This window comes from Marinobacterium rhizophilum DSM 18822, assembly GCF_000378045.1.
GTDB lineage: Bacteria > Pseudomonadota > Gammaproteobacteria > Pseudomonadales > Balneatricaceae > Marinobacterium_A > Marinobacterium_A rhizophilum.
In genome coordinates this window covers 113928-344613 of sequence record NZ_KB899089.1, presented here as the reverse complement: position 1 = coordinate 344613, position 230686 = coordinate 113928, and the positions used below count along the sequence as shown (strand labels likewise).

At 60.5% G+C, this 230686-nt stretch carries 195 protein-coding genes, 4 tRNA genes, 1 other RNA gene, 3 pseudogenes and 1 riboswitch (1 of these 204 running past the window's edge); of the genes and pseudogenes, 98 read left to right on the top strand and 105 right to left on the bottom strand.

Translation table 11 applies throughout. From position 1 onward, the window contains the following. The 12 genes from atpD to mnmG all read right to left on the bottom strand — a co-directional run. Nucleotides 1-956, bottom strand: the 5' portion of a protein-coding gene (gene atpD, locus F451_RS0101570) for a F0F1 ATP synthase subunit beta (protein ID WP_020679590.1). 421 nt of this gene lie to the left of the window's left edge; the window shows 956 of its 1377 coding nt (coding positions 1-956); it begins with the start codon at nt 954-956; its stop codon lies off the left edge, out of view. Between the two features lie 38 nt (nt 957-994). Next, nucleotides 995-1858, bottom strand: a complete 864-nt coding sequence (gene atpG, locus F451_RS0101565; RefSeq protein WP_020679589.1) for a F0F1 ATP synthase subunit gamma — start codon at nt 1856-1858, stop codon at nt 995-997. Between the two features lie 72 nt (nt 1859-1930). Beyond that, nucleotides 1931-3475, bottom strand: coding sequence for a F0F1 ATP synthase subunit alpha (gene atpA, locus F451_RS0101560; RefSeq protein ID WP_020679588.1), 1545 nt, complete (start codon nt 3473-3475; stop codon nt 1931-1933). Nucleotides 3476-3490: 15 nt separating this feature from the next. Beyond that, nucleotides 3491-4027 carry a F0F1 ATP synthase subunit delta gene (locus F451_RS0101555; protein ID WP_026291418.1) on the bottom strand — a complete coding sequence of 179 codons (537 nt, stop codon included), beginning with the start codon at nt 4025-4027 and terminating at the stop codon, nt 3491-3493. Nucleotides 4028-4039: 12 nt separating this feature from the next. Further along, on the bottom strand, nt 4040-4510 hold the full coding sequence (locus F451_RS0101550; RefSeq protein WP_020679586.1) for a F0F1 ATP synthase subunit B: 471 nt from the start codon (nt 4508-4510) through the stop codon (nt 4040-4042). Nucleotides 4511-4575: 65 nt separating this feature from the next. Continuing rightward, complete coding sequence (atpE, locus tag F451_RS0101545; RefSeq protein ID WP_020679585.1) at nt 4576-4806, bottom strand: F0F1 ATP synthase subunit C; 231 nt, start codon at nt 4804-4806, stop codon at nt 4576-4578. Nucleotides 4807-4893: 87 nt separating this feature from the next. Continuing rightward, nucleotides 4894-5715 (bottom strand): F0F1 ATP synthase subunit A, encoded by an 822-nt coding sequence (gene atpB, locus F451_RS0101540; protein WP_026291417.1) that lies wholly within the window; start codon nt 5713-5715, stop codon nt 4894-4896. Nucleotides 5716-5731: 16 nt separating this feature from the next. Continuing rightward, nucleotides 5732-6139: an ATP synthase subunit I gene (locus tag F451_RS24475; protein ID WP_020679583.1), complete on the bottom strand. Its 408-nt coding sequence runs from the start codon at nt 6137-6139 to the stop codon at nt 5732-5734. 250 nt (nt 6140-6389) lie between these two features. After that, nucleotides 6390-7268, bottom strand: a complete 879-nt coding sequence (locus tag F451_RS0101530; protein ID WP_020679582.1) for a ParB/RepB/Spo0J family partition protein — start codon at nt 7266-7268, stop codon at nt 6390-6392. Further along, entirely contained in the window at nt 7268-8080 is an 813-nt protein-coding gene (locus F451_RS0101525; RefSeq protein ID WP_020679581.1) for a ParA family protein, read from the bottom strand. Before F451_RS0101525 ends, F451_RS0101530 begins: the two co-directional genes overlap by 1 nt. A gap of 2 nt (nt 8081-8082) precedes the next feature. Beyond that, the gene (rsmG, locus tag F451_RS0101520) at nt 8083-8709 is read right to left on the bottom strand and encodes a 16S rRNA (guanine(527)-N(7))-methyltransferase RsmG (RefSeq protein ID WP_020679580.1); all 627 of its coding nucleotides are present in this window, start codon (nt 8707-8709) and stop codon (nt 8083-8085) included. Then, complete coding sequence (gene mnmG / locus F451_RS0101515) at nt 8709-10604, bottom strand: tRNA uridine-5-carboxymethylaminomethyl(34) synthesis enzyme MnmG (RefSeq protein WP_020679579.1); 1896 nt, start codon at nt 10602-10604, stop codon at nt 8709-8711. Before mnmG ends, rsmG begins: the two co-directional genes overlap by 1 nt. 1169 nt (nt 10605-11773) lie before the next feature. Between mnmG and F451_RS0101510 the strand changes: the two genes are divergently transcribed. After that, complete coding sequence (locus F451_RS0101510; RefSeq protein ID WP_026291416.1) at nt 11774-13024, top strand: M24 family metallopeptidase; 1251 nt, start codon at nt 11774-11776, stop codon at nt 13022-13024. Nucleotides 13025-13108: 84 nt separating this feature from the next. Then, nucleotides 13109-13984: a DMT family transporter gene (locus F451_RS0101500; RefSeq protein WP_020679577.1), complete on the top strand. Its 876-nt coding sequence runs from the start codon at nt 13109-13111 to the stop codon at nt 13982-13984. Nucleotides 13985-13996: 12 nt separating this feature from the next. Here F451_RS0101500 and cobF read toward each other — a convergent pair whose 3' ends face one another. The 4 genes from cobF to F451_RS0101480 are packed head-to-tail and all read right to left on the bottom strand — an operon-like array spanning nt 13997 to nt 17146. After that, entirely contained in the window at nt 13997-14758 is a 762-nt protein-coding gene (gene cobF, locus F451_RS0101495; RefSeq protein ID WP_020679576.1) for a precorrin-6A synthase (deacetylating), read from the bottom strand. Beyond that, entirely contained in the window at nt 14755-15555 is an 801-nt protein-coding gene (gene cobM / locus F451_RS0101490) for a precorrin-4 C(11)-methyltransferase (protein ID WP_020679575.1), read from the bottom strand. The genes cobF and cobM overlap by 4 nt, the downstream gene beginning before the upstream one ends. Continuing rightward, nucleotides 15552-15941 carry a cobalamin biosynthesis protein gene (locus tag F451_RS0101485; protein ID WP_020679574.1) on the bottom strand — a complete coding sequence of 130 codons (390 nt, stop codon included), beginning with the start codon at nt 15939-15941 and terminating at the stop codon, nt 15552-15554. Before F451_RS0101485 ends, cobM begins: the two co-directional genes overlap by 4 nt. Continuing rightward, nucleotides 15938-17146 carry a bifunctional cobalt-precorrin-7 (C(5))-methyltransferase/cobalt-precorrin-6B (C(15))-methyltransferase gene (locus tag F451_RS0101480; protein WP_020679573.1) on the bottom strand — a complete coding sequence of 403 codons (1209 nt, stop codon included), beginning with the start codon at nt 17144-17146 and terminating at the stop codon, nt 15938-15940. Before F451_RS0101480 ends, F451_RS0101485 begins: the two co-directional genes overlap by 4 nt. On the opposite strand from F451_RS0101480, the gene F451_RS0101475 reads away from it, so the two are divergent. Continuing rightward, on the top strand, nt 17145-17894 hold the full coding sequence (locus F451_RS0101475; RefSeq protein ID WP_020679572.1) for a cobalt-precorrin-6A reductase: 750 nt from the start codon (nt 17145-17147) through the stop codon (nt 17892-17894). The two genes, F451_RS0101480 and F451_RS0101475, sit on opposite strands and share 2 nt — an antisense overlap. Here F451_RS0101475 and cobJ read toward each other — a convergent pair. The 14 genes from cobJ to rpmH form a co-directional block, all read right to left on the bottom strand. Continuing rightward, entirely contained in the window at nt 17870-18619 is a 750-nt protein-coding gene (gene cobJ, locus F451_RS0101470) for a precorrin-3B C(17)-methyltransferase (protein ID WP_026291413.1), read from the bottom strand. The two genes, F451_RS0101475 and cobJ, sit on opposite strands and share 25 nt — an antisense overlap. A 17-nt stretch (nt 18620-18636) precedes the next feature. Further along, a complete protein-coding gene (locus tag F451_RS0101465; RefSeq protein WP_020679570.1) occupies nt 18637-19362 on the bottom strand; it encodes a precorrin-2 C(20)-methyltransferase in 726 nt (241 codons plus the stop codon). Continuing rightward, nucleotides 19359-19988 (bottom strand): precorrin-8X methylmutase, encoded by a 630-nt coding sequence (locus F451_RS0101460; protein ID WP_020679569.1) that lies wholly within the window; start codon nt 19986-19988, stop codon nt 19359-19361. The genes F451_RS0101465 and F451_RS0101460 overlap by 4 nt, the downstream gene beginning before the upstream one ends. Next, a complete protein-coding gene (locus tag F451_RS0101455) occupies nt 19972-21126 on the bottom strand; it encodes a hypothetical protein (RefSeq protein WP_020679568.1) in 1155 nt (384 codons plus the stop codon). Before F451_RS0101455 ends, F451_RS0101460 begins: the two co-directional genes overlap by 17 nt. Further along, complete coding sequence (cobN, locus tag F451_RS0101450; protein ID WP_020679567.1) at nt 21119-24991, bottom strand: cobaltochelatase subunit CobN; 3873 nt, start codon at nt 24989-24991, stop codon at nt 21119-21121. The genes F451_RS0101455 and cobN overlap by 8 nt, the downstream gene beginning before the upstream one ends. Continuing rightward, nucleotides 24991-26085, bottom strand: a complete 1095-nt coding sequence (cobW, locus tag F451_RS0101445; protein ID WP_020679566.1) for a cobalamin biosynthesis protein CobW — start codon at nt 26083-26085, stop codon at nt 24991-24993. Before cobW ends, cobN begins: the two co-directional genes overlap by 1 nt. After that, on the bottom strand, nt 26076-27470 hold the full coding sequence (locus F451_RS0101440; protein ID WP_020679565.1) for a cobyrinic acid a,c-diamide synthase CobB: 1395 nt from the start codon (nt 27468-27470) through the stop codon (nt 26076-26078). The genes cobW and F451_RS0101440 overlap by 10 nt, the downstream gene beginning before the upstream one ends. Next, entirely contained in the window at nt 27467-29227 is a 1761-nt protein-coding gene (locus F451_RS0101435) for an AAA family ATPase (RefSeq protein ID WP_020679564.1), read from the bottom strand. The genes F451_RS0101440 and F451_RS0101435 overlap by 4 nt, the downstream gene beginning before the upstream one ends. Continuing rightward, on the bottom strand, nt 29208-29963 hold the full coding sequence (locus F451_RS0101430; RefSeq protein WP_020679563.1) for a CbtA family protein: 756 nt from the start codon (nt 29961-29963) through the stop codon (nt 29208-29210). The genes F451_RS0101435 and F451_RS0101430 overlap by 20 nt, the downstream gene beginning before the upstream one ends. A gap of 89 nt (nt 29964-30052) precedes the next feature. Continuing rightward, complete coding sequence (locus F451_RS27025; RefSeq protein WP_083928301.1) at nt 30053-30244, bottom strand: CbtB domain-containing protein; 192 nt, start codon at nt 30242-30244, stop codon at nt 30053-30055. A 33-nt stretch (nt 30245-30277) separates the two neighbouring features. After that, nucleotides 30278-30489, bottom strand: a riboswitch (cobalamin riboswitch). 109 nt (nt 30490-30598) lie between these two features. Then, complete coding sequence (gene mnmE / locus F451_RS0101420) at nt 30599-31966, bottom strand: tRNA uridine-5-carboxymethylaminomethyl(34) synthesis GTPase MnmE (protein WP_020679561.1); 1368 nt, start codon at nt 31964-31966, stop codon at nt 30599-30601. Between the two features lie 149 nt (nt 31967-32115). Then, nucleotides 32116-33801, bottom strand: coding sequence for a membrane protein insertase YidC (gene yidC / locus F451_RS0101415; protein WP_020679560.1), 1686 nt, complete (start codon nt 33799-33801; stop codon nt 32116-32118). A 13-nt stretch (nt 33802-33814) separates the two neighbouring features. After that, the gene (gene rnpA / locus F451_RS0101410; protein WP_020679559.1) at nt 33815-34189 is read right to left on the bottom strand and encodes a ribonuclease P protein component; all 375 of its coding nucleotides are present in this window, start codon (nt 34187-34189) and stop codon (nt 33815-33817) included. A gap of 32 nt (nt 34190-34221) precedes the next feature. Then, nucleotides 34222-34356 (bottom strand): 50S ribosomal protein L34, encoded by a 135-nt coding sequence (gene rpmH, locus F451_RS27020; RefSeq protein WP_082708503.1) that lies wholly within the window; start codon nt 34354-34356, stop codon nt 34222-34224. Between the two features lie 575 nt (nt 34357-34931). Between rpmH and dnaA the strand changes: the two genes are divergently transcribed. The 4 genes from dnaA (at nt 34932) to gyrB (ending at nt 41384) form a co-directional block, all read left to right on the top strand. Further along, nucleotides 34932-36512: a chromosomal replication initiator protein DnaA gene (gene dnaA, locus F451_RS0101405; protein WP_020679558.1), complete on the top strand. Its 1581-nt coding sequence runs from the start codon at nt 34932-34934 to the stop codon at nt 36510-36512. Nucleotides 36513-36540: 28 nt separating this feature from the next. Next, nucleotides 36541-37644 carry a DNA polymerase III subunit beta gene (gene dnaN, locus F451_RS0101400; RefSeq protein WP_020679557.1) on the top strand — a complete coding sequence of 368 codons (1104 nt, stop codon included), beginning with the start codon at nt 36541-36543 and terminating at the stop codon, nt 37642-37644. Between the two features lie 49 nt (nt 37645-37693). Continuing rightward, nucleotides 37694-38785: a DNA replication/repair protein RecF gene (gene recF / locus F451_RS0101395; RefSeq protein ID WP_020679556.1), complete on the top strand. Its 1092-nt coding sequence runs from the start codon at nt 37694-37696 to the stop codon at nt 38783-38785. Between the two features lie 178 nt (nt 38786-38963). Beyond that, nucleotides 38964-41384, top strand: coding sequence for a DNA topoisomerase (ATP-hydrolyzing) subunit B (gene gyrB / locus F451_RS0101390; protein ID WP_020679555.1), 2421 nt, complete (start codon nt 38964-38966; stop codon nt 41382-41384). A gap of 245 nt (nt 41385-41629) precedes the next feature. On the opposite strand, the gene F451_RS28030 is transcribed toward gyrB, so the two are convergent. Further along, nucleotides 41630-42265: a glutathione S-transferase family protein gene (locus tag F451_RS28030; protein WP_020679554.1), complete on the bottom strand. Its 636-nt coding sequence runs from the start codon at nt 42263-42265 to the stop codon at nt 41630-41632. Between the two features lie 36 nt (nt 42266-42301). After that, nucleotides 42302-43003, bottom strand: coding sequence for a helix-turn-helix transcriptional regulator (locus tag F451_RS28025; RefSeq protein WP_020679553.1), 702 nt, complete (start codon nt 43001-43003; stop codon nt 42302-42304). Nucleotides 43004-44787: 1784 nt separating this feature from the next. Here F451_RS28025 and F451_RS0101375 point away from each other — a divergent pair. Next, nucleotides 44788-46056 carry an MFS transporter gene (locus F451_RS0101375; RefSeq protein ID WP_020679552.1) on the top strand — a complete coding sequence of 423 codons (1269 nt, stop codon included), beginning with the start codon at nt 44788-44790 and terminating at the stop codon, nt 46054-46056. A 131-nt stretch (nt 46057-46187) separates the two neighbouring features. Here F451_RS0101375 and F451_RS28295 read toward each other — a convergent pair. Together F451_RS28295 and F451_RS0101365 are read right to left on the bottom strand one after the other, a co-directional pair. Continuing rightward, nucleotides 46188-46442: pseudogene (locus F451_RS28295) on the bottom strand (YciI family protein); the annotation flags it as partial. Nucleotides 46443-47147: 705 nt separating this feature from the next. Further along, complete coding sequence (locus F451_RS0101365) at nt 47148-47660, bottom strand: MarR family winged helix-turn-helix transcriptional regulator (protein ID WP_020679550.1); 513 nt, start codon at nt 47658-47660, stop codon at nt 47148-47150. Nucleotides 47661-47751: 91 nt separating this feature from the next. On the opposite strand from F451_RS0101365, the gene F451_RS0101360 reads away from it, so the two are divergent. Beyond that, nucleotides 47752-48651, top strand: a complete 900-nt coding sequence (locus tag F451_RS0101360; RefSeq protein ID WP_020679549.1) for an EamA family transporter — start codon at nt 47752-47754, stop codon at nt 48649-48651. Between the two features lie 164 nt (nt 48652-48815). After that, entirely contained in the window at nt 48816-49433 is a 618-nt protein-coding gene (locus tag F451_RS0101355) for a nitroreductase family protein (RefSeq protein ID WP_020679548.1), read from the top strand. A gap of 103 nt (nt 49434-49536) precedes the next feature. On the opposite strand, the gene F451_RS0101350 is transcribed toward F451_RS0101355, so the two are convergent. Beyond that, a complete protein-coding gene (locus tag F451_RS0101350; protein ID WP_020679547.1) occupies nt 49537-50271 on the bottom strand; it encodes a hypothetical protein in 735 nt (244 codons plus the stop codon). Between the two features lie 558 nt (nt 50272-50829). Here F451_RS0101350 and hutH point away from each other — a divergent pair. Together hutH and F451_RS0101340 are read left to right on the top strand one after the other, a co-directional pair. Next, nucleotides 50830-52362, top strand: a complete 1533-nt coding sequence (gene hutH / locus F451_RS0101345) for a histidine ammonia-lyase (RefSeq protein WP_020679546.1) — start codon at nt 50830-50832, stop codon at nt 52360-52362. Between the two features lie 432 nt (nt 52363-52794). Next, nucleotides 52795-54117, top strand: coding sequence for a Na+/H+ antiporter family protein (locus tag F451_RS0101340; protein ID WP_026291412.1), 1323 nt, complete (start codon nt 52795-52797; stop codon nt 54115-54117). A 743-nt stretch (nt 54118-54860) separates the two neighbouring features. Here F451_RS0101340 and F451_RS0101335 read toward each other — a convergent pair. Further along, complete coding sequence (locus F451_RS0101335; protein WP_020679544.1) at nt 54861-55817, bottom strand: DUF808 domain-containing protein; 957 nt, start codon at nt 55815-55817, stop codon at nt 54861-54863. A gap of 170 nt (nt 55818-55987) precedes the next feature. On the opposite strand from F451_RS0101335, the gene F451_RS0101330 reads away from it, so the two are divergent. After that, nucleotides 55988-57481, top strand: coding sequence for a carboxypeptidase M32 (locus F451_RS0101330; protein WP_020679543.1), 1494 nt, complete (start codon nt 55988-55990; stop codon nt 57479-57481). A gap of 70 nt (nt 57482-57551) precedes the next feature. Here the strand turns inward: F451_RS0101330 and F451_RS24465 are convergent, their stop codons facing one another. Further along, nucleotides 57552-58463 (bottom strand): LysR substrate-binding domain-containing protein, encoded by a 912-nt coding sequence (locus F451_RS24465; protein ID WP_020679542.1) that lies wholly within the window; start codon nt 58461-58463, stop codon nt 57552-57554. A 155-nt stretch (nt 58464-58618) separates the two neighbouring features. On the opposite strand from F451_RS24465, the gene F451_RS0101320 reads away from it, so the two are divergent. Further along, nucleotides 58619-59560 carry a DMT family transporter gene (locus tag F451_RS0101320; protein ID WP_020679541.1) on the top strand — a complete coding sequence of 314 codons (942 nt, stop codon included), beginning with the start codon at nt 58619-58621 and terminating at the stop codon, nt 59558-59560. A gap of 703 nt (nt 59561-60263) precedes the next feature. Here the strand turns inward: F451_RS0101320 and glyS are convergent. Then, on the bottom strand, nt 60264-62342 hold the full coding sequence (gene glyS / locus F451_RS0101310) for a glycine--tRNA ligase subunit beta (protein ID WP_020679540.1): 2079 nt from the start codon (nt 62340-62342) through the stop codon (nt 60264-60266). Beyond that, nucleotides 62342-63316 (bottom strand): glycine--tRNA ligase subunit alpha, encoded by a 975-nt coding sequence (glyQ, locus tag F451_RS0101305; RefSeq protein WP_020679539.1) that lies wholly within the window; start codon nt 63314-63316, stop codon nt 62342-62344. The genes glyS and glyQ overlap by 1 nt, the downstream gene beginning before the upstream one ends. Nucleotides 63317-63514: 198 nt before the next feature. Between glyQ and F451_RS0101300 the strand changes: the two genes are divergently transcribed. Beyond that, nucleotides 63515-64408 (top strand): lysophospholipid acyltransferase family protein, encoded by an 894-nt coding sequence (locus F451_RS0101300; protein ID WP_156826328.1) that lies wholly within the window; start codon nt 63515-63517, stop codon nt 64406-64408. 81 nt (nt 64409-64489) lie between these two features. On the opposite strand, the gene F451_RS0101295 is transcribed toward F451_RS0101300, so the two are convergent. The 5 genes from F451_RS0101295 to def form a co-directional block, all read right to left on the bottom strand. Further along, a complete protein-coding gene (locus F451_RS0101295) occupies nt 64490-65938 on the bottom strand; it encodes a TrkH family potassium uptake protein (protein WP_020679537.1) in 1449 nt (482 codons plus the stop codon). A gap of 14 nt (nt 65939-65952) precedes the next feature. Then, nucleotides 65953-67329, bottom strand: coding sequence for a Trk system potassium transporter TrkA (trkA, locus tag F451_RS0101290; protein ID WP_020679536.1), 1377 nt, complete (start codon nt 67327-67329; stop codon nt 65953-65955). Nucleotides 67330-67351: 22 nt separating this feature from the next. Beyond that, on the bottom strand, nt 67352-68650 hold the full coding sequence (gene rsmB / locus F451_RS0101285) for a 16S rRNA (cytosine(967)-C(5))-methyltransferase RsmB (RefSeq protein ID WP_026291411.1): 1299 nt from the start codon (nt 68648-68650) through the stop codon (nt 67352-67354). Beyond that, nucleotides 68647-69600 carry a methionyl-tRNA formyltransferase gene (fmt, locus tag F451_RS0101280; RefSeq protein ID WP_020679534.1) on the bottom strand — a complete coding sequence of 318 codons (954 nt, stop codon included), beginning with the start codon at nt 69598-69600 and terminating at the stop codon, nt 68647-68649. The genes rsmB and fmt overlap by 4 nt, the downstream gene beginning before the upstream one ends. 75 nt (nt 69601-69675) lie before the next feature. Next, complete coding sequence (gene def / locus F451_RS0101275; RefSeq protein ID WP_020679533.1) at nt 69676-70194, bottom strand: peptide deformylase; 519 nt, start codon at nt 70192-70194, stop codon at nt 69676-69678. Between the two features lie 159 nt (nt 70195-70353). On the opposite strand from def, the gene F451_RS0101270 reads away from it, so the two are divergent. From F451_RS0101270 to F451_RS0101245, 6 genes are all read left to right on the top strand, one after another. Next, nucleotides 70354-71388, top strand: a complete 1035-nt coding sequence (locus F451_RS0101270) for a LysM peptidoglycan-binding domain-containing protein (protein WP_020679532.1) — start codon at nt 70354-70356, stop codon at nt 71386-71388. A gap of 15 nt (nt 71389-71403) precedes the next feature. Beyond that, complete coding sequence (gene dprA, locus F451_RS0101265) at nt 71404-72528, top strand: DNA-processing protein DprA (RefSeq protein WP_020679531.1); 1125 nt, start codon at nt 71404-71406, stop codon at nt 72526-72528. 18 nt (nt 72529-72546) lie between these two features. Further along, nucleotides 72547-73104 carry an L-threonylcarbamoyladenylate synthase type 1 TsaC gene (tsaC, locus tag F451_RS0101260; RefSeq protein ID WP_020679530.1) on the top strand — a complete coding sequence of 186 codons (558 nt, stop codon included), beginning with the start codon at nt 72547-72549 and terminating at the stop codon, nt 73102-73104. 23 nt (nt 73105-73127) lie between these two features. Continuing rightward, nucleotides 73128-74045 (top strand): oxygen-dependent coproporphyrinogen oxidase, encoded by a 918-nt coding sequence (gene hemF, locus F451_RS0101255; RefSeq protein WP_020679529.1) that lies wholly within the window; start codon nt 73128-73130, stop codon nt 74043-74045. Then, nucleotides 74045-74869, top strand: coding sequence for a shikimate dehydrogenase (gene aroE, locus F451_RS0101250; protein ID WP_020679528.1), 825 nt, complete (start codon nt 74045-74047; stop codon nt 74867-74869). The genes hemF and aroE overlap by 1 nt, the downstream gene beginning before the upstream one ends. A gap of 100 nt (nt 74870-74969) precedes the next feature. Then, on the top strand, nt 74970-77354 hold the full coding sequence (locus F451_RS0101245; RefSeq protein WP_020679527.1) for a Lon protease family protein: 2385 nt from the start codon (nt 74970-74972) through the stop codon (nt 77352-77354). 32 nt (nt 77355-77386) lie between these two features. On the opposite strand, the gene F451_RS0101240 is transcribed toward F451_RS0101245, so the two are convergent. The 4 genes from F451_RS0101240 to F451_RS0101225 form a co-directional block, all read right to left on the bottom strand. Further along, complete coding sequence (locus F451_RS0101240) at nt 77387-78517, bottom strand: DUF1513 domain-containing protein (protein WP_020679526.1); 1131 nt, start codon at nt 78515-78517, stop codon at nt 77387-77389. 92 nt (nt 78518-78609) lie between these two features. Beyond that, nucleotides 78610-79695, bottom strand: coding sequence for an imelysin family protein (locus F451_RS0101235; protein WP_020679525.1), 1086 nt, complete (start codon nt 79693-79695; stop codon nt 78610-78612). Further along, entirely contained in the window at nt 79696-81132 is a 1437-nt protein-coding gene (locus tag F451_RS0101230) for a di-heme oxidoreductase family protein (protein ID WP_020679524.1), read from the bottom strand. A 58-nt stretch (nt 81133-81190) separates the two neighbouring features. Then, nucleotides 81191-82483, bottom strand: a complete 1293-nt coding sequence (locus F451_RS0101225; protein ID WP_020679523.1) for an imelysin family protein — start codon at nt 82481-82483, stop codon at nt 81191-81193. Nucleotides 82484-82965: 482 nt separating this feature from the next. On the opposite strand from F451_RS0101225, the gene F451_RS0101220 reads away from it, so the two are divergent. From F451_RS0101220 to F451_RS0101205, 4 genes are all read left to right on the top strand, one after another. Next, nucleotides 82966-84576 carry a di-heme-cytochrome C peroxidase gene (locus F451_RS0101220; protein ID WP_020679522.1) on the top strand — a complete coding sequence of 537 codons (1611 nt, stop codon included), beginning with the start codon at nt 82966-82968 and terminating at the stop codon, nt 84574-84576. Between the two features lie 38 nt (nt 84577-84614). Further along, nucleotides 84615-86936 carry a di-heme-cytochrome C peroxidase gene (locus F451_RS0101215; RefSeq protein ID WP_020679521.1) on the top strand — a complete coding sequence of 774 codons (2322 nt, stop codon included), beginning with the start codon at nt 84615-84617 and terminating at the stop codon, nt 86934-86936. Then, nucleotides 86933-89032, top strand: a complete 2100-nt coding sequence (locus F451_RS0101210; protein WP_020679520.1) for a patatin-like phospholipase family protein — start codon at nt 86933-86935, stop codon at nt 89030-89032. The genes F451_RS0101215 and F451_RS0101210 overlap by 4 nt, the downstream gene beginning before the upstream one ends. Nucleotides 89033-89163: 131 nt before the next feature. Further along, nucleotides 89164-90981: a diguanylate cyclase gene (locus F451_RS0101205; RefSeq protein ID WP_020679519.1), complete on the top strand. Its 1818-nt coding sequence runs from the start codon at nt 89164-89166 to the stop codon at nt 90979-90981. A gap of 7 nt (nt 90982-90988) precedes the next feature. On the opposite strand, the gene F451_RS0101200 is transcribed toward F451_RS0101205, so the two are convergent. Beyond that, entirely contained in the window at nt 90989-91537 is a 549-nt protein-coding gene (locus F451_RS0101200; RefSeq protein ID WP_020679518.1) for a gamma carbonic anhydrase family protein, read from the bottom strand. A gap of 101 nt (nt 91538-91638) precedes the next feature. On the opposite strand from F451_RS0101200, the gene prlC reads away from it, so the two are divergent. Genes prlC through F451_RS0101185 form a run of 3 tightly spaced genes read left to right on the top strand, consistent with a single transcriptional unit; the run spans nt 91639 to nt 94549 of the window. Next, entirely contained in the window at nt 91639-93663 is a 2025-nt protein-coding gene (gene prlC, locus F451_RS0101195) for an oligopeptidase A (RefSeq protein WP_020679517.1), read from the top strand. A gap of 29 nt (nt 93664-93692) precedes the next feature. Further along, nucleotides 93693-93950: a YheV family putative zinc ribbon protein gene (locus F451_RS0101190; RefSeq protein ID WP_020679516.1), complete on the top strand. Its 258-nt coding sequence runs from the start codon at nt 93693-93695 to the stop codon at nt 93948-93950. Then, nucleotides 93947-94549, top strand: a complete 603-nt coding sequence (locus tag F451_RS0101185) for a DNA-3-methyladenine glycosylase I (protein ID WP_020679515.1) — start codon at nt 93947-93949, stop codon at nt 94547-94549. The genes F451_RS0101190 and F451_RS0101185 overlap by 4 nt, the downstream gene beginning before the upstream one ends. Nucleotides 94550-94585: 36 nt before the next feature. On the opposite strand, the gene F451_RS0101180 is transcribed toward F451_RS0101185, so the two are convergent. Genes F451_RS0101180 through F451_RS0101165 form a run of 4 tightly spaced genes read right to left on the bottom strand, consistent with a single transcriptional unit; the run spans nt 94586 to nt 98016 of the window. Then, entirely contained in the window at nt 94586-95926 is a 1341-nt protein-coding gene (locus F451_RS0101180; protein ID WP_020679514.1) for an MATE family efflux transporter, read from the bottom strand. Beyond that, complete coding sequence (znuB, locus tag F451_RS0101175; RefSeq protein WP_020679513.1) at nt 95923-96726, bottom strand: zinc ABC transporter permease subunit ZnuB; 804 nt, start codon at nt 96724-96726, stop codon at nt 95923-95925. The genes F451_RS0101180 and znuB overlap by 4 nt, the downstream gene beginning before the upstream one ends. After that, nucleotides 96719-97507 (bottom strand): zinc ABC transporter ATP-binding protein ZnuC, encoded by a 789-nt coding sequence (gene znuC / locus F451_RS0101170; RefSeq protein WP_020679512.1) that lies wholly within the window; start codon nt 97505-97507, stop codon nt 96719-96721. Before znuC ends, znuB begins: the two co-directional genes overlap by 8 nt. Continuing rightward, entirely contained in the window at nt 97504-98016 is a 513-nt protein-coding gene (locus F451_RS0101165) for a Fur family transcriptional regulator (RefSeq protein WP_020679511.1), read from the bottom strand. The genes znuC and F451_RS0101165 overlap by 4 nt, the downstream gene beginning before the upstream one ends. A 66-nt stretch (nt 98017-98082) precedes the next feature. Here F451_RS0101165 and znuA point away from each other — a divergent pair, with 66 nt between their 5' ends. The 7 genes from znuA to F451_RS0101130 all read left to right on the top strand — a co-directional run bounded on the left by znuA (nt 98083) and on the right by F451_RS0101130 (nt 106612). Then, a complete protein-coding gene (gene znuA, locus F451_RS0101160; RefSeq protein ID WP_026291408.1) occupies nt 98083-99027 on the top strand; it encodes a zinc ABC transporter substrate-binding protein ZnuA in 945 nt (314 codons plus the stop codon). A 66-nt stretch (nt 99028-99093) separates the two neighbouring features. Continuing rightward, a tRNA-Leu gene (locus F451_RS0101155) sits at nt 99094-99180 on the top strand. Nucleotides 99181-99274: 94 nt separating this feature from the next. Continuing rightward, nucleotides 99275-99361: transfer RNA gene (locus F451_RS0101150), tRNA-Leu, on the top strand. Nucleotides 99362-99643: 282 nt separating this feature from the next. After that, entirely contained in the window at nt 99644-100573 is a 930-nt protein-coding gene (locus F451_RS0101145; protein ID WP_020679509.1) for a LysR family transcriptional regulator, read from the top strand. Nucleotides 100574-100779: 206 nt separating this feature from the next. Then, entirely contained in the window at nt 100780-102264 is a 1485-nt protein-coding gene (locus tag F451_RS24460) for an efflux transporter outer membrane subunit (RefSeq protein ID WP_083928299.1), read from the top strand. Then, the gene (locus F451_RS0101135) at nt 102261-103466 is read left to right on the top strand and encodes an efflux RND transporter periplasmic adaptor subunit (protein WP_020679507.1); all 1206 of its coding nucleotides are present in this window, start codon (nt 102261-102263) and stop codon (nt 103464-103466) included. The genes F451_RS24460 and F451_RS0101135 overlap by 4 nt, the downstream gene beginning before the upstream one ends. Next, nucleotides 103463-106612, top strand: coding sequence for an efflux RND transporter permease subunit (locus tag F451_RS0101130; RefSeq protein WP_020679506.1), 3150 nt, complete (start codon nt 103463-103465; stop codon nt 106610-106612). Before F451_RS0101135 ends, F451_RS0101130 begins: the two co-directional genes overlap by 4 nt. 109 nt (nt 106613-106721) lie before the next feature. On the opposite strand, the gene purK is transcribed toward F451_RS0101130, so the two are convergent. Together purK and purE are read right to left on the bottom strand one after the other, a co-directional pair. Next, nucleotides 106722-107804, bottom strand: a complete 1083-nt coding sequence (gene purK / locus F451_RS0101125; RefSeq protein ID WP_020679505.1) for a 5-(carboxyamino)imidazole ribonucleotide synthase — start codon at nt 107802-107804, stop codon at nt 106722-106724. Beyond that, on the bottom strand, nt 107805-108293 hold the full coding sequence (purE, locus tag F451_RS0101120; RefSeq protein WP_020679504.1) for a 5-(carboxyamino)imidazole ribonucleotide mutase: 489 nt from the start codon (nt 108291-108293) through the stop codon (nt 107805-107807). Between the two features lie 352 nt (nt 108294-108645). On the opposite strand from purE, the gene F451_RS0101115 reads away from it, so the two are divergent. The 4 genes from F451_RS0101115 to F451_RS26520 all read left to right on the top strand — a co-directional run bounded on the left by F451_RS0101115 (nt 108646) and on the right by F451_RS26520 (nt 110807). Then, a complete protein-coding gene (locus tag F451_RS0101115; RefSeq protein ID WP_020679503.1) occupies nt 108646-108984 on the top strand; it encodes a hypothetical protein in 339 nt (112 codons plus the stop codon). A 211-nt stretch (nt 108985-109195) separates the two neighbouring features. Beyond that, the gene (locus tag F451_RS0101110; protein ID WP_020679502.1) at nt 109196-109648 is read left to right on the top strand and encodes a DUF411 domain-containing protein; all 453 of its coding nucleotides are present in this window, start codon (nt 109196-109198) and stop codon (nt 109646-109648) included. A 93-nt stretch (nt 109649-109741) separates the two neighbouring features. After that, on the top strand, nt 109742-110224 hold the full coding sequence (locus F451_RS0101105) for a c-type cytochrome (protein WP_020679501.1): 483 nt from the start codon (nt 109742-109744) through the stop codon (nt 110222-110224). Nucleotides 110225-110330: 106 nt separating this feature from the next. Next, nucleotides 110331-110807: a hypothetical protein gene (locus F451_RS26520; RefSeq protein WP_020679500.1), complete on the top strand. Its 477-nt coding sequence runs from the start codon at nt 110331-110333 to the stop codon at nt 110805-110807. Nucleotides 110808-110882: 75 nt separating this feature from the next. Here F451_RS26520 and F451_RS0101095 read toward each other — a convergent pair whose 3' ends face one another. Next, nucleotides 110883-111503, bottom strand: a complete 621-nt coding sequence (locus F451_RS0101095) for a cation diffusion facilitator family transporter (RefSeq protein ID WP_020679499.1) — start codon at nt 111501-111503, stop codon at nt 110883-110885. Nucleotides 111504-111578: 75 nt separating this feature from the next. On the opposite strand from F451_RS0101095, the gene F451_RS0101090 reads away from it, so the two are divergent. Continuing rightward, nucleotides 111579-111983, top strand: coding sequence for a MerR family transcriptional regulator (locus F451_RS0101090; RefSeq protein ID WP_020679498.1), 405 nt, complete (start codon nt 111579-111581; stop codon nt 111981-111983). Between the two features lie 56 nt (nt 111984-112039). On the opposite strand, the gene F451_RS0101085 is transcribed toward F451_RS0101090, so the two are convergent. Next, nucleotides 112040-112888 (bottom strand): SDR family oxidoreductase, encoded by an 849-nt coding sequence (locus F451_RS0101085; RefSeq protein ID WP_020679497.1) that lies wholly within the window; start codon nt 112886-112888, stop codon nt 112040-112042. A 51-nt stretch (nt 112889-112939) separates the two neighbouring features. Here F451_RS0101085 and F451_RS0101080 point away from each other — a divergent pair, with 51 nt between their 5' ends. The 4 genes from F451_RS0101080 (at nt 112940) to F451_RS0101065 (ending at nt 117491) form a co-directional block, all read left to right on the top strand. Further along, on the top strand, nt 112940-113854 hold the full coding sequence (locus F451_RS0101080) for a hydrogen peroxide-inducible genes activator (protein ID WP_020679496.1): 915 nt from the start codon (nt 112940-112942) through the stop codon (nt 113852-113854). Continuing rightward, a complete protein-coding gene (gene recG / locus F451_RS0101075; RefSeq protein ID WP_020679495.1) occupies nt 113851-115929 on the top strand; it encodes an ATP-dependent DNA helicase RecG in 2079 nt (692 codons plus the stop codon). Before F451_RS0101080 ends, recG begins: the two co-directional genes overlap by 4 nt. Before the next feature lie 72 nt (nt 115930-116001). Continuing rightward, the gene (locus F451_RS0101070) at nt 116002-116979 is read left to right on the top strand and encodes a M14 family metallopeptidase (RefSeq protein ID WP_240476421.1); all 978 of its coding nucleotides are present in this window, start codon (nt 116002-116004) and stop codon (nt 116977-116979) included. A 2-nt stretch (nt 116980-116981) separates the two neighbouring features. Continuing rightward, nucleotides 116982-117491 (top strand): DUF501 domain-containing protein, encoded by a 510-nt coding sequence (locus F451_RS0101065; protein WP_020679493.1) that lies wholly within the window; start codon nt 116982-116984, stop codon nt 117489-117491. A gap of 145 nt (nt 117492-117636) precedes the next feature. On the opposite strand, the gene F451_RS0101060 is transcribed toward F451_RS0101065, so the two are convergent. Both F451_RS0101060 and coaD read right to left on the bottom strand, forming a co-directional pair. Beyond that, nucleotides 117637-117885 carry a YfhL family 4Fe-4S dicluster ferredoxin gene (locus tag F451_RS0101060; RefSeq protein WP_020679492.1) on the bottom strand — a complete coding sequence of 83 codons (249 nt, stop codon included), beginning with the start codon at nt 117883-117885 and terminating at the stop codon, nt 117637-117639. 37 nt (nt 117886-117922) lie between these two features. Further along, nucleotides 117923-118402, bottom strand: a complete 480-nt coding sequence (gene coaD, locus F451_RS0101055; protein ID WP_026291406.1) for a pantetheine-phosphate adenylyltransferase — start codon at nt 118400-118402, stop codon at nt 117923-117925. Nucleotides 118403-118567: 165 nt separating this feature from the next. Here coaD and F451_RS0101050 point away from each other — a divergent pair, with 165 nt between their 5' ends. After that, complete coding sequence (locus tag F451_RS0101050) at nt 118568-119830, top strand: M48 family metallopeptidase (protein ID WP_020679490.1); 1263 nt, start codon at nt 118568-118570, stop codon at nt 119828-119830. A 144-nt stretch (nt 119831-119974) separates the two neighbouring features. Next, nucleotides 119975-120586 carry a TetR family transcriptional regulator gene (locus F451_RS0101045; protein WP_020679489.1) on the top strand — a complete coding sequence of 204 codons (612 nt, stop codon included), beginning with the start codon at nt 119975-119977 and terminating at the stop codon, nt 120584-120586. Here the strand turns inward: F451_RS0101045 and rsmD are convergent. After that, a complete protein-coding gene (gene rsmD / locus F451_RS0101040) occupies nt 120583-121209 on the bottom strand; it encodes a 16S rRNA (guanine(966)-N(2))-methyltransferase RsmD (protein WP_020679488.1) in 627 nt (208 codons plus the stop codon). The genes F451_RS0101045 and rsmD overlap by 4 nt on opposite strands. 9 nt (nt 121210-121218) lie before the next feature. Beyond that, nucleotides 121219-122484: a peptidase M16 family protein gene (locus F451_RS0101035; RefSeq protein ID WP_020679487.1), complete on the bottom strand. Its 1266-nt coding sequence runs from the start codon at nt 122482-122484 to the stop codon at nt 121219-121221. 370 nt (nt 122485-122854) lie between these two features. Between F451_RS0101035 and ftsY the strand changes: the two genes are divergently transcribed. From ftsY to trmB, 8 genes are all read left to right on the top strand, one after another. Continuing rightward, nucleotides 122855-124168 carry a signal recognition particle-docking protein FtsY gene (gene ftsY, locus F451_RS0101025; RefSeq protein WP_020679485.1) on the top strand — a complete coding sequence of 438 codons (1314 nt, stop codon included), beginning with the start codon at nt 122855-122857 and terminating at the stop codon, nt 124166-124168. Between the two features lie 84 nt (nt 124169-124252). Continuing rightward, on the top strand, nt 124253-124924 hold the full coding sequence (ftsE, locus tag F451_RS0101020) for a cell division ATP-binding protein FtsE (protein WP_020679484.1): 672 nt from the start codon (nt 124253-124255) through the stop codon (nt 124922-124924). Then, nucleotides 124911-125888 carry a permease-like cell division protein FtsX gene (gene ftsX / locus F451_RS0101015; RefSeq protein ID WP_020679483.1) on the top strand — a complete coding sequence of 326 codons (978 nt, stop codon included), beginning with the start codon at nt 124911-124913 and terminating at the stop codon, nt 125886-125888. The genes ftsE and ftsX overlap by 14 nt, the downstream gene beginning before the upstream one ends. A gap of 187 nt (nt 125889-126075) precedes the next feature. Further along, nucleotides 126076-126933 (top strand): RNA polymerase sigma factor RpoH, encoded by an 858-nt coding sequence (gene rpoH / locus F451_RS0101010; protein WP_020679482.1) that lies wholly within the window; start codon nt 126076-126078, stop codon nt 126931-126933. A 127-nt stretch (nt 126934-127060) separates the two neighbouring features. Beyond that, nucleotides 127061-127447 (top strand): DUF423 domain-containing protein, encoded by a 387-nt coding sequence (locus tag F451_RS0101005; RefSeq protein ID WP_020679481.1) that lies wholly within the window; start codon nt 127061-127063, stop codon nt 127445-127447. Nucleotides 127448-127497: 50 nt separating this feature from the next. After that, a complete protein-coding gene (thiS, locus tag F451_RS0101000; RefSeq protein ID WP_026291404.1) occupies nt 127498-127698 on the top strand; it encodes a sulfur carrier protein ThiS in 201 nt (66 codons plus the stop codon). A gap of 47 nt (nt 127699-127745) precedes the next feature. Beyond that, nucleotides 127746-128537 carry a thiazole synthase gene (locus F451_RS0100995; RefSeq protein ID WP_020679479.1) on the top strand — a complete coding sequence of 264 codons (792 nt, stop codon included), beginning with the start codon at nt 127746-127748 and terminating at the stop codon, nt 128535-128537. Between the two features lie 78 nt (nt 128538-128615). Next, nucleotides 128616-129308: a tRNA (guanosine(46)-N7)-methyltransferase TrmB gene (trmB, locus tag F451_RS0100990; RefSeq protein ID WP_020679478.1), complete on the top strand. Its 693-nt coding sequence runs from the start codon at nt 128616-128618 to the stop codon at nt 129306-129308. Between the two features lie 259 nt (nt 129309-129567). Here the strand turns inward: trmB and F451_RS0100985 are convergent, their stop codons facing one another. Both F451_RS0100985 and F451_RS0100980 read right to left on the bottom strand, forming a co-directional pair. Next, a complete protein-coding gene (locus tag F451_RS0100985; RefSeq protein ID WP_205623945.1) occupies nt 129568-130581 on the bottom strand; it encodes an aldose epimerase family protein in 1014 nt (337 codons plus the stop codon). A 77-nt stretch (nt 130582-130658) separates the two neighbouring features. After that, a complete protein-coding gene (locus F451_RS0100980; RefSeq protein WP_020679476.1) occupies nt 130659-131441 on the bottom strand; it encodes an IclR family transcriptional regulator in 783 nt (260 codons plus the stop codon). A gap of 232 nt (nt 131442-131673) precedes the next feature. Between F451_RS0100980 and F451_RS0100975 the strand changes: the two genes are divergently transcribed. From F451_RS0100975 to F451_RS0100960, 4 genes are all read left to right on the top strand, one after another. Continuing rightward, nucleotides 131674-133389, top strand: coding sequence for an IlvD/Edd family dehydratase (locus F451_RS0100975; RefSeq protein WP_020679475.1), 1716 nt, complete (start codon nt 131674-131676; stop codon nt 133387-133389). Between the two features lie 73 nt (nt 133390-133462). Next, nucleotides 133463-134398, top strand: coding sequence for a 2-dehydro-3-deoxygalactonokinase (locus F451_RS0100970; protein ID WP_020679474.1), 936 nt, complete (start codon nt 133463-133465; stop codon nt 134396-134398). Nucleotide 134399: 1 nt separating this feature from the next. Further along, nucleotides 134400-135011, top strand: coding sequence for a 2-dehydro-3-deoxy-6-phosphogalactonate aldolase (locus tag F451_RS0100965; protein ID WP_020679473.1), 612 nt, complete (start codon nt 134400-134402; stop codon nt 135009-135011). Continuing rightward, nucleotides 135008-135868 carry an SMP-30/gluconolactonase/LRE family protein gene (locus tag F451_RS0100960; protein WP_020679472.1) on the top strand — a complete coding sequence of 287 codons (861 nt, stop codon included), beginning with the start codon at nt 135008-135010 and terminating at the stop codon, nt 135866-135868. The genes F451_RS0100965 and F451_RS0100960 overlap by 4 nt, the downstream gene beginning before the upstream one ends. A 386-nt stretch (nt 135869-136254) precedes the next feature. On the opposite strand, the gene F451_RS0100955 is transcribed toward F451_RS0100960, so the two are convergent. Both F451_RS0100955 and F451_RS0100950 read right to left on the bottom strand, forming a co-directional pair. Further along, nucleotides 136255-136644 (bottom strand): hypothetical protein, encoded by a 390-nt coding sequence (locus F451_RS0100955; protein WP_020679471.1) that lies wholly within the window; start codon nt 136642-136644, stop codon nt 136255-136257. Between the two features lie 247 nt (nt 136645-136891). Beyond that, nucleotides 136892-137383, bottom strand: a complete 492-nt coding sequence (locus F451_RS0100950; RefSeq protein WP_020679469.1) for a Spy/CpxP family protein refolding chaperone — start codon at nt 137381-137383, stop codon at nt 136892-136894. Nucleotides 137384-137541: 158 nt separating this feature from the next. Between F451_RS0100950 and F451_RS0100945 the strand changes: the two genes are divergently transcribed. After that, nucleotides 137542-138246, top strand: coding sequence for a response regulator transcription factor (locus F451_RS0100945; RefSeq protein ID WP_020679468.1), 705 nt, complete (start codon nt 137542-137544; stop codon nt 138244-138246). Next, nucleotides 138243-139526 carry an ATP-binding protein gene (locus tag F451_RS0100940; protein WP_020679467.1) on the top strand — a complete coding sequence of 428 codons (1284 nt, stop codon included), beginning with the start codon at nt 138243-138245 and terminating at the stop codon, nt 139524-139526. Before F451_RS0100945 ends, F451_RS0100940 begins: the two co-directional genes overlap by 4 nt. Before the next feature lie 17 nt (nt 139527-139543). Here F451_RS0100940 and astD read toward each other — a convergent pair whose 3' ends face one another. The 6 genes from astD to glnK (F451_RS0100910) all read right to left on the bottom strand — a co-directional run bounded on the left by astD (nt 139544) and on the right by glnK (F451_RS0100910) (nt 145660). After that, a complete protein-coding gene (astD, locus tag F451_RS0100935; protein WP_020679466.1) occupies nt 139544-141016 on the bottom strand; it encodes a succinylglutamate-semialdehyde dehydrogenase in 1473 nt (490 codons plus the stop codon). After that, a complete protein-coding gene (astA, locus tag F451_RS0100930) occupies nt 141013-142047 on the bottom strand; it encodes an arginine N-succinyltransferase (protein WP_020679465.1) in 1035 nt (344 codons plus the stop codon). The genes astD and astA overlap by 4 nt, the downstream gene beginning before the upstream one ends. Nucleotides 142048-142080: 33 nt before the next feature. Then, nucleotides 142081-142884: a DUF1338 domain-containing protein gene (locus F451_RS0100925; RefSeq protein ID WP_020679464.1), complete on the bottom strand. Its 804-nt coding sequence runs from the start codon at nt 142882-142884 to the stop codon at nt 142081-142083. A gap of 529 nt (nt 142885-143413) precedes the next feature. Beyond that, complete coding sequence (gene glnK / locus F451_RS0100920) at nt 143414-143752, bottom strand: P-II family nitrogen regulator (protein ID WP_020679463.1); 339 nt, start codon at nt 143750-143752, stop codon at nt 143414-143416. Nucleotides 143753-144005: 253 nt separating this feature from the next. Continuing rightward, nucleotides 144006-145280 carry an ammonium transporter gene (locus F451_RS0100915; protein WP_020679462.1) on the bottom strand — a complete coding sequence of 425 codons (1275 nt, stop codon included), beginning with the start codon at nt 145278-145280 and terminating at the stop codon, nt 144006-144008. A 41-nt stretch (nt 145281-145321) separates the two neighbouring features. Continuing rightward, on the bottom strand, nt 145322-145660 hold the full coding sequence (gene glnK / locus F451_RS0100910; RefSeq protein ID WP_020679461.1) for a P-II family nitrogen regulator: 339 nt from the start codon (nt 145658-145660) through the stop codon (nt 145322-145324). A gap of 335 nt (nt 145661-145995) precedes the next feature. On the opposite strand from glnK (F451_RS0100910), the gene F451_RS0100905 reads away from it, so the two are divergent. Beyond that, nucleotides 145996-146259, top strand: a complete 264-nt coding sequence (locus F451_RS0100905; protein WP_020679460.1) for an accessory factor UbiK family protein — start codon at nt 145996-145998, stop codon at nt 146257-146259. Nucleotides 146260-146362: 103 nt separating this feature from the next. Continuing rightward, nucleotides 146363-147886, top strand: a complete 1524-nt coding sequence (locus F451_RS0100900) for a YifB family Mg chelatase-like AAA ATPase (RefSeq protein ID WP_020679459.1) — start codon at nt 146363-146365, stop codon at nt 147884-147886. Here F451_RS0100900 and F451_RS24450 read toward each other — a convergent pair. Next, on the bottom strand, nt 147883-149595 hold the full coding sequence (locus F451_RS24450) for a putative bifunctional diguanylate cyclase/phosphodiesterase (protein WP_156826326.1): 1713 nt from the start codon (nt 149593-149595) through the stop codon (nt 147883-147885). The genes F451_RS0100900 and F451_RS24450 overlap by 4 nt on opposite strands. A 321-nt stretch (nt 149596-149916) precedes the next feature. Here F451_RS24450 and rep point away from each other — a divergent pair, with 321 nt between their 5' ends. After that, entirely contained in the window at nt 149917-151929 is a 2013-nt protein-coding gene (rep, locus tag F451_RS0100890) for a DNA helicase Rep (protein WP_020679457.1), read from the top strand. Nucleotides 151930-151988: 59 nt separating this feature from the next. After that, nucleotides 151989-152549 carry a class I SAM-dependent methyltransferase gene (locus F451_RS26515; RefSeq protein WP_020679456.1) on the top strand — a complete coding sequence of 187 codons (561 nt, stop codon included), beginning with the start codon at nt 151989-151991 and terminating at the stop codon, nt 152547-152549. Here F451_RS26515 and F451_RS0100880 read toward each other — a convergent pair whose 3' ends face one another. Together F451_RS0100880 and F451_RS0100875 are read right to left on the bottom strand one after the other, a co-directional pair. Further along, nucleotides 152550-152948: an acyl-CoA thioesterase gene (locus tag F451_RS0100880; RefSeq protein ID WP_020679455.1), complete on the bottom strand. Its 399-nt coding sequence runs from the start codon at nt 152946-152948 to the stop codon at nt 152550-152552. A gap of 29 nt (nt 152949-152977) precedes the next feature. Continuing rightward, nucleotides 152978-153631 (bottom strand): HAD family hydrolase, encoded by a 654-nt coding sequence (locus F451_RS0100875; RefSeq protein ID WP_020679454.1) that lies wholly within the window; start codon nt 153629-153631, stop codon nt 152978-152980. A gap of 164 nt (nt 153632-153795) precedes the next feature. On the opposite strand from F451_RS0100875, the gene F451_RS0100870 reads away from it, so the two are divergent. Beyond that, complete coding sequence (locus F451_RS0100870; RefSeq protein ID WP_020679453.1) at nt 153796-155715, top strand: PhoX family protein; 1920 nt, start codon at nt 153796-153798, stop codon at nt 155713-155715. Nucleotides 155716-155953: 238 nt separating this feature from the next. On the opposite strand, the gene radD is transcribed toward F451_RS0100870, so the two are convergent. Together radD and F451_RS0100860 are read right to left on the bottom strand one after the other, a co-directional pair. Then, the gene (gene radD / locus F451_RS0100865) at nt 155954-157690 is read right to left on the bottom strand and encodes a DNA repair helicase RadD (RefSeq protein WP_020679452.1); all 1737 of its coding nucleotides are present in this window, start codon (nt 157688-157690) and stop codon (nt 155954-155956) included. A 10-nt stretch (nt 157691-157700) separates the two neighbouring features. Then, nucleotides 157701-160799: an ABC transporter transmembrane domain-containing protein gene (locus F451_RS0100860; RefSeq protein WP_020679451.1), complete on the bottom strand. Its 3099-nt coding sequence runs from the start codon at nt 160797-160799 to the stop codon at nt 157701-157703. Nucleotides 160800-160853: 54 nt separating this feature from the next. On the opposite strand from F451_RS0100860, the gene F451_RS27550 reads away from it, so the two are divergent. Together F451_RS27550 and F451_RS0100850 are read left to right on the top strand one after the other, a co-directional pair. Beyond that, on the top strand, nt 160854-161024 hold the full coding sequence (locus tag F451_RS27550; protein WP_020679450.1) for a hypothetical protein: 171 nt from the start codon (nt 160854-160856) through the stop codon (nt 161022-161024). A 339-nt stretch (nt 161025-161363) separates the two neighbouring features. Further along, entirely contained in the window at nt 161364-163619 is a 2256-nt protein-coding gene (locus F451_RS0100850; RefSeq protein WP_020679449.1) for an arginine/lysine/ornithine decarboxylase, read from the top strand. Nucleotides 163620-163826: 207 nt separating this feature from the next. Here F451_RS0100850 and F451_RS0100845 read toward each other — a convergent pair whose 3' ends face one another. After that, nucleotides 163827-164306 (bottom strand): DUF2165 family protein, encoded by a 480-nt coding sequence (locus F451_RS0100845; RefSeq protein WP_020679448.1) that lies wholly within the window; start codon nt 164304-164306, stop codon nt 163827-163829. Then, nucleotides 164233-164700 (bottom strand): haloacid dehalogenase-like hydrolase, encoded by a 468-nt coding sequence (locus tag F451_RS27545; RefSeq protein ID WP_156826325.1) that lies wholly within the window; start codon nt 164698-164700, stop codon nt 164233-164235. The genes F451_RS0100845 and F451_RS27545 overlap by 74 nt, the downstream gene beginning before the upstream one ends. Nucleotides 164701-164972: 272 nt before the next feature. On the opposite strand from F451_RS27545, the gene F451_RS24440 reads away from it, so the two are divergent. The 6 genes and pseudogenes from F451_RS24440 to F451_RS0100805 all read left to right on the top strand — a co-directional run bounded on the left by F451_RS24440 (nt 164973) and on the right by F451_RS0100805 (nt 169613). After that, nucleotides 164973-165641: a hypothetical protein gene (locus F451_RS24440; protein ID WP_040879295.1), complete on the top strand. Its 669-nt coding sequence runs from the start codon at nt 164973-164975 to the stop codon at nt 165639-165641. Between the two features lie 5 nt (nt 165642-165646). Then, nucleotides 165647-166276 (top strand): annotated as a pseudogene (locus F451_RS28900) (TauD/TfdA family dioxygenase); the annotation flags it as partial. Nucleotides 166277-166355: 79 nt separating this feature from the next. Continuing rightward, a complete protein-coding gene (locus F451_RS28895) occupies nt 166356-166751 on the top strand; it encodes a TauD/TfdA family dioxygenase (RefSeq protein ID WP_020679443.1) in 396 nt (131 codons plus the stop codon). A 34-nt stretch (nt 166752-166785) separates the two neighbouring features. Then, a complete protein-coding gene (locus F451_RS24430) occupies nt 166786-167415 on the top strand; it encodes a hypothetical protein (RefSeq protein ID WP_020679442.1) in 630 nt (209 codons plus the stop codon). A gap of 109 nt (nt 167416-167524) precedes the next feature. Beyond that, nucleotides 167525-169048, top strand: a complete 1524-nt coding sequence (locus tag F451_RS0100810) for an MFS transporter (RefSeq protein ID WP_020679441.1) — start codon at nt 167525-167527, stop codon at nt 169046-169048. A 136-nt stretch (nt 169049-169184) separates the two neighbouring features. Further along, entirely contained in the window at nt 169185-169613 is a 429-nt protein-coding gene (locus F451_RS0100805; RefSeq protein ID WP_020679440.1) for a MerR family transcriptional regulator, read from the top strand. Between the two features lie 282 nt (nt 169614-169895). Here the strand turns inward: F451_RS0100805 and F451_RS0100800 are convergent, their stop codons facing one another. Further along, nucleotides 169896-170492, bottom strand: a complete 597-nt coding sequence (locus F451_RS0100800; RefSeq protein WP_020679439.1) for a pyridoxamine 5'-phosphate oxidase family protein — start codon at nt 170490-170492, stop codon at nt 169896-169898. Nucleotides 170493-170585: 93 nt separating this feature from the next. On the opposite strand from F451_RS0100800, the gene pdxR reads away from it, so the two are divergent. Next, nucleotides 170586-172046, top strand: coding sequence for a MocR-like pyridoxine biosynthesis transcription factor PdxR (pdxR, locus tag F451_RS0100795; protein ID WP_040879293.1), 1461 nt, complete (start codon nt 170586-170588; stop codon nt 172044-172046). A gap of 194 nt (nt 172047-172240) precedes the next feature. Here the strand turns inward: pdxR and ilvN are convergent, their stop codons facing one another. Next, on the bottom strand, nt 172241-172732 hold the full coding sequence (gene ilvN, locus F451_RS0100785) for an acetolactate synthase small subunit (protein ID WP_020679436.1): 492 nt from the start codon (nt 172730-172732) through the stop codon (nt 172241-172243). A gap of 2 nt (nt 172733-172734) precedes the next feature. Next, nucleotides 172735-174456 (bottom strand): acetolactate synthase 3 large subunit, encoded by a 1722-nt coding sequence (locus tag F451_RS0100780; protein WP_026291398.1) that lies wholly within the window; start codon nt 174454-174456, stop codon nt 172735-172737. A 561-nt stretch (nt 174457-175017) separates the two neighbouring features. On the opposite strand from F451_RS0100780, the gene F451_RS0100775 reads away from it, so the two are divergent. After that, on the top strand, nt 175018-175284 hold the full coding sequence (locus tag F451_RS0100775) for a hypothetical protein (protein ID WP_020679434.1): 267 nt from the start codon (nt 175018-175020) through the stop codon (nt 175282-175284). A 38-nt stretch (nt 175285-175322) separates the two neighbouring features. Here F451_RS0100775 and F451_RS0100770 read toward each other — a convergent pair whose 3' ends face one another. Beyond that, a complete protein-coding gene (locus tag F451_RS0100770; RefSeq protein WP_020679433.1) occupies nt 175323-176255 on the bottom strand; it encodes a LysR substrate-binding domain-containing protein in 933 nt (310 codons plus the stop codon). Between the two features lie 204 nt (nt 176256-176459). After that, nucleotides 176460-178160 carry a BCCT family transporter gene (locus F451_RS0100765; RefSeq protein ID WP_020679432.1) on the bottom strand — a complete coding sequence of 567 codons (1701 nt, stop codon included), beginning with the start codon at nt 178158-178160 and terminating at the stop codon, nt 176460-176462. 744 nt (nt 178161-178904) lie between these two features. Here F451_RS0100765 and F451_RS0100760 point away from each other — a divergent pair. The 3 genes from F451_RS0100760 (at nt 178905) to F451_RS0100750 (ending at nt 183052) form a co-directional block, all read left to right on the top strand. Then, nucleotides 178905-180089 carry an aromatic ring-hydroxylating oxygenase subunit alpha gene (locus F451_RS0100760; RefSeq protein WP_156826322.1) on the top strand — a complete coding sequence of 395 codons (1185 nt, stop codon included), beginning with the start codon at nt 178905-178907 and terminating at the stop codon, nt 180087-180089. Nucleotides 180090-180193: 104 nt separating this feature from the next. Continuing rightward, nucleotides 180194-181639, top strand: coding sequence for an aldehyde dehydrogenase family protein (locus F451_RS0100755; protein WP_020679430.1), 1446 nt, complete (start codon nt 180194-180196; stop codon nt 181637-181639). Between the two features lie 42 nt (nt 181640-181681). Next, nucleotides 181682-183052 (top strand): FAD-dependent oxidoreductase, encoded by a 1371-nt coding sequence (locus tag F451_RS0100750; RefSeq protein ID WP_020679429.1) that lies wholly within the window; start codon nt 181682-181684, stop codon nt 183050-183052. A 602-nt stretch (nt 183053-183654) separates the two neighbouring features. Here the strand turns inward: F451_RS0100750 and F451_RS0100740 are convergent. The 7 genes and pseudogenes from F451_RS0100740 to hemB form a co-directional block, all read right to left on the bottom strand. Continuing rightward, nucleotides 183655-184395 carry an ABC transporter permease gene (locus tag F451_RS0100740; protein ID WP_020679427.1) on the bottom strand — a complete coding sequence of 247 codons (741 nt, stop codon included), beginning with the start codon at nt 184393-184395 and terminating at the stop codon, nt 183655-183657. A 64-nt stretch (nt 184396-184459) separates the two neighbouring features. Further along, nucleotides 184460-184762, bottom strand: a pseudogene (locus F451_RS28280) (ABC transporter permease subunit); the annotation flags it as partial. 12 nt (nt 184763-184774) lie between these two features. Next, nucleotides 184775-185152 (bottom strand): ABC transporter permease subunit, encoded by a 378-nt coding sequence (locus tag F451_RS28275; protein WP_020679425.1) that lies wholly within the window; start codon nt 185150-185152, stop codon nt 184775-184777. A 67-nt stretch (nt 185153-185219) separates the two neighbouring features. Continuing rightward, nucleotides 185220-185975 carry an ABC transporter substrate-binding protein gene (locus F451_RS0100730; protein WP_020679424.1) on the bottom strand — a complete coding sequence of 252 codons (756 nt, stop codon included), beginning with the start codon at nt 185973-185975 and terminating at the stop codon, nt 185220-185222. Nucleotides 185976-186033: 58 nt separating this feature from the next. After that, on the bottom strand, nt 186034-186810 hold the full coding sequence (locus F451_RS0100725; protein WP_020679423.1) for an ABC transporter ATP-binding protein: 777 nt from the start codon (nt 186808-186810) through the stop codon (nt 186034-186036). A 337-nt stretch (nt 186811-187147) separates the two neighbouring features. Then, the gene (ppk1, locus tag F451_RS0100720) at nt 187148-189355 is read right to left on the bottom strand and encodes a polyphosphate kinase 1 (protein WP_020679422.1); all 2208 of its coding nucleotides are present in this window, start codon (nt 189353-189355) and stop codon (nt 187148-187150) included. A gap of 96 nt (nt 189356-189451) precedes the next feature. After that, nucleotides 189452-190462: a porphobilinogen synthase gene (gene hemB / locus F451_RS0100715; RefSeq protein WP_020679421.1), complete on the bottom strand. Its 1011-nt coding sequence runs from the start codon at nt 190460-190462 to the stop codon at nt 189452-189454. Between the two features lie 292 nt (nt 190463-190754). On the opposite strand from hemB, the gene F451_RS0100710 reads away from it, so the two are divergent. Further along, nucleotides 190755-191636 carry a phosphate/phosphite/phosphonate ABC transporter substrate-binding protein gene (locus F451_RS0100710; protein ID WP_020679420.1) on the top strand — a complete coding sequence of 294 codons (882 nt, stop codon included), beginning with the start codon at nt 190755-190757 and terminating at the stop codon, nt 191634-191636. Further along, a complete protein-coding gene (locus F451_RS0100705) occupies nt 191630-193789 on the top strand; it encodes a putative bifunctional diguanylate cyclase/phosphodiesterase (RefSeq protein ID WP_020679419.1) in 2160 nt (719 codons plus the stop codon). The genes F451_RS0100710 and F451_RS0100705 overlap by 7 nt, the downstream gene beginning before the upstream one ends. A gap of 79 nt (nt 193790-193868) precedes the next feature. Here the strand turns inward: F451_RS0100705 and hisF are convergent, their stop codons facing one another. From hisF to hisB, 4 genes are all read right to left on the bottom strand, one after another. Continuing rightward, nucleotides 193869-194642, bottom strand: coding sequence for an imidazole glycerol phosphate synthase subunit HisF (hisF, locus tag F451_RS0100700; RefSeq protein ID WP_020679418.1), 774 nt, complete (start codon nt 194640-194642; stop codon nt 193869-193871). A gap of 13 nt (nt 194643-194655) precedes the next feature. Beyond that, nucleotides 194656-195393 (bottom strand): 1-(5-phosphoribosyl)-5-[(5-phosphoribosylamino)methylideneamino]imidazole-4-carboxamide isomerase, encoded by a 738-nt coding sequence (gene hisA, locus F451_RS0100695; RefSeq protein WP_020679417.1) that lies wholly within the window; start codon nt 195391-195393, stop codon nt 194656-194658. A gap of 107 nt (nt 195394-195500) precedes the next feature. Then, nucleotides 195501-196151, bottom strand: a complete 651-nt coding sequence (gene hisH, locus F451_RS0100690; protein ID WP_020679416.1) for an imidazole glycerol phosphate synthase subunit HisH — start codon at nt 196149-196151, stop codon at nt 195501-195503. A gap of 86 nt (nt 196152-196237) precedes the next feature. Next, nucleotides 196238-196831: an imidazoleglycerol-phosphate dehydratase HisB gene (hisB, locus tag F451_RS0100680; RefSeq protein ID WP_020679415.1), complete on the bottom strand. Its 594-nt coding sequence runs from the start codon at nt 196829-196831 to the stop codon at nt 196238-196240. 189 nt (nt 196832-197020) lie between these two features. Here hisB and F451_RS0100675 point away from each other — a divergent pair, with 189 nt between their 5' ends. From F451_RS0100675 to F451_RS0100630, 10 genes are all read left to right on the top strand, one after another. Continuing rightward, nucleotides 197021-199174 carry an AsmA family protein gene (locus F451_RS0100675; protein WP_020679414.1) on the top strand — a complete coding sequence of 718 codons (2154 nt, stop codon included), beginning with the start codon at nt 197021-197023 and terminating at the stop codon, nt 199172-199174. Further along, nucleotides 199174-200217 (top strand): A/G-specific adenine glycosylase, encoded by a 1044-nt coding sequence (mutY, locus tag F451_RS0100670; RefSeq protein WP_020679413.1) that lies wholly within the window; start codon nt 199174-199176, stop codon nt 200215-200217. Before F451_RS0100675 ends, mutY begins: the two co-directional genes overlap by 1 nt. Nucleotides 200218-200413: 196 nt before the next feature. Next, the gene (locus F451_RS0100665; RefSeq protein WP_020679412.1) at nt 200414-200692 is read left to right on the top strand and encodes an oxidative damage protection protein; all 279 of its coding nucleotides are present in this window, start codon (nt 200414-200416) and stop codon (nt 200690-200692) included. Between the two features lie 134 nt (nt 200693-200826). Continuing rightward, on the top strand, nt 200827-203622 hold the full coding sequence (locus F451_RS0100660) for a monovalent cation/H+ antiporter subunit A (RefSeq protein WP_026291397.1): 2796 nt from the start codon (nt 200827-200829) through the stop codon (nt 203620-203622). Further along, nucleotides 203622-203975, top strand: a complete 354-nt coding sequence (locus tag F451_RS0100655) for a Na+/H+ antiporter subunit C (protein ID WP_020679410.1) — start codon at nt 203622-203624, stop codon at nt 203973-203975. Before F451_RS0100660 ends, F451_RS0100655 begins: the two co-directional genes overlap by 1 nt. Nucleotide 203976: 1 nt before the next feature. Beyond that, nucleotides 203977-205497, top strand: coding sequence for a monovalent cation/H+ antiporter subunit D (locus F451_RS0100650; protein ID WP_020679409.1), 1521 nt, complete (start codon nt 203977-203979; stop codon nt 205495-205497). Between the two features lies 1 nt (nt 205498). Then, entirely contained in the window at nt 205499-205987 is a 489-nt protein-coding gene (locus F451_RS0100645; protein WP_020679408.1) for a Na+/H+ antiporter subunit E, read from the top strand. Then, nucleotides 205981-206250, top strand: a complete 270-nt coding sequence (locus F451_RS0100640; RefSeq protein WP_020679407.1) for a K+/H+ antiporter subunit F — start codon at nt 205981-205983, stop codon at nt 206248-206250. The genes F451_RS0100645 and F451_RS0100640 overlap by 7 nt, the downstream gene beginning before the upstream one ends. Before the next feature lie 141 nt (nt 206251-206391). Then, on the top strand, nt 206392-206742 hold the full coding sequence (locus F451_RS0100635; protein ID WP_020679406.1) for a Na+/H+ antiporter subunit G: 351 nt from the start codon (nt 206392-206394) through the stop codon (nt 206740-206742). Nucleotides 206743-206859: 117 nt separating this feature from the next. After that, nucleotides 206860-206935 (top strand) — tRNA-Phe (locus F451_RS0100630). A 427-nt stretch (nt 206936-207362) separates the two neighbouring features. Here the strand turns inward: F451_RS0100630 and F451_RS0100625 are convergent. Together F451_RS0100625 and F451_RS0100620 are read right to left on the bottom strand one after the other, a co-directional pair. Next, nucleotides 207363-208235: an AraC family transcriptional regulator gene (locus tag F451_RS0100625; protein WP_020679405.1), complete on the bottom strand. Its 873-nt coding sequence runs from the start codon at nt 208233-208235 to the stop codon at nt 207363-207365. Nucleotides 208236-208439: 204 nt separating this feature from the next. Then, nucleotides 208440-210554, bottom strand: coding sequence for a D-(-)-3-hydroxybutyrate oligomer hydrolase (locus tag F451_RS0100620; RefSeq protein ID WP_156826321.1), 2115 nt, complete (start codon nt 210552-210554; stop codon nt 208440-208442). A 475-nt stretch (nt 210555-211029) separates the two neighbouring features. Between F451_RS0100620 and F451_RS0100615 the strand changes: the two genes are divergently transcribed. The 6 genes from F451_RS0100615 to F451_RS0100590 all read left to right on the top strand — a co-directional run bounded on the left by F451_RS0100615 (nt 211030) and on the right by F451_RS0100590 (nt 219260). Next, a complete protein-coding gene (locus F451_RS0100615) occupies nt 211030-211533 on the top strand; it encodes a DUF3015 family protein (protein WP_020679403.1) in 504 nt (167 codons plus the stop codon). Between the two features lie 64 nt (nt 211534-211597). Further along, complete coding sequence (locus tag F451_RS0100610) at nt 211598-213481, top strand: Lnb N-terminal periplasmic domain-containing protein (RefSeq protein WP_169434402.1); 1884 nt, start codon at nt 211598-211600, stop codon at nt 213479-213481. Nucleotides 213482-213630: 149 nt separating this feature from the next. After that, nucleotides 213631-214854: an MFS transporter gene (locus F451_RS0100605; protein ID WP_020679401.1), complete on the top strand. Its 1224-nt coding sequence runs from the start codon at nt 213631-213633 to the stop codon at nt 214852-214854. Nucleotides 214855-214942: 88 nt separating this feature from the next. Continuing rightward, entirely contained in the window at nt 214943-215659 is a 717-nt protein-coding gene (locus tag F451_RS0100600) for an NYN domain-containing protein (protein WP_020679400.1), read from the top strand. A 399-nt stretch (nt 215660-216058) separates the two neighbouring features. Beyond that, complete coding sequence (locus F451_RS0100595) at nt 216059-217132, top strand: sugar ABC transporter substrate-binding protein (RefSeq protein WP_020679399.1); 1074 nt, start codon at nt 216059-216061, stop codon at nt 217130-217132. Nucleotides 217133-217151: 19 nt separating this feature from the next. Further along, nucleotides 217152-219260, top strand: coding sequence for an adenylate/guanylate cyclase domain-containing protein (locus tag F451_RS0100590; protein ID WP_020679398.1), 2109 nt, complete (start codon nt 217152-217154; stop codon nt 219258-219260). Between the two features lie 121 nt (nt 219261-219381). Here the strand turns inward: F451_RS0100590 and F451_RS0100585 are convergent, their stop codons facing one another. The 9 genes from F451_RS0100585 to F451_RS0100545 all read right to left on the bottom strand — a co-directional run bounded on the left by F451_RS0100585 (nt 219382) and on the right by F451_RS0100545 (nt 229788). After that, complete coding sequence (locus F451_RS0100585) at nt 219382-220980, bottom strand: alkaline phosphatase (RefSeq protein WP_020679397.1); 1599 nt, start codon at nt 220978-220980, stop codon at nt 219382-219384. Nucleotides 220981-221133: 153 nt separating this feature from the next. Then, entirely contained in the window at nt 221134-222330 is a 1197-nt protein-coding gene (gene choV, locus F451_RS0100580; RefSeq protein WP_020679396.1) for a choline ABC transporter ATP-binding protein, read from the bottom strand. Between the two features lie 2 nt (nt 222331-222332). Continuing rightward, nucleotides 222333-223178, bottom strand: coding sequence for a choline ABC transporter permease subunit (gene choW / locus F451_RS0100575; RefSeq protein WP_020679395.1), 846 nt, complete (start codon nt 223176-223178; stop codon nt 222333-222335). Nucleotides 223179-223269: 91 nt separating this feature from the next. Next, complete coding sequence (locus F451_RS0100570) at nt 223270-224220, bottom strand: choline ABC transporter substrate-binding protein (protein ID WP_020679394.1); 951 nt, start codon at nt 224218-224220, stop codon at nt 223270-223272. A 140-nt stretch (nt 224221-224360) separates the two neighbouring features. Then, nucleotides 224361-225821, bottom strand: a complete 1461-nt coding sequence (gene betB, locus F451_RS0100565; RefSeq protein WP_020679393.1) for a betaine-aldehyde dehydrogenase — start codon at nt 225819-225821, stop codon at nt 224361-224363. Between the two features lie 2 nt (nt 225822-225823). Next, complete coding sequence (gene betI, locus F451_RS0100560) at nt 225824-226447, bottom strand: transcriptional regulator BetI (RefSeq protein ID WP_020679392.1); 624 nt, start codon at nt 226445-226447, stop codon at nt 225824-225826. 403 nt (nt 226448-226850) lie between these two features. After that, nucleotides 226851-227465: a DUF938 domain-containing protein gene (locus F451_RS0100555; RefSeq protein WP_020679391.1), complete on the bottom strand. Its 615-nt coding sequence runs from the start codon at nt 227463-227465 to the stop codon at nt 226851-226853. 94 nt (nt 227466-227559) lie between these two features. Further along, on the bottom strand, nt 227560-229092 hold the full coding sequence (locus tag F451_RS26500) for a sensor domain-containing diguanylate cyclase (RefSeq protein ID WP_020679390.1): 1533 nt from the start codon (nt 229090-229092) through the stop codon (nt 227560-227562). A gap of 279 nt (nt 229093-229371) precedes the next feature. Further along, a complete protein-coding gene (locus tag F451_RS0100545; protein WP_020679389.1) occupies nt 229372-229788 on the bottom strand; it encodes a c-type cytochrome in 417 nt (138 codons plus the stop codon). Nucleotides 229789-230193: 405 nt separating this feature from the next. On the opposite strand from F451_RS0100545, the gene F451_RS0100540 reads away from it, so the two are divergent. Beyond that, nucleotides 230194-230270: transfer RNA gene (locus F451_RS0100540), tRNA-Arg, on the top strand. 48 nt (nt 230271-230318) lie between these two features. Next, nucleotides 230319-230442, top strand: a non-coding RNA gene (locus F451_RS27000) — RtT sRNA. Nucleotides 230443-230686 lie beyond the last annotated feature (244 nt).

Genomic DNA, 230686 nt, shown 5'->3' with positions numbered 1-230686 from the left:
ACTACAGTCGCATCAAGGTGGGAGAAGGTGGTTGCCGGAGACGGGTCAGTCAAGTCATCCGCCGGTACGTAGACCGCCTGGATGGACGTGATGGAACCGGTCTTGGTGGAGGTGATACGTTCCTGCAGAACGCCCATCTCCTCGGCCAGCGTCGGCTGGTAACCTACCGCGGAAGGCATACGACCCAGCAGAGCCGATACTTCGGTTCCCGCCAGGGTGTAACGGTAGATGTTGTCGACGAACAGCAGTACGTCGCGGCCTTCATCACGGAATTTTTCCGCCATGGTCAGACCGGTCAGGGCTACACGCAGACGGTTACCCGGCGGCTCGTTCATCTGACCATATACCAGAGATACTTTGTCCAGTACGTTGGACTCTTTCATCTCGTAGTAGAAGTCGTTACCTTCACGGGTACGCTCACCCACACCTGCGAACACGGAGTAACCGCTGTGCTCGATGGCGATGTTACGGATGAGCTCCATCATGTTGACGGTCTTGCCCACACCGGCACCACCAAACAGACCAACCTTGCCGCCCTTGGCAAACGGGCACACCAGGTCGATGACCTTGATGCCGGTTTCCAGCAGTTCGTTGGATGCTGCCTGTTCCGCGTAAGACGGGGCTTTGCGGTGAATCGGCATGCGCTCTTCTTCACCGATGGGACCTGCGTCGTCAATCGGGTTGCCGAGTACATCCATGATGCGACCCAGTGTTTCCTTACCAACAGGTACGGAAACCGGAGCACCAGTGTTTTCTACAGTCAGACCACGGCTTACGCCTTCGGTCTGGCCCATGGCAATTGCACGTACCACACCGTCACCCAGCTGCTGCTGTACTTCCAGCGTCAGGCCGACTTTAGGTACTGTCAGGGCGTCATACACTTTCGGCACGCTGTCACGCGGGAATTCCACGTCGACGACGGCGCCGATAATCTGAACGATTTGTCCGCTACTCATGTTCGGATCCTCTTAAACGTTTAAACCCGTTGACTGCATCAAACTGCAGCGGCGCCGCTGACGATCTCGGAAATTTCCTGAGTAATCGCAGCTTGACGAGCCTTGTTGTAAACCATCTTGAGCTCGTCTATCAGGTCGCCGGCGTTATCTGTCGCGTTCTTCATCGCCAGCATACGGGCTGCCTGTTCACAGGCATTGTTCTCGACCACCGCCTGGTAGACTACCGACTCGACGTAACGACTGAGCAGCCCGTTAAGCAGCTCTTTCGCGTCCGGCTCGTAGATGTAATCCCAGTGATGGCTCAGCTGTTTGTCGTCGTCTTCAGCCCGCAGCGGCAAGATCTGCTCGACCACGGGTTTCTGTGTCATGGTGTTGACGAATTCATTCGACACCACAAACAGGCGATCCAGCTTGCCTTCTGCAAACGCATCGAACATCACCTTGACCGAGCCGATCAGCTCAGACAGTACAGGCGCGTCACCCAGATGCGTCTTAGCCGCTACCACGTTGCCGCCGTAGCTCTTGAAGAAGGACAACGCCTTTGCGCCCAGCGCACAGACATCGATCGCAACGCCCTTGTCGTGGTAACCCTTCATGCTCTTCATGGCTGCCTTGAACACGTTTGCGTTCAGGCCGCCACAGAGACCGCGGTCACTGGCTACGATGATGTAGCCGACACGCTTGGCCTCACGTTCCTGCATGTAGAGGTGAGAGTATTCAGGATTGGACTTGGCCAGATGCTGAATAACGCCACGGATACTGCGAGCGTACGGTCGGGACGACTGCATGCGATCCTGAGCCTTGCGCATCTTACTGGCGGCCACCATTTCCATGGCGCTAGTAATTTTGCGCGTGCTGCCGATGCTCGCAATTTGCGTCTTTATCTCTTTTCCGACTGCCATAGTTCCGCCTTTATACCTTGAACCGGTTATCGGTCTGCGGGCTGTGCCCGCAGACCCTCTGCCCTAGGGCTGTTACCAGGTCTGGGTTGACTTGAACTTCTCGATACCGGCCTTGAACTGCGCCGAAATCTCGTCGTTATAGGCACCGGCAACGTTAACCTGAGCCATCAGGTCCGCATATTCGGACTTGAAGTAGGAGATCAGGGCGGCTTCAAAAGCGCCGATCTTGTTCAGTTCAACATCGTTCAGGAAGCCTTCGTTCGCGGCAAACAGGCTCAGACCCATGTCGGCAACCGACATCGGCGAGTACTGTTTCTGCTTCATCAGCTCGGTAACGCGCTGACCGTGTTCCAGCTGACCGCGGGTGATTTCATCAAGGTCGGAGGCAAACTGCGCAAATGCAGCCAGCTCACGGTACTGAGCCAGTGCCAGACGCACACCGCCACCCAGTTTCTTGATGATCTTGGTCTGAGCAGCACCACCTACACGGGATACGGACAGACCCGCGTTGATCGCCGGGCGAATACCTGAGTTGTACAGGCTCGACTCCAGGAAGATCTGACCATCGGTGATGGAGATAACGTTGGTCGGTACGAATGCAGATACGTCGCCGCCCTGGGTCTCGATGATCGGCAGAGCCGTCAGCGAGCCGGTCTGGCCTTTCACTTCACCGTTGGTGAACTTCTCGACGTAGTCAGCACTGACGCGTGCAGCACGCTCCAGCAGACGGGAGTGCAAGTAGAAAACGTCACCCGGGTAAGCTTCACGGCCCGGCGGACGACGCAGCAGCAGGGAGATCTGGCGATACGCCCAGGCCTGCTTGGTCAGGTCGTCAAATACAATCAGGGCATCTTCACCGCGGTCGCGGAAGTATTCACCCATGGTTGCACCGGCGTAAGGCGCCAGGAACTGCATGGCAGCGGGATCGGAAGCGCCAGCGGCAACAACGATGGTGTGATCCATTGCGCCGTGCTCTTCCAGCTTGCGTACCACGTTGGCGATGGTGGACTGTTTCTGTCCAACCGCAACGTAGATACACTTGATGCCAGTGCCCTTCTGGTTGATGATCGCGTCGATGGCGATCGCCGTCTTACCGATCTGACGGTCACCGATGATCAGCTCACGCTGGCCACGACCGATGGGTACCATGGCATCGATGGCTTTCAGACCGGTCTGGACCGGCTGATCAACCGACTGACGGTCGATAACGCCCGGTGCAACTTTTTCAATTGCATCGGTCATTTTGGTTTCGAGCGGGCCCTTGCCGTCGATCGGGATACCCAGGGCGTCGACGACGCGACCGAGCATTTCCGGACCAACAGGCACTTCCAGGATGCGGCCGGTGCAACGGGCAGTCATGCCCTCTACCAGGCTCTGGTAGTCACCCAGTACAACAGCACCGACGGAGTCACGCTCCAGGTTCAGTGCCAGACCGTATACGCCGCCAGGGAATTCGATCATTTCCCCGTACATGACATCAGCCAGACCGTGGATCAGGATGATACCATCGGACACGCTGACGATAGTGCCCTCGTTGCGGGCTTCAGAAGACACATCGAGCTTCTCGATGCGCTTCTTGAGAATCTCGCTGATCTCAGATGGATTCAGTTGCTGCATGATATTACCTCACCCTCAGGAGCTCATCGCTTCGGTCAGTTTTGCCAGTCGGGCACGGACCGAACCGTCGATTACCAGGTCTGCGCTACGGATAACAACGCCGCCCAGGATAGACTTGTCTACCTGAGTCGTCATTTTCACATCGCGGCCCAGCTTGGCGCCGATTGCCTGAGTAAGTTTCTGTTGCTGCTGCTCGTCCAGTTCGAAAGCCGTAGTCACATCGATATCGACGGACTGTTGCTGATTGGCTTTCAGCTGCTCGAACTGCGCCAGGATTTCCGGCAGCAGAGCCAAACGGCGATTTTCAGCCAGCAGGGTAATAAAATTCCTGCCGGCGTCGCTCAGGCTGTCATCACAGACACTGAGGATCGCCTGCGCTTTCTGCTTGCTGGTTAACGCAGGGTTACTCAGCACAAGGGCCATCCGCTCATCTTGCGCCACAGAGGCGGCAAGATGGAGCATGTCGGACCAGGCGTCGAGTGTTCCCTGAGCCAGCGCAAATTCAAACGCAGCTTTTGTATAGGGCCGAGCGACTGTATTAAGTTCAGCCATCATAAACCTCGCTTAAAGCTCGGTAGCCAGCTTGTTTAGCAGCTGAGCATGGGCTTTCTCGTCAATAGAGGTTTCCAGAATCTTTTCGGCGCCAGCCACGACCAGAGTAGCGACCTGCGCACGCAGGGCTTCCTTGGCGCGATTGACGTCCTGCTCGATTTCGGCCTGAGCGGCTGCTTTGACACGGTCAGCTTCTGCCCGTGCCTGCTCCTTGGCTTCATCGATGATCTGGCTCGCCCGCTTATTGGCTTGTTCAATGATGGCGGCTGCTTCCAGCTTGCTCTCACGCAGATTTGCAGTGGCCTTTTCCTGGGCCAGGTGCAAATCACGTGTAGCGCGGTCGGCAGCGTCCAGGCCTTCAGCAATCTTCTTCTTACGTTCTGCCAGGGCACCGGTAATCGGTGGCCATACATACTTCATGCAGAAAACGACAAAGATGAAGAATGCAATGGCCTGACCAATGATGGTTAGATTGATATTCACGCCATTACCTCTCGCGGTTGTCTAAAAAGTAGTTACCCATAGGGAAACAGGATCGATTCTACTTATTAGCCAGCAACAGCGAACAGTACGTACAGACCCAGACCTACGCCGATCATCGGGATCGCGTCGACCAGACCCATGACGATGAAGAACTGTGTGCGAAGCAGCGGAACCAGTTCCGGCTGACGAGCAGCGCCTTCCAGGAACTTGCCACCCAGGATACCGATGCCGATAGCAGCACCGATTGCACCCAGACCCAGCATCAACGCAGCAGCGATATACAGCAGTTCAGCCATTAGATTTCTCCAGTATTTTCAAGGTTAAGTTAAGGATTAAATTTTTAAAGCAAACTGTTTTTCAATGTTCCCTGATTGATATTTCAATCAGTGGTCATCGTGTGCCATCGCCAGGTACACGATTGTGAGTACCATGAAGATGAATGCCTGCAGGGTGATAATCAGGATATGGAAAATCGCCCAGGGTACTGCTAGCAGCCACTGAATCCAGAATGGCAGCAGAGCAATCAGAATGAAGATCATTTCACCGGCGTACATGTTACCGAACAAACGAAGTGCCAGTGATACCGGCTTCGCCAGCAGACCCACGATTTCAAGAAACAGGTTGAAAGGCATGAAAATCTTCGGCAGCGGCTGGAAAGACAGCTCTTTCATGAAGCCACTTACGCCTTTCTGCTTAATGCTGTAGTAAACAATCAGGGCGAATACGCTCAGCGCCATACCGCCGGTAGCGTTGACATCGGTGGTCGGTACCACTTTCATGAAGTGGATGCCCATCTGGCCCGCGATGTACGGCAGCCAGTCGACCGGCACCAGATCCATCAGGTTCATCAGGAAAACCCAGACGAAGATGGTCAGTGACAGCGGCGCGATTACCGGGTTTTTGTAATGAAAGATGCTTCTGACGTTGTCATCGACAAACTCGATGATCGTCTCGATGAAGTTCTGGGTATTGCCAGGTACGCCGGCGGTCGCAGCCTTGGCAACCTTGCCGAAGAACCAAAGGAAGAATACGCCCAGACCGACGGACCACAGCATGGTGTCGACGTTGATCGCCCAAAAGCCCATTGCTGCCGCTTCGCCAGCACTTTCGGCCAGTTTCCAGCCCTCTACAGGGTGGTTACCAAACGTAAGATTGGTCAGATGGTGCGATATGTATTCTGAGGATGTAACTGTCCCGCTCGCCATTCTCAGTCTCTCTCACTTAAAGTTTCAGGAACCGTTTTTTGGACTTCATCAGCAGCACCATACCCAGCAACTGCATCAGGATGAACATACCAAATATGGAAAATGGACTGACGGGCTTGACCCAGATAAAAGTCGCGGCAAAGCCAGCGACTGACAGCGCCATTTTCCATATTTGGCCAGCATATAACTGCGCAAGCACCATTCCGGCCGTAGAACCTGCACGATGGGGCAATGTTCGCAATGCGACATACAGATTAGGCACTAGATAAATAAGCCCACCCAGGAAAGCAGAGTAAGCAACTACATATCCTTTCAGCAGTAAAGCTGCCGATAGCGCCAACATCACACACGCTTGAATTAGCAGAACAGCAAGGACGTCTTTCCTTGTATCCCGGGACAGGGCCCCTGCACGCTGGCTCCCCATGTTTTCCCCCGAGTTATCCTGTTCTGATAAAGCTGTTCAGATAATCCCCCCTGAACAGCGTGCCGATTATAGGGGTATTGCTGTATGGCATCAACCGAAGTAAACGCCATTTGCACTAAGGTACTAAAGAGGCACCTTTTTCGGTTACTAAGGCCGTAAAAAGTGTTCACAGGACAGGATAAAAATGGCCGATTTTAATGCAATCAGTAAACAAGAGTTCAAAAAACAACCAACATGATTTTATTAATTGCTATTTAAGATTTTCTAGAATGGCATTCAATTCGGCTTCGCTATTATAGGAAATGCTGATTTTGCCCTTGCCCCGGACGTTACGGCTGATCGAGACGGGCGCAGAGAAGCGCGCCGACAGCTCACCTGCCAGCTGCTCCAGGGTCGGGTCGGGCTGGGTCGGTTCGACAGGTTGCGACTGGGGGGACTGCAACTTGCGCACCAGGGCTTCGGTCTGACGCACAGTCAGGCCACGGGCCACCACTTCGCGGGCGGCTTCGAGCTGGGCTTCACTTTCCAGCGCCAGCAAGGCACGGGCATGGCCCATTTCCAGGTCGCCGTAATCAAGCATCTTCTTGACCTCTTCTTCCAGCTTCATGAGCCGTAGAAGGTTGGCGATGGTGGAGCGTGATTTGCCGACAGCCTTGGCCACCTGCTGCTGGGTCAGTTCGAACTCCTGCTGCAGGCGCTGCAGCGCCACGGCCTCCTCAATGGGATTGAGATTTTCGCGCTGAATGTTTTCGATCAAGGCCATGGCAATGGCGGCTTCATCGGGCACTTCGCGCACCAGCGCCGGTATTTCCGTCAGGCCGGCCATCTGGCCGGCACGCCAGCGCCGCTCACCGGCAATGATCTCGAAGCGGTTGTTGCCCTCCACGGAGCGCACCACGATCGGCTGCATGATGCCCTGCGCGCGAATGGAATCGGCCAGTTCTTCCAGCGCGCCAGGCTCCAGATCACGCCGGGGCTGGTAGCGGCCACGCTGGATTGCATCGACCGACAGCAGACGGTAACCGTCCAGCGGCTTGGCGCTATCCTCTACAACCGGTTCATGTACCTGTTCCACCGTGGATAACAGCGCATCCAGCCCGCGTCCCAGGCCCCGTTTCATTGCAGCCATCAGTTTGCTTCCTGTACCTGTTCTTTATCGACAGCCGCGGCTTTTTCCTGCGCCGTCTTGCGGATAAGCTCACCCGCCAGCGCCAGATAGGCCAGCGCACCGCGGGAGCTTTTGTCGTACATCAGTGCCGGCAAGCCATGACTGGGGGCTTCGGCCAGCCGCACATTACGCGGAATCACGGTGCGGTACACCTGATCACCAAAGTAGTCAACGAGATGATTGGAGACATCGCGGGTCAGACTCATGCGCGGGTCGAACATGGTACGCAGAATGCCCTCTATCTTCAGTTCCGGATTAAGGCGCTGATTGATCTTGTTGATGGTGCCCACCAGCGCGCTGATACCTTCCAGCGCGTAGTACTCGCACTGCATGGGAATAATGACACCGCTGGAACAGGCCAGTGCATTGACGGTCAGCAGGTTAAGCGAGGGCGGATTGTCGAGCAGAATGTAATCGTACTCGTCCATCACTTCCATCAGTGCCATCTTGAGGCGAAACTCGCGCCGCGGCAGATTGAGCAACTCGACCTCGGCCGCGGTCAGATCGCCATTGGCACCAATCACGTGGTAACCGCCCGTCACTTCGGTCAGGCGCGCCTCGGCGGCACTCGCCTGATCCGTCAGCACATCATAGGCAGACAGTTCGAGCGTGTGCTTGTCGATCCCGCTTCCCATGGTGGCATTGCCCTGGGGATCCAGGTCGATCATCAGTACGCGCTTCTTGGTGGCAGCAAGCGACGCTGCCAGATTGACGCAGGTGGTTGTCTTGCCCACCCCCCCTTTCTGGTTGGTAATGGTGAGGATTTTCGCCAAGGTCAGGATCTCCCTAGAATCAACAGATGACGCGCACCCTCGCTACCCGGCACCCGCAGTGGGTGACTGGCCTTGAGTTCAACTCCGGGCGTCAATGCCTGAAGTTCGTCATCAGGATACAGACCTTTCATTGCAAGAAAAACACCATCTTCGCGGCACAGGTGGGATGTCCAGTGCAGCATCGCCTCCAGGGACGCGAAGGCCCTGGAAATCACCTGATCAAACGGCGGCCGATCACAGCTTTCGGCCCGCGCATTGATCACGTCCAGATTATCGAGCCCGAGTTCGGCCTTGACCTGGGTCTGAAAACGGGTCTTTTTACCATTGCTGTCCAGCGTGGTCACCGCGATATCAGGGCGGCATATGGCCAGCGGGATACCGGGCAGGCCTGGGCCGCTGCCCACATCGATCAGACGCGGGCCCGTGATATAAGGCAGAACGCTGAGACTGTCGACCAGGTGACGGTCCACCATCTGGGCCGGGTCACGGACGGCGGTGAGGTTGTAGGCCTTGTTCCATTTGACCAGCAACGCCAGATACGCCATCAGCTGATCTGCCTGTTGCGGGGTCAATTCGATGCCCATTGCACCGGTTTGGCGCACCAACTGTTGCTTGAGTTTTGCATCCATTAGCTGGCGGCCTGTTCCTGGCTGGATTTGAAGCGGTGTTTTTTCAGATACACCAGCAGCAACGAAATGGCTGCCGGTGTCATACCTTGAATGCGAGACGCCTGAGCGATGGTTGCCGGCTGCACGGACTCAAGTTTTGAGCGCAGTTCGTTGGACAAGCCACTGATCAGGCTATAGTCCATGTCCGCCGGCAGCGCGGTATTTTCCTGGCGCTGCATCTGCTCGATTTCTTCGCGCTGGCGATCAATGTAACCGGCGTACTTGAACTGAATTTCAACCTGCTCAGCGACCTGAGGATCGGCCACCGGGCCACCGGTAGTGGAGGCAACATCGAGGTACTCGAGCTCGGGCCGCTTGATCAGGTCGGCCAGATTGTATTCCCGGCTCAGCGGTGTCTTGAGTTTGGCATTCAGCACGGCGGCAACATCACTGCCCGGCTGCACCCAGGTGTCGCGCAGACGCTGTTTTTCCTGCTCGATCGCTTCGCGCTTGTTGCAGAAATGCGCCCAGCGCGCATCACAGACCAGCCCCAGTTCACGGCCCTTTTCGGTCAGGCGCAGGTCGGCATTGTCTTCGCGCAGGATCAGGCGATATTCGGCGCGGCTGGTAAACATGCGATAGGGCTCGGCGGTGCCGTGGGTAATCAGGTCATCGACCAGAACACCGATATAGGCTTCATCCCGACGCGGATGCCAGGCATCGCGCTCGAAAGCGCGGTTGGCCGCGTTGATACCCGCCAGCAGGCCCTGAGCACCGGCCTCTTCGTACCCCGTCGTGCCATTTATCTGGCCGGCAAAAAACAGCCCGTTGATATGCTTGGTTTCCAGGCTGTGCTTCAGATCCTGGGGATTAAAGAAGTCATACTCGATCGCGTAACCCGGCCGAGTGATATGGGCGTGCTCGAAGCCACGGATGGAACGTACGGCTTCCAGCTGGATGTCAAAGGGCAAACTGGTGGAAATACCGTTGGGGTAGAGTTCGTGCGTCGTCAGTCCTTCAGGCTCAACAAACACCTGGTGCGAGGTCTTGTCGGCAAAACGCATGATTTTGTCTTCCACCGACGGGCAGTAACGCGGGCCCGCACCGGAAATCACACCGGTATACATCGGTGAGCGGTCGAGACCCTTGCGCAGTATCTCGTGGGTCTGCTCGTTTGTGTGTGTGATATAGCAGCTGACCTGACGCGGGTGCTGGCTCAGGTTGCCCATGAAGGACATCACCGGTACCGGGGTATCACCGGGTTGCTCCTGCATGACGGAAAAATCCACCGAGCGGGCATCAATACGCGGCGGAGTGCCCGTTTTCAACCGGTCGACCCGCAGCGGCAGTTCACGCAGGCGATGTGCCAGCGCAATGGAAGGCGGATCACCGGCACGACCGGCGGAATGGTTTTCCAGGCCGATATGAATCAGTCCACCGAGGAAGGTACCCGCCGTCAGGATTACCGAGGTGGCATGAAAACGAATACCGGTCTGGGTCACGACACCGCACACGGTGTCACCTTGCATGATTAGGTCATCTGCCGATTGCTGGAAGATCTGCAAATTGGGCTGGTTTTCCAGAATCTCGCGCACGGCTGCCTTGTACAGGATACGGTCAGCCTGGGCCCGGGTCGCACGTACGGCCGGCCCCTTGCGCGAATTCAGTACTCGAAACTGGATGCCGCCGAGATCCGTGGCGGTCGCCATGGCGCCGCCGAGCGCATCGATCTCCTTGACCAGATGACTTTTGCCTATGCCACCGATGGCGGGGTTGCAGGACATCTGTCCGAGCGTCTCAATATTGTGGGTCAGCAACAGGGTCTTGGCGCCCATGCGTGCAGCGGCCAATGCGGCTTCGGTGCCTGCATGACCTCCACCAATCACGATCACGTCAAAACGACCTGGATAGTCCACCTGATGAGTACCTCTGTTGAGTAGTGCTCGGCGTGACAGATGAGTCAGCCGCAAAATGGGCGCTAAGTATACTCCCATGTTGCCGATTAGAAAATGTTCAAAAAATGTACACTTCCTTTTGTTCAACGCTTTGTGTTCTTAAAGAGTTAAATATATTTCTCTTTATATATGTGTTTTATATTTGTTGTTGTTATTAGTAAGCGCACCTTCTGTACAAAAGTCTATTTAACTCAATAAAAACAATTGCTTGCAGTGGTTGGTAGGTTGTTATGAAGGTGCTGTCAGAGCAGGGTCAAAGCTCTGCATAGCCTGTTGATGAAACCGTTGGTTATCCACACGGTACTTTATCCACACTGTTGTGCAGAGGGCTGTCCCATAGCTATGCACAGGATTCAATGATCCACAGCAGCCTGGAATTAAATTTTCGGCTGCACTGAATCAACTGTCATTAAGCTGTGTGCAAGTAGCCTTTCTATCCACAATACGCTGCAGTAGTCGTCGTACAACTTGCTGTGCGTAACCGGCCCCGAGGTTCAGGCATGCCGTCCCATGTTGATACTTTCTGTGTATAAATGATATAAATTGTTATTAAACATATACTTGTATGTTTAATAACCTGGTTTGTTAGCTGTTGCTGAAGGCAGGTATAAGCCGTGCACAGCCTCTGGGTAAGCGTCCGTATGAACGACGTATTTCCTTCGTAAAGTTACGGGCCCGAGCAGAATGTTCTGCAGCTGTGGGTAAGTAATTCTTATTTTCTGCCTGTGTATATCTTTTTTTGCTGTGGGTAACCCCTGTGATTCTCATAACTCATCTAGTGATGTGTTGATATCCTTTAACGAGTCTTCATCACTAGGTTGCGCGGATGCTTTCCCGGCGTTGGATCGCCGGCGTTGGATCGCCGGCGTCGTATCGCTGGTGTCTTGCGTGCTTTGCGGGGCTGCGACAGGCACTGGCGGGTGGCTTCGCCGCAGTTGTTCAACCTGTGTTCCTGGGTCATGACCTGGTGAGTTTTTTTCGATTTACTTGCGGGTGCGATCAGGTATTTTTGAGCCGCTCAATTCAGCCTGGTGGGCTGATGCATGACACAGGCCCGCGTCTGCCCGCAGGGCGACCTGTTTGTCGCACCAAATGAATAACAACAACAGGCCGCGGGCCCAGGGTGAGCCATGTCAGAGGAAACCAGCTGTCACACGGAGTCAGCCAGGGCCGGGAACGGGTTGCGCAATCCGGTGACGCCAGAGGTACACAGTGCTGCCCGTCGGTACCGTTTACAGCGGGTCAGGCAGCAGCTACAACGCAATGGGTGTGTGGCCACGCTGTTGTATGACCCGGTCAATATCCGGTATGCCACCGACAGCTCGAACATGCAGGTCTGGACGCTGCATAACTACGCCCGCTATGCGCTGGTGTTCGCTCAGGGGCCGGTAATACTGTGGGAGTTCCACAACTGCGAGCACCTGCAGGATGGCAATGAGCTGATCGATGAAATTCGTCCGGCACTGAACTGGAGCTACTTTGGCGCCGGTTCGCGCATGAGTGAAAAGGCGGCGCTCTGGGCCGACGAAATTGCCGATCTGGTGCGTCATCATGGTGGTAAAGGGGCACGGCTCGCGGTCGACAAGGCCGATCTCGAGGGGTTGGAGCTGCTGCAGCGTCTGGGCGTGCAAGTGGTTGAGGGTCACAGCCTGATGGAGGAAGCCAGGCGTATCAAGTCGCCTGACGAGCTGGCGCTGATGCGCTGGACGATCAATGTCTGTGAGCAGGGCATTGCCCGCATGCATGACGAGTTGCGCCCCGGCATGACGGAAAACGAACTCTGGGCCTGGCTGCACTTTGAAAATATCCGTAACGGCGGCGAGTGGATTGAAACCCGGCTGCTGGCTTCGGGGCCCCGCACCAACCCCTGGATGCAGGAATCGAGTGATCGAGTGATGCAGGTCGGCGAAATCGTCTCTTTCGATACCGACCTGATCGGTCCTTATGGCTATTGTGCGGATATATCCAGAGCCTGGACGGTCGGTCATGTCGCGCCCAGCGATGAACAGCGCAGGCTCTACAGCCTGGCCCATGAGCAGATTCACACCAACATGGCGCTGCTGAAAGCCGGGCTAAGCTACCGGGACTTCACCCACCAGGCCTGGCCAATTCCGCCGGCGTTTCATCACAACCGCTATTGCTGCCTGGTGCACGGGGTTGGCCTGGCCGATGAATTCCCGGCCGTGGCCCATGCCGGATCCGACTGGGACAGCGGCGGTTATGACGGCGTGTTCGAGGAAAACATGGTGGTGTGTGTCGAGAGTTATATCGGCGAACAAGGCGGATACGAAGGCATCAAGCTGGAACAGCAGGTACTGATTACCGCCGAGGGCTGCGAGCCTCTGTCTCGCTATCCGTGGCAGGATGACTGGCTGATTTGACATGCCGGCGGGCATGCCCGCCGAATCCGCAATGCCTTTTCAGGATTCACTGCATCTCTCTTTATATTTCTGGATACCTTGCTGATGCCAATCAGGTTTTATCTAAAGGGCGCGTCCCTGGTGTTGCTGGCTGCGCTGGGCTTTAGCCTGCAGCCGATTTTTGCCCGCGAGGTCTATGCCGACGGTGCCAACGCACTGGGGCTGGTGTGGCTGCGCTTTCTGGTTCCCAGCCTGCTGCTGCTGTTGCTGTTGCCGGGCAAGACACGCCGGCTGAGGCCCGGGCCCGGGCTGCTGGGGATGATCAATGGTGTGGCGTCGCTGTGCTACTTCATTGCGTTGCAGCAGGTGACAGTGAGCCTCACCGTGATGCTGCTCAGTCTGTTTCCGCTGCTGGTGTTTATGCAGGCCTGGGCGAGGCGCCAGGAAAGCCTGACCGGGGGGCGGGTGCTGGCGCTGGCCGGTGCCCTGGCGGGGGTGTATTTCACCCTGGACGGCGATTTTGCGGGCTCCTGGGTCGGTATCCTGTTTGGTTTTGGTGCGGCACTTTTTTACAGCGCTTACCTGGTGGGGGCGCCCCGCTGGATGCCCGCCGGTGATGCACTGGGCTCCTCTGCCTGGACGCTGATTGGTGCGGCGCTGGTGTTTTCGGTACCGGCGGTGCTGGGGTACGCCGAGCTGCCACAGAGCGTACGGGGCTGGAGTGCGGTGCTGGCGCTGGGTATCGTCTCGACCTTTATTCCCTTTCTCCTGCTGATCAAGGGTATCGGCATGCTGCAGCGCCAGTTCGATGTCGCCATTTTCTCGACGCTGGAACCGGTGGCATCGGTCTTCTGGGCCTGGCTGCTGCTGCACGAAACCCTCAGTGAAAACAGCCTGCTCGGCGGTGTACTGGTGCTTGGTGCCGCGTTGCTGATGATCTGGTCGCAGTCCAGACCTCAGCCTGTACCATCCGGGGTTTGACGCTGACGCCCCTCAGCGTGGTCGCCGGGCCAGCAGGTAGATATCCATGATCCAGCCATGCTGTGCGCGCAGGGCGGCGCGGCGGGCCGTGATCTGTGGCCCCGCCTCCGCGAGGGGGCCGTCGAGCAGGCATTGCTTGTCCATCCCCAGATAGGCGCCCCACCAGATATAGAGCCCTTCGGGCGGCAGTGCTTCAAAGGCGCCGCCGCTGTCGAGCATCACCGCAACCCTGGTCGCTTCTTCGGGCCAGCCGCGTTCCCGCAGGCGCCGGCCGGTGGTGATCAGCACCGGTTCGGCGAGCGCGTTGAGGGGGATTTGGTGCGCGGCGGTGAGCACCTGCAAACTGGTGATGCCCGGCACTACGTCGACCTCGACCGCCCGTCCGGCCGCACCCAGGCGTGCAGCGATGCGCAGGCTGCTGTCGTACAGCGACGGGTCGCCCCAGACCAGCATGCCGACCCGCCCCCCCGCCGGCAGGTGGGTATCCATCAGGTCTGCCCAGACAGCGGCGATCGCGTCGTGCCAGTCGTCCACCGCCCCGAGGTAATCGTTGCGGCTGTCGCGCTGCGGCAAGTCAAACTCCACCACCCGGGCCTGCGATGACGCGTTCAGCAGGTTGCGGCACAGCAGGCGGCGCAGATCCACCAGGTCCGACTTGCCCTCCCCCTTGCGCGGCAGCAGGATCAGGTCCGCCGTGTTGAGCGCCCGCACGGCGGCCAGCGTGACGTGATCGGGGTTGCCGGTGCCAATGCCGATCAGTGAAAGCCGGATCATGCCCCGCTGTCCTCGTCGGGGCTATTCGCAAAGGGTGAGTCCGCCGACTGGGGGCGAAAGCGCCGGTCATACCCGACCGAATACAGGCAGCTTTCGTCGAAGTCCTCGGCACCCAGCGCCGGCCCCACCAGGATCAGGGCGGTCCGGTTCATGGCGGCGTCGATATGTGATTGAACCGTCGACAGGCGTGCCCGGACCACCCGCTCATCGGGCCAGCTGGCCCGCCAGACGATGGCGACCGGGCAGTCGGCACCGTAAAACGGCTCCAGTTCTTCCACCACCTTGGCGAGGTTATGGATGGAGAGGTGAATCGCCAGGGTGGCGCCGGTGCGCGCGAAGTTGGCCAGGGTCTCGCCATTGGGCATGGCGCTGGCGCGCCCGGGCGTGCGTGTCAGCACGACCGACTGGGCGACCCCCGGCAGCGTCAGCTCCTGTCCCAGGGTCGCGGCGGCGGCGGCAAAGGACGGTACGCCCGGGGTAATGGCATAGGGAATGTCCAGCGCGCGCAGCCGGCGCAGCTGCTCGCCCATGGCGGACCAGACCGACAGGTCGCCGGAATGCAGCCGGGCCACATCCTGGCCCGCGGCGTGGGCGACGCGGATCTCCTCGATGATCTGGTCCAGCGACAGCGGTGCTGTATTGATGATCCTGGCATTGTCAGGGCAATGTTTCAGCACCTGTTCGGGCACCAGGGAACCCGCGTAGAGGCATACCGGGCAGGCGGCGATAAGATCCCGGCCCCGCAGGGTCAGAAGATCCGGCGCGCCGGGCCCGGCGCCGATAAAATGTACGGTCATGCGGTCGTTCCTGTCGTTTCTGTCGCTTGGATGGCAACGGCCAATGCGGCCGTGGCCCGCCGGTCTGCGGAAATCCAGCGCGGACCCAGCAGCGCGGCGCCGGGGCCGGCCGCCACCAGGGCGACGGCCTCGGCGACGCTGCCGGTGCCCCGGGCCTGCAGGCTGTGGCTGGAGCGCGTGAGGGTGCGGGTCGCCGGCAGGGCGGTGTCCGCCACCGGGATTACGCCGATTCCGCGTGCCGCGCCCAGTGCCTGCACCAGCGGCAGCATTGCCTCGGTTGCAGCCAGCCGGTCGACCGGGCCGTGCTGTGCGGCCAGCCGGTCCAGCACCTCGGCCAGTGACGCCAGTGTCGCCGCCCGGCGAAAGCCGAAACCCGCCACGATCACCGGGTCACCCGCCACTGCACGATGGGGTAGCTGGCCTTCCAGCCCCGTCGTGTGCCGATGGGCGCGGCGGCAGCCAGTTCGAGCCGTAGCAGTTCACCGCCGGCCCGTTGCTGCCATTGGGCCAGCAATGTTTCGGACTCCAGGGTGACGGCGTTGGCGACGATGCGCACGCCCCCCGGCAGGTGTTCCCAAAGGTGCTGCAGCAAGGCTGCCGAGAGCCCGCCGCCGATGAATACCGCATCGGGGGGCGGCTGGTCCGTCAGCACCGTCGGCGCCGCGCCCTCGATCACCTCGAGCCAGTCGACGCCCAGGTTGCAGGCATTGCGGCGCGCCCGCGCCGCCCGCTCAGCCGACTGCTCGAACGCCAGGGCGCTATTGTCTGAATGCGCCAGCAGCCATTCGATGGCGATCGAGCCCGAGCCGGTGCCGATATCCCATAGCCGCTCCCCCGCTGTCGGGGCCAGCGCCGCCAGCGTCATGGCACGCACCATTTGCTTGGTGATCTGGCCGTCGTGTTCGAACAGCGCATCCGGCAAGCCCGGCGTCAGCGCCAGCGCCGGCCCCGTGCCATCGACCTCCAAGGCCAGCGCGACCGGGTGGGCGATATCGTCCGGCAAGGCAGTGTCTGCACCGAGCGCGCGAATGCGCTCGTCGGCGCCGCCCAGCGCCTCCAGAATATGCAGCCGGGACGCAGCGAAACCGAAGCGTTGCAGCAGGCCTACCAGCTCGGCCACTGCGCTACCGTCGCGCAGCAGCACCAGCAGGCGCCGGCCGCGCTGCAGGTAGGGCCGAATGCGCGTCAGCGGTTTGGCATGCAGGCCCAGGCAGGTACAGCCCTCCAGCGCCCAGCCCAGGCGCGATGCCGCCAGGCTGAAGGTGGACGGCGACGGCAGCGCCCGCCATTCAACGGTTGGCAGATGGCGTGCCAGGGTGGTGCCGGCGCCGAACCAGAACGGATCGCCGGAGACCAGCAGCACCACCCGCCGTCCCCGCTCGGCCAGCAACAGCGGAATGCCGTCGGCAAAGGGCACCGGCCATTCCCGCACCTCGGCATCGAGCGGCGGCAGCAGGCGCAGATGGCGGCGCGCGCCAAACACGACCTCGGCCGAATCCAGCGCGCTGCGGCTTGCCGGCGTCAGTCCCTCTGTGCCACTCTCCCCCCAGCCCAAAATCCACAGCCAGGGAGCGTTTGCAACGTCAGCCATGATGAAAGTCCTGATTCTGGGGGGCACCACCGAAGCCAGTGCCCTGGCCCGCACCCTGTGCGAATATTCGATTCCGGCCCTGTTCAGCTATGCCGGCCGGGTGACCGCACCGAAGCCGCAGCCGCTGCCGACCCGCGTCGGCGGTTTCGGTGGTGTCGACGGCCTGGCCGCCTTCCTGGCGGACAACGGCATCACGCACCTGGTCGATGCCACCCATCCCTTTGCTGCCCAGATGAGCCGCCATGCGGTGGCGGCGGCCGAACGCTGCGGCGTTGGCTTGATTGCGCTGACGCGGCCGCCCTGGGAGCCGGTCGCCGGTGATCGCTGGCAACGGGTCGCCAGCGTCGAAGCGGCGGTGCAGGCAATCGCCGGCCCCGCCGAACGGATCATGCTGGCGATCGGGCGCATGCACCTGGCGGAATTTGCCGCCCAGGCGCAGCACCACTACCTGCTGCGCCTGGTCGATGCCCCCGGTTCGCTGCCGCCCCTGCCCCGGCATTCGGTGATCGTTGATCGCGGCCCCTTTACCCTCGACGGTGATCGGGCTTTGCTGCGAGCACACCGCATCGAACGTATCGTCTGCAAGAACGCCGGTGGCGAAGGCGCGGCCTCCAAGCTTCGGGCGGCCCGCGAGCTGGGCCTGCCGGTGCTGATGATTGACCGGCCCGCGCCGGCGCCCCGACCCGAAGTGCACAGCGTTGACGCGGTGCTGGCGTGGCTCGGTCACGATACCGACCTTGGCGTGTAGACCAGGGACTCGCCGTCGCGCTCGATCCGCCGGGTCTGGCTGGAACCGACGATCACCAGGGTGCGCATATCGGCCATCTCCGGCTGTGCCTCGGCCAGGGTGCAGACCCTGATGGATTCCTGCGGCGTCGACACGGCCCGGGCGAAGATGATCAGGCGCTCGGGGCCGCAGGCGTCCCGCAGCACCTGCAGCGTGCGCGCAAAGCCCTCGGGGCGCGATGCCGAGCGGGGATTGTAGAACGCCATGGCAAAGTCGGCCTCGGCGGCCAGGCACAGCCGCTTCTCGATCAGCGCCCAGGGCTTGAGATTGTCCGACAGGTTGATGCAGCAGAAATCATGCCCCAGCGGCGCACCGGCACGGGCGCTGGCGGCCAGCATGGCGGAAATACCCGGCAATACTCGAATATCCAGCGAGCGCCAGGCCGGGTCGCCTGCCTCCAGCGCCTCGAACACGGCCGACGCCATGGCGAATACGCCGGGATCGCCCGACGACACCACCACCACCCGATGACCGTCGGCGGCCAGCTGCAGCGCCTGTTCGGCGCGGCGGATCTCCTCGCGGTTGTCCGAGCCATGGCGCATCAGCCCCGGCCGTGGCGCCAGCCGCTCGACATAGGGCACATAGCCCACCACGTCGGTGGCCTGGGCCAGTGCGGCGGACACTTCCGGCGTGATCATCGTCTCGGCACCGGGGCCCAGGCCTGCAATCATCAGCCAGCCGCCCATTCTGCCTTCAGTACCGGTCATGGCCGCCTCCCGTTGCCGTGGATCAACAGGATGGAAAAGTACGGCGCGGTATCGCCGGCCTCGCGCAACGGCATCACCCGCTGCTCCGGCATGGCGGCATATTCGATCAGCCAGGCCTCATCCTCACGCCCGGCAAGCGCCAGTGCCCGCCGCAGCTTGGCCAGGTTGCGGCCGATCTTCATCACCACCAGCGCATCGGTATCAGCGATGTGCTTGGCCAGTGTTGCCTCCGGCAGGGTGCCCATCAGCACGGTCAGGATGTCATCGCCCCAGGTCACGGGCTGCCCGGTGGCGGTCCAGGCGGCGGACATGCCGGTGATGCCGGGCACCACCGACACCGGTACCCGGTCCCGCAGTCGTGAATACAGGTGCATGAAAGAGCCGTAGAAGAACGGATCGCCCTCGCACAGCACCACCACGTCCAGGCCGGCGTCGGCAAGCTCGCTCAGCTGCGCGACGCTGCGCTCGTAAAAGGCCGCCAGCAGTGCGTTGTAGCGCGGATCGTCGAACGGAATCTCGGTGGTGACCGGGTATTCCAGCGGCAGTTCGATGACGTCGTCGCGCAGCATGCCCTCGACGATGCTGCGGGCATGGCCGCTACGGCCCTTTTTGCGAAAATAGGCGACATGGGTTGCTCGGCGGATCAGCCGGTCGGCCCGCACGCTCATCAGGTCCTGGCAGCCGGGTCCGAGCCCAACGCCGTAAATGGTTCCGGTCGTCATTCTGTTCGATTCGCTATGGCATTGATGGCGGCGACCGTCACGGCGCTGCCGCCGAGACGCCCGCGTACGATGCAGCAGGGTACCGCTGCGCTGGCCCAGAGGGCGTCCTTGGATTCGGCGGCGCCGACGAAGCCGACCGGGCAACCGATGATGGCCGCCGGACGCGGGCACTGCGGATCTTCCAGCATGTTCAGCAGGTGAAACAGCGCGGTGGGTGCATTGCCGATCGCCACCACCGCGCCGTCGAGGTAGGGACGCCAGAGTTCCAGTGCCGCCGCCGAGCGGGTGTTGGCCATCTCGCGCGCCATGCCGGGCACCCGCTCGTCGTGCAGCGTGCAGATGATGGGGTTATCCAGCGGCAGGCGCGTGCGGGTGATGCCTTCGGACACCATGCGGGCATCACACAGGATCGGCGCGCCCCGCTCCAGTGCCGCGCGGGCCCGGTTCACGGCATCGCCGCGAAAATGGATATGCGGCGCCAGCTCGACGAGGCCGGCCGCATGGATCATGCGTACCGCCACCGGTTCCTCTTCCGGCGCGAAGCGCGCCAGTTCGGCCTCGCGCCGAATGGTGGCAAACGACTCCCGATAAATCGCCGGTCCGTCCGTTTCATAGACGTGGGGCATCGATATTCTCCAGATAAGCAAAAACTTCAGATTCGGTCAGGCCGGTCGCGGCCGGCGTGGCGTCCGCGCGCCCGTCACGGATCAGGTCAAAGCGCCCGCCGCGCCCGGTCAGGCACAGCGTTGCAGGCGCCTGGCGGGCGCAGCCCTTGCTGCAACCGGACAGGTGCACGGAGCCGTCAATCCGCCCGCTGAGACGCTCGGCCAGGTCCAGCGTCGCCACGCTCGCCTGTTCGCAGTGGGGGGCACCGGGACAGGCGTCCATGCCCAGGCGCGCATCGCGGTTATCGCTCAGCAGGCCGGCCGGCGCCGGCACAGACAAACAGTCGGCCTCGACCAGCAGGCGGCGCCAGGGCGTGACCCGCACGCCGGTGACCTGCTTGGGTTCGATAGCGGCGCGCAGCACCTGCGCCGTTACCCGCCCGAACGGCAGCCCGTAGAGCCGGCCCAGTGGATGCGCGCCCAGCGGCAGCGGGCCACGGGCCGCGGCGGGCGCTGTGCCGGCCGGCGCCCAGGGGGGCAGCGGTGCCCGGTGCCGGCGCATTCGGCCGGACACCCGCCCGCCGCTGTCGACGAACCAGTGCGCCAGGCGCAGCACAAGGGCTACCGCAGCGGCGACCGAGTGCACCGGGGTGCCCTGTGCATGGCCATCGGCCCGCACCAGCAATGCACCTGACGCCGCCCGCTCGATGCGAAAGTCCGCGGATGCCCCGCCTAGTACCGGCGCGGGGCCGGCATCGATGGCGAAACCCACCTTGCCCGGCAACTCGGGCAGTTCGCCGAGGCGGGCCAGCAGCAGCCGGGCCGCCGCGTCGGTGGCGTCGTCCGGCTGCCAGTCCGGTGCCAGCAGGACATTGCGCCGGCGCTCGGTGGCCGGGTCCGGGTCGAGCAGGTCCTGAGCGGCGAGGCAGGCCATCAGCGCCGGCCAGGTCGACTCGGTGACGCCGCGCAGCTGCAGGTTGGCACGGCTGGTGAGTTCGATCAGCCCGCTGCCGAAGTCTTCCGCGGCATCGCACAGCGCCAGTATTTGGCTTCGCGACAGCCGGCCCTGGAACGGCCGTACGCGCACCAGCAGGCCGTCGCCCGACGCCATCGGCTGCCAGGCGCCCGGGCACCAGCCCTTGATGCGGGGTTTAGCCACCCTGGGATACTCCTGTCACCGCGGTGCCGGTTTCCCGCGCAGCGTCGATTTCGAGCAGCAGGTCCTGCAGTGCCGCGCCCTGATCGCCCGGGTCCTGCCAGAGCCCGCGCTGGACCGCTTCCAGCAAGCGCTCGGCCATCTCTTCCAGTGCCGCGGCATTGTGTGTCCGCAAAAAGTGCTGATTGGCCGGGTCCAGTACCAGGGCGTCGGTGACCTGGGCGTACTGGTAGTCGGCCACCAGATCGGTGGTGGCGTCGTAGGCGAACAGGTAGTCCACGGTGGCGGCCATCTCAAAGGCACCCTTGTAACCGTGCTCGCGCATGGCCTCGATCCATTTTGGATTGAGCACGCGGGAACGGATCACCCGGCTCAGCTCTTCCTTGAGGCTGCGGATGCGCGGCTGCGCGGGGTTGGCGTGATCGGCGTGGTAGATGGCGGGCGCCTTGGCGCTGAGGGCGCGGCTGGCGTTGGCCATGCCGCCCTGGAAGGCGTAGTAGGCATTTGAATCGAGGATATCGTGCTCGCGGTTGTCCTGGTTCTGCATCACCGCCTCCAGGCCGGTGAGCTGATGCTCGAACGCGTCCCGCGCGGCGATGCCGGACTCCGGGAACTGACCATAGGCGTAGGCCCCGGTGCGCAGGTAGGCCTGTGCCAGGTCATCCGCCCCATCCCAGGCGCGGCCGTCGATCAGGCTGTTCAGGCCGGTGCCATAGGCGCCGGGCCTGCTGCCGAAGACGCGGTAGCTGGCCTCGCGGGCGGCCGCGTCCGCCGCCAGCCCCTGCGCTTCGAGCGCCTGCCGACGCTGTGCAACGGCTGTACGGATACCGTTGTCGCTGCCCGGTTCCTCGTACGCGGCCAGGGCCTGCACGGCGGCGTCGAACAGGCGAATGACATTGGGAAAGGCATCGCGGAAAAAACCGGATACACGCAGCGTGACGTCGACGCGGGGGCGCTTGAGCAGCATGGCGGGAATCACCTCGATATCGATGACCCGCTGCGAGCCCAGCGACCAGACCGGCCGCACGCCCATCAGGGCAAATGCCTGGGCGATATCGTCGCCGCCGGTGCGCATGGTGGCCGTGCCCCAGACCGACAACCCCAGCCGACGCGGGAAGTCGCCGTTATCCTGCAGGTACCGCTCGACAAAGGCCTGGGCCGACTTTTGCCCCAGGGACCAGGCGGCCGGGGACGGGATCGCGCGATTGTCCACCGTAAAGAAGTTGCGCCCGGTGGGCAGGGTATCCAGGCGGCCGCGACTGGGCGCCCCGCTCGGGCCGGCCGGGACGAAATAGCCGCCCAGGCCGTCCAGCAGCGACTGGATCTCCATCGCGGCGCCGCGTCGCATCGCCGCCCAGACCCGCTCGCGGGCGTAGCGGCACTGTATGGCGGTGGCCGGATAGTCGGCCGCCAGGATGTCCAGCGGTCCTTCCTGCAGCACATAATCGGCCACCAGCCGGTGCGCCAGCAGCTCGAGGCGCTCGCGGGTATCGGCGCCGGTGCGCCAGGCGGACGCGCTCAGTTCCCGAAGTACCGCAGGCCTGGGGCCGGTCCAGGGTTCGGTGCCGGCCATCAGGGGATCGAAAGGCCCCTGCTCCGCGCCCAGTTCCAGGTCGTCCGCCAGGTTGTGCAGCAGTCCGCGATAGGCCGCTCCCTCGCCCCGCGGCAGGCGCAGGATGGCGACCAGGGTGCCGGCCAGCTTGTCGTGCTCCGGCAGGGTGCCCAGTACATGCAGGCCGTGACGGATCTGGGCTTCCTTGATGTCGCAGAGGTAGGCGTCCAGTTCGTTGAGCAGCCCCTCGTCGTCCGATGTCTGGGCCAGTTCCCGGTCGATACCGGTGCGGCGCAGGTGTTCGAGGATGCGTTCGCGCAGCAAGGTTTCGCGGCGCGGGTCCATCCCCAGCGCCTGGTAGTATTCGTCGGTCAGGGCTTCCAGTTCCGCCATGGCGCCGTAAAGTTCGGCCCGGGCCAGCGGCGGCATCAGGTGATCGATGATGACGGCCTGGCTACGGCGCTTGGCCTGGGCGCCCTCGCCCGGGTCGTTGACGATGAACGGATAGAAATGCGGCAGCGGGCCCAGCGTGATATCGGGCCAGCAGTCGGCGGACAGCGCCGTGCTCTTGCCCGGCAGCCATTCCAGCGTGCCATGCTTGCCGATATGGATGACGGCATGCACCTGGTAGTGCTCGCGCAGCCAGAGGTAGAACGCCAGGTAACTGTGCGGCGGCACCAGTTCGGTATCGTGGTAGCTCTGGGTCGGGTCGTCGCCCAGGCCTTCCCCAAAGGCCCGCGCCGGCTGAATGCCGACGAAGGTCTCGCCCAGGCGGATACCGGCGATCATCAGCCGGCCCTGGCGGCATTTCGGATCCGTATCCGGCGGTCCCCAGCGGCCGTTGACCGCCGCCTGAGCATCTTCCGGCAGGGTGCGAAACCAGGCCAGGTAATCGTCCAGGCTGATACTCTGCCAGCAGGGGCGCAGGTCCAGGCTGGCGTTATCGTTGGTGACGGCGCCCTGCAGCAGCTCGATGAGGGCACCGCCGTCGTCCGGCACGCCGGTCACCGGGTAGCCCGCCGTCTGCAGTGCCCGCAGGATCTGCAGCGTCGAGGCCGGCGTGTCGAGGCCGACGCCATTGCCGATGCGGCCATCCCGGCTGGGATAGTTGGCCAAGACCAGTGCCAGGCGTTTGTCGCGGTTCGGCATCTGGCGCAGGTCACAGAAGCGCCGCGCCAGTTCGGCGACGAAGGCGGCGCGCTCGGCATGCAGCTGGTGGCGGATGACCGCCAGCTGGCAGCGCTCGCTGTAGTGATCCTGTGCCTTGAAGCCCAGGGCCCGGGTGATGATGCGCCCGTCCATCTCCGGCAGTACCACCTGCATGGCCAGGTCACGGCTGCGTAGCCCGCTGGCCTGCGCCTGCCAGTCGTCCTCGGTGCTGCTCGACAGGATCGCCTGCAGCACCACCGGTCGTCCCGCGAACAGGCCGTCCAGGTCCTCGCCGCCCAGGGCATCGGTATCCTCGGGGCTGCGGTTGACCGAAAACCCGGTGGTATTCACCACCAGCAGGGCCCCGGTCTGCTCGATCAGGTGGTTGATGAAGGCGATGCAGGCCACGTCCTTGAGGGATGCCACGGCGACCGGCAGCGGCTCGAGTGCTTCGTTTTGCAGTGCGCCGATCAGGCCATCCAACACCTCGGTGTTGGCGCCCTGCAGGTGGCTGCGGTAGAACAGCAGCAGGCAGACCGCACGGCCCGGTACCTGCCGCGTCCGCCATTCGCTCAGGCTGGTTTCCCGGCCAGCGCGCGCCTGCGGCCTGCAGGTCGCAGGCGCGTAAAGCAGCGCCGCCGGTATGGCCCTGGGTTCGCGCCAGTCCAGCGCCAGGCCCAGGCACTCGGCCCCGATGCAGCGCAGCAGCTGCTCGGCGTTGGCTGCCCCACCCTCGCGCAGGTAGCGCCAGGTGCGCCGAGCAAGATCGAACGGCACACTGGAGGCTGCCAGCAAAGCGTCGTCCGGCGCGTCGCAGCCCGGCACCAGGATCAGCTGGCGCCCCTGCCCACCGGCGGCCCAGGCGAGCAGACGCTCGTACCCGTACTGCCAGTAGCTGCTGCCGCCCAGCAGCGAGACGATCACCAGGCGGGCCTTGTCCAGCACCCGGTCCTCGTAGAGATCGTAGGCCGCGGGCTTGACCAGGTTCATCCAGTTGGCGAGGCGCACCGTCGGGTAGTCGTCGCCCAGGCGATCGACCGCCTGGGCCAGCGCCGACAGGCTGCTGTCGGCGGCGGACAGGACGACGATCTCGGCGGGGCTCTGCTGCAGGTCGACGATGCCTTCATCATCGACGAAGCCCCCGGGCTTGGCGGCGAACAGGTGCATCAGGCGGTCGCTGTTATCTCGGTGGCGGCCAGCGCCTCGCGCAGGGCGTCGCTATCCAGTCCCTTGCCGATCACGACGATCTGGGTGACACGCGGCTCGTCCGGTGCCCACAGGCGGTCGAAATAACAGTCCAGACGTTCACCCACGGCCTGCACCACCTGGCGCATCGGCTTGCCGGGCAGGGCCGCGAAGCCCTTGGCGCGGTAGATCTGGTGTGCCTTGAGCAGTTGCTGCAGGCGCTGCGCCAGTGCCGCGCCGTCGACTTCACCCAGGCGGATCACGCAGGAATCGAAATGATCGTGGGCATGGTCATGGTGCGCGCCGTCGGCGTGATGGCGGTCGTGGTGGTTGTCGATGGCGTTGATGCCCTCCTCGCTTGCCGCGCCGATGCCCATCAGGGCCTCCAGCGTGTCCCTGTCCGAGGCCAGCGTCTGGTCGATGAACAGCGTCTTGACCGACTCGGTGAGCTGCGCCCGCACCAGTGTCTCGACCCGTTCCCGCTCGAGTGGTGTCAGCAGGTCGGTCTTGCTCACCAGCACCAGGTCGGCGGCACTGAGTTGGTCGTCCAGCAGTTCGCGCAGGCTGGGATCATGGTCCAGGTTCTCGTCGGCCCGGCGCTGGGCGTCCACTTTTGCGACGTCACTGGCGTATCGACCGGCGGCGACGGCCGGTCCGTCGACCACCGTGATGATGGCGTCGACGGTGCAGTGCTGACGCACTTCCGGCCAGTTGAAGGCCTGCACCAGCGGCTTGGGCAGTGCCAGCCCGCTGGTCTCGATCAGGATATGGTCGATGTCGTCGCGGCGTGCCATCAGCTGTTTCATCACCGGCAGGAATTCCTCCTCCACCGTGCAACAGATGCAGCCGTTGGCCAGCTCGTAGATGCCGCCTGCCTCGGACACCGGCTGGGCGTCGTCGCAGTCCAGCGCGCAGCTGCGCAGCAGGCTGGAGTCGATGTCCTGCTCGCCGAATTCGTTGACGATGACCGCGATGCGTTTGCCGGTCACCTGGCGCAGAATGCTGGCCAGCAGCGTGGTCTTGCCGCTGCCCAGAAAGCCGGTTACAACCGTGGCGGGGATCTTGTTCAGTCGCATCCGTTGAACTCCTTAGTCTTGCTGTTCGCCGCCAGGTGACTGCCCAGCAGGCGGGCCATGGCGGCGGGATTATTGGGGAAATACAGGTGCAGGTAGGACGCCGTCAGGCGCCGCGCACGATAGATGGCCTCGCCCGGCGCAGGATGGCGCTGGCGCCGGCCGTGGGCGATGGGTTCGGGCGTGCCGTCCGCCACCGAGCGATGATGGGCGTGTGCCCGCACCGGCCCTTCCGGCAGCTCGGCGGTCTGCATGCCCTGGCAGCCGCTGCGTCCGCGCATCCAGCCCTGTCCCGGCAACAGTCCCAGCATGGCGTGCGATTGTTCGTCGTAGCCGGTGAGGGTTTGCAGGCAATAGAGCATGCCGCCGCATTCGGCCAGGATCGGCTTGTCGGCGGCAAAAAAGCGGCGGATGTCGTCCTGCATTGATGTGTTCGCCGCCAGGCGGGCGCCGTGCAGCTCGGGGTAGCCGCCCGGCAGCCAGAGTGCATCACACTCCGGCAGGCGGCTGTCGGCCAGCGGCGAGAAGAATCGGATCGTCGCGCCAAGGCGCTGCAGCAGGTCCAGGTTGGCCTGGTAAATGAAGCTGAAGGCGGCATCGCGCGCCACACCAACGCGCAGGCCCTGCAGCGAGGGCAAGGTGTCGGCCGTACCGGCTTGGGCGGCCTCGAAGGTGACCGGAGGCAAACGCAGCAGGGCTTGGTCCAAACCTTCCGCCTGCAACGCCTGGGCACCGGCTTCAAAGCGGGTTTCGAGGTCGTCGCGGATTTCCTCGGCCTGCACCAGCCCCAGGTGCCGCTCCGGCAGGGCCAGGTCCGCATTGCGCGCCACCGCAGCCAGCAGTGGCACCGATGCGGGCAGGGCCGTTTCGATCAGCTCCCGGTGGCGCTGCGAGCCGCAGGCGTTGGCGATCAGGCCGGCGATGCGGATGTCGTCCCGAAAGCCCGCCAGGCCCGCCACCAGGGCCGCCGCGGTCTGGGCCATGCCCTTGACGTCCATGACGATGACCAGCGGCAGGCCGAAGCGCGCCGCCAGGTCCGCACTGGAGGGTTCGCCGTCGAACAGGCCCATGGCGCCTTCAACCAGGATAAGGTCCGCCACCCGTGCCGCCTCGTACAGGCGCTGGCGGCACGAGGCCTCGCCGGCCATCCACAGGTCGAGCTGATCGACCGGCTGGCCGGAGGCCTGGGCCAGCACCTGGGGGTCCAGGTAGTCGGGGCCGGTCTTGAACACCCGCACCACCTTGCCCTGGTTGCGCAGCAGCCGGGCCAGCGCCGCGGTGACGGTCGTCTTGCCCTGCCCGGAGGCCGGCGCGGCGATAAAGACCGCGGGACAGGTTGCCCTGTCCTGGGACTGAACAGGAGGGTTGCTGTCTATGTCAGTGTTCATGCGGATTCCATCAGCCGGAGCGGCCGGTAAAGCGCGCCCAGTGCTTGTGCAATGCGGCTCCCCTGCCCGCGTCGAACGGCGGACTGCTCGGTATCCACGACCAGGCAGTCGCCGAGCCTCGGCAGGCCGGCCAGGGGTTCCCGAGTGCGGCCGTCGGTGATCAGGTAGGTGCGGATGTGCAGGCCGGGCTCGCGTCGCTGCCACTGGCGGATCAGTTGCGCCGCCCGCTCGATGGCCGCGCGGATCGGGGTGCCGCCGCCGCCGTCCGCGGCATCCAGCTGCGCGAGCAGGCCCTTGGGGGCGCGTCGGCGTGGCAGGATCGGGCTGACGCCGTCATTGCCAAAGCCCAGCACCGCAACCTGCTCCCGGGCGGCGTAGGCCTGGCGCGTCAGCGCATCGACCAGACCCTTGGCCCGGCCCAGCAGGCGCTGGCCCAGGGTGGAGCCTGAGGTATCCAGCAGCATGAAATGCAGCACCGGCTGGCCGGTACGGGCCTTGCGGTAGCGCAGCTGATGCCAGGGCCAGTCACCCTGGCTGGCGATCAGGGTGGCGAACCAGTCCGGGCGTTGCGTAGCACGGTGGGCCCGGCGCTGGCCCGGCTGGTGGCCTCTTCGGGTCCGGGCGCACGGTGCAGACTGCGGCGGCTTCGGTGCCGTTGCGCCGGATTCTGCTGCACGCGATTCTGTTGCGAGCAAAAGTGCCGGCAACGTCGGCGCAGGCGCCCGGACGGTTTTCTGCGCCACCGGCGCCATGGCACCCCATTGTCCCTGTTCCTGCGGAGCACCGGCGCTGTCGTGGGATCGATCGCCGGCCTGGGATGGGCCGGATTGATTGGTACCGGATGAGTGGCCGGACGGCGGCGACTGAGGCTTGGGCGGCTCGGGGGGGATGGTGCGGCGATGCGCCAGCACCCAGGGCTCGACGGCATCCAGGTCTTCCCGGCTTATGTTTTGCGCGCCGCGCCAGGCGGCATGGGCCTGCGCGGCCCGGTGCCAGGTCACGTCAGCCCGCAGGCCTTCGACACCGGCCGCTGCGCAGCGGGCCGCGATATGCTCGTAGACCCAGAGCGCTGCACTCATCCCGTGCAGGAGCCGCTGGGCCCGGCGAATCCGCTGGGTGAGCGCTGCATGGGCGGCGCCGTGCTCCGCCACAAACGCAGCCGGGTCACGGTCAAAGGTTTCGCGCTGCTGCACGATGGCGATCCGGTCAGGCACGCTTACCAGCGAGTCGAGTTCCAGGCAGAGCCCGAACCGGTCGAGCAGCTGCGGGCGCAGTTCGCCCTCGTCGGGGTTCATGGTGCCGATCAGGCTGAAACGCGCACTATGCGTATGGCTGATGCCGTCGCGCTCGACACTGTTGATGCCACGCGCTGCCACGTCGAGCAGCAGGTCCACCAGGGTGTCCGGCAGCAGGTTGACCTCATCGACATAGAGCACGCCCCCATCCGCCCGGGCCAGCAGCCCCGGCTGGAAGGCCGCCTCGCGTGCGGTCAGCACCTGCTGCAGGTCCAGGCTGCCGGTCAGACGATCCTCGCTGGCCCCCAGCGGCAGGTTGACAAAGGGTGGCCGGCGGCCTTCGGCGTCATCGGGCAGGATCGCTGCCAGTGCCCGGGCCAGCGTGGATTTGGCACTGCCGCGCGGGCCGCTGACCAGCACGCCACCGACCCGGGGGTCGATGGCGTTGAGCAGCAGCGCGGTCTTGAGGGCTTCCTGGCCGACGACGGCGGCGAAGGGAAAGTCAGGCTGGGACTTCATCATGACTCGACGTGCCGACAAGACGCTTCAGGACGAGTGCACAGAGCAGTCCGGCCAGCAGCCAGAATGCCAGGTTGGTCAGGCCCGATGCCCAGACGAACTCATGGTGCAGCGCGTTCAGGGCGGAAAGCGCCAGCGGATCGGGATGCGAGAACATCGGGCCTTCGTGTACCGGCACCCAGGCGTAGGGCAGCAGCAACAACGCCAGCCCGAGCCATCGTGTCCAGCCGCGCGCCAGGGTCAGCAGGCCCAGGCCGGCAGCGGCCGTGGCCACGGTCGCGAGCCACCACAGCTGGCGTGCCTCGAGCGCGGCGGCCGACGCGCCCGGGATCTCGGGTGGCAGGCCCAGCGACGGTGCCACAAAGACCGCGAGATACCCCACAGCGCCCACGGCCAGGCCGCGGCCGGGTGTCAGTTCCAGCCGGCCGCGCTGGCTCAGCTGGTTCATGACCACCAGCAGAATGGCGGCAAAGCCGATGCCGGCGCAAATGTTGGAAACCGCCGTGTAAAAGAGGCGCTCTGTGCCGTCGGCCGGGGCCCAGTCGGATGCCTCATGGTGGTCGGTCTGGTCGCCGTGAGCATGGCCGTGATCAGCCGCGCCAAGAGAAGGCTCGTCGCTGACTTCGTACTCTTCAGCCGCAAGCAGGATGGGGGTGACGCCAACGGCCTGCAGGGCCGTCAGGGTAAGTCCAAGGATAACGCCTATCAGACAGGCGCTCAGGATCAGTGAACGGAACATGGGTTTCCCTCCGAAATGAATTTTGCATATAAAACGCCGTTACGCTCAGTTGGCTGGCGCAGGCGTCATAAACTGAAACAGCTCGTGCTTCAGTGGCAGGGAAAGACCATGGAATGCCGTGTATCGTGCGCCGCATTGTGGGCCGCAGACATCGGCAGGAAGCCGACGGCATACAGAATCAGCGCTCCGAAGAACACAACCGTACCCTGCTGGAGGGCAGATGAAAATTTAGATTCGGAACGGGAAGCCCGCTCAGAGGAAGGTGTGGAAATAACTGACATGATTTATCCTCGGTGCCCGCCGCACCGCCATTGGATTGAGAGAAATGACAGGCCGGTCTCCGGGCTTAAAGAGGACGCATACATCGATTGCGCCGTCGCCTGCACCTTCCCGGCAGATGCCAGTGGTATTCGCAGACTACTCATTTATTACCGTTGCGGGGGCAGCGATGGGATTGGCTGGTGGGCCGTACCATACTTCCCGATTATCCCCTGGGGTCAGGGGCACCTGTCTTCAACGCGCTCATCCTAATGCAATTGCCACCCCGGGCGCAATGCGCAGGCGCTGATTGCTCGGCGGCCTGCCTGCGTTGGGGTGGCACAGGCCTTCAACGCAGACAGTCGCGTTAAGCGCCGTCACTTGCCGATGCAGAAGCTCGAGAAGATGCGCCCGAGCAGATCGTCCGAGCTGAATTCGCCGGTGATCTCGTTCAGTGCCTGCTGGGCCTGGCGCAGGTCTTCGGCCAGCAGTTCGCCGGCGCCCATGTGCTCTAGCTGGTCGCGTCCGGTGTCCAGCAGTGCATGGGCCCGCTCCAGGGCATCCAGGTGACGGCGCCGGGCCATGAAGCCGCCTTCGGTGGTGCTCTGAAAGCCCATGCAGTCTTTCAGATGTTCACGCAGCAGCTCGATGCCTTCACCATTTTTAGCGGACAGGGAGATAAGTGTGTACTTACCAACCTGCTTTTTGCCGGGTGCTTCACCGCTAATGTCGGCCTTGTTGCGGATGACCGTGACCCTGGACAGGTCGGGCAGCTGCTCGACGAAGTCGTGCCAGAGTTCATCCGGGTCGGTGGCGTCGGTCTGGGTGCTGTCGGCCATCATCAGAATGCGATCGGCCTTGCGGATTTCCTGCCAGGCGCGGTCAATGCCGATGCGCTCGACTTCATCCGGCGCATCGCGCAATCCGGCGGTGTCGATAATATGCAACGGCATGCCATCGATATGGATATGCTCGCGCAGGACATCCCGGGTGGTGCCGGCGATATCGGTGACGATGGCGGTTTCCCGGCCGGCCAGTGCATTCAGCAGGCTGGATTTGCCGGCGTTGGGTCTTCCGGCGATCACCACGTTCATGCCCTCGCGCAGCAGGCTGCCCTGGCGCGCTTCGTTCTGTACCGCCTCCAGCTGGCCGATAATCTGCAGCAGGTCGCCCAGCACCTTGCCGTCGGCGAGGAAGTCGATTTCCTCTTCGGGGAAATCAATCGCGGCCTCGACATAGATGCGCAGCTGGATCAGTGCTTCGACCAGGGCATGAATGCGGCGTGAGAACTCGCCCTGCAGGGAGCGAAGCGCACTCTGTGCCGCCTGCACGGAGCTGGCGTCGATCAGGTCGGCAATCGCCTCGGCCTGGGCCAGGTCGAGCTTGTCGTTCAGAAAGGCGCGCTCGGAGAACTCGCCCGGTTTTGCAAGGCGTGCGCCGAGTGTGAGTACTCGCTTCAGCAGGAAATCCATCACCACGGGCCCGCCATGCCCCTGCAGTTCCAGCACGTCTTCGCCGGTAAAGGAGTTGGGGCCGGGGAAGTACAGCGCAATGCCCTGGTCGATCTCCTGGCCCTGGGCGTCATGGAAGGCACCGTAGTGGGCATAGCGTGGCTGGGGGTCGTGACCCAGGATGCTTCGGGCAATAGGGGCGGCGTTGCGTCCGGAGACGCGAATGATGCCGACACCGCCGCGACCGGGCGCGGTGGCCTGTGCTGCGATGGTGTCCTGATTGATTAGGCTCATGGGGTATTCTGTTCCGGTTCAAAGCGCACGTGCGGCTGGGGTGCCCTGGAGGCCGTGCCAGACCGCTGATACTGCTATGGTGCACCTCGGCGAGTGCCAGGTCTAACGAAAAGAGGCTCCCGAAGGAGCCTCTCTAGCTGCAGCCTGAATCAGCTGGTGGCTTTGGCTTCTTTCTTGCCGCTGCCTTCGATCTGCCTGTTGATCACGTACTGCTGTGCGATCGACAGGATGTTGTTGACCACCCAGTACAGTGTCAGACCGGCCGGGAACCACAGGAAGAAGAAGGTGAAGACGATGGGCAGCATCTTCATGATCTTGGCCTGCATGGGATCCGGCGGAGACGGGTTCAGCGACTGCTGGATGAACATGCTCACACCCATCAGGATCGGCAGGATGAAGTACGGATCCTTGACGGACAGGTCAGCCAGATAGAGGAAGTCAGCCTGGCGCAGTTCGACGGATTCCATCAGTACCCAGTACAGGGCGATGAAGATCGGCATCTGCGCAACCATGGGCAGACAGCCACCCAGCGGGTTGATCTTCTCCTTCTTGTACAGCGCCATCATTTCCTGGGACATCTTCTGGCGATCATCGCCGTAGAGTTCCTTCAGGCGCTGCATTTCCGGGCCAAACTTGCGCATGTTGGCCATGGATTTGAAGGCTTTGGCATTGAGCTGGAACAGCGCTGCCTTGACCATAATGGTAATGGCAATGATCGACAGGCCCCAGTTACCCAGTACGCTGTGGATCCAGGTCAGCAGCATGTGCAGCGGTGAGGCGATCCACCAGAGCCAGCCGTAGTCCACGGTCAGCTGCAGGTCTTCATGCGCGGCGGAAAGCTGCTCCTGATCCTTGGGACCGGCAAAGAAGGTGGCTTTCACACTCTGCTGCTGGCCGGCGGCAACGGTGACGGCCGGTGAGACGAAACCGGCAATGTAGTTGCCGTTCTGCTTGCGGGTGCTGTAGGTGTATTCGGCACCGGGGGCCGGAATCCAGGCACTGATAAAGTAGTGCTGCACCATGGCGACCCAGCCGTCGGCGGAACGCTGCTTGAAGGCACCGTCGTCGATGTCGTCGAAGTCGTATTTCTGGTAGTTGTTCTCGGCGGTGGAGAAGATCGGACCCAGGTACGACTGCATGCCCATATCGGTGGTGGCGGCAGGGTCTTCACTGCGGTCACGTTTGATCTGGCCGAACAGGTTTGCGCTCCAGCTCTGCTGGCTCTGGTTATCGATCAGGTATTCCAGGCCGATCTGGTACGAGCCCTTGGTGAAGGTGTAACGCTTGGTCACCTTGACGCCGGAGGCATCGGTGAAGCTCAGGTCAACATTGAGGCTGTCGGCGTCGGCGAGGTCAAACTCGGACGCTTCAACGCTGTACACCGGGCGGCCAGTGCTGGCTGCATCGGGGCCATTGGGACCAACGAGTCCGCTTTGGGCAACATAGGTGCGGTTGGCGGTCTGCTCCAGCAGTACAAAGGGATCGTCGGCGTCGATGGTCGCCTTATATTTGGGCAGTGCAACCTGGATGATGTCACCGCCGGTGGTATCAACCAGCACGTCCAGGACATCGGTCTTGATGTTGATCAGACGGGATTTGACAGCAGCGGCGCCGGTGACGGTTTCTGCGCCTGTTGCGGGGAGTTCGGCATTTTGTGTCGTGGTGGTAACGTCTGCGCTGGGCAGTTCGTCCCCAGCAGGATTACTGTAGGCCGAAACAGATGTCTGGCTTGCGGGAGCGGCGGGTTTTGACCCGTAATCTTCGTTCCACTGCAGCACCAGCACATAGGAAATCAGTGCAAGGGCAGCAAATGATATGACTCGCTTTACATCCATGGCGTAAGGACCATTATCTCTGCGGGTTAGCTTTTTTTGCCTTGTGCTTCAGCCGTGACCAGCATTTTTTCATGAGCTGGTGCACTTCTTCAGGTTCAAGCTCATCCAGGCCTTTGCGTGCCAGAATAACGAGATCAACCGGGGGAAGTTGGTGCTGATTGAGGCGAAATGACTCGCGAATGATACGTCGAATACGGTTGCGTTTCACAGCGCGACGTACATTTTTTTTGGAGATGACAAACCCGATACGGGGGTGATCGAGCTCGTTGAAGCTGGCAAGTATCAATATGGGCTGATCGGGGACTTTCAGAGAGACTTTATCAAAAACCTTCTGGAAGCCCTCGCCAGTCAGTATCCTGAGCTGGCGAGGATATTCGAATCCGGTCATCCACTGCTACCAGACCATAAGCGTTGTGTACATTAAGCACACAGACGCTTACGACCTTTGGCACGACGACGGTTCAGAACAAGGCGACCATTTTTGGTGGCCATGCGAGCACGGAAACCGTGGCTGCGCTTACGCTTCAGTACGCTGGGTTGAAATGTTCTTTTCATGGCTTCAGTCCTACTCACTCAGCCTGACTAACATTACGAAGAGTGTTAGGCGACTGGAAAAATACGGGTAAAAATCAGACGCGACACTATAGGGTAAAAGTGTGGCCTTCGCAATGGATACTTTGGGCAAAAAGCATACAAAATAACCCTTTTTGACCGCCGCGGTTAAGGTGTTCCTGTGTTGGTCCAATCTTCCGGCTATATAAGGAAAGGTAGGGCCTGCGCTTTTCGTTGCCCCAGGGCTGTACGTGCATGGCGCCTCAATTCCCACTTGTGGGTGGTTTTGGCCTTGGGCCTGGTGGTGGTTTTGGTTTTCTGTGTGTAAGTTATTTAATGGTTATAAAAACAATATACTACGGTGTTTGTAACCTGTTATATAAGCTGTCATTAAGTGTGGATGGGGATAAGTTTGGCGGCAAGGAGCCGCATGAGGCCCCGGTTTTGGCCGTTGCAGAGCGAATGCGCACAGAGTGGGAAATAAGTTTTCAACACTGTGGATAAGTTTTGTTTTACCCGCTAGAATCACCCGCTATACGTTGCTAGTGATAGCGTTCGGTCGCACCACAGGAGAGTCAATGTCCACCGAGCTTTGGGAACAGTGCTTGAGGAGTCTGCAGGAGGAGTTCCCGGCTCAGCAGTACAACACCTGGATCCGCCCATTACGTGCGGAGCCCGGTCGTGACAGCCTGCTTGTTCTCATGGCGCCGAATCGCTTTGTACGTGACTGGGTCAATGACCGCTTCCTGAGTCGTATTCGCCAGGTGGTGTGCGATGTCACCGGCGACATCAGTGCAGATGTCCGGCTGGAAGTCTCGCAGCATGGCAGCGGTGCCCTGCGCTCCCCTGCCCGCCCCGCCATGGCGCCTTTGCGTACCCGTCCTGCACCACCTCCCCGGGCACAGGCACCGGTTCAGGCCGAACCTGCCTACAACGACCACAGCGCGCCCGCCCAAGCGCAGGCGTCACAGCGCTACAGCGCGGCGCCGCTGGAACAGGAGTACCAGCCGGAGGCGGAACCTGCGTTGCCAGAGCCGCAGCTGGAGCTGGACATGGCACCGGCGGAACCTGTGTTCTCGTCGATGAGCCCGCGCCATGACCGCAGCAAGGTGGTTGAAGTCGAAGGCGGTGTCCGGCACCAGTCAAACCTGAACCCGTCTTTTACGTTCCAGTCCTTTGTGGGCGGCAAGTCGAACCAGCTCGCGTTGGCGGCGGCGCAGCAAGTGGCCGACAATCCCGGCGGCTCCTACAACCCTCTCTTTATATACGGTGGCGTGGGCCTGGGTAAGACGCACTTGATGCACGCGGTCGGGGCGGAAATGCTCAAGCGCAACCCCAACGCCCGCATTGTCTACCTGCACTCAGAGCGTTTCGTGGCCGACATGGTCAAGGCGCTGCAGCTGAATGCCATCAATGACTTCAAGCGCTATTACCGCTCGGTGGATGCGCTGCTGATCGATGATATTCAGTTCTTTGCCGGCAAGGAGCGTTCGCAGGAGGAGTTTTTCCACACCTTCAATGCCCTGCTTGAAGGCGGTCAGCAGATGATTCTGACCAGTGACCGCTATCCGAAGGAAATCAACGGGGTCGAGGAGCGCCTCAAGTCCCGCTTTGGCTGGGGCCTGACGGTTGCTATCGAGCCGCCCGAGCTGGAAACCCGCGTTGCCATCGTGATGAAGAAGGCCGAAGAAGCCAAGATTATTCTGCCCGACGATGCCGCCTTCTTCCTGGCACAAAAGATTCGTTCCAACGTGCGCGAACTTGAAGGTGCGCTTAAGCGTGTTATTGCCAATGCGCATTTTACCGGCAGCGTGATAAGTACGCCGTTCATTAAAGAGTCGCTGAAAGACCTGCTGGCTTTGCAGGACAAACAAGTTAGTATTGATAATATTCAGCGGGTTGTAGCCGACTACTACAAAATTAAAGTGTCCGATCTGTTATCCAAGCGCCGTAGCCGGTCTATTGCCAGGCCGCGGCAGGTCGCGATGAGTTTGTCGAAGGAGCTGACTAATCACAGTCTGCCCGAAATCGGCAATGCGTTTGGGGGTCGCGATCATACTACCGTGTTGCATGCCTGTCGTAAGATAAAGGAGCTGCGGGAGATTGATACGGACATCAGAGAGGATTATCAGAACCTGCTGCGTCATCTGACGGCGTAGTTATCGGATCGTAACAAGGTAGATCGCCATGAGATTCGTCATATCGCGCGAAGCGTTAATCAAACCCCTGCAGCTGGTCGCCGGTGTCGTTGAGCGTCGTCAGACCCTGCCGGTGCTGTCCAATATTCTGCTGGTTGCCGAGGGTGACCAGCTGTCCATGACCGGAACCGACCTTGAAGTCGAGCTCGTGGGTCGTGTGACGCTGGATGAGCCCGCTGAGGCGGGCTCCGTGACGGTGCCCGCGCGCAAGCTGATGGATATCTGCAAGTCGCTGCCGGACGATGCCCGCATCGAGCTGGCCCTGAGCGGCCAGAAAATGGTGATCAAGGCCGGACGCAGCCGCTTTAGCCTGTCGACCCTGCCGGCGGCGGAGTTCCCCAATGTTGAAGACAGCCCCCAGGCGCTGGACCTGAACCTGACCCAGGGCAGTCTGCGCCATCTGATCGACCAGACCGGCTTCTCCATGGCCCAGCAGGACGTACGCTACTATCTCAACGGCATGCTGCTCGAAGTCGCCAACGGCCAGTTGCGCGCCGTCTCGACCGACGGGCACCGTCTGGCGACCTGCGTGGCCGACGTCGTGGCCGATACCGACAGCACGCATCAGATCATCGTGCCGCGCAAGGGTATCCTGGAGCTGGCGCGCCTGCTGCAGAGCGGCGAAGACGGTGTACGCCTGCTGATTGGTGCCAATCACATTCGCGCCCATGTCGGTGATTTCATCTTCACCTCCAAGCTGGTAGACGGCAAGTTCCCGGATTATCAGCGCGTTATCCCGCGCAATGGCAACAAGTACATGCTCGGTGACCGTCAGGTGCTGCGCCAGGTGCTGAGCCGAATCGCCATCCTGTCCAACGAGAAGTACCGTGGTGTGCGCCTGTTGCTGACCAGCGGTTTCCTCCAGGTCATGGCCAACAACCCGGAACAGGAAGAAGCCGAAGAAACCGTGGCGGTGGACTACGATGGCGAATCGCTGGAGATCGGCTTCAACGTCAATTACCTGCTCGACAGCCTGTCGATCCTGAACTCGGACACGGTGCGTTTCACGCTGTCCGATGCCAACAGCAGTGCGCTGATCGAAGGCGTTGATGAAAGCGACAGTCTCTATGTCGTCATGCCGATGAGAATGTGATCAGCCGTTATTCAAAAGCCGGGCCCCTGTGCCCGGCTGAATTTTCTTTATGCCGATAAAAAGCCTGCATGTGCAGCACGTTCGCAACCTGTCGGATGTGCGAATCGCCCCGTCGCCGCGGATCAATATTATCAGCGGCGACAATGGCAGTGGCAAAACCAGCCTGCTGGAAGCCCTGCACTTTCTGGGTCTGACCCGCTCCTTCCGTACCAGCCAGTTCCGCCATCTGCTGCAAAGCGGCGCGGACAACTGCCTGGTGTTTGCCCAGATTGACCCTGCCAACAGTGGCGAGCAGCATCCGCTCGGTGTCGAGCGTCGGCCCGATGGTGAGGTGCGCATCCGTCATGCCGGCCAGACGCTCGGGCTGTCCGACCTGGCCCAGCTGTTGCCGTTGCAGGTTATAGACTCCGACACCTTTCAATTACTCGAGGGCAGCCCCGGTGTGCGGCGCCAGTTTATCGACTGGGGCGTGTTTCATGCGGACCGGAGTTTTATCCAGTTGTGGCGCGGCTTCAGGCGCATATTGAAACAGCGAAACTCGCTGCTTAAATGTGGTAAAATCGATCCTCGCCTGCGGCGTGTCTGGGACAAGGAATTTGTTGCCTATGCCGAGCAGATGACAGCGTTACGGGCGCATTATATCGAACTGTTAAAACCCGATTTTGAAACCACCCTCAGCCGTTTGCTGGGGGGCGTGCCCGTCGAGCTCAAATTCAGTCCGGGCTGGGATCGTAAAACCCCGCTCGATGAGTTGCTGGAAGAAGGTCTGGCACGGGATCTGAAGCAGGGTTTTACCGGCAGCGGCCCGCAGCGGGCTGATTTGCGCGTACGGACGGATGGACAAAGTGCCGCTGAGCGATTGTCTCGCGGACAGAAAAAACTGGTGGTCAGTGCGCTGAAACTGGCCCAGGGTGCCCTGTTCTATCGATTGAATAACCGCCCCTGTATTTACCTGATCGACGATTTGCCGTCGGAACTGGATGAGCAGCATTGCCGCCTGTTTTGCCAGTTTCTGGAGGAAACATCCAATCAGTGTTTTATTACCTGCGTCGACCCCGCCGCGCTTGGCGGGTTCTGGCTTCCCGAGACCGATGTCAGCCGTTTTCGGGTTGAGGCGGGGACGCTGTCGCGCGTTGATTGAACGCCTGCCGTGGCACGTTTTAGCGCCGGGCAGCGCGCTGATGTATTGAAGACCCTTGGCCACTGGCCAATGCGAGCCCCTTACGCAGGGGGTTGCGCCATATTCCGCCCGGATTTGAGGGCGACATTAGGCAGACCGACGCGGTCTGTTTAATTGCCAGGTTAACAGGAGATATTTGATGAGCGACGAAAACCAGAGCTATAACTCCTCGAGCATCAAGGTCCTCAAGGGTCTTGATGCCGTGCGCAAGCGCCCTGGCATGTATATCGGTGATACCGACGACGGTACCGGTCTGCATCACATGGTGTTCGAGCTGGTCGACAACTCGATCGACGAAGCCCTCGCGGGTCACTGCTCCGAGATCAAAGTGGTGATTCACCCGGACGAAAGTGTCAGCGTCGGCGACAATGGCCGCGGCATCCCGACCGAGCTGCATGAAGAAGAAGGCGTTTCGGCCGCCGAGGTCATCATGACGGTGCTGCATGCCGGCGGCAAGTTCGATGACAACAGCTACAAGGTGTCCGGCGGCCTGCACGGCGTGGGTGTCTCGGTGGTGAACGCGCTGTCCAGCGAGCTCAAGCTGACCATTCGCCGCGCCGGCCAGGTGTTCGAGCAGACCTACCACGACGGTGTGCCCGAGGAGCCGCTCAAGGTGGTGGGTGAAACCAGCAGTACCGGCACCAGCGTGCGCTTCAAGCCGTCGCCAGCCACCTTCACCCATATACTGTTTCAGTACGATATCCTTGCCAAGCGCCTGCGCGAACTGTCGTTCCTTAACTCCGGCGTGCGCATCGTGCTGCGTGACGAGCGCAGCGGCCGTGAAGACGTTTTCGAGTACGACGGTGGCCTGGGCGCCTTCGTCGCCTACCTGAACCAGAACAAGAGCGCGGTCAACAAGGTGTTTCATTTCAACTCCATGCACGAAAACGGCGTGGGTGTTGAAGTGGCACTGCAGTGGAACGATACCTTCCAGGAAAATATCTACTGCTTTACCAACAACATTCCGCAGCGCGACGGCGGTACGCACCTGTCGGGCTTTCGTACCGCCCTGACGCGCTGCCTGAACAACTACATTGAAGCCGAAAGCCTCAACAAGGGCAGCAAGGTCGCCACCACCGGCGACGACAGCCGCGAAGGCCTGACGGCCATCGTCTCGGTCAAGGTGCCGGATCCAAAATTCTCCTCCCAGACCAAGGACAAGCTGGTCTCCTCCGAGGTCAAGACCTCGGTGGAACAGATGATGGGCCAGGAATTCAGCGCCTACCTGCAGGAAAGTCCGCAGGAAGCCAAGGCGATCGTTTCCAAAATGATCGACGCCGCCCGCGCCCGTGAAGCCGCCCGCAAGGCGCGCGAAATGACCCGCCGCAAGGGTGTGCTCGATGTGGCCGGCCTGCCCGGCAAGCTGGCGGACTGCCAGCAGAAAGACCCGGCGCTGTCCGAACTCTACCTGGTGGAGGGTGACTCCGCCGGCGGTTCTGCCAAGCAGGGTCGCGACCGTCGCAACCAGGCGATTCTGCCCCTCAAGGGCAAGATCCTCAACGTCGAGAAGGCCCGCTTCGACAAGATGCTGTCCTCGGTTGAAGTCGGTACTCTGATCACGGCGCTGGGCTGTGGTATCGGGCGCGAGGAGTTCAATCCGGACAAGCTGCGCTACCACCACATCATCATCATGACCGACGCCGACGTCGACGGCTCCCACATCCGTACCCTGCTGCTGACGTTCTTCTTCCGCCAGATGCCGATCCTGTTCGAGCGCGGGCACATCTACATTGCCCAGCCGCCACTGTACAAGATCAAGAAGGGCAAGCAGGAGCAGTACCTCAAGGACGATGATGCGCTGGAAAACTACCTGTTGCAGGGCGCGCTTGACGGCACCAGCTTCCATGTCAACGCAGAGGCACCGCCGCTGAGTGGCGCCTCGCTGGAAACCCTGGTCAACGAATACCGCACCGTCGACAAGCTGATCAACCGCCTGGGCATGCTGTATCCGACTCAGCTGCTCAAGCAGATGCTCTATATGCCGAGCCTGAGCAAGGAACAGCTCAAGGACCGGGACGCCGTACTGCAGTGGACGCAGCAGCTGTGCGACAAGCTGTCGGTACAGGCCGTGGGCAATGAGCGTTTCCTGGCCGAGATCGTCGAAGACCGCGAGCACAGCCAGTTCCTGCCGGAAGTGAACCACCTGCTGCACGGGGTGGAAAACTACTACCGCTTTGGCGACGATTTCTTCGGTTCCCGCGACTACCTGGCCATCACTACCCTGGGTGACAAGCTCGGTTCCCTGCTGGAAGACGGTGCCTACATCAAGCGTGGCGAACGGGTGCGTCCGGTGACCCACTTCGAGGAGGCCCTCAACTGGCTGCTCGACCAGTCGCGCCGCGGCCACTACATTCAGCGCTACAAGGGTCTGGGCGAGATGAACCCCAGCCAGCTGTGGGAAACCACCATGGATCCGGAATCGCGCCGCATGCTGCAGGTCACCGTCGATGATGCCATCGCCGCCGACCAGCTGTTCACCACCCTGATGGGCGATGACGTTGAGCCGCGCCGCGCCTTTATCGAGTCCAACGCCCTGCGGGTGTCGAACCTCGACGTTTGATGCCTGTGATTGTCGGATCTCATCTAGCGTGATCCGATGACGTGTAAAAATGCTCCTGTGTTCCACTCTGGTGTGAACACAGGAGCATTTTTTTGCAGCTCGATTGAGGTCGAGGCACGGCGACCCGTGCGCAAGGCGGGTCGTTTAAAACGGGACCGCCACGTAGCAATAAACTGAAATATCATGCAGGTCGGGTTCGCCCAGCGTAACCCGGCCTGCGGGGTTGAGACAGTGGCCCGGCGTCGCTACGCGGTCGTCGGGGCGAGCTGTGTCATCAGCTCCTGGATCATGGCATCGGCCCGTTTCTTGGCGGAACGCTGCAGTAACGGGGCGACATAGGCTTCAAATTCCGGCTTGCGTGGAATGAGATCGAAATCCATCCCGAAGTTGAGCAGTGAGGCCACATAGACGTCCGCCGCGCTGAACCGGTCACCGGCCACATGGGATCGTCCGGCCAACCAGCCCGCCAGGGTGTCGAAGGTCAACTCGAACGAGCCATAGCCGAAACGCCGCTGCAGGTCGGCAGTATCGACTTTCCAGCCAGTGGCATAATCGGACATGGCCGGTTCACCACAGGCGGCGGCGAAGAACAGCCAGCGATAATACTCGCCACGGTTGTCCAGCGCCGGCGCCAGGCCGGCCTTCGGGAACGCATCGGCCAGATAGGCGCAGATGGCGGCAGCCTCGGTCACGACCACATCACCGTGCTGGATGGCGGGCACCTTGCCCATGGGGTTGATGGCCAGGTATTCGGGCGCCTTCATGGTGGTGGCGTACTCCACTACCCGGACCGAATACGGCTGGCCGATTTCCTCAAGCATCCAGTGCACAATGGCGCCACGGGACTGGGGGTGGGTATAGAAAATCAATTCCTTGCTCATGCGGATCTCCTTTCACTGGGTGGGTGTCAGGAGACTTTAACGCTCACCACTGTCAGTTTTTGTCAGCAGTGTTTTTCGCCACTCCTTCATCATCTGGTAGCGGCGTTTGGGCGTCTTCTCGCAAAGTACCCGGGCCTCCCGAATACGGTCGACACGAAAGTGGCGGTAGTCATTGCGCAGTTCACACCAAGCCGCCAGTACCTGGGTGGAATCAAAGAAACCGACGGTCACCGGCCAGACCACCCGCTCGGTCCTCGCGCCTTTCTGGTCCGCATAGTCGAGGGACAACTTGCGTTCCTCGTTCAGTGCTCGACGGATAAGCGGCAAGCCCTCCTCCTGCTGCGGCGGCTGCCGGCAGGGAACTATCACCAGGGTATCGTCCTCGAAGCGCTGGCGCAGTTGTGGTGGCAATACCGCCCCGAGCTTGGCCATGGCGTCCCGCGCCGCCTGTCCCATGGGCCCATCGGTACGATGCCCTGCCCATTTGAGCCCCAGTGCCAGGGCCTCGATTTCCTCGGGCGAGAACATCAGCGGCGGCAACAGGAAACCCGGCTTCAGCACATAGCCCAGCCCGGGTTCGCCATCGATCTCCGCCCCCATCGACTGGAGCGTGGCGATATCCCGATAGAGCGTGCGCAGGGAAATCCCGGTGTCCTCTGCCAATACGGCGCCGCTCACTGGCCGGCGGTGGCGGCGGAGGATCTGCAGGATATCTAGAAGGCGTTCGGTGCGGGACATGGGATTCGGCTGCAGGGTTAGCAAGGTGTGCGTAACGATTGTGCCCCAACACCATCGCCAGTAACAGCGAGTCCAGCACATTGACCTGCCTGGGCGCGTTCTCCAACTGTTGGAGTTAGGGAGTACGGAGCCAGTCTCTTACGGGCACCTTGGTTTTCGGGGGATTACCAGGTGACTCCATAGGCTCAATAATCAATAAATAGGTATGCTGTCCCCGGAATTCCAGGTGCCGGCTCTCACCGGGTGTCATCCGATAACTTGTAAAAATGCTCCTGTGTTCCACTCTGGTGTAAAAACAGGAGCATTTATTTTGCACCTCGATTGGCGTCGATTTACGGCGACCCGTGCGCAAGGCGGGTCGTTTAAAACTGGACCGCCACGTATAAGTAAACTGAAATATCAGACCATGCAGGTCGGGTTAGCTCGCAGGGCGTAACTCGACATGATAGGGATGGCGGGTCTCCGCAGGGTGTCGGGTTACGTTGCGCTAACCTGACCTACGGGGCTGGTGTTGGAATTTGTTTCTCATCCCAACCTACGGGCTTATCTGGAACGACGATGTAGGGTGCCGCTGAGCGCAGCGAAGCGCACCATTTCCGCTCAGGGTTAAAATGTGCATAGCGGTAATCGGGTGGCACGTATTTCGCCTCTCGGCGACTTACTTTTCTTTGCTCGTGCAAATAAAAGTAAGTAAAAGAAAGCACGCCCCAATGAAGCCTATTGGCTGCGCTCTGAAGCCATTGTGCTGGCGCCGCTAACGCACATCCATGTGCTAATCGGCGTCGATACAGTCCCTGTATCGCCCCTTCGGGCCTGATCGCACAATGCCCTCAGTGCTCGCCGGCTTCATAAGGGGGGGCTGGCCGTTCTGCCATATTGGCGGGGCGGTGATGTTGAGTTTGGATCTATAGCCTATTCGACAGATCAAATACACTGTACAAACGCAGAAGCTTTGAGGGTGAGTTATGCACAGGGAGTGCTAGCAGGCGATGTCCGCTTTGGTTTGGTAAAGGGCTTCCACTGGATAATTGGAACGGTGCCAACGATGTCCGCAACTGGCCAGTTGCTTACGGGTACGTTCGTTATGAGTGCAGCGCCTGGAGGCGAAGGGTCTGGTCTCACAATTCATGCTCGCGCAATATGCCGAAGATTGTGAAATGTGAGATCTGACCCTGTGCGCGGCGGATATATAGCCCCGAGCCCCTGCTCCTCTGCCAGACTTGGCGAGTACTCGACAGGGCCCGCTTACCCCGCCGAACTGAAGATATTATTGGCCTGCAGCAGCTCCCGCACCGGGCGGATCTCGACGCTGGCGTAGCCCGTAGGTTAAGGGTTGTCAGATACCTGCCCACAGCAGCAAGCATCTGACATGGCCTAAGTCGCCTGCCATATAGCGCTTCCACTTCATTCTTAAAATGTTCATTTCCAAAGGGTGTCTCTACCCCCAGACCATTCGATCGGTAGCTGGACCACGGATATTCAGCTGGGTCTCGCACCATTGATGCCCTCTTCGGGTTCAGCTCGATGTAACGTTAAGCTTATCAGGGCACCTCTAAAAACCTACTGCGAGACTCATATGCTGCGTTGCGCGGTGCTGGTGCGCCAGCCCGGCCGAAATCCTCATATACACTTCGGTTCCTGCGCGCCGTGCGCCTTGCCTCTGAACCGCTCGTTACGGTTTTTCGAAGCGCCCATTACAAGGTGCGACAAAGAGGTGGCGCCGCTGCTGGCTATTGTCGAGAATAACGGGCCTCAGGAACTTCGAGCGGGAGCCGCTCCACGCCATGGATATCGACAAACGCAGGATCTGGGCCTGGGCCCTATACGACTGGGCCAACTCGGCCTTTGCCACCACCGTACTGGCGGGCTTTTTCCCAATTTTCTTCAAGCAGTACTGGAGCCAGGGATTGTCCGCCACCCAGAGCACCTTCCACCTGGGGCTGGCCAACGGCATGGCCAGCCTGCTGGTCGTCGTGCTGGCGCCCGTGCTCGGGGCTATCGGCGATCGGGGCGGGCTGCGCAAACGGCTGCTGGTCTTTTTCGCCTTTCTCGGCATTCTGATGACGGCGGCGCTCAGCTGGGTGGGCCAGGGACAGTGGCTGCTGGCGGCGGCGCTGTTCAGCGGCGGCATCATCGGTTTTTCCGGCAGTATCGTCTTCTACGATGCACTGATCGTCGGCATCTGCCGAGACCGGGACCGGGATCGCGTTTCGGCCCTCGGCTACGGGCTCGGATACATCGGCGGCGGACTGCTGTTCGCGGTCAATGTCTGGATGACGCTGTCGCCGGCCACCTTCGGCCTGGCCGGCAAGGTCGAGGCGGTACAGCTGTCGTTCGTGATGGTCGCGCTCTGGTGGTTGCTGTTCTCGCTGCCGCTGTTCTGGCTGGTCGAGGAGCCGCCGGTGGCGAACCCGGTCGCCGGCTGGGCGGCGGTCCGTGCGGGACTGGGTCAACTGCGCGAGACGCTGGGCCACATCCGCCAGCGGCGCGAGGTGTTCTGGTTTCTGCTGGCTTACTGGCTCTATATCGATGCGGTCGACACCATCATCCGAATGGCGGTGGACTACGGCATGGCGCTGGGTTTCGACAGCGACAGCCTGATCGTGGCGCTGCTGATCACCCAGTTCGTGGGCTTTCCGGCGGCGCTGCTGTATGGCTGGCTCGGCAGCCGGATCGGCGCCAAGGCCGGAATCCTGATCGCCATCGCGGTCTACATCGGCGTGTCTTTTTATGCCTACTTCATGGACTCGGAGCGCGAATTCTACGTGCTGGCGGTCGTTGTGGGCCTGGTCCAGGGCGGTATCCAGGCGCTCAGCCGCGCCTTTTACAGCCGCCTGATTCCGCCGGAGCGGGCCGGGGAGTTCTTCGGTTTCTACAATATGCTCGGTAAATTCGCCGCCGTCATCGGACCGGTGCTGGTGGGCTGGGTGGCGCTGCTCAGCGGCAGTTCCCGCTACGGTATTCTGTCGCTGGTGGTGCTGCTGGTGGCTGGCGGGCTGATACTGTTGCGGGTCGATAGCCGGGGCGGAAAAGCGGCGCAGCCGGAATCCTGAACGGATCTCGTCTTCGGTACTCGGCCGGGCGGCTGCTGTACCAGAGCCACCCTGTAAGCCTGTAGGTTGGGGTTCCTCATCCCAACCTACAGGCTACCGCGATCACGCGGCGGGGTCGCGATAGAGTCCGCTTAACCCGTCGAACTGAAGATGTTATTGGCCGGCAGCAGCTCCCGCACCGGGCGGATCTCGACGCTGCCGTAGCGGGCCGGGGGGATTTTTTCCGCCAGCCGGATCGCTTCGTTCAGGTCTCTGGCGTCCAGCATGTAGAAACCGGCCAGCTGCTCCTTGGTTTCGGCGAAGGGGCCATCGGTGGTGATGGCCCTGCCGTCGCGCACGCGCAGGGTGGTGGCGCTGTCGGTGGTCTGCAGTGGCGCGCTGCAATCCTCATACAATGCCGAGCACTGATAATAGTTCGCGGTACCCCTCGGAACGAGATCGCGTGCATGCTTCCCACAGACCCTGCTCCTTGTTGTACTGCTGGTATTGCGCGTTGCCGCCAAGTTGGAACCCGAATTCCTTCAGAGACGAGACCGATGCTGGCAACGCTTGGGAGCAGGCTTACTGGCCGAACCCTTCAATGCACTGAGCAATCTGGCGTTCTTTGAGGTCACCGGTTGCCGGCTGCGCTTTCGGCGCCTGTGTCGTCCCGCCACTAAGGCTTCGCCGCGGGGCGCGGCTGCTGTGGTTGCGACGCATGGACGGTTATGCTGGAGTGGGGGTAGCAACCCTGTGTGTAACTTTGGTTACGCACAGCCATTAAACTATGCACAATATCTGTTGGCAGACCTGTGCATAAGCTTGTAGCAAGTGCCTTTCAGTTGCGTACAGGGCCCGTGACTACTGGTTTTGTGGAAATTGCTCAATCGATCAGCCGGCGCGGTTGAAAAGGGCTGCCGGTAACGCAAACGAGCGGGCGATATCAAGTCATCCCCAGTTTATGCACAGCGGTATTCACACGCGAAAAGGCCGATGGCTGGCGCCCGGCCAGCCGTTATCCACTGCGTCTCAACCGCACGTTGCGGCCAGCAGCAGGGTGTCGTCTCAAACCGCCCGGGTCGTCGGCGGCCCAACGGTTATGGCAGCCGCTGTCACTCTCCGCCGGGCTCCAGCACGGCCAGCAGGTCCGTCAGGCTGGCTTCCAGCGCCGAACGATCAGCCGCGCTCAGCGGCGCCAGTATTTGGTGTTCGTTCTGTACATGGGCCTCGACGGCACGGTCGATCAGCTCGAGTCCTGCCGGGGTCAGCCTGACCAGCTTGCTGCGTGCATCATCCGGATTGGCGATGCGCTCCACCCAGCCGCTGGCCTCCAGGCGCTGCATGCGGTGGGTCATGGTGCCCGAGGTGACCATCAGGGTCGAGAACAGCGCCGTGGGCGCCAGGCAGTAGGGTGCGCCCGAGCGACGCAGGGTCGCCAGCATGTCGAATTCCCAGAAGGTCAGGCCAAATTTCGAGAAGGCTTCGTCCAGTCGCCGTTGCATCAGCGCCGAGCAGCGCTTGAGTCGACCGATCGTGGCCATCGGACTTACATCCAGGTCCGGGCGCTCCTGCTGCCATTGCGCCAGGATGGCATCGACCGCATCCGGCCGTCGTTCGGTAGTCATAGGGTCGCTCCCCTGGTGGTGACTTATTTATCTTGAAATCAAGATAAAGTCGTGCGAGACTCGGTTTTTGTCTTGAATTGAAGATAATATCATGGGCAACCGCACTTCACATCCCGTCTGGATCGATGTACTGATCACCGCCCTGGCGCCGGCCATCTGGGGTTCTACCTATATCGTCACCACCGAACTGCTGCCGCCGGACCGACCCTTTACCGCCGCGGTGCTGCGCACGCTTCCGGCCGGCATCCTGCTGGTGCTGTTTAGCCGGCACCTGCTGCGCAAATCCGAATGGGGCCGCCTTACGGTGCTTGCCGCGCTGAATATCGGCTTCTTCCAGGCCCTGCTGTTTGTGGCCGCCTACCGGTTGCCGGGCGGGCTGGCGGCGGTGGTCGGGGCCATCCAGCCGCTGCTGGTCATCGGGTTGGCCTGGTCCATCGACAAGCGTCAGCCGGCCTGGTTCGCCGTGGTGGCCTGTGTCACGGGGGTGGCGGGCATGGCGGCGCTGCTGCTGTCTCCGGGGGCCCGCTGGGATGCACTGGGTATCGCGGCGGCGCTGGTCGGTGCCATCTGCATGGCGACCGGCACCTACCTCTCACAGCGCTGGCGACCCGATGTGCCCCTGCTCGCCTTTACCGGCTGGCAGTTGCTGGTGGGCGGCCTCCTGTTGCTGCCGGTCGCCTGGATCATTGACCCACCGCTGCCGTCACTGGGTGCGACCCAGGTGCTGGGGTACCTGTACCTGTCGCTGTTTGGTGCCCTGCTGGCCTATGTGCTCTGGTTCCGCGGCATTGCCCGCCTGTCGCCGGTAGCGGTGTCGTCCCTCGGTCTGCTCAGTCCGCTGACGGCCGTCGTGTTTGGCTGGGCGCTACTCGGGCAGCGCCTGACGGGTGTCGCCCTGCTGGGCTTCGTTGCGGTGCTCGGCAGCATTCTTGCCGTTCAGTGGGCGTCCAGTGCCCGGCGTCCTGCAGTGTCGCCCGCTCCCGTTCGCTAACGACCTCAAGCGCAAGTGCGTGAACCTGGTGGATGTTTCGAAGGGGAATATGCGGAGTTCGCATTGGGCCATCTTTTTCAACGGAAGACCTAATGATGCAGCATCCCTGCTTCATGGTTTAACCCGCCGGGTCATTATCAGCATCAATTTTACAGGAGATTCAGATGTTCAATCCGATCAAGAACCTTATCGAGTCACGGGTATCCACCGGCCGCTATGATCCTGCGCGCAGCCTGTCTGATCAGCAGCTCACCGAGCTGGTGCGTCTGGCGACCCGTGCCCCTTCGGCCTTCAATGCCCAGAACTGGAAGTTTGTTGCGGTGCGCAGCGCAGAGGCCAAGGCTCGCCTTAAGGCTGTGTCTTTTGGGCAACAGCAGGTAGAGGATGCGGCGGTAACCTTTATTGTGTGCGGAACCCTTGGTGCTCACAGGAGTATGCCACGAGCACTGCAGCCTTCGGTGGCGGCAGGCATTGTGCCGCAGTCGGTCGCCGATGCCTGGGTCGCGATGGCCACGGAGGCACATCAGGGGAATCCGCAGTTGCAACGCGACGAGGCATTTCGCTCCGCCTCTTTGGCGGCGATGACGCTGATGCTGGCAGCCGAGGGCATGGGGTTGTCCAGTGGTGCCATGAGTGGATTCGATACCGATGCCGTGGTGAAGGCCTTTGAGCTCGATGCCAGTGAAGTGCCGGTGATGCTGGTGACGATAGGTTACGGGTTGGCAAATAACTGGCCGCAAAAGCCCCGCCGTCCTTTACAGGATGTCATGGTCCTTGCCTGAGGGTCGGTTTCTGTTGGCTTGAACGAACCGGCGTTACCAAGGCTGAGCCCTTTGCGGGTTAGCTGAGCGCCCTTTCGCAGGGGGGGTTGCGCGGGCTCTCTTGTTAGTCGGTGGCCTGGTGGTGGGCAGAGGGAATATGCAGCAGCTGGTGGACATTCCTGGCCCAGTCTTCGGGCACGGCGTGAGTCCGGCAGTAGTTGTCGAGCTGGCTTTCCAGTACCTCGGCATCCTGCCATTCAAGTGTCGCCTTACGGCGCAATTCGCTGAGCAGCGGGGTACGCATGTGTACCCAGTCGATCGAGGTTAGCCCGCATGCCTTCATCTCTACGACAGGTACGGCGGCACCGAGGCGCGGTGTCATCGGCTGCCTTATAAACAGCAGCGGGCCCTGCGGGCCAATCCTGTCCAGCGCCAGGGCCTGGGTGAGCGCCGTACCCATTACCGGGCTCGTCGTCATCAAACCCATGTGCATCGAATAGGTGTGGTCCTCGACGAAGCAGTCACGGACTTCCTGCGGATAGCTGTCCTGAATATCGCTCAGTTCACCTTCGGTGATGGCGCCGCGGCACCAGCGGCCACCGGAGGCGATATGTTGCATGACGGCCACCGCGATGGTGGCGCAGCGCTCGAGGGATTCCTCGTGGAATTCGCTGGCGACCAGGAAACCATCGCCGCATTGCAGCACGAACAGTTGGTCGGGGTGCTGCGGGTAGCAGTAGCGCCCCACCCTGAAGATGGCCTGCATCAGCTGATTCTGTGCTTCGAGTACGTCTTCTATGGGTTTGCCAAAGGTACTGTGCCCTTCAATGGCAAGGTAAAACGACCAGCGACCCGACACGGCAACCTCTCCCGTATCTTTTGTTAAAACAAGCTTAAGCGAACATCGCGCTCTTTTCGGAGCTCTTACTTGTAGAGACAACACCAAAGCCACAATGTGCTGTTAACGCTGCTATTTGACGGTATTGAGGTGGAGCGCATCCGGCTCGCGGCTGCCTGGCAACGCGGTCGCAGGCAGGGAGTTTGAGGTGCCATACTGGCAACATCAGCAGTATTAATGGGCGTGCAATTTTTTGAATCGGCCGAGAACAGGCGCTGAGCTGCCGGGCCATGAATGCTGACGAATGCTGTTTTTAAACATAACAAATTGATAATTAAGGAAAATAATTAGACTTCTAAAGAGTGGTTGCGGGTGTCAACGTGTTTTGCCGCTGTGATTCCGGCCAAAGACACGGCGTTGGCCGGGATGATGCGGGGTTCGCGTGTTGCGCAGGGTCGGCTTGTTAATATATATATGTATATACAAATGTGCGAAGCGATAGGGTGTCTCTGTCCTGTTCGGACAGCAGGAACCCTGGCCGCAAAGGCGTGACCAACCACAAGAATGCAGGAAACGACGATGTACACACTTACCATTCAGCCCGGTCAGATGACACTTGCCGACCTTCGCGCCGTGGCGCAGTCTCCTGTTGAACTGGCGCTGGATTCATCCAGTCACGAGGCAATCCATGCCAGTGCTGCGGCGGTGTCACGGGTGATACAGCAGGAGCGCGTGGTTTACGGTATCAATACAGGATTCGGCCTGCTCGCCAACACCCGTATCGCACCGCAGGATCTTGAGCTGCTGCAGCGCAGTATCGTGTTGTCCCATGCGGCCGGTATCGGTGCGCTGATGTCTGAATCCACCGTGCGTCTGATGATGACCCTCAAGATCAATTCCCTGGCGCGAGGCTATTCCGGAATTCGTCTTGAGGTGATCGAGGCACTGATTCAGCTGGTGAATGCACAGGTGTACCCCTGCGTACCGCAAAAGGGATCTGTCGGTGCGTCCGGTGACCTGGCTCCCCTGGCCCATATGAGTACCGTGCTGCTGGGTGAAGGTGAGGTGACCTACCAGGGCGAGCGGCTGTCCGGCGCCGAAGGCCTGCGTATTGCCGGCCTGGAGCCCATCACCCTGGCGCCCAAGGAAGGCCTGGCGTTGCTGAACGGCACGCAGGCGTCTACTGCCTTTGCGCTGGAGGGCCTGTTCGGGGCCGAAGATCTGTTTGCTGCGGCCGTCGTGGCCGGCGCCTCATCGGTGGAGGCGGCCTTGGGCAGCCGTCGCCCGTTTGATCCTCGAGTACATGAAGTGCGTGGTCAGATCGGCCAGATGGACGCCGCCCTGGCCTATCGTCACTTGCTGGGCGAGCACTCCGAGATTGGCGACTCGCACCAGGGCTGTGAAAAGGTGCAGGACCCCTACTCGCTGCGCTGTCAGCCCCAGGTAATGGGGGCCTGCCTGCAGCAGATTCGACAGGCAGCCGAGGTACTGCTCATCGAAGCCAATGCGGTTTCCGATAACCCCCTGGTCTTTGTCGACACCGATGAGTTTATTTCGGCTGGCAACTTCCACGCTGAACCGGTGGCCATGGCCGCCGACAACCTGGCGCTGGCGATCGCCGAGATCGGCTCGTTGTCCGAGCGGCGCATGGCGTTGCTGATCGATTCCAACCTGAGTAAATTGCCGCCCTTCCTGGTGGACAATGGCGGTGTCAATTCGGGCTTCATGATCGCCCAGGTCACGGGCGCGGCCCTGGCGTCGGAAAACAAGACCCTGGCCCATCCGGCATCGGTCGACAGCCTGCCAACCTCCGCCAACCAGGAAGACCATGTCTCCATGGCAACCTTTGCCGCCCGTCGCCTGCGGGACATGGCAGACAATACCGCCGGCATTCTGGCGGTCGAATACCTGGGTGCCTGCCAGGGACTGGATTTTCGTGCACCGCTCAAAGCCGCCGAGCTGGTCGAGGCCGCCAAGGCGGAGCTGCGCGCCCGGGTGCCCTTCTATGACAAGGACCGGTATTTTGCGCCGGACATAGAGAAGGCTCAACAACTCATCCAGAGCGGCGCGCTCAATCGTTATATGCCCCCGAATCTGCTGCCGAGCCACTGAGCCCGGCGGCAGCCCTGTTGCCTGCAGCGCAAGGTTTCCTTTGCGTGCGGCATCCGTTTTGCTGTGAGCCAGCAAAGCGCCAAGACCGGCTTCTGCCAAAGTCACACTGGATAGCTGCACCGTGCTACCCCGGTTTAATGTGCCGGGGTTGCATCGGAGCTCGGATCCCTGCACCCTTGCGCGCCTGTGGAACACAGGCCCGGCATTGATGGGGATGCGACTCCATGCCAGTGCCTTTGGGGGAGTCACCGGCACTCAGCCGGGAATACGTTCTGTGTATCCATATAAAAATTAAGAGGAATGCGCATCGTGAGTCATGATCTATCAGTTCCTGCTGTCTCGGAGCAAGGAGTTTCCCGCATCGTCATTGCCCTGTTTGCGGCAATTGCCGGTTATGTTCTGTATCGCACGATCGACCCGGTCGGCTTTGGCATGAACGCCGTGCTGGTCAGCGTACTGGCCATGCTGCTGCTCAGCCTTGTCAGGGTTAACGTCGTTATCTCGCTTATCACCGCCTCCTTGCTTGGCGGCGTGATCGGTGGCCTGTCGGTCGAGAAAACGCTGGCGTCCTTTAACACAGGTTTGAGCGGCGGCGCCCAGATCGCCTTGAGCTATGCGTTACTGGGTGCCTTTGCAGTAGCGATCTCCAAGTCCGGTATTCCCCACATGCTGGCGGACAGAATCGCCATGATGCTGGGCAAGAGCGACAACGTTAAACGTGTCGGGCAGATTCGCTACGGGCTGATCGGCCTGTTGCTGGTGTTCGCCTGCGCGTCACAGAACATCATTCCGATCCATATCGCCTTTATTCCGCTGCTGGTGCCGCCGCTGCTTTTCGTCATGGCGAAGCTGCGCATGGACCGCAGGCTCGTTGCCTGTGTACTGACCTTCGGTCTGGTCACGCCCTACATGCTGCTGCCGGTTGGATTCGGTTCCATCTTCCTGAACGATATTCTGCTGGCGAACATCGCCAAGAGCGGGCTCGACGTTCAGGGAATCGATCCGTTTTCCGCCATGCTGATCCCGGCGATGGGGATGATTTTCGGCCTGCTGGTCGCAATCTTCTTCAGCTATCGTGGCAAGCGTGATTACGACATGGACCGTATTGCGCGTACCGAAAGTACCGGGGTGCCCTATTCCGCCAAGACAATGCTGGTGGCCGCAGGTGCAATCCTGGCGGCGTTTCTGGTACAGCTGGAAACGGATTCGATGGTGCTGGGCGGCCTGATTGGCTTCCTTATCTTTTCGCTGTCGGGTGTCTTGAAATGGAGCGAGGGTGACGATGCCTTCACCGAAGGCATGAAGATGCTGGCCATGGTCGGTTTCATCATGATCGCCGCCAGCGGCTTTGCCCAGGTGCTTCGTGATACCGGGCATATCGCCTCTTTGGTCAGTGCCTCGGCGCAGCTGATGGGCGGCAGCAAGGGCATGGCAGCACTGGCGATGCTGGTGGTCGGCTTGCTGATTACCCTGGGGATAGGGTCTTCGTTTTCAACGATTCCAATTATCGCCGCCATCTATGTACCGCTGGCCATGCAACTGGGCTTTTCACCGATTGCCATCGTGGCGCTGGTGGGTACGGCCGCGGCACTGGGCGACGCCGGTTCTCCAGCCTCGGATTCGACGCTCGGCCCAACCGCGGGTCTCAATATCGACGGACAGCACAACCATATGTGGGACACGGTTGTCCCCACCTTCCTGCACTACAACCTGCCGTTGATGGTCTTCGGCTGGGTGGCTGCGACAACCCTCTAAGACCGGGTTGATTCTGTCGGCTGTGCCCTTGGCGCAGCCGGTACTTTTCATTGCACTCCCTGGTCTTCCGTTACCTGGGGTTTGTGCGGGGGGCGGCGAAGCCGCGGCCAGGAACCGGTGCCTGTCGATCCCGGTATCGCTGTTGTGGTAGCCGAGGCTGTTCTGCCCGCTCCGATCGAGAGGCGCATGCCCTGGTGCAACGCTGATGAAGAATACCCGCTCGGGTGATCCTCCTGCCTCGTACAAACCGTCTGTCCTTTTCCACACTCACGAAATTCGCTAGCACACCGACCTGTCTGAAGTTTCGCTGGACCCGCTTCCCTTCACCGTAACGTGACGGCTGAGATGCCATCCTGCTCGGTCCCCTGTTTCAAATGTCTGGCTGAGCCACCGTATCGCACCGCGAGTTATCGTGACTCTGAGCAGCGGTGACAGGAAGTCTGATCTACTGCAATTTTGGCGAAACGCGGGTGCGCTGGCAGCACGCCAGGTTGTCGCTTCCCTGTGCAATGACCGTCTGCCCATGAGTGTATTGGGGGTTAAGGCGGGCAGCTTCCTGGCCGCCAAGGTTGGGACTTTCCATTCAAGGCTTCAGGCTGAAGCCTATGGCTATCACAGCGGTCGACGCCCTGTACCAGCGCATCGGAACGAACTTTCATGCTGGGAAGCGAACGTTAGTTCCGGGATGAAAAAAAGGCCGGCATTGCCGGCCCGCTCGTTTCAGGTCTGCACAAGGATATGTTTCACGTGGAACCTGGTGATCCCGCCCGCCTGAACACGCGAGTGCCAAGCTGGATCAGGCCGACCAGAATGGCTCCGGCGAGTATCCCCACTAGGGCATTGCTCAGCGGTCCGGCGAACCAGGCCAGCACAGATCCGGCCTGCTCGGCCAGTCGCTCCACAACGCCATGTTGCCAGTGTTCTGCGCCGGGAATGCCGTGAACCAGGATGCCGCCACCCACGAGGAACATGGCTGCGGTACCGACGACCGACAGCACTTTCATCAGCCAGGGTGCGCCGCGCAGCAGCAGGCGTCCGAGTCCCTTGCCCAGGCTGTGCAGGCGCGAGCCTTCCTTGCGGCTGACAAGGAACAGACCGGCGTCGTCCAGTTTCACGATGCCGCCCACCAGGCTGTAGACGGCGACAGTCATGCAAAACGCAATGGTGCTGACCACAGCGACCTGGGTCATGAACGGAGACTCGCTGACGATGCCCAGGGAAATCACTATGATCTCGGCCGACAGAATAAAGTCGGTGCGGATGGCGCCGCGGATCTTGTCGCGTTCGTAGGCAACCAGATCAACCTCCGGGTCGCTGAGTGCCTTGAGCTTGTCCAGGTGTTCGGCCTGCTCTTCGCTGGCGCTGTGAAGCCAGTGGTGTGCGATTTTTTCAAAGCCCTCGTAGCAGAGAAAGGCACCGCCGAGCATCAGCATCGGGATAATCAGCCAGGGGGCGACGGCGCTGATCAACAGCGCAGCGGGTACCAGGATCAGCTTGTTCAGCAGGGAGCCCTTGGCCACCGCCCAGACCACCGGAAGCTCGCGTTCGGCGCGAACGCCGGTCACCTGCTCGGCATTGAGCGCCAGGTCATCGCCGAGCACGCCGGCGGTTTTTTTCGCCGCCACCTTGGTCATGACAGAGATATCGTCGAGCACGGTGGCGATATCGTCGAGCAGCGCTAACAGGCTGGTGCCGGCCATGGAAACTCCTTTTCATTGATCGTGGTTTGTTGGCTGGGCTTGGCTCAGCCTAAACTGGCAAGTGCCAATGCATCGAATGGGCAAGCTCAGATTATGGCCGAAAGCGATGACCATTGCCCAGTCCTGGCGTCCGCCTTGACGTCTGGGAGGCTACCGACCGGGAGGACTCTATGACATCTGCGTATCAGCAACTGGTGGATCATTTTCAACAGCTTTACCGGCTCGACCATCTGGCAGCAATCTGTCACTGGGACCAGGCGACCATGATGCCGGCCGGGAGCAATGAGGCCCGCAGTGAGGCGATGGCGGAACTGGCGCTGATTCGCCATCGCAGGCTGACTGCCCCCGAAGTCGGTGACTGGCTCGATGCGGTCGTGCCGCACAGCCTCGATACGAGCCAGCGGGCCAACGTGCGGGAGATGCGTCGTGTCTGGCGCCAGGCGACCGTGTTGCCTGAGGCGCTGGTTCGAGCGCAGTCGCTGGCCGGCGCGCGCTGTGAACATGCCTGGCGTGATCAGCGCAAACAGAATGACTGGTCGGGATTCGCCGTCAATCTGCGCGAAGTGGTGAAGCTCAGTCGCGAAGAAGCCTCGGTCAGGGCGCAGGCGAATGGCGGTGGCCGTTACGACAGCCTGCTGGACCTGTACGAGCCGGGCATGACGGCGGCGCGGCTGGATACCCTCTTTGGTGATATTGCCGGCTGGCTGCCCGAACTGTCACAGGAGATCATCGCCAGGCAGTCTGGCGAAACCTGTACCAGGTCGACGGGGCCCTTCCCTGTCGAGTCTCAGCGGGCGCTGGGGCTGCGGGTAATGTCGCAACTCGGGTTTGACTTCCAGTGTGGGCGGCTGGACATCAGTGCACACCCGTTCTGCGGGGGTGTGCCGGAGGATGTCCGTATCACAACGCGCTATACCGATGATGACTTCACCGTGGGTCTGATGGGCGTTATCCATGAAACAGGCCATGGCTGCTATGAGCAGAATCTGCCCGTCAACTGGCGTGGGCAGCCGGCGGGACAGGCCCGCTCGATGGGAATACATGAAAGCCAGAGTTTGCTGTTCGAGATGCAGCTGGGTCGGCATGCGGCCTTTTTGCATTGGCTTGCACCGCTGCTGGCAGAGAGCTTCGGCGACGCCGTGTCACCGTTGCTGGCGTCGGACAATTTGCAGCGGCTCTATACGCGGGTCAAGCCGGGCCTGATCCGTGTTGATGCGGACGAGGTTACCTATCCCTGCCATGTCATGCTGCGCTACGAGATCGAACGTGCGCTGATCGAAGGCAACATCGAGGTGAATGACATACCGGAGCTTTGGGATCAGAAGATGCAGGCAGGCCTGGGGCTGTCGACCGCGGGTGACTATCGCAACGGTTGTATGCAGGATATCCACTGGACGGACGGAGGCTTTGGCTATTTCCCCACCTATACCCTGGGCGCGATGTACGCCGCCCAACTGTTCGCGGCCCTGTCGCGGGATCTCGGTGGTCTTGAAACGCTGTTGCGTGAGGGTGATCTGAGACCACTTTCAGACTGGCTTCGTGAGCGGGTCTGGCATCGGGGTAGCCTGCTGGAGGCGCCCGAGCTCATGCGCGAGGCAACCGGTGAGGAATTGAACCCTGTCTGGTTTCGACGCCACCTGGAACATCGTTATCTGGCTAGATAGCCGATAGCCGTCTCGCGAATTGCGGCCTGTGATCTGTTTCACGTGAAACCTGTGACGGCGCCTTCCGGGATCAACCCTCTTTTGTCGCATTGTCTGCCGCAGTGTCGGCACGTCTCAGATTCCCATGATCGGCCAGCACCTCGCCGAGCGCCTTGATCGCGGGCATGACCGCATCCTGGCGCCAGATCAGATAGGTCGTGGCCTGGCTGATGGCGCTTTCGGGTGTCTCGACGCTAAGGCCTTCGAGCGAGGGGTGCAGCGCCAGCACGGAGCGTGGCACCATGGCGATGCCCATGCCCGCCATGACGCAGGCCAGCATGGTGTGATGGCTTGGAATTTCCACCATGCGGTCGCAATGTCTGTCCCCGGTCGCCAGCCAGTGTTCGATGCGGTTGCGGTAGCTGCATCCCTGGGTAAAGCCAACCACCGTGAGCGGCTCCGGCAGCGCTGACGGGCCCAGGCTGTCGGCCAGCGACAGGGGTTTGACGATCACCAGCTCTTCATCAAAACAGGGCTGCGTTGCCAGTCGCCGGTCCGGTATCGGATCGGCCGCCAGGACTACATCCAGATCACCGCTTAATACCTTTTCAACCAGGGGGCCTGAAGCGCCGGTTGTCAGTTCGAGATTCACGTTGCCAAAGCGCCGATGAAAATCGACCAGTACCGGGGGCAGGCGTGCCGCGGCGCTGCTTTCCATAGACCCAACCCGCAGCAACCCGGTGGGCTCCGGGTTGGTTAATTCATCGATTGCCTGTTGTCTCAGCTGGATCATGCGCTGTGCATAATCCATCAGGCGCAGACCTGCCGGGGTGATCGTGAGACGGTTTTTCTCGCGATAGAACAGCGGTTGTTCCAGCTGCTGTTCGAGTTTCTGAATGCGTGCCGTGACGTTGGACGGAACCCGGTGCAGCCGTTCAGCCGCTCGGGTGATGCCGCCGGCGTCGACGACGGTCTTGAAGACCTGCAGATCCGATATGTCCATGTTGGGCTCCATGGTGAATATAGATTCACTAATAACGAAGGCTGCTTTCATTATTATTCGTTATTTGTGAATGGTAAAGGCGCGTATTCTAACGCCATTGAAGTGCTGTGTTAAAGCACCAGATTCATTTAAGGCGTAAGCAAGGCGGACAGACAATGGACAACAACCAGGTAGCAAGTGCAGTGGATAACACCCGACGGGGGCTTTGCTTTGCGTTGGTGGCGATCCTGATCTGGACGGGCTTTATCCTGATGTCACGCGCGGGCAGCCTCGCCTCTTTGGGGATGACCGACATGCTGGCGATCCGTTTCGGTACCGCACTGCTGCTGTTGGCGCCCCTGGCCTGGCGCTACAGGCAACAGCTTATAAACGTCCGAATTCTGATCCTGGGACTGTTCGGCGGGCTCGGCTACGGGCTCTTTGTCTACAGTGGTTTTGCCCGTGCCCCGGCGACCCATGCGGCACTGCTGCTACCCGGTTTGATGCCCGTTTTGGTCGCGGTGGCCGCCGTCATCCTGGCGGGCGAGCGCCGGCCGCGGATGGTCTGGATCGGCATTCTCATCAGCAGTGTGGGTGTTGCCGTTCTGCTGCTGGAGACGCTGCTGGAGTCGAGTCGCTACTGGGTTGGTGATCTGTGCTTTGTAGGTGCCTGCCTGTGCTGGGCGATCTATACGGCGCTGCTGCGAACCTGGGCGCTGGAGCCCTGGGTGGCGACCATCGGTGTTGTTGTTGTGACTGCCCTGCTCTACCTGCCGGTGTATGTGCTTTGGCTGCCTTCCGGGCTGGCGCAGGCATCCTGGTCGATGCTGTTGAGCCAGAGCCTGTACCAGGGTGTGCTGGCAACCATCGTGCAGATGATCTGCTATGTCCGGGCTGTGCAGTTGCTGGGGGCGACGCGGGTGGGTGCGCTGATGGCACTGGTGCCGGTGCTGGTGGGCGGCCTGGCCGTACCGCTGTTCGGTGAATCGCTCAGCATGGGGCTGGTCGTCAGCATACTGCTGGTGCTGTTCGGGTCGGTCATTGGTAACCTGCCGCAGGGGCGCCGGCTGCAATCACACCGGGAGCTGCCGGCTACGCCGCTGTCCGGACGCTGTTGAATTCCAGGGCATATGTTTCACGTGAAACACATGTCCTGGCGCTCTACCGCTCTGCATTGGAAGCGCCCGCTGCGAGCATAAAAAAGGTTCTTCGCAGATTAAAGGGAAACTTTGGCCTTTCCCTCAGTAATTTCTGTTTTGCTGCATTTGAGCTCCAACAGCACCTGCGGGGATTCCGGTGCACTTCCAGAGAGCCGAAGGTGGCGCCTGGGACCCGTTAGGACGGGCAATTGCTCCTGCATTGCCTGCATACAGGACATCCATGTCCATAAGCCGGCGAGCACTGGGAGTAATTTTCGATCAGGCCCGTTAGGGGCGAGGCATGGATGCCGAGCTGCAGATGCGGTATAGGGATGTGACGTCAGCTGCGCCCGAAAAATACTCTCGGGGCGCAGCGTAGCCCTTGGGCCGGTTGCTTCGGGCGTCGTCCTGTTGTAGAGAGTTTTTGCTTACTTTTTCTTTCGCACGAGCAAAGAAAAGTAAGTCGCCAAGAGGCGAAAAGGAGGCTTAGTCGGAAGCGAAGATGTTTCGTTTCGCACGAAATGTCCAAGCGTCGCAGTGCGCTTCGATTACGGGGCCCGATGGTAAAATATTCTTTCCCGCTAAAGTGCGAAGAACCATAAAAAAACCCGCCGTAAGGCGGGTTTCAATGCGGGTAGCAGACGGGCCTTTGGTCTGGCTGCCTGGCCCCTGCTGTTGGCTATCAGCTGCCGATAAGGGAAATATCCGCGACGCCCAGGAAAAGCCCCCGCAACTGCGATAGCAGTGCAAGCCGGTTGTTGCGCACCGACTCATCATCGGCGTTGACCATCACCTCTTCAAAGAAGCGATCGACCACCGCGTGCAGACCTGCGAGCTGTTCCAGCGCGGTCTGGTAATCACCTCTTTCGAAGACCGGCTGCAGCTCAATCTGCATGGCTTGAACCCGTGAAAAAAGATCCTTCTCTGCCGCTTCCTGCAGCAGGGACTCGGTGACCACCGCGTCGTTGTGTGAGTCCTGCTTGCTGAGAATGTTGCTGACACGCTTGTTGCCCGCCGCCAGTGCATCGGCTTCGGGCAGCGTACGGAAGTAGGCAACGGCGCGTACACGGCGGTCGAAATCCAGCGGACGGGTGGGCCTGAGTGCGTGTACAGCCAGGTAGGTCTCGACGGCGATATCGCGGTCTTCGTACCAGGCGCGCAGGCGATCCAGCATGAAGTCCAGCACCCGCTCTTCGAGACCGTCCCGTGCCGGCAGGCTGGCGTGGCCGTCGGCGGCAACCTTGAGCAACTCGCCCAGGTCCAGATCCAGCTCTTTCTCGACCATGATGCGCAGCACGCCAACCGTCGCGCGGCGCAGTGCGAAGGGATCCTTGGAACCGGTCGGCGGCTGGTTGATGCCGAACAGACCCGTCAGGGTATCCAGCCGGTCGGCGATGGCCACCGCAGCACCGGTCAGGGTTTCGGGCAGCTGGTCACCGGCGAACCTGGGCATGTACTGCTCATTCTGTGCCAGCGCGACTTCCTGTGGCTCGCCATCGTTGAGCGCATAGTGATACCCCATGAGTCCCTGAAGCTCGGGGAACTCAAGTACCATTTCGGTTACCAGGTCGCACTTGGAAAGCTGCGCCGCACGCTGGGCCCATGCAGGACTGCCGCCAATGCGGCTGGCGATATAGCCAGCCAGGTGCGCGACACGCTCTGATTTGGCATGCAGGCTGCCGAGGTCCTTTTGAAACACAATGGAGGCAAGTTTGTCGCAGCGGGATTCCAGGGTCGTCTTCTTGTCGGTCTCGAAGAAGAAGGCCGCATCAGCCAGGCGCGGACGAATCACCTTTTCATTGCCGTCGATGATCTGCTGGGGCTCCTTCGACTGGATATTCGCCACGGTGATGAAGTACGGCATCAACTGCCCTGCTCCATCCAGCAGGTGGAAGTACTTCTGGTTGTCCGCCATGCTGGAAATCAGCGCCTGGGACGGCACGGTCAGGAAACGCTCTTCGAAGCGGCCGGTCAGCGCAACGGGCCACTCGTTGAGGGCGGTGACTTCATCCAGCAGGTCCGGATCGATGACAACTTGGCCACCAATCTTGTCGCCCTCGTGCAGTAGCTGCGTGCGAATGAGCTCGCGGCGCTTGGCAAAGTCCGCGACCACGTATCCCTGCTCGTGCAGAACCTTCTCATAGTCGGCCGGGGCAATGAGCTCGATTTCGTGGTTGTAGTGGAAGCGGTGGCCGCGCGTTTTGCGTCCGGCCTGGAGGCCGATGATATTGCAGTCCAGCACCTCGTCGCCGAACAGCAGTACTGCCCATTTCACCGGACGCACAAATTCGGTACGCGAAGCACCCCAGCGCATGCGCTTGGGAATCGGCAGCTTGTCGAGTGCTTGCGCGATGATGTTCGGCAGCGCGTCGGTGAGTGGCGTCGCAGCAGATGCCTGGCGGAAACACATTTTGCCGTCCATCTCGACCAGCTGATCAACGCTGGTGCCGCACTTGCGGGCAAAGCCCTCCAGCGCCTTGCTGGGAGCGCCGCTGGCGTCAAAGGCGATCCTCGCCGGCGGACCCTGGACGAAGAACTCGCTGGCCGGGACTTCGGTGCACAGCTGTTCTACCAGCAGTGCAAGCCTGCGCGGCGCAGCGAAGGAACGAAACACGGCGGGCTTGAGCAGTTCTGCGGCACCCTGGCCCAGTACCGCTTCGATACCCTTGCGGATTTCGCTTTCCAGCGCCTGGGACAGTTTCAGCAGTGCCTTGGGTGGCAGCTCTTCGGTACCCAGTTCAAACAGGAAATCTTTAATCATCAGTGGGTCTCCTCGGCACAGGCGGCGAGTACTTCGTCACGAATCTCGGGCGCTGCCAGCGGGAAGCCCAGTGCCTTGCGGGCATTGAAATAGGCGGCGGCAACGTCACGGGCCAGCGTGCGCACGCGCAGGATATAGCGCTGGCGTTCCGTTACGGATACCGCGTGGCGGGCATCCAGCAGGTTAAATGTATGGGAGGCCTTGAGCACCTGTTCATAGGCCGGCAACGGCAGTGGTGTTTCCAGCGCCAGCAGCTTGTTGCACTCGCGTTCGTGGAAATCGAAATTGCCAAACAGGGTGTCAACGTCCGCATGCTCGAAGTTGTAGGTCGACTGCTCTACCTCGTTCTGATGGTAGACGTCGCCGTAGGTCACGACACTGCCATCGGGTTGGCGCGCCCAGATGAGGTCGTAGACGCTGTCGACTTCTTGCAGGTACATGGCAATACGCTCGAGCCCGTAGGTAATCTCGCCGGTTACCGGGTAGCACTCCAGACCGCCAGCCTGCTGGAAGTAGGTGAACTGGCTGACTTCCATGCCGTTCAGCCACACTTCCCAGCCCAGTCCCCAGGCGCCAAGCGTTGGGGATTCCCAGTTGTCTTCGACAAAGCGCACGTCATGCACATTGAGATCCAGACCCATGCGCTGCAGGGAGCCGAGGTACAGCTCCTGAAAATTGTCGGGCGAGGGTTTTATAACAACCTGGAACTGGTAGTAGTGCTGCAGGCGGTTGGGGTTTTCGCCATAGCGTCCGTCGGTCGGGCGGCGGCTGGGCTGTACGTACGCCGAGCGCCAGGACTCGGGGCCGATGGAGCGCAGGAAGGTTGCCGGATGGAAGGTGCCTGCACCAACTTCCATATCCAGCGGCTGAATAATGACACAGCCCTGCTCTGCCCAGTATTGCTGCAGAGCCAGGATCAAACCCTGGAAGGTGCTGACGTCTGAGGTCACCTTTTCGGTCACGGAGATCACCATCTTTAATAGTCGGTTGGCCAAAATAAGAGCGAAATTATACACGAAAAGTGCAGTGACCGAGGTGTGCGCTTATCTGAGTGATGGGGAAAAAACCGCACGCCGGTTCCGCAGGGACGAACAGTGCCGGTGTCGCCTCAGTTGGCCCGATATTCGATATACTGTGCGACTCAGGGAACAACGCTGTGGGTGGACATCGCATTGGATAAAGTAAAAGCAGTTTTGGCCATACTGGTTCTCGGCATACTGGCGCTGTTGCCACTCAAGTGGGCGCAGTCCCTGGGTGCCCGGTTTGGCCGCAGCCAGTACAAGAAGCCCAACAGCAAGCTGGCGGCTAACACCCGGCGCAATATTGAGCTTTGCTTTCCCGAGCTCGAGGCGGATAAACGGGAAGAACTGATCATCGCGAGCCTGGCTGAAACCGGTCGCTCGATGGCGGAAATGGGCATGTCCTGGCTATGGTCCCCCGAGCGCAGCCTGAAAAATATCCGCGCTGTGAATGGAGAGGAACTGATTACCGAAACGCTGGCTGCGGGACGGGGCATCATTCTGATTGCCCCTCATCTGGGCAACTGGGAAGTGCTGAACCTTTACCTGTCCAATCGCTATCCCTTTACGGCGATGTACAAGCCACCGCGACTCAAGCTCATGGATGATCTTATCAAGCGGATGCGCGCGCGCCTGGGTTCGCGCATGGCACCGGCCAATGCATCGGGTGTGCGTATGGTAATGAAGGCACTCAAGCGGGCAGAGATGGTCGGTATCCTGCCGGACCAGGAGCCTGACGCGCCCAGTGGTGTTTTTGCGCCCTTCTTCGGCGTGGATGCGCTGACCATGAAACTGTTGCCGCAGCTGGCACGCCAGACCAAAGCCAAGGTCATCTGTGGCTATGCCGAGCGGCTGCCTGATGGCGAGGGGTTCGAGATCTATTTTCGCGAAGCGGAAGCCGGGCTGGATGACAAGGACCTGGAGCAGGCGGCGGCGGCGATGAATCGCTCGGTAGAAGCCTGCGTACGCGCCCTGCCCAGCCAGTATCAGTGGGAATATCGTCGCTTTAGCCAGAGGCCTGAGGGGCAGCCGCGTCGGTACGGATAAACGGGTCCGCCGACACGGCTAAGGGTTTGAAAAGGATCATAACGACGACGGCAGCGCCCCCCGGTTCTGCCGTCGTTTTGTTTAGCGGCGCCAGAAGATGGGGGTAAACAGCACCAGCAGCGTGAATACTTCCAGCCGCCCCAGTAGCATGGCGAAACACAGGATCCATTTAGCGGTATCGTTCAGATTGCCAAAATGAACAGAGACATCCCCCAGTCCCGGACCCAGGTTGTTCAGCGTGGCGCCCACTGCGGACCAGGCCGTGACCTGATCAAGCCCCGTGCCCAGCAGGGCAATCAGCATGATCACGAATACCAGCATGTACACCGAAAAGAATCCCCATACCGCCTCCAGTACACGGTCCGAGATCGGCCGGTTACCGATCTTGACCGAGATGATCGCGTTAGGGTGTACCAGGCGTTTTATTTCGCGGTATCCCTGCTTCAGGATCAGCAGGATGCGGATGACCTTCATGCCACCGCCGGTGGAGGCGGCACAGCCGCCGGCGAAGGCGGTCACGAACAACAGAAACGGCAGCATCACGGGCCAGTTGGCGAAGTCGGCGGTGGAAAAGCCGGTGGTCGTGGCGATGGAGACCACCATGAAGACGGACCGGCGCAGGGCTTCGTTGACGGGGTAGGTCTGCGTCAGCGCCAGAATCATGAAGGCAATGAGCGCGGTGATGCCGAGCAGCGACAGGTAGAAGCGAAACTCGGGGTCCTGGAAATAGTGGCTGAGCGAGCGCTGGCGCCAGGCGAAAAAATGCAGCCCGAAATTGACCCCCGAGACGAGCATGAAAAAGATCGCGATGGACTCGATAATGGGGCTATCGAAGTAGCCGATGCTGGCATCGTGGGTCGAGAAGCCGCCGATGGCGACAGTCGAAAAGCTGTGGGCGATGGCATCAAATGCCGTCATGCCCGCCAGCCAGTAACCCAGCGCGCACACTACGGTCAGTGACAGGTAGATATACCAGAGCGCCTTGGCGGTTTCCGTAATGCGTGGTGTCAACTTGGAGTCTTTCACCGGTCCAGGCGTCTCGGCCCGATACAGCTGCATGCCGCCGATACCCAGCATCGGCAGTATCGCCACGGCCAGCACGATGATCCCCATGCCGCCAAGCCACTGCAACTGTTGACGGTAAAGCAGGATTGACGGCGGCAGCCAGTCGATTCCCGTCATGACCGTGGCACCGGTGGTGGTGAGTCCCGATACCGATTCAAACACCGCATCCACCACGCGCAGATGCGGGTAATCGGCCAGCATTAATGGTACGGCGCCGAACAGCCCCAGTACGGTCCAGAACAGGACGGTGATCAGGAATCCGTCGCGGGTGCGCAAATCCTCCCGCACACGGTATACCGGCAGCCAGAGGAAGACGCCGGTCAGCAGGGTAATTGCGAAGCCCGCCAGGAAGGCTTGATGGGCGCCATCCTCGTAGATGAAGGACACCAGCAGTGCCGGCAACATGGTGATGCTGAATATCATCAGCAGGATGCCAAGAATTTTTAGAATGACTCTATAGCGCATAGCGTGGCAGCCGCTCAGAAAAAGGCGAGACCAACCTGGAACAGACGCTCAACATCGCGAATGCGGCGTTTGTCTACCAGAAACAGGACAACGTGGTCGCCATTCTCGATCACGACATCATCGTGGGCGATAAGAACCTCGTCGTTACGGATTATGGCGCCGATGGTCGTACCGGGCGGCAGGTCTATGTCTTCAATCGCCCGCCCCACAACCTTGGAGCTGCGCCTGTCACCATGGGCAACCGCCTCTATTGCTTCCGCGGCCCCGCGGCGCAATGAGTGCACGGCGGCGACATCGCCGCGCCGGACATGGGTCAGCAGCGCGCTGATGGTGGTTTGCTGTGGTGATATGGCAATGTCGATGACACCGCCCTGCACCAGGTCTACATAGGCAGGGTTGTTGATCAGCGTCATGACGGTACGTGCGCCAAGCCGCTTGGCCAGCATCGAGGCCATGATATTGGCCTCGTCATCGTTGGTCAGTGCCAGGAAAACATCGGTGTCCTCGATATTTTCCTCGATCAGAAGGTCGCGGTCCGAGGCACTGCCGTGCAGCACGATGGTGTTGTCGAGGGTCTTGGCCAGGGCGTTGCAGCGCTGGATGTTGCGCTCGATGATTTTGACCTGGCACTGGTTTTCGATATTGGCGGCCAGGCGGGCCCCGATGTTGCCGCCGCCTGCAATGATGAGCCGCTTGTACGGGTTGTCGAGTCGGCGCAATTCGCTCATCACGGCGCGAATGTCACGCTGGGCGGCGATAAAAAACACCTCGTCGTCGGCCTCGATGATCGTATTGCCCTGCGGGATGATCGGCCTGTCCTGGCGAAAAATGGCTGCCACGCGGGTATCTACGGCGGGCATGTGGGTGCGCAGGTAGGATATTTCGCGACCGACCAGCGGACCGCCATAATAGGCTTTTACCGCGACCAGCTGGGCCTGCCCCTGGGCAAAGTCCAGCACCTGCAGCGCACCGGGGTGCTGGATCAGTCGCTGTATATGCTGCGTAACCAGCTGCTCCGGGCTGATGAGCACATCCACCGGAATGGCCTGATTCTTGAAAATCTCGCCTTCCTTGCGCAGGTAATCGTGCTCACGCACCCGGGCAATCTTGGTCGGGGTGCTGAACAGGGTGTGCGCCAGCTGGCAGGCGATCATGTTGACCTCGTCACTGTTGGTGACGGCGATCAGCATGTCCGCATCCTTGGCTCCCGCGCGCTCGAGCACGCTGGGGTACGAGGCCTTGCCTTCAATGGTCCGGATATCCAGCCGATCCTGCAGTTCGCGCAGACGTGCGCTGTCAGTATCGACCACGGTGATGTCATTGGCTTCAATGGCAAGGTTTTCTGCCAGGGTGCCGCCAACCTGGCCGGCTCCCATCAGTATGATTTTCATAGGTCAGTGGGGCCTGCCCTGATTAGTTGGCGGGTTTTTCAAGTAAAGCGTAGTAAAAACCGTCGTGCCCATCCTGCTGCGGGAACAGTTGGCGCCCTAGCGGCCTCGCATGCCCCCAGTTCGCGTCGATGGGCAGATGCAGCGCATCGGGCTGTGTCTTGATGAACCGGGCCAGCACGCGCTCGTTTTCCTGTGGGAAAATCGAGCAGGTTGCGTACAGCAGCTTGCCGCCGGGGCTGAGCATTTTCCAGCAATTTTGCAGAATGCTCAGCTGCAGGTCGGCCAGTCGCTTAATGTCTTCGTTGCGGCGCAGGTACTTGATATCCGGATGACGCCGAATAACGCCGGTCGCGCTGCAGGGGGCATCGATAAGGATGCGGTCGTAGCTTTGCCCGTCCCACCAGCTGTCGCTGGACGCATCGCCCAGGGTGACGGTGCAGCTCAGTTTCAGGCGCTGCAGGTTCTGCTGAATACGCTCGGCGCGCCGGGCGTCCAGTTCCAGCGCTTCCACGGCGCCAAGGTCGGGCTCGTGCTCCAGCAGGTGGCACAGCTTGCCGCCGGGGGCCGCGCAGGCGTCCAGTACCCGCTGGCCGGGCTTGAGATCGAGCAAGGCGGCGGATAACTGGGCGGCTTCATCCTGCACGCTGACCAGGCCTTCGTTAAAACCTGGCAGTTCGGTTACGTCGCAGGCCTGGGACAGGTAAATGGCGGTTTCTGCGAAAGCACCGGGCGTCGCGTCGATGCCGGCAATATAGAGCTGCTCAAGGTAGGCTTCGCGTGTGCTTTGCCGTGTATTGAGGCGCAGGGTCATGGGCGCAGGCTGGTCGTTGGCCAGCATGATCTGAGGCCAGCAGTCGGGCCAGTTCTGTTGCAGCTTGCCGATCATCCAGTCGGGGTGGTTGTACTGCAGGCGCGGGTTGTCACCCAGGGTTTCCATGATGCTGTCGCGCTCACGCTGAAAGCGGCGCAAAACGGCGTTGACCAGGCCGCGAGCCCAGTCCTTGTTCAGCTCTTTGGTCGCATCAACGGTTTCGCTGATGGCGGCATGGTCGGCAATGCGGGTCTGGTCGAGCTGATACAGCCCGAGCAGTACCAGTGCCTGCAGGTCTGCATCCTTGTCGCGAAACGGCTTTTGCAGCAGGTGATCGGCAATCAGTGAGAGCCTGGGCTCAAAGCGCATGGTGCCATAGCAGAGCTGTTGCAACAGCGCGCGGTCCCTGGGAACGCAGGTGTATAGCGAGGTTGGAAGTGTTGCGCTGAGAGAGCCGCGATGCAATAGCAGGGGGGTCAGTGTCTGGGCGGCCAGTGTTCTAAGGTTCATGCGGCTCCAAGCCTCGTGCCCAGGCTGAAGGTGTCACGCCTGGAATTCATAATGTCTGTGCTGTTGAGCGGCGTTCCGCCGGGCAATTGCAGTCGGGTAATACGCAGTACACCCTGCCCGCAGGCAATGCTGATACCGTCTTTGTCTGCCGCAATCACTGTGCCGGGGGCGGCATCGCTCTGGCTGTGCAGCGACTCGGCTTCCCAGATGCGCAGGGTTGTTCCAGCCAGCTGGGTAAAGGCAACCGGCCAGGGTGACAGGCCTCGTACCTGGCGCGCCAGGTAGTCGGCGCTGCGCTGCCAGTCGATGTTGCCTTCCTGCTTTTCGAGCTTGTGGGCGTAACAGGCCTGGCTGTTGTCCTGGGCCTCTGGCCTGATGCTGCCATCCTGGATGGCCGTCAGGCTTTGTAACAGGGTGCTGGCACCCAGCGCCGCCAAGCGGTCATGCAGCACGCCACTGTTGTCGTCCGGCAGAATCGGACACGTCGCCTTGAGCAGCATGTCGCCGGTATCCAGGCCCACGTCCATTTGCATGATGGTAATACCGGTTTCGCTGTCGCCGGCTAGCAGAGCGCGGTGTATGGGCGCCGCTCCGCGCCAGCGCGGCAACAGGGATGCGTGCACGTTGATGCAGCCAAGTCGCGGAGTTTCCAGTACGACCTTGGGTAACAGTAGACCATAGGCCGCCACAATCATCAGGTCGGGCTTGAGCGCAGCCAGCTCTTGCTGAGCATCGGCATCCTTGAGCGAAAGTGGCTGGTAAACCTCGATACCCTGCTCCAGTGCAAGTTTCTTGACGGGGCTCGGGGTCAGTTTGCGGCCCCGACCTGCGGGGCGGTCGGGCTGAGTATAGACGGCGATGACATTATGGTGGGTTTCAAACAGGGCCTTCAGGCTGGCTGCGGCAAAGTCGGGTGTGCCGGCGAAGACAATTCTCAGCGGCTCGGGCATCAGGAGGCTCCATTGTGAAATCGATTTGCAGGGGGCTGCTGCCCGCCTGCAAGTCTTGCGAAGACCAGGGCCGAATCAAACCGGCTGGTTTTCTTCCAGGCGATGTTTCTTTTCGAGCTTGCCGCGAATGCGGGTACGCTTGAGCGGCGACAGGTAGTCGACAAACAGCTTGCCATCGAGGTGATCGATTTCATGCTGAATGCAGACGGCCAGCAGGTCCCGTGCTTCGAAATCGAGGGCGTTGCCGTCGCGATCGAGCGCCTTGACGCGAATGTGATTGGGTCTTTCGACGTTTTCATAGAAGCCGGGGACCGACAGGCAGCCTTCCTGCATGCGCTCCAGCTCCTTGTCGAGGACTTCAAAGGTTGGATTAATCAGCACCAGAGGATCGTCATTGTCTTCGGAGATATCGATGGTGATGATGCGCTGATGCACATTGACCTGTGTCGCGGCCAGACCAATGCCCGGTGCGTCGTACATGGTTTCGAACATATCGTCGATCAATTGACGAGTATTCTCAGTAACCGTTTCGACGGATTCTGCTATGGTACGCAGACGCGGGTCCGGAAATTCGAGGATCGGTAGTTTTGCCATGAGGTCCGATAATTACTAGGGTTCAAAGTGAGCCGTGGATGGCGAAATTCAGCTATCAGCCTATTATACTGATATCGCTGCTTATTGCATTGCGCCTGACGTCATCGGCCATACCGGCAAAGCGACGGTTCTGAGGTAGTTCTAACAAGGGATTTGGGTATGAAGAAACTGTTCTGCGGGCTACTCACCTGTCTGCTGCTGCTCACCGTATCGGTTGCCAATGCCGAAGTGCGAAAAGACAGAATCCAGCTGCGAGAGGATCATCCGACCGAGTACGTCGTTGTCAAAGGCGACACGCTGTGGGATATCTCCGGTCGCTTTCTGCAACATCCATGGCAATGGCCGGATGTATGGGAAGTAAATCCGCAGATCTACAACCCCCACCTTATTTATCCCGGCGACATCATCTATCTGAGCTGGGTGAACGGCCAGCCGCGCCTGTCGATGCGACCGGGTGTTGCCAGACTGAGCCCCAAGGCACGGGTTTCGCCGCTGGATGATGCGATACCCGCGATTCCGCTGAAAGACATTATTGCCTTCCTGTCGGACCACCTGGTGGCCGATGAGGATCTGCTGAACAATGCCCCCTACGTGGTGGGTGGTCGCAACAACCGGATTATCGCTGGCGCGGGTGATCGCGTTTATGCCCGCGGCGAGCTGAAATCCGATGAGCGGCTGCAGGCGGTGTACCGCCCGGCGACCCAGTACCTTGACCCTGTGACCGGTGAGTTCCTGGGCTATGAAATGCTCAAGATCGCCGACACCTCTATCCCCGCCAAGGATAAAGACGTCATTACGCTGGACCTGAGCAAAACGCGCGAAGAGGTGCGGCTGCTGGATCGGGTTCTGCCGATTGAGGAAACCCCCATTCAGTCGCTGTTTCAGCCCTCGGCCGTGCCTGAGGGCACTGAAGGCCTGATCCTGTCGGTGCTGGGTGGTGTTGCCAAGATTGGCCAGTACAATGCCGTTGCCGTCAATGTCGGTGCAAGGGACTCGGTGGAGCCCGGCAACGTCATGTCTATCTACCGCACCGGCGAGAACGTCAGGGATCCGGTTACCGGCGAGCGTATTGCGCTGCCGGATGAGCGTGCCGGCCTGCTGATGCTGTTCAAGGTTTTCGAAAAGGTCAGCTACGGCCTGGTACTGAACGCGTCCAACGTCATGTCGGTGGGCGACAAGGTGTTTGAACCCTGATTTAGGAATAACCCAATGGGCAGCAATCCAAGGGACTGGATTGCTGCAAGCCTCCTGCCCGGAGTGGGCGCGGTCGGACTCAAAAGGCTTGCGGTAGCCGGCGTTTCCCCTTCCAGACTCTTCCTGCACGATCCTGCTGCGTTGCGCCTTGTCAGTGCGCGCACGACCACGCTCAGGACCATTGAATCCATTGAGCACGGCCGTGGTGCTGAGTTTGAGCGTCTGCAACGTTGTCTGGCATGGCTTGACGCCAGTGACGTCTGCTGCCTTACGCCCGACCTTGACCAATACCCCGCCCTGCTGCTCGAAATCCCGGACCCACCGGCGTTATTGTTCGTGCGCGGCAATGCCGATTGCCTGTCCCTGCCGCAAATGGCTCTGGTCGGCAGCCGCCATGCCAGCCGTTCCGGTGTGGCCAATGCCTACAGGTTCAGTGCCGCGTTAAGCGAAGCCGGCATGGTGGTTACCAGCGGCCTGGCGCTGGGCATCGATGGCGCCGCGCACCAGGGGGCGGTCGATCGCGAGGGCGCCAGCATCGCCGTGTTCGGTACCGGGCTGGATGAGGTGTATCCCAGGCGCCACGCCGCCCTGGCGCAGCGTCTCCTTGAGACCGGCGGTGCCTGGGTGTCTGAATTCCTGCCCGGCAGTCCGCCCCTGCCGGCCAATTTTCCCAAGCGTAACCGTATTATCAGTGGTCTCAGTGCCGGCGTGCTGGTGATTGAGGCGGCCCCTCGCAGCGGCTCCCTCATCACCGCCCGCATGGCGCTTGAGCAGGGACGCGAGGTTTTTGCGCTTCCCGGCAGTATTCAGAATCCCGCCGCCCACGGCTGTCATCAGTTGATCCGTGAAGGTGCGGTGCTGGTTGAGACCGTCACGCATGTACTGGAACCCCTGGGGGCGCTGCTTGGATTTTACGCCGCCCAGAGCAGTGCGCCTGAGCGGGTTCCCGCCCCGGCGCTGCCCGAGGCGGAAGCGCAATTGCTGGAAAAAATGGGGTATGATATCGCCGACATTGACCAGCTCGTGGCTCTGACCGGCCTGCTAACGCCGCAGTTAATGCCGCTACTGGTTTCTCTGGAATTGAAAGGTGTCATCGAGCCCGTACCGGGGGGCTACCTCCGCTGCTCGTCTGATACGTAAATCGCTCAGGTAGGACTCATGAACAACTGGCACCTGAATCAGGCGCTGCGTGCACTGCATGGTGGTGGTGTTATCGCTTACCCGACCGAAGCGGTCTGGGGACTGGGGTGTGATCCGTTCAATGCCGCAGCGATTGAACGACTGCTTGAACTTAAGCGGCGTCCGATGCACAAAGGACTGATCCTGGTGGCCGCTGACATGGGCCAGATCAGGCCGTTGTTGCAGGGGCTGTCAAGTGAGCAGCTGGCGCGGCTTGAAGCGAGCTGGCCGGGGCCTGTGACCTGGTTAATTCCAGATCCAAAAGGCTGGGCGCCTGAAGGGGTTCGCGGCCGGCACGCCAGTGTTGCGGTACGGGTCAGTGCCCATCCTGTTGTTCAAGCTCTTTGTGCATCCTTCGGTGGGCCCATTGTGTCTACCTCGGCAAATCGCAGTACCTCAGCACCGGCACGCTCAAAACTGAAAGTGAATACCTACTTCGGCTCGAGCCTCGATTATGTGGTGCCGGGCTCGCTGGGAAATCTAGGGCGGCCAACGCAGATTTGTGATCTTGGCAGCAATCAATTAATTAGAAAGTAAGTAGTTACTTACATGGTGGCCGGATGAACCAACCCGATATTATGGCGGTAAAGGCTTATTTGCTGGAACTGCAGGATCTGATCTGCTCTTCGCTGGAAATCGCCGACGGTCAGCAACGCTTTCAGACCGACAACTGGGTACGTGAAGCCGGTGGCGGCGGCCGTACGCGGGTACTGAATAACGGTGCCCTTTTCGAACAGGGCGGCGTCAACTTTTCCCACGTTCACGGCGACCAATTGCCCCCCTCCGCTACCGCACACCGCCCGGAGTTGGCGGGACGCACGTTCCAGGCATTGGGTGTTTCGCTGGTGCTGCATCCCCATAATCCCCATATACCGACCTCCCATGCCAATGTGCGCTTCTTCCTGGCCGAGAAGGAAGGCGAAGAACCGGTGTGGTGGTTTGGAGGTGGTTTCGATCTGACACCCTATTACGGTTATGACGAGGACTGCCAGCACTGGCACCAGGTGGCAAAAAAAGCCTGTGATCCCTTTGGACCCGAGTTTTACCCCCGTTTCAAGACCTGGTGTGACGACTATTTCTACATCAAGCACCGCAAAGAACCGCGGGGTATAGGCGGCCTGTTTTTTGACGATCTGAACGAGCTGGGTTTTGAGCAAAGCTTTGCGCTCATGCGTTCCATTGGTGATGCCTTCCTGCCCGCGTATGTGCCGATCATCGAGAAACGCCGTGATATCGAATATGGCGAACGGGAGCGTGACTTTCAGCTGCATCGCCGAGGCCGTTACGTGGAGTTCAACCTGGTGTATGACCGCGGTACCCTGTTTGGCCTGCAGTCGGGCGGGCGTACCGAGTCGATCCTGATGTCGCTGCCGCCTGAAGTACGGTGGGGTTACGACTGGAAGCCCGAGCCTGGCAGCGCAGAAGCGCGCCTGTATGAGCGCTACCTCAAGCCGCACGATTGGCTGGAGGTCGAGTGATGGATCGGTACGCGGTGTTCGGCAATCCTATTTCCCACAGCAAATCGCCCCAGATTCACCGTCGCTTCGCCAGCCAGTGCGGGCAGGAGCTGACCTATGATGCCGTGCTGGTACCGGAAGACGGCTTTGACGTGGCGGTAAATGATTTTTTTGCCCGCGGCGGCAAGGGACTCAATATAACGGTGCCGTTCAAGCAGCAGGCCTGGGCGCTGGCGCAGTGGCGCAGCCCGGCAGCGGAACTGGCCGGCGCGGTCAATACGCTGTATCGCGATGACCAGGGGCGGCTGTGTGGTGACAATACCGACGGCATCGGCATGGTGCGGGATATTGTCAAAAATCATGGCGGCACGGTGCGCGGCGCAAGGGTGTTGTTGCTCGGCGCGGGCGGGGCCGCCCGGGGCGTTATACAGCCGTTGCTCGAGCAGCAGCCGCAGCAGTTGGTGATCGCCAACCGCACGCCGGCCAGGGCGGCTGAGCTGGCGGAATTATTTGCTGATCTTGGGCCCGTGCGGGGGTGTGGCTATTCGGATCTTGAGGGCCAGTCCTTTGATCTGATTATTAATGGCACTGCCGCCAGCCTGCAGGGAGAAGTGCCACCGCTGCCCGCCGGGGTGTTGGCACCGCAGGGCTGGTGTTATGACATGATGTACAGCGCGGAGGTTACGGCCTTTGGTCGCTGGGCCCAGCAGCAGGGCGCCGCCATGGTACTCGATGGACTGGGCATGCTGGTGGAGCAGGCCGCGGAGTCATTTCGCATCTGGCGCGGTGTAGCGCCGGCTACCCAGAGCCTGGTCGACGCCATACGCGGTAGCTTAACTGATTGATTGAAAAACGATAAGCGCGGCATGGATGCATGCCCGTCACCTTGCAAGCCGACCCCGCCGGAAGGTATAACAACTAGAAATGCCCCGGTGGAGTTGTTGCATGGAAAAGCTGAAGCCGTTACCGCCAGAAGCTCTTTATCGTACCTGCGAAGCAGACCTGCTGCCCTTTCGTACCACCGAGACGCTGGAGCCCTTTAGCGGCTTTTTCGGTCAGGAACGCGCCATTGAGGCGATGGAGTTTGGCATCGGCATGCGCCGCCCAGGCTACAACCTTTTCGTGATGGGTAATCCCCACACCGGTCGTTTTTCCTTTGCCATGGAAAGTCTGCGCAGCGTGGCGAAAAAGGAGCGTAACCGGCTCAAGGACTGGTGCTACCTGAACAACCTGTCGGATTCACGCTATCCCCAGGTGATGGAATTTCCCGCCGGCAAGGCCAATCTATTCCGCAAGGATATCGGGCGCATGATCGAGGCTGCGCTGACCGAGCTGCCGGCCGCCTTTGAAAATCCGGGTTATCAGCGCCAGAAAAGTCGTATTGAGCGTGACTTCAATCGCCGTTACGACCAGGCGATCGAGGAAGTGGAGCGCCAGGCCCGTGACCACAGCATTGCGCTGTTTCGGGAATCCGGCAGCATTGGTTTCATGCCCGTGGCCGATGGCCAGGCCATGGATGAAGCCGCCTTTTCGCTGTTGCCGGAAGCTGAGCGCGACACCTTCACCCGTGCCATCGCCCAGCTGGAAGACTACCTCAACGACAGCCTGACGGAGTTGCCGAAATGGCGTCGCGAGGCCGCCGAGCTGATGCGCCGGTTGGACCGGGAAACTGCCCTGCACGCCGTCGCGCCGCTGATTCAGCCACTGAAGGAAAAATACGCCAATGTGTCCGGTGTGCCTGAATATCTGACCCGGATGGAAATCAGCCTGGTGCGCAACAGTGGCGAAATTGCCGGTGACGACAAGGCGCTCGAGTCGTCGGAGGCGACGCGCAAGTCCTACATGGAGGACATCTACGGTGTGAACCTGCTGGTGGATAACGGCAAGACCAAGGGCGCACCGGTCATCCATGAAAGCCATCCCAACTATGAGAACCTGTTCGGGCGCATCGAGTACAACTCGGACATGGGGGCCATGGTCACCAACTTTACCCTGATTCGCCCCGGTGCCCTGCACCGCGCCAATGGCGGCTACCTGGTGCTCGAAGCGGAAAAACTGCTGGAGCAGCCCTATGTGTACGGCGCACTGAAGCGTGCGCTCAAGGCCCACGAGATTCGCATCGAGAATCCGGTCAGCGAGTACACCGGCATCAGCACCATTACGCTGAGCCCGCAGCCGATTCCGCTGAAGGTAAAGGTGGTTCTGATTGGTGGTCGGGATATGTATTACCTGCTGCAGGAAATGGATCAGGACTTTGAAAAGATGTTCCGCGTGGTGGTCGATTTCGACGAGGATGTGGAGCGCAAGCCTTCGACCATTCGCAACTATTCACGCCTGCTGAAAACCCTGGCCGATGAAGAGGGCCTGGCGCCCCTGACGAGGCGCGCGGTGGCGCGGCTGGTGGAGCACAGCTCGCGCCTGGCCGCGGACCAGGAACTGCTGTCGGCCCATATCGGCGAGCTGGTGGACTTGCTGTGCGAGGCGGACTACAAGCGCGTGAAGGCCGGCGATGAACTGATCAACGACCGGCACGTCGAAACGGCGCTGGTGGCGAAGGAAAACCGTACCGGTCGCCTGTCACAGAAAATCCTGGAAAGCATTCTGAACCAGACGGTACTGATCGACACTCAGGGCGAGGCGGTGGGCAAGTCCAATGGCCTTACCGTACTGCAGGTGGGTGACGTGTCCTTCGGTACGCCGGCACGCATAACGGCCACGGTCCATCCGGGCAACCGGGGGATTATCGATATCGAGCGTGAGGTGGCGCTTGGGCAGCCGATTCACTCCAAGGGGGTACTGATTCTGTCGGGTTACCTGGGGCACAAGTACGCCCAGGACTTCCCGCTGACCCTGTCGGCCAGCATCGCGCTGGAGCAGTCCTACGGTTATGTCGATGGCGATAGTGCATCCCTGGCGGAAATCTGCACCCTGATTTCGGCGCTGACCCATATTCCTATTCTGCAGCAGTACGCCATTACCGGCTCCATCAACCAGTATGGCGAGGTACAGGCTATTGGTGGCGTGAACGAGAAGATCGAGGGCTTCTTCAAGCTGTGCGCGACCCGGGGCCTGAACGGGCAACAGGGGGCCGTGATTCCGCGGGCCAACGTGCGCAACCTGATGCTGAAGAAGGAAGTCACCGATGCCGTTCACGAAGGCAAGTTCCATATCTATGCCGTCGATACCGTGGACCAGTGTCTCGAAGTGCTGATGGGGCGCAGTGCCGGCAAGACCAAGGCCGACGGCACCTTCACGCAGCGCAGTGTCAACCATGCGGTGACCAAGCGGCTGCGTGAGATCGCCGCGGCCAAGGCGTCCAAGGATAGCTAGCGGGCCCTGTCCGCCTCTGGCTTTCGTGCCGTTCAGGTCACCTGAATGGCACAGAGGTGGTTATCCCACGACAGGCGACTCAGTCGCATATCCTGTATCAGGCGCTCGCGGAGTCCGTCGCGCGGATACAGCAGGTAGACCTGGCCGGTACCGCTGCTGGCAATAAACTCGCCGGGCGTTGCGGTGGCGGCGATGCCACAGCCATCGCGCACCTCCAGGCGGGTCAGATACGCGTTTTGCTCTATGTCCCAGAACGTGATCAGGTTGCCGCGCGGTGCGCTCACCGCGGCAATCTTACCGCTGCTGTCGATCCGGGCGCTGCCGCAGTACTGTGACATCTGCCGGTTTATGGCATCGGGGGCACTCAGGGCCTGCAGCGCCTGGCCGCGCCGGTGCAGTGCGACCAGTGGCTGCCGGTCCGCCGGGTTGCCTTCATATTGCATGGCGATCGCCACTGTCCCGTCGGGGCTGATATCCATGTGACGGATACTCAGCTGGTGCTGCTCCGGCGCCAAAAACCACTGTTCACTGATCTCGCCACCGTCCAGTTTCAGGTAGGCCAGCGACGGCTGCATGCTATCGAGATTGACCTTCTGGCGCCCTTCCGTGCGAATGCCGCCGTTGGCGACGATGACCTCGTCGCCGGCGTGGCTGAGCAGCAGCTCATGGGGGCCGACACCACCGCTGCTGAACTCGTTCACAAGCTTGAATCCATTCAGGGCGTCGCGAATGCTAATGCGCCCTTCTCCCTGCGGCAGCGCGTTTTCCGTGGCGATCAGCCAGCGACCGTCGGGGCTGAACAGCGCATGGCCGAAGAAAACCCGGTTGGCGGCAGGTTCAATACGCTTGACCAGGGCCTGGCTGTGATAATCCACCACATCGATATAGGCGCCGGGCCGCCTGGCGACAACAGCGACCCAGGGCTGGTGCGGATGGGCGGCCACATGGTGTGCCCGGGCGGGCAGCCTGTGACGCAGGCGCAATGCCCCATCGGTATCGCTGATCACCAGCCAGTGCTGTTGCCGGCTATCGGTGGCGGCGCTGGCCAGCAGCCAGCTCTGCGCTTCTGGCGCGCGCTGCAGCACCGGTTGCGCCAGCAGGTTGGGAGTGGCCAGCAGCCCGGTCAGGAGCAGGCTGAACTGGCGTCGATCAATGCCCGTCATGGCGGCAGTACCTTGGTGATGCCTTGAAGACTGGCAGAGCTGCGGCGACGCCGGCGCAACTTTGGCCCGGCAGCCGGTTGAACGGGCACAGGTCAGTCGCCGTCACGGCTGTTGAATCCCAGTTGCGCGTTAATGCTTGGCATGGCGTTGTAGAGTGCTTCATCCAGCGCCTTCAGGGTGACTGAAACCGCACGCAGCTGGGCGTAGGTACTGGCATTCTGCAATGCCGGGGCGAAGTCGTCGGGCATGCCCTCGAGCTGGCTGCGGGCCTGGCTGAAGAGCGCGCCGATCTCGTCCGCCTCTGCAGTGGCGCCCTGCTCGCGCAGGATAAGATCCAGGTTTACCCCACCGCCTGAGTAGAGTTCCTGCAGTGCTTCCAGGTTGGTGGCAATGCTGCGCAGGGACTGGCCGCTGCGCCAGTTTTCGGCGCGTTTCAGGCGGGCGCTGGCCTGATCCTTACCCAGGACGTTCAGCAGCTTGCCGTCGCGGATAACGTCAATCGACTGTACCAGCGAGCGCAACAAATCCAGGCTGAGGTCCGGCAGGTCCGAGGGTGCGGCTTCGTCGTCGTCAGTGCCCTCCTGGGTGCTGATCGATTGAGTCTGCCATTCGCTGTACAGCGCCTGCGCCGTCTTTGCGAGCGTCGCGCTGATGGCGCTGGCCAGTGCACAGGCGTTGGGCTGCTGCTGCAGTGTTTGCAGTGCGCCCTTATCGTAGAACAGGCGCTCCAGTGCCGGGAAACCCTTGATCGATACGCTGGCATGGCGGAAGAACTCGGCGTCGTAGGTGCCGGCAGTCGGGCCTTGTAATGCATCGTTGAGCTGGCGCCCGATGATGCCCTTGCGGTCGGGCCAGAACTGGATGTCATAGTTGCGCATCAGCAGCTGGACGGGGCCAAACTGCACGTGCTGAATGCCCTGCCAGGCCTGCAAGCTGTTTTCAAAGGCGTGCTGAACATCGGCAAAATCGTCGCTGTTGCGAGCCTGGCACCAGTGCGCGGTGGTCTCGGCCAGCGTCTGACTTTGCTGCGCGAGTTGCTGGTAGCGGGGTTGAACGTGCTGGCTGATGGCGCTGCCATTGAAGGCATCCCAGTCGATGACCGGCGCTGCCTGCGTGATGCCTGCGAGGAGCACACCGGAGCTGGCCAGCAGTTGGCCGAGCCGTGTGAGATTGTGCATTTAGAGTGACTCCAGAAAGCGTATCAGTTGAGTGCGCTGGTCAGTCGGCATGGCAATGAACCGATCTCGCGCGGCGCTGGCTTCGCCGCCGTGCCAGAGCACCGCTTCGAGCAGGTTGCGGGCGCGGCCGTCGTGTAGAAAGTAGTTGTGCCCGCTGACCGCCCGGGTTTGTCCGATACCCCAGAGCGGCGCGGTGCGCCATTCGCGGCCATTGGCGGCGAATTCCGGCCGGTGGTCGGCCAGGCCTTCGCCCATGTCGTGTAACAGCAGGTCACTGTAGGGCCAGATCGATTGCTGACTCAGCGCCGGCAAGCCGGGGTTGTCAGCCGTCACGAAGTGGGGCCTGTGGCAACGGGCGCAGCCGCTATCGTTAAACAGGCGCTTGCCAGCCAGTATTTCCGGGTCGGCGGCATTCGGGCGTGGCGTGACGGCAATATGGCGGCTGTAGAATAGCAGCCAGTCGAGCATTTGCTGTGAGGCTTCCAGTCCGCCCTGAGCCTCGGTGTTGCCGTTGGGCGCCTGCAGGCAGGTCGTCTGTTGTGGGCTGCAATCACCACTGGCGCCCGGAATCATGGCATTGCCAATGCCGATATCGCCCTGCAGCGCGCTGCTGTTCTGTTGCGCCAGGCTTGGGCTGCCGGCCTTCCAGCCAAACCGTCCCAGGGCGGTTGTCTGGCGTGCCTGATCCCACACCCGGTTAGGACGCCCGGAGATGCCATCGCCGTCGAGATCCTTTGGGTCAGCCAGGCTGAGAATATCGGCTTCGGAGATCTGCTCCAGCAGACCGAGGCCCGGCATGGGGGGCGCGATGCGCGCAGAGACCTGCAGGTCGGGGTGCAACGGGCCATAGGCGGGCTGCAGAATTTGATAACGCGGGCTGCGCAGCCAGGCGTCGCCGCCATCGGCCAGCGCGACACGCTGTTCCTCATAACTCACCTGCAGCTGGCCTTCCGCCTCCATGCCAGGCACTGCGAAGGTCTGCAGCTGGGTGCCGTACACCGGCTCCGGCACTACGCCGCGCTGTTGCTGGGTCGAGAGGTCGGCGGTGCTGCGCGGCGCAATGCTAAGGCGCAGGAACAGTGAGACGCTGTTGTCATTTGGGGTTTCGGGCGGGCGCCCGCGGCCGTTTTTCAGGTGGCAGCGTTCGCAGGAACGCGCGTTGTACAACGGGCCCAGGCCATCACTGGCGGTCGTGGACGAGGGGGACGATACCCACAGCTTGCGAAAAATAGCCCGCCCGAGGGCAAAGGTCATTTTATCGTCAAACGCGATATTGGCCGCACTGTGCGAGAACGCATCGGCTGATACCGGCCCCACCCGGGTATGGGTGGTTGCACCACCGGGGTACGCCTCGCCAGGCTGAGGCCCGTCGGCACTTGCCGTGGCCAGCAGGGGTGTGCCGAGCAGCAGTACAGCTGTAAAAAGACAACGTATCATGGATTTACCGTGCGCCCCGGCGGTGGCCGCCGAGGCGCATTATGCTGTGCCGGCGTGACTACTGGGCCTGCACGGCGGCAGGGTTATCAAGGCTGTCGGAGCCCTCGACATTGACCTGACCCAGCTCAAGGCGCGCTATCACTTCCTCGGTGACGCGTGTCTGTGCCACCAGGGCGTCGACAAAGGCCTGGATGCGCGCACCGCCGGCCGTATTGCCCGGTGCGATCATGACATCGTAGGGCTCGCCCGCCGCTGCGGAGTCAACCATGGCCTGGGCGGCCTGTTGCGTCTGTTCCAGGTGCTGACGCAGGTTCTGGTCCAGTTCGGGTTCAACGCTGGCCACCAAGGCCGACAGCGAAGGCCCCTGCATCAGGGTGCCGTCGATGCGGCTGTATGTGCCAAGGTAAACGTTCTGGATGCCTTTGGCGTCGTAGTAGTGTGACCAGTGGGTGTTGTCCGAAAAGCAATCGTGTTCTTCTTCGGGGTCGTGCAGCATCAGGCCAAGCTTGGTGCGCTCGCCGGCCAACTCGCCGTAGGCCAGGCTGCCCATGCCCGTGGTGATGGTGGCCAGGCCTTCAGTGGTCGGTTTGCTGGTGAGCTCGGTGCGCGCGGCGCCGCCGGCCTTCCAGTTGGCCACCATTTCTTCGAGATCCTGAACCAGCAATGCACTGGCAGCGCTAAGATAGTTGCCTCGACGGTCGCAATGGCCGCCCGTGCAGTTGTCGGTGTCGTAATCCGTGGCGGGTCTTTCACCGGCCCCCGGAGCCATACCGTTCAGGTCCTGGCCCCACAGCAGAAACTCAATGGCGTGGTAACCCGTGGCAACGTTGGACTCAACGCCGTCGATTTCATGCAGTGAAGTAGACAGCAGTTCGGGTGTAATCTGGCTTGCATCCAGCGTGCGACCGCCGATCTCGAGGCTCGGGTTGGCAATGATGTTGGCGGCGTAGAAGGGGTTTTCGTCCGATTCCTCGCCGTAGCTGTCCGTGGCGACATAATCGATCAGGCCTTCGTCCAGTGGCCAGGCATTAACGCGGCCTTCCCAGTCGTCCACGATGGCGTTGCCAAAGCGAAAGGCTTCTGACTGCTGGTAGGGCACGCGGGCGGCAATCCAGGCGCTGCGGGCCGCCTGCAGGGTTTGTTCACTGGGTGAGCTGATCAGCGTTTCGACGGCGCTGTGCAGTTCGCGGGCGCGGGTCAGGGCATCGCTGTAGGTTGCCAGGGCAAGGTCTGCATAGTGGCTTACGACGGCCTGCGATTCCACCGGGGCGGTGCTCTGGGCAGCCAGTACCGGCGTTGCGCCCAGCATGCAGGCCAGCGAAAGGGACATCAGGGTGCGTTTGAAAGACATGGTGCTTGTTCCCGGCTCAGCGAATATTGAGGCAAATGCTAAACGTAATAAGAACTGTTATCAACTATGTTTTTTACTTGAGGACTCATGGTCAGGGTGCGCGAAAGCGGCCTGAAGTGTTGATATCGAGGCACAATAGCGTCAATTCTGTCCTCATTGGTCAATCAGTAAGCTCTGCAGCGCCTCGTTTTGCTGTGTTGGCGGGCGCTCGCGTGGAGCATGCAAAGCGCGGCACACCGCTGTACGTTCGATATCCTGCGTATGATGGCAATCCAGCTGATCGACGCATTCACGAAAAGATTGAACGCTTGTTTCAGCTCTGCGAGACTTTGAGGCCTGGCAGCCAGTACGGCACGGCGATGCCCCGCATCCATGCGCGCAACCCTGTTCTTAGCGCAACCCTGTTCCTAAAGGGTGCCTGCAGGAAGCCGAAGACTTATTGGGATTCACTTCACAGATTTCCAAACCACCAGGGACGGACGATGAGCAAAACAAGAAAAGCGATCCTGAGTGTTGTGTGCAGCCTCTCCCTGGTGCCGGCCGTTGTCATGGCGGGTACCGCCCCGTCGCCAGTCTTGCTGGACCAGGGGTGGGATGCGGCGGCGCGGGAGGAGGTGCACCACCTGAGCTTTGGCTCACGCATCGTCCCATACGCCTGGCTGCTGCACCTCGAGCGCAGCGACAGCACCGAGCTGCTGCGCAGCGATGCCAACCTGGGCGGCCTGGGCTTTATTCCAACCGGCGCCAGCGCTGCAAACCCCGATGCGTTGCCGATCGGCTTCAGCCGAACCACAGACAGTGACGGCGAGCCCTGGGCGGGCCTCACCTGCGCCGCCTGTCACACCGGTGCACTGAGCCACCAGGGTCAGGAGGTATTAATCGAGGGCGGTGCGGCACTGATCGACTTCAGTGCCATGGAGCTGGCACTGACCGATGCCATTACGGCGACCCTTGGGGATGCCCAGAAGTTTTCCAGCTTCGCCGCCCGTGTACAGCCGTCTGATGAAGCTGCTCTTCGAGCACAGCTGGAGCAGCGCCTTGCCTACCTGCAAGAGCGCCAGCGTATGAATTCGTCCGCAACACCTTATGGCCACGGCCGCCTCGATGCCTTCGGACAGATCTTCAATACGGTCGCCGTGGAGTTGCTCGGTGTTCCAGACAATGCAAGACCGGCGAATGCCCCGGTCAGCTTCCCCTTCCTGTGGGGGGCCCCGCACCTGGACCTGGTGCAGTGGAACGGTTCGGCGCCAAACCAGGCGCCGGGGCCGCTGGTTCAGAACGTTACCACCGCACTGGCTGTGTATGGCACCGCAAACCTGAAGGACCATTCGGGGACCGCGGGCTATTCCAGCTCGGTCGAGCTCCTCAACCTTGGAACCCTGCAGGACCACTTCTACCATCTGCAATCGCCCCGCTGGCCGGACGCGGTGTTCGGGCCGCTGGATGAGACGCTGCGCCTGAGCGGTGAGACGCTGTACCGCGACAATTGCCTGCAATGTCATGCCTTTAGTGATCGTACGCAGGCAGATCGCGAGCTGCGCGCGACCCTGGTGCCGCTGGCCGATATCGGCACTGATGCCACCATGGCGCGCAATTTCATCGACGCCACCGCCGCCACCGGGGTGCTCGAAGGACGTCACCAGATGGTACTGGCCGGTACGTCGTTTGGCGCCAGGGCCAGCACCGTAGACCTGGTTGTCCACGCCGCGATTGGCGCGACGCTACGCCATCCGCTGGACGCCGTTCGCGCGTCCATCGAGAGCTATCACAAGGTCTATAGCGCGCAGGTCAGCAGCAATCCCGAATTTTACAAGGCCCGCCCGCTGAGCGGGGTCTGGGCGACGGCGCCCTACCTGCACAACGGTTCCGTACCGAACCTGCACGCTCTGCTGCTGCCGGCCGAGCAACGCCCGGCGAGCTTCGGGCTGGGCAGCCGGGTGTTCGACCCGGTAAAGGTGGGTTACGTGGATGATGCCGGTGGCGACCGTTTCGACACCGCTCTTGCGGCGAACGGCAATGGCGGTCACCTGTACGGCACCCGCCTGAGCGAAGACGAGCGCATGGCCCTGATCGAGTACTTGAAAGGACTCTGATCACGCCCCCTGAAGCAACTGACTTGGCTGGTAATAATATGAAAAGAAGAAATACCCCGGGGTCTCTGAGTATCACGGCCCGCCTCTGGCTGCTGACCGGCTGGATTCTGAAACGGCTGCTGTTGCTGTCGCTGGTACTGGTGCTGGTGGCGGTGGGCGCCTTTGCCTGGTATGTGCTCTGGCCGACGCAGTCGATTGCGCCGCTGGAGCCCACCGACGAGCTGGTTTACCTCGACCAGGGCTGGAGCAGCGACGACCGCCAGACCTACTATTACACGCCCCAGGGGACGTCCATGCCCCAGGGCGCAAGCCGCGGTGCGGTACGCTACGACTGGTTCGTGCATCTGCGCCTGCCCTTCTCCGAGCAGCGTTTTGCCGATCCCGAGCACCTGCGCCGTTATCGCTTCCTGGTGGATCCTGCGCCAACACCGCAAAACCCCGATTTGCTGCCGGTTGGCTTCACGCGGCACTTCGACACGCTGATCGGTGATGAGGTGCTCGATATCACCTGCGCAGCCTGTCACAGCGGCCAGCTGCACTACACCCAGGGCGGCAAAAACTATGCCCTGCGTATCGACGGCGGCCAGGCAATGCATGCCCTCACCGACAGTGCCCGCGGGCAGTTTGCGCCAATGCTGCTGGCCTCGCTCGCCTATACCGCGGTCAATCCGTTCAAGTTCGACCAGTTCGCCCGCGACGTGCTGGGCAGTCGCTATCCCGCCGGCAAGGCGCAGCTGCGCAGCAACCTCTGGACCTCGTTGCAGCATTTTCTCAGCGACCCGCAGAACAACCCGGTCAAGCACCTCTATCCGGTTGAAGAGGGTTACGGCCGGACCGATGCCCTGGGGCGTATTGGCAACACGGTGTTCGGCGATCACCTGATTCCTGCAAACCTGCAGGTCGGTGCGGCACCGGTCAGTTATCCCTACCTGTGGAATATCTGGAAGTTCGACTGGGTACAATACAATGGTTCAGTGGCACAACCGCTGGCGCGCAATATCGGCGAAGCGCTGGGCGTCGGTGCACGCGTGCCGCTGCTGAGCGATACCGGGGCGCCGCTGCCCGCCAGCGAACGGTTTCGCAGCTCCGTGCGGGTGCCGGACCTGGTACGAATCGAGGGCCGCCTGCAGGCGCTGGAACCGCCGGTCTGGCCGGAGGCGGTTTTCGGGCCAGTCGATCGAGGGCTGGCGCTTACCGGCCGCACTCTCTTTGTCGAGCACTGCCAGAGCTGCCATGGCCCCCACAGCGTGACGCCCGCCCGCCAGCAGGCATCGGCGCCGCTCAAGCCGTCGCCGTCGCTGGAATGGCGTATTGAGGTGCTGCCGCTCGAGCACATTGGTACCGACCCCGCCGCCGCCCGCGGCTTCCTTGAGCGACACTACGACCTCAGCCCCACGGGGCTCACCGACGCAGACCTGGAAAGCGCAATGCAGCCGTTACTGTACCGGCAGCTGATCCGTGAGGTGCGCTACCGCCTGCACGAAGTGATCCGGCTGCGTGAGCAGCAGGCACTGCCGCTGGGCGAGCTGCCACTGCTGCTCGCCGCGTATCCGTCGGACTCCGCCGAGGTACAGATTCCACAGCCGACCTTTAATGCCATCGGCCGTGCACTGGCGGCACTGCCGGGCGCGCTGCCCAAGGTCCCCGATGCCGCAACCGGCGTGGTGGACCCCCTCGAGTGTGATCTCGACTGTCAGACAGTGGCGCTGCTGTGGAACCTGGCCCACGGCCGCAGCAAGGCCGACGCCGCCCTTGATGCGCTCGACGTTCGCCGCCTGACCGAAGGCGAGGCGCTGGGCGTCACCGGTATCCTGATCAAGGACCGTTACTACCAGGATTACGCTATCGGCTTTGAACAGCAGCAATGCCTGGAAGGCTTCGGCACCCTTGACTTGCCGCAGCAGATCGCCGGCTACAAACCCCGCCCGCTGGCCGGCGTATGGGCCACTCCGCCGTTCCTGCACAACGGATCGGTGCCGACGATCGATCAGCTGCTGTCGCCGCCAGAATCCCGCGACGCACGCTTCCTGCTGGGGCCTCGCGAGTACGATCCTGAGCATCTCGGTTACCTGGTGATCAATGACGCCGCGGCCACCGGCGAGGAGCATGGCTTCTGGTTCGACACCTCGCTCGAGGGCAACGGCAACGGTGGTCATGCCTTTGTCGCCGATGCTGAGCTCTGGTCCCGTCACCAGGCGGCGCCTGACGCCAACCCGCTGCCGTCCGGCGTCATCGGGCCCCTGCTGAGTCAGCACCAGAAAATGGCGCTGCTGGAGTACTTGAAGATCCACCGCGACAGCCCGGCAACGCCGGCAGACTTTCGAGCGAGTGACTGTGGCCTGGCGGAAGTGGCGCGATGAACGACAGTGTGCGCCCGCCCGCACCGCAGGCTTCGAGTTACACCCGCGACTTCGAGACGGTACAGCAAGAAGAGCGGCAATGGATCACGCAGCGGCGCCGGGCCACCGGCACCGTGGCGGACGATGCGCCGGTGGTCGGGCTGGCACTGTCCGGTGGTGGCATCCGCTCGGCGACCTTCAACCTCGGTATCCTGCAGGCACTGTCGCGGCGCGGGCTGCTGCCGCAGGTCGACTACCTGTCATCGGTTTCCGGCGGCGGCTATATCGCCTCCTGTCTGAGCTGGCTGCGCAGCCATTTTCCGCAGCGCCAGCACCGGGTACTCGGTTCCATGCCGCTGGCCGATGGCGGCGGCACCGTGCTGGATTGGCTGCGGGCCCACGGCAACTACCTGATCAACGGTCAGGGCTTTTCCGGCTGGACCCTGGGGGGCGCAATCCTGGCCGGCACCCTGCTGAACCTGATCGTGTTGCTGCCGTTGATGATCGGGCTGGTGGCGCTGGCCAGTGCCAGCTGGATCGACCGGGACTGGCCGGCCTGGTTACACCTGCCGGGTGCCGGGGTGATTGCCGGACACGACGGTTTCATGCTGCTGCTCTGGGCAGGACCGCTTTGCCTGGGACTCTACCTGGCCGTGATGCTGCTGTTTGCCCTCTGCTCCTCACCGGTGCTGGAACGGCGCCTGCCGCTGGACAGGCTGCGTACCGCGATGGGTTCCCTGCTCGCCGCGTCGGTCATCACGACCGGTATCGGACTGTTGCCGGTATTCACCGGGCTGGAAGAGATGGTGCTGCACTATTTCAATCACCAGGGCGCGGCCGACCTGAGCCGTCACCTGACGTACCTGGTGCCGATTCTGACGGGCGTGCTGTCGATCCGGGCCGCCCGCGATAGCCGTGTCCGCACCGGCCGCTTTGCGGTCTTGGGACTGTCGCTGCTCTTCTACGGCCTGCTGACGCTGCTGTATCACCTGACAGCCCACACCGCACTGCTCGCCTCGCCCCTGTTCCACGCCTGGCTGCCAATGTCGCTGATGCTGGCGCTGATCTGCAATATCAATTCGTTGTCGCTGCACAGTTACTACCGTGGCCGGCTCGCGCATGCCTACCTGCCGGCTGTCGCCGGCGGGGATGCGCCCAGCGCCGACCCGCTGCACTTTCGGCTCGCCGATATCCGGCCCGACAGCGGCACGCCGCTGCACCTGATCAACTGCACGCTGAATACCAGCAGTTCCAGCCAGGAAAAACTGCGTAGCCGGCGCGGCGAGTCGCTGGTGCTGAGTCCGCTGTACTGCGGCTCGAGCGTCACGGGTTTCCGCCTCAGTCGCGACTATCTCGGCGGCAGCCTGAGCCTTTCGACGGCCTTTGCGGTATCCGGCGCGGCGGTGGATCCCAACACCTATGCCACCAGCTCCCGTGCGCTTAGCTTCCTGATGACACTGCTGAATCTGCGCCTGGGTTACTGGACCCGCAACCCCTGCGCCGACAGTGCACGTGGCTGGCTGCCCGGCTGGTACCGCTACATGTTCAGGGAATTGACAGGCCGGGGGCTGGCGGAAACCGAACCCGATATCCACCTGTCCGATGGCGGGCATTTCGATAACCTGGGGCTTTACGAGCTGGTGCGCCGCCGCTGTCGCTATATTATCGTCAGTGACGCCGGCGCGGACCCGGACGGTACCCTGTTCGATCTGGGGCGTGCGATCCAGCGGGTGCGGGCGGATTTCGGCGCCGAGATCCTGCTGGGAACAGAGCCGCTGGACTCGGCTGAGCCGCCGGCACGGCGGGCTTATCTGCATGGCCGCATACGCTACGCCGATGGCTCGAACGGAGAGATCCTGTATATCAAGACCTCGTTGCGCGCGAATCTCAGCGCCGATATCTATGCCTACTGGCGGGCCAATCCGAGCTTCCCGAATCAGACCACGACCGACCAGTTTTTTGACGAAATGCAATTCGACAGTTACCGCCAGCTCGGACTTGAGGTGATGGCCGGTTTGCTTGACGATGGCATCGAGACCGTTGAAGCGCTTTTCTCCCGTCTGCAGGCTGCTGATATTGTTGATAAATCGGTAGCATCGGTGCCATCAAGCGGCTAGATTAGAGTGCAATTCTATTGCTTTCGGCCCAGGGAGCGGACCGTACGTTTCGATCATTTGCTGCGCAGGGCGGGAGTTGCCGCCACGCCTCGGCAAGGAGCGCTGTCGCTACGGCTGCGTACTCAGGCCTGATGAAATTCGCTCAGATATCCAGAACGCTGATACCGGCGCAGCTGTGCCGTGTGCTGTTACTGCTGTGCGCATTCGCCACCGGCCTGATGCCGGGGCTTGTCCATGCAGAGACCGGCGCAGCGGCGCCGGCCCTGCTCGTGCAGGATCTCACGCGGGTCAAGCTCACGCCCTATCTGGAATTGCTCGAGGATCCCGGCGGCACCCTGAGCTTCGAGGACATTCGAGGCCCGGATAATGCGCAACGGTTCGAGAGCCTTGGGCAGCAGTCGCCCAATTTCGGCTTCACCGATTCTGCCTGGTGGGTCCGCTTGCGCCTGGATAATCCTGGCGACAAGGCGGTTTCGACCATCATTCGGCAGGACTATCCGCTGATCGACCGGCTCGACTTCTGGTCGACCGATGCCGAGGGCCGCTGGCAGCAGGTGGCCACCGGTGACCGCTTGCCGTTCGACACTCGGCCCATTAACAATCGTGCCTTTCTGTTCCCCGTCGAAGTGCCACCGCTTGGTGAAAGCACCTATTACCTGCGCTTTGAAACACAGGGGGCGATGAACATCGGGCTCTTTGCCCACGGTTCCAATGATCTGGTCGATCTGATATCCACCGAATACCTGGCGTTGGGGGTCTATTACGGCGGCTTTATCGTGCTGCTGATATACAACCTGATCATGTTCGTGACGGTCCGTGAGCGCGCTTTTGCCCACTACCTGCTGTACGTGCTCAGCTATGGGCTGTACATGTCGGTACACAACGGCCTGAGCTTCCAGTATCTCTGGCCCGGCAACACCTGGCTGGCAAACCAGAGCCTGCTGCTGTTGCTGGCGCTGTCGTTGCTGGGGTGCATCCGTTTTACCCGGACCATTCTGTCATCCGCTTCGCTGGCGCCGACCTCGGACCGGATCGCTGCGCTGATGGAACTCTGCATGGTGGCTGCCTTCCTGGTGACGCCCTTCCTGAGCTATCGCTCCCTGATCGTGCCGATGTCCGTGGCGACGGCAGTGATCTGCCTGCATATGCTGCTGATGGGCAGTATCACGCTGTGGCGGGGATCACGACCGGCGCGCTATTACATGGTGGCGTTCACTGCCCTGCTGGGCGGCGTGCTGGCGTACATGCTCAAGACGTTCGGACTGCTGCCGCACAACGATATTACCCAGAATGCGTTCCAGATTGGCTCACTGCTGGAGATGGTGCTGCTGAGCCTGGCGGTGGGAAGCCGCATCAATGAACTGCGTCAGCGCGGCTACATCGATGCCCTCACGCAGCTGCATAACCGGCGCTACTTCAATGACCAGGTCGCATCGGAGTTCTACCGTGCGCGCCGGCGCAAGCTGCCGCTGTCGCTGGTGGTGCTCGATATAGACAATTTCAAGACGTTCAACGACCGCTACGGTCATGCCCAGGGTGACCTGGCGCTGAAGGCCGTGGCACGGACCCTGGCGACCAGCCTGCGCAAACCCAATTGCCCCTGCCGTTACGGTGGTGAGGAGTTCGTGGTGATCCTGCCGAACACCACCGAAGCCCAGGTGGCGGTGCTGGCCGAGCGCATTCGCCGTGAAATCGAGCAGTCGACGGCGGCAAGCTTCAAGCTGACCGTCAGCGTCGGCCATGCGACCCTGGACGACTCGAATTTCGGCAACCCGCTGGACCTGTTCGTGGCCGCGGATTTCGCCCTCTATGCCGCCAAGGAGGGTGGACGGAACCGGGTGGTTGATTACCGCAGCTGTGAATCAAAGCGCAAGGAAGACGGCCCTGGCCCGTCACAAGATGCGCAGAGCCCGCTCGATCGGCCCGCGTTGGAGCGCCAGCCGCGCTGAGCCTTTGTCAGGGAGCCTGGCTGTAGGGCTCCTGCAGGTGCTGATCCTTGAGGCGCACATAGTTGCCGGCCGAGTAAGTGAAGAAGGCCATTTCCTTCTCGTTCAGCGGGCGCACCTGCCTGGCGGGCCGGCCGACATACAGGAAGCCACTTTGCAGTGTCTTGCCCGGCGGCACCAGGCTGCCGGCGCCCAGGACGACCTCATCTTCAATGACGGCACCGTCCATCACCATGGAGCCCATGCCAATCAGTATGCGGTTACCGATGGTACAGCCGTGCAGCATCGCCTGGTGGCCTACGGTCACATCGTCGCCGATCAGCAGCGGGAAGCCGTCGGGGTTGAAGGGGCCGGCATGGGTTATGTGCAGTACCGAACCATCCTGAATACTGGTGCGCGCGCCGATGCGGATACGGTGCATGTCGGCGCGTACGACCACGAGGGGCCAGATGGAGGCATCGTCACCGATCTCCACGTCGCCAAGTACCACGGCGCTGGGGTCGACGAAGACACGTTCGCCGAGCAATGGTGTCGTTCCCTGATAACTGCGAATCTTCATGCTGCCTACCTGTCGAAAGCCTGTTGAAATCCTCTACGCGCCCCCCATTGTATAATGACAGCCATGTTTTGGCCCCCGTCACGCCCTGGAGATTCGATCGAATGAGCAACCCGCTGCTGCAGCAACCCGAACTGCCGACTTTCAGTGCCATCAAGCCCGAAAACGTGGAGCCGGCGATCGACGAGTTGCTCAGTCGCAACCGTGCCGGCATCAACGCACTGTGCGAGAACGCGGCGGCGCCAGACTGGAAAGACCTGGTCGCGCCACTGGAACAGCTTAACGATGATCTCTCCCGGGCCTGGTCGCCGGTGTCGCACATGAACTCCGTGGTGAATGGCGATGCCCTGCGCCAGGCCTACAATGCCTGCCTGCCCAAGCTGTCCCAGTACTGGACCGAGCTGGGACAGAACCAGCAACTGTTTGAAGCTTTCAGCCACCTGTCCGAGCATGACCAGACGCTGGATGGCCCGCAGCGCAAAGTGGTATCCAATACCCTGCGGGATTTCCGTCTCTCCGGTATCGCCTTGCCGCCCGAAGGCCAGCAGCGTTACGCCGAGCTGCAGCAAAAGCTGTCCTTGCTGACGACCCGTTTCTCCGAGAATGTACTCGATGCGACCAATGCCTGGAGCCTGCTCATTACCGATGAGGCGCAGCTGGCCGGGTTGCCCGAGATGGCGCTGGCCGGTGCCAGGCAGGCCGCCGAGGCCCGCGAGCAGCGGGGCTGGCTGCTGACGCTGGATTTCCCGTCCTATTTCGCCGTGGTGACCTACGCCGATGACCGCAACCTGCGCCGGCAGCTTTACCATGCCTACGTGACCCGGGCCTCGGAGCTCGGCGCTGATGCGAAGTGGGACAATACCCAGCTGATCAACGATATTCTGGCGTTGCGCCATGAACTTGCCCAGCTGCTGGGCTTTGCCAACTATGCCGAATATTCGCTGGCGACCAAGATGGCGGAATCGACCGACCAGGTGGTCGGCTTCCTGCAGGATCTGGCCATCCGTGCCCGCCCGGCGGCGCAGCAGGATTACCGTGAACTGTGTGATTTCGCCCGCGAACAGCATGGCCTGGAGAAGCTTGAAGCCTGGGATGTCGCCTATTACAGCGAAAAGCTCAAGCAGGCCCGTTACGACGTTTCCCAGGAGGCGCTGCGGCCCTACTTCCCCATGCCCCGGGTGCTGAATGGACTGTTCCAGGTGGCGGGCCGGCTGTTCGACATTCAGATTGAAGAGGTTGAGGAATTTGACCGCTGGCACGCGGATGCGCGCCTGTTCAACGTCATGCGCAACGGTGAGCGCCTGGCGAGCTTCTACCTGGATCCCTATGCCCGTGACAACAAGCGCGGCGGTGCCTGGATGGATACCTGCCGGATTCGCCGCCGCCTGCCCGACGGTACGCTGCAGCTGCCGATTGCCTACCTGGTGTGCAACTTCACGCCGGCGGTGGGCAAGGATCCTGCACTGCTGACGCATAATGAAGTGACCACCCTGTTCCATGAGTTTGGCCATGGCCTGCATCACATGCTGACCCAGATTGAGTATGCTGACGTCAGCGGTATCAACGGGGTGGCCTGGGATGCGGTGGAGCTGCCGAGTCAGTTCATGGAAAACTGGTGCTGGGAGCCTGAAGCGCTGGCCCTGATCTCGGGTCATTACCAGACCGGCGAGGTGCTGCCCAAGGCCCTGCTCGACAAGATGCTGGCGGCGAAAAATTTCCAGTCGGCCCTGTTCATGGTGCGCCAGCTGGAGTTTTCACTGTTTGATTTCCTGTTGCATCGTGACTTCGAGCCCGGCGTCACCAGCGTGCAGCAGCTGCTGGATGAGGTGCGCGCGCAGGTATCCGTTGTACCGGTGGCCGAATTCAACCGCTTCCAGCACAGTTTCAGCCATATCTTTGCCGGCGGTTATGCGGCTGGTTACTATAGCTACAAGTGGGCCGAAGTGTTGTCGGCGGATGCCTTTTCCCGCTTCGAGGAAGAAGGTATTTTCAGCGCCCGGGCCGGTGCCGATTTCTGCAGCAATATACTGGAAATGGGCGGCTCGCGTGAGCCGATGGAGCTGTTTGTCGCCTTCCGCGGACGCGAGCCCAGTGTCGATGCGCTGCTGCGCCATGCCGGCATCGTCTAATCAATGCGCGACCAACCAGGCAGGAAACTATGACTGTGATCAAACGCTTTATCGCCGGCGCGGTCTGTCCGCGCTGCGGCCAGATGGACTGCCTGCGGATGTATCGGGACGACACCCGTGAATATCGCGAATGCGTGCGGTGTGATTTTGAGGACACCCAGCGGCTGGACGGCACGCCAGAGCCAAAGGAACTCGAAACCCGCGTCAATCAGGCCAAGCCGGTGCTTGACGCCGGAGAGCGACCGATTCGTTTTGTGCCCAACCCGGTCAAGAGCAACGACAAGTGACCACGCCAGCGGCCACAGCGACCTGTGCCTGGGCACTTAACAGCGCGCTTGAAATCGACTACCACGATACTGAATGGGGCCGGCCGCAGACGGATGACCGGGTACTGTTCGAGTTTCTGCTGCTGGAAGGCGCCCAGGCGGGGCTGAGCTGGCGTACGGTGCTGGAAAAGCGCGACGGTTACCGCCGCCACTTCCTGAATTTCGACCCGGCCCGGGTGGCGGCACTGGAACCGGGTGACATCGAGGCCATGCTGGCGGATCCCGGGGTGATCCGGCATCGTGGCAAGCTCGAAAGCGCTGTTGGCAATGCGCGCATCTTGCTGGAACTGCAGGCCAGGCATGGCAGCTTCGCCCGTTTCATTTGGCAGTTTACCGATGGCAAACCGTTGCAGGGCCAGCGTGAAAACATGGGGCAGATTCCGGCTCAGACGCCGGAATCCCAGCGTATGTCCAAGGAGCTGAAACGCCTGGGCATGCGCTTTGTCGGCCCCACCATCTGCTATGCCTACATGCAGGCGGTGGGCATGGTAAACGATCATCTCGTTGACTGCCCCTGCCACGCCGCGTGCCGCGAAGAGGCCAGGGCACTGTCCCTGTAAGATGCGCCTCGCGGCTCTCCAGGGCCGTGCGGGTTGTCAGGTTATCCACAGGCGCTGGCGACACAGGCGTCGGTATACATAGCCGCCGGTGATTCCCCGCGCCAGGAACAGGCCCATGAACGCGAGCCAGAGGCCCTGATTGCCGAGCCCCTGCAGCAGCCACCAGAGTGGCAGGTAGACGCACAGTACCGAGATGATCATGGTGTTCTGCATGGCGCGCACCTGGGTGGTGCCGATAAAGATGCCGTCCAGCAGGAAGCTCCAGACCCCGACCAGTGGCAACAGGATGATCCAGGGCAGGAAGTCGATCGCCAGGGCGCGCACCGGCTCGATGTCGGTCAGGAGACCGATGATCTGCTCCCCCCCCAGCCAGAACAGCAGGCTGAACATCAGTGACGTCAGCAGCGACCAGATCAGCGCCGTAAACACCGTATCGTAAAAGCGGTCGAGCCGGCGCTGGCCAATGGCGCGTCCGGTGAGTGCCTCGGTAGCGTGGGCAAAACCATCCAGACCATGGGAAATCAGCAGCAGAAAGTTCAGCAGCACGGCATTGGCGGACAGCGTCAGGGTACCCATGCGGGCGCCCTGGCTGGTGAAAAAGGCAAAGGACAGCAGCAATAGCAGTGTGCGGACGAAGAGGTAGCGATTGACGCGCAGCAGCTCGACGTAATCCGGCAGGTGTCTCAGGCTTCGCCGGTCGAGCGCTCCTGCGGTACGGCGCAGAATGGGCTTTGTCAGGTACAGCCCCAGCCCCAGCGACAGGTACTCCGAGCAGACGGTGGCCAGCGCTACGCCGTCGGCATGCATGCCAAGACCATAGACTGCCAGCAGGTCCAGCAGCATGTTGGTGACATTGGTGACGAGCAGCAACAGCAGCGGAATACGGGTGTTCTGGTTGCCCAGGAACCAGCCCAGCAGGGCGTAGTTGCACAGTACCGCGGGTGCGCCAAAAATCCGGATCCAGGCATAGCGTTCGGCTTCGGCGGTCACCAGGTCACCGGCGTCCATCAGCGACAGTGCCAGCGCCACCAAAGGCCGGTGCAACAGTATCAGGAGCAGTCCGAGCGCTGCGCCGAGCACCATGGAGCGGGCCAGCAACAGACGAATCTGAGCACCGTCTTCGCGCCCCTGGGCCTGGGCGGTCAGTCCCGTGGTCCCCATGCGCAGAAATCCGAAGGCCCAGAACAGGGTGGTGAAGATCGTGCTGCCGATCGCCACGGCGCCCAGGTAATGGCTTTCGGGCAGGTGGCCGATCACGGCGGTGTCCACCAGCCCCAGCAAGGGCACGGTAATGTTGCTCAGGATCATGGGCCAGGCCAGCTGCCAGATGCGCTGGTGGTCAAGCGCAGAGGGCCAGCGCAGACGGTAGGGGTTCATCCGGCGCGAGCACCCGTTTGGCGTAGCGGCAGGCTGTAGAGCAACAGAAATTCAGCCAGGGCGGCAACGACCACCGAAGGGCCCGCGGGCGTATCCCAGCGCCAGGACGCGGCGAGCCCTGCGACGACCGCAAGGCAGCCCAGTAACGCGGCCAGACAGGCCATCTGCTCGGGTGTACGGGACAGGCGCCTGGCAGCGGCCGCCGGAATGATCAGCAGGGAGGTGATCAGCAGAATGCCGACGATCTTCATGGCCGCGGCGATGACCACCGCGATCAGCAACATCAGTGTCAGTCGCAGCCGTGCCACCGGTATGCCTTCCACCTGGGCCAGTTCTTCATTGATGGTAATGGCCAGGAGTCCATCCCACAGGCGCCACAGCAACAGCAGAACCAGGGCTCCACCGCCAAATATCCAGTAAATATCCTGCGTCGTAATGGCCAGCAGGTCACCGAACAGGTAGGCCAGCAGGTCGACCCTCACGTTGTCCAGCAGGGCAATGGCGACGAGTCCGAGAGACAGCGTACTGTGGGCCATGATGCCGAGCAGGGTGTCGGTGGCGACCAGCCGCTGACGCTGCAATGCGACCAGCAGCAGCGCCAGCAGCACGCAACTGGCCACCACCGCGAGGTTCAGGTTGATCTGGAATACAAAGCCCAGCGCCACGCCCAGCAGCGCCGAGTGCGCCAGGGTGTCGCCGAAGTACGCCATGCGGCGCCAGACCACGAAAGAGCCGAGCGGACCTGCAATGATGGCCACACCCAGGCCGCCGACCAGGGCATACAGCAGAAAGTCATCCATGGGGCTCTTCTCTTTTTGCGCCGGCGTGGGCCGGTTGGACGACATCACCGTGCACATTGTGGACATGGTTGTGGTGATGGCTGTAGAGCGCCAGGTTCTCGGCACCGGGTACACCGAACATCTCGATAAATGTCGGATCCGTGCTGACCTGCTCGGGATGGCCGGAGCAACAGACATGGCGGTTCATGCACACCACATGGTCGGTTGACGACATCACCAGGTGCAGGTCATGGGAGATCATCAGAACGCCACAGCCGCGCTGATCGCGAATGCGGGCGATCAGCTTGTAGAGTTCGATCTGACCGTTGATGTCCACACCCTGTACGGGTTCGTCCAGCACCAGCAGCGTCGGGTCCTGCAACAGCGCCCGGGCCAGCAGTACGCGCTGGGTTTCGCCCCCCGACAGGCTGTGAATCGACTGTTTCAGCAGCTTGAGCGCACCGACATCGGCCAGCGCCTTTTCCAGTGACGCGTTGTCGCGGCTGCGGGCGGTTTGCAGGAAGCGCTCAACGGTCAGCGGAAAGGTCTGGTCGATATGCAGTTTTTGCGGCATGTAGCCGATGCGCAGGTCTGGTTCGCGCCAGACACTGCCGCTGCTGGGTTTTATCAGCCCGAGAACGACCCGGACCAGGGTGGTTTTGCCAGCGCCGTTGGGCCCGATCAGGGTGGTAATGCAGTTGCGGTGCAGCTCCAGGGATATGTTCTGCAGCACATGGTTGCGCCCGAAGCGGACGTTGATACTTTCGAGCCTGGCCAGGTGCTGGTGTGCGTGCGTGCTCATTCGGGCTCTCGCTGTGCAGGGCTCGGGTCATTGCTTTGGCAGTTGGGGCACAGGCCGACAACTTCAACGGTTTCCTGCTCGATGATGAACCCCAGGTGTGCGGCGCTGTTGTGAATGGCGTTCTGTACCGGGGCGGACTCAAGCTCCACGGTACTGTTGCACGCGCGGCAGATCAAAAAGCAACCCTGGTGCGATGGGCCCGGGTGCGGGCAGCCGATAAAAGCATTCAGGGAGCTTATGCGGTGTACCAGCCCCTGCGTCTGCAGGAAATCCAGCGCACGGTAGACTGTCGGCGGCGCCGAGTTGAAGCCCGCGTCGGCCAGGGCTGGCAGCAGTTCATACGCGCCCAGCGGCTTGTGACTTTTCCAGATCAGTTGCAGCACCAGTTCGCGAATCGGCGTCAGGCGCTGCTTGCGTTCAGCGCAGAGACCGCGGGCTTTTTTCAGCGCTTCATGGATGCAGTGATCATGATCATGCTCGGGCTGAAATGATAAGGGTTGCTTGCTCATGGTTTCGCACTGGTTATGTTTTGTTATAGTGTAACTTAAATTATCCCTTGATGGATCCTGGAAGCCATGTCGTTGCGTAAAATTTTAATGTTGTCTGGTCTTGTTTTGCCGCTGCTGGCTGCGCCTGTCCAGGCGTTGCAGGTGGTGGCCAGTGTCAAGCCGCTGCAATTGCTCAGTGCCGCCCTGCTGGATGGCATCAGCGAGCCCCGCTTGCTGGTGCCCACCGATGCGTCGGTGCACAACTACGTCCTCAAACCGTCCGACATGCGTGGCCTGGCCGCGGCTGATCTGGTTATCTGGGTCGGTCCGGAGCTCGAACTGTTTCTCGAAAAGGCGCTGAATAAGACCGATGCCCGCATTCTCCAGCTAAGTACAGCAGAGGTCGCGGACTCTGAGCACGAGCACGAGCACGAGCACGAGCACGAAGATGAGCACGGTGAAGAGCACGACGATCATGTCGCCGGGCACGAATCGGAAGCTGGGCATCAGCACGCCGTGGATGCCCACCTTTGGATGGATCCGGAGCTGATGCTGGCCGCTGCACAGCGCATGCAGACGATCTTGACGGAGATCGCACCGGAGGAGGGAGCAAGAATTGCGGCCAACTATGCCCGCTTTGCCGCGTCGCTGCAGGCACAGGATGCGCAGTTGCGCAGGCAGCTGGCGCCGCTGTCGAGGCAGGGTTTCTTCGTGTTTCATGATGCCTATGGGCGTTTTGTCGACCACTACGGCCTGAATCAGCTGGGCTACTTTACCGTTGATCCTGCCCGCTCTCCCGGCGCGCGCCGCCTGAGCGATATTCGCCAGCAACTGCAGGCCCGCGAAGCGGTTTGTGTGTTTAGTGAGCCGCAGTTTCGCGCCAATGTGGTCAACAGCGTCACGCAGGGTACCGGCGTGCGTCACGGCGAGCTGGATCCGCTGGCCAGAGGCATAGAACCGGGCCCCGATGCCTATGTCGAATATCTCACGAGCGTTGCAAAGTCGTTTTCAGACTGTTTAACGCCTGAATAATAAATATTTTCATCTGAGGGCTTCACAAGGCAAAAAACCGTCTATATAATTCGCCCCACTTTCGTCGCAGATGTGGTGGAATTGGTAGACACGCTAGCTTCAGGTGCTAGTGCTCGAAAGGGCGTGGGAGTTCGAGTCTCCCCATCTGCACCACTCAACGGCCAGTCCTTGAGCGGTGCAGATTGCGAACCACGAAAGTAACCGCAAGACCGAAAAGAGCGTGCTCTCGTTAAAAAGCACAACCGATGCAGATGTGGTGGAATTGGTAGACACGCTAGCTTCAGGTGCTAGTGCTCGAAAGGGCGTGGGAGTTCGAGTCTCCCCATCTGCACCACTTGCTCCGACCAGGAGCGTGGTGCAGAACTTCGGTTATCCTCTTGGCATTTCCTGTTACACCCCCTTCCCGTTTTAAACAATTTTATGTTTCAACGTACGCCGTACATCCGCGTGTGCGACCTCTGTCCGTTCGTCATCCGTTTTCTTTGTGTTTACGTTCATTTTCCGGCTTTAAGCCACCGCTTCGCTCGCGCTACGCCATACCTCTTTCCTCCCTATAAAGTATTCGGTAGATTTCTGCGGTATTGTTCCAATTAACTTATGGCTTATCGTTGGATTCATGAATACCAAACAGCTCACGGCCTTTCGAGCCATTATGCAGCACGGCTCCATGAGCGATGCTGCGCGCCGTCTTGACGTATCACAGCCGGCTATCTCGCGCCTGATCCGGGACCTGGAGCAGGATCTGGGCTTTAGCCTGTTTGAGCGGCGCAATAGCCGGGTGTACGCAACGGCCGCCGCACGGGCGTTCTACCGCCAGGTAAAGCATCACTTCAGTGGGCTCGAACGGCTGGCGCAGTCGGCGGACCAGATTCGGCTGATGAAAAGTGGCAGTCTGCGTATCGGTGCCATACCCGCCCTGGCTCAGACGGTGTTGCCAGGCATCATCGCAGGCTTTCGCCGGGGCCGAGACGATCTGGCCATCAGCCTGGGTGCCTATGAAACCGATGAGCTGCTGGCGCGGGTGGCTGGTCATCAGTTTGATATTGCACTGGTTGAGTTACCCGCAGACACGACTGCTGTCCAGTCGGGATCGGCTTATCGTACCGAGCGGGTATGCATTGCACCCGCAGGTCATCAATTTACCCACAGTTCCGTCGTGCGGGTCGAAGATCTGGAGCGCGAGCCCTTTATCAACGTGGGCAGCCCGGACTCGGCCTGGTATCAGCACACAGAACGGTTGCTGCGCGATTGTCTGGTCCGCCCCGATGAGACCATGGGGGTGGAGCGGCCTGCGCTTGCACCTGCGCTGGTGCGTGAAGGGCTGGGCGTGGCGCTGGTGGATCCATTCAGCGCGCTTTTGCTACCGCCCGACGCTGTACTGGTGCGCCCGTTCGAGCCGGCGTTGCCCTACTGTATCGGCTTTGTGCAACCTCCAGGGTATGAGCAGACGCCGCTGGAGCAGGCATTTATAGACAGCTTCGAAGCCGGTGTCGGACGCTCGGCCACGCTGCAACCGATCGAACCTGACGAGGCCGCAGTGGTCTGACAAGCGGGCTCTTCGGTGCATGTCATCCATTATTTGTGCGCCTGCGTAAAGAAAGGTTAAGCGCACTGCGCCACTGTACGGAATCCCTTATGCTGTTAACTTTACGGACATACCGGGGTTATGCCTGTTTCTTCGTCGCCCCGCAGTAACAGGTACAGGTGGCTGGAAGTGTGATTGGTGTGGGGGCGTGGCCCGCCGAGTCAATAATGAACTGTTACCCCTCGCTGGCAGGAGATCCGGAGCGCGTGTTCAACCTCAAACCCGCTGTGTTGTATTCAAGTCTGCTTGCGCTGCTGCTGACCGGCTGCAGTTCCAGTGCTGTTCGCACGGTTGCGCCCCCGTCCGGCATGCCGGAGCAGTGGCAGGCCGCGGACGCCGGCGATACGGAGCCCGGCCCTGGCTGGCTGCAGACACTGAAGGATCCAGTACTGGAGTCCCTGGTGCAGGAAGGGCTGACGGGCAGCTATAGCCTGGCCGAACAGCGCGCACTGGTGCGCCAGGCAGAGCAGAATCTGCGGGTGGCCGGTGCTGTGCTGTACCCCGAACTGCAGCTCGAACTGGACGCCAGCCGTTCTGGCAGTGGCTCCGGCAATGGCATATCCCGGCTGGACGCTGGCCTGAATCTGGGCTGGGAGCTGGATCTGTGGGGCAAGTTGAGTGACACCGAGCGTCAGGCAAACATGACCCTGGCCGCGCGACGGGCAGATCTGGCTGGGGCGCGGCTGACTCTGGCCAGTGACCTGGCGACGGCCTGGTTCGATCTGCAGGCCGTGGAGCAGCGCCTGGCCCTGTTTAGCCGTCGCCTTAGCAACCTTGAGCAAAACCTGGAGATTATCGAGTCCGGCTATCGGCTCGGGCTGGGCAGCGCGCTGGATGTCTACCTGGCGCGTAATGACGTACAGAGTGAGCAGGCCCGGGTTGAGGCGCAGAATCAGTTGCGTAGCGAGGCTGTGCGCCAGCTCCAGTTGCTGTTGGGGCGCTATCCCGATGGCCGCTGGGCCACGCTGAGCGCCCTGCCGGTGCTGGACGCCACGCTGCCGGCCGGCGTGCCGGGAACGCTGTTGCGCCGTCGTCCTGACCTGACGTCAGCCTGGATGGAGCTGCTGGCGGCTGATGCCGCCCGCGCCATCGCACACAAGGAGCGTTTTCCGGCGCTTACGATCAGTGCCAGCCTGGGTGACAGCGCCAGCCGCCTGTCGGAGTTGCTGAGCGGCAGCCTGGCGTGGTCGCTGGCGGGAGGGCTGACCCAGCCACTGTTTAATGCCGGTCGCCTCAAGGCGGGCGAAGCACAGGCACAGGCACGCGTCGATGCGCTTGAGCAGCAGTACCTGGGGCTGGTATTCAGTGCCTTTGCCGAGGTCGAAACCGCATTGAGTCGCGCCAGCGCCCTGCAGCAGCAGTATGGACAGTACCTGCAGGCAGAGCGCAATGCGCTGTTGGCCGAGGAGCTGGCGTTTGCGCAGTATCGCAAGGGGCTGGTGGAGTACAGCACGGTGCTGGAAGCCCAGCGACGTTCGCTCGATGCGCAGACCGCGGTGATTGACCTGCGTGCCGACCTGCTGACCAACCGTGTGGCGCTGCACCGGGCCCTGGGAGGCGATTTCGCCCCGGCCGACGCCAACGCGCCGGCCCCCGCTGCAAAGCTGTCCCCTCTTCCGTCCGCAATCCTAACTGGCGATCAAGACGCATGATCAGAAAACTCTTACCCATTGCTGTCTTTGCGGTCTTCTGTGCTGCGGCCGCCCTGATAATGTTGAATCGTCCCCAGGCGAGTCGCAGCAGCAGCCCGCCGGTGCCCAGCGTGCGGGTCGAGGTCCAGACTGTGCAGCCGCAGGACTATAGGGTACGGCTGCAAAGCTACGGCGTTGTCCGCCCACGTACTCAGAGCACGCTCCTGCCCCAGGTGACCGGCGAGATCCTGGAGGTCGGGGCGGATTTCCGTGAGGGGGGCTTTTTTGAGCAGGGTGACTTGCTGCTGCGCATCGATGCGCGGGACTATGAAGCAGCACTGGCGACAGCGCGGGCAAATCTGGCCCAGGCCGAACAGGCCCTGCAGGAGGAGCAGGCCCAGGCGGAGCAGGCTCTGCAGGACTGGCGACGGCTGGGCAACTCCGAAGCGCCACCGGCCCTGGTATCACGCCAGCCACAGCTGGCGGCCGCGCGGGCCAGCCGGGATTCGGCGCAGGCTGCCGTGCGCCAGGCACAGCTCAACCTGGAGCGTACGCGCATAGTGGCGCCTTTTGCCGGGCGGGTGCTGTCCAAGTCGGTGGATGTCGGACAGCTGGTGAACAGCAGTACGACCCTGGCGGAAATCTATGCCATCGATTATGTCGAAGTGCGCCTGCCACTGAAGAACCAGGAGCTGGACTTTATTCGCCTGCCCGAAGCCTATCGCTACGACAGCGCGCCGGATCAGGTGCTGCCGGCGGTCACGCTGAACTCCACGCTGGCGGGCAGCCAGAGCTGGCAGGGACAAATCGTGCGTACCGAGGGCGCCATCGATACCCGCAGTCAGCAGCTGCATGTGGTGGCGGTGATTGACGATCCTTACGGGCTCAAGGCGCAGGGCCGCCAGCCGCTGAAGATCAATCAGTATGTCAGCGCACAGATCGAGGGGCGGCTGCTGCAGTCGGTGCTTGTGATCCCCAACAGCACCCTTTACCAGGGCAGCTATGTCTACCTGGTGGACGATGGTCTGCTGCGGCGCCAGGACGTCGAGGTGCTGTGGCAAAACGGTACTGAAGCGCTCATAGGGGCGGGGCTCAAGGCCGGTGACCTGCTGGTCACCACGGCGCTGGGCCAGGTGAACAGCGGAACCCGGGTGCAGGTGATGAATGCATCCCAGGCGATTGCCAGCCCCGAGTCGGGTGAAGGCAAGGGTGCCGGATCATGATCGCCTGGTTCGCCCGTAACCATGTCGCCGCCAACCTGCTGATGGTCTGCATTCTGTTCGGCGGCATCATGTCGCTGTCCACGCGGATTCCACTGGAGGTGTTTCCTTCCTTTGAGGCGGATGTGGTCAGTGTCTCAGTGTCGCTGCGCGGTGCCACGCCGGAGGATGTGGAACAGGGCGTCACGATACGCATCGAGGAGGCCGTCCAGGATCTGGAGGGTATCGAGAAAATCAGCAGCCGCTCACAGGAAGGCACGGCCAGGATCGATATCGAGATCGACAGCGATTATGACCCGCGTGAGCTGCTGGCCGATATCAAGAGCCGGGTCGACGGCATCAATACGCTGCCCACCGAAGCGGACCGGCCGGTCATCAGTCTGGCACAGCGTCGCCGCGAAGTGCTGTCGGTCACGGTATCGGGGGATTTTTCCGAGCGTGAGATCCGCGAATACGCCGAGCGGGTGCGCGATGACCTGGCGCGCCTGCCCGAGGTAACCCAGGTTGATCTGGATGCGGTACGCGATTACGAAATTTCCGTGGAGCTGTCACAGGACCGGTTGCGGGAATACGACCTGACGCTGGCGGATATTTCCGCCGCCATCGACGGCGGCTCCATCGACCTCTCGGCCGGCAATTTGCGCACCGACGGCGGCGATATTCTGCTGCGCTCCAAGGGGCAGGCCTACCAGCGGGACGAATTCGAGCGTGTGGTGATCAAGACCAACCCGGACGGCAGCATCATTCGACTGGGGGATGTGGCGGGGGTGAATGACGGCTTTGAGGAGGTTCCGTTGCGCACCCGCCTTAACGGTCAGCAGGCGGCGATGATCGAGGTGTATCGGGTTGGCAACCAGAGCGCCATCGGCGTGGCCAATGCGGTGAAGGAGTATATCGCCGCGCAACAGGCCGGGTTACCGGCGGGCATGTCACTGAGCTTCTGGGACGACGACTCGGAGGTGGTGAAAAAGCGTCTTAATACCCTGCTCTCCAATGCGCTGCAGGGCGGCGTTCTGGTGCTGTTGCTGCTGACCCTGTTTCTGCGCCCGTCCATCGCACTCTGGGTGTTCATGGGGATCCCGATCAGTTTCATGGGCGCCTTTCTGCTGTTGCCAATACTGGGTGTCAGTCTGAATATCATGAGCCTGTTTGGCTTTATCCTGGTGCTGGGTATCGTTGTGGATGACGCCATCGTCACCGGGGAAAACGTCTACAGTCACATGCGCCGGGCCGAAAGCAGCCTGCATGCGGCCATTCGCGGCACCCAGGAAGTTGCCATACCGGTGACTTTCGGGGTCCTGACGACGGTGGCGGCTTTTCTGCCGCTGGCATTTATCGAAGGGCGGCGCGGTGTGTTCTTTGCGCAGATTCCGGCGGTGGTGATTCCGGTGCTGCTGTTCTCCCTGATCGAATCCAAGTTTGTGCTGCCCTCGCACCTCAAGCATATTCGGCTGCGCCAGCATACGACCGGTCAGTCCCGGCTGGAGCGCTGGCAGCAGAGTTTTGCCGATGGCTTCGAGCGTGCGGTGTTGCGCTATTACCGGCCCTTGCTCAAGCTGTGTCTGCGGCGTCGCTACATTACGCTTGCGCTCTTTGGCGGCATTCTCGTCCTGATTCTCAGCATGATTCTGAGTGGCTGGACGCGGTTCGTGTTTTTCCCGCGTATCCAGAGTGAAACGGCGCGCGCATCCCTGACACTGCCGACCGGCACCCCGTTCGAGGTGACCGACCGCTATATCGTGCGCATGGTGGATGCGGCACGGGCACTGAAGGACAAGTACCGGGACCCGGTCTCGGGCCAGAGCGTGGTACTGAACATTCTGGCGACCACGGGGTCCGCCGGCGGCCGTTCCCACACGGGCTCCGTGCGGTTCGAAATTCAGTCCCCCGAGGAGCGCAGCAGCGATATCACCAGCTCGGCGCTGGTGCGCGAGTGGCGCGATGCCGTGGGGCAGGTGCCGGGAGCGGAGTCACTCACCTATCGAGCGGAAATAGGCCGTGTCAGTGATCCGGTCGATATCCAGCTCAGCGGCCAGGATCTGCGCCGCCTGTCCGAGGCGGCCGACAGGGTCAAGACGCGCCTCGCCTCCTATCCGACACTGTTCGATATCGTCGACAACCTGTCCGATGGCAAGGAGGAAATCCAGCTGGAGCTGACCCCCCAGGGCGAAGCGCTGGGGCTGACAAGGTCTCAGTTGATCAGCCAGGTGCGCCAGGCCTTTTTTGGTATCGAAGTGCAGCGGGTGCAGCGCGGGCGTGACGATGTGCGGGTCATGGTGCGTCTGCCGGAGTCTGAGCGCCAGTCCGTTGCCAGCTTGCAGGGACTGCTGATCCGGCTGGATGACGGCAGCGCGGTGCCGCTGGCGCATGTGGCGACATTCAAGCCCGGCAAGAGCCCGGCGGCGATCTACCGCATCGACCGTTTTCGGACCGTCAGCGTGACCGCCGATCTGGACAAGCAAGCCACCAACATGACGGTGCTGACACAGGACCTGCGCACTTTCCTGGATGACCTGATGTTGCAGTATCCAGGCGTGTCGTACAGCCTGGAAGGTGAAGCCCGAGAGCAGGAGGAATCCTTTGGCTCGCTGCTGCTGGGGCTTGGATTTGTGCTTTTTGTGATCTATAGCCTGCTGGCGATCCCGTTTCGCTCCTATCTGCAGCCACTGATCGTAATGTCGGTGATTCCCTTTGGCGCCATCGGTGCGGTCATCGGGCACTGGATCATGGGCATGGATCTGACCATCATGAGCATGATGGGGCTCATGGCCCTGATTGGCGTGGTGGTCAACGACAGCCTGGTGCTGGTGGACTTCATCAATAAACGGCGATCGGAGTCCAATGGCAGCGAACGGGCCCTGCTGCGCTCGGTGCTGGCCGCGGGCAGCTCACGTTTTCGTCCTGTGCTGCTCACTTCGTTGACAACTTTCTTTGGCCTGATGCCGTTGCTCTTTGAGCAGTCGACCCAGGCACAGTTCCTGATCCCCATGGCGGTATCACTGGGTTTTGGCATCCTTTTCGCCACCTTTATAACCCTGCTGCTGGTGCCGGTGAACTACCTGGTGCTGGAGGATCTGCGCAGGTGGTTGCGGCCTGAACCGTCACCCGCTGAGGTGGAGGCACCTCCGCACGCGCCAGCAGCGTCCTGATCGGACGCAGGGCTGTTTCAAGGGGTGTTTCACCCACCTGGGCAGCCCAAAAAAAGCCGGTGCAGGATATCGCCTGCACCGGCTTTTTTGCGTTTCAGGGACCGCCTGCTCAGGCAGGGCTGTCGGCCTGTATCTCGCGCAGTGCCCAGAGCAGCGGGCTGCGGTCATCTTCGGGCAGCAGATCGGCCAGCTGATTGAGGCTGTCCTGCAACAGTGCGTGATTGGGCAGGTTCAGGTTGACGTGGCCCACCTTGCGCCCGGGCCGGATTTCCTTGTCGTACCAGTGCACGTCGCAGCCCGGTACGGCCAGCCAGTCGGTTGACCAGTCACGGCCCAGCAGATTCCACATGACGCTGATGCCGTGGATCTGTGGTGTATGCAGCGGCAGGTCCGCCACGGCGCGCAGGTGCAGGCCAAACTGGCTCGGATTGGCGCCGGCCTGGGTCCAGTGGCCGCTGTTGTGCACGCGTGGCGCCAGTTCGTTCACCAGCAAGGTACCGTCCACGACAAAGCACTCCATCGCCATTACGCCGACGTAGTCCAGTTCAACCATGATACGGGTGAGCCACTCTTCGGCGGTCGCCTGCAGCGGCTCCAGCCGGGGCAGGCCGGCGACACTGGCGTGCAGGATGCCCTGCTGGTGCAGGTTCAGCGTCAGTGGATAGAAGACACATTTGCCGTCGTGTCCGCGGGCGCCGATCAGTGAAACCTCTTCTTCGAACGGAATCATCTTCTCGGCGATGCATTCGCCCAGCCACTCATCCAGTGCAGGCTCGCCCTGCTTCCAGCGCCACTGTCCGCGACCGTCATAGCCGCCCTGACGACGCTTGATCACCAGCTTCTCGCCAACCAGGGCCAGGTGCTCGGTGGTGTGGTCCGCGGTGATGTTGCACCAGGGGGCCGTGCCTATCTTGAGGTGGTCGAGCAGGCTTTTCTCGCTCAGCCGGTCCCTGATCACCTGGGTGGCGCGGGCGTTGAGAAAGCCGGGGTGGGCCGTCAGCTGGCGGCTTCGCGGGGTATCGGGCCAGAGTTCCTGCTCAACCGTCACCACATCGTCCGGATTCAGTGCAACCGGCTCATCGAGGCTCGGGTCGCAGGGTATAACCTCCAGCCCCATGGGTGCACCCGCCTGTTTCAGCATGCGACCAAGCTGACCGTTACCGATAATCGCTACTCGTGGCAACAACATCATTCAGCTCCTGGGATCCGGGTTGTCCAGTACTGCCTGGGACTGGGCGTTGCGCCATTGCTGCAGGCGTTCGCGCAGTGCCGGATCGTGTACTGCCAGCATCTGGATGGCCATCAGGCCGGCGTTAAAGGCGCCGGCACCGCCAATCGCCAGGGTGCCAACGGTCACGCCGCGGGGCATCTGCACGATGGAGTAGAGGCTGTCCATGCCGCTGAGCGCTTTGCTCTGCACCGGTACGCCCAGTACCGGCACCAGCGTCTTACTGCTGATCATGCCCGGCAGGTGGGCGGCACCGCCGGCGCCGGCGATGATGACTTCAAAACCGCGCTCGGCGGCCTCTTCGGCAAAACTGAACATCTTGTCCGGCGTGCGGTGGGCGGAAACCACCTCGGCATGGTAGGACACGCCGAGCGTATCCAGAATGTCGGCAGCCTCTTTCATGGTGGGCCAGTCGGAACGGGATCCCATCACAATGGCGACTTTTACAGTCATTACATAGTCCTGTCTGCTAAATCAAAACGGAAAGTTGGCAAGGCGTCATACCGGGCCTGCGGCCCTGTGCAGGTTGCCCGGAACAATGCGCCGGATGCACAGGTAGGTGGCATACAATAACTCGCCGGTATCACGCGCGCCGGGCCCCATTGACCTAGATACAGAACACGGCGGCAGAAAACCCGATAGGATAAGTCGATACCCCGCTTAAGGCAATGTTATGTCGTGTTTTAACGACTTTTCCCGCATGTTCAGCCCCATATCAGTGCGTTGCCTCTGCCGGATCGGGATGCCGGTTTTGCAACCATTGTGTCTTGATACGCCGAAGGGCCCATGCTGTAATGCCCGCATTATGAAAGTTATTTCGACACAGCGCCTGCTGGTGATCTTCACACTGATCTGTCTGATGCTGAGCCTGTCTTTGCAGGGCACGGCACGTGCCCAGATGGATACGTCGATGATGTTCATGCCTGTCATCCAGATGGACAAGATGGACAACTGCGGTGGCTGTGGCGACGATGACACATTGCTCAATGAATGTATCAGCGGCACCTGCATCAGCGTGCCGGCGACCCTGAATAATCCCAGCGCACCGCTGCATCTGCCCGGCGCAATACTGCGGGCGTCCCTGCCCCATTTTCACAGATCCCTTCCCCCGGTTCCCGAGCCTCAGCCTCCACGGCGCGCCTGATGTCCCTTTGGCTGCCTTCAGGGGCGGCCCGTTAAACCCGTTGCAGTACATGCGGCTTTTGAGCGTGCGCCAAGCCCCGGCGCCTTAGAGTCGAATGCTCCATTGCCACACTTTTGAACATCAGGCCGGTGTACGGGAGGCATTTCAGCGATGCCCTGCATGCAACCTACCGATACATTGGCGCCGTTTACATACAATTGAGGAAGCAACCATGAAACTGTCAAATGCACAGAAACTGTTAAACCCAGTGGTACTGGTTATGGGGCTGGCGCTGTCCGGACCCGGCTGGGCGGAGGCTCTGGTAAAGGGCACCCTGTACAAGGATCCGCAATGCGGCTGCTGTCAGGAGCATGCTGACTACCTGGCCGCGCAGGGCTTTGCTATCGATGTGGTCCAGACCCGGAACCTGGCGGCTATCAAGCAGCAAAACGGTGTGCCCGAGAAGCTGCAGGGATGCCATACGCTGTTGATTGACGGTTATGTGATCGAGGGTCATGTGCCGGTCACGTCGATCAGACAACTGCTGGAGCAAAAGCCAAAAATTCGCGGCATTGCCCTGGCCGGCATGCCGGCGGGCTCACCCGGCATGATGGGAGAAAAGACAGCGCCCTTTACCATTTATGAGATTGCAGACGGCATGCCCAAGGTCTTTTCTGTCGAATAGCCAGGGGCTCGGGCAAGCCTATGCATCTATGACTACAGAACGGAGTAAAACCATGCTCGCGACAATGTTGTGCAGAATCGGCTGGGAGGCAGAATGACGAAGCAGACCCCGTGGACATTCGGCATCATGCCATGGCTGCTGGCCACGCTGGTGCTTCTGGCACTGGGGGGCGCCCTGCTGGTGCAGTGGCTGGCCCCTGAGGGCGGCAGAGCCGATCCGCATAATGCCGCTCAGGTCGCCACTGGAAAGCAGCTCTACGGGCAATACTGTGTTGCCTGCCACCAAAGCCGGCTGCAGGGCCAGCCCGACTGGGAGAAGCGCCTGCTCAGCGGGCGTATGCCGGCGCCGCCCCATGACGAGAGCGGTCATACCTGGCACCATCCCGACCAGGTGCTGTTCGGCATTATCCGCGACGGCCTGGTACCGCCCTATGCGCCGCAGGGCTACGCCAGCGACATGCCAGCATTTGGAGACCAGCTCAGTGATGATCAGATCTGGGCGGTACTGGCTTTCATCAAGAGCCACTGGTCGCCTAAAATTCAGGCCTGGCAGGAAGACAAGACGCGGCAGTACTAGTACAAGCCGACGGTCGTCACTGGATGGAGTACCTTGCGGAGGTATGCCGTGGCCGGGAATGCTAAACTCGGCCGCATTTTCGTGACGCCAGGGTGGAAGAAGACAGATGGCAGCATCAGCAGGACAGGCCGCGTCCTGGAAAAAATACGCACTGGCTGTTGCGACCGTGCTGGTACTGGGCGGCGTGGTGCTCTTTCCCCGTTTCTATAACAACGTGGCCGTTGTAAACCCCGCAGAGGTCATCAGGGCATCTGACTGTGATCTGGCAACAGCGGCCTGTATCGCCCGGGGCGAGGGGCTGGACGTCACGCTGGGGGTTACCGGGACGCTGGCATCCTATGAGCCGGTGACCTTCATCGTGACCGTCCACGGCATGACACCCGACGCCGTGAACATCGAGTTTGAAGGCGTGGAGATGTTTATGGGCATCAACCAGCTGGCGCTGGTGCCCGATGACGAGGGGCGTTTCAGCGGTACCCTGGCCTTGCCCGGCCACGCTCATGCCATGACGTGGCGCGCCAGAGTGCTGCTGTACCGGGCTGGCACCCTGACGGAAAGCGAATTCATCTTCGATATGAAATAAGAACCGCCGCCTGGACAAGGCTCAGGCCGCTGGCCGGTGATCACCATCAGGCTTGAACGGCTTGGGTGCAGGCGTTCAGCCTTGCGCCAGCTCCCGCCGGGCATGGCGCATGATCTGCCAGGCACTGCTCAGCGCCAGGGTGGCCATGATGAAGCCCACAACCAGATCCGGCCAGGCGGTCTGGGTCCCCAGCACGCCAACCGCCGCCACCAGCACGGCAATATTGCCGATTGCATCGTTACGGGTACAGAGCCAGACGCTGCGCACATTGCTGTCGCCATTGCGATGGGCCCAGAGCAGCCAGGCCACCGCAAGATTGGTAAGCAGGGCCAGGAAACCGACCAGGCCCATGGTGGGTGCATCGGGCAGCGTATGGCTGAACAGGTGCCAGATCGCGGTACCCAGCACCCAGAGACCGAATACCGCCATGCTCAAGGCCTTGAACAGTGCGGCTTTGGCACGGATCGCCAAGCCCAGGCTCAGCACCCAGAGGCTGATGCCATAGTTGGCCGCGTCGCCTAGAAAATCCAGCGCATCGGCCAAAAGCGAGACGGAACCGGCCCGCACGCCCGCCAGAATCTCGATGCCGAACATGCCAAAGTTCAGCAGCAGCGCAATCCAGAGCACACGGCGGTAACGGGGGTTATTGTGGACCTGTGAAGCGTCTTCGGGCTCATGGCAGCAGTGCGTTCCCATGCGTCATCCTTCTGTCTGTTGTCCTGGCAGCTATAAGCGCTATGCTAAACCCTGTAGCAACTACGGGGTCAAGTCATGAGTCAGGGCTATACCATCGGGCGTCTGAGCCAGCTGTCGGGCGTGAACCTGGAAACGGTGCGCTACTACGAGCGCATAGGCCTGCTGCCGGCGCCGCAGCGCGCTGACAATGGTTATCGCCGGTATAACGACGCGGCGGCCCGGCGGCTGCGTTTTATCCGTCGAGGCCGGGAACTCGGGTTCGGCATCGAGGCCATTCGAACACTGCTGCAGCTGGTGGATCATCCCCAGCAGCCCTGCCACGAGGCGGATCAGCTGACCCGCAGTCATTTAGAGGACGTCGAAGCCAAGATTGCCGACCTGCAGGCCATGCGCGACGAGCTGATCCGCTTGGCGGGCTGCCAGAGCGACAGCGCCGAGCACTGCCGCCTGATCGAGGCGCTGGATCAGGGGCCGGACTAGCGGCTGGCTGCAGCATCCGTTGGTGGTCAGGCCTCAGGGGGGAGCCGGTTGCAGCGTCAGTCGGCGGGCATATCTCGCAGCAGCGCGCTGTAACCGGCACGGTAGTCCGGATAGATGAAATGGTAGCCGCTGGCCCGGATCAGGGCGTTGCTGCAGCGTTTGCTGCCGCCCCGGCGCATCAGTTTCGTCGTGTGAATCTCCAGGCCCATGGCCGCTGCGAGCCATTGGCTGACCTCGTGCAGGGGAGCAGGCACATCGTCGCTGGCGAGGTACAGGGGCTCCAGTGGCGTGCCCTGCAGGTATAGCCCGATCAGGTGCCGCAGCACGCCGGCGCAATCATCGCGATGGATGCGGTTGCTGTAGTGCTCCGGCTGGGCGGGGGCCGCTATTCCGCTGCGCACCTGGTTGATCAGCTGGTTGCGACCCGGGCCATAGATGCCGCTAAAGCGCACCACTGTGGCATCGATGCCGCTATTGAGCGCAAGCGCTTCGGCCTGCAGCATGATCTGGCCGCTGAAACGATCGGGGTGTGTTGGGCTTTGCTCATTCACCCAGCTTCCATCCGCCTGGTGGTAGACGCCGCTGCTGGAAGTAAACAGCAGCAGGCGTGGCGGCTGTGCCAGTGCATCCAGCACATTGCGCAGGCCTTCGAGGTAGGCGCTGCGATAGCCGGCTTCGTCATGCTGGCTGGCCGCCGCGCAGTACACGAGGATATCGCAGGGCGGCAGCCGGCCTTGCAGACTGGCGGGGTCGGCCAGATCCCCCGCGATTCCTTGGATGCCGGCTGGCAGCTGGTTTATAGTACGGCGCAGGCCGAACACATTGTGGCCCCTGGCCTGCAGTGCCAGACCCAGCGTGCTGCCAACGTCACCGCAGCCTGCGATCAGAATTTGCTGCTTGTGCATGGGCTTGTCTCCCTGTTGTGCAGGCCGCCATCATAGCAAAGGAATCTTTGGATGACGCTCACAGAGCTGCGCTACATTGTTACTCTTGCCCGGGAACAGCATTTTGGTCACGCGGCGGAGCGCTGTTTTGTAAGTCAGCCGACGCTCTCCATCGCTGTCAAAAAGCTGGAAGACGAGCTGGGTATCGCCCTGTTTGAGCGCAGCAAGAACTCGGTGCGCGTCACCCCCACGGGTGAACGGATCGTGCAGCAGGCGCAGAAAGTGCTGGAACAGGCCGATACCATCAAGGACCTGGCCCTGCAGGGCAAGGATCAGCTGTGCAGCCCGCTGCGGGTGGGCGCGATCTACACCATCGGTCCCTATCTGTTCCCCCACCTGGTACCTGAAGTGCAGCGGCTGGCGCCGCAGATGCCGCTCTATATCGAAGAGAATTTTACCGAAACCCTGCGGGGCAAGATTCGTAACGGCGACCTGGATGCTGTCATCGTTGCGCTGCCCTTCAGCGAACCCGATGTACTGACCCGCGCGCTTTATGATGAGCCCTTCATGATGCTGCTGCCGCGCGCGCACCCCTGGGCGGGTCAGGCGGTGATTGACAGCCAGCGGCTGGACGAAACCGAACTGCTGCTGCTGGGAGAAGGACACTGTTTCCGCGACCACGTGCTGGAAGCCTGCCCCACCCTGGCCCAGGCACTGCACCAGCGTCATCACCTGACCGAAGGCAGTTCACTGGAAACCATCCGCATGATGGTGGCGTCGGGCCTTGGCACCAGTGTGCTGCCGCAGTCGGCGGTGCAGGGACATTACCAGTCCGACCTCGTGGTCGTTCGCCCATTTGAGATGCCGCAGCCCATGCGCACCGTGGCCATTGCCTGGCGTGCCAGCTTCCCTCGACCCAAGGCCATTGATGTGCTGATTGAAGCCCTGAGTCGCTGTCAGCTGGCGCCGGCGGATAGCACTGCATGACCGAGGCGCTGTCGGATCTGCCGGTCACCACGCTGAAGGGGGTGGGGGCGGCATTGGAACTCAAGCTCGAACGCTTGGGCCTGCATACCCTGCAGGACCTGCTGTTTCATTTGCCCCTGCGTTACCAGGATCGCACCCGGGTGGTGCCCATAGGGTCGGTGCGGCCCGGCGATGAATGCGTCATTACGGGCGAGATCAAGGTGGCAGACATGACGCAGGGCCGGCGCCGCGCTCTGCTGTGCCGTATTCAGGATGGCACCGGTACCCTCAGCCTGCGATTTTTTCATTTCAGTGCGGCGCAGAAAAATCAGCTGCTGCCGGGGGTGCGGCTGCGCTGTTTCGGCGAAGTGCGGCCGGGGCCCGGCGGACTCGAAATGGTGCATCCCGAGTACAGCCGTATCGCTGCTGAGGGCCCGGTCTCGGTGGATGAAGCCCTGACGCCGGTGTACCCCGCGACCGAAGGCCTGCATCAGACCCGGCTGCGCAGTCTGGTTACATTGGCAATGCAATGTTTAAAGCCGGGCGCCCTGCCCGACCTGCTGCCCGAAACATTGCGCCGGCAATGGAAACTGCCCGCGCTGGATGATTCCATCCGTTACCTGCATCAGCCACCGGTGGATGCCAATCAGGACCTGTTGCTCGAGGGACGTCATCCTACCCAGCGGCGGCTGGCGTTTGAAGAACTGCTGGCCCACCACCTGACGCTGCTCAACCTGCGTCAGCAGGCACAACAGCAGGGGGCGCCAGCGTTGCCGTATCGGGGCACGCTGGTGAAGCCGTTTCTGGCCGCCCTGCCGTTTCCGCTCACCGGTGCCCAGCAGCGGGTCTGCAACGATGTTGCCCGGGACATGGCCAAGACCTTCCCGATGTTGCGCCTGATTCAGGGCGATGTAGGATCCGGAAAAACAGTGGTGGCCGCGCTGGCGGCCTTGCAGGCCGTGGAGAATGGGGTGCAGGCCGCGATTATGGCGCCGACCGAGATTCTGGCCGAGCAGCACCATAACAACTTCACGCAGTGGCTGGAGCCGCTGGGAATCGAGGTCGCCTGGCTGGCGGGCAAGGTCAAGGGCAAGGCGCGTCAGAAGCAGCTGGCGGCCATTGCCGACGGTAGCGCACGGCTGGTGGTGGGTACCCACGCGCTGTTTCAGGATGAGGTGCAGTTCCAGGATCTGGGCCTGGTGGTGGTGGACGAGCAGCATCGCTTTGGCGTACATCAGCGCCTGAGTTTGCGGGAAAAGGGGCGCAATGGTGAGCGCGCTCCGCATCAGTTGATCATGACGGCAACACCGATTCCACGCACACTGACCATGAGTGCCTATGCGGACCTGGACTGCTCCATTATTGACGAACTTCCACCGGGGCGTACGCCGGTCAATACCGTGGTGATTGCCGATAGCCGGCGCCAGGAGGTGGTTGAGCGTGTCAGCCTGGCCTGTTCCGAGGGCCGTCAGGCCTACTGGGTCTGCACCTTGATTGACGAATCCGAAGCGCTGCAGTGCCAGGCTGCAGAGGTGACCTGTGAAAGCCTGCGCGAGGCCTTGCCGGACCTGCGCATAGGACTGGTGCACGGGCGCATGAAGGCGACCGAAAAGGCCGCCGTCATGGCGCAGTTCAAGGCCGCCGAACTGGATCTGCTGGTGGCTACCACGGTGATTGAGGTTGGGGTCGATGTGCCCAATGCAAGTCTGATGATCATCGAGAATCCGGAACGTCTGGGGTTGGCGCAGTTGCACCAGTTGCGCGGACGGGTCGGGCGTGGCAGCCGGGAAAGTTTCTGCGTGCTCATGTACCAGGCGCCCTTGTCGAAACAGGGGCGGGAAAGGCTTGCGGTGATGCGTGAAACCACCGATGGTTTTCGGATCGCTGAAAAGGATCTGGAGCTGCGCGGCCCCGGCGAGGTGCTGGGAACCCGCCAGACCGGCATGATGCAGTTTCGCATCGCTGACCTGACGCGCGATGCAGACCTGCTGCCGGGCGTGCGTGAGGTGGCGCTACAGATTCAGCAGGATGCGTCGCTTGGCAGTGCCGTGATCCGGCGCTGGCTGGGTCAGGGTGAAGAGTACGGCCATGTCTGAGTGCCGCGTCGCGAGTCCTGCCCGACAGGTCGGCCATGCTAAACTGACAAGCAGTATCTACTGTGAGTGATCATGAATAATCCGACTTCCCCTGCAGCCGCTGAGCGCGGGCTTGAACTGCCCATGTTGGACCTGTTGCCGCTGGATCTGAGCGCCTATCGACAGGGTAATACGGGTATCGACTATTGCCACCGCTTTGAGTCCGGTCGCAGCGGGCCTGACGTGGTGATTATCGGCCTGACCCATGGCAACGAATTTTGCGGTGCCCATGCGCTCTGCGAGTTGCTCGAACAGGATATCAGGCCGCTACGAGGCAGCCTGACGCTGATATTCAACAATGTGGCGGCCTATCAGCGCTTTGATCCAAAGCAACCCTATGCAAGCCGCTGTGTTGATGAAGATGGCAATCGGGTCTGGCTTGCGCCGCGCCTTAAACACCCCAACAGTGAAGAGACCCACCGTGCCGCCCGTCTGGTGCCACTGTTGCAGGAGGCAGACCTGGTACTGGATCTGCACTCCACCAGCAATCCGGTGGCGCCGATGCTGATTTACCCGGAGTTGCCGGACTGCAGCGCACTGGTTGCAACACTGGGCTTTCCCTTCCCGCAGCTGCTTTACAAACTCGGCACTTATCATCCCGGCATGCTAATTTCCTATGCCATGCAACACGGCCGCAGGGGATGCCATGGGCTGGTTGCCGAATGTGGTGCCCATTTTGCGCTCGAAAGCGCGCAGCAGGCACATGCGATTACACGCCGAGTGCTGTATCGTGCCGGCCTGCTGGAGCAGGATGCCCTGATACCGCCCTGGGGCTATGAACCTGATCATAGCGCCGGCCATTACCGTATACGTGAAGTGATCGAGGCACGTACCGAGCAGTTTCGCTTCAGCCATCCCTTTCGGGGTTTTGAGCGCATTGCGCGGGGGGATGTTTTTGCCCAGGACGATGGCCCGCTGGTAGCTCCTTTTGATAACTGCACGCTGATCATGCCCGCACGTATCCCCCTGTGCGGCGTTGAAGCCGTAACCTTAGCCGAGTTTCTGGGATAAAAATGACACCGACACAAACGCAGCTGGATCTTATCAGGCGCCAGCTCGGACGCGAACCGCGAGGCCTGGTCGGCATCGCCCACCAGACGGCACAGGGAATACCCACCGTGCTGCAAATTCGCTCGCTGGTGGACAAACGCCCTTTTCCGACCCTTTTCTGGCTCTGTTCGCGGGACCTGTACCGCGCCATTGCTGAAATTGAAACGTCGGGCTGGGTGAAACAGATTGAGCAGGAAATTCAACAGGATGCGACTCTGCGCGCTGCATTTCGGCAGAACCACATCGACTATGTGGCACAGCGCTGGCAGCTGATGGACCCGCAGGACCGTGAACAGATCGAGCAGCTGGGTTTTACCCACCTGTTCGACCAGTACGGCATTGGCGGCATCTCCCAGTGGGACAAGGTGCGCTGTCTGCATATGCAGTACGCTCACCACCTTTGTGGCGACAACGTCATCGGCCAGCGTATGGATCAGGAGTTCGAGCTTAACAATCTGGAAATACGCCTCTGAGGCCTGGCAGGAAGCAGTGTGCTGAATCGCAGCCATAAAAAATCCGGAAGCCACGCGGTGGATTCCGGATTTTCTTTTGCCTGATCAGTAGGTTAACTATTCTTGCTGAACGGCATCAGCCGGTCTTGATGCCGGCATCTGCGGCTTATTGGCCGGTCAGGTTGGTATACTTGATCATCAGCTGATCCTGCGTTTCCACATGATCCGGGTCTTTGGGAATGCAGTCGACCGGGCAAACTTCAACGCACTGCGGCGTGTCGTAATGACCTACGCACTCGGTGCATTTTCCCGGGTCGATTTCATAGATTTCATCACCCGGAGTGATCGCCTCGTTCGGGCATTCTGGCTCGCATACATCACAGTTGATGCATTCGTCGGTAATCATCAATGCCATGGTCGGCTACCTCACTCACTGCGTAAAATAATAAACGTTATTGCCCCAGGCTTTCCTGCATGGCTCTTGAGACAGCAGGATGTACAAATTTACTCACATCGCCGCCCAAACTCGCAATCTCCCTAATCAGGGTGGACGATATGTAGGAAAGATGTTCTGCCGGGGTCAGAAACATGCTTTCAGCCTGCGGTGCAAGCTTGCGGTTCATGTTGGCCAGCTGGAATTCGTACTCGAAGTCCGATACGGCCCGCAATCCGCGCAGAATGATATTCGCGTTCTGTTGTTCCACCAGATCGGCCAGCAAGCAGTTGAAGCCAATGATTTCAACATTGGGCAAGTGCTGCAGTACTTCCCTTGCCAGCTCAACGCGCTGCTCAAGTGGCAGCATCGGCGCCTTTTTGGGACTTGCCGCGACTGAAACAATGACCCGGTCAAAGATGCGCGCGGCACGTTGCACCAAGTCGGTGTGGCCATTGGTAATTGGATCAAAGGTGCCGGGATAGACAGCCGTATTCATAAAGCTCTCGCTGATGGTTATGCTGCTGCCGGGAGTATATCGCGAAAGCGGCATGTTAGCCGAATTGCCAGGGGCGTACAAATACATTAATGGAATGTGTTTATTCTTGTGGATTATTAAAAAATTTTTTTATATTCATTACAGGTATATGGTGGGAAGGTTCAGATGAAACACAAAGTGATGCGGGCCGGCCGTCGGCTGGTGCTGCCATTAATCCTGGTGAACCTGTCGGGCTGCGCGTCCCTGCAGGCGGTTGACTCGGGAATTTACCAGGTGGTGGACGCCGTCAGCGAGCAGGACCGGGTCACCGGTCAGCGCAGTCTGTCACTCGCCGGGCGCAGCGAACAGATTCGTCAGGGCAATGCCGTTGTTGAACAGTTGCTGCAGGCTGAGGCCCAGGCCGGTCGAAAGCTCAATGCACAACTGGATAGCGTGCAGTATGCCCGTCTGGCACGCCTGTTGGACAGGGTGCTGCGCGTCAGTCACCTGAAGTCCGAACGCTGGCAGCCGGTATTGATCGACCGTGCCGAGTTTAACGCCTTCACCACCGGCGGCACTTATATAGTGGTGCATCTGGGGCTGATGCAGCAGTTAACGGATGATGACGAACTGGCTGCCGTGATCGCCCATGAGGTGGCGCATACGGTGGCCAATCACCCCTTTGAGCGTCAGGGTTTTCAGACGCTGGCCGCATTGACGGGCTCCCGTTCCGCCGGTCGTGATGGTTACCAGGCTGCTTTCACCCATGAAAACGAACGCGAAGCCGACCGCATTGCAGTGCTCTATGCCGCCTTGGCGGGTTTCGACCCGGCAGCTGCGAGTCACATCTGGGCGCGGCAATATCGCGCACAAGGCAATGCCGGCGGGCTCTTCTTCCATACGCACCCGGTAAATCGGGAGCGCGCTGAGGAAACGGCTGCAATCGCCCGCCAGGTTTCGGGCTATTACCGCCCGGGGCGGGAGAATCCCAATGCGGCAGCTCTGCTGGAAGAAAATGTGCTGTGGCACAAGAGCAACCCGGCGCTGGCTGCCGGTCAGGGGGGCGGTGTGGCGGCCCTGCTGGGGACGACACTGGGGGCCTATGTTCAGCATCAGGGTGTGAAACAGGAAGTATCCCGCCAGGCGCAGCAGCAGGCGGTGCTGGCCGCGCTGATGCAGCAGATGCAGCCGCTGGGGGAGACTGTAATGGATCAAAACAGCTGGAAGGTGCGCTGGCGCTACCGTGGCCAGAACGTGTTGGATCATCTTGTTATGGGCGTTTTGGTCAGGGATCAGGCCGGCAAGGTCCAGCGCTTTGTTGCTCCGGTGAGTGGTACGGTAGCGCCCGGCCAGGTGTTCGACGCGCAGTTTCGTTCGCCGCAGCTGAGTGTCGGAGCCTTTGCGTCCATGCAGCTCAAGTATTATGTCGATGACGCGAGGCTGCGCTAAATACCTGCGCAAATACGGCAGGCGGGTCAAACATGCGACCTGCCTTGCTGGGGTTTGTCACAGTACTGTCATTTTTCGGCTATACATTGACCTGCACATGTAAGGCCCGCTTCGGGTCTCACCGTATCTGGCTCAGGAAGGCAAATGGCACGGCGTACACCGCAGGAAGCAGAAAAAACCCGACAGGCACTGTTGCTGGCGGCACTGGACATTTTCAGTGCGCGGGGCGCCGCAGCGGCGTCATTAAAGGAGGTCGCGACTCGGGCCGGTGTAACCCACGGTGCATTGTATTGGCATTTCAACAATCGCGAAGTCTTGCTGGATGCCCTGTTCGAGCGTTTTTCACTGCCCTTTGACCGGCATTATCTGGAGCAGCTGCAGGCGTCGCGGCAGCAGGCACTGGATGCACTGGAAGGCTATCTTCTCGGTCTGCTGCGGGATATCAGCGGGGATGGACAGGCGCAACGTGTTTACCGGCTTTTTTACGCCGGCAATGACAGCTGTGCCGGCATCGCCGCATTGGCTGAGCAACGTCAACAGGCCTTGGGCCAGTGCGTGGGCCATATTCACTATTTTCTCAAGCAGGCGCGCAAGCAGCAGCTGACCGGGCTGAAAAAATCCCAGCTTGAACCCATGGCCAAATCCATCTGCTGCCTGCTGCTGGGCGTTGTGCAGACAGTGCTACTGGCGCCGCAGCTGTTTTCCTGTCGCGAACAGGGGGCGTTGCTGGTGCGCAGTTGTTTGCGGGGTCTCTAAACTTTAGTGCTATCGTCGCGTACGTACAGACTGTAGGTCACCTGGCCCGCGGTTTTACTGCGCAGCGGACGCCAGTTCTCCGGCAGTTGAGGTATTCCGAGTTCGGACTCCGACTCGATGTAGATCAGTGCCCGGCTGGCAAGCAGGTGGCGTGACTCCAGCAGTTCACAGGCCTGTGGCAGCAAGTCGCAGTGAAACGGCGGATCCAGGAAAACCAGGTCGTAGCCGGGCCCAGCACCGGGCTCATGGCGCGCAAGCCAGTCCATGGCCGGCGCTGTGTGAACCTGGGCATTATCCGCCTTGAGCAGTTGCAGGTTGTCACGCAGCTGGCGCACGGCCTGGGTTGCGTTATCGATGAAGGTGACCGAGCCTGCGCCACGGGACAGGGCTTCCAGCCCCAGGGCGCCGCTGCCGGCAAACAGGTCCAGACAGCGAGACCCCGGAACCGAAGCCTGCACCCAGTTGAACAGGGTCTCGCGGACCCGGTTGGGGGTCGGACGCAGGCCTGGCAGGGCGGGGAATTTGAGTTTTCGTCCGCGCCAGGAGCCTGCAATGATACGCAGTTCGCCGCTGGCGGGTTCCGGAGCGCGCGGTGACCGGTTCGACTTGGTGGGTTTGGGCATGCGGCGGCTTCACTGTGCGTTAAGGGTGATAAGAATCTGGGTCTCGGGGGCGAGATATTGCGCGATTATCGGGCCAATGTCATCCCCGGGTACGGCCTGGAGCTGCTCCAGAATGCTGTCCAGGCGTTGCCCGTTCAGGTTATTGAATGCCAGTGTAGCGAGTTGATCCAGCTGGCCCTCCGGGGTCTGCAGGCGGGCGCTCAGTTCACTTAGCAACTGCTGGCGAGCGGCATCAATCAGCGCGTCATTAATCACAGCAACATCCAGCATGTCGGCCCGGGGGGTGGGCTGACCGTCCATGATCAGGGCGTGGTAGCCGCTGTCGCGGGATGATTGCCATACCAGCCGGTAGCGCCCCTGCGTTTCGTCCGGGCGCAGTGCCAGTGCGCGTTGCAGGCTGCTGATCGCCAGTAACTCGGCGGCATAAGTATCCGCACCACGACCGGGCATGCGTGTTCCCTGCAGATACATGGTGGGCTGGCGGGGATCGCTCAGTTGCAGCCGTGTTGGCTGCCTGGGTGACGGCAAGGGCGCACGCCGCGCCAAGGTGTCGCTGTGTGGCTCAGCCGGCTGGGAATTTTCTGTTCTATCCGTTTCATCGGCTCGTGCCGGCGCCCAGGCGATCAGCTGCTCCGCCATTTGCGCGGCATCGGGGCCGCCCATTACCAGCATGGGGGACTGATCAAGCAGTTGGTGAAATTGTTGCAAGACATCGGCTGTCGCTGCCGGGGCATTGTCGCCGGGCTGGAGCTGCTGCTGCAGGTGGTTCAGCAGCCGCTGTGCCGGTTCCTGGCCTTCGATATAGGCCTGCGCGCGGGTGCGGGCCAGCGTCGAGGTCATGGCCCCAGGCTCGGGTGCCTCGTACAGAGCCCGCCGCAGGACGTCCAGCGCGGGCATGGCTTCACCCGCGGGCCAGCGCAGGCTGATCTGCAAGTGATCGGACCGTGGCATGACACTGCTGTCATGCACGGATGCCAGCAGTGTCTGTATCGCCGGCTGCTGCAGGCGTTGCAGCAGCAGCCTGGCCAGTGTCTGTTGGATAATGCGCTGTTCGGGATTAAGCGCCAGCGGGGTGGGCAGCAGCAGACGCAGCTCGTTGTCGGGCCTTTGGGGTTGCTCGATCCAGGAAAGCCGCTGCGCGCCATTGTGGTGTATCGCGGGGTACTGGGGGTCATCTGGCCCCAGGGATGCCAGGAGTATGATCAGCAGCGGCAGGATCAGGATAAGTGCCCTGAGGTACAGTGGATTAAACAGTGGCTTGTAATCGGTGGCCATGACAGCGGGGTTCCGGTAACGGGTGTCGGTGGCGAAATTCCGCCGGTTATCACACCAGGCTTTGGGGGCAGGACAGAACCGCTATCAGTAATGTGTGCGGCGTAATAACTTGCGTGGCGCCTATGATAAGATATTGCGCTCGAAAGTTAAGCCTTTCGCAGGTTTGGAGCACGTTGATGGAAGCTTTGGTCAGATGGCTGGTGCAGAACGAGTGGGACTACTCCATCGTTACCTATGCAGGCGGGGTCGTGTTTTCGGTAGCGATGCTCGCGATATATTTTTACATCCGGGGTGATGACCGCTCCTGAAGCTTTTAAAGTACGGGAAACCGGGTATCGGCGCCCGTTGTTAGCAGATCTGAGGACATTCGATGTTCAAGAAATTCAAATCGCTGTTCGACAAGTCCGGCAGCAAGGAACAGGCGCAGGCTGCTGTAGAAGCAGATGAGGCGCAGCAAACGTCGAAGCCGGCTGAGCCGGATTCGGCTGAGGCTGCCCCGGCCGGGATACCGCTGGAACCCGCTGCTGAGACGGCTGAGACGGCTGAGACGGCTGAGAATGCCGGGGCGGAAGTCGAGTCAGTCGAGATTGTGGTCGAGGACGCGGCGGTTGAAGAAAGCGCGGATAAAGACCTTGTTGAAGCAGCTGCTGCTGATACAAACGACAGCACGGATGTTGCCTCGCAGGACAGCGCACAGCCAGCCGCTTCAGAGCCTGCGCCGGTCGCTGCGCCAACGGCCGCAGTGGCCGATGCGCCAGAAAAAAAACAGGGCATGTTTGCCCGTATCAAGAGTGGCCTGAGCCGCACCAAGGCCAACCTGTCGGCACAGCTCGGCAACCTGTTTCTGGGTGCGAAGGAAATCGATGATGAGCTGCTGGAAGACATCGAAACCCTGCTGCTGACGGCCGATGTGGGTGTGGAAGCGACCAGCGAGATTATCCGTCGCTTGACCGACAAGGTGGCCCGTAACCAGCTGGCCGATGCCCAGGCGTTGCAGCAGGCGCTGCGACAGGAACTGGCGGCATTGTTGCTTCAGGTCGAGCAGCCGCTGCACATTGATACCGCAGACAAGAAGCCGTATGTGATTCTGATGGTCGGCGTCAATGGTGTGGGCAAGACCACGACCATTGGCAAACTGGCCAAGCGTTTCCAGTCCCAGGGCAAGTCCGTCATGCTGGCGGCGGGCGATACCTTCCGTGCCGCCGCGGTTGAACAGCTGCAGGTTTGGGGTGAACGTAACCAGGTGCCCGTAGTCGCACAGCACACGGGGGCGGATTCTGCATCGGTGCTGTACGACGCGCTGCAGTCGGCGCGGGCGCGCAATGTTGATGTCCTGATTGCCGATACTGCAGGGCGGCTGCAGAACAAGGATCACCTGATGCAGGAACTGCAGAAGGTGGTACGTGTTATGCAGAAACTGGACATGGAGGCGCCGCACGAGGTGATGCTGGTGCTGGATGCCGGCACCGGCCAGAATGCAATGAGCCAGGCACGTACCTTCAGGGATGCGGTTGGTGTGACCGGCATTACCCTGACCAAGCTTGATGGCACTGCCAAGGGCGGCATTATCTTTGCCATCGCCAAGCAGCTGGCGCTGCCAATCCGCTATATCGGCGTTGGTGAGCAGGTGGACGATTTGCGTCCGTTCAGCGCCGACGAGTTCGTCAAGGCGCTGTTCGACTAAACCGGCAGGGTTAGAAGTAGACGGTGTCGGCGCTGCCGGCGCCGTTAAAGGGATTTTTGCGTTCAGGCAGGTGCGGGCAACAGCATGGCATTGATCAGTTTCGAAAACGTCAGCAAGCGCTATCTCAGTGGCCAGGAAGCCCTGAGCAATGTGTCCTTTACGCTGCGTGAAGGAGAGATGGCCTTTCTTACAGGCCACTCAGGGGCCGGCAAAAGTACGCTGCTGCGCATGATCATGCTGATGGAGCGTCCGTCCCAGGGCGAGGTGGTGGTAGGCGAGCAGAATCTGGCGCAGCTGAACCGGCATGAACTTCCGTATCACCGCCGGCGTATCGGCGTGGTGTTCCAGAACCATCATCTGCTGTTTGATCGTACCGTGTTTGAGAATATCGCATTGCCGTTGCAGATCTGCGGCTATGAGCCCGAAGATGCGGCCCGGCGGGTGCGCGCGGCCCTGAACAAGGTCGGCCTGCTGGACAAGGAAAACCAGAGCCCGATCAGTCTGTCCAGTGGCGAGCAGCAGCGGGTTGGCATTGCCCGCGCGATCGTGCACAAGCCACAGGTGCTGTTGGCGGATGAACCCACCGGTAACCTTGACCCGGAATTATCCGAAGAAATCATGAAATTGTTTCAGCAGTTCAACCGTGTGGGTACCACGGTGCTGATTGCCAGCCATGATCTGTCACTGATTGAGCGTATGCGCCACCGCACCCTGGTGTTGCGCGGCGGGAGGTTGATTGCCGATGGCCGTGGATGAGAGGAACGCGCCGCGCCGCGGCGCACAGCAGGATCGAATTGACCGCCGGAGTCGTAATCGCAATTGGCGCCGGCACCATGCGCAGGTCGCGCGGCAGAGCTGGAGCCGGCTGTTTGCAACACCGCTGCCAACGCTGATTACGCTGGCAGTACTGGCCATCGCCCTGGCCCTGCCCGGTTTTTTGCTCACTGGGCTGAAGAACATGCAGCAGCTTAGCGAGGGCTGGGATCACGAGCCCCGTATCAGTTTGTATTTAAGTCCTGCGCTGGATGATGCTGCCGCCGACCGTTTCAGCCGAGAGCTGTTGCTGCGCAATGATCTGGTGGCGGTGGATCTGATCAGTCGAGAGCAGGGCCTGCTGGAGTTCAGGGAGCTGTCGCGCTTTGGCAATATTGTTGACCTGCTGGACGAAAATCCGCTGCCGGCAGTGATTACGGTGCAGCCACTGGATCGCTCTCTGGCGGCGTTGCCGCTGCTGAAGGCGAAGCTGCAGGCTCTGGAAGAAGTAGACGAGGCGGTACTGGATCTGGAGTGGCTACAGCGTCTCAGTGCCTTTGTTCAGCTGATCAAGCGCGCGGTACTGGTACTGTGCCTGTTGCTCGCGCTGGCGGTGCTGCTGGTGGTGGGCAATACCATTCGGCTGTCGATTGAAAGCCGGCGTGATGAAATTATCGTTGCCAAGCTGGTGGGCGGTACCGATGCCTGGGTGCGGCGTCCCTTCCTTTATAGCGGTGCATGGTATGGTCTGCTGGGGGCGGTGCTGGCCTGGTGTCTGATTCAGTTCAGCCTGCTGACGCTCAAACAGCCGGTCAGCGAGCTGACCCGGCTCTACCTGAGTGACTTCGAGCCTTCGGGACTGGGGTTGATTGGCAGCCTGATTTTGTTGCTGACCAGCGTGCTGCTGGGCTGGCTCGGTGCCTGGCTGGCGGTGGGGCATCATCTGCGTGAAATCGAGCCCAGTTGAAGCGTTCTCAGCTGCGCCAGGCAAGAGATGAAAGCGTCACACTTGCGGTTTAGGCTGGATGTCGCTATTTTTACCGGTCCGCAGGCAATTCTGGCTTGTCGTGGCCCCGGGAACTTAGATACTCGAGGCCGGTCATATTAGCGGATTCAGGATAGACGAGCCGAACGTAATACTGAGGTAACACCGTATGGGCAAGAGCTTACAAGTCGCCGACATCCTCTCTCCAGGCTGTAACCTGGAAGCCTACATGCGCTCGGTCAGTGCGATCGCCGTGCTGACGGCAGAGGAAGAGCGCGAATTGGCAGAGCGCCTGTTTTATCAGAACGATCTTGAGGCGGCCCGCCGTCTTGTCATGTCGCACCTGCGTTTCGTGGTGCATATTGCCAAGTCCTACTCCGGTTACGGGCTGCAGCTCGGTGACCTGGTGCAGGAAGGTAATGTCGGCTTGATGAAAGCGGTAAAGCGTTTCGATCCGAGCATGGGCGTGCGCCTGGTGTCCTTTGCGGTGCATTGGATCAAGGCCGAAATGCATGAGTTCATTCTGCGCAACTGGCGTATCGTCAAGGTTGCCACCACCAAGGCGCAGCGCAAGCTGTTCTTCAACCTGCGTTCGCAGAAAAAACGTCTGGGCTGGATGAACAACGCTGAAGTCGATGCGATTGCCGAGGACCTGGGTGTTGATTCTGCGGTGGTACGGCAGATGGAAGGCCGTCTGGCATCCAGTGATACGGCCTTTGATGCCCCGGCGGATGAAGACGAAGATCGTGCCTACCTGGCGCCGGCAAGCTTTTTGGAAGACCACAGTGCCGATCCTGCGATGCAGCTTGAGAATTCCGACTGGGAAGAACGTTCCCAGGCCAATCTTCTGGATGCGATGAAGCAGCTCGATGAGCGTAGCCAGGATATTCTGGCCCAGCGCTGGCTGATGGATGAAAAGGCGACCTTGCATGAGTTGGCCGCCAAGTATCAGGTGTCCGCCGAGCGTATTCGTCAGCTTGAAAAGAATGCCATGAAGAAGATCAAGGGCGCATTGTTGCAGGCCTGACCCGCCGATGTGACCTCTGCTTTCAGCCAACAAGGCCGCCTGCGGGCGGCTTTGTCATGTTCAGGACAGCCGGGCCACCCGGTGTCGCCGCACTGCGGTATAATGCGTTCCATTTGGCGAGGTCTGGATGAATACAGCGATCAATCTGCGCCTGGTCGCGTTGAGCGGCTTTTGTGCCGTGGCACTGGGTGCCTTTGGCAGCCATGGTTTGCGCGAGCGCCTGACGCCGCATATGCTCGATGTGTTCGAGACGGCCGTTAGCTACCAGTTTTACCACAGTCTGGCCTGGCTGGCCGTCGTGTTACTCAGTGTGCATCGGCCTTCGCGATGGCTGCACCTGAGCGGCATCTGCTTTGGCCTGGGTATCCTGCTGTTCTGCGGCAGTCTTTATATACTGGCACTCAGTGGTATCCACTGGCTCGGCGCTATCACACCGCTGGGCGGTCTGGCCTTTATGGCCGGCTGGCTGCTTCTGGGCCTGGCGACGCGCCAAATAACCTTTATCAAACAATAGTTGCGGCCGGTGCCTGTCGGCTGGCTGAAAAAAAGTTCGGAATTGGATCAATGCGAATAGTGCTAAACGGTGACACCATGGAGCTGCGTGATGCGAGCAGCCTTGCGGATCTGGTTGAACAGCTGGGTTTGGGCGGCAAGCGCATTGCGGCCGAGGTCAACATGGAAATTGTTCCGCGCAGCCAGCACGCGACGCTGCGCCTGAACGACGGCGACCAGGTCGAAATCGTGCATGCGATTGGTGGCGGTTGAGCGTCGGTACAAAGACCTCTTAATACAATACGAACGGTGGAGACGCAATGTCAGAGCAATTACGCCATGACCCGCTGATTATCGCGGGCAAAGAGTACAGTTCCAGGCTGCTGGTAGGCACCGGAAAATACCGGGATCTTGATGAAACCCGCCGGGCGATTGAAGCCAGCGGAGCGCAGATTGTCACGGTTGCCGTGCGTCGTACCAACATCGGCCAGAATCGCGACGAGCCCAACCTGCTCGAAGCGGTTTCACCGGAAAAATACACCATCCTGCCCAATACCGCTGGCTGCTATACGGCGGACGATGCGGTGCGTACCTGCAAACTGGCGCGCGAGCTGCTGGATGGTCATGACCTGGTGAAGCTTGAAGTGCTGGGCGATCAGAAAACGCTGTACCCCAACATCGTAGAGACTCTCAAGGGTGCCGAGATGCTGGTCAAGGATGGCTTCAAGGTCATGGTTTATACCAACGATGACCCCATCGTCGCCAAGCAGCTCGAAGACATGGGCTGTGTGGCCGTGATGCCGCTGGGATCCCTGATCGGCTCCGGCCTCGGTATCCTCAACCCGCACAACATTCGCCTCATCATGGAAGCGGCCAATGTGCCCATTCTGGTGGATGCCGGTGTCGGCACGGCGTCCGATGCCGCCCTGGCCATGGAAATGGGCTGTGAAGGCGTGTTGATGAACACCGCCATCGCTGCGGCACGGGATCCGTTGCTCATGGCCTCCGCCATGCGCAAGGCCATTGAAGCGGGACGCGAGGCCTTTCTGGCCGGTCGCATGCCGCGCAAAAAGTACGCCAGTGCGTCTTCCCCCATGGACGGCATTATCTGATGCAACAGCTGGTGCCCGGTAAGCCGGGCGCCAGCCGTCACGCGAAACCTGTAACCCGTAACCCTAAGTAAGCCGAGAATGACTGAAGATCAGAAACCGATGCGCGCCGTGCGCAGTTTCGTCCTGCGTGCAGGGCGAATGACCGAAGGCCAGCAGCGTGGACTGGATGAAGCCTGGCCTGAAATGGGGCTGGAAGTCGCCGGTGGCATGATTGAGCCTGCGGCCGTGTTCGGACGCGAAGCACCGCTGGTGCTGGAGATCGGCTTTGGCATGGGCGATTCCCTGCTGCAGATGGCCCGCCAGATGCCAGAGAAGAACTACATCGGTATCGAGGTGCACCGCCCGGGTGTGGGTCGCCTGCTGAACAATGCCCGCACCGAAGGGCTCGGCAATATCCGTGTGTATGCCGAAGATGCCGTGGAAGTGCTGGCGAAGTGCATTCCCGATGGCAGCCTGGACTGCCTGCAGCTGTTCTTCCCCGATCCCTGGCACAAGAAAAAGCACAACAAGCGCCGCATCGTGCAGCCAGCTTTTGCCCAGACCGTGCGCAGCAAGCTGAAAATCGGTGGCCAGTTCCACATGGCGACCGACTGGGAGAACTATGCCGAGCACATGATGGAAGTCATGAGCGCCGCCGAGGGCTACCGCAACATCGCCGGTGCCGGCGAGTATTCGCCGCAACCGGATTTCCGCCCGGTGACCAAGTTCCAGAACCGTGGCGAGAAACTCGGTCACGGTGTCTGGGATCTGATTTTCGAGCGTATCTCGTAAACCGGCGTACCTTGGCGAACACGAAAATGCGGACATGTTGTCCGCATTTTTTTTGCCTGTCGTTTGGGGGGCGGGCTTTGGCCGAAAAGGTACAAAACCCATGGTTGAGCGACGGCGGTCTCGCCGCGTCACGTACCAATACGCAAAGAGCAAATAGTTCGCTGTATGGCTGGCTTCACCGGGGCATTATCGGCCGCAGCATTCGTTTATGTTAAGGATGGGCATGCGTATAGCAGCCAGGCTCTACGGCTGATCGTCCTCAGACCGGCCCTTCAAAACACAATGCGGTGGTCTGTCGGTAGACATCGCCCGGTGCCAGTGCGATGGACGGGAAGGCATGATGGTGCGGCGCGTCTGGCCAGCGCTGGGCTTCCAGGGCCAGGCCGGCATGGGGGCCGTAGGGCGCCTTGCTGAGCGTATGCTGTGCCGGCGCGCTGATGTGCCCGCCATCATAGACCTGCAGGCCGGGCTCGGTGCTGTGCAGCTGCAGGCCGATGCCGGATTTGGGGCTGAACAGGCGGGCTATTCGGCGCAGTGGCTGCACCTGCCGGGCCAGGCAGAAGTTGTGGTCATAGCCTGAATCGGGTTCGGTGCTGCGCAGAGGCCGCGCGGTGCGAAAATCAAAGCGCGTACCCTGAACGGGGGCGATCTCGCCGGTGGGAATCAGTTCGGCATCGACCGGCAGGTAATGGTCGGCATCGATCTGCAACTCATGTTCAAGAATGTTCGGGCTGCCATCCAGGTTGAAATAGCTGTGGTGGGCAATATTGCACAGGGTCGGGGCGTCGGTGACGGCCTCGATGTCCAGCTGCAGTGTCGCCTGCGCACTGATGCGATAGGTCAGGCGGACATCCAGCCGGCCCGGGAACCCCATGTGGCCATCAGGCAGGCTCAGACCCAGCGTGATCTGCGTCTCATCTGCCTCGATGATGTTCCACAGCAGCGTATCCATGCCGTTGGCACCGCCGTGCAGCAGGTGTTTTTCGGTGCCCTGCAGCGCAAATGCATGGTCACTGCCGTTGATACAGGCGCGGCCGCCGGCGATGCGGTTGGCCACGCGCCCGACATTGGCGCCGAAGTAACGCATGCTGTCCATGTAGGGGTCAAACCGGTCGGCACCCAGCACCAGCGGGTGCGCGATGCCGTCCAGTCGCAGATCCTGCACGCTGGCGCCGTAGGTCAGAATAGCTGCGCGCAGGCGGCCGGACTGCAGCCAGTGGCGATGCACCGGCTGGCCGGTTTTCAGATAACCAAAAATTTCTGTTTTCGACACAATAACCACCGTTGCGAGGAATCTTGCAGGGGATGAGCCTGGCGTGTCGTTTTTCAACGGTCTGCCAGGCCTCGGGACTACATTTCCGGGAACTGCCAGAGGTCGGCCTGTTCACCGATTCTGCGGGCCGTTTCGAGCAGGTCCGGCTTGAATTTTTCCAGTGTCTGCAGCGTATAGCGTTGCGTGGAGGTCGCAATGGACAGGCCGCCGAGCACCTTGTTGCTGCCGGAAAGTATGGGAGCGGCGATACAGATGATATTGGGCTCGTGCTCCTCTCGGTCAAAGGCCACACCGTCCTTGCGTATGCTGTCCAGTTCGGCACGCAGGGCCGCAGCGGAGGTGAGGGTGTGAGCTGTGTAGGCATGGTAGGCCTGCTGTGCCAGGCACTGCTCGCGGTGGGCGTCGTCCAGGAAGGCCAGCATGGCCTTGCCCACCCCGGTGCAATAGCCCGGCCCTATCTTGCCGGCATCGGAAAACATGCGCAACGGCGCCGCCGGACTGCGCTTGTCCACGTAGAGCACCTGGCCGTGATCGAGCTGCGCCAGATGCACGGTCTCGCCGACCCGCTGCGACAGCGCATCCAGCAGAGGGCGTGCGATGGGCGCCAGGGAGGACTGCTGCCAGGCGGCATGGGCCAGCTTTACCAGCCGTACACCCAGACTGTAGACCTGGCGGTCCGCATCGTAGCTGAGCATGCCCTGACTGGTCAGGGTCTGCAGCAGGCGGTACAGCGTGGCCTTGGGATGTTCGCTGTCGGCCAGCAGCTCGCTGAAGCGCACCGGGTGGCCGATAGCGGCAACCTGATCCAGCAGGTTCAGCGCCTTGCCGACCGTGCCATCACTGTTTTTAGCTGCTGTCATCCAGGCGTCCTCATTTTTTCATTGTGCCAAACTGTGTAATCAGCGTTGACAAACATAGGCTGAATCCCGCATATTTTCAATAGTTGGTACTCTGTTTCAGTATGTGAAACCATTTCCTGAGAAAAACGACACAAGAATACGGTGATGTGACGGCTGATGACAGGCATACGGATGCCGGTGTTGGGGTCAGTCGCCGTCCCAGCGACCCGCAGGGTCCTTGAAGGCAAGCAGTATGACAACCAAGAAAACGCGCCGCTCCCAGGCCTGGTACGGCAAGCTCGACCGTGACGGCTTCATTCACCGCAGCTGGATGAAAAACCAGGGCTTTCCGGATCATGCCTTTGACGGTCGTCCGATCATCGGCATCTGTAACACCTGGTCGGAGCTGACCCCCTGCAACTCAGGCCTGCGGGACCTGGCCGAGGCGGTCAAGCGTGGTGTCTGGGAGGCCGGCGGCTTTCCGGTCGAATTCCCGGTGATGTCGCTGGGCGAAACCCAGATGAAACCCACCGCCATGTTGTTCCGTAACCTGCTGGCCATGGATGTGGAGGAAAGCATCCGTGCCTACGGCATCGATGGCGTGGTGCTGCTGGGCGGCTGCGACAAGACCACCCCCGGCCAGCTGATGGGCGCCGCCAGTGTCGACCTGCCGACCATCGTGGTGTCGTCCGGGCCCATGCTCAACGGCAAATGGCGGGGGCAGGATATCGGCTCGGGCACCGATGTGTGGAAGTTCTCCGAGAGCGTGCGCGCCGGCGAAATGACGCTGCAGGACTTCATGGCCGCGGAGTCCGGCATGAGCCGTTCGGCCGGGGTCTGCATGACCATGGGCACGGCCTCCACCATGGCCTCCCTGGTGGAAGCCATGGGACTCTGCCTGCCCACCAATGCTGCCTTGCCGGCGGTGGATGCCCGCCGTGCGGCGCTGGCGCATCTGACCGGCAAGCGCATTGTCGAGATGGTGGAGGAAGACCTCTGCCTGTCGAAGGTGCTGACCAAGGCGAGCCTTGAAAACGCCATTCTGGCCAATGCGGCCGTGGGGGGCTCCACCAATGCGGTGGTGCACCTGCTGGCGATTGCCGGTCGCGCCGAGATCGATCTGTCGCTAAAGGATTTCGAACTCGGCGGCGACATTCCGCTGCTGGTGAACTGCATGCCGTCCGGCAAATACCTGATGGAAGACTTTTGCTACGCCGGCGGTATGCCGGTGGTGCTCAAGGAGCTGGCCGCGCATCTGCGCCCTGCCAATACGGTGCTGGGCAAGGACATCTCGGCCTATTCCGAGGGCGCCGAGTGCTTTAACAGCGATGTGATCCGCAGCCTGGATGCCCCGCTGAAACCCGCGGCCGGCCTGCGGGTGCTGCGCGGCAACCTGGCGCCCAGCGGTGCCATCATCAAGCCGTCGGCCGCGTCCGAACACCTGCTGGATCACGAAGGCCCGGCCTATGTGTTTGAAAGCATTGAAGACATGAAGGCGAACATCGACCGCCCCGACCTGGCCGTGGATGAAAATACCGTGCTGGTGCTCAAGGGCTGCGGGCCCAAAGGCTATCCGGGCATGCCGGAGGTGGGCAACATGCCGATTCCGCGCTGTCTGGTGGAGAAGGGCGTGCGCGACATGGTGCGTGTCTCCGATGCGCGCATGTCGGGCACGGCTTTTGGCACCGTGGTGCTGCACGTGGCCCCCGAGGCCAATGCGGGCGGGCCCCTGGCGCTGGTGAAAACCGGCGACCGGATTCGCCTCAATGCCCGCGAGGGCGTGCTGGAGCTCAAGGTCAGCGAGGCGGAACTGGAAGAGCGTCGCCAGCACTGGACGCCGGAGCCGCCGCATTACAGCCGTGGCTACGCCAGGCTCTATATCGATCACGTCATGCAGGCCGACCGCGGCGCTGACCTGGATTTTCTGGTGGGTAAAGACACCCGCCCCGTTACACGGGAGAGTCACTGATGTCCAAGTTTGTCAGCTTTCACGACCTCAAGGGTGCCAGCGTCTTCGTGACCGACGGCGTAGTGGTGACCGGATGAGCATCACCGACAAAAGTACCGATAGCACTACCGATATAAGAGCAGACTGGATCGCCGTTGACTGGGGCACCAGCCGAATGCGGGCCTGGGCCATGTCGGCCGACGGCAAGGTACTGGCCAGCACCAGCAGCGACAAGGGCATGGGCAGCCTGGCACCGGATCAGTTTGAAGACGCGCTGCTGGCCGACATCGGCCAATGGCTGAGCCCGGGCCAGCGCACCCGCGTGGTGGCCTGCGGCATGGTGGGTGCGCGCCAGGGCTGGGTGGACGTCCCCTACAAGGCCGTACCCTGCGCGCCGGCCGGGCAGCTGATGGCGGCACCGGTAACCGATGCGCATATCGACGTGCGGCTGTGCCCCGGGCTCAAGCAGCTGGCGCCCGCCGATGTGATGCGCGGCGAGGAAACCCAGGTGGCTGGCCTGCTGGCGGCCCGGCCCGGTTTTACCGGCGTGGTCTGTCTGCCGGGTACCCACAGCAAGTGGGTGCGGGTACAGGATGGCCAGATCACGGCCTTTCAGACTTTCATGACCGGTGAGCTCTATGCGCTGCTGGCCGAAAAGTCAGTGCTGCGCCACTCCATAGCCCCGCACGGCTGGGATGCGCCAGCCTTTGCCGCGGCCATCGAAACCGCCGTGGACACGCCGGCCGCGGTCTCTGCCCGGCTGTTTTCGCTGCGGGCTGAAGCCCTGCTGGCCGACCTTGCGCCCGAGACTGCCCGGGCGCGGCTGTCCGGGTACCTGATCGGGCTCGAGCTGGCGGCGGCCAGACCGTATTGGGGCGGGCAGCCGGTGGCCATCATCGGCGCGACGGCACTGGGCCAGCACTACGCGACGGCGCTGCAGCTGCTGGCTGCACGCAGCGAAATTCACGATGGCGAGGCGCTGACGCTTCAGGGGCTGCACGCCGCCTACCAACAACTCAGCGGAGATTAAGATGCAAGAGCGCGAACTGATTGCGATTTTACGGGGTATCCAGCCGCACGAAGCCGTGGCGATCGCCGAGGTCCTGATCGAGGTTGGCATTACCAAGATCGAAGTGCCGCTGAACTCGCCGGACCCGCTGGACAGCATTTCCCGAATGGTGCGTGCTTTCGAGGGTCAGGCGACCTTTGGCGCCGGCACCGTGCTGAGCTGCGATGACGTAGACGCCGTGGCGCAGACCGGTGCCCGCATGATTATTTCGCCTAACTGTGATCAGGCGGTGATTCGTGCCACCAAGGAGCGGAGCATGTTGTCCTACCCTGGCGTGCTGACGCCCAGTGAATGCTTTACCGCGCTTGCGAACGGCGCGGATGGCCTGAAATTTTTCCCGGCCTCGATCATCGGCCCGTCCGGCGTGGCGGCCATGCGCGCCGTACTGCCGGCGGCGGTGCCGGTGTACGCGGTGGGCGGTGCCAGTGCCGACAACTTCGCCCAGTGGATGGAGGCCGGTGTGCAGGGGTTTGGCATCGGTTCTGCCCTCTACGCGCCCGGCCGCAGTGTCGCCGAGGTGCGGGCGCTGGCGCTGGGCATGGTCGAGGCTTATGACCGGGCAACCGCGTCATGATGCAGGTCTATGACAACACCGTCTGCGGCCTGGGGGAAGGCCCCCTGTGGCATCCGCTGCGCGAGCAGCTGTTCTGGTTCGACATCATGGGCAAGACGCTTTACTGCCGTGATGGCGAGCAACTGCATCAGTGGAAGTTTGACGAGCATGTCTCGGCGGCCGGCTGGGTGGATCGCGATACGTTGCTGATCGCCAGCGAAACGGCACTGTTGCGCTTTGATATTAATAGCGGTGCGCACAGCAAGGTGATTGCGCTGGATGCCGACAATCCGGTCACGCGTTCGAATGATGGCCGAGCAGATCCCTTTGGCGGCTTCTGGATCGGCACCATGGGCAAGCAGGCGGAGCCAGCGGCCGGTGCCATCTATCGGTATTACCGGGGTGAACTGCGACAGCTTGTCGGCGATGTCTCGATATCCAATGCGATCTGCTTTGCGCCGGACAAAAGCTGCGCGTACTACACCGATACGGTTGAGCAGATCATCTGGCGTCAGCCGCTGGATCCGCTTCATGGCTGGCCGGCGGGCGAGCGAGAGCTGCTGCTGGATCTGCGTGCTGAAAACCTGCACCCGGACGGCGCGGTCTGTGATGCCCAGGGCAATCTGTGGATGGCTCAGTGGGGGGCTGGGCGTGTTGCGCAGTACTCGCCGTCGGGCGAGCTGCTGCAGGTTATCGCGGCGCCAGCCGCCCATGTCACCTGTCCCGCGTTCGGCGGCCCGAACCTGCATCGGCTCTACGTGACTTCGGCCACCCAGGACCTGTCGGCCAGCGAGATCGCCGCAACGCCTGCGGGTCAGACGCTGTACATGGATACGGATGTCACCGGTCAGCCCGAACACTCCGTTATGCTGGCGTAATAGCAGGACCGGTCCAAGGCACGCGTTTGCTGGCCGTTGCACGGGCTCCCTGGCAGCCTATCGGGCTTGGCCGGTCGTAGCGAGGGAAAGACCGATTTGTTCAGCACATCCATGTGCTTCACCCCTTCGGGGTTTGCACGTTCAATCGTTCCCGACGATTGATTGAGTTAGTTCTTGAGCTCTATTTAACACTTGGAACGCAGTGGAAAGAATCGCTTTAGCGGGGTCGCAGACCGAGGAGCCCGCGACGAGAAATAAAAAGAGTACGGAAAATGACCCCTCTGTGCCGGAGAGAATCGGCTTTTCCGCACGACTGCATGGATGCAGGAGGTAGGGCGAAGCAGGATGCCCGAGCCGAGTAGATCATTGTTAAGTCCGACAGGCTGCTAAAGCCAGACGCGGACGGGGGCTTGTGGCAGTTCTGCGCTCTGGCGCTGGGGCGGCTCCTGTTCCGGCGGGCAGGCTGGGTTGGATCGCCACAGACGAAGTGCCGAGTCTGAATCTGCGCCAGGCTGGTGCCCGTCGCTAAGGGTGGGTGATTCGAGTGAATCGCTGACGGGCCTGAAGCGGGTTTCCTGCCCTGGCGTTTGATACTGCATGCGCAATAGCGGACCCTGGACGGAAAACGTCGGACTGTGACTGTACGGACTCTGCAGGTCCTGCGGACCGCATTCGAGCGTATTGGCCTGTAACAGGGTACTGAACAGCAGACCTGATATCAGCAGTGGCAAAGCCAGCAGGGCTGCTTTGCGGTGTGAGTTGATTGCTGTGTTCATGGTTTCTGGATACCGTCTTGGCGCATTCGCCGCGGGGTACCGGAGTCAGGCGGCCTGTTGCCAGAGATCCTGATTGGGTACGGCGCGGGTATGCAGTGGGGGCTGCTGTCGTGGCAAAGTGTTGCGACGAAGCAGAACATGCATTTTTTTCAGTAAAGTTGCAAACATAGTCGCATCCCTGTGAGTTGACTGAACGCGAGGACGGACCTGAAGCCCGTCCCCGCGCAAGATACAGACCCCGTCGCGGTTACCAGCCCTGGTGGTGCCCATCGCCGTGACGGCCATGGTGGCCGCGCCCTTCCATCTTTTCCATTCGTTTCTCGCCCATCTCGGCGAGTTTCTCTTCCTGCGCGTCGGTGAGGATATCCTGCATGGCGGCGCGCTTGGCCTGCCGTTCGCGGATCTGCTCGCCGAGCTGCTCCTGAGCCTGCAGGATCAGGGCATCCAGACGCGCATTGTAATCGGCGGCAGTGGTATTCAGATCACGCAGCTGACGGTGCAGTTCACGCTGTGCGTCCCGGTTGGCACTATGCTCGGAAGGTCCGGCCATCAGTTCCTTTACCTGGGCTTGCTGCTCTTCTGTCAGATCGAGTGCCTCGCTCATGCGCTCAAGGCGCTTTTCCTGGTGGCGCTCATGGCGTTCGCCGTCGTTGTCGCCTTGGCCGTGTGCTATCGCCAGGCCGCTTGCGGTGCCGGCCAGTGCCAGGGTGGTCATAACGATCATCATGGATTTACGCATTGTGTCTCTCCTGTTGTGCTTTGATCTGTCGCGTTTTGATGAGTCCAGTATTCGGTATTGGCGCGCAAACTTGGGTTACGGCACTGTAAAGTTGGGTAAAGGCTCTGGGTTCTGTCTGAGGCAGCGTTATGATGAGACCTGAATGCTGAGGAACCATAATGAAAGAGCGACTGCTGCTGGTGGATGATGATGTCGAACTGTGCGAACTGCTGGGCGACTATCTGCGTCACGAAGGTTATGACATTGACTATGCCCATAACGCCAATGAGGCACTGGCGCGGCTGGAGGGCAGCCACCCTTATAGCCTGATGGTGCTGGATGTGATGATGCCGGGCCAAAGCGGCCTGGAATTGCTGCAGCAGTTGCGCCCGCGGGTGCAGTTGCCGGTCATCATGCTGACCGGCCGGGGCGAAGAAATAGACCGCATTCTGGGACTCGAAATGGGCGCCGATGACTATCTGGGCAAGCCCTGCAATCCGCGCGAGTTGCTGGCCCGCATTCGGGCCATTCGCCGGCGCAGCGATGCGGCCAGTCAGCAGATCGAGTTCCCGCAACAGCCCATCGAGCTGCACGACATTCGCCTGGATCCAGGCATGCGTGAAGTGCGGGTGGCGGGTGAGGTCGTTGAGCTGACCAGCGCCGAGTTCAATGTACTGGCTTATCTGCTGCACAATGTCGGCCGGGTGATGACCAAGGCGGAGCTGACCGAGCGCGTGTTGCATCGTCCCTTGACGGCCTATGATCGCGCCATTGACGTGCACGTGAGCCGATTGCGGCAAAAACTGCAGGGTGCCGGTGACCCTCGGGAGCTGATCAAAACCTTGCGCGGCGAAGGCTATATGCTGGTGCGGGAGGCTGGATGAAGTGGTATCGCAGCCTGTACTGGAAGATCTTTCTCGCCATCTGGCTCAGCAGTGTGCTGGTCATTGTTGCCACGGTACTGATTGTTGGCAGCATGGCGAGCCACGAGCGCGACGCCGAGGTACAGGAAGCGCGGGCCTATGCCCTGGCAGAGCGGATTCTGGAGCGTTATGAGGAGGGTAAACGGCTCGACAGGTTCCCGCGGAACAAGCGATCCCGCGGCATTCCAGGCATTCGCATTGTGGAGCTGCACGGCCGCGAGCCGGTGATAGATACCCTGCCGCGGCATGGGCCGGGTGCCAGGCCGGAGTTGACCTTTGAACTGGTCTCCGAATCCGGGCGCAGCTATCGGGTTCAGGTGGGCGCCTGGCCGCCGCAAGAACCCTTTGGCCGTTTTGTCGGCTTGCTGGTGTCCGTACAAATCGTGTTGATCCTGCTGGTCTCTGCGTTGACCAGCCTTGTGCTGACCTGGCTGGTGGTGCGTCCGCTGAAGCGCTTGCGACTGCACACCCGGGCGCTGTCTGAGGGTGATCTATCGGTGCGCACGGATCAGAAACTGGCGGTACGGGGTGATGAGATTGGCGAGCTGGCGCGCGAATTCGATACCATGGCGGACTATGTCGAGCGCACCCTGGGCGCAAGTCAGCGCCTGATGCAGGATGTCTCCCATGAGCTGCGCGCCCCGCTGGCACGTCTGCAGGCCGCGGCCGGGCTGCTGGAGCAGCGCCTGGGCGAGGGCGATCCGCTGTTGCAGCGCCTCAACCGTGAGTGTGATCGAATCGACCGATTGATCACTGAAATACTGTCGTTGTCGCGGCTCGAGGCGCTGGAGTCGGTGTCCGAGGTCTTCAATGTGCGCGAGCTGGTGATGGAACTCAAAGAGGATATCCGTTTTCAGCAGCCTGACCGGCCGCTCTCCATCGAGTTGCCGCAAAGTTGCCGGGTACGGGGCAACCGGCAGTTGCTGGAGCGTGCCCTGGGCAACGTATTCAATAATGCGCTTAAACATACGCCCGCAGGTGCCGCTATTGAAATGCGCCATAGTCTTGTTGGTACAACGCATGAGTTGCGAATTCGGGATCATGGCCCGGGCGTGGCCGCCGAAGCGTTGCAGCAGCTGTTCGATCCGTTCTTTCGCCAGCGTAGCGATACCCGGTCAGACGGTTATGGCCTGGGACTGAGTATTGCGCGGCGGGCGTTGCGGATCCTCGGTGGCAGCATTGAAGCGCGCAATCATCCCCAGGGCGGGCTGGAACTGCTGATCCGCTTGCCGGTGGCTTAGCGGTTAGCGGTAAGGGTTCAGAGCGTCAGGCCGGGTGGCAGCGTTGCGGGCATCTCAAGTTGTTCTGCTTCCTGGGAGGCGACCGGATAGGCGCAGTAGTCTGCCGCGTACCAGGCGCTGGGCCTGTGATTGCCGCTGCGTCCGATACCGCCAAAGGGCAGGCCGCTACTGGCACCGGTGAGTGGGCGGTTCCAGTTGACGATACCGGCGCGGATGCGCTGCAAAAACCGCTGGTACAGCTGCGCGTCGCTGCTGAACAGGCCTGCGCTAAGACCAAAGGCCGTCGCATTGGCAAGTTCCAGCGCCTCATCGAAGCTGTCGTAACGGATCAGCTGCAACAGCGGCCCGAAATATTCCCGATCCGGCAAATTATGTACCGCACTGACATTAATCAACCCGGGCGACAGTAGCCCGGTACCGCTGCGCAGATGGCTCATGGACACCAGCACCCGGGCACCCAGTTGCACCAGGTCATGCTGCGCCTGCAGCAGATGCTTTGCCGCCGATTCACTGATCAGGGCACCCATAAAGGGCTGCGGCTGCTGGTTGTAGGGCCCCACCTGAATATCCAGCACGGCTTGGCGCAGTTGCTCGATAAACTGATCTCCACTGCGCCCCCTGGGTACCAGCAACCTGCGTGCACAGGTACAGCGCTGACCTGCGCTCAGGTAGGCCGACTGAATTGTCATCAGCACCGCTGCAGTTACGTCCGGCGTATCGGCCACGATCAGCGGGTTGTTGCCGCCCATTTCCAGTGCCAGAATTTTTTCCGGATGACCGCCAAACTGCTGATGCAGATAGCTGCCGGTCTCGGCGCTGCCGGTAAAGAACAGGCCGTCCAGACCCGCATGGGTAGCCAGCGCCTGGCCGGTGCTGCGCCCGCCCTGCAGCAGGTTCAATACCCCGTCAGGCAGATCGGCTTTCTGCCAGAAGTGCAGGCAGAGCTCCGCCACGCGCGGCGTGAGTTCACTGGGTTTGAATAGCAGTGTATTGCCCGCCAGCAGCGCCGGGATGATGTGTCCGTTGGGCAGGTGCCCCGGGAAGTTGTACGGGCCGAAGACAGCCACCACGCCGTGGGGATGATGGCGCAGCGTGGCGGTGATGCCATTGCTGTGCTGACGCTTCTCGCCGGTACGCTCCAGTGCCGCCTGAATTGAAATGTCGGCCTTGCCGATCATGGCCGTCACTTCGGTGGTCGCCTCCCAGAGTGGTTTGCCGGTTTCCTGGCCGATGGTATCGGTAAGCAGATCACGGTGCTGTTCCAGCTGGGTCACAAAACGGCGGATCAGGGTCGCGCGCTGTTCAAAGGTCATCAGCCGCCAGTGTTCATAGGCGACACGCGCAGCATTGACAGCCTCGTCGACCTGTTCGCTGCTGGCGGCACGCCCGCGCCAGATACGCTGGCCGTTGCCCGGGTTGAAAGATTCCATGTCGACGCCGTCACCATGGCACCACTGACCATTGATAAACAGGGAAGCAGCTTCGGTCATTCGGACTGTCTCGCTTTAAGTGGCACAATGCGCAGGGGGTCGCCGTTGGTAACCCGCAGTGCGTCGGCCAGCTCGTGGCTGATCTGGACCGCACTGCCTTCAGGTTGCAGCGGCGCGACGGTGCAACGAAAGTGTTCCAGCAGGGTATTGCTGATCAGGTAGAGATTGTCGCCACGGGCGGGCGTATCGCTGATACGGGCTTTCACGTAACGACTGTCGCGCACGCTTCGAATATCGCTGAGCCGCGTCGCCACTGTGGGGCCGGCATCGAAAATGTCGATATAGCCTTCGAACCGGAAGCCTTCGTTTTCCAGCATGCGCTTGGCCGGTTCGGTGTTGCGATGCACCTGCCCAATCACCCGCTGGGCGTCCTTGGGCAGCAGGTGCAGATAGATGGTGTGTTTTGGCATGAGTTCGGCGATGAATATCTTGTTGCCCGAACCTGTGAGGTAATCCGCCTGCGAGTATTCCATGGAAAAAAAGTGCCGGCCCAGACCATCCCAGAACGGCGAGCGGCCCTTGTCATCGGAGTAGCCCCGCATTTCTGCGATCACCCGCTCGGAAAAGCGCTCCGGGTACTCGGCCATGAACATGAATCGACTCTTGGACAGCAGGTTGCCGTTACTGCCCTTGCGAAAGTCGGGTTTCAGGTAAAGGGTGCAGACTTCGGCGCAACCGGTGTAGTCGTTGCACAAATCCAGCGTACGAAAATTGTTGTAGACGTTCAGTTCGCGCGAGGCATGGACGACCGTGCCAATACGGTAGTGGTACCAGGGTTCGCTCAGGCCCACCGCCGCTTCGATACCGCTGGTTCCGATTACCTGGCCGCTGGCAAGATCCTCCATGACGAACAGATAGCTTTGACTGCCATCCAGTGCGGCATCCTGTTGCAGGGTCACACGGGTGCGCTCGATCTTGGCCTGCAGCAGTTCGCGGTTGTCCGGCAGTGATGTAAAACCAGGACCGGACTCGATGGCAATGTCGCACAATGTATCCAGGTCGGTTTCGCAGATGGGCCTGATTACTATCATTTAACTCTCCCTGGCATGATTGCAGCGGTATTGTCAGCGGTATTCTGGATAAGGTGCAGGAGGCGCGGCGGATGTTCTGATAAAACCCTGGTAAAGTCGGCCGTCGCCGGCCGGGTAGCGGCGAATAAAGGCCAAATGGCCGCCGGGGATGCGCACGCTCCCGTCGCTGAATTCGACCTCGGCGGTACCCGAAGTCGTGGCGGACTGTTCGAGGTATTCCTCTGCGGAACCCTGCACCAGACCATTCTCACAGTCGAGCCTAAAGCCCTGTTCCAGCAGATAATCATTCAGATCATCAATGCTGTTGTGAAGGCTCAGACTGTTGATCAGCAACGCATAATGGTGGGCGCGAAAGCCGAACGCGGCGATCCAGGCAGCAAACTCGGAGCTGCGTTGCAGTTGTTGATAGCTGTCGTAATCGATCTTCCAGTGACGGCCCGATGCGCAAAAGTCATCCTGCAGCAAGGCGGCGGGTGAAATCTGGCTGATGAACTGGTGCAGGTTATTTCGAACTTCATCCTCCAGGGAATCGACGTTCAGCTCGGTAAAAAGCAGTTTCGGCAGGGTTGTGTCGGGGTGCTTGTAGTAGCGTGCGAAGAGTCGGGTACCTGTAATGTCAAATTCGCCGTGGGGCTGGTATCCGGCGCGCTCAAATGGTTTGGCCAGCTGAGCAATATTGACCCTTGGCAGGGCCAGCGTATGCAGGCTCAGGTGGTCAACCTGCAAGTGCGGGTTATCTGCTGCGAGCAGGTTGTGAATGCGGCGGGCATCAGGGTTAATTTCGAGGAAGTCCTGCCAGAGCATGTCCAGCATGTGATCCAGCTGCTCACGTTTCATCTTGCACCCCCTCAGAACTGGTTGTACCGCGACGCTCCCCGCCCCGCACGGTGCTACTACGCGGTGATCATACCGTTGCACATGTCAGTTTAGACGCTCTGCAATTAATTATGCTGCACGGGTGCTACGGGGCTTGGCGCGCACAGTGGCTGCAGTGATGAGCGGGACGAAAAAGACGGCGAGCGTCTGAAACGCTGCATGTCTCAGATATCCCGAAATTGGGGGTAACTTTTGAGGGCTGTGTTTAGGTGCGCTGTGCATAACAGCGTCATATTCGAATGAAATCAAATAAAGGCTATATAAAACAATGATATACAAAAGAGTCAAAGTGGTTTGACACAAGCGGTAAACAGTTTTTCCACAGCTTTTGATTTGTGAGTATGTTGTGGGTAGTTTTTGTGGAACCGTTCAAGAAGCCGCTGTGTGGTGTTTTTATCAGGCATAAAAAAACACCCGGCGGGTGCTTTTGGGTATCTGGAGTTATCCACAGCGGCGCAGAATCAAGCGCTCGCTGTGCCGATGTCCGGGGTCAGAGTGCGTCCGGGCCGGTTTCGCCGGTACGGATACGGATCACCTGTTCCAGCGGTGTGACGAAAATCTTGCCATCACCAATTTTGCCGGTGTTGGCGGTCTTGGTGATGGCTTCAATCACCTGGTCGATCATGTCACTGTCGACGGCGACCTCGATCTTGACCTTGGGCAGGAAGTCGACCACGTATTCGGCGCCGCGGTATAGCTCGGTATGGCCCTTCTGGCGGCCGAAGCCTTTGACCTCGGTGACGGTGACACCCTGGATACCGATTTCGGAAAGGGCTTCGCGAACATCATCAAGTTTGAATGGTTTGATAACCGCAGTGATCAACTTCATAGCGTGCTCCCTTTGCGACCCTGCGCCTGGTGCGGCGTCGGACGCTGTGATGAAAAGTGGAATCCGTGCCCCGCGCCCGTTAACGCAGGCGCTTTCAGAGCCCGAATGCCAGAAAAATTCAGCTCAGTATACTCGTAAAATCGTGTCGGCGCCTACGCTGGCCTGTGCGTGCATAAAAGTGCGGGCGCTGCTGTCTCCGGTAATGAAAAGGGCGCCCTGCGGCGCCCTTTACTTTAAATGAAGTGCTGAAGATTTACTTCTTGGTGGCGCTGAATTCCGGGTAGGCTTCCATGCCGCACTCGGCAAGGTCGACGCCTTCGTATTCCTCTTCCTCGGTAACGCGAACACCCATGATGGCTTTGAGCAACAGCCATACTACCAGGCTCGCCAGGAAGACCCAGCCGAAGATGGATACGATACCCAGCAGCTGGGCGCCAAAGGTGGCATCAGCGTTGTTGAACGGTACTGCCAGCAGACCCCAGATACCTACGACACCGTGAACGGAGATGGCGCCGACAGGATCATCAATCTTGATTTTGTCCAGAGTGACGATGGAGAACACCACCAGTACACCGCCAACCGCACCGATCAGCGTTGAAACCAGGGCGCTTGCAGACAGCGGGTCAGCCGTGATGGCAACCAGGCCAGCGAGCGCGCCGTTGAGCGCCATTGTCAGGTCGGCCTTCTTGAACCACAGGCGTGCCACGATCAGGGCTGCGATAACACCGCCGGCTGCCGCCGCGTTGGTGTTAACGAAAACCTGGGCGACCGCATTGGCTTCACCGACATCGGACAGCTTCAGCTCCGAACCGCCGTTGAAGCCGAACCAGCCCATCCACAGGATGAAGGTACCCAGAGTCGCCAGCGGCAGGTTGGCGCCAGGGATGGCATTGATCTCGCCATTCTTGCCGTACTTGCCTTTACGGGCACCCAATACCAGAACACCTGCCAGGGCTGCAGCGGCACCTGCCATGTGGACGATACCTGAACCGGCGAAGTCAGAGAAACCGGCTTCGCTGAGGAAACCGCCACCCCAGGTCCAGTAACCTTCAACCGGGTAGATCACACCGGTCATGACGACAGCGAATGCCAGGAAGGACCAGAGCTTCATGCGCTCGGCAACGGCACCGGAGACGATGGACATTGCCGTGGCGACGAACACCACCTGGAAGAAGAAGTCCGAACGGGCCGAATAGTAGGGTGCGTCATCGCCACCGGCCAGCACGGCATCGACAGCGTTTTCGTCACCGATCAGGGCACCGAAGTTCGGCAGTACGCCGCCAGCATCGGAGCTGTACATGATGTAGTAACCGCAGAGCAGGTACATGGTACAGGCGATGGCGTAGAGAGCGATGTTCTTGGTCAGAATTTCGGTTGTGTTCTTGGCGCGAACCAGGCCCGCTTCGAGCATCGCGAAGCCAGCGGCCATCCACATTACCAGGGCGCCGCATACCAGAAAGTAAAAGGTATCAACGGCATATTTAAGCTGCGATAAATCCGCAACGGTCGTGTTGAGAAGCTCTTCCATCTCGACGGCCCTCCGTCAGGCGCGATTGGTTAATTTTTATATCAAAGTGCGTCTTTACCGGTCTCGCCGGTACGGATGCGAATAACTTGTTCCAGCGGTGTGACAAATATCTTGCCGTCGCCAATCTTTCCAGTGTGGGCGGCCTTGCTTATCGCTTCCACGACCTGATCCACAATGTCCGCCGACACAGCTGCATCGACCCGGACCTTGGGCAGGAAGTCGACGACATATTCAGCGCCGCGATACAGTTCGGTATGGCCTTTCTGGCGCCCAAAGCCTTTGACCTCGGTCACGGTGATGCCCTGAACACCAATTTCAGACAGCGCCTCGCGGACATCGTCCAGTTTGAAGGGCTTGATGATCGCCGATATAAGTTTCATGTGTCTGTCCCCCATCTATGGACTGATTCCTTGTACGAGCCGCCCCGGAGTTAAAGGTGGCCCGAAACGGTTGGTTATTCATAAGCGAATGTTGTGCCATGTTGCATAAGTCTTTAAATAACAAAGCGTTGTCTTTAAGGGCTGTCTCCAGGTGGGGAAATGCCTTCGGATTCGGCACCATTAAGGGATTATTGCGTGCACGATTTGAGTGCGCGCACCTTTTTGGTGCCAAATGGCTGCCATCACTACCCAGGCACTGTGCTTCTGCACTTGTGGTCACTGCGACGGACCTGCGAAAAATGCTAAGCTTGGGCGAAATTACGGGAGTTTGTGCAATGCTTAATCAAAAGCTGATAGAGACGCTTTCAGCCCAGCTGAGCGAGTTGTTTGAGGGTGGGCGCAGCCTGCCGGGGCAGGAAGCCATGCGCCAGCAGGTACGCGCTGTCTTGCAGAGCAGTTTTGCGCGTCTGGATCTTGTAACGCGGGACGAGTTCGATGCCCAGGCCGCCGTGCTGGGTCGAACCCGTGAAAAGGTGGATCAGCTGGAAATCAAACTCAGCGAAATCGAACAGCGGCTCGACAACAAAAACCACGAATAAACACGCCGTCTCAGGCTGGCTAAAAAATGCACAAGGATGGTGCAAGCGCGTAGTGCAGATACCTGCACCTTAAGTAAGCAACCGCATACCAAGGATGGTACTTATGTCACTCGCAGTGGTTCATTCCCGCGCAATGCTGGGCATAAGTGCACCAGCGGTTACCGTCGAAGTGCACCTTTCCGGTGGTTTGCCCTCGCTGTCGATCGTCGGCCTGCCCGAAGCGGCTGTGCGGGAAAGCAAGGATCGAGTACGCAGCGCACTGATTAATTCCGGTTTCGATTATCCGCAACGCCGTATCACGATCAACCTGGCGCCCGCCGACCTGCCCAAGGAAGGCGGGCGTTATGATCTGGCAATTGCGCTGGGCATTCTGGCGGCATCGAAACAACTGCCCCCATCGTGCCTCGAAGGTTGGGAAGTACTGGGTGAACTGACCCTGGCGGGAGAAATCAGGCCCGTGCGGGGCGTTTTGCCCGCGGCGCTGTCCTGCCGTGATCTGGAGCGCGCACTGCTGGTGCCGCGCTTGAACGGCGCGGAAGCCGCCCTGGTACAGGGCTGTGATGTACGTGTCGCCGATCATTTGTTGCAGGTCTCCTCTGCATTGCGCGGCGATACTCCGCTGGAACACGCCAGGGCGTTAGCGCCGCTGGAAGTCTCCGGCTTGCCGGACCTTGACGAGGTCAAGGGACAGTATCAGGCGCGCCGTGCGCTCGAGGTAGCCGCCGCCGGCAGTCATAACCTGCTATTCAGCGGCCCGCCCGGCAGTGGCAAGAGCATGCTGGCGGCCCGGTTGCCGGGGCTGCTGCCGGCACTGGGGGAGCGGGAGCGGCTGGAAGTGGCCGCGGTGTATTCGGTGGCCGGTTGTGGCATTGATACCGTCGGCCAGGGCAGCCGCCCCTTTCGCAACCCGCACCATACGGCATCTGCGGTGGCTCTGGTGGGCGGTGGCAGCCAGCCGCGCCCCGGCGAAATATCGCTGGCGCACCAGGGCGTGCTGTTTCTGGATGAGTTGCCGGAGTTCCCCCGCTCGGTGCTGGATGTGCTGCGCGAGCCTCTGGAAACCGGAGAGATTCTTATTTCCAGAGCGGCCAGCCAGATGCTTTTTCCTGCCCGTTTTCAGCTACTGGCCGCCATGAACCCCTGCCCCTGCGGGTATTTCGGCGATACGTCGGGGCGCTGTCGCTGCACGCCGGATCAGATACAGCGTTACCAGGGACGCATTTCGGGTCCGCTGCTGGATCGCTTTGATATGCAGCTCAACGTCAAGGCGCTGGATCCTGCGCAGCTGCTGGACCCCACCGCCGGTCGGGGCGAATCCAGTGCTGTCGTGGCGAAGCGGGTGGCGGCAGCGATGGCGTTGCAGGAAGCGCGCCAGGGCAGGCCTAACCGTGATCTGGGATCCGCTGAACTGGACCAGGTGTGCTGCCTGGAAAAGCCGCAGCGTGCGTTGCTGGTCAATGCGGCCACTCGGCTGGGGCTTTCGGCCCGCGCCTGCCACCGGATACTGCGCGTGGCGCGCACGCTGGCGGATCTGGCGGGCGAGGAGCGTGTTTGTGAGGCCCAGTTGCTGGAAGCGCTGGGCTTTCGCCAGGGCCTGATGCGCCAGGGTGGCTCGGCGAAGGGTTAGTTACCGCGCAGCATGCGCATGAAGTCTTCGATGGGTACGGGGGGGCTAAAGAAATACCCCTGCACCTGGTCACAGTCGTGGCGAATCAGAAACTCCAGCTGAGTCTTGTTTTCAACGCCCTCAGCAATGACTTTTTTCTGCAGGTTATGCGCCAGATTAATAATGGCGCGCACGATCTCTTCATCATCCTTGCTCTGATTCACGCCGGCGACAAACGATTTGTCGATCTTGAGCGTACTGATGGGCAGCTTCTGTAGCAGGGCAAAGGATGAGTAACCGGTGCCGAAATCGTCCAGCGAGAAATCGATGCCCAGGGCGCTGAGTTCCTTAAGGCAGCTTTGCACATGGGCTTCATCCGAAAACAGTGCGGTTTCGGTCAGTTCGAACTCAAGGCGATGCGGGTCTATCTGGTTTTTGTCGATGATGCGCTTGATGGTCTTGGCGAGAAAGTCATCCTTGAATTGCCGAAACGACAGGTTTACGCCAATGCTGCCGTACCGGAAACCGGCTTCCTTGAACTTGAGCATGTCTTGGCCGGCCTGGTGGATGGCCCAGTATCCCATGGGGACAATGAGCCCGGTTTTCTCGGCGGTCGGGATGAACTCATCGGGCTGGACCAATCCACGCTCCGGGTGATTCCAGCGCATCAGCGCCTCGGCACCGATGATCTTGCCGGTACGCAGGTCGATGCGTGGCTGGTAATAGAGCACAAACTGCTCCTGGCGCAGCGCGCTCCAGAGTTCCGGCTCCAGCGTGATCTGGGTGGCGGGATCGGTGTCCTTGGCGGATTCGAAAATGGCATAGCTGCAGCCGTGCAGTTGCTTGGCCCGTTGCCGTGCCTGGGATGCCTGGCGGATCAATGCGTCCAGCTCCCGGCTGTGCTCCGGCGCAAAGGCGACACCGATGCTGCTGGGCAGCATGATTTCGCGTTCGTTGCAGTGGTAGGGGTGGCTCACGTGCTGCATCAGTCGGGCGATCAGTTCCAGGGTACTGGCGCGCAGGTCGGTACCCTGTTCCGTCTCCAGTATGATGGCAAATTCGTCGCCACCAATGCGGTATAACTGTTCGTCCTGCAGACAGCTTTGCAGTCTCTGGCTCAGCTGCTGAACCACATCGTCGCCGGCGGAATGGCCAATGCTGTTGTTAAATTTGCGAAAACCATCGAGATCCACCGTGATCAGCGCCACAGAGTGCTGGTGACTGTCGATACGCGCGAGGCTTTCAAGCAGCTGACGATAGAAATATTGCCGGTTGCCGATGGCCGTGAGCGGGTCGGCGTGGCGCAGGTAATCGATCTGGGCATGCTGGCGCTGGCTGCCCAGTACGTAACGAATGGCGCGTTGCAGGGTATCTGCGGCCAGTGTGCGCAGCGGAAGGTAGTCAGCCACGGCCTGGTTCAGCAGTTTGCGGCCGGTCAGGTCATTGATGTCATCATCAAGCACGATGATCGGAATGGTGCTGTTGCTGCGCTTGAAGGTCAGCAGGGTGGCATTGTCGAGCAGATGGGTCGCCGGCAGGCACAAAAACAGCAGGTCTATCTTTTCATGCCCGATCAGGTTCAGCGCCTGGTTGACGTCTTTGGAATACTGGATGTCATACACATGTTCTGTATTCAGAAGACTGCTGATTCTGTCCGACGTCTGCTGATCATCGGCAACGATCAGCAGTCTGATCACGGATTCGCTGGTTTGCCGCTGGGCCGACTGCATCAGGTTAATACCCCACAAATAGACAGCAATACAGAGGTGTGTGCATTTGGCTGCCACTGACGGTTGGTGAGGGATCCTTTGTGCTCGTGAGGCCCTGTTCGTGGCATAATACGCCGTCCTGCTTTGGCGCAGGACAAACTTAGCACGAAGCGCCGACAATAAAAATGACAGTGAAAGCCTGTTTAATCAGGCAATTACTCCTGTCATTTTAGTCAATCCTTGAATGCATCCGGAACGTTACGCTGTGCCGGATTCCCCTTCCGTTATTGACCGTTAGCGGCCGTGCTCCCGACTGCTTTAGCACTTTTTGAATATTGACTCATGAGCAAGCTCAATCCCAGACAGAAAGAAGCGGTGGAATATGTCGGTGGTCCACTGCTGGTTTTGGCCGGCGCAGGCTCCGGCAAGACCAGCGTTATCACGCGTAAAATCGCCTACCTGATCCAGAAATGTGGCGTTCAGGGACGGCATATTGCGGCCGTCACCTTCACCAACAAGGCATCCCGGGAGATGAAGGAGCGTGTCGGCCAGCTGGTGCAAGGCAAGGAGGCGCGTGGTCTGACGGTCTCGACCTTCCATAACCTGGGCCTCAACATCATTCGCAAGGAGCATCGCATCCTGGGCTTGAAGGCGGCGTTTTCGTTGTTTGATGATCAGGACAGCAAGGCGCTGCTGCGTGATCTGATGCTGCATCAGAACGAGGATGCGGATCAGGTCGACAGCGTGCGCAACCAGATCTCGAACTGGAAAAACGACATGCTGGAGCCTGACCAGGCGCTGGCCCAGGCGGCGGGCCCGGACGAGATCCTGGCGGCCCGTGCCTACGAGGCCTACGAAATCCATTTGCGTGCCTATAACGCGGTGGATTTCGATGACCTGATCCTGATCCCGGTGCGCCTGTTCCAGAATCATGCAGAGGTGCTGGAGCGCTGGCAGGGGCGCATTCGCTACCTGCTGGTGGACGAATACCAGGATACCAACCTGTCGCAGTACCGCCTGGTGCGCCAGCTGGTCGGGCACCGTGGTGCCCTGACGGTGGTGGGTGACGACGACCAGTCGATCTACGCCTGGCGCGGTGCCCGGCCCGAGAACCTGATTCAGCTGAATGAAGACTTTCCGAGCCTGCGGGTGGTCAAGCTGGAGCAAAACTATCGCTCCACCGGGCTGATCCTCAAGGCGGCCAACACCCTGATCGCCAACAACCCCCACGTGTTCGACAAGACGCTGTGGAGCGACATGGGCTATGGCGACCCGATCAGGGTGATCTACAACCGGAACGAAGAAACCGAGTGTGAGCGCATCGCCACGGAAATACTCGATCGTCACCTGCGCAAGGCCACGCCCTTCAAGGACTTTGCCATTCTGTACCGCGGCAATTTCCAGGCCCGCCTGCTGGAGGTCAAGCTGCAGGCGTATCAGGTGCCCTACAAGCTGAGCGGTGGCACCTCCTTCTTCTCCCGCGCCGAGATCAAGGATGTGATGGCGTATCTCAAGGTGCTGATCAATCCGGATGATGACAACGCCTTTTTGCGTATCATCAATACCCCCAGGCGCGAGATTGGCCCCAATACGCTGCAGAAGCTGGGGACCTACGCCTCGGAGCGCCAGGTCGGACTCTATGCGGCCTGTGACGAAATGGGTCTGGAACAGGTGCTGCCGGCCCAGGCTGTTGATCGGCTGCGCCGTTTCCGCGACTGGATGCAGCGTATTTATCGCCAGTGCCAGGAAGTCGACCCGGTGGATGCCATTCGCGAAATGGTGCGCGATATCGACTATGAAGGCTGGATACGCCAGAACACCGCCAGTGAGGCGGCCGCCGACAAGCGGGTGCAGAATGTCTGGTTCCTGCTGGATTCGATTCGCTCCACCCTGGATCGACTGCGCGAGGACGACCCCGATGCCGGTATCGAGGAGACCATCACCCGCCTGATCCTGCTCGACCTGCTTGATCGCCAGGAGGAAGAGGACGACTCCGACCGGGTTCAGCTCATGACGCTGCACGCGTCCAAGGGACTGGAATTCCCCCATGTCTTCATGATGGGCATGGAAGAGGAACTGCTGCCGCACCGCAACAGCATCGAGACCGACACTATCGAGGAGGAGCGCCGGCTGGCCTATGTGGGCATCACCCGGGCGCGGGAAACCCTGACCATGACCCTGGCGCGCCAGCGCAAGCAGTATGGCGAGATGGTGGACTGCCTGCCGAGCCGATTTATCGATGAAGTGCCGCAGGAGGATCTGGTTATCGAGGGGCTGGAGCGTAATCAGGACCAGAACAAGGCGCGGGGCAAGGCAACGCTGAACAGCCTCAAGAGCCTGCTGGATAGCTTCTAGCGACGCGCTGTGGAAAGCCTGCGTGATAGCGTCCAGCCGTCAGTTTCAAGGAGTTGCAGATGAATGCTGTTCGGGACAAATGGAACCGGCGTTACGAGGCACGCTCGCACGCCCCGCCTGCCACCCCCGCGTTTGTGACGCACATTGCGCCGAGTCTTAAGCCGGGCACCGTTCTGGATGTGGCCGCCGGTGACGGCGCTGCCAGCCTGGCTCTGGCCAGGCTGGGCTTCGTGGTCACGGCGATTGATATTTCCGAGGTAGGGCTGTCGCGGCTGGAGGACTTCGCCGCCCGTGAGCGGCTCACCATTCAAACCCGATGCTGTGATCTGGAGCAGCCCGACCGTCTCGACGGGCTGGGCCCGTTCGATAACATCCTGGTCTGTCGCTACAAGCCGGAACCCGCGCTTTGGCCGGCCCTGGCGGCCATGCTGGTGCACGGCGGCCTGCTGGCCTTCAGTACCTTTAACCTGCAGCAGCACGAGCTGCACGGCTTCCCTGCCCGCTTCTGCCTGCAGCCCGGCGAGCTTAAGGCTATCGACCCGTCACTGGAGCGGCTGCGCTGTCAGAGTGTTTCCCGCGCTGGGGATTATTTTGATGACTACCTCTTTCGCCGCCGCTGATCAGGCGTCAAACAGGCTTTCAATTGCCGGCGAGATATAGGGCCGGCCGCGCGCATTCAGGGCGGTGCCGATCACCAGGCCCTCGAGCATGACCTTGTCGTCTTCCAGGCGGATGACCCGCTGGCGGAAGCCGAAGCGGATTTTGCCAAGGCGCTCGGTCGTGACCTCGACCACAAAGCGGTCGCCGCTTTTCAGGGGCGCCTTGTAATCCAGTTCGCTGCGAATCACCACCAGATGGATACCGTCCTGGGCCAGGGCGGCGAAATCCACGCCTTTGGCCAGCAGATACTCATGCCGGGCGTGCTCCAGGTAGTTGAAATAGACGCCGTTGTTGACGATGCCCTGGATATCCAGTTCGTAGTCGCGTACCTGGAACTCAAGGCGAAATGGCTGTGTCATGGGGGTTCCTGTGTCGTTGAGTGAATCGTTTAACGTTGCTGGCAGATCCAGGCGTGTGCTTCTGTCAGGCTGTCCACGATGATGCTGGCAGCGGAAAAATCATGGCTTTGTGCCTCGGCGCTGCGGATGGCGACCACGCGCAGGCCTGCCGCCCGGGCCGCAGTAACACCCACCTCGGTGTCCTCCACCGCGATGCAGTGCTGTGCCTGCAGTTGCATCAGTTGCAGCGCCCGCAGATAGCTGTCGGGCGCCGGCTTGTTGTTGGCAACATCGTCGCCGGTGACAACATGCTCGAATAACGGCTCCCAGGCGTGGCCGCGCAAGGATGCCTGTACACAGTTGCGCTGCGAGCCGCTGACCAGTCCCAGGCGCAACTCGCCCGCGAGCGCACGCACCACCGTATCGGCACCCGGCATTTGCGGAAAGTAGGCCCTGGCCAGATAGGCTTCGTTGGCCGCGAGCTTTGCGGCAACCAGCTGTTCGATGCTGGCATCCGTGCTGTTGAGCTGCAGGATATCAATCGCGTTCTGCCTGATGGGCACGCCCAGCATGCGACTCCAGTAATGTCCCTCACTGATCGTCAGGCCCCAGGGGGCAACCGCCTGGCGCCAAAGCTGCAGGTTAACGGCCTCGGAGTCGACTAGGGTGCCGTCATGGTCAAACAGTATTGCGTGAAGTGTCATGCTGAAACGCCCTGTTCGATGATGTGTGTCTTTGGCTGTTGGAACGGCTGCAAGCCGCGTTGCGCACTCTAGCATATTCTGCGTCGCCCACACCGGAAGGGGCTGTCATGTGATCGTCATACTCTCTGACTAGGATGCACGCCATTCTTTGAGGAGGGAATCCGATGAAATCTATACAGTCTGACGTCAACGCCCAGGATACCGATGCGCTGGACCGCACCGGTTTTGATGCCCTGGTAGACAAGGCGCTGAGCCGCCGCAGCCTGCTCAAGGGTGGCATGGCCGCCGGCATGCTGGGCTTTTTTAGCCTGTCACCGGTGGCCCAGGCGGTTGCCGCCGCGCTGGAGCCTTCCCGTCTGCTGGGCTTCAAGGCCATCAAGGCGTCGACCGACGATGCCATCGCGCTGCCCGCCGGTTACCGCTCCTCAATACTGATGTCCTGGGGTGACCCCGTGCTTCCCGGCGCCCCCGAATTCGATCACAAAGGCGGCAACAGCGCGGCCGATCAGGCCCTGCAGTTCGGTGATAATACCGATGGCATGGCGCTGTTCCATTTTCGTCGCCCCGATGGGTCCAACGATCCGGACCGCGCGGTGCTGGCCGTCAACAACGAATACTGCAACTACAAGTACCTGCTGCAGAACGGCGAGGCCCTGACGCGCGAGGACGTTGACAAGGCCAAGGCCGCCCACGGCAACACCGTTGTCGAGCTGGTCCGCGAAGGCGGTCAGTGGCGCTACGTGCGGGATTCGAAACTGAACCGCCGCATCCATCTCGAAACCGAAATGCAGCTGACCGGTCCGGTCGCCGGCCATGCGCTGGTGCAGACCGCGGCAGACCCTGACGGCCGCAAGGTCTTCGGCACCGTGAACAACTGCGCCAACGGCCGTACGCCCTGGGGGACCTACCTGACCTGCGAGGAGAACTTCCAGGGCGTGTTCGGCGCCGACCGCGACGAAGACGTGCCGCCGGAGCAGGCGCGGTACGGTATCAAGGCGGCCGAGGACAGGTATCGCTGGTGGCAGCACGATGACCGCTTCAACCTCAGCAAGACCCCCAACGAGCCGAACCGTTTCGGCTGGATCGTCGAGTATGACCCGTTCGACCCGCAATCGACGCCCATGAAACGCACGGCGCTGGGACGCGTCAAGCATGAAAACGCCGAGCTGGTGCTGAACAAGGACGGTCATGTCGTGGTTTACATGGGCGATGACGAGCGCGGCGAGCATATCTACCGGTTCGTATCGAAAAACAAGTTTGTCGAAGGCCAGGATGCGATGAACCGCACCCTGCTGGAAGACGGCACTCTCTACGTGGCGCAGTTTAACGGCGATAGCGACAAGCATGCCGGCCGCGGCCGCTGGATCGAGCTGAGCCACGGCAAGAACGGCTTGAGCGTCGAGAACGGCTTTGCCGACCAGGCCGATGTGCTGGTTCATACCCGTCGCGCCGCCAAGCAGGTGGAAGCGACCACCATGGACCGTCCGGAGTGGGTCACCCACAACCCGCACAACGGCCAGGTTTACTGCACCCTGACCAACAACAAGCACCGTGGCAACAAGGACGAGCAGCCGCTCAACGCCGCCAACCCGCGTGCCAGCAATCACTACGGCCAGATCATCCGCTGGGAAGCGAAGGGCGGCGACCACACCGCTGAAACCTTTGACTGGGATCTGTACCTGATTGCCGGCAATCCGACGGTGCACGAGGGTAACCTGTACGCCGGTTCCGATGCCATCACGGCGGACAACATGTTCAACAGCCCCGATGGCCTGGGCTTCGACAACGATGGCCGTCTGTGGATTCAGACCGACGGTGACGACTCCAATGCCGGTGATTTCGCCGGCATGGGTAACAACCAGATGCTGTGTGGCGACCCTGCAACGGGCGAAATCCGCCGTTTCATGGTGGGGCCTGTCGGTGCCGAGGTGACGGGGCTGACGTTTAGCGACGACTGCAAAACCATGTTTGTTGGCATCCAGCACCCCACCGGCGCTTTCCCGGATTACCTGGACGGCGGCAAGCCGCGCTCCAGCATCGTCGTGGTGACCCGCGAAGACGGTGGCGTGATCGGCGCTGCCTGAACCTGACGCCCGAAGGCTGGGCTCCTGCGCGACAGCGGGAGCCCAGCCCCGGGGCACGCTGCCGGCCCGGTTTGCCGGGCCGGCAGGTTTAACCTGTTGCTTGAAATTCGCATGGGGCTCCTTTCCCGGAATTCGTCAGCACATTCTTGAAACTCGCTTCGCTCCTTTCCCGGAATTCGCTTCGCTCATTCCATATACGAACTGCCCTTTCATCTTGCGTCTTTTATCGTGGTCTTTTTTACAGTTCATTCGCCTTGCGATAGCGGCCGCTGTAATCGAACAGGCGCTCGCGTACACGCCAGTGGGGGCCCGCCTTGCGGGCGACAACGAAGTCCGGCGCGCTGAATGCCTGGGCTGCCTCCAGTACTTCGGCCAGGCTGCCGAAACGTCGTGGCTCGGTAGCACCGTTGAAGCGGCGCCCGAACAGGCGGTTGAACACCGCGCGCTGACCCGCTTGTCGCAGGTCGAAGCGTTCGTGCAGCTCCTCGCCTTCCTCATCGTGATAGCAGATGCGCAGTGCGCCCTTGTGTTCGGAAAAGCTGACACCGGCACAGCGGATCACGCGGGCATCCTTGAGCTGCAGGGCACGCTTGAGCAGGTCGTCCGGGTCGATGATGGCCTCGCTGCATTGATGGCACTGGCGTGCGGCGATATCGTTCTCGGCACCGCAGTGCGGGCATTCCTTGAAGCGAAAACGGTAGTCGCACTGCTGACTCGGGCCGTCATCGTCTTCGAGCAGTCCCTGACAGCGGCGGCCATAATGCTCGAGAACGGTGCCGGCGCCATCGGTCTTGCCCCAGAAGATGTTGGCAAAACCGCAGCCCGGGCAGAATACCTGCACCGGTTCGCTGTCGCTGTCGGGCTTCTTGCTGCCAACTTCGGGGGCAAACAGGTTGAAGCCGTTGCCGGCATAGTCGATTACCAGGCAGTCGGTCTTGCCGGGCGCCAGGCGCAGGCCACGGCCGACGATTTGCTGGTAGAGGCTGACCGACTGGGTAGGTCTCAGGATGGCGATCAGGTCGACGTGGGGGGCATCAAAGCCGGTGGTCAGCACGGCCACGTTCACCAGGTATTTGAGCTCGCGTGCCTTGAAGCGGGTGATCAGTGCTTCACGCTCCGCTGCGGGGGTCGTGCCCGTGACCAGGGCGGTGCAGTCGCTGGGCAGGTAGCCGGTGATTTCCAGCGCGTGCCGAATGGTGGCGGCGAAAATCATCACGCCGGCGCGCTCGCCGGCGAGCGCCTGAATTTGCTCGCAGATCGCCTGGGTCACGCGCGGGTAGCGGCTCAGCAGGCTGTTGAGCTGCGTTTCGCTGTAGTGGCCGGCGGCGTTGGCCTGCAGCGCCGAAAAGTCGTAGTGGGCGATGCTCGCATCCACCAGTTCGGGCTTCGTAAGGTAGCCCTCGCGGATCAGCTGCGACAGCGGCAGCTCGTAGATGCAGTGCCGAAACGGGCGGGCATCTTCGCTGCGCACAAAACCGCGATAGTGGTACTGGTAGATCCACCCCTGGCCCAGGCGGTAGGGGGTGGCGGTCAGGCCCAGTACCTTGAGGTGGGGGTTCTGGGCGCGCAGGGCGGTGATAACCTGCTGATACTGGCTGTCATCGCCGTCGCTGACCCGGTGGCATTCGTCGATGATGAGCAGGGAATAGGCATTTTGGAACCGGTCCAGGTTGCGGGTCACCGACTGCACGCTGGCGAAGGTGACCTGATGCCCGGTGTCTTTCAGCCCGAGTCCCGCCGAAAAAATGCCGGCGCTGAGGCCAAAGGCGGCGTACTTGGCGTGATTCTGCTCCACCAGTTCGCGCACATGGGCCAGTACCAGAATACGGCGGCGTGCGAGACGTGCCAGTTCCGCGATCACCAGGCTCTTGCCGGCCCCGGTGGGCAGCACGATGACGGCGGGTTCATCACCGGCGCGAAAATGCCTGAGCGTCGCGTCGACGGCTTCCTGCTGGTACGGCCGAAGCTGGATCATTGTTTTGCCATCAGTGCTCTTGCGCGCGCTCGTTGCGAATGGTTTCGGCGGCGCCGAACAGGTGTCCCGATACGGTACGCAGCAGATTCATCGCCACGACGGTATCGTTTTCGATAATTTCCAGCAGCTCGCGACGCTCGATACGCAGGGCAAGCACGGGTTTGATCGCTTGCAGGTTCATGTTGCGTGGCTGATCGATAATCACGGAGAGGTCGCCAATCAGGCGGCCCGGGCCGACCTCGCTGATGGGTTTGTCTTCAGCAGATGCATCAGGCCAGTGCAGCTCGGCCAGGCCGTCGACCACGATATAGGCGCCGTCGGGCACATCGCCGTGACTGAACAGGTGTTCACCGGCACCGACCCGTACCCAGCTTGATGCATAGGCCAGCAGGCGTACCTGGGCGGGGTTCAATTTAGCAAAGGCCGCGGTGCTGGCAATGACACTGCGCTTGCTCTCGAAGTCTTCAATGGTTTCCGGCGTCGGGACCGTTGGCGCCCGGGGGCTGCCATCGACAGGGACACGGCCGTCTTCGAGCTGGATGGTCAAGTCAAACTGTTCGCTATCGCTAATGGTTGGCTCCAGTACAATGATGGTGGCCTCGGGCAGCAGGTGCCGGATCTTGCGCAGTGCCTCACTGCGCTGGGCAACGGAATGGCTTGCCAGGGCCTGGTCCAGCACCAGGATGTCCGGTTTTTTTATGGTGGCGCGCAGGAAGGCAAAGCGCTCCTGTGCGATGGGCGGCACTTCGGTGCCGCCAAGCCCCACCGGAATGCTGCGGATCAGCATGGACAGCGGGCCGTGCAATTCGGCCTGCAGCAGCTCTTCGGCAATGATGCTGCGAATGCTGCGTTCGTTGGTTTCACCGGCGCGGGCGAGCTTGCCGAAAATCAGGTTCTCCAGCACGCTGATGCCGGGGTTGATGCGCTGTTCATCCAGCGGCCGGTAGCGGCTCTGGAACAGCGCTTCGTGCAGCGGAACGCAGGCCTCGCGCATTCGAAGCACGGCGGTGCTGATGCCGCTGGGCAGTGGCATGTCCAGTTGCTCGGCGGTGATCATAAAGGGAAGCGTCAGGCGCAGTTCGGATTCGACGGCCGTCAGCGCGCGGCCGCTGTGCTGTTTTTGCTGCACATCCTGCAGGGCCGCGTAGGTTTCGGGGGTCAGCCCGCCCAGGCGCTTGAAAATCGGATGGTTGGGGCCGATGGCGGCAAAGGTATTCACCAGCGTGTCCAGCATGCTGTGAGCGAAATGCTCCAGCTCCGGCCCAAACCCTGCGGCGTTGAAGCGCTTGATCAGCTGGCTGGTGGTGGCCGCCTGCTCGTCCCGGCTGGAATGGATATGGATTGCAAACAGCAGGTTTTCCGTCAGTGTCAGGCTTGGGTTCAGGGCCTGGCGCGTGAAGGGGTGAATAAAGCGGGTCAGGTTTTCCGCTGCCAGCCGGCGCGCCAGCCGGGGACGAAGCTCAATTATCTTGGCCGCCAGAGAGGGCCGGTCGGAGGGCTCAAAGCGGGCATCCAGGGCGCGCTGTGACAGATAGTCCTCGCTGCCCATGGCATCGACAATCATCAGCCACCACTGATTCAGTTCGTCCAGCTTGCTGAAACCGGCAATATTCAGATCCAGCCATTCGGCATTGACCGGATAGGTACTGTTACCGGAGGCCAGGGCCTCCAGCAGCTCGGGGTCGTCCAGCTCGCTGCTGCTGAGGTTGACGCGGGGGTTGCGCCGCAGCGGCATATAGACGTTTTCCCCCACCGAGGCATTGAACAGGTAGGGGGTTGAGGAGGCGATGCCGATCCGCGCCGAGATGATGGCCTGGTTCAGCTGGCACAGCTTGTGTCCGCTGATCGTCACCTCACCGGACGACAGGCTGACGCTGCGGGACAGCACCTGGGATAAGGCTTTGCGTACTGTGCTGTTGTTGCTCTGGATCGCCACTGTGGCGCCGGGGGGGATCTGCAGGCTGATGTCTGACAGTATTCGGCTACCGTTGGGGTCGGTGACGCTGACCCGATCAAAGCTGATCGGGCCGTTGAGACGTGGCAATGCCTCTTGCTGTTCCTCGAACAGCCCGGCGTCGAGAATGTCGTCGGGCTGGAACTGGTCGCGCAGGCTCTTGTAACGGTCGCTGGTTTCCTGAATCTGGCTGATGTAATTGAGCAGTTCACGCCAGGGTGTGACGATGTCCTTGTAGGCCGTGATGGCCGCGACCAGTGCCCCGATGGACAGCGACCCCTGAATGACCAGGTAGCCACCCACCGCATAGAACAAAAAAGGCGGCAGATTGTTGATGAAGTTGTTAAGAAACTTCATGAAGAACTTCTTGCGGAAGATATCCCCCCGGACCTGGAATATGCCGCCCAGACGGTGACTGAATATCGCCAGTGCGTAGGGGGTGCCGCCGTTGCTGCGCAGGTCATCGAGTCCCTGCACGCATTCCCCGATCAGCTCCGACAGCTTGCGTACCCGGCGTACCCGTTCGCGGTGCAGCCGGTTGATGCGCCTCTGCAGCAGCGGCGTAATAATGGCCTGCAGCGGTACCAGCGCCACGGCGGCAAGGCCAAACCAGGGGTTCTGGATAAACAGGAACGTCAGAATGGTGAGCATCTGCCCGGCCTGGAACAGCGGCAGCGCCAGGGCGTCACCCATGATGCCACTGAGGGGCTCCACCTCGGCCGTGACCATGGACACTACTTCACCCTGGGAGGTGCGCCTGAAACGGGCAACGGGAAAACGCATCACCTGGCCGATCAAGCGGTAGCGCAGGCGTCGCAGCAGGCGCTCGCCAACGATACCCTTGTAGATATTCAGCCGCATCTTGATCAGGCCGCTGCACAATACCGTGAGCAGAAAGGCGAAACTGAGCAGCAGCAGCAAGTGCAGTTGTTCGAATTCAACGCCCAGGATCAGGTACGGGAAGTCGGTGCCGCCAATGGCATCGTTGAGGATTCGCTTGGGCAGTTCCAGGCTGGCATAGAGGATCGGAAAGGACAGCAGCGTAATGGCCAGCAGCGCGATCTGATGCCGGGAGCTGTATCGCCAGATAAAGCTCAGCAGTGTGGGCTCTAACCGATCCGGAGGGGGGCTGGATGGGCCTTGTCGCCGCTTCATGCCGATAGATTTTCCTGAAATTCGTCCAACAGCGTCGCCTTAACTTAAGCGGGTATGAAAAATATCGTTCATTGCTGCATGATGCATGAAGGCATCATCGGGCCTGTCATTGAAACGGATGGCCTGGCCCTTGAAATCCAAGGGGGCGCAACATTGCGTCCGGTTTTCAAGGGCGACGATCAAACCGACAACGACGCCTGTTTAATTGCTGGGTTACTAGTGTAGCCCTGGCACAGGTTTTCGGTGCCAGGACGGCCGCAGCCTGGTCTGAATGCCGTTGCGGGGGAGCGATTCTAGCAGATTGTATTATCTGCTATCACATGGATATCAATCTGGTAAAATTACTGCCCTGCGACAGGGTTTCCAATGCAGGGTCTGTCGTAAGGCGTAGGCAGCGCTGCTATGATGTTTTGAGCGTTTTCGCAGAAATATCCGGGGGCGTCACATGCGCTGGCATCGGCTGATTCTGTGGTGTGAATGGTGCGCTGGCATGACCGAGTCGTTCGTGCAGCAGTACCGCGCGCTTCCCATACTCATCTGTTATTACTGAGTGACTGGCCCCACATGAAATTTCGCTTTCCTGTAGTCATCATTGATGAAGACTTTCGTTCTGAAAATATCTCGGGTTCCGGCATTCGCGACCTGGCTGAAGCCATTGGCCAGGAAGGCTTAGAGGTCATCGGCTTCACCAGTTACGGCGACCTCACCGCCTTTGCGCAGCAAGCCAGTCGTGCCTCCAGTTTTATCGTGTCGATCGACGATGAAGAGTTCGGCGATGGCAGTGATGCCGATGTGGAAAAGGCGCTGGCGGGTATCCGTGGCTTTATCCGGGAAGTGCGCAAGCGCAATTCCGATATTCCCATTTTCCTGTACGGCGAAACCCGCACGTCGCGCCATATTCCCAACGAGATTCTGCGCGAGCTACACGGCTTTATTCACATGTTCGAAGATACGCCCGAGTTCGTGGCGCGGCATATCATACGTGAAGCCAAGAAGTACCTGGATTCTCTGGCACCACCATTCTTTGATGCGCTGATGGATTACGCCAGTGACAGTTCCTACTCCTGGCATTGTCCGGGTCATTCCGGTGGCGTGGCGTTCCTGAAAAGTCCGGTCGGACAGATGTTCCATCAGTTCTTTGGCGAGAACCTGCTGCGTGCCGATGTCTGCAATGCCGTGGACGAGCTGGGCCAGCTGCTGGATCACACGGGGCCGGTGGCCGCCAGTGAACGCAATGCCGCCCGGATCTTTGGCTGCGACCACCTGTTCTTCGTGACCAACGGTACCTCGACCTCCAACAAGGTGGTCTGGCACTCCACCGTTGCCCCCGGCGACATCGTGGTGGTGGACCGCAACTGCCACAAGTCGATCCTGCATTCGATCATCATGACCGGTGCGATTCCGGTGTTTTTGATGCCGACCCGCAATCATTACGGCATCATTGGCCCGATTCCCAAGAGTGAATTCGACCCGGCGACCATTCGCCAGAAAATTGCAGACAACCCCTTTGCCCGCAATGCGGCCAACAAGAAACCGCGTATCCTGACCATTACGCAAAGCACGTACGACGGTGTGCTCTACAACGTCGAAACCATCAAGGACATGCTGGGCAGTACCATCGATACGCTGCACTTTGACGAAGCCTGGCTGCCCCATGCCGCCTTCCACAGTTTCTACCGTGACATGCACGCCATTGGGCAGGGCCGGCCGCGCTCGGACGACACCCTGGTGTTTGCGACACAGTCGACCCACAAGCTGCTGGCAGGCCTGTCCCAAGCGTCGCAGATCCTGGTGCAGGACAGCAAGAGCCGCAAACTCGATACGCACCGCTTCAACGAGTCCTACCTGATGCACTCGTCGACCAGTCCGCAGTACGCCATTATCGCGTCCTGCGACGTGGCGGCCGCGATGATGGAGGCTCCGGGGGGCACCGCGCTGGTGGAAGAGTCCATTCTGGAAGCGCTGGATTTCCGCCGTGCCATGCGCAAGGTGGATGACGAGTTTGGTGCCGATGACTGGTGGTTCAAGGTCTGGGGGCCGGACAACCTGACCGATGAGGGTATGGGCGATCGCGATGACTGGGTTATTCACTCTGGCGACCGCTGGCACGGCTTTGGTGAAATCGAGTCCGGTTTCAACATGCTGGACCCCATCAAGGCCACCATCATCACGCCGGGACTGGATGTCGACGGCAGCTTCGATGACGTCGGCATTCCGGCTGCGATCGTCAGCAAGTATCTGGCCGAGCATGGCATTATTATCGAGAAGACCGGGCTCTATTCGTTCTTCATCATGTTTACCATCGGTATCACCAAGGGGCGCTGGAACTCCATGGTGACCGAGCTGCAGCAGTTCAAGGATGATTTCGACAACAACGAGCCGCTGTGGCGCGTGATGCCGGAATTCGTGCAGCGCTTTCCCCGCTACGAACGCGTGGGTCTGCGCGACCTCTGCAGCGATATTCACGATGTCTACCGTCAGTACGATGTGGCACGTATCACCACCGACATGTACCTGTCCAAGATTCAGCCGGCCATGACCCCGGCCGATGCCTGGGCCAAGATGGCGCACCGTCAGGTTGAGCGTGTGGCGATTGACGATCTTGAAGGCCGCATTACCGCCATGCTGGTCACGCCCTATCCGCCCGGGATTCCATTGCTGATTCCGGGCGAGTGCTACAACAAGATCATCGTCAGCTACCTGCAGTTCGTGCGTGACTTCAATGGCCGCTTCCCGGGTTTCGAGACCGACGTACATGGCCTCGTGCGCGAGAAGGTCGACGGCGAGGACCATTACTTCGTCGATGTGGTGAAGAGCTGAGCGTTGGAAAGGTGATCGTAGCAGCGGCGTACCCAAACTTACGGGCACTTCCCCGCCGCGAAGCTTTGGCTTTGGAGCCAAACCATTCGCAACGGGGCGCTGCTGCCGCATCTATCGACACCGGCCCAGGACAGCAGGGCCTGAACCGCCCATCAACATCGTGCTCAGAAGCCAGTCGCCGCCGGTTATGACGACCTCCCACAGCCTCTAATGTTGCATGGGGAGATTCACCAACAGCAGGGCAAGAATGGTCAAGGCCAGCAGTAAATGCACCAGTTGAATGGCTCCTTGCTTGATCCAGTAACCGAACCACAAGCCACCGCAAAGAAATCCGAGCCATAGACCCGAAAACAGAGTCAAGGCGGCATTGGCCGTCAGCGAAGCCATGGGCGTGGCTGCCGGGTCGACCAGCGCCCATAGGCGCCATGCGGCAGCGATAAGAAGCGAAACGGAGGTCAGCAACTGAATAGCGACGATCCCGCGCAACAGAGTTGGCGCCCAATGACCAGGAATAGCCCGCCCCAGCAGCCCTTGCCCCCTTATTTCCTCCTCGCGTAGCAACTCCAGCGTTATCATGGCGCGAATATTGACGATGTTGGTCGTCGCATCAACCCTATTGTTGATAGCTGCGATCAGCAGCCAGAATCCCAAGCCGGCCAAGATGACCGTTTGTGGAATGCCAAGCATTACCCTTTTCCTGGAGAGTTTGTGCAAACACGATTGCCTGACGCGGTCGGTGCGGCGTCGGACAGCACCGCCGCACTCTCAGGTGAGCCGCCAGCGGCTCCAGCAGGTCGAAGGCAGAGCCAGAGACGAAAACCGGTTCCACCCCGTTGGCAGCATGCATGCGAAGACGGGACAAGACCGCACCATTAAAGAAATGCTGTGCCCCTACCGCCAGCATGCTTTCCAGCCAGCGACGCGCCAGGTACCGAACTTCATCTCGGTTCAGTCCCGCATAAGCTTGGTAATATTCGCGATTGACATCTTTGCGGCTGGCACCGTCAGCACTCATTTGTCGCAATCGCCCGATGATCTCGTCGGCCTTGATCCATCCGGTTTCCCGGGATAGATGCGACAAGTTGTGTATGCAGTCAAGCTAAAATCTACATTTTGCGTCAAGTTGATTTTTAAGTTCATTTCACGCTGCTATTAATTATTGCAACGATTCTCCTTTATCGCCGTAGACCGCGCACAAGGGGATTAGGGGGTGGCCGTTGGCTGACATTGGTCGGGTATTGCAAGTCTCGTTTAACAATCTACAGTTGACGTAAGATTATGTTGTTTGCTAATTTCCCTCGTCGGCGCCGTCCCGAGTTGCGCCGAAAATCGATACTACCGAGGAGACACAGAATGGCGACACTGAACCGAGTCAAAGCCGGAATCCTTACTGCTGCAATGCACCTGGCGCTGGTTTCCTCCGTTAGCGCAGCAGTGGAGGTCGCGGTGCTTAATGAAAGCGCTGCCCAAACGTTAAGGACGATTTCCTTCCCCAAGACCTATCACCGCACGGCAATGCTGAAGGTCGACGTCGATGACACCCCTGCCACCCTCCTTCGTTATGAGCGCCTGGACGGCGGCAATACCGGCCTGGGCGGCGAGCATATCAGCGCCATCATCGGCGATAACGGTGTTCTGAAAGGCTATACCCGCATGGATGTCAAATTCGAAGACACTGCCCTACCCGACGAGAAGAAGGCACGGTCCATTGCCATGGACTACCTGCGCCGTACCGCTCCCGACCTGTTGCGGGACATGCGGGTGCTGTGGATTGCCCGGCATGACGAGACTGTGCACACCGCTGCGGCAGGCGGGGCGCGAAAGGAGGTGACGCTTGCGGGCATGAAGGTTAAATGCCGCAATCGCGCTGACGGTCTTTATTTCTGGGTCGTCGTCGGCGCCGACGACGAGATAGTCACCTTCGAACGCGATGTCCGGTGGATCACCTTCCCGGGCAAACGCGGTACGGAACAGTGGCTTCATGACGCCTGGCTGGCCGACAACGTGCCGCAGCAGGGCTGAGGTGTATGACCTCAGGGATATCAGCCTCACTTCGTTCCACTTCATCTGACAAGGAATGCACCATGGAGTACGACTCATCCGTCATCACGCCGCTGAATGATCCCGCTTGCTGGACCGCTGCGCAGCTGCAGTCCCAGCAGGCCGATTGGCATTACATTTTTAGCCCCGGCGACCTTGCTGAAATCGACGCCGCCTTGAAACTGGCTACCCGCCGGAGCGTCGACCTGGCGGAACTCACGCTGGACGACTTTCCGCTGGATGGCCTGGCGGAGCGCTTGCGCGGCATCGGCGAGAGCCTGGAAAACGGCGTCGGCATCACGATGATGCGTGGTCTTCCTGTCAAAAACTACAGTGAGGACGATCTCAAGATCATTTTCGCCGGTCTCGGCCGGTACCTCGGTACACTGTTGCCGCAGAGCACCAGGGGCGAGCGGGTCGGTCTGGTGCGGGACGGCGGCGACAAGCTGAAGGATACCGCCGCCCGCGGAACCCGGACCAGCGATCGCCTGCCGTTTCATACCGACCGCAGCGATGCCATAGGTCTGTTATGCCTGCGCACCGCCATCAGGGGCGGCGAAAGTTATCTGGTCAGCGCCCCGGCCCTGCACAACGCTATTCTTCGAAAGCGCCCGGATCTGGCCGAAGTTCTCTATCAACCGTTCTATCACCGCCGCACCGCCTGGGAAGCCGGGGGGGGGAAACGATGTCTACGCCTTGCCGGTGTTTACTCGGCACCAAGGCTATTTCGCGGCCCGCTATCTGCGGCATTTCATTCGAACCGCCCAAGAGCTGCCGGGCACGCCCCGCTTGACCGAGCTGCAGATCGAGGCGCTGGACCTGATCGATTCGCTGTGCCTGTCGCCGGAACTGCTGGTGCGCATTCCGTTCGAGCCCGGCGACATCCAGTGGGTCAACAACTTTGTCACCCTTCACGGGCGGGCTGCGTTCGACGATACCGAGGAGCCGGAGCAAAAGCGCCTGCTGTATCGTCTATGGCTCAGCACACCCAACAGCCGTCCGTTGGCACCGGACTTTTCCGCCATTTACGGCCGCACCGAAGCCGGTGCACTACGCGGCGGAGCCATGCCGCCCCGATCGGACGCCGCTTGATCCCAAACCCTAACGAAGACATGGAATGTCGATTATGAATGCCTCCAATACCGAAGCTGCCGTACTGATGCGTGCCTTGAAACTGATCGAAGGTTATCTCTGCATACCGGACGGTTACGTACTGGCGTGCCAGCGGAAGGTGATCCAGGATGCCCGGCCGCTGCTGCTCCTGCGCCATGAAAGAAGCGATGGGCGCAACACCGGTCTCGGCGGCGAACATTTCTCTGTGCTGATCAACTTGGAAGAGGAGCGCCTTGACGGCGTGCACCATATGGATCGCCGCTACTCCAATGCGGTTCCCGAAGAACAGGTCGCACTCCAGCGGGCCCGGGAGTTTCTGGCTGCGGCGGCACCGGACCTCGCCAAGCGGGCGGAGGAACGCTGGGTGAAGCCGCTCAGGAAGGAGCCCCTGGAGCCGCCCCATCACAGTGGCTTCGCCTTCGTTGAATGCGAAACCGGCGGCAGCCGGGCCGCCATTGGCGTTCGTGTGAAGATGTTCGACGCGACAACCGGAACCTGGGCCTGGGTAGTCGTCGGTCACGACGGTGGCATTGTTTCCTTCGAGCGCGATATTTCCTGGGATTCGCAACGCAAACGCCGCATGACTGAGCAGTGGTTGCACGATCCCTGGGTCGATCGCCTGATCCAGACCGTAAACGATTAAGCCCCTGCGGTGAAAAGCCGGAAGGCGTCCGATTGGGCGGCCCCCCTGCCGCGGCGCCCCGGCATCCGGGCAGGCCGCTTCTCTCCCCAACTGAGCTCAAGGAACACCCATGTCGCCAACAACGCTCACCACCATCGCCATGTCGATCTTTCTGTCGATGACGTTCATCGATGAAACGGGCGTGGCCGTCACCCTGCCGTCCATCCAGGCCGAATTCGGCATTTCAGCACTCGCCCTGCAGTGGACGCTTAATGCCTTCTTCCTCACGCTCGCCGTCTTCGTATTACCCGCCGGCCACTCGGCCGACAGGCTGGGTGCCCGCCGCGTCTTCGATGCAGGCATGGCGGTCTTCGTCGTGGCGTCGCTGGGCTGCGGTTTCAGTGCCAGTGGCGAAATGTTGATCGCCGCCCGGGCGGTGCAGGGAGTGGGGGCGGCGATGATGCTGGCCACCTACGCGCTGCTGATCGCCCGCGTCTTTCCCCCGGAGCGGCAAGGTGCAGCCTTGGGCACGTCCGCCGCTTATGGCGCCTTTTTCCTCGCCATCGGCCCCTTTCTGGGGGGCTTCATCGCCGAACAGCTGAGCTGGCGCTGGATATTCCACCTCAACGCTCCGCTTGGCCTGCTGGTATTCCTGATCGTGCGTCGTGCGGTCCCCGGGGACACGGAGCCCATGCGTATGCCGGACATCAAGCCGCTCAGCCTGGCCAGTTTCATCTTCGGTTTTGGTGGCCTGATCGTGGCGCTGATGCAGGCGGTGGAGTGGGGTTGGCGAACGCCGCACACGCTCGGCCTTTTTGCCTGCGCCGTTCTCGGATTGACACTTTTTCTGCTGCTGCAGAGATCGTCCCGCTTCGCCATGGTCGATCTGTCCCTTTTCCGCCATAAGGCCTTCTCAAGCGCCAACCTGATCCTGTTGACGACCCAGGTCTGTGTCATGTGCGTCGCTTTCTGGGCGCTGTGGAGCCAGGTGGCGCTCGGCATGTCGCCGCAGATGGCGGGGTTGTCGCTGCTTCCCGCCGGTCTGCCAATTCTCGTCGTCGCCCGTCTCGGCGGCATCTGGGCCGATCGCGCCGGGCCGCACGCCCCTATCCGGTTGGGTGTGCTTCTGGTCGCAAGCTCCGCGGTTCTGTTCGCTGTGACGTCGGCCGAGCGCAGCTATCTCATGGCGTTCGCCGCCATGCTGCTCTACGGTATCGGGGCGCCGTTGGTTATCTCGCCAGCCATCAAGGCGGTCCTGATCTCCGCCCCGGACGGAAAGCAGGGCCAGGCTTCAGGGATCCTCAACACCATGCGGCAACTGGGCGCTGCGCTGGCCTTTGGTGTCATCGGGGCCGTACTGAACTTCCATGACCGGCTGAATACGGCAAGGGTCGTTGGCGACTATCCGGCCCTGGTCGACGGCGGAGTCCTCGACGCCCAGGATGTGCTGGTAAAGAGTCCGGAAGCGCTAGCCAACTTGCCCGCTGCCGCAAGGACCGTCGTGGAAACCGCTCTTTCGCAGGGCTATGCCGATGCCTTCGGAATTGGTATGTGGGGGGCAGTGGCCTTTGCGCTGGTGGGCTGCATCGCGGCCTATCTTGGCTTGGCGCCAGCCCGGCGCCCTGTCGTGCGACTCACCGAAAGCGGTAACTGACATACAGGCGTTGAAGACTCGTCCGGTTGGCGGGCTTCGTCTTTACAGTTCACGTCAAATGTAGATATACAGGATGGAGTCTGACCCTGTACGCTATGGCCAATGTACGGAGAATCGGAAAAACCTGGGAGGCCATTTGACCGATAAGGCCACATCGAGTATCGAAGAGACCTCAAAAGACGTCTTTACCATTGGCGAACTGGCGCGGCGCTGCAATGTGAGCCAGCGTACGATCCACTTTTACGAGCAAAAGAAACTGCTCTTTCCTGCTCAGAGGAAGGGGAGCGGGTATCGCTACTATGACGAAACGGCGATCGAACGCCTTGAACTGATCCATAAGTTGAAGTCCATCGGCCTGTCTCTCGATGAAATCACGGAGGTGATCGAGCTTTATTTCGTTGGAGACGATGGCGTTATGGGGAAGCGGGCGGTCGTCGGCCTTTTGAAACAGCATCTGGTCGCGGTCGATCGGAAAATCCAGGAATTGGCCTCCTTTCGCGATGAGCTGACGATGAATATCGGCCGGATCAACGCGCTTATCGAAATGGCGGAACGCAAACGCTAAGCGCCGCTCCCGCCGGTCAATCCGGGACCAGCGCGCTGATGCGGGTGCTGACCGGCTTGACGCCGGCCCGGCCATGAGAGGGTGGGTTAGGCTGCGCTCCGCAGCCGCTAAAAGATTTCTGCATAATGCGGGCGCGCCGTAATCCACCTTGGAGGTGAGGATTGCAAAATGGTGGGTTATGCGACGCTCATCGCCCTGTAGGACTCGGTACGGCTGTGCCCATGCGCCGCTAACCCACCCATTCTGAAAAAGGTTGTCAGCAGCCACAAGACCTTCCGCCGTTCAATCCGGTATCAGCTCACCGATCGTGGTGATTACCGGTTTGACGCCGGCCCAGACCGGCAGTGACAGATCCGCCTCGTCGTCGACAGGGCCGCCGGTGCGGACCTTGGCGCAAACCTCTTCGATCGCAAAGGCGATCACCGCAGTGGCTTTCATCTCGGTCTCATTTGGCGGTCGCGCCTCGCGCGAGCGGCCGGGGCTGAACTTCTCCAGCATCCTGTCGAGCGCGCTGCGCTTTTCGACCGGGTCTTCCACCAGGCGCCCTTTGCCATACAGCATTACCGAGCGGAAATTCGCCGAGTGGTGGAAGGCGGAGCGGGCGAAGACCAGTCCATCCAGCAGTGTGACCGTGACGCAGGCCGTCTCTCCCGCCAGAATCGACTGGAACAGGCCATTCTTGCTCGATCCATGCACGTAGAGCTCGTCACCAATGCGCCAGTGGAACGTGGGCTGAACTGCCGTGCCGCCGTGCATACTGGCGCCCAGATGGCAGACAAAAGCTTCGTCAAGGATGTTGTAAATGGCCTTGCGGTCATAGCAGGCCCGTTTGGGCCCGCGCCTCAGGCGGGTTCTTTCGGTTATGTCTATTGCGGTCATGGCTGTTTACTCTGCTTGAAGTGGGCTCAGGTTAGGCGCTTAATGGGTTTAAGTTGAGATCCATTTTTTAAAACTTTTAGGGCCCACTCTAGGATGACTAAGAGTCCCTCCGAGCTCTTTTTGCCGTTTCTCAAGACGGGTACCGGGGTTGCGCAGTATCGCAACCTGTTCCGCGCATTTCAGCAGGCCATTCTCACCGGGGATCTGGCGTCTGGTGCCAAACTGCCGGCCAGCCGGGCGCTCAGCCAGGCGCTGGGCATCTCCCGTACGACGGTTAAGACCGCTTACGAAATGCTGCAGGCCGAAGGCTATATAGAAACGCGTCACGGTGCAGGCAGCTTCGTGTCCGCTCAGCTTCCTGAGCCCGAACTGCGCAGCGAACAGACGCTGGCGCAACAGGGGGATGCCGGGCGCCCAGCTGGACTCTCGTCCATGGCAGGGCGGCTACCGCCGCCCGGTCGCCTCTACGACCGCGCGGGGCCCGAGCTGCTGGCGCCGGCGCGTCCCTGTCTGGACAGCTTTCCCTGGTCACAGTGGCAGCGTGCGGTGAGTCGAGCCGGACGCCGAATGAAGCATGAGTCGAGAGCCTCAGCGATGGGCGTTGAGTCGTTGAGACGGGAGATAGCCCGCTATCTGCAGGTGGTGCGAGGCGTGCGTTGCGAGGCGCAGCAGGTCATGGTCTGCTCGGGGTCCCAGCAGGCGCTGTACCTGGCGCTGCAGCTTTTGCTGGATGCTGGCAATCCGATCCTGGTGGAGCAACCGGGGTATCCGGGCATTGACGGCGCCATCGCGGCGGTCGGCGCGCATCGGATCGCGGTAGCCGCCGATGAAGAGGGGTTCTGTCTGCAGAACGGCCTGGCGCAGTCCCCCGAGGCCCGATTGGCACTGCTGACACCGTCGCGAAACTATCCGATGGGCTATACCCTCAGTCTGCAGAGGCGGCTGGAGTTGCTGAACTGGGCCACGGAAACCGGCAGCTGGCTGATCGAAGATGACTACGACAGCGAGTTTCGTTTCGATGGTCCGCCACTGACGTCGCTGCAGGGACTCGGTGGAGAGCATTGCGTGCTCTATGCCGGAACCTTCAGCCGTATTCTGCATCCGTCGATCCGTCTTGGCTATCTGGTCCTGCCCCAGGCCCTGGTGGAGCCTTTTCATAATGCCCGGCGCTATATTGATGGCGGCCTTTCGCTCCTGCCGCAGCTGGCGCTGGCCGAGTTCATGTCCTCGGGCCAGTTCGCCAGTCATGTGCGGCGCATGCGCAAGCTGTACAGGCGACGACGGGATTTCCTCAACCGCAGGGTTGAGGAAATGTTCGGTGGTCGTCTGAAACGTATCGAGGCTGATGGCGGCATGCATTCGGTATTCCTGCTGCCGCCGGGGAGCTGCGATCAGGCTCTTTGTCATGCATTGCAGTCGCAGGGGCTCGGGATACGGCCGCTTTCCCATTACTACGACGGGCTGGAGGACCGTCAAGGGCTGGTCATCGGTTTTGCCGGTTATTCGCAAGCATTGATCGAACGGGGACTAGAAATCCTGTACCGGCAAATATAGCGGTGTTCCGGGTTCCGGGTGAGTGCGGATGGCAATGCAGCGGGGGCGAGATGAATTTTGTTGCTGTCGGCGTACCGGCCCTCATGGCTTCCCTGGCCATTTTTCTGGTCGGCGAGAGTCGCAAGCGGTGCCACAAAAAAAAGCCGCTCCCTGACGGGAACGGCTTTTTTACAGGCCCGATCTGATTGAGACAATCAGAGGCTCAGGGTTTTCTCGCCGCGGGCGATGCCCGACACACCGGAACGCACCACTTCCATGATGCTGGTGGTGCCCAGGGCACTGATGAAGGCGTCGAGCTTGTCGCTCGCACCGATCAGCTGCACCGTGTAGGTGTTGGGCGTGACATCGATGATCTGGCCACGGAATATATCCGCGGTGCGCTTGATCTCGGCCCGGTTGGCACCCGACGCCTTGAGCTTGATCATCATCAGCTCGCGCTCGATGTGCTCGCCTTCGGTCAGGTCCACCACTTTCACAACGTCAATCAGCTTGTTCAGGTGCTTGGTGATCTGCTCAATGACCCGGTCATCGCCCACGGTGGTGACGGTCAGGCGCGACAGGGTCGCATCGTCAGTCGGGGCCACGGTAAGGGACTCGATGTTGTAGTTGCGCTGGGAGAACAGGCCAACGACGCGAGACAGGGCACCCGGTTCGTTTTCCAACAGAACTGAAATGATATGTCGCATGCTCAGGTTCTCTCCGTTTTGGTCAGCCACATGTCACGCATTGAGCCGCGCGGTACCTGCATGGGGTACACGTGCTCGAACGGATCCACATAGATATCCATGAACACCAGACGATCCTTCATGGCAAAGGCTTCGCGCATGGCTGCTTCGAGGTCGGAATACTTTTCGACCTTCATGCCGACATGGCCGTAGGCCTCGGCCAGCTTGATGAAGTCGGGCAGGGACTTCATGTACGAGTGCGAGTGACGCGATTCGTAGTTCATGTCCTGCCACTGGCGCACCATGCCCAGCGACTGGTTGTTCAGGTTGATGATTTTCACCGGCAGGTCGTACTGCTTGCAGGTGGAAAGCTCCTGAATGTTCATCTGGATGCTACCCTCGCCGGTGACGCAGGCCACGTCGGCATCAGGGAAGTTCATTTTCACACCCATGGCCGCCGGCAGACCGAAGCCCATGGTGCCCAGACCGCCTGAGTTGATCCAGCGATTGGGTTTGTTGAACTTGTAATACTGCGCCGCGAACATCTGGTGCTGGCCCACATCGGAACACACATAGGCGTCGCCGTTGGTGACCTTGCTCAGCATTTCGATGACCTGCTGGGGCTTCATCTTGTCGGAGTCGTCGGTGCGGTAGCGACCGCCGTGGCGTGTGCGCCATTCGTCGATCTGTTCCCACCAGGTCTTCAGCGCCGCCGCATCGGGCTGTTTCTTCGACGCTGCGACCAGCTCGATCATTTCCGCCAGAACCGCCTGCGCCGGGCCCACGATGGGGATGTCGGCCTTGATGGTCTTGGAGATGGATGCCGGATCGATATCGATATGGATGATCTTGGCGGTGGGGCAGAACTTGTCCAGGCCGTTGGTGACACGATCGTCAAAGCGCGCGCCCACGGCCAGAATCAGGTCCGAGTGGTGCATCGCCATGTTGGCTTCATAGCTGCCGTGCATGCCAAGCATGCCGATAAACTGGCGATCCGTTCCCGGGAAACCGCCCAACCCCATCAGGGTATTGGTGACCGGGTAGTTGAGCATGCGGGCCAGCTGGATCAGCTCGTCGCTGGCGTTGCCCATGATGACGCCGCCGCCGGTGTAAAGTACCGGACGCTTGGCTGCCAGCAGCAGGTCGGTCGCCTTCTTGATCTGGCCGCTGTGACCGCGGCTGATCGGGCTGTAGGAACGCAGCTTGACCGACTTGGGGTATTCGTACTCGTAACGTTCGGTCGGCGACGTCATGTCCTTGGGGATATCCACAACCACCGGACCCGGACGACCGGTCTGGGCAATGTGGAACGCCTTCTTGATGATCGTCGGAATTTCTTCGGGACGGGACACGCTGAAGTTGTGTTTCACGATCGGACGGGAAATACCCATCATGTCGGTTTCCTGAAACGCATCTTCCCCGATCAGGTGACTCATGACCTGACCGGTGATCACCACCATGGGGATCGAGTCCATGTAGGCGGTCGCAATGCCGGTAACCGCATTGGTCGCGCCGGGGCCGGATGTTACCAGCGCCACGCCGGCCTTGCCGGTCGCACGCGCATAGGCATCGGCCATGTGAGTTGCCGCCTGTTCATGGCGCACCAGTATATGTTGCACATCTTCCTGGCGGAACAGGGCGTCGTAGACGTGCAGCAAGGCACCGCCCGGATAACCATAGATGTACTTCACACCCTCGTCATGAAGGGCACGAACAACCATTTCTGCGCCTGATAATAATTCCACAGTATTCACCCTCTGATGCACCAGTTCCCGGCAAGGAAAAGGCGCGTAACAGTTTTTGTTTCTGCAACGTTGAACGTGACCCACCCACTTAAGCGGCGTTGATGCTTTGGTGGCAAAATTCTCGACCATTCCAGGGCAGAGACGTGGCGGCTCATGTTCGGGTGCTTACCGGTGCTGAGGATTGCTCAGCCGGCAGACCAGCGGGAGACGATACTGGAGATCGACTCGCCAGAGCTTCGGGGTTACCTACGCGCTCAAGGCCTCAAAATTTGAGCTGCACATTCTCTCACCGGGCCAAGTTTCGATCAACCAATGGCGGCCGAATAGGGGCAAAAAGCCGGTTTGTGGGGCAATTTGACGGTTTCCAGGTTGAAAACGGCATGACGTTGATGTCGTTTTCCTGGCTGGGGCGATGCCGGGCACCGCTTTTTGCGCCTGGGGCTGGGGGAAATGAGATACTGAAAATCGATCCCGCCGTGCATTCAGGGCTGCGCCACAACGGCTGCACAGCCCCCTGAAAACAGGTTATAGTGCGGGAAAATGTCTTAGCGGAGTCGCACCATGAATGTGTCTGAAATCAAAAACAAAGACAAGGTGATCAATGAGTTGCTGCTGTTTATTCGCAAGGTGCTGGTTGAACCCGATATCAACACCAAGGCACTGGATATTGCCCGCAAGTATATCAATGAGAAGAACGCCGATGTCCTGATTGCCGACGAGCTGTCCGCGACTACCAATGTCAAGATCCCGGTTGAGCACAGCGATGCCGACAAGCTGTTCCTCAAGCTGCTGCGCGATGTAGTACGGGACGAAAAGGCGCTTTATTAAACAGCGACCTGGCTGGGGATGCGCCCGGGTTGCCGGGCTCAGGACGTCTGTTCAGTCTCGCTCTCGTTGACCCGCTGCAGCAGCCAGTGACGGAACTGCTCCACGCCAGGTTTACGTCGCATGGGTTCCTCCGGCTCCAGCATGTAAAAGCGGGCGGTGGTATTCAGTTCCATCGCCACGGGTCTGACCAGCAAGCCGCTTTGCAAGTATCCGGCCACCAGTTGCTCCCACCCCAGCGCCACGCCCTGCCCATTGAGTGCGGCCTGCACCAGCATGGGGTAGTTGTTCAGGTTCAGGCGCCGGCGAGGTTCCTTCGGTGCGAGCCCTGTCGAAATGAACCACTGATTCCAGTTCAGCCAGTCCTCCGCTGAGTCCAGCCAGAGCTGGGTCGTACCCAGAATATCCTCGGCGCCACCCTCGCCTGACTCTGTATTGCTGTGCCGTGCCAGAAAGGCCGGACTGCAGACGGGAAAGACCCTTTCGTTGAACAGCGGCGTCGCGGCCAGGCCCGCCGGCGGTGTGCGGCAATAAAAGAGCGCGACATCAAACTCGGAGTTGCGCAGTCCCTGCAGCGAGTCCGTGGCCAGGATGCGCACATCGACATCAGGATGCTGGTCCTGAAATTCCGGCAGGCGCGGCAGCAGCCAGAGCGATGCCATCGCGTTGGATGTAACAACGGTCAGTTGCTGGTTACCCTGCCACTGCAAGATCGTGCCGGTGGCGCTGGATATCAGCAGCAGGGATTGCTGCACACTGTCGTAGTATTCGGCGCCGGTTTGGGTAAGGGTCAGTTGTCGCTTGTCGCGCACAAAGAGGCTGCGCCCCAGGTATTCTTCAAGGTGGCGAATCTGGCGACTGATGGCGCCCTGAGTCACGCTCAGCTCAAGCGCCGCCTGAGTAAAGCTAAGATGGCGGGCAGCCGCTTCAAACGCCACCAGGCTGTTCAGTGGCGGTAAGGGTTTTATCTTCAACCAGACGTCTCCAGTCTCTTATTGTCCAGGCGGTCAAGGGGTTATCCGTCATGCCCGCCGGGAGCGGGCAGCGGTCATTGTGGACATACGCGGGCAGTGTAGCAGCCCCGTTGTCCTGAACCTCGGCCTGATTGTGCCTGCTGCCAATAAAAACACCGGCGTTCGTCCAGTGCGAAGGCCGGTGCTTTTAACGCTTCGCTGTAATCAGCGCTCGCCGCTGGCTCGCAGCATCACAGGTTGAGCCGCGTCGATCTGAGGCACATTGCTGCTCTCGCTGGTGCTCACGGGGTGGGGCTTGCTGCCACGCAGTGGCCCGATCGGAGTGGGTGCCAGGCTTGTCTCGGCCCGCAGTGCCTTCATCAGGCTGATGGACATCAGCAGCGTCAGTACCGCGATTGGCAGGCCGGCAACGATGGAGGCGGTCTGGACCGCTTTCAGCCCGCCGGCATAGAGCAACCCGCCGGCGATGAACGCCTGCATCACGCCCCAGATGACCCTCAGCAGCATTGGCGGTTCCGGGCTGCCCCTCGAATTGAGAGTACAGAGCACCAGGGTGCCGGAGTCCGCCGAGGTAATGAAGTAGGTGGCCAGCAGCAGTGTCGTCAGGATGGTGAGAACCTGGCCGAACATGCCCGAATCCAGCTTTGAGAACAGGGTGAAGATCGCCGAGGTGGTCTCCGCCTTGGTCGCCAGCAGAATATCGCCGCCCTTGAACTCGGCAGCTTCGCCGGTCAGAACGCCGGCCTCGACCTGTTCCTGATGCGCGATACGGTCATTCTGCTCCATCTTCAGCGCGGAGCCGCCGAACACCGACATCCAGACGAAGGTGACCAGGGTCGGTACGATCAGGGCGCCCATAATCAGTTCGCGGATGGTGCGGCCGCGGGAGATGCGGGCGATAAACATGCCGACGAAGGGAGACCAGGTCATCCACCAGGGCCAGTAGAAAGCGGTCCACCAGTTCTGCCAGCCGCTGTCGTCCTGGGCGTCGCTCCAGGTGCTCAGTGCGACCAGGTTGCTGACATAGTCGCCGGTGCTCTCGATCAGGGTATGCAGGATATATCGGGTCGGTCCGATAAACAGCACCACCAGCACCAGCAGGATGGACAAGAGCATGTTCCATTCGGACAGCAGGCGAATACCGCGGCCCACGCCCGACAGTACCGAAATAATGGCCAGGAAGCTTATAACGCCGATCATCAGCAGCTGGTTGCCGATGCTGATCTCGAAGCCAAACACGTTGTTGAGGCCGGTGTTCATCTGGATGACACCCAGGCCCAGCGACTGCGACACGCCAAAGGCCGTGATGGCGACGGTCAGGATGTCGACGGTGTGACCAATCGGACCGTAGATCTTGTCGCCGATCAGCGGGTAGAGCACCGAACGCATGGTCAGCGGCAGCCCCTTGCGATAGGCGAAGTAGGCCATCACCAGTGCCACGACAATGAAAATGGCCCAGGGGTGCAGGCCCCAGTGGAAAAAGGTGATGCGCATTGCCGTCTGGGCAGCTTCGTTACTGAGGCCTGCGGCGGCAAAGGGATTGCCGGCATAGTGCCACATCGGTTCGGCGACCGACCAGAAGATCAGGCCAATGCCCATGCCGCCGCTGAACAGCATCGCCAGCCAGGAGCGGTAACTGAATTCGGGCTTTTCGTCGTCCCGGCCCAGGCGGATATGGCCGTAGCGGCTGAACATCAGGTAGATCAGCAGACCCAGTACTCCGGTCACGAGGGACAGGTAGAACCACTTGAAGTTGTTCAGGATGCTGTCGGAAATTTCCTGAAAGAAGGCACCGGCTTCTTTGGCCATCAGGCCGCAGAAGAGCACGAAGCCAATGACCAGGATCTTGGAAATGATCGTGACGGTCGGGTCGACGCCACGGATCAGGCCGGAGTCGTTTCTCATCGGGTTTTCCACCTTGGTTATTATATTTCGTCTTGCTTTTCCCCCAGGGAAAAAGCGCGCTGGCGACTGCGTGATCTGCCAGGGAGGGGGCGAAGGACGCAAGTCCGCGCCGGAACTATCGGAGCGCAATAGTGGGAAAAACATTGACCTGGATCAAACGAGTTTTTTGCATTACCCCATGATTTTTTGTAATGGGATCATGATGTCTTCGTACCCTTGCCATCAGAAGCCATGTCTTCAGTTCATGATATTGGGTCATGTTTTTGCCTGGAGATAGAAAACGCCAGCCAGGTGCGGTTTCCAGCAACAGGACTTGCCATGGTCTCTTATTTGTTTTCGTCATGAGTTAGACGTGAGTCGATAACCGCTGCACCGATTAAATGCGTCGATCTGAGCTGCCTGTGTCTGTTTCAGGCCACAGGACGTATCTGGACAGGTCAAGGTCGCGATGCCTGAAAGCAAGGCCTGGCTTTGGTCCTGATTGAGGTCCTACTTCGGCGGAGTGTGACTGGTGGAGTGACATTTTTTGGTGCAGTCCGGAGAAATTTCCGGTAGTTCAGTAACTTATCAAAGCATGAGATTTTGTAATGACCTGGTGGCCGAAAAATCGTTTTCCGAGACGCCTTTCCGACTCTAGTATGCGCCCTAACACAACGCCGGGACTATTTGATTGAGTGATATCAAGGTTTCGGTGGCTACGATAACGCAGAGCCTGAACGCAAGGCGGAGAGTGGAGAGAACACCATGACAACAAATTCTCGCTTGATTCCGATGGAAATCCTGGACGAAGTACGCAAGCCGATCGCGGAAGCCGCCGGCATGCCGAATGCAGCCTATGCCGATCCGGCCCTGTTCGAGTTCGAACGTGACGAAGTGCTGGGCAAGACCTGGGCCGCGATCGGTTACACCAGTGATCTGCCGCGCAACGGCTTTGCCAAGCCCGTTGACTTCATGGGACTGCCGCTCGCCATCATGCGTAACCGGGGCGGCGAATATAACGTTTTCCACAATGTCTGCAGCCACCGCGGCATGATTTTGCTGAGCGAGGAAACCGAAGTCGAAGGCATGGTGCGTTGCCCCTACCATTCCTGGACCTACGACCTGAACGGCAACCTCAAGGGCACCCCGCACATTGGTGGTGTCGGCGTACACAAGGCAGAAGGCTTTGTCTGCGAGAAGCACGGTCTGCGCAGCGTTCGTTCCCATGTCTGGATGGGTATGGTGTTCATCAACCTGTCCGGTGACGCGGTCGATTTTGATACTTTCATCGCACCGCTGGTGCAGCGCTGGAGCGAGTTCTGCGGCAAGGATGGCTGGAACAACCTGCACATCGCGCCGACCGGCAGCCAGATGCAGCTGGAGGTGAACTGCAACTACAAGCTGGCAATCGAGAATTATTGCGAAGCCTATCACCTGCCCTGGGTACACCCGAGCCTGAACACCTACTCGCCACTGGACCAGCACTACAACCTGGAAGTCAGCGAGGGCATGTCCGGTCAGGGCAGCTATACCTACAACCTGTCGGATGTCGCCGGAACCCGTCTGCCGCGCTTCGAGGCATGGCCGCAGGACAAGCTGCGCCAGGCGGAGTATGTGTCGCTGTACCCCAACGTATTGCTGGGCATTCAGGCGGACCACTTCTTCACGATCATCCTGGAGCCCCGTGCCCATAACCGTACGCTGGAAAACCTGCGCCTGTTCTACGTCACCGAAGAGGCCTGTGGCGACGAATACGCTGCCTGCCGTCAGGCCCAGCTGGAAGCCTGGAAAGTGGTCTTCGGTGAAGATGTGTTCGCGGTCGAGGGCATGCAGGCGGGTCGTCAGTCGCCGGGTTACCAGGGGGGCGTCTTCTCGCCGGTTCTGGATGGTCCGACGCACCACTTCCACACCTGGGTCGCCAATAAGTACGCCGAATCCGCCCAGGGCTGATTCTTCACTTGAGCACCTGAAGCCGGTCGCCGGGTTGCAAGATCCGCGCGACTGGCCTCATTTCAGGCGCCACACCTGCAAACTGACTCAAGGGCAGCAATTCCATGTTGAACTCCAACTCCAATCATTGGCTTAACTTTATCGACGGTGAGTGGGTCGACAGCGAGACGGCCATCGACGTACGGGATCCGTCCACCAATGAGGTTTTCGCGACCGTCGCCAGCGCCAGCCTCGATGACGCCGAGCGGGCGATCGCTGCTGCGCGCGCATGCGTGCGCGAAGGCCGCCTGACCCGTCAGCGTCCGGCGCAGCGGGCCGAGCTGATGTACCGCATCGGCGCCGAGATTCGCGCGCTGGTGGACGACGCGGCAATACTGGCATCACGCGAAAACGGCAAGTCGATCAATGATGCCCGTGACGAGGTCAGCGAAGCGGCCCGCTATTTCGAATACTACGCCGGCATGGCGGACAAGATCGAAGGCAGATCCATTCCGCTGGGTGAAGACTACGTTGATTTCACCAGCTATGAGCCCCAGGGCATCTCGGTGCAGATCGTTCCCTGGAACTTCCCAGTCTCCATCTGTGCCCGCTCCCTGGCACCGGCACTGGCTGCCGGCAATGCCGTGATCGTCAAGTCGCCCGAACTGTCGCCGCTGGCGATTACCGTGCTGGCTACCGCGTGTGAGCGTGCGGGTCTGCCCAAGGGGGCTCTGAGCATTCTGGCCGGCCCCGGACGCGAAATCGGTGCCGCCCTGGTGGCGCACCGGGAAACCAATCAGATCGTGTTCACCGGTTCCGTACCGACCGGGCGTGCCATCATGCGTTCAGCGGCTGAAAATGCCGTGCCCTGCGTCATGGAACTGGGTGGCAAGTCCGCCGCCGTGGTTTTCCCGGATGCCGATCTGGATCAGCTCATCAGCAGCGTGCGCTGGGGTATTTTCTTTAATGCCGGCCAGGTCTGCTCGGCGATGTCCCGCCTGCTGGTGCACCGCGACATCTACGACGACGTGGTGGCGCGCGTGGCGGAGCTGGCCTCAAGCCTGAGTGTCGGTGCCGGCAAGGACAATCCCGACATGACGCCGGTGGTCTCGATGGGCCAGCGTGACGGCATTCTGGAAATCTGCCGTCAGGCGGTCGAGGATGGCGCCCGGCTGGTCTGCGGCGGCGCGGCGGTTGCGGGTCTGCCCGGTGCCTTTGTACAGCCGACGGTCTTTGCCGACGTGACCACCGACATGCGCCTGTTTGGCGACGAGGTGTTTGGTCCGGTAGTGGCGATCACGCCGTTCGATACCGAAGAGGACGCGTACGCCCTGGCCAACAACACAGACTACGGTCTGGTGGCCGGTGTGTTCACCCAGGACATCAGCCGTGCACTGCGTGCCTCCCGGGCACTGGATGCAGGCCAGGTCTTCGTCAATGAGTGGTTTGCCGGCGGCATCGAAACCCCGTTCGGTGGTAACGGTTTGTCCGGCTATGGCCGTGAAAAGGGTCAGGAAGCGCTCTACAGCTACGTACGTACCAAGAACGTGGCGATTCGCGTCTCCCGATAATACGAAGCCCAGTAGTCGGTGGGTTTGTAAGAGGGTCTAATAATGAAAAAGTGGCTGTGCATCATCTGTGGGCTGATTTATGACGAGGCCAAGGGCTGGCCGTCGGACGGTATCCTTGCAGGTACCCGCTGGGAAGACGTGCCCGAGGACTGGATCTGTCCGGACTGCGGCGTTGGCAAGGCTGATTTCGAGATGATCGAGATCACGGCTGAGGTTAAGCCGGCCCATGCGGTAGCCGCGGCGGTACTCGGCAATGAGCCGCCCGTCGTGATCATCGGCAGTGGCTACGCCGGTTATGGCATGGCCGAGGCGTTGCGCCAGCGCAGCCCTGAAAAGCCGATCGTGCTGTTTACCACGGATGATGGGCATCACTACTCCAAACCCGCGCTGTCCAACGCGTTGGCGCGTGGCAAGTCGGCGGCGGATCTGGTCAGCGAAACACCGCTGCAGATAGAAGCGCGCCTGAACATTCGAATCTATACTCGCTGCCGCGTTCAGAGTATCGATGCAGAGCATCATGTGCTGCACACCGATGTCGGGCAGCAGCTGTACAGCAAACTTGTACTGGCCCTCGGTGCCGAGCCCATTCGGCTGCCGTTGGCAGGCTCTGGCGCCGACGATGTGCTGAGCGTTAACGACCTGCAGGATTACCGCCTGATGCGGGATCACCTGGAAGGCTGCAAGCGCGTTACCATCATTGGCAACGGGTTGATTGGCTGCGAGTTTGCCAATGACCTGGTCTCGGCGGGTTACAGCGTGGACGTGGTTGGCCTCACCGGCTGGCCGATGGATCGCCTGATGCCCAGGGCCGTCGGTGAGCAGCTGCAGCAGAAATTGTCAGAAGCGGGTGTCAGCTGGTACCTGGAAAATACCGTCGAGCGCATCGAGCGTGCTGGTGACACTTACCGTCTGCAATTGCGTGATGGTACCGAGTTGGCAAGCGACCTGGTAATTTCTGCCGTGGGTCTGCGTCCGCGCATGGCGCTGGCAAAGGCTGCTGGTATCAAGGTTAACCGCGGCATTGTCATCAACGGCGGTCTGCGTACCAGCGCACCGGATGTCTTTGCCCTAGGTGACTGCGCCGAAATAAATGGTCAGCTGCTGCCTTATATAGCGCCGATCAATTATGGCATGCGTGCGCTGGCAGACACCCTGCTGGGACGTCCAACCATGGCGCAATACCCGTTGATGCCGGTGATCGTCAAGACGCCTGCCCTGCCCCTGACACTGCTGCCGCCAGGCGCTGATATCGAGGGTGAATGGCAGGTTGAAACACTGGAGAGCGGCATGCGGGCCTTCTTTGTGCAGGCCTGCGGTACGCTGCAAGGCTTCGTACTGGCCGGAGACCAGACTGCCGAGCGCCAGCAATGGCTGGACCGTTGCGGCCAGGTGCTGGAAGAATCCGTCGCATGATTGGTGTTTAACCCTGGGGCGGCAGGCGTTGTGACCGCGGTGCCTGCCCGCCTGTAAACGAGTCGTAAATAGTCTTTTGCCCGCCCACTGCGGGCTTTTTCTGGTTCTTCGCAGATTAACGGGAAACTTTGGCCTTTCCCTCACTAATTTTTGTTTTGCCGCTTTTGAGCTCCAACAGCACCTGCGGGGATTCCGGTACACTTCCAGAGAGCCGAAGGTGGAACCTGGGACCCGTTAGGACGGGCAATTGCTCCTGCATTGCCTGCATACAGGACATCCATGTCCATAAGCCGGCGAGCACCGGGAGTATTTTTCGATCAGGCCCGTCAGGGGCGAGGCATGGATGCCGAACTGCAGATGCGGTACAGGGATGTGACGTCAGCTGCGCCCGAAAAATCCTCTCGGGGCGCAGCGTAGCCCTTGGGCCGGTTTCTTCGGGCGTCGTCCTGTTGTAGAGAGTTTTTGCTTACTTTTTCTTTCGCACGAGCAAAGAAAAGTAAGTCGCCAGGAGGCGAAAAGGGGACTTAGTCGGAAGCGAAGATGATTCGGTTCGCACGAAATGTCCAAACGGCGCAGTGTGCAGGCACTGACAGGGGCCGTTATCAGTCCTGCAGACGCGGGTCTATCTTGGTCAGTTCCGCCGGTACCTGGTGACGGTAGTACTGGTACCGGTTGAGGCGGCTTTCCAGCAGGCGGAAGCAACCGATGAAGGCGCCACTGATCAATAGGTAGATCACGCCGGCAGCGAGGAATATCTCCAGCGGCGTATAGGTGCGGGCGATGATGGTGCGGGCCATGCCGGTAAGGTCGAGCAGCGTGATGGTGGATGCCAGGGAGCTGCCCTTGAGCATCAGTATCAACTCGTTGCCATAGGCCGGCAGGACGATACCAAAGGCGCGGGGCAGCACGATGCGACGTACCTGCAGTGGTTTGCTCATGCCAAGTGCCTCGGCTGCCTCGATCTCGCCCCTGGGGATGGCCTGGATGGCGCCGCGAATCAGCTCGGCGCTGTAGGCAGCGGTATTCATCGAGAAGGCGATAATGGCGCACCAGTAAGGCTGGCTCAATACATTCCACAGTACCGATTGCTTGACCGCTTCAAACTGCGAGGCGCCATAGTAAATCAGGAATATCTGCACCAGCAGCGGTGTGCCGCGGAAAAAGAAGATATAGGCAAAAGGAAAGGCGCGTACCCAGGGGCTGGCCGATACCCGCATCAATGCCAGCGGCAGTGCCAGGATAATGCCGATCAGGCCCGAGATGGCCACCAGTTCCAGCGTCAGCCAGGTGCCTTCCAGCAACCTGGGCAAGTACTTCAGAATGACGCTCCAGTCCCAGCTCATCGGCAAACCTCTGACATATTGTGTCCGTGGGCAATGTATGAATTAAGGCGACGGCACGGCTGAATCATGCGCGTGCTCCGCGGGACACAGGATTGCTGGCCCGTTCCATCAGCATGGTGGCGATGGTCGCAAGCGCTGTGAGGCCCAGGTAAATGAAGGCAGCGGCCATATAAAAGGTAAAGGGCTCCTTGGTTGAGCCTGAAGCCACGTAGGCTTGGCGCATCAGCTCATCCAGGCCGACGACCGAGACCAGTGCGGTGTCTTTGAGCAGTACCTGGAACAGGTTGCCAAGGCCCGGCAGTGCCAGGCGCCAGACCTGGGGAAGGATAATGCGGAAAAAGGTCTGTGGGCGCGTCATGCCCAGCGCATAGGCCGATTCTCACTGGCCCTTGGGCAAGGCAATCAGGGCGGCGCGGAACACCTCGGTCGAATAGGCGCCAAAGGCGATGGACAATGCCGCCACACCAGCGGCAAAGGCGCTGATTTCGATATAGTCGGTATAGCCGAAAAAGCTCGCCAGCCACATGAGGAGCATCGAGCCGCCGAAATAAATGCTCAGGACCAGCAGCAGTTCCGGAATGCCCCTTATCAGGGTGGTGTAGAGAGTGCCCAGCAGGCGGGCCAGGCGAAAGCTCGAGAGTTTAGCCGCGGCGCCGATCAGGCCGAGCAGCAGGCCGAAGAAAAGGCTCGTTAAGGCCAGCTTCAATGTCACCCAGGCGCCGGATAATAGCAGATGACCGAAACCCTGAAGATCCATTAGTGACGTGTCCTGTGGCAAAGGGGAATACGGGTACGGCACTCAGCGAGTGCCGTACCCGGGCAAATCAGTAGATCGAGAACGGGAAGTACTCGGCATTGATCTTCTCATAGGTGCCATTGTCCACAATGGCCTTGATCGCGGCATTGAACTTCTCTTTGAGGGGATCGTTCTTGCGCACGGCGATGGCTATCTTGTCGTCAATGTCGATATCCGCGCCCTTGAATTCGAAGCCCTGGCCTTCCTCGCTCTGCATCCAGTCGTAGGCCGGGAACTTGTCGGACAGCAGCCCATCCAGGCGGCCGGCCGCCAGGTCGAGGTAGGCATTGTCCTGGGTGTCGTAGAGCTTTACTTCGACAGTGTCGGCCAGGTTGTCTTCCAGGTACAGGCCTGCAATGGTCGCGCGCTGGGCGCCGATGACCTTGCCCTTGAGGCTGTCCATGTCGGTTTTGAAGTCGCTATCCTTGGCGGCCGCAAAGGCGAGTACGTTGGAATAGTAGCGATCGGTAAAATCCACGACTCGAAGGCGCTCATCCGTGATGGACATGGAGGCAATGATTGCATCGTACTTGCGCGTCAGCAGGCCGGGGATAATGCCATCCCAGTCCTGTGCCACGAGCTCGCAGTCGGCCTTCATCTCGGCGCAGAGTGCATGGGCGATGTCGACATCGAATCCCTTGAGTTCGCCATTGGAATCGATCATGTTGAAAGGTGCATAGGCACCTTCGGTGGCAATGCGGATTTTTTCCGCCTGGGCGACGCTGGCCGCCAGGGCTGTGCCTGCCACGAGGCTCAGGGTCACAAGGAGTTTGCGCAGATTCATACGGTTATCTCTTGGCTGATGGTTTTTCTTATTGTAGGCCCGCCAGCGGGCCCCCGTGTCACGATAGATGACTCGACATGAAATCCCTTACCCGTGCGGACTTGGGGTTGTCGAAAACCTGTTCCGGTGAGCCTATTTCCTCGATCTGCCCCTGGTGGAGGAAAACGACCTGGCTCGATACTTCGCGGGCAAAGCGCATCTCATGGGTAACGATCAGCATTGTTCTGCCCTCGTCAGCCAGTGAGCGCATGACGCTGAGTACTTCGTTGACCAGCTCCGGATCTAGTGCGGAGGTGGGTTCGTCAAACAGCAGTACCTGCGGATCCATGGCCAGGGCACGGGCAATGGCAATGCGCTGCTGCTGGCCGCCGGACAGGTTGCCGGGGTAGGCATTACGCTTGTCGGCCAGGCCAACGCGGGCCAGCAGCTCTTCGGCGCGAGCAATGGCCTGGGCGCGGGGCTGCTTAAGTACCCGGATGGGGGCTTCGGTAATGTTGTCCAGGATGGTCTTGTGGGGCCAGAGGTTGAAGCTCTGAAACACAAAGCCGATGCGTGATCGCATGGATTCCAGCTGAGTGCGGCTGCTGGCTTCGAGGTAGCCGTCCTTGCCGGGTTTAAGCGCCAGCTCTTCGCCGGCGACAATAATACGCCCGGCATTGGGGTGCTCCAGCAGGTTGATGCAACGCAGCAGTGTGCTTTTGCCTGAGCCGCTCGACCCCAGGATCGATATGACATCGCCATCATTGGCCTTGAGCGAGATGCCCTTAATGACGGCCAGATCGCCATAGGACTTGTGTATATCGACCAGTTCAAGTGCCGGTTGAGCTTGGGGCATCTTGTAGATTCCGTTATAGCTTGAAGTTAAGGCTGATTCAGACAGGATCTCTGTGTGACCGCCCGGTATGTATCTGGTTGCGCCACATACCCGATGTTCTCCGGTCGGTTGCTGGCCGGAAAGGGACGTTATTCTCCGGAAAAATCGGCAAAAGGCAAATTTTCCATAGGCAGTGATAACAAATACCTGATGGTATGAAGTGAAAGTGTAGCGGTGGTGGTGGTCGGAGGAAAGCGGCGGCGCCGATTAGGCGCAAGTGTCGGAGGGATCTGGGAAGGTGCAGTTGCGCACAGGCGTCAGTATCCGCGCTGTGCGTCCTGCACGTAGTGAAGGGTATTTAGCTGGCGTATTCGCTCAGCAGTTGCTGCTGAGCGCTGAACGGCTCTTCGCCTTCGGCCGGCGTATTAAGGGTATAGCTGCCGTCCGAGGCCAGTGCCCAGCTGTGGGTGTTGTCCCGCAGGTAGTAGTCGAGTTCGCGCTTGATGCGTTCGGCATGCTTGCCGGACAGCTGGAAGCCGGTTTCGACCCGGTGCAGCATGTTGCGCTCCATCCAGTCGGCACTGGCGCAGAACACTTCGGGTTTGCCATCAGAATTCTCGAAATAGTAGACCCGGGTATGTTCCAGGAAACGGCCGACGATCGACACGACCCGAATATTGTCGGAAATACCTTCAATGCCGGGGCGCAGCCGGCAGGTGCCGCGTACCACCAGGTCAACCTTGACCCCGGCCTGGGAAGCTTCGTACAGACCGCGGATCAGCTTGGGTTCGGTCAGGCCATTGACCTTGACGATAATGCGTGCCGGTTTGCCGGCGCGGGCATTCTTGGTTTCGCGATGCATCAGTTCGAGCATCTTGGCGTGCAGGGTAAAGGGTGCGTTATAGAGCTTTTTCAAGCGCTGGATCTTGCCCATGCCGGTCAGCTGCTGAAACACCTTGTGCACGTCTTCGCCCATTTCCGGGTCGGCGGTCATAAAGCTGTAATCGGTGTAAAGGCGCGCGGTACCGGAGTGGTAGTTGCCGGTGCCCAGGTGGCAGTAGCGCACCAGCTTGCTGCCTTCCTGGCGGATAATCAGCATCAGCTTGGCATGGCACTTGTAACCGACCACACCGTACACCACCAGGCAGCCGGCTTCCTGCAACCGGCTGGCCAGATTGAGGTTGCTCTCCTCGTCGAAGCGGGCGCGCAACTCGATCACCACTGTGACTTCCTTGCCGTTACGGGCTGCCTCGACCAGTGCATTGACGATGTCGGATTTTACGCCGGTGCGGTACAGCGTCTGCTTGATGGCCAGCACCTTGGGGTCCTTGGCGGCCTGGCGCAGCAGGTCGACCACCGGTGAAAACGACTGCCAGGGGTGCAGCAGCAGCTGTTCGCTGGAACTCAGGCTCTCGAACACGGTCTTTTCGTCCTTGAGCTTGTTGGGGATACCGGGCGAGAAGGGCTTCCAGCGCAGGTCGGCGCGCTCCACCAGGTCGCGCACCGCCATCAGGCGGGTCAGGTTCACCGGGCCATCGACGCGGTACACCTGACTGTCACTGAGGGTGAATTCCTGCTGCAGGAAGCGGATGTACTTCTCCGGCGTGCGGTTGTCTATTTCGAGGCGCACCGCATCGCCATATTTGCGTGAGTGCAGTTCACCCTTGAGGGTGCGGGCCAGGTCCTCGATCTCCTCGAAGTCGAAGGTTAAATCCGCATTGCGGGTAATGCGGAACTGGTAGCAGCCCTCGATCTTCATGCCGGGGAACAGGTCGTGGGCGAATTCGTGAATCATCGACGACAGGAAAACCAGGTTGTCGCCGCCCTCGCACAGCTCGTCGGGCAGGCGGACCAGGCGGGGCAGAGAGCGTGGCGCCGGAATGATGGCCAGGCCCGTTTCGCGGCCGAAGGCGTCCTTGCCATCCAGTTGAACGATGAAATTGAGGCTCTTGTTGACCAGGCGCGGAAACGGGTGCGAGGGGTCGAGCCCGATGGGACTGATTACCGGTACCACGTTCTGTTCGAACCAGTCCTTCACCCAGGCGCGCTGCTCCTTGTTCCAGTCGCCGCGGCGCACGAAGTGAATACCCTGCTTCGCCAGCTCTGGGAAGATGGTCTCATTGAGGATTTTGTACTGGCGGGTGACGTTGATGTCGCAGATTTCGCTGATACGCTCGAGCATTTTCTGCGGATGCATGGCATCGGGCCCCACGGCCTCGCGACCGTACTTGAGCTGGCGCAGCTGCTCGGCGACGCGAATCTCGAAGAACTCGTCCAGATTGCTGGAAAAGATCAAGAGGAACATCAACCGCTCCAGCAGCGGGTACGTGGGGTCCAGTGCCTGCTCCAGTACCCGAACGTTGAACTGCAGGTGGCTGAGTTCCTGGTTGATATAAAGCTCTGGCGCCTTCAGGTCCAGTGGGGTCTGTTCCACCGGTTCGGTAATTGCCAAGCTTTCACGGCTTTCGAGCAGCGCCTGTGCCGCCTCGGCGGCTTCGATATCGGCCGGTTCTATCATCGGTTCGACAACCGGTTCGACGACGGGTTTTGCGATCTGAGTGTTCATTCCCTGTGCTCCTGATATTCGCGGCCGACTAGCAGTAGATCAGCGCTAAGTCCGACAGGCTGCCAGCCCGGCTGCCTGCCGGGGCGCCGTTATTCGTTATTCGTTGAGTGCTTGCGCCGCGCGCTTGGCGAAGTAGGTCAGCACGCCGTCGGCACCGGCGCGCTTGAACGCCAGCAGGGATTCCAGCATCACGCTGCGTTCGTCGAGCCAGCCGTTCTGAAAGGCCGCCATGTGCATGGCGTATTCACCGCTGACCTGGTAGACGAAGGTCGGCACCTTGAACTCGTCTTTGACCCTGCGAACGATGTCCAGGTAGGGCATGCCTGGCTTGACCATGACCATGTCGGCGCCTTCGGCCAGGTCCATGGCAACTTCGTGCAACGCCTCGTTGCTGTTGGCCGGGTCCATCTGGTAGCTGGACTTGTTGCTCTTGCCCAGGTTTCCCGCCGAGCCTACCGCATCACGGAAGGGGCCGTAGTAAGCGCTCGCATACTTGGCAGAGTACGCCATGATACGGGTGTTTACGTGGTTTTCGGCTTCCAGAATTTCGCGGATGGCGGCGATACGGCCATCCATCATGTCACTCGGTGCCACAACATCGGCACCGGCTGCTGCGTGGGACAGCGCCTGGCGTACCAGGGTTTCAACGGTGCGGTCATTCAGCACGTAGCCGTGCTCGTCGATGATGCCGTCCTGACCGTGGGTGGTAAACGGGTCCAGTGCCACATCGGTAATGATGCCCAGGTCAGGGCAGGCATCCTTTACCGCGCGTACAGCGCGCTGCGCCAGGCCGTCCGGGTTCCAGGATTCTTCTGCCAGCTCCGACTTGGCGCTGGCCGGTGTGACCGGAAACAGCGCCATGGCCGGAATGCCGAGGGCTTCCACCTCGCGGGCATCCTTCACCAGGCGGTCGATGGTCATGCGCTCGATACCGGGCATGGAAGCGATGGTTTCCGTCTGGTCCTTGCCCTCGATAACAAACACCGGGTAGATCAGGTCGTTGGGTGTCAGCTGGTTTTCACTCATCAAACGGCGAGAAAAACTGTCAGCGCGCATGCGTCGCAGGCGGGTTTCGGGATAAATGCGCTGGCTGTCGTTAAAGGCCACGGGGTATCCACCTCTTGTCTGATCAAGAATTAAATAGTGTTTGTATGGCAGCCGTATTGCAGATGCGGAAAAAGCCGGACCTGGGGGCTGGCAACATAAGTAGTATCAATGATACGCCGAGCACCCGTTGGCGGGAACCGCGAACTCGTGCTGGCAATGATGATCGAGCGCAAAGTGCGGCAGGATCGCAGCGAGGCTGCCGCTTTTGAGCCCAAGCGGTTTACACTCTTTTATTCCCCAATAAATTCAAGTACTTTGATAAGTTGCCCAATCCATATAGATAACAGTTAACATGCTGTCACGATTTATACCGTTGTTGTTATTGTTGCTGGGGCTGAGTTTTACGGTGCAGGCCCGAGTGTTGGTGCTGGGGCAGGTCAGCGAGCGGACGGAAAAGGATTATGCGCAACTGCGGCCGATGGTTGAGTACGCGGCGCAACAGCTGCAAGGCCTGGGCATCTCCGCGGGCGAGGTAAAGCTTTATCCAGCGGCTGAGGAATTGGTCGCCGCGATGCGCCGAGGCGAGGTGGACTGGGTGACCGAGACTTCCTTTACCGCGGCACGCCTGATGCATGAAGCCGGCGCTCGCCCACTGCTGCGCAAATGGAAACGTGGTCAGCGGGAATACCAAAGCATTATTTATACACGGGCGGACTCGCCGGTGCGTGAACTGGGTGATCTGGTTGGCCAGACGATTGCGTTCGAGCATGCGGATTCTTTCAGTAGCTACTATCTGCCGCGCAGAATGCTGGAGCAGCGGGGCATTAGGCTGCAGGCGATGGAAAGTCTGCAACAGCCACCTGTAAAGGGGCAAGTCAGCTACATCTTCAGCCGTAATGAACGCAACAATGCACTCTGGGTACACAAGGCACTGGTCGTAGCGGGTGCCCTGAGCACTGCTGACTGGAGTAATCCGGCGCGGGTACCGCCGAGCCTGCGTCCGGAGCTGCGTATTATCTATCGCTCGCCCTCTTATCCACGGGCACTGGAGCTGGTGTCCGAGGGACTGGAACCGGCATTGACCACTGCACTGCAAAGCCTGTTGCTGGGCATGACGCCCGAAAACTCGCCCGAACTGCTGGCTCGTTACGAACAAACGACCGGCTTTGAACCCATTCTGCCGGATGACATGCAATTGCTGAATGACATCTATCAAAGCTACCTGGCATGGTAGCCCTGCTGCGGCGTTCTATCGCCACACGCTACGGCGCCATACTGATGCTGGTCACCATTGGTGCCAGCAGTGCCTTGTTGCTGTTTTCACTTTATATCCTGCAGGGTGTGTACAGCCGTATCACTGCGGCCGGACAGGATGTCATCGAGACCAGTATTGTGCGTCAGGTGAGCCGCGATGCCCTGTTGCTTGCAGAGACGCTGGCCAACAGTCTGGCCGATCCGGTATATCAGCGGGACTTCAGTGCCATTGAAGACATACTGTCGCAGCTCAAGGCGCAAAGCGAGATCGGCTATATCTATATCTACGACAAGGACAGAAAGATACTGCACGATGCCAGCGCCGACCTGCTGGCCTACGGCCAACCCCTGGGTAGTCGGATTCCGGCGGGGCTGGGGAATCATTTTCGACCGGGGGCCCGCGCGCTCGGCCAGTACCTGCATGTGGTCTATCCGATCGTCTCGGGCACGACGACCCTGGCGGCGGTACGTTTTTCCGTGTCCTACGGCGCAGCGCAAACCGATATAGATAAGATGTCCGGGGAACTGGTCGGCACGCTGAGCGGGCTGCACCGGGAGGTCAGGCTGGTGCTGCTGCTTGGCTTTGTCATACTCGTGTTGTGCATCCTGGCGCTGTCCATGACGGTGAGCCGGTGCCTGACCCGTCCGCTGAAGGACCTTGCCATTCGCAGCCGCCTTGTGCGGGCCAATGATGAGGACATCAGTTTCAGCCTCGAGCGCGAAGACGAGGTAGGCGAACTGGCCGAGGCGCTGGAGCAGATGCGCTTGCGGGTGCAGAGCAGCCATGGCGAAGTCTCACGGCTGGCGTTTCATGACCCCCTGACCGGGCTGGCCAATCGGCGCCTGCTACAGCAGGAGCTTGAACAGCTGCTGTCTGGCTGCAAGCAACGGGGCGAGTTCCTGGCCATGATGTTTATCGACCTGGATCATTTTAAGCAGGTCAATGACGGTGCCGGACATGATGTCGGGGATCAGGTACTGACGCTCGTGGCAGCCCGCCTGCAGATGCTGGTGGATGATGTGTCGCACGAAGGTCTGGCAGGCGCGGTCAAACCGCTGATTGCGCGTCTGGGGGGGGATGAGTTTACCCTGGTGTTCCCGTTACGGGATGTGGCGGGCGCCGATACCCTGGCGCAGCGCGTCAGCGCGCTGTTCGCTGATCCGGTGAGTCTGGCGGGACAGTGTTTCAATGTATCGGCGAGTATCGGCATCACCCTCTATCCCGAGGATGGCGAAACGGCCCAGGACATGATGCGCAATGCCGATATCGCCATGTATGCGGCCAAGCATGCCGGGCGCCATCAATACAGCTTCTTTTGCCAGGACATGAAGACGCAGTTGCAGGATCATCTCATGGTGCTGCAGGGGATCGATCAGGCGATTGCCGAATCGCAGCTGTTTCTGGAATATCAGCCCATCATCGATCTGCAGACGAACCAGCTTTGCGGCGCCGAGGCGCTGGTGCGCTGGAACCATCCGCAGCACGGACTCATCCCGCCGATACGTTTTATTCCCATTGTGGAAGACTCCGATCGAATTGAGTCCCTGACGCTCTGGGTGATGGAGCGCAGTTGCCGGGCACTGCGCCAGGATATCCTGCCGCAGGCGCCGGATTTCAAACTGTCGCTCAATGTTTCCGGCGTGGCGCTGCAGTCCGATCGGCTGCGTGACGGTATTCTCGACATTTTGCAGCGTGAGCAGGTGCCGCCGCGCAATCTGCGCATTGAAATTACCGAAACCACCATGATGCGCAATGTTGAGAAGTGCGCCGAAACCCTGCTGCACTGGCAGCATGCGGGCCTGCGCGTGCTGATCGATGACTTTGGTACCGGCTATTCGTCGTTGAGCTACCTGACCACCCTGCCGATTGACGGCCTGAAAATCGATCGCAGCTTTATCAACAACCAGTTGCCCGGCACCTATTGCCCTGTGGTAGAGGCGATACTCGCGCTCTCCAAGTCGCTGGGCATTCAGTCCATCGCCGAAGGTGTAGAAACCGAATATCAGCTGCAGGCACTGCGTGAAATGAAGGCGACCCATGCACAGGGTTATCTGCTGGGGTGTCCCATGGCACTGGAAAAACTGCTGGAACGGATGGGGGATGTGGAGCTCGAGCAGGAGTCGGTCGAGTAACACCGGACGGTGTTACTCACAGTGCCAGTGCGGCCTGTAGAGCTTGGCAGAACAGATTCGTGCCAAGCCCTGCAGAGCGCTAGAGCCGAACTTCGATACCGTGTTCGCGCATGTAAGCCTTGGCCTGGGGAATGCTGTATTCATTGAAGTGAAAGATGGATGCCGCCAGTACCGCATCGGCCTTGCCTTCAATGCAGCCCGCCACTAGGTGATCCAGGTTGCCCACGCCGCCCGAGGCGATCACGGGCACATGCACGGCTTCGGAAATGGCCCGGGTCACACCCAGGTCAAACCCGTTCTTGGTGCCGTCGCGGTCCATGGACGTCAGCAGGATCTCGCCGGCGCCATATTCGACCATCTTGCGTGACCACTCCACGGCATCGAGCCCGGTGGGCTTGCGCCCGCCATGGGTGAAGATCTCCCAGCGATCCGGCTCGCCCTGCAGCGACACCTTCTTGGCATCAATAGCCACCACGATGCACTGCGAACCAAAACGCTGCGCGGCTTCGCGCACGAATTCCGGGTTGAACACCGCAGCGGTATTGATGGATACCTTGTCGGCCCCGGCGTTGAGCATGCGGCGTATATCGTCACAGGTACGAATGCCGCCACCGACCGTCAGCGGGATGAACACCTGCGAGGCCATTTTTTCGACCGTGTGCACCATGGTGTCGCGGCCTTCGTGACTGGCGGTGATGTCGAGGAAGGTGATCTCGTCGGCGCCCTGCTCATCATACTTGCGGGCAACTTCGACCGGATCACCGGCATCGCGGATATCGAGGAACTGCACGCCCTTGACGACACGGCCGTTCTCGACATCAAGACAGGGAATGATACGTTTGGCCAATGCCATGGCGGTGCTTCCTTCAGTTGTCGAGTTGGTCGCAGAGCTGCTGGGCTTCTGCCACATCCAGTGTGCCTTCATAGATGGCACGTCCGGTGATGGCACCCAGAATGCCCTGATCCGCCACGGCGGCCAGTGCATGGATATCCTTGATATCGGTGACGCCGCCGGAGGCGATAACCGGAATGCCGCTTTCGCGGGCCAGTTCCGCGGTGGCCTCGACATTGACGCCCTGCATCATGCCGTCACGGCTGATATCGGTATAGACAATGGAAGACACGCCGTCGTTGCGAAAACGCTTGGCCAGATCCACCGCCTTGACGCTGGAGATTTCGGCCCAGCCATCGGTGGCGACATAGCCATCCTGGGCGTCGAGGCCGACAATGATGTGACCCGGGAAACGGCGGCACATCTCGGTGACGAACTCGGGTTCTTTAACGGCCTTGGTGCCGATGATGACATAGTCGACGCCGGCCTTGAGGTAGGCTTCGATGGTTTCGGCGCTGCGAATACCGCCACCGATCTGGATCGGCAGGTTCGGATAGGCCTTGGCGATGGCGCTGACGATCTCGCCATTCACCGGGGTGCCGGCAAAGGCGCCGTTCAGGTCCACCAGGTGCAGTCTGCGGCAGCCGGCTTCAACCCATTTGGCGGCCATTTCTACCGGGTTGTCGGAGAATACTGTGGAGTCATCCATCCGGCCCTGACGCAGGCGCACGCATTTACCGTCTTTCAGATCAATCGCAGGGATAATAAGCATAATGGTCTCGCTGATCGTTTGATGCCGGTGACGGCCGCTGTACAGGGGATGTCACCGTCGTTCAGGGTGGGACTCAGGGTCGTCTGCAGCCCGGCAGCTTAGCCGGGCTAGAGGGTGCCGTCCCAGTTCAGGAAATTCTTCAGCAGCTGCAACCCGGCCTTCTGGCTCTTTTCGGGGTGGAACTGGGTGGCGAACACATTCTTGTGCTGCAGTGCCACGTCAAACCGGGTGCCATACTCGCAGGTGGCGGCGACCTGATCGCGCTTACTCAGCTGTACGTAGTAGCTGTGCACGAAATAGAAACGGCTGCCGTTGTCGATGTCGGCCCACAGCGGGTGATCTGTGGCCTGTTCGACGCAGTTCCACCCCATGTGCGGTACCTTGAGCTTTTCACCCGCGCTGTCGCGCAGATCGTCGCCGAAAAAACGTACCTGGCCTTCGAACTCGCCCAGGCAGTCGACACCGCCGTTTTCTTCCGAATGCTGCATCAGCGCCTGGTAGCCGACGCAGATGCCCAGGAACGGCTTGCCCGATGCAATGGCCTCGGCCACTTCGCGGTCGACGCCCAGGCGACGAATTTCTGCCATGCAGTCGCGAATGGCGCCCACGCCCGGCAGCAGTACCCGGTCGGCGCTGCGCACCTGTTCGGGATCGGCGGTCACCCGCACCTCAACCCCCGGCTGCACGAATTCCAGCGCCTTGGCCACGGAATGCAGATTGCCCATGCCGTAATCAATAACCGCCACACTGCCAGACATTAGCGCACCTCCTTGGCCGGGCCGAAAAATTGCGTCCTGTGAAGACTCCCCTGCAGACCGCCGTCAATAACCGCAATACTCGACATTTACAGGCTTCCCTTGGTGGAGGGCACCTGGTGGGCGGCACGCTCGTCGATCTGAAGCGCAAAGCGCACCGCGCGGCCGAATGCCTTGAAGATGGTTTCGGCCTGGTGGTGAGCGTTAAACCCTTTCAGGTTGTCAATATGCAGGGTGACGCCGGCATGGTTGACGAAGCCCTGGAAAAACTCCCAGAACAGCTGGGTATCCAGCCGGCCGATAGAAGCGCGGGTAAACTCGACATCCATGTGCAGGCCAGGGCGGCCGGAGAAGTCGATCGTCACGCGGGACAGGGCTTCATCCAGCGGCACATAGGCGTGTCCGTAACGCATGATGCCCTTCTTGTCCCCCACGGCTTTCGCCACTGCCTGGCCCAGGGTAATGCCGATATCCTCGACGGTGTGGTGATCGTCTATATGAATGTCACCCACGCAGTGAATATCCATATCCAGCAGGCCGTGGCGGGCGATCTGGTCAAGCATGTGCTCGAGGAACGGAACCCCGGTATCAGCATTCAGTTTGCCACTGCCGTCGAGATTGACCGAGACGGTGATTTTCGTCTCCAGTGTATTGCGGGTGACCGTGGCGGTACGCTCTGCCATGGGGGGCTCCAGATAGCTTGATCAAGGCGGCGATTATACAACTAACTCCGGGGCGGCGCACGACCCGGCGCGGGTGATGATTCCGGCACCTTTAAGGAGGCCTGTACCGCGCAGCTCAATACGCTAAAACGTTGCTTCCTGACGGGATCCGATTATGCTGGCGCACTGACGATATGAATGGAGGCGGCCATGAAAGGCTTGACGAAAATTATACTGGGCCTGGTTGGTCTGGTAGTCATCCTGATTGCGACAGCAGGGATTCTGCTTGGTGTTTTTTTTGAACCGAATGATTACAAGGCTGACATCGAGCGGCTGGTACTTGAGAAAGCCGGGCTGGAACTGAGTATCGACGGTGATATCGGCTGGACGATGTTGCCATGGCTGGGGCTGGAACTCAGCCAGGTCAAAGTGCAGTACCCACAGCAGCCTGCGCTGGCGAGCCTGGAACAGGCCAATGTGTCGGTGAAACTGTTGCCGCTGCTGTCCCGCCAGGTTGAGATGAGCAGTATCAAGGTCGACGGGCTGGACCTTAACCTGGTCCAGGCGGCGGATGGCAGCAATAACTGGAGCCTGCCGGACGCCAGGCAAGCGCATTCCGGGAGTCGCGGTGATGAAGGCGATGGCAACGCTGCAGGCGCGGACCTGGCAGTGGATATTGCAAGCATCGCCGTCAGTAATGGCCGTATTGCCTATACCGACCTCAAGGCCGGCAGCCGCGTGCAGTTGCAGGACCTGGCGCTGAACTCGGGCCGCGTCCAGCAGGGCACCTACTTCCCGATCGAGCTGAGCTTCAAGCTGGACCAGTCGGCCGGTGCCGCGGTCGCGCCAACGCTCAGTGCCGATACCCGGCTGAAGGCCGACATGCAGTTCGACCCGCTGACGAAGCAGTATCGTCTGCGCGGCCTGGATAGCAGTGTGCAACTGCGCCTCGCCGAGTTGGGCGATGAAGCCGTGGAACTGAAACTCAGCGGTGATGTGGCCGCCGATCTGATCGCACAGCTGGCGCGCATCGACAACTTGAACCTGAGTCTGGCGAACCTGAAAGCCAGCGGCTCGCTGTCGGTGCAGGATTTCGCCAAACCGATACTGGGTGGAGAACTCAAGCTGGCAGAGTTCAACCCGCGCAGCCTGCTTGAGCAGATCGGCCAGCCTCTTCCCGCCATGCAGGATGCAACGGCACTGACCAAGCTGTCGCTGAGTGCCGCACTGGGCGGCACGGCGAGTCAGCTGAGTCTCGAACCGCTGGCCCTGACGCTGGATGACACGCACTTCAGCGGGGCCCTGACCTACAGCCTGGCCGATGGCGCCATTGGTGTGGCACTGAATGGCGACGAGCTCAATGCCGATCGCTACCTGCCGCCCCAGAGTCAGGCCGCCAGCCCGGCCGACAACAAGGCGAGCGACAAGGCGGGCACGGCTGAGCGTTATTCCAAAGACGAAGTTATTCCGGTTGAGCCATTGCGCGCGCTGCTGCTGGATGCCCAGTTCAAACTGCAGAAACTGCAGCTTTCGGGCATGACGCTGAGTGATGTGGATCTGGCGGTCAATGCCCGTAACGGTCTGGTCAATGCCTCCAGAGTGAACGTCAACCTGTTTGGTGGCACGGTGCGCAACAGCGCCGTACTGGATGTCCGTGGCACGCCGGTGAAGCTGAAATCCAGCAACAATGTCAGCGGCTTGCAGATTGGCGACCTGCTGCAGGCGTTGAACACCGAGGAAAAACCGGCCATGACCGGCACCCTGAGCAGCCAGTCCGAGATCAGTGCCCAGGGGCGTTCGGTGCATGCCATCGTCAACAGCCTCAACGGAACGGCCAGGTTCAGTGTGGTGGATGGCACCATCAGCGGTATCGATATGGCTCAGACGGTCTGCCGGGGGTTTAACAATCTTGCGAGCCTGGGTGTCAATGCCGAACAGGTCGACGACTCCACCCCCTTTGCAAACCTTGGGGGCAATTTTACGATTCGCAATGGCGTCGTGAGCAATGAGGATCTGCAGGCATCGCTGGATGCGATCGGCCTTAAGGGAATAGGCTCGGTGAACCTGCCCCAGGCACTGATCGATTACCGCCTGGGCCTGACGATCCAGGAAGATCTGTTCAAGCAGAGCTGCTCGGTGAACAACAAGATCCAGGGCGTCGAATGGCCGGTTAACTGCAAGGGATCCTTCGATACGCCCCCGGCTCAGCTGTGTCGTCCCGACCTGAGCGTGTTCAAGGAGCTGCTCAAGGCCCGGCTGAAGCAGGATGTAGAGCAGAAAGTGGAAGAAAAGGTCAAGGAACGCATTCAGGAGAAGCTTGGGGATGATGCCAAGCAACTGCTTAAGGGGCTTTTCGGCAACTAATGACGAGTGATCAATTCAGCACGGCGGTACTCGACTGGTTTGACCAGAACGGCCGCCATGACCTGCCCTGGCAGGCGGACAAGAGCAGTTACCACACCTGGATATCCGAAATCATGCTGCAGCAGACACAGGTTGCTACGGTGATTCCGTATTTCGAACGTTTCATCGCGCGTTTTCCGGATGTGCAGAGTCTGGCCGCGGCGGACCAGGATGAGGTACTGCACCTCTGGACGGGCCTTGGCTACTATGCCCGGGCCCGTAACCTGCACAAGGCGGCCGGGATTGTTGCCCGCGAGTTGGAAGGCAGCTTTCCGCAAACCGTCGAGGGGCTGGAAGCGCTGCCCGGCATCGGCCGATCCACCGCGGGCGCCATTCTGTCCATTTCAACCGGCCGTCGCGCCGCCATCCTGGATGGCAACGTCAAGCGCGTACTGGCCCGTTTTTATGCGCTGGACGGCTGGACCGGGAGTACAGCGGTGATGCAGGAGCTCTGGCTCTATGCCGAGCGCAACACGCCCTGGCATCGTGTGGGTGACTATACCCAGGCCATGATGGACCTGGGCGCGACGCTCTGCAGCCGCAGCAAGCCCAAGTGTGAACGCTGCCCACTGCAGCAAGACTGTGCGGCCCTTGCCCAGGGCCGCACCGCCGAACTGCCGGTGCCGCGGCCTAAAAAGGTGCTACCGGTGCGCCAGACACTGATGCTGATGGTGCAGAACGAGGCCGGTGAAATACTCCTGCAGCAACGCCCGCCGAGCGGTCTCTGGGGGGGGCTCTGGAGTCTGCCCCAGGCAACAGACCTGCGCGATGCCGAGCTCGAAACCGGCTTGGCGCTGGAGTTGGCCGGCGCTAAGGTTCTGGCCCCGCTGCGGCATACTTTCAGTCACTTTCATCTGGATATCACGCCGGTTATCGTGCGGCCGAGTGACGCAGGGGCTGTCATGGAAGGGGCGCCGCGACTCTGGTATAACATACAGCGCCCCGCCAGTGTGGGTTTGGCCGCACCGGTCAAACGGCTCCTGGCCATCTGTCAGGCTTGTTAGGGGGTACAGGGACGTAATAACTGCGGCTTGTGCCGCAGCAGTCAACTGTTCATGCGTATGCGGTATGACCGCCAGGGATGGCGCAAATCCTTGCCTTGCAGAAGCAACGGTAAGGGGCCCAGCTTCGTGCACACAAGGGCCAGTACGCAGGGCAACCTGTTCGCCCGCCGAGACAATAACTTTTTTGGAGACACCGATGACCCGTACCGTATTCTGCCGCAAGTACCAACAGGAGCTGGAAGGCCTTGCGCGTCCACCCTATCCCGGTCCCAAGGGCATGGATATCTACGAGCATATTTCTAAGAAGGCCTGGACCGAATGGACCGCACATCAGACGTTGCTGATCAACGAGAAGCACCTGAACATGATGGATCCATCGACCCGGGAATTTCTGCAACAGGAAATGGACAAGTTCATGAGCGGGGATGATTACGCTCAGGCTGAAGGTTACGTGCCGCCCAGCGACAAGTCCTGAACACGAAAGGCACGTACATTGCATCCTGCCGGGCTGTTGGCGGCTATTGCACCGGCCCTTTGTCGATATGAAACCGGCCCGTCGAATTCTGGCTGCTCACTATCAATTCTGCCTGGAACAGGAATGAACACGGCATGACTCTCATGTGGATACCCCTGCTACCACTGCTGGGGGCACTCGTCCCGATTTTGACGGCGAGTTTGGGGCGCACGGCTTGCGCCTGGGCCACCGCGGCGCTGCCGGCGCTGGCGCTAATACTGACCCTGAGCCTGATTCCTCAAATCGAGGGTAGCAGCTCGATCCTGGCGCAGCTGGACTGGATTCCTGCGCTTAACCTGAGCATCAGCTTTCGCTTTGATGGCCTGGCACTGCTTTTCGCCATTCTGATCCTGGGGATTGGCCTGCTGGTGATCCTTTACGCGCGCTACTATTTGTCTGCGCAGGATTCTCTGCCACGCCTCTATGCCTATCTGATGCTGTTCATGACGGCGATGCTGGGCATCGTGCTGTCGGGCAACCTGTTGCAGTTATGGGTGTTTTGGGAATTCACCAGCATCAGCTCTTTTCTGCTGATCAGTTACTGGTGGCACAATAGTGAGGCGCGCCGGGGCGCCCGCATGGCACTGACCGTGACCGGTGCCGGCGGGCTGGCGCTGCTGGCGGGGATTCTGCTGCTGGGCAAGATCGTCGGCAGCTACGAGCTTGATGCGGTTCTGGCCAGCGGCGACCTGATCCGTAGCCATGCCTGGTATCCGGTTACCCTGGTGCTGGTGCTGCTGGGCGTTTTTACCAAGTCAGCCCAGTTTCCGTTCCATTTCTGGCTGCCCCATGCCATGGCGGCGCCGACACCGGTCAGCGCCTATCTGCATTCGGCCACGATGGTCAAGGCGGGACTGTTCCTGATGGCGCGGCTTTATCCCGCGCTCGCCGGCACCGACCTCTGGTTTGTGCTGGTCAGCCTGACCGGCCTGACGACGCTGCTAGTGGGCGCTTACTTCGCCCTGTTCAAGCATGACCTCAAGGGCCTGCTGGCCTACTCTACCGTCAGCCATCTGGGCCTGATTACGCTGCTCTTCGGACTCGGTACGAAACTTGGGGCCGTGGCAGCCGTGTTTCATATCATCAACCATGCCACCTTCAAGGCGTCGCTGTTCATGGCCGCCGGCATTATCGATCACGAGTGTGGCTCACGTGATATGCGGCGCATCAATGGGCTGTGGAAGTACATGCCCTATACCGCCGTACTGGCCATGGTGGCGGCGCTCGCCATGGCGGGCGTACCGCTGTTGAATGGTTTCCTGTCCAAGGAAATGTTCTTCGCCGAAACCCTGCAGCAGCACTTCCTGGGCTCGCTTTCCTGGATCATTCCAGTGCTGGCGACGCTGGCCGGGGTCTTCTCGGTGGCGTATTCAATACGCTTTATTCACGATGTGTTTTTCAATGGCGAGCCAATCAACCTGCCGAAAACGCCCCATGAACCACCGCGCTACATGAAGGTGCCGGTCGAAATTCTGGTTGGACTTTGTCTGCTGGTGGGCATTTTCCCGAGCCTGGTGGTCGGGCCGTTGCTGGCCCTGGCCTCCTCTGCGGTACTGGGGGGGGATTTGCCTGAATACAGCCTGGCGATCTGGCACGGTATCAACACGCCGCTGATCATGAGTCTGGTGGCGATGTCCGGTGGCCTGCTGGTGTACTTTAACCGGCGTTATATCTATGCGTTTCAGAAGCAGTTTCCGGAGTTCGATGCCAACGAGGCCTTTGAACGGGCAGTGCGTCGTCTGGTTGCAGCTGCTGGCTGGCTGATGGAACGGCTCGACAAAGTGTCCCTGCAACGCTACCTGCTCATGATGCTGTTGATGTGGGTCGTGCTGGTGGCGTCGTCGATGCTCGATCTGGTCAAGCTGACGGGCAACCGGCCTCAGCTGCCGGTGGATGGCGTCTCCCTGGCCGTGGCGTTGTTGCTGTGCTGCGGCGCCCTGGCGACGGTGATCTATAACCGCCACCGAGTGCTTGCACTGCTGACGCTGTCGGTGGTGGGGCTGGCCGTATCGCTGGTGTTCGCGCGTTTCTCTGCGCCGGATCTGGCCCTGACACAGCTGGTGGTGGAGGTGGTGACGCTGATTCTGCTGATGCTGGCACTGTTTTTCCTGCCGCAGCGCACCCCGAGGGAATCGCGCCCCGGGCGAATACTGCGCGACCTTTCACTGGCCGTTGTGATTGGGGGCCTGATGGGCAGCATCTGCTACGCCATGATGACCCGCAGCTTCAGCACGATTTCCGACTTCTTCTTGCTGAACAGCAAGACCGGCGGCGGCGGTGACAACGTCGTTAACGTTATTCTGGTGGATTTCCGCGGCTTCGACACCCTGGGTGAAATCACGGTGCTGGGAATCGCGGCGCTGGGTATATACAACTTGCTGGCGGGACTGCGCCTGTTTATGCCCTCGGGCGATGCCGACGGCCGGCAGTGGGCCCGCGACCGCCATCCGCTCATTCTGGCCACGATATCCCAGAGCGTACTGCCGCTGGCACTGCTGGTTTCGGTGTTTATTTTTCTGCGCGGCCACAATATGCCGGGCGGTGGCTTCATCGCCGGACTGGTTACGGCGGTGGCGCTGATTCTGCAGTACGTGGCTCAGGGCGTGGACTGGATGAAGGAGCGACTGCAGCTGGTCTATCCGCGTGTGATCGCCTGCGGTGTGCTGCTGTCGACCCTGACAGGAGCGGCCAGCTGGTTGTTCGGCCGCCCCTTCCTGACCTCCTGGTTTGATCACTTCCACCTGCCGCTGGTGGGCGATTTTGAACTGGCCAGTGCCATGACCTTCGACCTGGGCGTCTATCTGACCGTGGTGGGGTCGACCCTGCTGATTCTTGCGAATCTGGGCCAGATGACGACCAGTGAAAGACCCGTGACCAAGGAGCAAGATTAATGGAAGCCCTTTATGCCGCCTGTGTCGGCGTTTTGACTGCCTCGGGTGTTTTTCTGCTGTTGCGTGGACGCACCTTTCCGGTGGTGGTCGGTCTGACCCTGCTGTCCTATGGCGTGAACCTGTTTCTGTTCGCTTCGGGACGGCTCAGTGTCGGAGGTGCCGCCGTGCTGGGCACCTCGAGCGATCATTCCGATCCGCTGCCCCAGGCCCTGGTGCTGACGGCCATCGTGATTGGCTTTGCCATGACGGCGTTTGTGGTGATTCTGGCCATGCGGGCCCGCGGAGACCTTGGCAACGACCATGTGGACGGTCGCGTGCCGGTCATCGATGCCGATTCAGAGGAACGCACCTGATATGCAGCATCTGATCCTTTTACCGCTTATTCTGCCGTTGCTTGCCGGCCTGCTGATGCTACTGCCGCCGATCGGTACAAGCCGTATCCGCCAGCGCAACTTTGCGCTGCTGTTGTCAGGTGTGACCGTGCTGATCAGTGCCGTGCTGCTGAAACAGGCACAACAGGGGCTGGTCGAGGTTTATGCCCTGGGCGACTGGGCCGCACCCTTTGGCATCGTGCTGGTGGCCGACCGTCTCAGTACCCTGTTGCTGCTGTTAACATCCGTACTGGCCTTCTGTTCGCTGCTCTATACCTTTGGTCCGCGGGAAGAAGAGGGATCCTTCTTCCAGCCGTTGCTGCAGTTCCAGATTCTGGGTATCAATGGCGCTTTCCTGACCGGTGACCTGTTTAACCTTTTTGTATTTTTCGAAATTCTGCTGATTGCATCCTATGGACTGCTGATGTTCGGTGGCGGCAAGACGCGCACCCGGGCGGGTCTGCACTATGTGATTCTGAATCTGGCGGGCTCGGCCATTTTCCTGTTTGCGCTGGGTATTCTGTACGGCACCCTCGGGACCCTGAATATCGCTGACCTGGCGCTCAAGGTACAGCTGCTTGATCCCCGTGATGCGCCCCTGGTGCAGGCCGGTGGTCTGATGCTGCTGATCGTGTTCGGGTTAAAGGCGGCGATGCTGCCACTGCAGTTCTGGCTACCGGCGGCCTATGCCGCCTCGACACCGGCGGTGGCGGCGCTGTTCGCGATCATGACCAAAGTGGGTATCTATGCCATCCTGAGGGTCTTTACCATGATCTTTGGCGAGGCGGCCGGCACGCTCAGTCATATCGCCGGGCCCTGGCTTTGGCCGTTGGCACTGATGACGATTCTGATCGGTGCTATCGGCACGCTGGCCGCGCAGGATCTGCGCCGGCTCATCGCCAACCTGATCATCGTCTCGGTGGGTTCGCTGCTGGCGGTTATTGCGCTGCAGCGTGAAACCGCGACGGCGGCAGCACTGTATTATCTGTTGCACAGTACCCTGATCAGCGCCGGACTCTTCCTGTTGGCCGACCTGATTGCACGCCAGCGTGGCAAGGTGCGCGACCGGCTGGTGTCGGCTCGGGGAGTTGGGCAGGACAGGCTGCTGGGGTCGCTGTTTTTTATTGGCGCGATCGCGGTCATCGGCATGCCACCGTTGTCGGGATTTATCGGCAAGGTGCTGATGCTGAATGCTGCCAGTAGCGTGCAGGAAATGAGCTGGCTCTGGCCACTTCTGCTGGGCAGCAGCCTGGTTGCGCTAATCGCGCTCTCCCGTGCCGGGAGTACTCTTTTCTGGAATCTGGCAGGCAGCCCGGCCGAGACGGAAAGGGCCCATCCAGTGCAGCTTCTGGCGGTTGTGCTGTTGCTTGCCATGCCGCTGCTGCTATCTATTTTTGCCGCCCCGGTTACGCAGCTGACGGCCGCTACGGCGCAGCAACTGCATGATGTGCATGGCCAGATCGGCAGTGTGCTGCTGCCGCTCGCTCAGCTGGAGGTCAAATAACATGCGTACCTGGTTACCACTGCCCCATACCAGCTTGCTGTTGCTGGTGGTCTGGCTGTTGCTGAATCAAACGCTGGCCCCCGGCCATCTGCTGTTGGGGTCCGTTCTGGCGCTGCTGATTCCGTTGCTGACAATGCGCCTGCGTAATCCGCAGCCGTCCATCAAACGTCCGATCAAGGCGCTGCTGTACCTGTTTCTGGTGCTGTGGGACATCCTGGTGGCTAATATGCAGGTAGCGCGCCTGATGCTGCGGCCTCGGCTGCAGTTGCGTCCGGCCTTCGTCGAGGTACCGCTGGATATTACGCAGGGCTTTCCGATCACGGTACTGGCCAGCACCATTTCCCTCACGCCGGGGACCGTCAGTGCCGATGTATCAGCAGATCAGAGCCGGCTGTTGCTGCATGTGCTGGATCTGGAAGACGAGGCGCAATTGATCGCGACTATCAAGCGCCGTTACGAGGCGCGGCTGCGGGAGATTTTCGAATGCTGAGCTGGGTTATACCATTAGTGTTCGCCATGCTTTGCCTGGCGATGATGCTTAATCTCTGGAGCCTGTGTACGCGCTCTAGCCTGCCGGACCGGATTCTGGCGCTGGATACCCTGTATATCAACAGCAGCGCGCTGATCATCATGTTTGGTGTCTGGAAGGTAACCGCGCTCTATTTCGAGGCCGCCTTGCTGATCGCCCTGCTGGGGTTTGTCAGCACCGTTGCTGTATGCAAGTACCTGTTACGGGGCGATATTATTGAATAATCCAGTGGCGCAGTGAGGCGCCATCATGGGGCAGCGCAAGCCCTTGAAACACACTGATTTCAAGGGCGATGACGGTACAGGGCCGGAAGGTCTTTTCCATCGTCTGGTTAATAAAAGCTTTGTTACAAGGGAGAGCGACCTGTGCCATTCTGGTTTGAACTGATTGTCTCGTTTTTTCTACTCGGCGGCGGCGCTTTTATACTGCTGGGCTCCTTTGGTCTGGTGCGCCTGCCGGATTTTTATACCCGGCTGCACGCGCCAACCAAGGCCACCACCCTGGGGATGTGGGGGCTGCTGGTCGGTGCCCTGCTGTTGTCGTCCTGGAACAGCGGCATGCTGAATCCGCATCACTTGCTGATTGCGGTATTCCTGCTGCTTACCACGCCGGTGAGCAGCTACATACTGGCCAAAAGCGCCCTGCACCACCGTTTGGACTGGGGCACACAGACCCGGGGGCAGGAGCAGGCCAAGCGTTATATGGATGATCACTGATCTGCAGTAAACCGTGATACCAATGGATTTGGCATTTACTGCAAAACCCATGAAATTTATGGAAATATCGCATTGACAAGGGGGCTTGCGCGTAGAATAATACGCGCCTCTTGAGTTGCCCGGATAGCTCAGTCGGTAGAGCAGAGGATTGAAAATCCTCGTGTCGGTGGTTCGATTCCGCCTCCGGGCACCAACTTACTTTAAAGCCTCGCTAGTGATAGTGGGGCTTTTTTGTGTCTGCTGGATGTTCAGTGGGTGAGGCTTCATCGACCCCGGGTTCGATGACTCGCTACATCCCTGTAGCTCGCCCTTCGGGTGATCGTCGCTGCGCGCCGATATACCAAATTGCTCCCGGCAATTTGGTCCGCCTACAGCACCAAGTTAAACCTAGAAGCCTCGCTAGCAACAGTGGGGCTTTTTTGTGTCTGAACGTTCAGTGGTTGGGCTCCATCGACCCCGGGTTCGATTGCTGGCCACCACCCCGTGGCCAGTCTGCCCTTCGGGTGATCGTCGCTGCGCGCCAATATGCCAAACTGTTCCCGGCACTTTGCCCGACTTCGGGTACCGTGCCACTCCACTCCACTTGTCGCGAGGCGGAGTGCCTGCGCGAAGTCAGCCGTCTAGCCTTTCAACGGCAGGTAGATATCGGTCAACAGGTCGCACTCATCCACGTCGTGAGCGAAGTTCAGGTATTGGAAGAAACAGGGGAAATCCCTGCATTCCTCCCCGCTCTTCGGCAGCCAGTTACGGTACAGCGCGTAAATGTTCTCATCGATCAGGTCGTGGCTGCCGCGATGACGGTAAATGGCGCAGCGCCCGCCGGGAATGCTGCCGGTTTTCACGCCGTAGCCGTTCTCCGGCACGTCGCAGCTGACCGAGCCGCAGATATCGAAGTGAAAATCCTCCGGCCTTGTCGTATTGGGGTCGTTATGAGGCACCCCGAAGGTCCTGCTGCTGCCAACCGGTGACAGCCCCGTAGCTTTGCGCCACGCGATGAAACGTGCTGCCGTATCCAGCACCCGATCGGGTGGTCCCTTGTGCTCGATGTAAGCCACCTTGATTTCTTCTAACTCGACTATGCCAACGTCCATTTTCCTGTCTCCTGTACCGGGCAAACGAAAGCGAAATGCCCTATGCCATTTCGTCCACTCGGGATTCGTCTTGAATGCGGATGGGCTCTGGCCCAATTCCCGCTTGAATGCGCGGGAGAAGGCTTCGGAACTGTCAAAGCCCGCCTCAAGCGCTATGTCGATAATTTTCACCTCATCCTTGAAGGCGATCCGGTAGGAAGCGCGCTTCAATCGCACAAGCAGTACGAAACGGATGAGGCTCAAACCGGTATAGGCGCTGAATAGCCGGTGAAAGTGATACTTGGAAAAGCCTGCGACACCGCTCAATGCGTCCAGCGTGAGTTCAGCATCCAGATTGCTCTCGATATAGCTGCGAACCCGGCAGATCCGTTGCTCGATATGCGTGTTGCCTTTCCCTTTCACCGGCGCCTCCCGTCAACGACCCGACCATACTGCCATCTTGCGCCGGATGGAGCCTGATCGAGCTTGCTCCATTGGAGGGGGCCTCGCTGGACTGAAGCACGATCCCGTGGATGTCTTGTCGCTGCCCACAACGTACAAGCCCGCCGGGCCCGGGATTGCACTTCGCGTTGCCGTAAGCATCGGAAGCGGCCGCGACTACACGGGCTAGTCTGGCACGTACACCGTACCGCTGTGGAACGTGATGCGGTCGTCCGGCGCGGGTTGCGCCGCGATCGGTGGCACGTTGGCAGCGGTCAGCGCCGGGGCAGCGCCAGGTGCGCCGCCCCGTGGCGTGGTGCGCACCACCTGTGACGGTGGCAGGGGCGTGCCCTCGTTCAGGTGATCGAACATCAGGTCGAGGGCGTCGGTCAGATAGACGTGCAGCGGCACGAAATTGCTGTCGTAGCCCGGCAGGGCGGCATGGTCGATAAAGGCGTCAAAGTGCTGGGCATTGGTCACCTCGATATAGCTCAGCCGGCTGCGGCCCTGTTCGACCAGCTGGTTCAGGCCGAAATAGGGCCTTGAACTGAACCCGACCGGTACCAGTGCATCGGAACGGCCATGCACGATGATCGCTGGCTTGCCGTGCAGATCCGCCTGGTGCAGTACTTCGCTGACACCCTGCCGTACGCGCAGCGCGTCAGTGGAACTCCCCTGCAGCAGATCGCGCAGACACAGCGCACCGTCAATGTTGAAGTCCGCCCGCCCGGTTGACGGCGAGATCGACATTGCATCACGCAGCGGCCCGCCGACTGAATTGTCGTTGATGATTTGCGCGCCTGCCGTCGGCGGAATGCCGTTGCCGGTACCGAAGCTCAGATCCAGATTTGTGCTCGATATGGCGGCCGGCGCTCCCGTGGCGTCGACGCCGGCGTAGCTGTAGTCGCAAAGGCGTTCCTCGACGCCAAACCGGCCATAGGCGTTGGCATAGAGCAGGGCGATCGCCGGCGTCGCAAAGGCATAGTGCGACGCATGCAGCAATACCGATTCCGGCTCCCAGCCATAGTTGACCAGGCGCTCCAGCGCCTCCTCCGCCTGACCGGCCAAGTCGTTGGCGCTCAGCAGGCCATTGGCATGCAGTGCGGCACAGCGGTTGGCAGCGCTCGTGGCTGATACGAAGGTCCGACCGGGTGCCGCTGCAGCGCCCGTCGACAGTGCGGCACAGGGCTGGTAAAGGTTGGCGAAACTCGTGTAATCGAACAACGCCTTGCCGCTACCCGTGAACGAATGCTTACCGCGTTCCACACTGACGCGGGCGTCGGGTACGAGCTGGATCTGCGGCTCGCTGACCGCGACACCGTCGATCCAGTGACCCTCGTCCTGTTCTGCGGCCGCGAGCGCGGCGCCGGCGCCATTGGATGCGCTGGAGGCGATGACGAGGGTGTTGGAGGGACGCAATATGACCTTGTGTCCCTGGTGTTTGTGTTCGGGGCCGAACTGCTCGTTGAGCACGTAGAACGCAAATTGCACCGCCTGCAGCGTATGCAAGCCCCAGTCGGCTTCGGGATTCTGCCTGGAATGCGCGTGCTTGATGGCGACGCGATTGGGCCACTCTGCGAGGAAATCGGCGCGGGCCGGGTCGTCGAGATCGGCTGTGAAGCTAGACGAGCTGCCGGCCGCCATGGCATCGGCACGTTCACCGTCGATAAGGCTGACGGTATGGGCAGCGAGATCGTGCAGCCCGGTACCGGTGCCCTTGTCGGCATAGGTCACCGCGCAGCCCTTTTGCAGGCCCCATTCGCCAGCGGTGCTAATCGCGCCGTAGACGCCGCGCGAACCGCTCGACGTGCCGGTAACAATACAGGGGCTGTCGAGGCTGAAATGTGCCGGCACCTGCACCATCAGCGTGACATTCTGCCTGCCGCTGCCATCGTCCGCATAGGCCAGGTACTCGGTGCCCGCGATCATGCCGCTGCCGCCGCTGTTGACGTTGCCGTCGGCATCGACGCTGGTGCGGGGTCCAAACAGGCTGCCGAAACCGCCACTGCTGGCCACGTCGACCAGCGCGCGGTAATTGTTATAGATCGCCAGGCGGCGGATATCGCGCGCGGTCGGAGGGCTGGACACCGGCGGGGACGCGGCCTGCAGGCCAGCCAGGCCTAGACCCGCGGTCAGAAGGTCGTCGTTGACACCGTCATAGCGCGCGCTGCGGATACTGCCAACGAAATCCGGTAATTGATTGAATCCCTGACTCTGGGCGACTGCGATTGCAGGGCTAAGGGCAAGGCACAGAAATAGTGCACAGCATAAGCGCAGAACGCGCCGTATGGGGCGAAGCATGAACGTCTCCTTGTTTCTATCGAGTCCTTTGAGCTGCATGAGCGGTGCACAGTGGGTTGCCGTGCCCCACTCGAAGTCGTGCCGGTGCAAGACTTCATACAGCGACGAGCTCAAAAAATATAGCATCGCCTTGGCCCGGGGGCTGAATGTAATGTCGATAATCAGCGCTGCGCGGCTCAAACCAAAAAGCGTAGCCGCCGGACGCGGCTGCTTAGAAGCGAGGTTCGGTGCACTGCTGCCATTGCGCTCTAACGCTTTTTGCCTATTTCCCGGCCCCTGTTCATGCTGTATTCTCGGCGCGCCTGAACTTTCTATGAATTAGCGGCGCCTTTTAGCGCAAATGCAGCGCGTTGCTAGCGTATTCTGTTGACGGTGAACGGCGGTGCGGTATTTTTGAGTCTGTTGCCTTGGGCTGCTGGCTCTGCGCGCAAAACACGGATAAATGGATTTACTTGCCCTGGAGGGGCGTCTACGAATGAACATCAAGCACAACCTGTTATCTCTGGTGCTCGCGGGCACCGCGTTGAGCATGTCCGCTGCCACCCTGGCAGAAACCAAACCTGTCGGCTCCGGCCCTAATCCGTATGTGAACTGTGGTATCGGGGCAGCACTGTTCCCGACCACCCACTGGGCGGCGGTGACCTCCAACATTATCTGGGATCTGGGCATCACGGCGGTGACGTCTGCAACCTCCAGCCCGGAGACTTGCAGCAAGCGCAATGTCGAAGTCGCTCAGTTCATCCTGGACACCTATGACAATCTGGCCGAAGAAACAGCGCAGGGCGAGGGTCAACACCTCAGCGCCATGCTGCAGATTCTGGATTGCCGTCAGGGTGCCCGGCCTGCTGTGATCAACACCGTGCGCAGCCAGATGGGTCAGCAGGTCGGTGTGGCCGGTTATGCCGACCAGAGCAAGATTGAAAAAGCCGCTATCTACTATGATGTGGTGAATGCCGCTGCTGCCAACTGCGCAGCCTGAGCCTGACCCGGGCTCGCCAGTCTCCTGCACTGGCAAGCCCGCCACTCTGAAAGTCCGTACCCTCATGCCAATACGTACTCTTGTGCTGCTGTGCTATATGGCAGTGGCTCCTCTATGGCCCGGTCTTGCCCAGGCGCAGCAGGCGTCAATAGACGCTGCAACCCGCGCCTGGCTGGAGCCGACCTGGCTAAAGTTGTTGCACTATGAGCCAGACAGCGGTTCGAGCAGTGGTTTTCGCAGTGCTATTCATGATGATGCGTTCTTTCTGGCCGGCACGGGCGCAACGGATCCGCAGGCGGAGTTCGAGGCGACGCTGAATGCATTCGCCCTGGAACCCGGTAACGATCCCGACGCGCACGCCCAGTGCCGCTTTCCGGCACGCTTTATCTGGACCCGTCAGCTTCTGGGGCTGAAGGCGCCGGCAGCCCTGGAGTGTGCGGCTTTCACCGAATGGAATCGCCGCAATGGCATCGACTCCCTCAGCCTGGTATACGCCACCGGCTATCTGGGCAATCCGGCTTCGTTCTATGGGCATACCCTGCTCAAGTTCAATTCCGCCGGTGATTCCGGTCAGTCGCAGCTGCTGGACAACAGTCTGAATTATGGCGCTGTGGTGCCGCCCAATGAAAATCCGCTGCGGTACATGTACAAAGGCGTTTTTGGCGGCTATATCGGTGGTTTCAGTGAAGTTGAGTACTATTTTCACACTGGGGTCTATGGCGAGGTGGAGTTGCGGGATCTGTGGGAGTACGAACTCAACCTGAGCCGCGCCCAGGTCGATTTCGTGGTTGCCCATGGCTGGGAGGTGCTTCGGCGTGAATACACCTATTATTTTTTCCGCAAGAACTGCGCCTACCGCATAGCCGAACTGCTGAATATCATCGAGGGGCTCGATGTCCTTCCCAACTCCCGCGTTGCCACCATTCCGCAAGCGGTGATCCAGAAAATGGCGCAAGGCACACTGCACGGGCAGCCGCTGATTCGCGAGGTGCGATACCATCCCTCCCGGCAAACCCGGCTTTACACACGTTTCTATGCGCTGAGTGCGCCGGAGCGCGCGGCGGTGAGGGCGGCGGCGCAGCAGCCCGATCAATTGCCCAGGCTGCTGGATAATGCATCGAACCTGGCGGCACGCCAGCGTATTCTCGATACGCTGCTGGATTACTACCAGTATGTTCGCGAGCCTGAGCAAGGCGTCGTGGATGCAAACAACCGCCATTACCAGCGGGTATTGCAGGCCCGCTTCAGCTTGCCGCCGGGTGCGACCGAGATGCCGCTAAAGCGGCGTTCGGCGCCACACCACGGGCGCGATCCCAGCCTGGTACGTCTAGGGGCGCTACACAATAGTGTGCGGGGTGACGGTCTGCTGCTGAGTCTGCGGCCGGCCTATTACGATGTACTGGACTCTGGCAACGGCCATATCAAAAACTCGGTGCTGTCGATGGGCGAGATTACGGCCGTGCACTTCAATGGCCAGACCGAACTGCGCCGGTTCAATCTGATTAACCTCGAGAGCCTGAATGATTCGGTCACCGGCTTGCCCGGTGACAGTGGCCGTTACTGGAAGCTGAGAGTCGGTGCCCAGGCTGACAGTCTCGGCTGCAGTGAGTGTCTTGTTGTGGTGGCGGAAGGGGCTCTGGGCAAGGCGAGACGCATCAGCCAGAACCTGCTGCTGGGAATCAGTGCAGGCGGCATGCTGCAGGACAAGTATCAAAATAGCGGCTATTTGAGCGTGAAGGCAGCTGTATTCGCCAATATGAATCTGGGAGAGGCCTATAGCGGGCGCCTGCAGCTTGCCCAGCGGCAGGGACTGGACGGCGCACATGACGCGCATGCCAGCATTACGCTGGAGCTGAGAAAGCAGCTGGACACCAATCTCGACCTGCGTCTTGGGTACCGCAAGGATCTTGCCGAAGAAGCCGTGTTGTCGCTGGGCTACTATTTCTGATGCTGAATTGCTGCGCTAACCCTGTTGAGGGTGATGCCCAGACGACACCCTGCTGTAACTTGGTTGAGTGCTGAGGGCTAAGCTACAATACTTGGCCACTGCCCCTTCTTTTCCGACCCTTAGCCTCGGTTGATATGGAATAGCGTCCAATGCGTACCCCGGTCAAGCTGCTGAGTATCTTTGTCGCCTTTGCCTGTTTGTTGCTGGCAATCAATTTTGGCCTGCGTTCCTCCATGGGCTTTTTCATGGCGCCGATTTCCGAGACCTTTGGTTATGGCCGGGAGATATTCGCTTTCTCACTGGCATTGCAGAACCTGTGCTGGGGGTTGTTCCAGCCGTTTGCCGGCGCCGTCGCTGACCGTTTTGGTACGACGCGAACCCTGATAGGCGGTGCCATCGTCTATGCGCTGGGACTCTATATCACCGCCACCGCTGACAGTATCTGGGCGCTGCATACCGGTGCCGGTATTCTGGTGGGCATGGGCATTGCCGGTACGGGCTTTGGCGTGGTTTTGCCGGCACTGGCCAGAATGGTGGCACCGGAACGATGCGCCTTGGCACTGGGTCTGGGCACCGCAGCGGGATCCGCCGGCCAGCTGCTGGTGATTCCTGTCGCGCAGAGCTTTATCTCCAGCTACGGCTGGCAGACGGCACTGCTGCTGCTGGCAGGAGGCGCCCTGAGTATGCTGTTGCTGTCCGCACCCTTTCGCGGCGATGCGGACAAGGCCAATACACAGGGCACGGCTGATCCCGAACAGACCCTGCCGGAGGCCCTGAAAGAAGCGACCAGCCATGTGCATTACTGGTTGCTGATTGCGGGCTTCTTTGTCTGCGGTTTCCAGTTGGCCTTTATTACCGTGCACATGCCGGCGTATCTCACCGACAGTGGATTCGATCCCCAGGTGGCCGTGATCAGCCTGTCGCTGATCGGGCTGTTCAATATCTTTGGCTGTCTGCTGTTCGGGTCCTGGTCGGGCAAGTATTCCAAAAAGAACCTGCTGGGCATTATCTATGCGTTGCGGGCATTGGTTATCGCGCTGTTTATGCTACTACCGATCAGTATCACGACGGTGTACCTGTTTTCCATCGCCACCGGCTTTCTATGGCTGGCTACCGTGCCCGCGACCTCCGGTCTGGTGGCGCAGATGTTCGGGCTGCGTCACATGGGCACGCTGTATGGCATTGTCTTCCTGAACCACCAGCTGGGGTCCTTCATGGGGGTCTGGCTGGGCGGCTATCTGTATGACACCACAGGCACATACAACATTGTCTGGTGGTCTGCTGCGACGATTGCGTTGTTCACCGCCGTGATTCATATCTTTATCGACGAGCGTCCGGTATTGCGTCTGCGCAGGCCGGCGGTCGCAGTCTGAGCCTGCCACAGCCGTAACCGCTACCCAGAATCCGTTTCAGACGCTAGGCTGAATCTTTCAGCAGCAGGCAATAGAGCGGTATCAGGGCATGAAAGATCTGGACCAACACAAGAAAATCGCCGTACTTATCGATGCCGATAATGCGCAGCGCTCCAAGACCAAGCATATTCTGGATGAGCTGTCGGGACACGGCCATATCGTGGTCAAGCGTGCCTACGGTGACTGGTCGTCGGAAAACCTCAAGAACTGGCGTACCACCCTTAACGAGCTGGCGATTCAGCCGTGTCAGCAGTTTGCCTATACCACCGGCAAGAATTCAACCGATGGCGCCATGATCATCGATGCCATGGATCTGCTGTATTCCAAGCGCTTTGATGCCTTTGCCATCGTCAGCAGTGACAGCGACTTCACCAGTCTGGCATCGCGCCTCAAGCAGTCGGAAATCTATGTGTTCGGCTTTGGTGAAAAGAAAACACCCATTTCTTTTCGCAACGCCTGCGACGACTTCATTTTCACCGAGATCCTTGGCGATACGCCGGCTGAAACCCTGCCGGGCAATCCGGATCTGGATCAGATCAAGCGGCTGCTGATCAAGGCCTGGCGGGAAAATGCCGACGACGAAGGCTGGATGAACATGGGCCTTGCCGGCAGCCTGCTCAAGCGCCAGCGACCGGACTTTGACCCCCGAACCTTCGGCGCAGCCAGCTTCAAGGACTTCCTGTTGTTATTTGCCCCGGACATCTGCGTGGAACAAAAGCAGCGGGGCAACGGGCGACCTTATATGTATAACGTCGTCGGGCGTTAAGGCACGGGTGCCGGTTTTCATTCTGTGCATAACCGGGGTGTGCATAACATTTATTTTATAATTCCGAGAAACTGTGCACAAAATACTTGAACAAGTCTGTGTATAAGCTCCACACAAGCTCATAACAATTGGTTATGACCCCCACCACTGCTGCGTCTCAAAAAGTTGATCAGGGAATAATCCACAGCGGGGAAAAAGTGTCTGTGGAAAACTTGTCGACTGCAGTCATTCAAGTGTACACACACCTTATCCACAGGATTGCGGCGGCCTGTGTTATCGCTCGGTTAATAGCCTGAAGGCTAATCTGACGGAAGTTGCTTAGACTGACGGTGTTACTCCACACAATGCGACGCATACCGGTCAGGGAGGCCCGGCGGGTCGTGACGATGAGGAAGCACGATGATCAGACAAGGCAGACTTGTGCTGAGCCGGTGGAGCGCCTCGATTTCGCTTTGCGGCACTCTGTTGCTGATTGCCGGATTGCTGTCGGCCTGCGATCCGGACAAGCCTGAAGCAGCGCGCATGGTAAAGCCATCCCGGGTTCTGGCTGAAAATGTCGCCAGTACCGCCTCGGCCCGTAACCCGATCGGGCCGACTGTGCGCATCAAGGCCGGAAAGCCCTGGCACATCGCCTTCCTGATGAAAAACTATGCCTGGGCCAACCCGTACTGGCGTCGTGCCCAGGCAGGAGCCGAGCGGGCCCGTGAAAACATGGGGATTTACCTGACGTCGCTGGGCGTGGCGCAATACGGTGTCGAGGCCCAGATAAAGAGCCTGGACAACCTGATCGCCAAGGGGCGCACCGACGGTGTCATCATTGCACCGCTGGACAGCTATCGTCTGTCGCCGGTGGTCGAGAAGGCTGTCAGGGCCGGGCTGCCGGTGATCGTCTATGACACGCCGCTGAATGCCGAGGGTACCCTCACCTTTATCGGTTTCGACAACTTCAAAGCCGGGCGGCTGCTGGGGCGCTGGGTGGTCGAGCAGCTGGAAGGCCAGGGCAATGTACTGATTCTGGAAGGGCCTGCCGGAAATCAGAATGCGCTCGATCGGCGCAACGGCATGATGGCAGGATTGCGTGAGGGAAACATCAATGTGCTGGGGCTGGAGTCCGGCGGCTGGCAGCGCGACCGGGCGCAGGATATTACCGCCGGCTGGTTGCAGCGTTTTCATACCATCGATGCCATCCTGGCGGCGGATGACGTCATGGCCCTCGGTGCCGCCGATGCGATCGAGGCTGTGAATCGCCAGGGCATCATTATCACCGGATTTGACGCCAATGCCGATGCATTGCTGGCAATCCGCGCGGGCCGTATTCACGCTACCGTCGCCCAGCAACCCGAGTTACAGGCGTTCAGCGCCGTGCAGCTGATGGTGCGCCATCTCGAATCAGGGGCGTCTTTTCCGCCCGTGCAATTGTGGGACAACATCCACCTCATTACCGCGGAGAACGTGGTGCAATTCCAGAAGTAGAGGCCAGGCCGTGACCGCCATGGGTATCAAGCACAGGCTTATTGATAAAACAGGCTCCCTCGGACGGCGCCTGCATAAGCGTGTGTTGCTGCTGGCCTGTATCACCCTGTTCGGGCTTGCCGTGGCCATTATGATCAGCTTGCTGGGGGCAAAGGACCGGTTGGAGCGCCAGTTCCGTGTCGCCGGTTTGACAGCAACCCATGCCTTCGATTCGTATTTGCTGGATGTTCGCAGTGACCTGGTTGCCACGGCTGCTGCGCTGAGCCAGACCCGGGACAAGGGCAACCTGATGCGTCAGCTGATTGCCCGCCGGCCGACCCTGTTCGAGCTGGAGTTGATTGATCCCGCCGGTCAGGTGCTTTTACAGCGCAGCCGGGCTGGGCGGCCAGATCAGGCCCCGCGACGCGAACAGCCCTGGTTTGCCACGGTTCGGCTGGGCAACAGTTATCTGGGGCCTGTCGATTTTGGCGAATTCAGTGTGCCGACTGTCACCCTGGCAGCCCCGGTGACCAATGAACTGGGTGTATTTTCGGCATCGCTGGTGGCGCGGTTCGATTTGACCACCCTGTGGAACATTGCCATCAGTCTGGCGGTGGGTGATAGCGGCTATATCTACATCGCTGATGAACGCGGGCATCTGGTGGCGCATCGCAACCTGCGCCTGCTGTACAGCGATGCCACGCTGGAGCAGCAGCTTGGCCTGTCGCCCGGCGATATTGGTGATGGTGGTCTGCATTATTATTCCAGCCTCGATGCCAACCCGGTGATCGGTTTTGGCATGCGCATGGAACTGGCACCCTGGTATGCCATCGTCGAGCAGCCACTGGAAGAAGCGCTGGGTCCTGTGTTGGTCCGTGTGGTGATTATGCTGCTGGCGCTGGTATTGGCGTGGCTACTGGTGCGCAGTATCGTGCGTTTTACCCGACGACAGATTCTCCAACCCCTGGAACAGCTGCGTGAGGGCGTGGACCGGCTGCAGACAGGAGACCTCACGACCCGTACCCGGTTGGCTCCCGGTCACGGCGAACTCACCCAGCTCGGTAATGCGTTCGACCATATGGCGGCTCAGCTGCAGGCGCGGGAAAAGCAGTTGCGTCAGTCCCTGACCGAGGCGACAGAACTGAAAAACCTGCTCGACAATGTCTTTTCCTCCATTGTCAGCGGGGTGCTGACGACCGACCTGCAGGGGCGGATCTCACTGTGCAATCTGGCGGCGCTGCGAATCCTGGGCTACAGCGACAGCAGCGGGCTGGTGGGTCAGACGATCGGCGGCCTGTTGTCACCGCTGGGGCAGCTGGTACTACCCCATGTTGAGGGCGTTATGCAGTCCCACCGGCCGGTCATCGGCCTTGAGGTCTGTGCGGAGTTACCCGAGCGCGGATTGGTACATCTACGCGTCAACCTGTCGGCATTACGGGGTGCCGAACAGACGCAGGGCATCGCCATCGTGATCGATGACGTGACCGAAATGAAGCAGATGGAGTCGCAGCGTCGCTTGCTGGAACACATGGTATCACCGGCAATTCTGGACCAGCTTGATCCAGACCGTTTGGAGCTGGGGGGAAAACGCTCAGAAATCACGGCAATATTCGCCGATATTCATGGTTTTACCCGTATTAGCGAACAGATGGCACCGGAACAGCTGGTAGGCTTGCTGAACCGTTATCTGGGGGCCATGGCTGATGCGGTACTGGCGGAGGAAGGCACAATCGACAAGTTTCTCGGCGATGCCATCATGGCCTGGTTCAATGCCCCACTGCCGCAGGCGGATCACGCCCTGCGGGCGGTACGCACGGCGTTGCGGATCCGTAGCGCGATCGCGGCACTGCACCAGGAGCTGCCGGCCCCGCTGCGACTGTCCTTTGGTATCGGCATCCATATGGGAGATGCCGTACTGGGCCTGATCGGAACCCAAGAGCGTATTGAATATACCGCCATCGGCGATGATGTGAACACCGCCAAACGCCTGCAGGAGCACAGCGGTATCAACCAGATCCTGATCAGCGCGCAGATCTACGCTGCGGTGCAGGCGGATGTGGAGGTGCGGCCACTGCAGCGTATTCGGGTGAAGGGCAAGCAGAAGCCGCTGGAGGTGTATGAGGTGATCGGCTTGAAGAACCGGTCTTGAGTCATGGCATAAAAACACAGGCCCCGTCGAATTCGCGGGGCCTGTGCTTTTCCGGCAGACCACTGCCTTGCGATGCACTCAAGGCAGTGGTTGCACAATCGCGCTGGCAATTACTGCAAGTTTACGGGGCGGGAGCATCCATTACGGCCTGCAGGTGCTGACCGATCTCGGTATGGTGCAACAGGCCGGATAGCGGGCGGATTGCCGCGTCCGGCCCCCAGGCAATCACGTTAACCGGAGTGCTGGTGTGGGTACCTGTGCCCCAGACCACATTCTGCGCCTGGGCCAGTTCTCGTCCGATAAGGTCGTACTGAATCTCGTCGCCATAGACGTAAAATGCCTGGAAGTCCTGCACCTTGGGCAGTTTCTCCGCGGACAGGTAACTGTGATCCGACGCCAGGTAAGGATTGTCGGTCATCGCCAGAATCCGCGTGGCCTGCTCTTCGGTGATGGCGTAGGCATTATTGGCACTGATAATACCGGCCAGGTTGCTGGCGGTACGGTCGGCCTGTGCCAGTTCCGCGAATTCGCTCATCATGTCCGGAAAGCTTTTGCGCTGGGCATAAATGTCATCGAGCTGGCTGGTCGTGCCGAAGTTGAAGTTCGGCTGGTACTGGCGGGATTCAAACGCCGGGCCTGGCAGCGAAGATGCCTTGGGCAGGTTGGCCGCTGAATAACTGAAGCCGAAGGAGCCGGTTTCGTGGTCGGCCGTAACAATGATCAGGGTATCATCGCGTCCCTGGGCCCACTGCTGCACATAGCCGATGGCCTCATCGAATTTAACCATCTCGTGCAGCATGGTGCCGGTATCGTTGTTGTGGCCGGCCCAGTCAATTTGCCCACCTTCCACCATCAGAAAGAATCCGTCTTCATCCTTGCTTAGCACATCCAGTGCGCTTGCGGTCATCTCGGTCAGGGTCGGCTCACTGCGTGCTTCATCCTCGTGTGTCTGGCTGTAGCGAATACCGTCCATCATGCCGGAGTCGGCGAACAGGCCCAGCAATTTGCCAGAACGGTCCGCGGCGCCAAGCTGTGCTCGGTTGAACGCCAGCTGATAGCCCCGGGCCTGGGCTTCAGTCAACAAATTGCGGCTGTCCTTGCGCTTGGATTTGAGTTGGAAACTGTCGCCTGCCATGGCCTGTAACTGATGATAGACCTCGCCCTTGTCGTTAGCTTCCTGCGGTATCCAGTGTCGCAGCCCCCCGGACAGCATCACATCAGGGCCGGTTTCAAGCATCTGCACTGCAATCTCGTTTTCCAGTGATCGATGCGGCTGATGGGCGGCAAAGGCGGCGGGGGTTGCATGGGTCAAGCGAGTGTCGGAAACAAGGCCGGTTGCCTTGCCAAGGCGTTTGGCCTTTTCGAGCACCGTCTCCTGCGGGTATCCCTGATCATCGACGCCAATAACCTCGGACACAGCACTGCGCCCCAAGGCGAGTTGCGTGGCGGAACAGGCTGAGTCGACGACGATAGCATCCTTGGGATAGGTCATCGAAAAGCCGGTAATGCCTTCGCGGGCCAGACTATTGAGGGCGGTATCACGGCCCTGGTAGCTCGACATGGGAGCAAGCTGAGCATAACTCTCCAGCAGGCCAATCTGCTGAGGTCCCATACCATCGCCAATCATGAGAATGACATTCTTAATGGGGGCCGCCATCGCCGTGCCCGATACCCACAGGCTGCACAGTGCAGCAAGTCCCAAGGTCTTGATTGGTTTCATAAAACTTCCTTATCTTTTTTGTTGTGGTATTGCGAGATCGTGGCGCTGTTCAGCGCCGGAGTCTGCAAGACTAATGCAGACTCCGGCGCCGGACATAAGGCGGTTAAAAACGACTGATGCTGGACTATTAACGCATTCGATAGTGGGTCGAATTCAGGCCGACGCGGTATCGAAGTGCTTGCCCAGCAGGGCATGGTAGAAGTCGCGGTCACGCAGCACGCCCACCAGTCCGCTGGCCTCCTGCAGCAGCACCGGCAGGCCGGTCTGGTAGCGTATTTCCAGTGCCTGGCGCATCGAAATATCCGGGCTGGCAATGACCAGGGTGCCTTCGTTGAGGTCGTTCAGCGAGCTGCTGTTTTCCCATTTGTGCAGCTGGAGCGCCTGTTTCTGCCGGTGAGCAGACAGCAGCTGACCGTCGGCATTCATGTTAAACCAGCTGTTTTCCTCGCGGTTCAGGACCAGCATCTCGTCGAGGCGTTCCAGCTGATCCAGTCCGGTCATGAGCGAGCGGCCCTTGAGCACGTTCAGCGGGTTGGTATGGGCGACAAAGTTGCGCACGTACTCGTTGCAGGGGTTGAGAACGATGTCTTCGGGGCGGCCATGCTGAATGATGCGCGCCGATTCCATGATCGCGATATGGGTGCCAATCTTTAGCGCTTCATCCAGGTCATGGCTGACAAAGATGATGGTCTTGTTGAGCTTGCGCTGCAGTTCGAGCAGTTCGTCCTGTAACTGGTTGCGGATCAGCGGGTCCAGCGCCGAGAAGGGTTCATCCATCAGCAGGATGTCGCTGTCCATCGCAAAGGCGCGGGCCAGGCCGACGCGCTGCTGCATGCCGCCGGACAGTTCGTGGGGCAGCTTGTTGCTCCACTCGTCGAGGCCCACCATCTCAAGTTTTTCCATCGCCTGGCGCCGGCGCTCATCCTTGCCGATACCCTGCATTTCAAGTCCGAAGGCGACGTTGTCCAGCACGCTGAGCCAGGGCATCAGGGCAAACTTCTGAAACACCATGGAGACACGTTTGCTGCGCATGTGACGCAGGGTATTGGCATCGCAGCTGGCCATATTGACCATCTGGTCGCCATCCTGCACCAGCAGTTCGCCGCGGCTGATGGGGTTGAGGCCGTTCACCGCGCGCAGCAGGCTGGACTTGCCGGAGCCGGACAGCCCCATCAGCACGCAGATCTCGCCCCGCTGTACCTCGATGCTGGCGTTCTGTACGCCCACCACCTGGCCAGTGGCCTCAATGATTTCCTGGCGTGTTTTACCCTGCTCCAGCAGGCTCAGCGCCGGTTGGACGTTCTTGCCAAACACCACATCCAGATTCTTGATACTGACGGCTACGGACATGTTCAAGCCTCCTCTTTGGCGTTAGGCGCCTTGCAGATGCGATCCAGGATGATGGCAACCAGCACGATGGCCAGGCCAGCTTCAAAGCCCTGGGATATGTTCACGGTGTTGAGTGCGCGTACCACCGGCTTGCCCAGACCATCGGCGCCGACCAGAGCAGCGATAACCACCATCGACAGCGACAGCATGATGCACTGTGTGACGCCGGCCATGATATTGGGCATGGCGGCGGGCAGCTCTACTTTGACCAGCAGTTTCAGCGGCGTGGCACCAAATGCCCGGCCGGCTTCGATCAGTTCTTCCGGCACCTTGCTGATACCCAGGTAGGTGAGGCGTATGGGGGCGGCGATGGCAAAGATGATGGTGGAGATCAGGCCCGGCACCACGCCAAGACCGAACAGGACCAGGGTCGGGATCAGGTAAACGAAGGTGGGGATTGTCTGCATCAGGTCGAGGATCGGACGCAGTATGGTGTAGACCCAGGGCTTGTGGGCGGCGAGCACGCCGATGGGCAGACCCAGCAGCACCGACAGCGTGGTGGCCGCCAGTACGAGTACAAAGGTTTCGAGCATTTCCTGCCAGTAACCCAGGTTCAGGATCAGTAACAGGGCGGCGACCACAAAGATTACCAGTCCAATACTGCGGTGCAGTAGCCAAGCCAGGGCGGCGGTCATCACAATCGGTACATAGACCGGAAACCACTGGAATATGGCGACCATATTGAGGATCAGCCATTCCAGCGAGATGGCGATGGTATCGAAAAATCCAGCGGCGTTGCCAGTCAGCCAGTCGACGAAAAGCTCCATCCAGCTGCCAAGGGGTATCTTGTGATCTGTTAACCAGTTCATGGGAGGTTTCCTCAGGATGAGCAGGGCCATTTACCGCGCCGTGAGGCGCGGTAGCAGGGAGTTTCAAGGTCAGTGTTTGGATCTAAGACGATCAGAGGCCGAGGTGGGTGCGGATCGCCGCGAGGCCGGGTTTGCCGTCCCGGGTCTGTACGCCATCCAGCCAGACATCCAGCACCTGCGGGTTCTTCTGCAACCAGGCGCGGGCAGCGTCGCGCGGTTTCTGGTTGTCATCCAGAATGGCACCCATCACTTCATTTTCCATGGCCAGGGAGAATTCCAGATTGGACAGCAGCTTGCCGATGTTGGCGCACTCCTGAACATAGCCCTTGCGCACATTGGTATAGACGGTGGCGCCGCCAAAATCGGGCCCGAACCAGTCGTCTCCGCCGCTGAGGTACTCCATCTCGAAGTTGGCATTCATTGGATGCGGCGCCCAGCCCAGGAAGGCGATCCACTTGTTACGACGGGCGGAACGGTTGATCTGGGCCATCATGCCCGCTTCGGAGGATTCCACCAGCTTGAAATCGCCCAGCTCGAAGGCGTTCTCATCGATCATTTTCTGAATCAGGCGGTTACCGTCATTACCCGGCTCAATGCCGTAAATGCTGCCTTTGAACTCGTCGCTGAATTTGGCCAGATCGGCAAACGTCCTGACCCCGCCATCGTAGGCGGCCTTGGAAACGGCCAGGGTGTACTTGGCGCCCTTGAGATTGGCACGCACGGTTTCGACCGAGCCTTCATCGCGGTACTTGGCGATATCGCCTTCCATGGTGGGCATCCAGTTGCCCAGAAAGACGTCGATATCATTGGCTGCCAGGGAGTTGTAGGTCACCGGTACCGACAGCAGGTCGGTGCGGCTTTCGTAGCCCAGGGCCTCTACCAGCTCTGAGGTTACGGCGGTGGTGGACGTAATGTCGGTCCAGCCGACGTCGGCGAAACGCACGGTATCACAGCTACCAGCCGCCATGGCGGTGGTGCTCAGACCGGCGGCGCACATCAGGGTTAGAAGGCCGTTGCGTACATTCTTGATGGTGGAAGTCATAGTGAGTCCTGTTGAATTATCATTATTCTGTACCTCCAGGGCAGCCCGTAGGGTATTGCGGGCTGGCGTGGAGCCACAGCGGCGCAGACCTGGGTCTGCGCACCTGTTGGTTTATTTCGCTTTTGCTCTTGTTGCCTGCTTTATATATAGGGGTTCTCGAGTTCGCCCAGCTCCACAAAGACACTCTTGGTCTGGGTGTACTGATAAAGACTCTCGATACCGTTTTCGCGTCCGATGCCGGATTCCTTGTAGCCGCCGACCGGCATTTCGGCTGGCGAAGCCCCCCAGGTATTAATCCAGCAGATACCTGCCTGCAACTGGGCGATCACGCGGTGTGCACGGCTGAAGTCGCGCGTAAATACACCAGCGGCCAGGCCGAAGCGGTTATCGTTGGCACGGCGGATGACTTCGTCTTCATCGTGAAAGCGCAGCACTGACATGACCGGGCCAAAAATCTCTTGCTGTACATTGGGCATGTCGTCGGTGCAGTCGGCGAAGACCGTGGGTTCGACGAAGTTGCCCCGCTCGAGCCCCGGTCCGGTGGCACGCTTGCCGCCGCATACCAGACGGGCGCCGGCCTGGCGGGCAGCGTCGATGATACCCAGTACCTTTTCCATGTGCTGGCCCGAGATCAGCGCACCAATCTGGGTCGACGGATCCATCGGGTCGCCGATGCGAAGCGCACGCGTGCGTACTTCCAGCTGGGCGATAAATTCATCATAAATGGCGTCATGCACGAAGACACGAGTTCCGTGGGTGCAGACTTCGCCCTGGGTATAAAAGTTTGCCAGTAGCGCACCGGACACGGCGGTTTCCACCTTGGTGTCGGGGAACACGATCATTGGGGACTTGCCGCCGAGCTCCATGGTGACCGACTTCAGTGAGCCTGCCGCCGCGCTCATGACCTTTTTGCCGGTGCCACATTCGCCGGTGAAGGACACCTTGGCGATATCCGGGTGATTGCTGAGCATGGCGCCGGTGCGACCATCGCCCTGCACAACGTTAAAGACACCGTCCGGCAGGCCGGCTTCGGTAAATATTTCCGCCAGCTTCATGACGCTCAGCGGAGTCTCTTCCGAGGGCTTGAAGATCATTGCATTGCCGGCGGCCAGTGCCGGTGCCGCCTTCCAGCAGGCGATCTGGATCGGGTAGTTCCAGGCACCGATACCGGCACAGACGCCCAGCGGTTCGCGACGGCTGTAGAAAAAGTTGCCGTTGCCCAGGTCCTGATACTCGCCCTGGATCTTGGCGGCGAGGCCCGCGTAGTATTCGATAACATCGGCGCCGGTGTGAATGTCCACCAGGTCCGCTTCCTGCAGCGGCTTGCCGGTGTCCTGTACCTCAAGGCGGGCCAGCTCGTCATTGCGTTCACGCAGCAGCTCGACGGCGCGCAGCAGGATGCGGCTGCGTTCTGTGCCCGTCATGGCCGACCAGATTGCAAAGCCCTCCCGGGATGAGGCCAGGGCGGCTTCAATGTCGGCTTCATTGGCCTGCTGTACCTGGGCCAGTGTCTCGCCGGTGGCGGGGTTGCGGGTCACGAAGGTTTCGCCGCTGCTGGCGTTGCGGTAAGCGCCATGAATGTAGAGAGAAATAGTGTTCATAGTTACCTTGCTGTCCGGGTTAAGCGATGTTCGGTGATTGCACTCGGCGGCAGCTGCCGCTCCAGGTAATCGGTGATGATGCGCTGTGCCAGCTCACCATTAATGCCACCTGGCGTCAGGGCACCGCGCAACCAGATGCCATCGATCAGTGCGGCGATGCCCTGGGCGACAAACTGGGCCCGTTCGGGTTCCATGACCCGCTTGAGCTCTCGCCGCAGATGAGACAGCAGGCGCTGCTCGTTGACCCGTTGCAGCCGGAACAGGGCGTGGTGATGCATGGCCTGGGACCAGAACGCCAGCCAGGTTTTGACTACTTTGGAGTCCAGCTGACTGCTGTCGAAGTTACCGCCCACGATCGCCTTGATGCGAGCGACAACATCATTGGGGTCCGTGTCGCCAAGACGGTCTCTTACCGCATCCGAAAGATCCTTCAGTACCGAGCGCATGGTCGCCTCGAGTAATCCATCCTTGCCACCGAAGTAGTGGTTGATAATCGCCGGTGACACGCCGGCGTAGCGGCTGATGATCGCGACGCTGGCTTTCTGCAGACCGGTTGAATCAATGGCTTGCATGGTTGCCTTGATCAGCTGGGGTTTTCGGATTTCTGGCATCCCGACCTTGGGCATAGGGGCGCTGCACTCTTTTTTAATTAAATAGTCATTTAATAAAAGATTGGCGGTTTAGCCGCGCACTGTCAACCCGCACTTTGGGGACGTGACGTAAATGGGTATGAAAATCCGCGAATTACGGTAAAAATGTCGTAAATTAAATTGTAGGGGTCGCTTTTAGGTATGGAAACGGCGGTTTTTCTGAATTTACGGCGCAGCCCAATTTGGGGTCAGGGCGGCACAATTCGCACCGCGGTGGTGCGGTTTTGGCTTGAGGGTTGGGAGTTTATTCCCCCGGAATGCGTAAACTTACGTCTCGAAACTCGCAGGGGCTCGCTTCCCGGAGTTCGTAAACCATCTCATCAGGCTACGTGGCTTTTCACTTTTCACTTTTCACTTTTCACTTTTCACTTTTCACTTTTCACCTTTCACCTTTCACTTTGCCCTTGCGCCAGATGATCAACTGGTTGTTGGCGGGCATGGCGATGTCACATTTCAGCTCGAGTCCAAACTCAAGGGTATGCTGGTTCAAGGCCTCAAAATCACGAATGCCGCTGCGGGGGTTGCGCAGGCGTAACCAGCGGTCAAATTCGGCATTGCTGGGGCTGGTGTAGTGTCCCTGGTAGCGAAACGGGCCGTAAATGCACAGCAATCCGCCAGGCACCAGAAGCTTGCCTGCGCCCTGCATAAAGGCAATGACCTCAGGCCAACCCATGATATGTAACGTATTGGCACTGTAGATGACATCGGCAGACGTAACGGGCCAGGGGGTTGTCGTCACATCCAGCGCCAGGGGCGGGTTGATGTTGTCGTTGCCGAGGCGCTGCAGGTTGGCGCCCAGGGCAGGCAGGTTCTCGGCAAGATCCGTGGGCTGCCAGCGCAGATGCGGGAGCGCCGCAGCAAAGTGTGCGACGTGCTGGCCCGAGCCGCTGCCGACTTCCAGCACCGTACCTGCCGTGGGCAGTAGCGGTCCTAGCCGGGCGAGAATGACGCCCTGGTTGCGGGCACAGGCTTCGCTGTAATTCAGCCAGTTCAAAGGGTATTCCGAGGTTCAGGGGCGAAATCAGGCTTTAAGGATCGTGCTTTGGGCACAAAGACGCAAGGGCGATATATTCCTGCTGGTAACAATGTCAGCCCGTGGCGGTATTAATTGCAGTACGATCGTTGCGGCTCTGTTTGCGCAGGTACATCTGGCGATCGGCCAGGCCCAGCAAGCCTTCGGCGTCGTCAGCGTCCTCGGGGAAAACAGCGAGGCCGAAGCTGCCGCTTTGTACGAGTACGAGCTCACCGACCTTGAAGGGCCGCTCAAACAGGGCTTCGAGCTTGGCTCTAATCTTGTTGAGCTGGCGCTCACCGTCAAATACCGGAATCAGAATGACGAACTCATCACCGTGAATGCGTGCAATGGTGTCTTCACTGCGCATGGACTCACGCAGGCGGACCCCGATCTGGATCAGCAACTGGTCGCCGATATCGTGCCCCCAGGCATCATTGACCTGTTTGAAATCATCCAGATCGAGAAAGAATACCGCCACTCGGCTGGAGGTTCGCTGTGCCGAACGGATCGCCTGTTCGAGCCGGTCCAGCAACAGGTTGGTGTTGGGCAGGCCGGTCAGGTGGTCAAAATGTGCCTTGTTGTAGAGGCTTGCCTGCTGTTCGAGCAATTGTCTGCGGGTGCGCCACACACGGCCAAGGATCCATCCGCCTTGCAGCATCAACAGGGTGATGCCGCCCAGCAACGCAGTAATCGGCATGTGATTCAGCGCTTGCCAGCGGGGCTGATACTGTAGATTGAGCGACAGGTCATGGTAAATGCCGCTAAAGCGCTGGGTGTGACTCAGTGCCGGGATCGGGATTGCCAGGCTTGACTGGGGCTGGCTTTCAAACAGCGTAACGGGGGCTGCATCAGCTGACTCCTGGCGGACGAGGCGCAGGCCGAGGCCAGGCTCATCGACCAGTTCTGGCGTAAACAGGGCCGCGGCACTGATCGCCAGCAAGGCGTAATCGGAAAACTGTCCGGAGTGCGCGTGTTCCTGTTCGTTCAGCTGTTCGTCGATGGCATGATAGATCAGATACCCGGGGCCGTCGCCGAGCTGAATGGGCTTGGACATGCCGCTGGGCGCAACGTTACCGGACAGCCGGCCGTTGAGCACTGAGGATTTGCTGGCCAGGTCCAGCCCTAGCAATGTTCTGGCGTCGGGGCGCTCGGGTACAATCAATACAACCGGGTAAAGGTCTTTTTGGGGACCGTCAAGCGTATCACTGGCGGGTGGCTGGATGTGGAAACTGCGTGATTCTGCTGCGGCCATCTGCTGCTCAAACTGCTGGCGCTGGTCCGGTTGAACCCGGCTGGCAATGGCAAACATGTACAGGTCTGGGAAATGTACTGACAGGCTTTTGGCCGTGCTTTTTGCCTGTTGGTAACTAAAGCTGGGCTGGCCGGCAAGGCCGTGGGCAAAACTCTCTAGTGCGACCTGCTGTTCTTCGAGCTGCTGTGCGACCTGGCGGGTAATGTTGCTGGACAGGGTATTGAAGCGGTCTTCCAGTCGGCTGTACTCGAGAACGGCAACACTGGCAACCATCAGCACAACGGCTGTTACCCAGATAACAAGGTAAGCAATGAGCTGGGACCTGGACATCAGATCAACGAGGGAGCGCTCCATGCTGTACTTCCGAACGTCGAAGGAACCTGAATGATGTCTCCAAAATCCGACGCAATCAAGAAAAATCGGTAATCAGCTGTCTGCGATCTTCCGATTTGAACCCTGCCCAATACCAAAGACTGGTTAAAATCTGGTCCTATGGAGGTTCGCAGCGATATCCTGTTTTCAGGGTTGTACTGCCAATATGGCTTATGCTTCTTTGCGCTTTTCACTAGGGTGGGACTGTAAACGAAAAACCCCGCCGGAGCGGGGTTTCTAACATTTGGCTGGATGGCCCGTTTACTTGGCGCTGTCCAGCATGTGCTGAATCGCACCCTCGATCTCGTCATCTGAGCAATCGGCGCAGGTGCCGCGCGGGGGCATGGCGTTGATGCCGTTGATGGCGTTAGCCAGCAGAGTCTCCATGCCCTTGGCGCCACGATCGGCCCAGTCACTGGTGCCAAACTTCGGTGCATCCAGAACCCCTGTGCCGTGGCAGGCAGAACATTTGGTGTTGTAGACGTCTTCACCGCTGCGTCCGCCGCTGCCAGCAGAGGCTGCTGCCGCGCCGCCACAGCTGTCATCGCCGACCATGCACACGGAACCCGCCGGCTTGATGCGCTCGATGATCTTCTCGTTGTTGGTTGCGGCTTGCACCGACGCGACCAATACGGCACCCAGACCCAGCGCGCAAAGCGCAGATACAAATTTATTCACACTAAGGACCCTCATCACTTTTAAAAAATTCAGCGTATCCGCCCGTCTGCTACAGACGCCCGTCTCGCTGGGCGAGCAATGGGCCAGGGACAGACGCGACAACGCAATGAGTAACTGGCGCAGAATTATAACGGCAAAACTCCGGCACCGATACGGGATAGGGTGAAAGGACTGCAGGGACAGGCACGTAGCATTTGATCAGTTGCAGCAATCAATAACGAAACAAGGGGGAAGTGCCATCCGTGGCTGAACCCCGCCGATACGTATCCTGATCAGCCAGGAACGATACTAGCCCTCGTCTGTTACGCGGGTGTGACGCCACGGCATCATTCGCCCGCGTATGAAAACGCTTGGCAAACACCTTAGTTATCCGTAACATACCGGCCTGCAAACAACTTCTTTTGCGCGCCTGTAGCTCAGCTGGATAGAGTAGCAGGTTCCGATCCTGTTGGTCGGGGGTTCGAATCCCTCCAGGCGCGCCACTTTTCCCAGTTTGCTCCGTATTTTCAGTGTTACCACCTTCAACTATTCGCAGTCCGTCGCCTGGAGGGTGAGAACCCCCGATGGGTTCGAGTCGAGCGTAGCGAGACAACGTTGCCGCAGGCAACGGCCCGCAGGGTGAGGCGAAGCCGAATAATCCCTCCAGGCGCGCCACTTTTCCCGTTTGCCTCTCCTTCTTATTTTGTCATTTGTTCATCGTTAATCAGTAATTGGTCATTCGTAAGTCGCAGCGAAAATTGGTCATTCGTAAGTCGCAGCGAATGCCGCTATCAGCTGTGGTCCAAATGACGCTTTTGTGGGATGCGGTGCAGCGAAGCGAAACCCATCGATATTCACGCGTAATTCGGCATTCGAAAAACGAATCCCTCAGTGGCGCGTTCTACCCATGGTGACTCAC

Coding starts and splice junctions, on each gene's coding strand:
- gyrB (WP_020679555.1), top strand. CDS start 38,964: ATGAGCGACGAAAACCAGAGCTATAACTCCTCGAGCATCAAGGTCCTC.
- F451_RS26500 (WP_020679390.1), bottom strand. CDS start 229,092: ATGGAGCGCTCCCTCGTTGATCTGATGTCCAGGTCCCAGCTCATTGCT.
- cobJ (WP_026291413.1), bottom strand. CDS start 18,619: ATGGGCGGCTGGCTGATGATTGCAGGCCTGGGCCCCGGTGCCGAGACG.
- hisF (WP_020679418.1), bottom strand. CDS start 194,642: ATGGCATTGGCCAAACGTATCATTCCCTGTCTTGATGTCGAGAACGGC.
- thiS (WP_026291404.1), top strand. CDS start 127,498: ATGCGAATAGTGCTAAACGGTGACACCATGGAGCTGCGTGATGCGAGC.
- F451_RS0101065 (WP_020679493.1), top strand. CDS start 116,982: ATGACACCGACACAAACGCAGCTGGATCTTATCAGGCGCCAGCTCGGA.
- def (WP_020679533.1), bottom strand. CDS start 70,194: ATGGCAAAACTACCGATCCTCGAATTTCCGGACCCGCGTCTGCGTACC.
- F451_RS0100980 (WP_020679476.1), bottom strand. CDS start 131,441: ATGACAGCAGCTAAAAACAGTGATGGCACGGTCGGCAAGGCGCTGAAC.
- rpmH (WP_082708503.1), bottom strand. CDS start 34,356: ATGAAAAGAACATTTCAACCCAGCGTACTGAAGCGTAAGCGCAGCCAC.
- F451_RS28275 (WP_020679425.1), bottom strand. CDS start 185,152: ATGGATCTTCAGGGTTTCGGTCATCTGCTATTATCCGGCGCCTGGGTG.
- F451_RS0101510 (WP_026291416.1), top strand. CDS start 11,774: ATGTCAGAGGAAACCAGCTGTCACACGGAGTCAGCCAGGGCCGGGAAC.
- F451_RS0100760 (WP_156826322.1), top strand. CDS start 178,905: ATGACAACAAATTCTCGCTTGATTCCGATGGAAATCCTGGACGAAGTA.
- F451_RS0101230 (WP_020679524.1), bottom strand. CDS start 81,132: ATGATACGTTGTCTTTTTACAGCTGTACTGCTGCTCGGCACACCCCTG.
- F451_RS0101095 (WP_020679499.1), bottom strand. CDS start 111,503: ATGGGAACGCACTGCTGCCATGAGCCCGAAGACGCTTCACAGGTCCAC.
- tsaC (WP_020679530.1), top strand. CDS start 72,547: ATGAACAACTGGCACCTGAATCAGGCGCTGCGTGCACTGCATGGTGGT.
- F451_RS0100870 (WP_020679453.1), top strand. CDS start 153,796: ATGAAATCTATACAGTCTGACGTCAACGCCCAGGATACCGATGCGCTG.
- F451_RS0101135 (WP_020679507.1), top strand. CDS start 102,261: ATGATCAGAAAACTCTTACCCATTGCTGTCTTTGCGGTCTTCTGTGCT.
- F451_RS0100665 (WP_020679412.1), top strand. CDS start 200,414: ATGACCCGTACCGTATTCTGCCGCAAGTACCAACAGGAGCTGGAAGGC.
- rsmD (WP_020679488.1), bottom strand. CDS start 121,209: ATGCCCAAACCCACCAAGTCGAACCGGTCACCGCGCGCTCCGGAACCC.
- F451_RS0100800 (WP_020679439.1), bottom strand. CDS start 170,492: ATGACCGCAATAGACATAACCGAAAGAACCCGCCTGAGGCGCGGGCCC.
- F451_RS0100950 (WP_020679469.1), bottom strand. CDS start 137,383: ATGCGTAAATCCATGATGATCGTTATGACCACCCTGGCACTGGCCGGC.
- F451_RS0101375 (WP_020679552.1), top strand. CDS start 44,788: ATGGATATCGACAAACGCAGGATCTGGGCCTGGGCCCTATACGACTGG.
- F451_RS0100925 (WP_020679464.1), bottom strand. CDS start 142,884: ATGAAACGTGAGCAGCTGGATCACATGCTGGACATGCTCTGGCAGGAC.
- znuB (WP_020679513.1), bottom strand. CDS start 96,726: ATGGATGACTTTCTGCTGTATGCCCTGGTCGGCGGCCTGGGTGTGGCC.
- F451_RS0101070 (WP_240476421.1), top strand. CDS start 116,002: ATGAATAATCCGACTTCCCCTGCAGCCGCTGAGCGCGGGCTTGAACTG.
- F451_RS0101215 (WP_020679521.1), top strand. CDS start 84,615: ATGAAAAGAAGAAATACCCCGGGGTCTCTGAGTATCACGGCCCGCCTC.
- dnaA (WP_020679558.1), top strand. CDS start 34,932: ATGTCCACCGAGCTTTGGGAACAGTGCTTGAGGAGTCTGCAGGAGGAG.
- F451_RS0101220 (WP_020679522.1), top strand. CDS start 82,966: ATGAGCAAAACAAGAAAAGCGATCCTGAGTGTTGTGTGCAGCCTCTCC.
- F451_RS0100915 (WP_020679462.1), bottom strand. CDS start 145,280: ATGGAAGAGCTTCTCAACACGACCGTTGCGGATTTATCGCAGCTTAAA.
- F451_RS0100655 (WP_020679410.1), top strand. CDS start 203,622: ATGGAAGCCCTTTATGCCGCCTGTGTCGGCGTTTTGACTGCCTCGGGT.
- glyQ (WP_020679539.1), bottom strand. CDS start 63,316: ATGGTGATCTCCGTGACCGAAAAGGTGACCTCAGACGTCAGCACCTTC.
- F451_RS24475 (WP_020679583.1), bottom strand. CDS start 6,139: ATGGGGAGCCAGCGTGCAGGGGCCCTGTCCCGGGATACAAGGAAAGAC.
- F451_RS24450 (WP_156826326.1), bottom strand. CDS start 149,595: ATGCAGTCGGCCCAGCGGCAAACCAGCGAATCCGTGATCAGACTGCTG.
- F451_RS0101005 (WP_020679481.1), top strand. CDS start 127,061: ATGAATACAGCGATCAATCTGCGCCTGGTCGCGTTGAGCGGCTTTTGT.
- fmt (WP_020679534.1), bottom strand. CDS start 69,600: ATGCCCGAGCCGCTGAGAATTGTCTTCGCCGGCACACCCGACTTTGCC.
- F451_RS0101205 (WP_020679519.1), top strand. CDS start 89,164: ATGAAATTCGCTCAGATATCCAGAACGCTGATACCGGCGCAGCTGTGC.
- F451_RS0100775 (WP_020679434.1), top strand. CDS start 175,018: ATGAATGTGTCTGAAATCAAAAACAAAGACAAGGTGATCAATGAGTTG.
- F451_RS0100645 (WP_020679408.1), top strand. CDS start 205,499: ATGCGTACCTGGTTACCACTGCCCCATACCAGCTTGCTGTTGCTGGTG.
- hemF (WP_020679529.1), top strand. CDS start 73,128: ATGAACCAACCCGATATTATGGCGGTAAAGGCTTATTTGCTGGAACTG.
- F451_RS0100585 (WP_020679397.1), bottom strand. CDS start 220,980: ATGAAACCAATCAAGACCTTGGGACTTGCTGCACTGTGCAGCCTGTGG.
- rpoH (WP_020679482.1), top strand. CDS start 126,076: ATGGGCAAGAGCTTACAAGTCGCCGACATCCTCTCTCCAGGCTGTAAC.
- F451_RS24460 (WP_083928299.1), top strand. CDS start 100,780: ATGAACTGTTACCCCTCGCTGGCAGGAGATCCGGAGCGCGTGTTCAAC.
- pdxR (WP_040879293.1), top strand. CDS start 170,586: ATGACTAAGAGTCCCTCCGAGCTCTTTTTGCCGTTTCTCAAGACGGGT.
- F451_RS0100900 (WP_020679459.1), top strand. CDS start 146,363: ATGTCACTCGCAGTGGTTCATTCCCGCGCAATGCTGGGCATAAGTGCA.
- F451_RS0100975 (WP_020679475.1), top strand. CDS start 131,674: ATGACAACCAAGAAAACGCGCCGCTCCCAGGCCTGGTACGGCAAGCTC.
- F451_RS0101115 (WP_020679503.1), top strand. CDS start 108,646: ATGAAAGTTATTTCGACACAGCGCCTGCTGGTGATCTTCACACTGATC.
- F451_RS0100960 (WP_020679472.1), top strand. CDS start 135,008: ATGATGCAGGTCTATGACAACACCGTCTGCGGCCTGGGGGAAGGCCCC.
- F451_RS0100710 (WP_020679420.1), top strand. CDS start 190,755: ATGCTGTCACGATTTATACCGTTGTTGTTATTGTTGCTGGGGCTGAGT.
- choV (WP_020679396.1), bottom strand. CDS start 222,330: ATGTCCGTAGCCGTCAGTATCAAGAATCTGGATGTGGTGTTTGGCAAG.
- F451_RS0100615 (WP_020679403.1), top strand. CDS start 211,030: ATGAACATCAAGCACAACCTGTTATCTCTGGTGCTCGCGGGCACCGCG.
- yidC (WP_020679560.1), bottom strand. CDS start 33,801: ATGGATGTAAAGCGAGTCATATCATTTGCTGCCCTTGCACTGATTTCC.
- F451_RS0101430 (WP_020679563.1), bottom strand. CDS start 29,963: ATGTTCCGTTCACTGATCCTGAGCGCCTGTCTGATAGGCGTTATCCTT.
- F451_RS0101240 (WP_020679526.1), bottom strand. CDS start 78,517: ATGACGGGCATTGATCGACGCCAGTTCAGCCTGCTCCTGACCGGGCTG.
- F451_RS0101060 (WP_020679492.1), bottom strand. CDS start 117,885: ATGGCATTGATGATTACCGACGAATGCATCAACTGTGATGTATGCGAG.
- znuA (WP_026291408.1), top strand. CDS start 98,083: ATGTCGTTGCGTAAAATTTTAATGTTGTCTGGTCTTGTTTTGCCGCTG.
- F451_RS0101180 (WP_020679514.1), bottom strand. CDS start 95,926: ATGAACCCCTACCGTCTGCGCTGGCCCTCTGCGCTTGACCACCAGCGC.
- ppk1 (WP_020679422.1), bottom strand. CDS start 189,355: ATGAACACTCAGATCGCAAAACCCGTCGTCGAACCGGTTGTCGAACCG.
- F451_RS0100875 (WP_020679454.1), bottom strand. CDS start 153,631: ATGACACTTCACGCAATACTGTTTGACCATGACGGCACCCTAGTCGAC.
- atpB (WP_026291417.1), bottom strand. CDS start 5,715: ATGGCGAGCGGGACAGTTACATCCTCAGAATACATATCGCACCATCTG.
- atpG (WP_020679589.1), bottom strand. CDS start 1,858: ATGGCAGTCGGAAAAGAGATAAAGACGCAAATTGCGAGCATCGGCAGC.
- mutY (WP_020679413.1), top strand. CDS start 199,174: ATGACGAGTGATCAATTCAGCACGGCGGTACTCGACTGGTTTGACCAG.
- radD (WP_020679452.1), bottom strand. CDS start 157,690: ATGATCCAGCTTCGGCCGTACCAGCAGGAAGCCGTCGACGCGACGCTC.
- F451_RS0101365 (WP_020679550.1), bottom strand. CDS start 47,660: ATGACTACCGAACGACGGCCGGATGCGGTCGATGCCATCCTGGCGCAA.
- F451_RS0100610 (WP_169434402.1), top strand. CDS start 211,598: ATGCCAATACGTACTCTTGTGCTGCTGTGCTATATGGCAGTGGCTCCT.
- cobM (WP_020679575.1), bottom strand. CDS start 15,555: ATGACCGTACATTTTATCGGCGCCGGGCCCGGCGCGCCGGATCTTCTG.
- rep (WP_020679457.1), top strand. CDS start 149,917: ATGAGCAAGCTCAATCCCAGACAGAAAGAAGCGGTGGAATATGTCGGT.
- F451_RS0100705 (WP_020679419.1), top strand. CDS start 191,630: ATGGTAGCCCTGCTGCGGCGTTCTATCGCCACACGCTACGGCGCCATA.
- F451_RS28030 (WP_020679554.1), bottom strand. CDS start 42,265: ATGAGCAAGGAATTGATTTTCTATACCCACCCCCAGTCCCGTGGCGCC.
- F451_RS0101335 (WP_020679544.1), bottom strand. CDS start 55,817: ATGGCCGGCACCAGCCTGTTAGCGCTGCTCGACGATATCGCCACCGTG.
- astD (WP_020679466.1), bottom strand. CDS start 141,016: ATGACCGAAGCTGCTTCCCTGTTTATCAATGGTCAGTGGTGCCATGGT.
- F451_RS0100570 (WP_020679394.1), bottom strand. CDS start 224,220: ATGACTTCCACCATCAAGAATGTACGCAACGGCCTTCTAACCCTGATG.
- F451_RS27550 (WP_020679450.1), top strand. CDS start 160,854: ATGAAAAATATCGTTCATTGCTGCATGATGCATGAAGGCATCATCGGG.
- recF (WP_020679556.1), top strand. CDS start 37,694: ATGCCGATAAAAAGCCTGCATGTGCAGCACGTTCGCAACCTGTCGGAT.
- rnpA (WP_020679559.1), bottom strand. CDS start 34,189: ATGACCGGATTCGAATATCCTCGCCAGCTCAGGATACTGACTGGCGAG.
- F451_RS0101110 (WP_020679502.1), top strand. CDS start 109,196: ATGAAACTGTCAAATGCACAGAAACTGTTAAACCCAGTGGTACTGGTT.
- F451_RS0101480 (WP_020679573.1), bottom strand. CDS start 17,146: ATGGCTGACGTTGCAAACGCTCCCTGGCTGTGGATTTTGGGCTGGGGG.
- F451_RS0101270 (WP_020679532.1), top strand. CDS start 70,354: ATGAAGAAACTGTTCTGCGGGCTACTCACCTGTCTGCTGCTGCTCACC.
- F451_RS0100640 (WP_020679407.1), top strand. CDS start 205,981: ATGCTGAGCTGGGTTATACCATTAGTGTTCGCCATGCTTTGCCTGGCG.
- F451_RS0101330 (WP_020679543.1), top strand. CDS start 55,988: ATGACATCTGCGTATCAGCAACTGGTGGATCATTTTCAACAGCTTTAC.
- F451_RS0101355 (WP_020679548.1), top strand. CDS start 48,816: ATGTTCAATCCGATCAAGAACCTTATCGAGTCACGGGTATCCACCGGC.
- mnmE (WP_020679561.1), bottom strand. CDS start 31,966: ATGAGCCTAATCAATCAGGACACCATCGCAGCACAGGCCACCGCGCCC.
- F451_RS0101090 (WP_020679498.1), top strand. CDS start 111,579: ATGAGTCAGGGCTATACCATCGGGCGTCTGAGCCAGCTGTCGGGCGTG.
- rsmG (WP_020679580.1), bottom strand. CDS start 8,709: ATGGATGCAAAACTCAAGCAACAGTTGGTGCGCCAAACCGGTGCAATG.
- F451_RS0100970 (WP_020679474.1), top strand. CDS start 133,463: ATGAGCATCACCGACAAAAGTACCGATAGCACTACCGATATAAGAGCA.
- F451_RS0100860 (WP_020679451.1), bottom strand. CDS start 160,799: ATGAAGCGGCGACAAGGCCCATCCAGCCCCCCTCCGGATCGGTTAGAG.
- F451_RS0101210 (WP_020679520.1), top strand. CDS start 86,933: ATGAACGACAGTGTGCGCCCGCCCGCACCGCAGGCTTCGAGTTACACC.
- F451_RS0101200 (WP_020679518.1), bottom strand. CDS start 91,537: ATGAAGATTCGCAGTTATCAGGGAACGACACCATTGCTCGGCGAACGT.
- F451_RS0100590 (WP_020679398.1), top strand. CDS start 217,152: ATGGGTATCAAGCACAGGCTTATTGATAAAACAGGCTCCCTCGGACGG.
- rsmB (WP_026291411.1), bottom strand. CDS start 68,650: ATGAACCTTAGAACACTGGCCGCCCAGACACTGACCCCCCTGCTATTG.
- F451_RS0100850 (WP_020679449.1), top strand. CDS start 161,364: ATGAAATTTCGCTTTCCTGTAGTCATCATTGATGAAGACTTTCGTTCT.
- F451_RS0100740 (WP_020679427.1), bottom strand. CDS start 184,395: ATGAGCTGGGACTGGAGCGTCATTCTGAAGTACTTGCCCAGGTTGCTG.
- F451_RS0101555 (WP_026291418.1), bottom strand. CDS start 4,027: ATGGCTGAACTTAATACAGTCGCTCGGCCCTATACAAAAGCTGCGTTT.
- F451_RS0100880 (WP_020679455.1), bottom strand. CDS start 152,948: ATGACACAGCCATTTCGCCTTGAGTTCCAGGTACGCGACTACGAACTG.
- ftsE (WP_020679484.1), top strand. CDS start 124,253: ATGGCATTGATCAGTTTCGAAAACGTCAGCAAGCGCTATCTCAGTGGC.
- F451_RS0100845 (WP_020679448.1), bottom strand. CDS start 164,306: ATGCTTGGCATTCCACAAACGGTCATCTTGGCCGGCTTGGGATTCTGG.
- betI (WP_020679392.1), bottom strand. CDS start 226,447: ATGCCCAAGGTCGGGATGCCAGAAATCCGAAAACCCCAGCTGATCAAG.
- F451_RS24430 (WP_020679442.1), top strand. CDS start 166,786: ATGAATGCCTCCAATACCGAAGCTGCCGTACTGATGCGTGCCTTGAAA.
- coaD (WP_026291406.1), bottom strand. CDS start 118,402: ATGAATACGGCTGTCTATCCCGGCACCTTTGATCCAATTACCAATGGC.
- dnaN (WP_020679557.1), top strand. CDS start 36,541: ATGAGATTCGTCATATCGCGCGAAGCGTTAATCAAACCCCTGCAGCTG.
- recG (WP_020679495.1), top strand. CDS start 113,851: ATGACCGAGGCGCTGTCGGATCTGCCGGTCACCACGCTGAAGGGGGTG.
- F451_RS0100675 (WP_020679414.1), top strand. CDS start 197,021: ATGAAAGGCTTGACGAAAATTATACTGGGCCTGGTTGGTCTGGTAGTC.
- F451_RS0100660 (WP_026291397.1), top strand. CDS start 200,827: ATGACTCTCATGTGGATACCCCTGCTACCACTGCTGGGGGCACTCGTC.
- hisH (WP_020679416.1), bottom strand. CDS start 196,151: ATGTCTGGCAGTGTGGCGGTTATTGATTACGGCATGGGCAATCTGCAT.
- dprA (WP_020679531.1), top strand. CDS start 71,404: ATGGGCAGCAATCCAAGGGACTGGATTGCTGCAAGCCTCCTGCCCGGA.
- purK (WP_020679505.1), bottom strand. CDS start 107,804: ATGATGTTGTTGCCACGAGTAGCGATTATCGGTAACGGTCAGCTTGGT.
- F451_RS26520 (WP_020679500.1), top strand. CDS start 110,331: ATGGCAGCATCAGCAGGACAGGCCGCGTCCTGGAAAAAATACGCACTG.
- F451_RS0101295 (WP_020679537.1), bottom strand. CDS start 65,938: ATGCGCTATAGAGTCATTCTAAAAATTCTTGGCATCCTGCTGATGATA.
- F451_RS0101045 (WP_020679489.1), top strand. CDS start 119,975: ATGGCACGGCGTACACCGCAGGAAGCAGAAAAAACCCGACAGGCACTG.
- cobW (WP_020679566.1), bottom strand. CDS start 26,085: ATGCGACTGAACAAGATCCCCGCCACGGTTGTAACCGGCTTTCTGGGC.
- F451_RS0101145 (WP_020679509.1), top strand. CDS start 99,644: ATGAATACCAAACAGCTCACGGCCTTTCGAGCCATTATGCAGCACGGC.
- F451_RS0100765 (WP_020679432.1), bottom strand. CDS start 178,160: ATGAGAAACGACTCCGGCCTGATCCGTGGCGTCGACCCGACCGTCACG.
- F451_RS0101460 (WP_020679569.1), bottom strand. CDS start 19,988: ATGCCCCACGTCTATGAAACGGACGGACCGGCGATTTATCGGGAGTCG.
- trkA (WP_020679536.1), bottom strand. CDS start 67,329: ATGAAAATCATACTGATGGGAGCCGGCCAGGTTGGCGGCACCCTGGCA.
- F451_RS0100965 (WP_020679473.1), top strand. CDS start 134,400: ATGCAAGAGCGCGAACTGATTGCGATTTTACGGGGTATCCAGCCGCAC.
- F451_RS0101530 (WP_020679582.1), bottom strand. CDS start 7,268: ATGGCTGCAATGAAACGGGGCCTGGGACGCGGGCTGGATGCGCTGTTA.
- F451_RS0101080 (WP_020679496.1), top strand. CDS start 112,940: ATGACGCTCACAGAGCTGCGCTACATTGTTACTCTTGCCCGGGAACAG.
- F451_RS0100600 (WP_020679400.1), top strand. CDS start 214,943: ATGAAAGATCTGGACCAACACAAGAAAATCGCCGTACTTATCGATGCC.
- F451_RS0101050 (WP_020679490.1), top strand. CDS start 118,568: ATGAAACACAAAGTGATGCGGGCCGGCCGTCGGCTGGTGCTGCCATTA.
- F451_RS0100595 (WP_020679399.1), top strand. CDS start 216,059: ATGATCAGACAAGGCAGACTTGTGCTGAGCCGGTGGAGCGCCTCGATT.
- F451_RS0101435 (WP_020679564.1), bottom strand. CDS start 29,227: ATGATGAAGTCCCAGCCTGACTTTCCCTTCGCCGCCGTCGTCGGCCAG.
- hisB (WP_020679415.1), bottom strand. CDS start 196,831: ATGGCAGAGCGTACCGCCACGGTCACCCGCAATACACTGGAGACGAAA.
- F451_RS0100620 (WP_156826321.1), bottom strand. CDS start 210,554: ATGCTTCGCCCCATACGGCGCGTTCTGCGCTTATGCTGTGCACTATTT.
- glnK (WP_020679463.1), bottom strand. CDS start 143,752: ATGAAGTTGATCACTGCGGTTATCAAACCATTCAAACTTGATGATGTT.
- F451_RS0101500 (WP_020679577.1), top strand. CDS start 13,109: ATGCCAATCAGGTTTTATCTAAAGGGCGCGTCCCTGGTGTTGCTGGCT.
- cobN (WP_020679567.1), bottom strand. CDS start 24,991: ATGCACCTGTTCGCCGCCAAGCCCGGGGGCTTCGTCGATGATGAAGGC.
- F451_RS0101190 (WP_020679516.1), top strand. CDS start 93,693: ATGACTGTGATCAAACGCTTTATCGCCGGCGCGGTCTGTCCGCGCTGC.
- ftsX (WP_020679483.1), top strand. CDS start 124,911: ATGGCCGTGGATGAGAGGAACGCGCCGCGCCGCGGCGCACAGCAGGAT.
- prlC (WP_020679517.1), top strand. CDS start 91,639: ATGAGCAACCCGCTGCTGCAGCAACCCGAACTGCCGACTTTCAGTGCC.
- F451_RS0101465 (WP_020679570.1), bottom strand. CDS start 19,362: ATGACGACCGGAACCATTTACGGCGTTGGGCTCGGACCCGGCTGCCAG.
- F451_RS0100755 (WP_020679430.1), top strand. CDS start 180,194: ATGTTGAACTCCAACTCCAATCATTGGCTTAACTTTATCGACGGTGAG.
- F451_RS0101245 (WP_020679527.1), top strand. CDS start 74,970: ATGGAAAAGCTGAAGCCGTTACCGCCAGAAGCTCTTTATCGTACCTGC.
- cobF (WP_020679576.1), bottom strand. CDS start 14,758: ATGATCCGGCTTTCACTGATCGGCATTGGCACCGGCAACCCCGATCAC.
- F451_RS27025 (WP_083928301.1), bottom strand. CDS start 30,244: ATGTCAGTTATTTCCACACCTTCCTCTGAGCGGGCTTCCCGTTCCGAA.
- F451_RS0100955 (WP_020679471.1), bottom strand. CDS start 136,644: ATGAACACAGCAATCAACTCACACCGCAAAGCAGCCCTGCTGGCTTTG.
- F451_RS0101105 (WP_020679501.1), top strand. CDS start 109,742: ATGACGAAGCAGACCCCGTGGACATTCGGCATCATGCCATGGCTGCTG.
- F451_RS0101235 (WP_020679525.1), bottom strand. CDS start 79,695: ATGCACAATCTCACACGGCTCGGCCAACTGCTGGCCAGCTCCGGTGTG.
- hisA (WP_020679417.1), bottom strand. CDS start 195,393: ATGCTTATTATCCCTGCGATTGATCTGAAAGACGGTAAATGCGTGCGC.
- aroE (WP_020679528.1), top strand. CDS start 74,045: ATGGATCGGTACGCGGTGTTCGGCAATCCTATTTCCCACAGCAAATCG.
- F451_RS24440 (WP_040879295.1), top strand. CDS start 164,973: ATGGCGACACTGAACCGAGTCAAAGCCGGAATCCTTACTGCTGCAATG.
- F451_RS28025 (WP_020679553.1), bottom strand. CDS start 43,003: ATGTCCCGCACCGAACGCCTTCTAGATATCCTGCAGATCCTCCGCCGC.
- F451_RS0100725 (WP_020679423.1), bottom strand. CDS start 186,810: ATGCCCCAAGCTCAACCGGCACTTGAACTGGTCGATATACACAAGTCC.
- betB (WP_020679393.1), bottom strand. CDS start 225,821: ATGAACACTATTTCTCTCTACATTCATGGCGCTTACCGCAACGCCAGC.
- F451_RS0101085 (WP_020679497.1), bottom strand. CDS start 112,888: ATGCACAAGCAGCAAATTCTGATCGCAGGCTGCGGTGACGTTGGCAGC.
- F451_RS0100995 (WP_020679479.1), top strand. CDS start 127,746: ATGTCAGAGCAATTACGCCATGACCCGCTGATTATCGCGGGCAAAGAG.
- F451_RS26515 (WP_020679456.1), top strand. CDS start 151,989: ATGAATGCTGTTCGGGACAAATGGAACCGGCGTTACGAGGCACGCTCG.
- glyS (WP_020679540.1), bottom strand. CDS start 62,342: ATGATTAAAGATTTCCTGTTTGAACTGGGTACCGAAGAGCTGCCACCC.
- hutH (WP_020679546.1), top strand. CDS start 50,830: ATGTACACACTTACCATTCAGCCCGGTCAGATGACACTTGCCGACCTT.
- ilvN (WP_020679436.1), bottom strand. CDS start 172,732: ATGCGACATATCATTTCAGTTCTGTTGGAAAACGAACCGGGTGCCCTG.
- F451_RS0100905 (WP_020679460.1), top strand. CDS start 145,996: ATGCTTAATCAAAAGCTGATAGAGACGCTTTCAGCCCAGCTGAGCGAG.
- F451_RS0100940 (WP_020679467.1), top strand. CDS start 138,243: ATGAAGTGGTATCGCAGCCTGTACTGGAAGATCTTTCTCGCCATCTGG.
- F451_RS0101475 (WP_020679572.1), top strand. CDS start 17,145: ATGATGAAAGTCCTGATTCTGGGGGGCACCACCGAAGCCAGTGCCCTG.
- astA (WP_020679465.1), bottom strand. CDS start 142,047: ATGATAGTAATCAGGCCCATCTGCGAAACCGACCTGGATACATTGTGC.
- F451_RS0100750 (WP_020679429.1), top strand. CDS start 181,682: ATGAAAAAGTGGCTGTGCATCATCTGTGGGCTGATTTATGACGAGGCC.
- F451_RS0101360 (WP_020679549.1), top strand. CDS start 47,752: ATGGGCAACCGCACTTCACATCCCGTCTGGATCGATGTACTGATCACC.
- F451_RS0100730 (WP_020679424.1), bottom strand. CDS start 185,975: ATGAATCTGCGCAAACTCCTTGTGACCCTGAGCCTCGTGGCAGGCACA.
- choW (WP_020679395.1), bottom strand. CDS start 223,178: ATGAACTGGTTAACAGATCACAAGATACCCCTTGGCAGCTGGATGGAG.
- F451_RS0101035 (WP_020679487.1), bottom strand. CDS start 122,484: ATGGCCACCGATTACAAGCCACTGTTTAATCCACTGTACCTCAGGGCA.
- atpA (WP_020679588.1), bottom strand. CDS start 3,475: ATGCAGCAACTGAATCCATCTGAGATCAGCGAGATTCTCAAGAAGCGC.
- F451_RS0101440 (WP_020679565.1), bottom strand. CDS start 27,470: ATGAACACTGACATAGACAGCAACCCTCCTGTTCAGTCCCAGGACAGG.
- F451_RS0101225 (WP_020679523.1), bottom strand. CDS start 82,483: ATGTCTTTCAAACGCACCCTGATGTCCCTTTCGCTGGCCTGCATGCTG.
- F451_RS0101320 (WP_020679541.1), top strand. CDS start 58,619: ATGGACAACAACCAGGTAGCAAGTGCAGTGGATAACACCCGACGGGGG.
- trmB (WP_020679478.1), top strand. CDS start 128,616: ATGACTGAAGATCAGAAACCGATGCGCGCCGTGCGCAGTTTCGTCCTG.
- F451_RS0100605 (WP_020679401.1), top strand. CDS start 213,631: ATGCGTACCCCGGTCAAGCTGCTGAGTATCTTTGTCGCCTTTGCCTGT.
- F451_RS0101165 (WP_020679511.1), bottom strand. CDS start 98,016: ATGAGCAAGCAACCCTTATCATTTCAGCCCGAGCATGATCATGATCAC.
- ftsY (WP_020679485.1), top strand. CDS start 122,855: ATGTTCAAGAAATTCAAATCGCTGTTCGACAAGTCCGGCAGCAAGGAA.
- F451_RS0101340 (WP_026291412.1), top strand. CDS start 52,795: ATGAACGCCGTGCTGGTCAGCGTACTGGCCATGCTGCTGCTCAGCCTT.
- znuC (WP_020679512.1), bottom strand. CDS start 97,507: ATGAGCACGCACGCACACCAGCACCTGGCCAGGCTCGAAAGTATCAAC.
- purE (WP_020679504.1), bottom strand. CDS start 108,293: ATGACTGTAAAAGTCGCCATTGTGATGGGATCCCGTTCCGACTGGCCC.
- glnK (WP_020679461.1), bottom strand. CDS start 145,660: ATGAAACTTATATCGGCGATCATCAAGCCCTTCAAACTGGACGATGTC.
- atpE (WP_020679585.1), bottom strand. CDS start 4,806: ATGGCTGAACTGCTGTATATCGCTGCTGCGTTGATGCTGGGTCTGGGT.
- F451_RS0100945 (WP_020679468.1), top strand. CDS start 137,542: ATGAAAGAGCGACTGCTGCTGGTGGATGATGATGTCGAACTGTGCGAA.
- F451_RS0100810 (WP_020679441.1), top strand. CDS start 167,525: ATGTCGCCAACAACGCTCACCACCATCGCCATGTCGATCTTTCTGTCG.
- F451_RS24465 (WP_020679542.1), bottom strand. CDS start 58,463: ATGGACATATCGGATCTGCAGGTCTTCAAGACCGTCGTCGACGCCGGC.
- F451_RS0101130 (WP_020679506.1), top strand. CDS start 103,463: ATGATCGCCTGGTTCGCCCGTAACCATGTCGCCGCCAACCTGCTGATG.
- F451_RS0100650 (WP_020679409.1), top strand. CDS start 203,977: ATGCAGCATCTGATCCTTTTACCGCTTATTCTGCCGTTGCTTGCCGGC.